General features: G+C 45.0%; 200 protein-coding genes, 3 tRNA genes, 3 pseudogenes and 2 riboswitches (1 of these 208 only partly in view). Of the genes and pseudogenes, 95 read left to right on the forward strand and 111 right to left on the reverse strand.

All coding sequences use genetic code 11. The annotated features are described in order from the left end of the window. The 16 genes and pseudogenes from HMPREF0999_RS10525 to HMPREF0999_RS10600 all read right to left on the reverse strand — a co-directional run. Nucleotides 1–869, reverse strand: a pseudogene (locus tag HMPREF0999_RS10525) (type IV secretion protein Rhs); the annotation flags it as partial. An 18-nt stretch (nucleotides 870–887) separates the two neighbouring features. Then, the gene (locus HMPREF0999_RS10530) at nucleotides 888–1175 is read right to left on the reverse strand and encodes an immunity 17 family protein (RefSeq protein WP_005836808.1); all 288 of its coding nucleotides are present in this window, start codon (nucleotides 1173–1175) and stop codon (nucleotides 888–890) included. Continuing rightward, a complete protein-coding gene (locus HMPREF0999_RS10535; RefSeq protein ID WP_008669245.1) occupies nucleotides 1141–2517 on the reverse strand; it encodes a hypothetical protein in 1377 nt (458 codons plus the stop codon). The genes HMPREF0999_RS10530 and HMPREF0999_RS10535 overlap by 35 nt, the downstream gene beginning before the upstream one ends. A gap of 6 nt (nucleotides 2518–2523) precedes the next feature. After that, entirely contained in the window at nucleotides 2524–4287 is a 1764-nt protein-coding gene (locus tag HMPREF0999_RS10540) for a type VI secretion system Vgr family protein (protein ID WP_008669244.1), read from the reverse strand. Nucleotides 4288–4398: 111 nt separating this feature from the next. Further along, nucleotides 4399–4794, reverse strand: coding sequence for a type VI secretion system tube protein TssD (gene tssD, locus HMPREF0999_RS10545; protein ID WP_008669242.1), 396 nt, complete (start codon nucleotides 4792–4794; stop codon nucleotides 4399–4401). 510 nt (nucleotides 4795–5304) lie between these two features. Further along, nucleotides 5305–6108: a DUF5457 domain-containing protein gene (locus HMPREF0999_RS10550; RefSeq protein ID WP_007761351.1), complete on the reverse strand. Its 804-nt coding sequence runs from the start codon at nucleotides 6106–6108 to the stop codon at nucleotides 5305–5307. A gap of 4 nt (nucleotides 6109–6112) precedes the next feature. After that, a complete protein-coding gene (gene tssR, locus HMPREF0999_RS10555; protein WP_008669241.1) occupies nucleotides 6113–8461 on the reverse strand; it encodes a type VI secretion system protein TssR domain-containing protein in 2349 nt (782 codons plus the stop codon). Then, nucleotides 8458–9399: a PKD domain-containing protein gene (locus tag HMPREF0999_RS10560; RefSeq protein ID WP_008669239.1), complete on the reverse strand. Its 942-nt coding sequence runs from the start codon at nucleotides 9397–9399 to the stop codon at nucleotides 8458–8460. The genes tssR and HMPREF0999_RS10560 overlap by 4 nt, the downstream gene beginning before the upstream one ends. Before the next feature lie 10 nt (nucleotides 9400–9409). Beyond that, on the reverse strand, nucleotides 9410–9856 hold the full coding sequence (tssO, locus tag HMPREF0999_RS10565) for a type VI secretion system TssO (protein ID WP_008669238.1): 447 nt from the start codon (nucleotides 9854–9856) through the stop codon (nucleotides 9410–9412). Beyond that, on the reverse strand, nucleotides 9853–10350 hold the full coding sequence (locus tag HMPREF0999_RS10570; RefSeq protein ID WP_007761341.1) for a type VI secretion system TssO: 498 nt from the start codon (nucleotides 10348–10350) through the stop codon (nucleotides 9853–9855). The genes tssO and HMPREF0999_RS10570 overlap by 4 nt, the downstream gene beginning before the upstream one ends. A gap of 20 nt (nucleotides 10351–10370) precedes the next feature. Then, a complete protein-coding gene (locus tag HMPREF0999_RS10575) occupies nucleotides 10371–11519 on the reverse strand; it encodes a hypothetical protein (RefSeq protein ID WP_008669236.1) in 1149 nt (382 codons plus the stop codon). A gap of 3 nt (nucleotides 11520–11522) precedes the next feature. Beyond that, the gene (locus HMPREF0999_RS10580) at nucleotides 11523–12401 is read right to left on the reverse strand and encodes a TssN family type VI secretion system protein (RefSeq protein ID WP_008669234.1); all 879 of its coding nucleotides are present in this window, start codon (nucleotides 12399–12401) and stop codon (nucleotides 11523–11525) included. Between the two features lie 13 nt (nucleotides 12402–12414). After that, nucleotides 12415–13350 carry a hypothetical protein gene (locus tag HMPREF0999_RS10585; protein WP_008669232.1) on the reverse strand — a complete coding sequence of 312 codons (936 nt, stop codon included), beginning with the start codon at nucleotides 13348–13350 and terminating at the stop codon, nucleotides 12415–12417. Continuing rightward, nucleotides 13335–15773: an AAA family ATPase gene (locus tag HMPREF0999_RS10590; RefSeq protein WP_008669230.1), complete on the reverse strand. Its 2439-nt coding sequence runs from the start codon at nucleotides 15771–15773 to the stop codon at nucleotides 13335–13337. The genes HMPREF0999_RS10585 and HMPREF0999_RS10590 overlap by 16 nt, the downstream gene beginning before the upstream one ends. Then, entirely contained in the window at nucleotides 15770–17545 is a 1776-nt protein-coding gene (locus HMPREF0999_RS10595) for a type VI secretion system baseplate subunit TssF (protein ID WP_008669228.1), read from the reverse strand. Before HMPREF0999_RS10595 ends, HMPREF0999_RS10590 begins: the two co-directional genes overlap by 4 nt. 7 nt (nucleotides 17546–17552) lie before the next feature. Beyond that, nucleotides 17553–17975 carry a GPW/gp25 family protein gene (locus tag HMPREF0999_RS10600; protein ID WP_008669226.1) on the reverse strand — a complete coding sequence of 141 codons (423 nt, stop codon included), beginning with the start codon at nucleotides 17973–17975 and terminating at the stop codon, nucleotides 17553–17555. Nucleotides 17976–18143: 168 nt separating this feature from the next. On the opposite strand from HMPREF0999_RS10600, the gene HMPREF0999_RS10605 reads away from it, so the two are divergent. The 9 genes from HMPREF0999_RS10605 to HMPREF0999_RS10645 all read left to right on the forward strand — a co-directional run bounded on the left by HMPREF0999_RS10605 (nucleotide 18144) and on the right by HMPREF0999_RS10645 (nucleotide 25271). Continuing rightward, nucleotides 18144–18611 (forward strand): hypothetical protein, encoded by a 468-nt coding sequence (locus tag HMPREF0999_RS10605; protein WP_005836840.1) that lies wholly within the window; start codon nucleotides 18144–18146, stop codon nucleotides 18609–18611. A gap of 12 nt (nucleotides 18612–18623) precedes the next feature. After that, the gene (locus tag HMPREF0999_RS10610; protein ID WP_008669225.1) at nucleotides 18624–20003 is read left to right on the forward strand and encodes a DUF5458 family protein; all 1380 of its coding nucleotides are present in this window, start codon (nucleotides 18624–18626) and stop codon (nucleotides 20001–20003) included. Nucleotides 20004–20117: 114 nt separating this feature from the next. After that, nucleotides 20118–20732 (forward strand): hypothetical protein, encoded by a 615-nt coding sequence (locus HMPREF0999_RS10615; protein WP_007761319.1) that lies wholly within the window; start codon nucleotides 20118–20120, stop codon nucleotides 20730–20732. A gap of 5 nt (nucleotides 20733–20737) precedes the next feature. Beyond that, complete coding sequence (locus tag HMPREF0999_RS10620) at nucleotides 20738–21310, forward strand: hypothetical protein (RefSeq protein WP_007761317.1); 573 nt, start codon at nucleotides 20738–20740, stop codon at nucleotides 21308–21310. 17 nt (nucleotides 21311–21327) lie between these two features. Beyond that, nucleotides 21328–21786: a hypothetical protein gene (locus tag HMPREF0999_RS10625; protein ID WP_008669222.1), complete on the forward strand. Its 459-nt coding sequence runs from the start codon at nucleotides 21328–21330 to the stop codon at nucleotides 21784–21786. Between the two features lie 440 nt (nucleotides 21787–22226). Continuing rightward, the gene (locus HMPREF0999_RS10630) at nucleotides 22227–22967 is read left to right on the forward strand and encodes a TetR/AcrR family transcriptional regulator (protein ID WP_008669219.1); all 741 of its coding nucleotides are present in this window, start codon (nucleotides 22227–22229) and stop codon (nucleotides 22965–22967) included. 683 nt (nucleotides 22968–23650) lie between these two features. Continuing rightward, nucleotides 23651–24064 carry a single-stranded DNA-binding protein gene (locus tag HMPREF0999_RS10635; RefSeq protein WP_005836853.1) on the forward strand — a complete coding sequence of 138 codons (414 nt, stop codon included), beginning with the start codon at nucleotides 23651–23653 and terminating at the stop codon, nucleotides 24062–24064. Between the two features lie 190 nt (nucleotides 24065–24254). Continuing rightward, on the forward strand, nucleotides 24255–25010 hold the full coding sequence (locus tag HMPREF0999_RS10640; RefSeq protein ID WP_005836855.1) for a ParA family protein: 756 nt from the start codon (nucleotides 24255–24257) through the stop codon (nucleotides 25008–25010). A gap of 6 nt (nucleotides 25011–25016) precedes the next feature. Continuing rightward, complete coding sequence (locus HMPREF0999_RS10645; protein WP_008669217.1) at nucleotides 25017–25271, forward strand: hypothetical protein; 255 nt, start codon at nucleotides 25017–25019, stop codon at nucleotides 25269–25271. Between the two features lie 69 nt (nucleotides 25272–25340). Here the strand turns inward: HMPREF0999_RS10645 and HMPREF0999_RS10650 are convergent, their stop codons facing one another. After that, complete coding sequence (locus HMPREF0999_RS10650) at nucleotides 25341–26660, reverse strand: ATP-binding protein (protein WP_008669215.1); 1320 nt, start codon at nucleotides 26658–26660, stop codon at nucleotides 25341–25343. Between the two features lie 553 nt (nucleotides 26661–27213). Here HMPREF0999_RS10650 and HMPREF0999_RS10660 point away from each other — a divergent pair. From HMPREF0999_RS10660 to HMPREF0999_RS10680, 4 genes are all read left to right on the forward strand, one after another. Then, on the forward strand, nucleotides 27214–28953 hold the full coding sequence (locus HMPREF0999_RS10660; RefSeq protein ID WP_008669212.1) for a ParB/RepB/Spo0J family partition protein: 1740 nt from the start codon (nucleotides 27214–27216) through the stop codon (nucleotides 28951–28953). A 492-nt stretch (nucleotides 28954–29445) separates the two neighbouring features. Further along, nucleotides 29446–29721: a hypothetical protein gene (locus HMPREF0999_RS10670; protein ID WP_007761308.1), complete on the forward strand. Its 276-nt coding sequence runs from the start codon at nucleotides 29446–29448 to the stop codon at nucleotides 29719–29721. A 15-nt stretch (nucleotides 29722–29736) separates the two neighbouring features. After that, nucleotides 29737–30009, forward strand: coding sequence for a hypothetical protein (locus tag HMPREF0999_RS10675; RefSeq protein WP_005836862.1), 273 nt, complete (start codon nucleotides 29737–29739; stop codon nucleotides 30007–30009). Between the two features lie 34 nt (nucleotides 30010–30043). Beyond that, complete coding sequence (locus tag HMPREF0999_RS10680) at nucleotides 30044–30418, forward strand: hypothetical protein (RefSeq protein ID WP_005836863.1); 375 nt, start codon at nucleotides 30044–30046, stop codon at nucleotides 30416–30418. A gap of 83 nt (nucleotides 30419–30501) precedes the next feature. Here the strand turns inward: HMPREF0999_RS10680 and HMPREF0999_RS10685 are convergent, their stop codons facing one another. The 29 genes and pseudogenes from HMPREF0999_RS10685 to HMPREF0999_RS22480 form a co-directional block, all read right to left on the reverse strand. Then, the gene (locus HMPREF0999_RS10685) at nucleotides 30502–32688 is read right to left on the reverse strand and encodes a type IV secretory system conjugative DNA transfer family protein (protein WP_008669209.1); all 2187 of its coding nucleotides are present in this window, start codon (nucleotides 32686–32688) and stop codon (nucleotides 30502–30504) included. Nucleotides 32689–32691: 3 nt separating this feature from the next. Beyond that, nucleotides 32692–33429 (reverse strand): DNA-directed RNA polymerase subunit alpha C-terminal domain-containing protein, encoded by a 738-nt coding sequence (locus HMPREF0999_RS10690; RefSeq protein ID WP_008669208.1) that lies wholly within the window; start codon nucleotides 33427–33429, stop codon nucleotides 32692–32694. Between the two features lie 13 nt (nucleotides 33430–33442). Next, nucleotides 33443–34099 carry a DUF1566 domain-containing protein gene (locus HMPREF0999_RS10695; RefSeq protein WP_007761302.1) on the reverse strand — a complete coding sequence of 219 codons (657 nt, stop codon included), beginning with the start codon at nucleotides 34097–34099 and terminating at the stop codon, nucleotides 33443–33445. A 22-nt stretch (nucleotides 34100–34121) separates the two neighbouring features. Continuing rightward, nucleotides 34122–34634, reverse strand: a complete 513-nt coding sequence (locus tag HMPREF0999_RS10700; protein WP_008669206.1) for a hypothetical protein — start codon at nucleotides 34632–34634, stop codon at nucleotides 34122–34124. Then, nucleotides 34631–35461: a conjugative transposon protein TraN gene (traN, locus tag HMPREF0999_RS10705; protein ID WP_085930341.1), complete on the reverse strand. Its 831-nt coding sequence runs from the start codon at nucleotides 35459–35461 to the stop codon at nucleotides 34631–34633. Before traN ends, HMPREF0999_RS10700 begins: the two co-directional genes overlap by 4 nt. 67 nt (nucleotides 35462–35528) lie before the next feature. Beyond that, entirely contained in the window at nucleotides 35529–35873 is a 345-nt protein-coding gene (locus tag HMPREF0999_RS10710; protein WP_009275914.1) for a hypothetical protein, read from the reverse strand. A gap of 12 nt (nucleotides 35874–35885) precedes the next feature. Further along, nucleotides 35886–37028 (reverse strand): conjugative transposon protein TraM, encoded by a 1143-nt coding sequence (gene traM, locus HMPREF0999_RS10715; RefSeq protein WP_008669201.1) that lies wholly within the window; start codon nucleotides 37026–37028, stop codon nucleotides 35886–35888. 10 nt (nucleotides 37029–37038) lie between these two features. Then, nucleotides 37039–37521 carry a DNA N-6-adenine-methyltransferase gene (locus HMPREF0999_RS10720; protein ID WP_005836876.1) on the reverse strand — a complete coding sequence of 161 codons (483 nt, stop codon included), beginning with the start codon at nucleotides 37519–37521 and terminating at the stop codon, nucleotides 37039–37041. A gap of 10 nt (nucleotides 37522–37531) precedes the next feature. Then, nucleotides 37532–37906, reverse strand: a complete 375-nt coding sequence (locus tag HMPREF0999_RS10725) for a hypothetical protein (RefSeq protein ID WP_005836877.1) — start codon at nucleotides 37904–37906, stop codon at nucleotides 37532–37534. Nucleotides 37907–37918: 12 nt separating this feature from the next. After that, nucleotides 37919–38533 carry a conjugative transposon protein TraK gene (gene traK, locus HMPREF0999_RS10730; protein ID WP_007761289.1) on the reverse strand — a complete coding sequence of 205 codons (615 nt, stop codon included), beginning with the start codon at nucleotides 38531–38533 and terminating at the stop codon, nucleotides 37919–37921. Between the two features lie 6 nt (nucleotides 38534–38539). Beyond that, nucleotides 38540–38929: a hypothetical protein gene (locus HMPREF0999_RS10735; RefSeq protein WP_008669198.1), complete on the reverse strand. Its 390-nt coding sequence runs from the start codon at nucleotides 38927–38929 to the stop codon at nucleotides 38540–38542. Nucleotides 38930–38958: 29 nt separating this feature from the next. Further along, nucleotides 38959–40092 (reverse strand): hypothetical protein, encoded by a 1134-nt coding sequence (locus tag HMPREF0999_RS10740; protein ID WP_004310177.1) that lies wholly within the window; start codon nucleotides 40090–40092, stop codon nucleotides 38959–38961. Between the two features lie 14 nt (nucleotides 40093–40106). Next, nucleotides 40107–40877, reverse strand: a complete 771-nt coding sequence (locus tag HMPREF0999_RS10745; protein ID WP_005836903.1) for a DUF5045 domain-containing protein — start codon at nucleotides 40875–40877, stop codon at nucleotides 40107–40109. 69 nt (nucleotides 40878–40946) lie between these two features. Then, on the reverse strand, nucleotides 40947–41717 hold the full coding sequence (locus HMPREF0999_RS10750) for a DNA-methyltransferase (RefSeq protein ID WP_007761280.1): 771 nt from the start codon (nucleotides 41715–41717) through the stop codon (nucleotides 40947–40949). Between the two features lie 210 nt (nucleotides 41718–41927). Next, nucleotides 41928–42653, reverse strand: a complete 726-nt coding sequence (locus HMPREF0999_RS10755; protein WP_005836908.1) for a hypothetical protein — start codon at nucleotides 42651–42653, stop codon at nucleotides 41928–41930. Further along, nucleotides 42650–45181 carry a hypothetical protein gene (locus HMPREF0999_RS10760; RefSeq protein WP_008669194.1) on the reverse strand — a complete coding sequence of 844 codons (2532 nt, stop codon included), beginning with the start codon at nucleotides 45179–45181 and terminating at the stop codon, nucleotides 42650–42652. The genes HMPREF0999_RS10755 and HMPREF0999_RS10760 overlap by 4 nt, the downstream gene beginning before the upstream one ends. A 4-nt stretch (nucleotides 45182–45185) precedes the next feature. After that, nucleotides 45186–45824 carry a hypothetical protein gene (locus HMPREF0999_RS10765; protein ID WP_005836910.1) on the reverse strand — a complete coding sequence of 213 codons (639 nt, stop codon included), beginning with the start codon at nucleotides 45822–45824 and terminating at the stop codon, nucleotides 45186–45188. Beyond that, nucleotides 45824–48535 carry a helicase HerA domain-containing protein gene (locus HMPREF0999_RS10770; protein ID WP_008669193.1) on the reverse strand — a complete coding sequence of 904 codons (2712 nt, stop codon included), beginning with the start codon at nucleotides 48533–48535 and terminating at the stop codon, nucleotides 45824–45826. The genes HMPREF0999_RS10765 and HMPREF0999_RS10770 overlap by 1 nt, the downstream gene beginning before the upstream one ends. Before the next feature lie 110 nt (nucleotides 48536–48645). Continuing rightward, nucleotides 48646–48939 carry a hypothetical protein gene (locus tag HMPREF0999_RS10775; RefSeq protein ID WP_005836913.1) on the reverse strand — a complete coding sequence of 98 codons (294 nt, stop codon included), beginning with the start codon at nucleotides 48937–48939 and terminating at the stop codon, nucleotides 48646–48648. Nucleotides 48940–48952: 13 nt separating this feature from the next. Further along, entirely contained in the window at nucleotides 48953–49330 is a 378-nt protein-coding gene (locus tag HMPREF0999_RS10780; RefSeq protein WP_005836915.1) for a DUF4134 domain-containing protein, read from the reverse strand. 61 nt (nucleotides 49331–49391) lie between these two features. Then, a complete protein-coding gene (locus tag HMPREF0999_RS10785; protein ID WP_008669190.1) occupies nucleotides 49392–49715 on the reverse strand; it encodes a DUF4134 family protein in 324 nt (107 codons plus the stop codon). A gap of 1 nt (nucleotide 49716) precedes the next feature. Further along, nucleotides 49717–50169 (reverse strand): hypothetical protein, encoded by a 453-nt coding sequence (locus HMPREF0999_RS10790; protein WP_009275915.1) that lies wholly within the window; start codon nucleotides 50167–50169, stop codon nucleotides 49717–49719. 232 nt (nucleotides 50170–50401) lie between these two features. After that, nucleotides 50402–51289 (reverse strand): toprim domain-containing protein, encoded by an 888-nt coding sequence (locus tag HMPREF0999_RS10795; protein WP_008669189.1) that lies wholly within the window; start codon nucleotides 51287–51289, stop codon nucleotides 50402–50404. Nucleotides 51290–51395: 106 nt separating this feature from the next. Then, nucleotides 51396–52502, reverse strand: a complete 1107-nt coding sequence (locus HMPREF0999_RS10800; protein WP_007218162.1) for an AAA family ATPase — start codon at nucleotides 52500–52502, stop codon at nucleotides 51396–51398. Then, on the reverse strand, nucleotides 52480–52878 hold the full coding sequence (locus HMPREF0999_RS10805; protein ID WP_004322056.1) for a helix-turn-helix domain-containing protein: 399 nt from the start codon (nucleotides 52876–52878) through the stop codon (nucleotides 52480–52482). The genes HMPREF0999_RS10800 and HMPREF0999_RS10805 overlap by 23 nt, the downstream gene beginning before the upstream one ends. 177 nt (nucleotides 52879–53055) lie before the next feature. Continuing rightward, on the reverse strand, nucleotides 53056–53829 hold the full coding sequence (locus HMPREF0999_RS10810; RefSeq protein ID WP_008669188.1) for a hypothetical protein: 774 nt from the start codon (nucleotides 53827–53829) through the stop codon (nucleotides 53056–53058). A 137-nt stretch (nucleotides 53830–53966) separates the two neighbouring features. Continuing rightward, nucleotides 53967–55097 (reverse strand): site-specific integrase, encoded by a 1131-nt coding sequence (locus HMPREF0999_RS10815; RefSeq protein ID WP_008669185.1) that lies wholly within the window; start codon nucleotides 55095–55097, stop codon nucleotides 53967–53969. A gap of 200 nt (nucleotides 55098–55297) precedes the next feature. Next, nucleotides 55298–56593: pseudogene (locus tag HMPREF0999_RS10820) on the reverse strand (FAD-dependent oxidoreductase); the annotation flags it as partial. A gap of 102 nt (nucleotides 56594–56695) precedes the next feature. After that, nucleotides 56696–56833, reverse strand: coding sequence for a sodium ion-translocating decarboxylase subunit beta (locus HMPREF0999_RS22480; protein WP_138995458.1), 138 nt, complete (start codon nucleotides 56831–56833; stop codon nucleotides 56696–56698). 681 nt (nucleotides 56834–57514) lie between these two features. On the opposite strand from HMPREF0999_RS22480, the gene HMPREF0999_RS10825 reads away from it, so the two are divergent. The 3 genes from HMPREF0999_RS10825 (at nucleotide 57515) to HMPREF0999_RS10835 (ending at nucleotide 58817) form a co-directional block, all read left to right on the forward strand. Then, nucleotides 57515–57823, forward strand: a complete 309-nt coding sequence (locus HMPREF0999_RS10825; protein WP_009275917.1) for a hypothetical protein — start codon at nucleotides 57515–57517, stop codon at nucleotides 57821–57823. Between the two features lie 290 nt (nucleotides 57824–58113). Continuing rightward, complete coding sequence (locus HMPREF0999_RS10830; protein WP_010183028.1) at nucleotides 58114–58593, forward strand: DUF2975 domain-containing protein; 480 nt, start codon at nucleotides 58114–58116, stop codon at nucleotides 58591–58593. Between the two features lie 2 nt (nucleotides 58594–58595). After that, nucleotides 58596–58817, forward strand: a complete 222-nt coding sequence (locus HMPREF0999_RS10835; RefSeq protein ID WP_005862373.1) for a helix-turn-helix domain-containing protein — start codon at nucleotides 58596–58598, stop codon at nucleotides 58815–58817. Nucleotides 58818–59173: 356 nt separating this feature from the next. On the opposite strand, the gene HMPREF0999_RS10840 is transcribed toward HMPREF0999_RS10835, so the two are convergent. Together HMPREF0999_RS10840 and HMPREF0999_RS10850 are read right to left on the reverse strand one after the other, a co-directional pair. Next, complete coding sequence (locus tag HMPREF0999_RS10840) at nucleotides 59174–59524, reverse strand: DUF1622 domain-containing protein (protein WP_005857075.1); 351 nt, start codon at nucleotides 59522–59524, stop codon at nucleotides 59174–59176. Nucleotides 59525–59973: 449 nt separating this feature from the next. After that, nucleotides 59974–60207, reverse strand: coding sequence for a YecH family metal-binding protein (locus HMPREF0999_RS10850; RefSeq protein WP_005862370.1), 234 nt, complete (start codon nucleotides 60205–60207; stop codon nucleotides 59974–59976). Nucleotides 60208–60372: 165 nt separating this feature from the next. On the opposite strand from HMPREF0999_RS10850, the gene HMPREF0999_RS10855 reads away from it, so the two are divergent. Next, nucleotides 60373–61254 (forward strand): DUF3078 domain-containing protein, encoded by an 882-nt coding sequence (locus HMPREF0999_RS10855; protein ID WP_005857069.1) that lies wholly within the window; start codon nucleotides 60373–60375, stop codon nucleotides 61252–61254. 68 nt (nucleotides 61255–61322) lie between these two features. Here HMPREF0999_RS10855 and HMPREF0999_RS10860 read toward each other — a convergent pair whose 3' ends face one another. Then, entirely contained in the window at nucleotides 61323–62708 is a 1386-nt protein-coding gene (locus HMPREF0999_RS10860) for a transglycosylase SLT domain-containing protein (protein ID WP_008772197.1), read from the reverse strand. Between the two features lie 12 nt (nucleotides 62709–62720). Next, entirely contained in the window at nucleotides 62721–64133 is a 1413-nt protein-coding gene (rlmD, locus tag HMPREF0999_RS10865; protein ID WP_005857064.1) for a 23S rRNA (uracil(1939)-C(5))-methyltransferase RlmD, read from the reverse strand. Nucleotides 64134–64761: 628 nt separating this feature from the next. Here rlmD and ppdK point away from each other — a divergent pair. From ppdK to HMPREF0999_RS10940, 15 genes are all read left to right on the forward strand, one after another. Further along, on the forward strand, nucleotides 64762–67482 hold the full coding sequence (gene ppdK / locus HMPREF0999_RS10870; protein ID WP_005857062.1) for a pyruvate, phosphate dikinase: 2721 nt from the start codon (nucleotides 64762–64764) through the stop codon (nucleotides 67480–67482). Between the two features lie 380 nt (nucleotides 67483–67862). Then, a complete protein-coding gene (locus HMPREF0999_RS10875; protein WP_009275919.1) occupies nucleotides 67863–68957 on the forward strand; it encodes a sensor histidine kinase in 1095 nt (364 codons plus the stop codon). Between the two features lie 58 nt (nucleotides 68958–69015). Next, on the forward strand, nucleotides 69016–69405 hold the full coding sequence (locus HMPREF0999_RS10880; protein WP_005857058.1) for a LytTR family DNA-binding domain-containing protein: 390 nt from the start codon (nucleotides 69016–69018) through the stop codon (nucleotides 69403–69405). Nucleotides 69406–69409: 4 nt separating this feature from the next. Further along, complete coding sequence (locus tag HMPREF0999_RS10885) at nucleotides 69410–70063, forward strand: FHA domain-containing protein (protein WP_005857056.1); 654 nt, start codon at nucleotides 69410–69412, stop codon at nucleotides 70061–70063. Nucleotides 70064–70205: 142 nt separating this feature from the next. Continuing rightward, nucleotides 70206–70460 carry a hypothetical protein gene (locus tag HMPREF0999_RS10890; RefSeq protein ID WP_005857054.1) on the forward strand — a complete coding sequence of 85 codons (255 nt, stop codon included), beginning with the start codon at nucleotides 70206–70208 and terminating at the stop codon, nucleotides 70458–70460. Further along, the gene (locus tag HMPREF0999_RS10895; RefSeq protein ID WP_009275920.1) at nucleotides 70457–70972 is read left to right on the forward strand and encodes an FHA domain-containing protein; all 516 of its coding nucleotides are present in this window, start codon (nucleotides 70457–70459) and stop codon (nucleotides 70970–70972) included. Before HMPREF0999_RS10890 ends, HMPREF0999_RS10895 begins: the two co-directional genes overlap by 4 nt. A gap of 12 nt (nucleotides 70973–70984) precedes the next feature. Beyond that, on the forward strand, nucleotides 70985–71788 hold the full coding sequence (locus HMPREF0999_RS10900) for a PP2C family protein-serine/threonine phosphatase (RefSeq protein ID WP_005857050.1): 804 nt from the start codon (nucleotides 70985–70987) through the stop codon (nucleotides 71786–71788). Between the two features lie 41 nt (nucleotides 71789–71829). Then, nucleotides 71830–73623 (forward strand): serine/threonine-protein kinase, encoded by a 1794-nt coding sequence (locus HMPREF0999_RS10905; RefSeq protein WP_158593295.1) that lies wholly within the window; start codon nucleotides 71830–71832, stop codon nucleotides 73621–73623. A gap of 41 nt (nucleotides 73624–73664) precedes the next feature. Further along, nucleotides 73665–74621: a hypothetical protein gene (locus HMPREF0999_RS10910; RefSeq protein WP_008779854.1), complete on the forward strand. Its 957-nt coding sequence runs from the start codon at nucleotides 73665–73667 to the stop codon at nucleotides 74619–74621. A 12-nt stretch (nucleotides 74622–74633) separates the two neighbouring features. Next, nucleotides 74634–76796, forward strand: a complete 2163-nt coding sequence (locus tag HMPREF0999_RS10915; RefSeq protein WP_005857043.1) for a Kelch repeat-containing protein — start codon at nucleotides 74634–74636, stop codon at nucleotides 76794–76796. Nucleotides 76797–76798: 2 nt separating this feature from the next. Beyond that, nucleotides 76799–77695, forward strand: a complete 897-nt coding sequence (locus HMPREF0999_RS10920) for a serine O-acetyltransferase (RefSeq protein ID WP_005857041.1) — start codon at nucleotides 76799–76801, stop codon at nucleotides 77693–77695. Between the two features lie 74 nt (nucleotides 77696–77769). Continuing rightward, a complete protein-coding gene (locus HMPREF0999_RS10925) occupies nucleotides 77770–78168 on the forward strand; it encodes a (2Fe-2S) ferredoxin domain-containing protein (RefSeq protein ID WP_005857039.1) in 399 nt (132 codons plus the stop codon). Nucleotides 78169–78189: 21 nt separating this feature from the next. Further along, nucleotides 78190–79980 carry an NADH-ubiquinone oxidoreductase-F iron-sulfur binding region domain-containing protein gene (locus HMPREF0999_RS10930; protein WP_005857037.1) on the forward strand — a complete coding sequence of 597 codons (1791 nt, stop codon included), beginning with the start codon at nucleotides 78190–78192 and terminating at the stop codon, nucleotides 79978–79980. A 14-nt stretch (nucleotides 79981–79994) separates the two neighbouring features. Further along, entirely contained in the window at nucleotides 79995–81785 is a 1791-nt protein-coding gene (locus tag HMPREF0999_RS10935; RefSeq protein WP_005857035.1) for an NADH-dependent [FeFe] hydrogenase, group A6, read from the forward strand. 3 nt (nucleotides 81786–81788) lie between these two features. Then, nucleotides 81789–82277, forward strand: coding sequence for a complex I 24 kDa subunit family protein (locus HMPREF0999_RS10940; protein WP_005857033.1), 489 nt, complete (start codon nucleotides 81789–81791; stop codon nucleotides 82275–82277). A gap of 72 nt (nucleotides 82278–82349) precedes the next feature. Here the strand turns inward: HMPREF0999_RS10940 and HMPREF0999_RS10945 are convergent, their stop codons facing one another. Both HMPREF0999_RS10945 and HMPREF0999_RS10950 read right to left on the reverse strand, forming a co-directional pair. Further along, nucleotides 82350–83318: a TPM domain-containing protein gene (locus tag HMPREF0999_RS10945; RefSeq protein ID WP_009275921.1), complete on the reverse strand. Its 969-nt coding sequence runs from the start codon at nucleotides 83316–83318 to the stop codon at nucleotides 82350–82352. Nucleotides 83319–83332: 14 nt separating this feature from the next. Next, nucleotides 83333–83920, reverse strand: a complete 588-nt coding sequence (locus HMPREF0999_RS10950; RefSeq protein ID WP_005857030.1) for a LemA family protein — start codon at nucleotides 83918–83920, stop codon at nucleotides 83333–83335. 328 nt (nucleotides 83921–84248) lie between these two features. Here HMPREF0999_RS10950 and HMPREF0999_RS10955 point away from each other — a divergent pair, with 328 nt between their 5' ends. The 8 genes from HMPREF0999_RS10955 (at nucleotide 84249) to HMPREF0999_RS10990 (ending at nucleotide 94717) form a co-directional block, all read left to right on the forward strand. Further along, nucleotides 84249–85628: a cytochrome c peroxidase gene (locus HMPREF0999_RS10955; RefSeq protein ID WP_009275922.1), complete on the forward strand. Its 1380-nt coding sequence runs from the start codon at nucleotides 84249–84251 to the stop codon at nucleotides 85626–85628. Between the two features lie 17 nt (nucleotides 85629–85645). Further along, on the forward strand, nucleotides 85646–86107 hold the full coding sequence (locus HMPREF0999_RS10960; protein WP_008772186.1) for a septal ring lytic transglycosylase RlpA family protein: 462 nt from the start codon (nucleotides 85646–85648) through the stop codon (nucleotides 86105–86107). A gap of 10 nt (nucleotides 86108–86117) precedes the next feature. Next, a complete protein-coding gene (locus HMPREF0999_RS10965; RefSeq protein ID WP_005857024.1) occupies nucleotides 86118–87050 on the forward strand; it encodes a UDP-glucuronic acid decarboxylase family protein in 933 nt (310 codons plus the stop codon). A gap of 90 nt (nucleotides 87051–87140) precedes the next feature. Further along, nucleotides 87141–88400 carry a TolC family protein gene (locus HMPREF0999_RS10970; RefSeq protein WP_009275923.1) on the forward strand — a complete coding sequence of 420 codons (1260 nt, stop codon included), beginning with the start codon at nucleotides 87141–87143 and terminating at the stop codon, nucleotides 88398–88400. Nucleotides 88401–88416: 16 nt separating this feature from the next. Then, on the forward strand, nucleotides 88417–89502 hold the full coding sequence (locus HMPREF0999_RS10975; RefSeq protein ID WP_009275924.1) for an efflux RND transporter periplasmic adaptor subunit: 1086 nt from the start codon (nucleotides 88417–88419) through the stop codon (nucleotides 89500–89502). Nucleotides 89503–89511: 9 nt separating this feature from the next. Next, complete coding sequence (locus HMPREF0999_RS10980; RefSeq protein WP_009275925.1) at nucleotides 89512–92637, forward strand: efflux RND transporter permease subunit; 3126 nt, start codon at nucleotides 89512–89514, stop codon at nucleotides 92635–92637. A gap of 230 nt (nucleotides 92638–92867) precedes the next feature. After that, a complete protein-coding gene (locus HMPREF0999_RS10985) occupies nucleotides 92868–93545 on the forward strand; it encodes a response regulator transcription factor (protein WP_008772182.1) in 678 nt (225 codons plus the stop codon). Continuing rightward, nucleotides 93542–94717, forward strand: coding sequence for a sensor histidine kinase (locus HMPREF0999_RS10990; protein WP_009275926.1), 1176 nt, complete (start codon nucleotides 93542–93544; stop codon nucleotides 94715–94717). Before HMPREF0999_RS10985 ends, HMPREF0999_RS10990 begins: the two co-directional genes overlap by 4 nt. Here HMPREF0999_RS10990 and HMPREF0999_RS10995 read toward each other — a convergent pair. Next, the gene (locus tag HMPREF0999_RS10995) at nucleotides 94668–96626 is read right to left on the reverse strand and encodes a biosynthetic peptidoglycan transglycosylase (protein ID WP_009275927.1); all 1959 of its coding nucleotides are present in this window, start codon (nucleotides 96624–96626) and stop codon (nucleotides 94668–94670) included. The two genes, HMPREF0999_RS10990 and HMPREF0999_RS10995, sit on opposite strands and share 50 nt — an antisense overlap. A gap of 112 nt (nucleotides 96627–96738) precedes the next feature. Here HMPREF0999_RS10995 and HMPREF0999_RS11000 point away from each other — a divergent pair, with 112 nt between their 5' ends. Continuing rightward, nucleotides 96739–97737 (forward strand): 2-hydroxyacid dehydrogenase, encoded by a 999-nt coding sequence (locus HMPREF0999_RS11000; RefSeq protein WP_005862334.1) that lies wholly within the window; start codon nucleotides 96739–96741, stop codon nucleotides 97735–97737. Between the two features lie 101 nt (nucleotides 97738–97838). Continuing rightward, nucleotides 97839–98675, forward strand: a complete 837-nt coding sequence (locus tag HMPREF0999_RS11005; protein WP_009275928.1) for a patatin family protein — start codon at nucleotides 97839–97841, stop codon at nucleotides 98673–98675. Between the two features lie 40 nt (nucleotides 98676–98715). Here HMPREF0999_RS11005 and thiC read toward each other — a convergent pair whose 3' ends face one another. The 12 genes from thiC to HMPREF0999_RS11065 all read right to left on the reverse strand — a co-directional run bounded on the left by thiC (nucleotide 98716) and on the right by HMPREF0999_RS11065 (nucleotide 115400). Then, the gene (thiC, locus tag HMPREF0999_RS11010; RefSeq protein WP_009275929.1) at nucleotides 98716–100413 is read right to left on the reverse strand and encodes a phosphomethylpyrimidine synthase ThiC; all 1698 of its coding nucleotides are present in this window, start codon (nucleotides 100411–100413) and stop codon (nucleotides 98716–98718) included. Between the two features lie 11 nt (nucleotides 100414–100424). Next, the gene (locus HMPREF0999_RS11015) at nucleotides 100425–101153 is read right to left on the reverse strand and encodes a thiamine phosphate synthase (protein WP_009017433.1); all 729 of its coding nucleotides are present in this window, start codon (nucleotides 101151–101153) and stop codon (nucleotides 100425–100427) included. Next, a complete protein-coding gene (locus HMPREF0999_RS11020; protein WP_009275930.1) occupies nucleotides 101144–101740 on the reverse strand; it encodes a thiamine phosphate synthase in 597 nt (198 codons plus the stop codon). The genes HMPREF0999_RS11015 and HMPREF0999_RS11020 overlap by 10 nt, the downstream gene beginning before the upstream one ends. Further along, nucleotides 101733–102581, reverse strand: coding sequence for a bifunctional hydroxymethylpyrimidine kinase/phosphomethylpyrimidine kinase (thiD, locus tag HMPREF0999_RS11025; RefSeq protein ID WP_009017435.1), 849 nt, complete (start codon nucleotides 102579–102581; stop codon nucleotides 101733–101735). Before thiD ends, HMPREF0999_RS11020 begins: the two co-directional genes overlap by 8 nt. Then, a riboswitch (TPP riboswitch) is annotated at nucleotides 102576–102673 on the reverse strand. It overlaps the preceding gene by 6 nt. A 103-nt stretch (nucleotides 102674–102776) precedes the next feature. Continuing rightward, nucleotides 102777–104006, reverse strand: coding sequence for a BamA/TamA family outer membrane protein (locus tag HMPREF0999_RS11030; RefSeq protein ID WP_005862328.1), 1230 nt, complete (start codon nucleotides 104004–104006; stop codon nucleotides 102777–102779). 152 nt (nucleotides 104007–104158) lie between these two features. Further along, complete coding sequence (cbiD, locus tag HMPREF0999_RS11035; RefSeq protein ID WP_009017437.1) at nucleotides 104159–106030, reverse strand: cobalt-precorrin-5B (C(1))-methyltransferase CbiD; 1872 nt, start codon at nucleotides 106028–106030, stop codon at nucleotides 104159–104161. Further along, nucleotides 106030–107811, reverse strand: coding sequence for a precorrin-4 C(11)-methyltransferase (cobM, locus tag HMPREF0999_RS11040; RefSeq protein ID WP_009275931.1), 1782 nt, complete (start codon nucleotides 107809–107811; stop codon nucleotides 106030–106032). Before cobM ends, cbiD begins: the two co-directional genes overlap by 1 nt. Continuing rightward, nucleotides 107808–109007 carry a bifunctional cobalt-precorrin-7 (C(5))-methyltransferase/cobalt-precorrin-6B (C(15))-methyltransferase gene (locus HMPREF0999_RS11045; RefSeq protein WP_009275932.1) on the reverse strand — a complete coding sequence of 400 codons (1200 nt, stop codon included), beginning with the start codon at nucleotides 109005–109007 and terminating at the stop codon, nucleotides 107808–107810. Before HMPREF0999_RS11045 ends, cobM begins: the two co-directional genes overlap by 4 nt. Then, a complete protein-coding gene (gene cobJ / locus HMPREF0999_RS11050; protein WP_009275933.1) occupies nucleotides 109004–110416 on the reverse strand; it encodes a precorrin-3B C(17)-methyltransferase in 1413 nt (470 codons plus the stop codon). Before cobJ ends, HMPREF0999_RS11045 begins: the two co-directional genes overlap by 4 nt. Before the next feature lie 56 nt (nucleotides 110417–110472). Further along, nucleotides 110473–111936 (reverse strand): PepSY domain-containing protein, encoded by a 1464-nt coding sequence (locus tag HMPREF0999_RS11055; protein WP_005862323.1) that lies wholly within the window; start codon nucleotides 111934–111936, stop codon nucleotides 110473–110475. Between the two features lie 18 nt (nucleotides 111937–111954). Then, the gene (locus tag HMPREF0999_RS11060) at nucleotides 111955–114336 is read right to left on the reverse strand and encodes a TonB-dependent receptor (protein WP_009275934.1); all 2382 of its coding nucleotides are present in this window, start codon (nucleotides 114334–114336) and stop codon (nucleotides 111955–111957) included. A gap of 146 nt (nucleotides 114337–114482) precedes the next feature. Continuing rightward, nucleotides 114483–115400, reverse strand: coding sequence for a sirohydrochlorin cobaltochelatase (locus tag HMPREF0999_RS11065; protein ID WP_009275935.1), 918 nt, complete (start codon nucleotides 115398–115400; stop codon nucleotides 114483–114485). A gap of 127 nt (nucleotides 115401–115527) precedes the next feature. Further along, a riboswitch (cobalamin riboswitch) is annotated at nucleotides 115528–115725 on the reverse strand. Between the two features lie 86 nt (nucleotides 115726–115811). On the opposite strand from HMPREF0999_RS11065, the gene aspT reads away from it, so the two are divergent. The 5 genes from aspT to HMPREF0999_RS11090 all read left to right on the forward strand — a co-directional run bounded on the left by aspT (nucleotide 115812) and on the right by HMPREF0999_RS11090 (nucleotide 124342). Further along, nucleotides 115812–117509, forward strand: a complete 1698-nt coding sequence (gene aspT, locus HMPREF0999_RS11070; RefSeq protein WP_009275936.1) for an aspartate-alanine antiporter — start codon at nucleotides 115812–115814, stop codon at nucleotides 117507–117509. Between the two features lie 12 nt (nucleotides 117510–117521). Beyond that, on the forward strand, nucleotides 117522–119171 hold the full coding sequence (locus tag HMPREF0999_RS11075; protein WP_009275937.1) for a bifunctional aspartate transaminase/aspartate 4-decarboxylase: 1650 nt from the start codon (nucleotides 117522–117524) through the stop codon (nucleotides 119169–119171). 270 nt (nucleotides 119172–119441) lie between these two features. Then, complete coding sequence (locus tag HMPREF0999_RS11080) at nucleotides 119442–121691, forward strand: aconitate hydratase (RefSeq protein ID WP_009275938.1); 2250 nt, start codon at nucleotides 119442–119444, stop codon at nucleotides 121689–121691. 24 nt (nucleotides 121692–121715) lie between these two features. Continuing rightward, complete coding sequence (icd, locus tag HMPREF0999_RS11085; RefSeq protein ID WP_005856984.1) at nucleotides 121716–122993, forward strand: NADP-dependent isocitrate dehydrogenase; 1278 nt, start codon at nucleotides 121716–121718, stop codon at nucleotides 122991–122993. A 5-nt stretch (nucleotides 122994–122998) separates the two neighbouring features. Continuing rightward, nucleotides 122999–124342 (forward strand): citrate/2-methylcitrate synthase, encoded by a 1344-nt coding sequence (locus HMPREF0999_RS11090; protein WP_029257178.1) that lies wholly within the window; start codon nucleotides 122999–123001, stop codon nucleotides 124340–124342. 112 nt (nucleotides 124343–124454) lie between these two features. On the opposite strand, the gene HMPREF0999_RS11095 is transcribed toward HMPREF0999_RS11090, so the two are convergent. Further along, a complete protein-coding gene (locus tag HMPREF0999_RS11095; RefSeq protein WP_008779876.1) occupies nucleotides 124455–124730 on the reverse strand; it encodes a putative quinol monooxygenase in 276 nt (91 codons plus the stop codon). Nucleotides 124731–124831: 101 nt separating this feature from the next. On the opposite strand from HMPREF0999_RS11095, the gene HMPREF0999_RS11100 reads away from it, so the two are divergent. Beyond that, entirely contained in the window at nucleotides 124832–125212 is a 381-nt protein-coding gene (locus tag HMPREF0999_RS11100; RefSeq protein ID WP_005856979.1) for a GtrA family protein, read from the forward strand. 147 nt (nucleotides 125213–125359) lie between these two features. Here HMPREF0999_RS11100 and HMPREF0999_RS11105 read toward each other — a convergent pair whose 3' ends face one another. Then, entirely contained in the window at nucleotides 125360–127018 is a 1659-nt protein-coding gene (locus HMPREF0999_RS11105; protein WP_008779877.1) for an amino acid permease, read from the reverse strand. Nucleotides 127019–127132: 114 nt separating this feature from the next. On the opposite strand from HMPREF0999_RS11105, the gene HMPREF0999_RS11110 reads away from it, so the two are divergent. Continuing rightward, nucleotides 127133–127465, forward strand: a complete 333-nt coding sequence (locus HMPREF0999_RS11110) for a DUF3795 domain-containing protein (RefSeq protein WP_008779878.1) — start codon at nucleotides 127133–127135, stop codon at nucleotides 127463–127465. 34 nt (nucleotides 127466–127499) lie between these two features. On the opposite strand, the gene HMPREF0999_RS11115 is transcribed toward HMPREF0999_RS11110, so the two are convergent. Beyond that, nucleotides 127500–128231: an SDR family NAD(P)-dependent oxidoreductase gene (locus HMPREF0999_RS11115; RefSeq protein WP_008779879.1), complete on the reverse strand. Its 732-nt coding sequence runs from the start codon at nucleotides 128229–128231 to the stop codon at nucleotides 127500–127502. A 96-nt stretch (nucleotides 128232–128327) separates the two neighbouring features. On the opposite strand from HMPREF0999_RS11115, the gene HMPREF0999_RS11120 reads away from it, so the two are divergent. The 7 genes from HMPREF0999_RS11120 (at nucleotide 128328) to HMPREF0999_RS11150 (ending at nucleotide 133427) form a co-directional block, all read left to right on the forward strand. After that, nucleotides 128328–129473 (forward strand): acyltransferase, encoded by a 1146-nt coding sequence (locus HMPREF0999_RS11120; protein ID WP_008779880.1) that lies wholly within the window; start codon nucleotides 128328–128330, stop codon nucleotides 129471–129473. Between the two features lie 142 nt (nucleotides 129474–129615). After that, the gene (locus HMPREF0999_RS11125) at nucleotides 129616–130971 is read left to right on the forward strand and encodes a dipeptidase (protein WP_009275940.1); all 1356 of its coding nucleotides are present in this window, start codon (nucleotides 129616–129618) and stop codon (nucleotides 130969–130971) included. An 11-nt stretch (nucleotides 130972–130982) separates the two neighbouring features. Next, nucleotides 130983–132239 carry an amidohydrolase gene (locus tag HMPREF0999_RS11130; RefSeq protein WP_009275941.1) on the forward strand — a complete coding sequence of 419 codons (1257 nt, stop codon included), beginning with the start codon at nucleotides 130983–130985 and terminating at the stop codon, nucleotides 132237–132239. Nucleotides 132240–132250: 11 nt separating this feature from the next. Next, on the forward strand, nucleotides 132251–133075 hold the full coding sequence (locus HMPREF0999_RS11135) for a purine nucleoside phosphorylase I, inosine and guanosine-specific (RefSeq protein WP_009275942.1): 825 nt from the start codon (nucleotides 132251–132253) through the stop codon (nucleotides 133073–133075). 82 nt (nucleotides 133076–133157) lie between these two features. Continuing rightward, nucleotides 133158–133230: transfer RNA gene (locus HMPREF0999_RS11140), tRNA-Gly, on the forward strand. A gap of 16 nt (nucleotides 133231–133246) precedes the next feature. Further along, a tRNA-Leu gene (locus HMPREF0999_RS11145) sits at nucleotides 133247–133330 on the forward strand. A 13-nt stretch (nucleotides 133331–133343) separates the two neighbouring features. After that, nucleotides 133344–133427: transfer RNA gene (locus HMPREF0999_RS11150), tRNA-Leu, on the forward strand. Between the two features lie 139 nt (nucleotides 133428–133566). On the opposite strand, the gene HMPREF0999_RS11155 is transcribed toward HMPREF0999_RS11150, so the two are convergent. Next, nucleotides 133567–136125, reverse strand: coding sequence for an ATP-dependent Clp protease ATP-binding subunit (locus HMPREF0999_RS11155; RefSeq protein WP_005856963.1), 2559 nt, complete (start codon nucleotides 136123–136125; stop codon nucleotides 133567–133569). A 204-nt stretch (nucleotides 136126–136329) separates the two neighbouring features. On the opposite strand from HMPREF0999_RS11155, the gene gyrA reads away from it, so the two are divergent. Next, complete coding sequence (gene gyrA / locus HMPREF0999_RS11160) at nucleotides 136330–138942, forward strand: DNA gyrase subunit A (RefSeq protein WP_005856960.1); 2613 nt, start codon at nucleotides 136330–136332, stop codon at nucleotides 138940–138942. Between the two features lie 42 nt (nucleotides 138943–138984). Continuing rightward, nucleotides 138985–140202: a tetratricopeptide repeat protein gene (locus HMPREF0999_RS11165; RefSeq protein WP_005856958.1), complete on the forward strand. Its 1218-nt coding sequence runs from the start codon at nucleotides 138985–138987 to the stop codon at nucleotides 140200–140202. Nucleotides 140203–140499: 297 nt separating this feature from the next. On the opposite strand, the gene HMPREF0999_RS11170 is transcribed toward HMPREF0999_RS11165, so the two are convergent. Genes HMPREF0999_RS11170 through HMPREF0999_RS11195 form a run of 6 tightly spaced genes read right to left on the reverse strand, consistent with a single transcriptional unit; the run spans nucleotide 140500 to nucleotide 144271 of the window. Further along, a complete protein-coding gene (locus tag HMPREF0999_RS11170; RefSeq protein ID WP_009275943.1) occupies nucleotides 140500–141033 on the reverse strand; it encodes an ATP-binding protein in 534 nt (177 codons plus the stop codon). After that, entirely contained in the window at nucleotides 141026–141772 is a 747-nt protein-coding gene (locus tag HMPREF0999_RS11175) for a PHP domain-containing protein (RefSeq protein ID WP_008779888.1), read from the reverse strand. Before HMPREF0999_RS11175 ends, HMPREF0999_RS11170 begins: the two co-directional genes overlap by 8 nt. Further along, nucleotides 141769–142113 (reverse strand): DRTGG domain-containing protein, encoded by a 345-nt coding sequence (locus tag HMPREF0999_RS11180; RefSeq protein WP_005856952.1) that lies wholly within the window; start codon nucleotides 142111–142113, stop codon nucleotides 141769–141771. Before HMPREF0999_RS11180 ends, HMPREF0999_RS11175 begins: the two co-directional genes overlap by 4 nt. Next, on the reverse strand, nucleotides 142100–143479 hold the full coding sequence (locus HMPREF0999_RS11185) for a [Fe-Fe] hydrogenase large subunit C-terminal domain-containing protein (RefSeq protein ID WP_009275944.1): 1380 nt from the start codon (nucleotides 143477–143479) through the stop codon (nucleotides 142100–142102). Before HMPREF0999_RS11185 ends, HMPREF0999_RS11180 begins: the two co-directional genes overlap by 14 nt. Nucleotides 143480–143482: 3 nt before the next feature. Next, complete coding sequence (locus tag HMPREF0999_RS11190) at nucleotides 143483–143908, reverse strand: ATP-binding protein (protein WP_005856948.1); 426 nt, start codon at nucleotides 143906–143908, stop codon at nucleotides 143483–143485. A gap of 18 nt (nucleotides 143909–143926) precedes the next feature. Beyond that, entirely contained in the window at nucleotides 143927–144271 is a 345-nt protein-coding gene (locus HMPREF0999_RS11195; RefSeq protein ID WP_005856945.1) for a hypothetical protein, read from the reverse strand. Nucleotides 144272–144383: 112 nt separating this feature from the next. Between HMPREF0999_RS11195 and HMPREF0999_RS11200 the strand changes: the two genes are divergently transcribed. Beyond that, on the forward strand, nucleotides 144384–145757 hold the full coding sequence (locus HMPREF0999_RS11200) for an aminopeptidase P family protein (protein WP_009275945.1): 1374 nt from the start codon (nucleotides 144384–144386) through the stop codon (nucleotides 145755–145757). Between the two features lie 99 nt (nucleotides 145758–145856). Here HMPREF0999_RS11200 and HMPREF0999_RS11205 read toward each other — a convergent pair whose 3' ends face one another. Beyond that, a complete protein-coding gene (locus HMPREF0999_RS11205) occupies nucleotides 145857–146537 on the reverse strand; it encodes a hypothetical protein (protein ID WP_009275946.1) in 681 nt (226 codons plus the stop codon). 239 nt (nucleotides 146538–146776) lie between these two features. Continuing rightward, entirely contained in the window at nucleotides 146777–147277 is a 501-nt protein-coding gene (locus HMPREF0999_RS11210) for a thioredoxin family protein (protein ID WP_005856939.1), read from the reverse strand. Nucleotides 147278–147934: 657 nt separating this feature from the next. Here HMPREF0999_RS11210 and HMPREF0999_RS11215 point away from each other — a divergent pair. From HMPREF0999_RS11215 to HMPREF0999_RS11235, 5 genes are read left to right on the forward strand one after another with little or no spacing between them, the layout of a single operon-like run. Next, a complete protein-coding gene (locus HMPREF0999_RS11215; protein ID WP_009275947.1) occupies nucleotides 147935–148762 on the forward strand; it encodes an ATP-binding cassette domain-containing protein in 828 nt (275 codons plus the stop codon). 12 nt (nucleotides 148763–148774) lie between these two features. Further along, complete coding sequence (locus HMPREF0999_RS11220) at nucleotides 148775–149491, forward strand: hypothetical protein (protein ID WP_009275948.1); 717 nt, start codon at nucleotides 148775–148777, stop codon at nucleotides 149489–149491. Then, nucleotides 149488–149856 (forward strand): GntR family transcriptional regulator, encoded by a 369-nt coding sequence (locus HMPREF0999_RS11225; protein WP_005862289.1) that lies wholly within the window; start codon nucleotides 149488–149490, stop codon nucleotides 149854–149856. The genes HMPREF0999_RS11220 and HMPREF0999_RS11225 overlap by 4 nt, the downstream gene beginning before the upstream one ends. A gap of 8 nt (nucleotides 149857–149864) precedes the next feature. Further along, a complete protein-coding gene (locus HMPREF0999_RS11230) occupies nucleotides 149865–150272 on the forward strand; it encodes a hypothetical protein (protein WP_008772152.1) in 408 nt (135 codons plus the stop codon). A gap of 45 nt (nucleotides 150273–150317) precedes the next feature. Next, nucleotides 150318–152627 carry an outer membrane beta-barrel protein gene (locus tag HMPREF0999_RS11235; RefSeq protein WP_009275949.1) on the forward strand — a complete coding sequence of 770 codons (2310 nt, stop codon included), beginning with the start codon at nucleotides 150318–150320 and terminating at the stop codon, nucleotides 152625–152627. Between the two features lie 24 nt (nucleotides 152628–152651). On the opposite strand, the gene HMPREF0999_RS11240 is transcribed toward HMPREF0999_RS11235, so the two are convergent. Continuing rightward, nucleotides 152652–153245: a hypothetical protein gene (locus HMPREF0999_RS11240; protein ID WP_010182996.1), complete on the reverse strand. Its 594-nt coding sequence runs from the start codon at nucleotides 153243–153245 to the stop codon at nucleotides 152652–152654. A gap of 101 nt (nucleotides 153246–153346) precedes the next feature. Here HMPREF0999_RS11240 and serB point away from each other — a divergent pair, with 101 nt between their 5' ends. Genes serB through HMPREF0999_RS11255 form a run of 3 tightly spaced genes read left to right on the forward strand, consistent with a single transcriptional unit; the run spans nucleotide 153347 to nucleotide 155361 of the window. Continuing rightward, entirely contained in the window at nucleotides 153347–154573 is a 1227-nt protein-coding gene (gene serB, locus HMPREF0999_RS11245) for a phosphoserine phosphatase SerB (protein WP_005856925.1), read from the forward strand. A 25-nt stretch (nucleotides 154574–154598) separates the two neighbouring features. Next, nucleotides 154599–154904, forward strand: coding sequence for a Dabb family protein (locus tag HMPREF0999_RS11250; RefSeq protein ID WP_005856923.1), 306 nt, complete (start codon nucleotides 154599–154601; stop codon nucleotides 154902–154904). Further along, entirely contained in the window at nucleotides 154891–155361 is a 471-nt protein-coding gene (locus HMPREF0999_RS11255; protein WP_008772149.1) for a C-GCAxxG-C-C family protein, read from the forward strand. The genes HMPREF0999_RS11250 and HMPREF0999_RS11255 overlap by 14 nt, the downstream gene beginning before the upstream one ends. A 9-nt stretch (nucleotides 155362–155370) precedes the next feature. Here HMPREF0999_RS11255 and HMPREF0999_RS11260 read toward each other — a convergent pair whose 3' ends face one another. Then, complete coding sequence (locus HMPREF0999_RS11260; RefSeq protein ID WP_009275951.1) at nucleotides 155371–156075, reverse strand: MgtC/SapB family protein; 705 nt, start codon at nucleotides 156073–156075, stop codon at nucleotides 155371–155373. Nucleotides 156076–156284: 209 nt separating this feature from the next. On the opposite strand from HMPREF0999_RS11260, the gene HMPREF0999_RS11265 reads away from it, so the two are divergent. The 4 genes from HMPREF0999_RS11265 (at nucleotide 156285) to HMPREF0999_RS11280 (ending at nucleotide 159708) form a co-directional block, all read left to right on the forward strand. Further along, nucleotides 156285–156680, forward strand: coding sequence for a GntR family transcriptional regulator (locus HMPREF0999_RS11265; RefSeq protein ID WP_009275952.1), 396 nt, complete (start codon nucleotides 156285–156287; stop codon nucleotides 156678–156680). Continuing rightward, nucleotides 156670–157548 carry a slipin family protein gene (locus tag HMPREF0999_RS11270; RefSeq protein WP_009275953.1) on the forward strand — a complete coding sequence of 293 codons (879 nt, stop codon included), beginning with the start codon at nucleotides 156670–156672 and terminating at the stop codon, nucleotides 157546–157548. The genes HMPREF0999_RS11265 and HMPREF0999_RS11270 overlap by 11 nt, the downstream gene beginning before the upstream one ends. Before the next feature lie 11 nt (nucleotides 157549–157559). Beyond that, nucleotides 157560–158813, forward strand: a complete 1254-nt coding sequence (locus HMPREF0999_RS11275) for a DUF4934 domain-containing protein (RefSeq protein WP_009275954.1) — start codon at nucleotides 157560–157562, stop codon at nucleotides 158811–158813. A 133-nt stretch (nucleotides 158814–158946) separates the two neighbouring features. Beyond that, nucleotides 158947–159708 carry an exodeoxyribonuclease III gene (locus HMPREF0999_RS11280; protein WP_009275955.1) on the forward strand — a complete coding sequence of 254 codons (762 nt, stop codon included), beginning with the start codon at nucleotides 158947–158949 and terminating at the stop codon, nucleotides 159706–159708. Nucleotides 159709–159821: 113 nt separating this feature from the next. On the opposite strand, the pseudogene HMPREF0999_RS11285 reads toward HMPREF0999_RS11280, so the two are convergent. Continuing rightward, nucleotides 159822–160531: pseudogene (locus HMPREF0999_RS11285) on the reverse strand (formyltetrahydrofolate deformylase). A gap of 253 nt (nucleotides 160532–160784) precedes the next feature. Between HMPREF0999_RS11285 and HMPREF0999_RS11290 the strand changes: the two are divergent. Next, complete coding sequence (locus HMPREF0999_RS11290; protein ID WP_009275958.1) at nucleotides 160785–162071, forward strand: acetylxylan esterase; 1287 nt, start codon at nucleotides 160785–160787, stop codon at nucleotides 162069–162071. Between the two features lie 130 nt (nucleotides 162072–162201). Here the strand turns inward: HMPREF0999_RS11290 and HMPREF0999_RS11295 are convergent, their stop codons facing one another. From HMPREF0999_RS11295 to HMPREF0999_RS11315, 5 genes are all read right to left on the reverse strand, one after another. After that, a complete protein-coding gene (locus HMPREF0999_RS11295) occupies nucleotides 162202–163119 on the reverse strand; it encodes a dihydroorotate dehydrogenase (protein WP_009275959.1) in 918 nt (305 codons plus the stop codon). After that, a complete protein-coding gene (locus HMPREF0999_RS11300; protein WP_005856914.1) occupies nucleotides 163107–163892 on the reverse strand; it encodes a dihydroorotate dehydrogenase electron transfer subunit in 786 nt (261 codons plus the stop codon). Before HMPREF0999_RS11300 ends, HMPREF0999_RS11295 begins: the two co-directional genes overlap by 13 nt. 65 nt (nucleotides 163893–163957) lie before the next feature. After that, complete coding sequence (locus HMPREF0999_RS11305) at nucleotides 163958–164407, reverse strand: helix-turn-helix domain-containing protein (protein ID WP_009275960.1); 450 nt, start codon at nucleotides 164405–164407, stop codon at nucleotides 163958–163960. A gap of 841 nt (nucleotides 164408–165248) precedes the next feature. Next, nucleotides 165249–166271, reverse strand: coding sequence for a DNA polymerase III subunit delta (holA, locus tag HMPREF0999_RS11310; RefSeq protein ID WP_009275962.1), 1023 nt, complete (start codon nucleotides 166269–166271; stop codon nucleotides 165249–165251). A 19-nt stretch (nucleotides 166272–166290) separates the two neighbouring features. Next, entirely contained in the window at nucleotides 166291–167067 is a 777-nt protein-coding gene (locus tag HMPREF0999_RS11315) for an AMP nucleosidase (protein ID WP_005862265.1), read from the reverse strand. A gap of 55 nt (nucleotides 167068–167122) precedes the next feature. Between HMPREF0999_RS11315 and HMPREF0999_RS11320 the strand changes: the two genes are divergently transcribed. Beyond that, entirely contained in the window at nucleotides 167123–167584 is a 462-nt protein-coding gene (locus HMPREF0999_RS11320) for a type I restriction enzyme HsdR N-terminal domain-containing protein (protein ID WP_005856901.1), read from the forward strand. A 61-nt stretch (nucleotides 167585–167645) separates the two neighbouring features. On the opposite strand, the gene HMPREF0999_RS11325 is transcribed toward HMPREF0999_RS11320, so the two are convergent. The 8 genes from HMPREF0999_RS11325 to HMPREF0999_RS11360 form a co-directional block, all read right to left on the reverse strand. Beyond that, the gene (locus tag HMPREF0999_RS11325) at nucleotides 167646–167897 is read right to left on the reverse strand and encodes a hypothetical protein (protein WP_009017466.1); all 252 of its coding nucleotides are present in this window, start codon (nucleotides 167895–167897) and stop codon (nucleotides 167646–167648) included. 77 nt (nucleotides 167898–167974) lie between these two features. Beyond that, nucleotides 167975–168202, reverse strand: a complete 228-nt coding sequence (locus HMPREF0999_RS11330; RefSeq protein ID WP_010182987.1) for a hypothetical protein — start codon at nucleotides 168200–168202, stop codon at nucleotides 167975–167977. Nucleotides 168203–168465: 263 nt separating this feature from the next. After that, nucleotides 168466–169740 carry an NADH:ubiquinone reductase (Na(+)-transporting) subunit F gene (gene nqrF, locus HMPREF0999_RS11335; protein WP_010182986.1) on the reverse strand — a complete coding sequence of 425 codons (1275 nt, stop codon included), beginning with the start codon at nucleotides 169738–169740 and terminating at the stop codon, nucleotides 168466–168468. Between the two features lie 40 nt (nucleotides 169741–169780). Continuing rightward, nucleotides 169781–170398 carry an NADH:ubiquinone reductase (Na(+)-transporting) subunit E gene (gene nqrE / locus HMPREF0999_RS11340; protein WP_005856893.1) on the reverse strand — a complete coding sequence of 206 codons (618 nt, stop codon included), beginning with the start codon at nucleotides 170396–170398 and terminating at the stop codon, nucleotides 169781–169783. 25 nt (nucleotides 170399–170423) lie between these two features. After that, nucleotides 170424–171053: an NADH:ubiquinone reductase (Na(+)-transporting) subunit D gene (locus HMPREF0999_RS11345; RefSeq protein WP_005856891.1), complete on the reverse strand. Its 630-nt coding sequence runs from the start codon at nucleotides 171051–171053 to the stop codon at nucleotides 170424–170426. Nucleotides 171054–171060: 7 nt separating this feature from the next. Next, complete coding sequence (gene nqrC, locus HMPREF0999_RS11350; RefSeq protein ID WP_005856889.1) at nucleotides 171061–171873, reverse strand: NADH:ubiquinone reductase (Na(+)-transporting) subunit C; 813 nt, start codon at nucleotides 171871–171873, stop codon at nucleotides 171061–171063. 13 nt (nucleotides 171874–171886) lie between these two features. Then, nucleotides 171887–173089 carry an NADH:ubiquinone reductase (Na(+)-transporting) subunit B gene (locus HMPREF0999_RS11355; protein ID WP_005856887.1) on the reverse strand — a complete coding sequence of 401 codons (1203 nt, stop codon included), beginning with the start codon at nucleotides 173087–173089 and terminating at the stop codon, nucleotides 171887–171889. Between the two features lie 23 nt (nucleotides 173090–173112). Beyond that, nucleotides 173113–174459 carry a Na(+)-translocating NADH-quinone reductase subunit A gene (locus HMPREF0999_RS11360; RefSeq protein WP_010182983.1) on the reverse strand — a complete coding sequence of 449 codons (1347 nt, stop codon included), beginning with the start codon at nucleotides 174457–174459 and terminating at the stop codon, nucleotides 173113–173115. 132 nt (nucleotides 174460–174591) lie between these two features. On the opposite strand from HMPREF0999_RS11360, the gene HMPREF0999_RS11365 reads away from it, so the two are divergent. Then, on the forward strand, nucleotides 174592–175860 hold the full coding sequence (locus HMPREF0999_RS11365; RefSeq protein WP_005856883.1) for a DUF5103 domain-containing protein: 1269 nt from the start codon (nucleotides 174592–174594) through the stop codon (nucleotides 175858–175860). 44 nt (nucleotides 175861–175904) lie between these two features. Continuing rightward, nucleotides 175905–176873: a 4Fe-4S binding protein gene (locus HMPREF0999_RS11370; RefSeq protein WP_009017467.1), complete on the forward strand. Its 969-nt coding sequence runs from the start codon at nucleotides 175905–175907 to the stop codon at nucleotides 176871–176873. On the opposite strand, the gene guaD is transcribed toward HMPREF0999_RS11370, so the two are convergent. From guaD to HMPREF0999_RS11390, 4 genes are read right to left on the reverse strand one after another with little or no spacing between them, the layout of a single operon-like run. Further along, nucleotides 176838–178178, reverse strand: a complete 1341-nt coding sequence (gene guaD, locus HMPREF0999_RS11375) for a guanine deaminase (RefSeq protein ID WP_005856879.1) — start codon at nucleotides 178176–178178, stop codon at nucleotides 176838–176840. The two genes, HMPREF0999_RS11370 and guaD, sit on opposite strands and share 36 nt — an antisense overlap. Nucleotides 178179–178190: 12 nt before the next feature. Further along, nucleotides 178191–179093, reverse strand: a complete 903-nt coding sequence (locus tag HMPREF0999_RS11380; protein ID WP_009275964.1) for a cation diffusion facilitator family transporter — start codon at nucleotides 179091–179093, stop codon at nucleotides 178191–178193. A 9-nt stretch (nucleotides 179094–179102) separates the two neighbouring features. Further along, a complete protein-coding gene (locus tag HMPREF0999_RS11385) occupies nucleotides 179103–180395 on the reverse strand; it encodes a serine dehydratase subunit alpha family protein (RefSeq protein WP_005856875.1) in 1293 nt (430 codons plus the stop codon). Nucleotides 180396–180439: 44 nt separating this feature from the next. After that, nucleotides 180440–180811, reverse strand: coding sequence for an Hpt domain-containing protein (locus tag HMPREF0999_RS11390; RefSeq protein WP_005856873.1), 372 nt, complete (start codon nucleotides 180809–180811; stop codon nucleotides 180440–180442). A 185-nt stretch (nucleotides 180812–180996) separates the two neighbouring features. Here HMPREF0999_RS11390 and HMPREF0999_RS11395 point away from each other — a divergent pair, with 185 nt between their 5' ends. The 13 genes from HMPREF0999_RS11395 to HMPREF0999_RS22695 all read left to right on the forward strand — a co-directional run bounded on the left by HMPREF0999_RS11395 (nucleotide 180997) and on the right by HMPREF0999_RS22695 (nucleotide 198820). After that, a complete protein-coding gene (locus tag HMPREF0999_RS11395) occupies nucleotides 180997–182919 on the forward strand; it encodes an AAA domain-containing protein (protein WP_009275965.1) in 1923 nt (640 codons plus the stop codon). Then, entirely contained in the window at nucleotides 182909–183715 is an 807-nt protein-coding gene (locus HMPREF0999_RS11400; RefSeq protein WP_009275966.1) for a Cof-type HAD-IIB family hydrolase, read from the forward strand. Before HMPREF0999_RS11395 ends, HMPREF0999_RS11400 begins: the two co-directional genes overlap by 11 nt. Nucleotides 183716–183973: 258 nt before the next feature. Next, the gene (locus HMPREF0999_RS11405; RefSeq protein WP_005856867.1) at nucleotides 183974–185206 is read left to right on the forward strand and encodes a Cof-type HAD-IIB family hydrolase; all 1233 of its coding nucleotides are present in this window, start codon (nucleotides 183974–183976) and stop codon (nucleotides 185204–185206) included. Beyond that, entirely contained in the window at nucleotides 185203–186300 is a 1098-nt protein-coding gene (locus HMPREF0999_RS11410) for an isochorismate synthase (RefSeq protein ID WP_005856865.1), read from the forward strand. The genes HMPREF0999_RS11405 and HMPREF0999_RS11410 overlap by 4 nt, the downstream gene beginning before the upstream one ends. Before the next feature lie 14 nt (nucleotides 186301–186314). Next, nucleotides 186315–188003: a 2-succinyl-5-enolpyruvyl-6-hydroxy-3-cyclohexene-1-carboxylic-acid synthase gene (gene menD / locus HMPREF0999_RS11415; RefSeq protein WP_005856863.1), complete on the forward strand. Its 1689-nt coding sequence runs from the start codon at nucleotides 186315–186317 to the stop codon at nucleotides 188001–188003. A gap of 3 nt (nucleotides 188004–188006) precedes the next feature. Further along, nucleotides 188007–188831: a 1,4-dihydroxy-2-naphthoyl-CoA synthase gene (menB, locus tag HMPREF0999_RS11420; RefSeq protein ID WP_009275967.1), complete on the forward strand. Its 825-nt coding sequence runs from the start codon at nucleotides 188007–188009 to the stop codon at nucleotides 188829–188831. Nucleotides 188832–188868: 37 nt separating this feature from the next. Further along, complete coding sequence (locus tag HMPREF0999_RS11425) at nucleotides 188869–189927, forward strand: o-succinylbenzoate synthase (protein WP_009017472.1); 1059 nt, start codon at nucleotides 188869–188871, stop codon at nucleotides 189925–189927. A gap of 3 nt (nucleotides 189928–189930) precedes the next feature. Beyond that, nucleotides 189931–191004, forward strand: a complete 1074-nt coding sequence (locus tag HMPREF0999_RS11430; protein WP_009275968.1) for an AMP-binding protein — start codon at nucleotides 189931–189933, stop codon at nucleotides 191002–191004. A 2-nt stretch (nucleotides 191005–191006) separates the two neighbouring features. Further along, on the forward strand, nucleotides 191007–192923 hold the full coding sequence (locus HMPREF0999_RS11435; RefSeq protein ID WP_009275969.1) for a DUF3857 domain-containing protein: 1917 nt from the start codon (nucleotides 191007–191009) through the stop codon (nucleotides 192921–192923). Between the two features lie 13 nt (nucleotides 192924–192936). Continuing rightward, nucleotides 192937–194520: a DUF3858 domain-containing protein gene (locus HMPREF0999_RS11440; protein WP_005856854.1), complete on the forward strand. Its 1584-nt coding sequence runs from the start codon at nucleotides 192937–192939 to the stop codon at nucleotides 194518–194520. A gap of 101 nt (nucleotides 194521–194621) precedes the next feature. Continuing rightward, nucleotides 194622–197135: a beta-N-acetylglucosaminidase domain-containing protein gene (locus tag HMPREF0999_RS11445; RefSeq protein WP_005856852.1), complete on the forward strand. Its 2514-nt coding sequence runs from the start codon at nucleotides 194622–194624 to the stop codon at nucleotides 197133–197135. A gap of 168 nt (nucleotides 197136–197303) precedes the next feature. Further along, entirely contained in the window at nucleotides 197304–197942 is a 639-nt protein-coding gene (nth, locus tag HMPREF0999_RS11450; RefSeq protein WP_008772131.1) for an endonuclease III, read from the forward strand. Next, a complete protein-coding gene (locus HMPREF0999_RS22695; RefSeq protein ID WP_005856848.1) occupies nucleotides 197939–198820 on the forward strand; it encodes a hypothetical protein in 882 nt (293 codons plus the stop codon). The genes nth and HMPREF0999_RS22695 overlap by 4 nt, the downstream gene beginning before the upstream one ends. Here the strand turns inward: HMPREF0999_RS22695 and HMPREF0999_RS11460 are convergent. The 4 genes from HMPREF0999_RS11460 to murB form a co-directional block, all read right to left on the reverse strand. Further along, the gene (locus tag HMPREF0999_RS11460; RefSeq protein ID WP_005856846.1) at nucleotides 198817–199923 is read right to left on the reverse strand and encodes a Wzz/FepE/Etk N-terminal domain-containing protein; all 1107 of its coding nucleotides are present in this window, start codon (nucleotides 199921–199923) and stop codon (nucleotides 198817–198819) included. The genes HMPREF0999_RS22695 and HMPREF0999_RS11460 overlap by 4 nt on opposite strands. Nucleotides 199924–199929: 6 nt before the next feature. Continuing rightward, nucleotides 199930–202308, reverse strand: a complete 2379-nt coding sequence (locus HMPREF0999_RS11465; RefSeq protein WP_005856843.1) for an SLBB domain-containing protein — start codon at nucleotides 202306–202308, stop codon at nucleotides 199930–199932. Nucleotides 202309–202426: 118 nt separating this feature from the next. Further along, a complete protein-coding gene (locus HMPREF0999_RS11470; protein ID WP_005856841.1) occupies nucleotides 202427–203182 on the reverse strand; it encodes an MBL fold metallo-hydrolase in 756 nt (251 codons plus the stop codon). Continuing rightward, nucleotides 203182–204195 (reverse strand): UDP-N-acetylmuramate dehydrogenase, encoded by a 1014-nt coding sequence (gene murB, locus HMPREF0999_RS11475; RefSeq protein WP_008780580.1) that lies wholly within the window; start codon nucleotides 204193–204195, stop codon nucleotides 203182–203184. Before murB ends, HMPREF0999_RS11470 begins: the two co-directional genes overlap by 1 nt. Nucleotides 204196–204295: 100 nt before the next feature. Here murB and HMPREF0999_RS11480 point away from each other — a divergent pair, with 100 nt between their 5' ends. From HMPREF0999_RS11480 to upp, 3 genes are all read left to right on the forward strand, one after another. Then, the gene (locus HMPREF0999_RS11480; protein ID WP_005856838.1) at nucleotides 204296–205132 is read left to right on the forward strand and encodes a hypothetical protein; all 837 of its coding nucleotides are present in this window, start codon (nucleotides 204296–204298) and stop codon (nucleotides 205130–205132) included. Between the two features lie 182 nt (nucleotides 205133–205314). After that, the gene (locus tag HMPREF0999_RS11485) at nucleotides 205315–205599 is read left to right on the forward strand and encodes an HU family DNA-binding protein (protein WP_005856836.1); all 285 of its coding nucleotides are present in this window, start codon (nucleotides 205315–205317) and stop codon (nucleotides 205597–205599) included. Nucleotides 205600–205750: 151 nt separating this feature from the next. Further along, entirely contained in the window at nucleotides 205751–206404 is a 654-nt protein-coding gene (upp, locus tag HMPREF0999_RS11490) for a uracil phosphoribosyltransferase (protein ID WP_008780579.1), read from the forward strand. Here upp and HMPREF0999_RS11495 read toward each other — a convergent pair. The 10 genes from HMPREF0999_RS11495 to HMPREF0999_RS11540 form a co-directional block, all read right to left on the reverse strand. Then, complete coding sequence (locus HMPREF0999_RS11495) at nucleotides 206347–208245, reverse strand: PAS domain-containing sensor histidine kinase (protein ID WP_009275970.1); 1899 nt, start codon at nucleotides 208243–208245, stop codon at nucleotides 206347–206349. The two genes, upp and HMPREF0999_RS11495, sit on opposite strands and share 58 nt — an antisense overlap. Before the next feature lie 138 nt (nucleotides 208246–208383). Next, nucleotides 208384–211851: a DUF1080 domain-containing protein gene (locus HMPREF0999_RS11500; protein ID WP_009275971.1), complete on the reverse strand. Its 3468-nt coding sequence runs from the start codon at nucleotides 211849–211851 to the stop codon at nucleotides 208384–208386. Nucleotides 211852–211863: 12 nt separating this feature from the next. After that, the gene (locus tag HMPREF0999_RS11505; RefSeq protein WP_009275972.1) at nucleotides 211864–213120 is read right to left on the reverse strand and encodes a Gfo/Idh/MocA family oxidoreductase; all 1257 of its coding nucleotides are present in this window, start codon (nucleotides 213118–213120) and stop codon (nucleotides 211864–211866) included. A gap of 145 nt (nucleotides 213121–213265) precedes the next feature. After that, nucleotides 213266–214666, reverse strand: coding sequence for a Gfo/Idh/MocA family protein (locus HMPREF0999_RS11510; RefSeq protein ID WP_009275973.1), 1401 nt, complete (start codon nucleotides 214664–214666; stop codon nucleotides 213266–213268). A 101-nt stretch (nucleotides 214667–214767) separates the two neighbouring features. After that, nucleotides 214768–216294 carry a sulfatase family protein gene (locus HMPREF0999_RS11515; RefSeq protein ID WP_008780575.1) on the reverse strand — a complete coding sequence of 509 codons (1527 nt, stop codon included), beginning with the start codon at nucleotides 216292–216294 and terminating at the stop codon, nucleotides 214768–214770. A 6-nt stretch (nucleotides 216295–216300) separates the two neighbouring features. Continuing rightward, nucleotides 216301–217992, reverse strand: coding sequence for a RagB/SusD family nutrient uptake outer membrane protein (locus HMPREF0999_RS11520; RefSeq protein WP_005856821.1), 1692 nt, complete (start codon nucleotides 217990–217992; stop codon nucleotides 216301–216303). Nucleotides 217993–218006: 14 nt separating this feature from the next. Beyond that, nucleotides 218007–221309, reverse strand: a complete 3303-nt coding sequence (locus HMPREF0999_RS11525) for a SusC/RagA family TonB-linked outer membrane protein (protein ID WP_009275975.1) — start codon at nucleotides 221307–221309, stop codon at nucleotides 218007–218009. 83 nt (nucleotides 221310–221392) lie between these two features. Continuing rightward, complete coding sequence (locus HMPREF0999_RS11530) at nucleotides 221393–222415, reverse strand: FecR family protein (protein WP_029257176.1); 1023 nt, start codon at nucleotides 222413–222415, stop codon at nucleotides 221393–221395. An 81-nt stretch (nucleotides 222416–222496) separates the two neighbouring features. Further along, the gene (locus HMPREF0999_RS11535) at nucleotides 222497–223099 is read right to left on the reverse strand and encodes an RNA polymerase sigma-70 factor (RefSeq protein WP_008772119.1); all 603 of its coding nucleotides are present in this window, start codon (nucleotides 223097–223099) and stop codon (nucleotides 222497–222499) included. Nucleotides 223100–223317: 218 nt separating this feature from the next. Continuing rightward, nucleotides 223318–224583 (reverse strand): DEAD/DEAH box helicase, encoded by a 1266-nt coding sequence (locus tag HMPREF0999_RS11540; RefSeq protein WP_009275978.1) that lies wholly within the window; start codon nucleotides 224581–224583, stop codon nucleotides 223318–223320. Nucleotides 224584–224691: 108 nt separating this feature from the next. Between HMPREF0999_RS11540 and recQ the strand changes: the two genes are divergently transcribed. The 4 genes from recQ to HMPREF0999_RS11560 all read left to right on the forward strand — a co-directional run. After that, nucleotides 224692–226527, forward strand: coding sequence for a DNA helicase RecQ (recQ, locus tag HMPREF0999_RS11545; RefSeq protein WP_009275979.1), 1836 nt, complete (start codon nucleotides 224692–224694; stop codon nucleotides 226525–226527). 95 nt (nucleotides 226528–226622) lie between these two features. Further along, on the forward strand, nucleotides 226623–227801 hold the full coding sequence (locus HMPREF0999_RS11550) for a DUF4876 domain-containing protein (protein WP_009275980.1): 1179 nt from the start codon (nucleotides 226623–226625) through the stop codon (nucleotides 227799–227801). Nucleotides 227802–227807: 6 nt separating this feature from the next. Further along, nucleotides 227808–229325, forward strand: a complete 1518-nt coding sequence (locus HMPREF0999_RS11555; protein ID WP_009275981.1) for a DUF6850 family outer membrane beta-barrel protein — start codon at nucleotides 227808–227810, stop codon at nucleotides 229323–229325. 14 nt (nucleotides 229326–229339) lie between these two features. Further along, nucleotides 229340–230686, forward strand: partial view of a TonB-dependent receptor gene (locus tag HMPREF0999_RS11560; protein WP_009275982.1) — the 5' portion only. 1143 nt of this gene lie beyond the right edge of the window; the window shows 1347 of its 2490 coding nt (coding positions 1–1347); the start codon lies at nucleotides 229340–229342; its stop codon lies beyond the right edge, outside the window.

Consider the following 230686-nt stretch of genomic DNA (forward strand, 5'->3'; position numbering starts at 1 on the left):
TAGAAACGCCCGAACGCCCCCGTGCACTTGCGGGCGAGTGCCGCCATGGGGTTGAGAGGGACGGGAACCGGGCTGGTGAGTATCTGCCTGGCGGGGGGTATCGGGTTGATGACACCCGTGGGCAGGAACATGCCCGGAACCTTGTGCACGCTCGGTATGCCCACGTCGTTGCAGTCGAGGTGCAGGTGCGCGCCGCCGCCCGAGAAGGGCATCCCGTCGGCAAGCACCGTCAGGCTGCCCATGAAGGCGTGGCCGTTGTTCTTGGGTATCGCCGCTGAAGGGGCCGCCCAGCCTGCGCCCATGGGGATGTGCGGGATGCTCCGCGTGGGTGTGGATGCAACCGCGCGCGGGATGAAGCCGCCTATCTTGACGGTGGCACCCAGCATCCCGACGGCCATCGTCAGCACGGTGTGGCCCACCTCGGCGAGCTTCGCGCTGTCGGCGTCGCCCGTCTGTTCCGCTGTCGGAGGCGGGGGGATGAATGAAGAGACCGCCGCCGCGATGAAGTCCTGCGGACGAAGGAGAACCCCGACATAAGGGTGAGGCATGGGCACGACGGGGGACGGGGGTATCGTCACGAGGTGGATGTCCACGCCGATGACCGGGTCGAGCTGCTTGGAGATGGGCAGGCAGGCCATGCCCTTCATCCCCATGGCACCCAGCACGGGGAGCATGGCGGCCTCGCTCAGGCCGTCGGCAAGGCCGCCGATGGCGGCTGCCGCCTTGACGCCCGTGTCGAGGGCATTGACGGACGGTGACACGCCGGCGTCGGAGTTCGCCTTGACGCCTTCCGAGATACCCTTGACCTGCGCGCCTACGCCGGTCTTTAGGTTGGCACTTACGCTGTCGAAATAACCTGTGTCCGCCATAGCTGTCAGTCTTTATCGTTATTTAACTCGAAAATACAAATAGGCAGATGCAACAATGGCAATCACAATGATTACACCGAGCCAAAATCGGAATCCGGTTGGCCCCAATAAGTCAAGAAAGAAGTTTCCTCCCCAGCTTCCGGGTCTGGCGTATGTCCATTTCCAGTCGAATATCAGTCCGACAAGCCAAACCAATAGCAGAAAGATTACTACTAAGTACCCCACTTTGGGGTTCGCATAGGCATATTCGGTTGCATCAGTGAACAGCCCTTCAAGATTTCGCAATATGTTGTTCAGCCATTCCATTGTATTTTCCTAAATTTCTTTTATACTCATACAAATAATTCTCCCAGTCATCTCCTAACACTTTGGTTAGAACTTCATTTATTTCATCGTCACTGACCAGCTTGGAGCGTGCCGAACTGTTTAACAGGCTTAATAGCAGGAGAGGATAAGAGGAGTTCTTTATCAGGTCTATGGAAAGTTTGTCTGAAAGTCTGAAACCTTCCACATAACATTCCGCAGCTAACGATTTCTCATAATTATTTTCCCGGCACCAACCACACAGTCTCAACGCTTCACTTTGCATTAGGTAATCGTTGCATCTGGAGTATGCTTCAGCACCGCGATAGTACGTCTCTGCCGCTTCTTTCCAAAGTGACTCTCGTACATAGATGGAAGCCTTTCCCAATAAGGTGTTTCCGAGCAATCGGCAAGCTAAAGAGGGGTCTAATTTTTCTTCCCCGATTTCAGCGGCTTCTACGGCTTTGTCGGCAAAGTACATGGCTGTCTTATAGTCCTTATGGGAAATCTGGTCGGTATATAGAATTGTATATACGGTTACAAATTGGCTAATCCAGTTAATGTCTTTCTTCACATTTTCGAGGGCAATGTCAAGGCATTTCTTCGCAAATTCCTCTGTTTGCGCTGCGTTCCCTTTTTTCACACTGTTCATCAGTTTGATTAATGCCAGCCTGAAATTCGAAGCTGCCGGGTCGTTCTTATCCTCATTTGCCGCTTGTTCCGCGAGTTGCTCCATTGCTCCGTCCAAATCTATTGGCGGATAAATAGACACCGCGTCATTGGAATGTTTGGCCATTAGTTTGCCAAACTGTTCATGGTCTTTTATGTCGGATATACCCCATACCATTTGCTTGTGGAATGGCAGGGCAAGAGCCTTTTCAAACCATTCACGACATCCGTCATAGTCGTATGTGTTCTTTAGGTTAAAGACAAAACTGCATTTCATATCAGTCCCTTTTACAAGGGATTCTGTCAGCTTGTTGAAGTTGGCAACTGCGACGGAGGCATCGTTTTCCGCTACTTCCGGTTTATAATCAGCTATCCAATCAACACGTTCAAAGACAATTTCTTCGGGTTTCTTTGAATTGTTCCAATATTCTACCTGTTGTGCAATATACCCTACAACATCTTTTGAGAAATCGGTTCTGGAACTGAACGGAAGTTCTATGACGAACACCATATCTTCCTCTTCGCTATCAAGGGCAAGCATATAGTCATAGAAAGCATCAAGCATACTTTCGTCTCCCGGATTGATGACGATACGGATCAACTTAACCGGTTTCCTGACTGCATCTTCCCATTGGTAGAGCATCTTATCTGCTATTTGTTGTATGGCATTGCTCATATGCTGTTAATTCAATTTGACAATTGTTCCGGCTACGGCTGTGGTTCCGGAAGAATCTATCGTAGCCTTTGTTGTACCGCTGACTGTAGCACTGCTACTGCCGGATGCTGTAAAATCTGTACTGGAGATATTATAATTACTGCTTGCTGTACAATCAATATTTTCTGCTGACTGCGCAATATTGGCACCGGCGGACTCTGTTATGTCCTTTTCCGCATTAGATGATATATTGCCTTCGCTATCAATCATTATTTTGTTTTCTCCAACACACAAGGTGATGCTTTTAGAGGCAGATATTGTGATATTTCCTTCTCCGTCTGCCGTATAGCTGTTGCCTTCCTTGTCTTTCATCATAACGCTTCCTTTTTCATCATCAAGCGTTATGGTACAACCGCTGCGGGTAGTCAGACTTTTTGTTTTGTTTGAACTGCCGCCACCGGTGCCTGACTTTCCATGGAATAAGCTGCCAAGTACAAACGGACGGTTCGGGTCATCATATCTGAATGCCACCATGACTTGGTCTCCCTTTTCGGGTATGAATACAAATCCTCTGTTTGTGGCCACTTTGTCGCTTGTACCTGCGTCGGGAGTGAGCACCCGTATCCACGAGGTTTGCATCGGACCGGTCTGCCAGTTCATCTTGACTTGGACGCGGCCTAACTTTTTCGGGTCCTCGTTGCTGACAATCACGGCCTGCTGTGTATGAGCGACAGGCAGAGGTACATCCGGGCATGGAAGGGTGGGAATAGAGGACGGAAGTGCGGTGAAATAGTTCTGGTAACTGTCACCCATACCAGCTACGTGGGTTATTTCCGTAATGATATAGGTGCCGATGCTATTTTTTACGTGGATACCTATTCCTGTATGGATAGCGGTATGGACATCTATGATGCTGCCCACCGTGAGGATGCGGCAATCGCTTTCACCGGTAATGAAACTGGATGCGGCGGTGTCGCCTTGCTGCTTGCGCTGGAAGTAGGCGTCAAGTTCACCCTTATTGGTTATGCGCGGTTCCGCCCGTTGGACAGCAGGAGTAGTAAACAAAGCCAATGACGAGTCAAAAGCCGCTTGTCCCAATGTGTTTTGCCCGGTTGCGGTATCGGGAGATTGGCCGTTATAGGTCTGGTCGTTCACCGAATGGTAAGAACTTCCCTTTATTGGTCGGGCAAGTGTCTGCGAGCAGACATCGAGCACGGACAGTTCCTCGCCGTATGTCAGCTTGGTCGTCGAGCCGGCCTGTGGCTTCCCAAATACAAGGTTCTGTCCGTCGTAGTAGAGCCATTCCTGATATTGGCGGGCAAGCCGTTGTATGAATCTGAAGTTGGTTTCCTCGTACTGGCATTCGTATTCCAGCTTCGATTTCGTTTCCGGATTGACAAGAGCTTGTACTCCAGCCTTGTCTGTAAGTTCCTTAACGATGTCAGACAAGGATTTGTTGCACCATGAGGCACAAGTATGATCCGACTCCAACAGAAATGTTGATGAATATCCCATCACTTTTATATTTCCATGTGTTCCTCCGGAACGATGAAGTCCTACCATGGTGGCAACGCCAACAAAAACAGTGCCGCCGAAGTCCATGATTACTTTTTTCCCAACCCAGTCTTTTGACGCCTCCGGGATTTCCACACCATAAATTTCTACGGCCTGGATATCCAGCGTTATCTCAAAATAGTGGTGCTCATTAATGCTCTGTTTGAGCATCAGTTGTACAAACGACGGCATGGGGATGCCGGCTATTTCCAATGTGACTTTTTTTTGTTCCAGCATGGCGGCATTATATTTGACGGTTTATATCCAAATTGCCAAAGCCGCCCGGCGGAAGTCCGTCGGACGGCCTGACAAATGTTTTGATTTTAGGATTTACCTATGTACGCCGATTTATTTCTTTGGCCAACGGTTGTCAAGCGCTGCGCTGCCGACGATGATTTCTTCAGCGGAGAACGTAATAGTGATTGTCATAGGCACATCGTTATTTGCGTCCAGAGTTTCCGAGTAGTGAACGATGTATGCGTTCTTGAACTGAATCTCCTTCATCTTGGCATCCTCCTCCGTTTTTTTGTAGATGATCTTTCCTTCTACTGGTTTGAAAGGACTGTTCAGCATCGCTTCGATGACCGAGGTGTCTTCTGTTGATTCGATGGTTGCTTTTACTCGACCGCCCAATACGCTTGAAGAGGGCATACCTTTAGAGTCCGTGTTACGACTAAACTCATAGTTTGAATAAAGGACGTCAAATTCCTTGTTGTTAAGTTCCAATGATGCTCTAAATGCCATAATACTTGGATTTAATGGGTTAAACTTAATTTTTACTGCGGTCTCTCCGTCCTTGCGCCCTAACCGGTATAGATGCAAAAAAGAGAAAACCTCAAAAACGATTTTTTGAAATTTCCTCTCAGCCTCCGGATGACTCAGTTTTATTGTGGGAAAAAGAGAAGAAAATAAAACATCATCTTTGATGTGAGCGAATATAAGTACTTATCTTCATTTCTCCAAATTTTTTAGCGCGTTTTTTGGCTGTTGTTTTCATTTTAACACGTTTTAAACTAATATTCGTGTATAAAGCCACTATCCTATATACTTAGGAATGCACCCCGTTGATGATGTATCGCTATTAAATTGATACCCAGTATTGTAATGACACTTTTAGAAGATGTTTCATAAGGGATGAATGAACCCGTCGGAACGAAAACTGCTGCCGGAATGCAGAAAAAACGGTATCCACCGCATGAAAGTGGCAGATACCGTTGGCAGATTGGCTATGTAGTCTGAATCTTTGCGTATATCCTAATTCTTGCGCCCATATCGGCAGATGAGCAATGAACTTAATACCAGGAGTGCAAGGGCAATCATCCATGTGTATATCTTCCGTTCCTTTTCCAAATGTTCGATGTCCGCCGCTTGTTGTTTGGAGCAAGTTGTCAGTATATTAATCTGGGATTGTTGTGCCTTGCAGATATCCATAAGTTCAGCATTAATCCGTTGCTGTGTTTCCAGCGAAGTTTGGATGTTCTTGAAGTTACGGTTGGTCGTATATGCGTCGCGGATATATCCGGGTGTGCTTACCTGTAACGACGGAACCTGTATGCTGTCCGGAAGGTATGTCAGTTCTGCATTATTGCGCCGCTCTGTTGCGAAGCTGTTGAACAGGAGTATGCCGATGAGTGTGCCGCTAATCAGAAAGGCTATTAACGCTATGATGGCAAACATTGTGTTTGACGGTTTCGCAACAGGTTGTTGGTACTCTCGTTCAAGCCATGGATGATGATTCATCGTGTGAGGCGGTATGGATGTTCCATACTCCACAGTCCGGACTTCGGCATTTTCTTCGGTCTCTTTTTTCTCAAGGGCCTTGCGTCTTGATATATCCATAAATTCGCGCTTGGCAATCTGGTATTTATCTGCTTGATAAATGACAAGGTCGTTTTTTACCAGCCAGTCAAGAACGTCCTTGACACTCCGTTCTGATACCTTGAGGTTGCTGATGCTCCAAAATATCTCTGCACAAGATACCCATATTGGTTTCTGGAGGCACTTCTGATACAAGATTTCAAGTATCTCTGCCTGTAGTTGTTCTCTTGTTGGTTCCATTTATTTACAGTATTAATTGTTTCGGAATAAAATAATATTTCTTACCGGCTATGAATACGGGCCTGAAAAGGTTGCGTTGATACATATCTTCCAGTCTCTTCATCTTTGAAATCAGGGCTGTATAGCCACTGTTAAAGTCTGTCAGCTCAACCTTTCTTTTCTTCAGTTTCTTCACCTTTGTTGAATTTAAAAGGCTGTCATTGGCCATGACTCCCGTCTTATAATAGAAGATTTGAGCCAGATATGGATTTCTGGGCAATACTTTTCGATAGAAACTTCTGTTTATGCTTTTCTTTTGCCGCTTGAATTGCTTGCGAAGCACTCTTAGTTCCTTTTTCCCTATGTTATCTGAAAACTCCGGGAGCAGTCCCCTGTAGCTTTGCAGCAGCCCCATCACTTCCCTGTCATCGAGTAGATATCCATATTCGTATCCGTTCATTATACTGTCCGCTACGGAGGCCTTTATATAGTAGGTGTCATTCACGCTGTTTCTATCTATATCGTCAAGGCTCGTACTGTCAGGATTTTCCGTATGATAGAATATGTGCGTCAATTCGGATGTGGGCCGGCTTCTTAGGACACCTATATTTCGCTCATAATCTTTAAGCGAGTGCAACAGTAGGCTGTCCGTCTCGAAAGATTGCTGCAACACGGAATCCAAGGCTGTTTCCAAAGCGTTGCTTTCCAGCCTGTTTCGACCTTTTGGAAATAAGATTCCTCCTACTGTAAGGCTGTTGTATGGGGCATCATATAGGTATAAGTTGGCATCCGTAGCTTCTATGTTCTTGAACAGTTCCGTCTTTACCAGTCTGTTGTCTGCGATATAATTGGATATATGGTCTATGTATTTCGTAGAATGGCTGTCCAGAATGGATTTGGCCTGCAATAGGAAGTCCTGATACGCAGTGCCTGACGCTCTGTCTATCTGGGCAAACAGAAGCCTTGCCGGTTGGGTTGCCAGCCACGAGAGTTGTTGCTCGTGCAAGGATAAAGTTTGCTTTGACCCTAAAATGATGAATACATTGTTGCTGAAACGGCTTTCGTTATCATAGCAGGAGATTTGTTTGATAGCCCCGCCAAAACCGTAAAACGATGATTGTTCCTCTTGCTCGTTCTTTCGCTTGGAAGAAATGGATTGTTTGATATAGTCGAGCCAGGCTGAAAAGTCCTTGGTGGGAGCCAGATGTCTGTTTTCTCCGTTGGAGGATATGCAGGTTGCCGAAAATGTGTAGTCATATCCGGGCTTCATTTTCAGCTTTAGGTTCTGTAGCACATTGATATATGGGGATAGATAAGGCAGGTCGGTATCATTGAACAGCACATGTATGTTCACGTTTTTGTTTTCCGCTTCCATCTTTCGGACATCGGAAACCATGATGTCTCCGCCTTTGATATTGATAATCTTATTCCAGTTCTTGTCCCAGACGGATAGAGGATAGTTCAGCCGGATATTCCCATCCGTTATAGGCCCTGCCGGGTTTCCATCCAAGTTGAACAATATCGTACCCTGAATATTCGCATTATGTAGTGCCAACGTATCGGGATACATCAGGTTGACGGTACATAACAAAGAATCACGGTATCGTGAATAATCAACATGATACACTTCATTCTGGCCGACTTCTGCAAGAAGGTCAGCGGGAATCCACCCTAAAAAACGTTTGGTACTGTCTGATAATGCGGGAGCATTGGAAATCAATGCGGATTTGCCGCTCTTGTCCAGCTTGTATAGGTAAACAACCTCTCCGCTGACAACTACCGCATCCGTTGTTGTTTTCAGAAACGGCTCTCCGTATATTTTCAGGGTATCTCCATTGAAGAATTGATGGATATCGAACAGCTTGTTAATGCTGTTTATGCCTATACGATACCTTATCGGCTGGTTGTTGCGGGGATTGATATAGGCATGGTCGTACATCAGTATATTTTCCGATGGTATCCATCCGGCATAATTGACTTTACGGGGTTCTTTAAAGTGCCTCTTGCTGTTATACAGGAAACCTATAATAGACTTGGGCTTGCCTGTAATGTCAGGGTCGGCCTGAACGAGTTTGTAGGTTCCGTTCTTTTCACCTACTATGTAATAGGGTGTACCAATCCCGTGTGAAGACCGCTTACGCTGGAAATACGGGTCTTCATAACTTTGATTTCCGGTCCTGTCCGAATAGACAATTCTGTTTGTCTTGCTTTTCTTTGTTTTGACAGGTGCTTCCGTTGATTCCGGATAATTGAATATATCCCTATCCATTATTTGTATCCTGTCGCGGATGGACACTTGGGCAGATACGTTGCACGCAAGAGTCATCATCACGGCCACAGAAAACAGATTTCGTATGAGATTCAGTTGTTTCATTTTTCAATATAACTTTGTGTCACATGGATGGACTTGACGCAATTCAAATCGTCAATCTTCACATCATCAATACTCACACGCTTTTTCCTGTTGCTCTCAAGAAAATGCAGTCCTTGGCAATAGCCGTTGAAGTCATTGTATTTTTCATCATTGATGATGACTACTACCTGGTCTGCATCAATGCAAAAATATTTTTTACGGATATAATTTGTATGTTCGTAATAGACCGACTTTTGTGAGACTTTGGCGTCAGCTATGGCTTGCAGGTGTTTTTTTATATCATTCTGTACCAGTGCCAACGAATCTACCGTGACCAGTTCCTCTGCTTTTTCAAAGCGTGGGAGAATGGTTATACGGTGCTTCACCGGATATTTCGTCGTATTGGTTTGTAATGAGATGGTGTATTCTCCCGGAATATCATACGAATATACGACTTGCTGTTCGTATGCGTCCACAGTACCGCTTTCGCCAAATTCCCATAGCCATGTGTCCATGCCATAGCCTTCTGCCGAAAAGACCAGTTCTTCGCCTTGATAACCCTCTGACACTCCATTTATACGGGGTATGGAATCAATGGCCTCATGCTCCAGTCCTGAGATTACCTTGATATACTTGTTTACGGAGTGTTTTCCGTCTATTTTCAAAGTAATAAGATATTTGCCGGCCTTACGATAAGTGTATGACACATCCGTATTTCTCATCAGCGTATCACCGTTTCCCATTTCCCAAATGAGCCGCTTGCCTTTAATTGCTGCCGTATCGTTGACTAACAGCTCCAACCGCTCATTGACCTCATAATGAAAATTATCATTGGTGTCATACACATAAAAGTCAATATTGGCAAGGTGCGACTTCGAAGGCAGGAACAAGAACAAAAGGATACCTGCCATGGCAACCAGTCCCAATATGATGATTGTTATAGTTTTCTTATTATCCATCGCGAATGTTTTATAAATTGGCTTTACATTCTTCCAAATCCCGTTCAATCAGTGCGTTGTTGTGTACCAGACTGTTCAATTCCTCTTTGATGTCGAATTGGCATTTAAGCACTCTGGAGGACAACACGCCGAAAAGGAATTTCGTATTCATATTGTTTTCCTTGTATATATGCTGCAATTGGTAAATCTCATCCTTCACTTCGTCCATCTTTTGTACCTGATGGATGTTGAAGTCCAAAGAGTCGATTTCATTCCAGATGTTCTGCGCCTGCTGCATATGTGTATGCTGGATTTCAAAAATGCGCTCGGAATGGTTGATGTCGTTTATCAGTTCCGAACTGTCCTCTGTCGGTACGTCGAGTATATACCGGCAAAGTATGATATAAATTGCGGCTACTGAGAAAATCAGCAGCAGGAGAAAACGGATGTTTCCCCATAGCACTTCGTCTTTTGTCATGGCTTCGTCAGTTTATTCTTGGTTAATTCCTGATATTTGATTCTACACTTTTCAAGTTGCTCCATGTTGCTTTCACGCTGTTTGCTTTCGCGGTCAAGGTCATCCATGGATGACTGGATGACACGAATCTGTTCAAGCATGGCTTTATACACTTCGTACTTGCTTTTATCGGCCTGCATCGCAATGTCATTTTCCATCAATAACCGTTTTTTGGTTATCAGTTTTTGCATATGCTTGTGTTCACTCGAATTTCGCCGCTTGGTCTTCAGATTGTTCAGGTCCCGGAACAATTCTTCTATCTGGAAGTTAAGTTCTGCCTGTTTCTTGAACACGTTGTCATATTCGGCCTTCTTGCTTTCAAGAAGGGATATTCCCTTTTGTGCAGTCACAATCGTTACGACACCTCCGGTTGTGGTAACAATCAGTGCGATAGCGAATACCAAAGTAAATCGGAGTTTCGCTTTCAAACGAGCTTTTTTGTTTTCTGCTTCCATACTTGCTATGATTTAATCGCTCAACCTATAAACGACCATGACCGTTTCTTCTGAGCTTCTATTGTTTCGTGACTTTCGTCTCCTACTATAATATTCTCGCGAACCATTCCGATGTATTCCAGTTCACTCATTTTGTGGAACATATTGCTGAGCAGTGTCACAAGTGCCCCTGCCGTCTGCAATGATTGGTTTATATTGGTATGGTCATACATAAGTTTGGTTACGCTCTCTATCTTCGTGATAAATTCAGAGGGCGTGACATTGGTCCACTCATAGAAGTATTGGAGCAATTGTTCTCTTTCCGTTTCGGAAAGACTTTGAAGAGCGGAGTTCAGACCGTTTGCAAGTTCATTCACGGCCTGCACAAGATATATCGGCGGTTGCTCTAAGGCAATTTGCTCGATAAAGAAGATTCTTGAGTTGTAAAAGGCAGAGAAAGCCTTACACAGCTCAAATGTGTTGTTGGCAAGCGTATCTCTACGCTTGTCGGCAACATTCCTGCTGTAAATGAGTTTTACGTCTTCTTTTATCGACTGTAGGGTACGTGCCAATTGGGAAATGAATGTTTTAATCCCATCGTGGCAAGCGGAATGTTGTACCGGCGGAATATATTGATGATTGATTTTATAGGTATTCCCTTGTCTGCATACCTCTGCCACCAGCAAAAAATTCTGGCTGTAGAACGATTTGTTGACTTGGTTCTTGGGGACGATATGGAGTTTTATGCTTGGCAAGACATACGGGTGATGCAAGGGCACCTCTTCCGGGTCCGGCTCACCGACAGGTATCAAGTGATACGGATCTACGGATATTAGTACCATATACTCGCTGTCCTCGGCTTGCAGGCCGGATTCTGAAATGGTTGCACTGGGTTTCTCATCCCCGTATAAACCGTCGTAATAAACGATGGGCAGACCGCCTTTGGTGATAGCGTTGCAGCTTTTCAGGCGGACACAGAGAGTGGACATGGTATCACCTGAAATCTCAATTTCAAGATTGTCACCTATCCCTTCAAGAACCTCTCCAAGGCCATAGTTATAACTGGTCAAGCTCCTTCCTGCTTCGCGGTTGAGAGCTTCCGTTTGGCTATACTGGTTTGCAAAGAAATGCTTGCTGGTCAGCTTCAGACCATTGACCCAGTTTACAGGCAAATATGTTAGTGTTTTCATATATTATGATGTTTTTGTTTCTACTTGTACTCGCCGTATATATATCGTTTGGTTATTCTTAATCTTATTGCCCTCACTGGTCAGCGTGGGGTCAAGTATTCTTATGAACAACGGGAAGTTAAACCATTTTGAGGTATAGAACATCCATCCGATTTGCATATCTTCCTTTTCTGTTTCAATCTTGTTTTGGGGGAAACGCCTGTTTTGGTCTTCGATAACCCAATTGAACCAGTTTCCAAGAGATATTTCATTGGGCAGTCGGACAACCAGCGAAGCGTATGTCGGGTCTTTTATATTCCGTTTAATCTTGACTTTGACCGTTCGGAAACCGAAGTTGTCTATGTTGTCCCAATATTTCCGGTCAAAGGTTCCATAGCTCAATTCCCATGGGGTGTATATCGGATGCGGGATGTCCAGGAACAGGGTTCTGCTGTACATAATCAGATACGGGATTGCAAACCACAGGATATTTGTTGTGTTCCATAGCGAATAAGGCAGCTTGCTTATCAGTTCAAACAGTAGATAGTAGCACCATCCGCCTAAAGCGCATATCGTGGTTAGAGTGAGAATGACCGCTGTTCGGGAACTGCCAATACCGATTGCTCCGAACAAATCGGAGGTTGACAGTTTGCAGAACAATGCTCCAAGGAGAATATAGGACAGTACCGTGAATGTCAAGCCTCCCCAGACGTATTCATTTTTTAGGAAACCGAACAGGCTGGGTAAAGCGACGGCAATGGAAGCCAGAAGAATGAATATGATTAATTTCTTCAGGCTAAGTTTGCTCTTGATCGTTTTTATTCCGGTCAAGACAAATATCATCACGGCTACAAATAATGGAGCCAATAAATAACGTGCAAAGAAATATAGCAATATCTTCATATTATTAGATTTTTCATAAGTTCATATTATATCCTAATCGGTTTTCTCCGAGTATAAAATCCGTTTCTCCACATACCAGATAATCAACTTCGATATTTCTTGTTGAAAGGATGAAAAATTCAAGTATCCGGCGGACATTGGATAGATGCGTTTTTACCTCCTCATAGTCATCTGTCGGAGTATCAAGGATGATTGTGGCCGTCAAATCATCGGTTTCACTTATCATTAGACCATTAAGGCCTAATGTCTGTCCGATACATCCGGAACCGACTGAAAGGTAAACTGTTTCATCAATCTCATGGACTTCCAGTCGCAGTTTCACCTTCAATCCCAAAACGACAAGGAACAGTTGCTCGATAGCGGGCAGGTTTTCTTTATACCGTTCTGCATTGCAAAGGAATAGGAACAGCTTATATTTCTGATGGGGAGTAATGGATAGCTCGACATTTTCCATTACTTCAATCATCTTGATGAAGTTCTTCTTGGAGTCCGGGTCGGAAAAGAAATTCAGATGGCGGTTATTGATACGGACCTTTTCTTTGAAAAATTCAGTATCAAAGGGTGCAAAGAATTGAATCAGCTCTTTATCCTGTTTTTCATTGGCTCGGATGGCTTCAACAATCTCCTTATTGCTCATGCCCGGTGTGCTAAGTACCAAGGGATGAAATAGTAATTCCGGCAATTGATGGTAGATGCTGTTTCTGGCCAGATTCAGCAATATATATTCTTTGCCGGCATTTGTCGTTGCGACATGCTGTTCCGAAACGCTTAATACATCTCTGGATTTCACACGACTGTTCATACCATGGCAATTAACCATAGTATGATCCAACAGCCGCCGGTCAAGAATAAATTGGAGTTCATCATAAAAGATTTCTGCGACGAAATTTATTGCCTGACTTCGTTGGATGCTTTCCAAGGGTTTCTTTTGCGCTAACATTGTTCCCATATCAGTTCTCCGTTTCGATAGTTTATGACGATGTTGTCACCCGGCCTGATTTGCTCAGAGACAATCAGGCGAGATACGGACTTCTTGATATAAGTTCTTATGACTCCTGCAATCGGACGTGCGCCGTATTTTGGAGAATATCCTTTGTTTGCCAGATGTTGCAATGCTTCATCCGACAAATTCAACTGGATGTTTTTCTGTTTCATCAGTTGTTCTTGCAATCTTCCAAAATGGAGGTTGAATATCTGTTTGGCGACATTTTCATCTATTGGCGCAAACGGAACCACCTCGGTGAGACGTCCCAAAAACTCAGGTCGGAAATACTGTGCCATAACCTCGATGAGCTTTCCGGAATCAGGAGTATGCCCGGATTGTATTTGTTCCACAATCCACTGGCTTCCGATATTGGAAGTGAAAATGATTATGGAATTGGAGAAATCTCCTTCCCGGCCCAGTTTATCATGTATTTTGCCTTCATCCATCATTTGCAGGAAAACGTCATAGACGCTGCTATGGGCTTTCTCAATCTCATCGAACAACACTACCGAATAAGGTTTCTGCCTAATTTGAGTGACCAGCAGACCGCCTTCCTCATATCCTACATATCCCGGAGGTGCACCATACAGCAATGCAGCCGAATGTTCTTCCTTGAACTCGGACATGTCAAATCTGATCATGGCTGATTCGTCATCAAACAATAACTCGGCCAGTGATTTTGTGAGTTCTGTTTTTCCCGTTCCGGTAGGACCAAGGAAGAAGAATGAACCTATAGGTTTCTTGGGGTCACTCAGTCCGCTGCGTGATTCTATAATGGCATCTGATAAAGTCGTGATAGCCCGGTCCTGTCCTTTGACCCGTTCTTGCAATTTGCTCTCGATGCTCAAAAGTCGGTCCTTTTCGCGGGCTTGTATCTTTCCGATAGGTATATTGGTGCATTCCGCTACAATCGCTTCTATTTCCGAAGAGCGTATCTCTTCAATGGACTGGTCGGATAGCATCTTTAGCTCTTTGATGATGCCCGACAAACGTCCTGCTTTTATCGTAATGTCATCTTCTTTGTCCCACACATAGTTGTCTGACAGTTTGGTAGTCAACACGACACTGATTTTGCTGAACACAGAGCGGTACAGCAAGTACAGTGGTCCTTCAGATATTTTTTCGTCGAGACTCCTTATTTTCTCAAAATCCGTTTCTAAATCAGATATACTGGCTCGTGCGTTCTTATTGCATAGTCGGACGGCAGCGGCGGTTCGGTCAAGCAGGTCGATGGCGGCAGATGGCAGGCTTCGCTCCTTAAAATATCGTTTGGAGAGTGCGATTGAGTCTTTAATACACGCATCTGAGATTCTCAGCTCGTAATAGTTTTCAATCCTTTTTTTATGTAATTGTATGGCACTTTCCAGTGTAGTCGTATCCAGTTCTTCAATCTTTATGATGTCAAGACGCCCTTCTATCGGATGTTTTTCGATGTTCTTCCGGTAAGAGTCGTTCGTGAGTGTGAGAACAAGATTTGCGGCTCCCTCGCTGATTTGCGCACTTAATATGTTGACAAGCGTGGATGCCTTGCCTGATGCGCTGTTCTCCAAAAGAACCTGTAAATCATCAATCACCAGCACAGCTTGTTCCAATTGGTTGAGCTTGTGCATCAGATTGACAACTTTTTGTGCTATCTCCGTTTCAGACGAGGTTGATGCGAGCAATTTTGCCGTATTGAGTCCGACAATAGATATTTGCTTTAACATCTCGTCTTCATTCTCACAAATATCTTTGACAAAGGCGTTGATGATAGAACTCTTTCCGATACCGGATTCACCGACAATCAGTATGCCCTTGTTCTCTGAGCGTTCGAGGCATTCTAAAATAGTACGGACCTCTTTTTCCCTACCGACGACGAAGCCACCGGCATTGATGGTTTCTTGGTTTTTCAGGTTGTCGGCATAAGGAACGCTTGCTGTTATCTGCATTTCCTCTCCCTGGTAAGAATACAACGGGGTAAGGGCATTGTAGTGGGACAATATGTCATTTTCCGAAATATCCAGCATCTCTATCTGCTGATGCGAATACACGACACCTTCACGTAATATGGCGGTAAACACACAGATGGAGTCTATGGAATCCGCTCCTAATTTAATTTTAGACCGTTCGGACTCATCCAAGACTTTCGACAGTTCTTCGTCAGGTTCCACTTCTTCTGTGGAAGTGCCACTGGACCTATACATTTCGCGGTGGGTGTCAAACCATTCCATTATGTAGCCGACATCCTTCTGCATCGAGGATAAAATTTCTTTTAGGCCCGTGTTTTCTGCAAACATGGCCATGACAAGATGTGACACGCCGAACGTGTTATGCTTGTCTTGAAGTGCCATTCCTCTTGCTATCTTAAGGGCAGACACCAAACTTGGACTATAATTGCTATCATTCATACGAATTTAATTTTATAGTTTGAATTACATACAGAGCGTTCAGTCAAATCTTTTTCAAGATAATGGGCCAATTCTTCCAGATTGGGAATTTCATCTTTATCAAATTGTCCAAGTTTTATCTTGACCTCTGTCACTCTGATTAATCCTTTTTTGCTGTCAGGAGATATAGCCACGCCATTACCGACTTCGACTGATTCAACATATTTTCCCAGCTTGTGCAACAGGTAGCTTTTGATGTCTTCTTTAGATATAATCCGTTCCCGGGACAACAGACCGTACCTTAAACTATTTATAAGTTCCTGTTCGCCATCATGCGTTGTTCCTCCTTGCATACAAGTGCGCAACATGATGCCCGAAGCATCATATTTTTCTATGTTGAATTGTTGTATCAGTGTGCGTTCGTTGAAACCGTTCGCCAGAGATCCGGAAGTTACCCAATATTTTATCTCCGCATTGGTCGCATCTTTTTGGGGGACACTTAAAACAAAGGCTTTTATTTTGTTATCTCCTTTTAGTGTGGCCTCCAATCCTTTCTCTATATCATTTATCTTGTTGAACAACTCTTTGAGCTGCGTCGAAAGTGCATCCGGATTCATTGAAGCGAAAGCACTCCCGTCTTCTTTCATTAATTGTAATACTTTTGAAATTAATGAGCGGGCACTGTCCGAATCGAATCGTTCAAGGTCGCCAAAATACAAGCTGAATATACCTGTTGGATTTTCTTCATACTGGTTCAGCCGGTTTACATATTCCCGGCCTTTGTTATCTTGGAACGAGCGTATGTTCAAGAATTGTGTACGGCTCGGACATTTCAGGGGGACAATCCGTCCGGTGGAACGGAAATTATGCTGTTTGTAAACGATTTGTCTGTTTACAACCGGAAATGTGTTCAAATATACCTCCAGATTTTCAAGACTTTCTTTCGTGAATATTTCCGGAAAGGCTATCTTGACCCAAAAGAGACTCTCAGAGTCATCCGGGATCTCACAGTCGGACACATAACCGGGAAACATTTCTCGGTAGGTCTGTTTCTCTTTGGAAGCGTCTCTTATACTCACATTAAAATATAGGTCACTATAAAAATCGCGGATTTCATCAAAGTAGTGTGCATTACTATATGGATCTTCAATATGAAGGCCTGTTTTTGCATTCAGCAGGTTTCCAGTGCAGTCATAGAAGAAAGCCATATTCATAAACGGAAGCAGCTCCATGTCGGAAGGCTTGATGCAAAACATCACAGAGTCCATTTTTTGCAGGACTTCTTTAGACACATCCATCCCGACCCAGACGCAATAATCCGCTATCCGGTTTTTAGGGTCAAGGAAGCGTGTTGGAGTGCTAAAGCCATCGGTTGAATGCCTTATGCTATCGTTATATGCGATTGCTCTGACTTTTGCGTCAACCAGTTTATAGGAAAACAAAGGGGTTATAAAGACTTGAATATCACCTTTGCCAAATATGTTCTTCTCTGCATAAAAATGATCTTCGGCATCAAGCTCGCAACATTCCCCATGATTGGGGGTAATAGTCATAAGCGCATGGGCCGGCTTTGGCAGCGACCATTTGTTTCCTATGAGTATTCTGGACAGACGATGAAGTATCCGTGAGTCGGACTGCTCTATTTCTTGATGCAGTTTGTTGGACTCATGGGCAAAAACTTCAAGCAGCAAATCTATCACGGGGTCCATATCGCGTATATCGGATACACCCCAGAACTCCATAGCCTGCTTTAATATTCGTTCCTTTATTGCAATTTGTTTCTTGTCTGCCATAGTTCGATTATTGTGATAAAGGGCTTATATATAATGAGGTATTGAAACTGAATTTCTCGTTGGTTCTATCCATTGTTCCGGTCACGGTTATTTGTGCCTTTCTTCGGATATGAGATACCTTATCTATATTTTCTTCTTCTATTTCCAAGAGGATGACGCTCACATCTACATTCCGTAGCCTCTTTTCATATTTCTCTATCGTTTTTATTAAGGAGTTCTTTACCCCTTCCTCCCAATCGCTGATTTTCACAAGTTGGTTGAACTCAAGGTCCCATATCATGGAACCAAAATCTTCTCGCCCGATAACTTCCCCATGATGAGAAAGAATCAGTAGCATGATGTGTTGGGCTATCGATTCCTGATAGGAACACCTTTGCAATTTCTTGGCGACAGCCGATTGCAATTGTAATGGCATTTTCAGGTAAGTCATACTATTCTTCTCTTTATTCTATTTCGCAAATATACTATTTTCCTCATTAGATGCCAATAAAATACCCCTAAAAAATTGACGGTTTCAGAAATAATTCATATATTGCGCACGGTCATAAAACCAAGAGAGAGAGCTATAAAAAAAGTATGATATTAAAAAGTAAATGCTATGGCAATCTACAATTATGGAATTGGAGGCAACGAAGTAAAAGTCGATGCGAACGAATCCATCGCGGAAATCCCCTCCAACCGAACTTTGATAGTTCAAAAGCTGACAGATGAAGCTCCTGCGGCTCCGGAAAGTGTGTATGGTTTGGAAACCATTGAAGATGTGTTCCAACGTTTTGAACCAACAGTTGACTTACGCCACGTGGATGCGGAAGGTAATGAAGTCAAGGAAATCATGACATTCACCGGACTCGGAGACTTCGGGGCCAAGAAGATTAAAGAGAAAAGTGATTTCTTGAGTAAACTTGACATTGAGAAAGAGCAGGGTGTCCGAATAACTCGCCAGCTTACTTCCAACCGCGCTTTACAGAAAGCACTTGAAAACCCGGAAGTCAAAAATGCCATTATGGACGTGATTGAATCATCAATCGAGGAGATTCTGGCAAATCAAAAGAAAGTAGAACTTTAATCTTTTACTAAGATGAAGCAGGAAACTCAACAACAGACAGCCAGTACGACAACCTCACAGAAAGTCGTATCACAACAGGCGCAAAAGTCATCTGCATCGGCAATAGACAAGCTCAAAGAATTTGGTGGCTTCGCTTTTCTTGAAAATATCATAGATGGATATTCCAATCTTAATCCGGCACGAAAGGCCCGTCGCAACATCTTCCTCACAGATGAACAGTGGGAAAATGAACGTAAGGCCTTGGTGAATCGCTTAAGCGTATGGCTCAAACTCCTGCGTGAGAATGACACTGCCGAACAAATGCGGGACAAGGCCAAGGAAACCGCAGAAAATGCCGAAAACCTTCTTAATCAGAACTTGAAGAATGCTCTTGCCAGAACACGTGAACTTGAAAGTGCATACCGTACTATTGCGTTCTTTTACAAGAACACGGAAAGTGATAAGGTAAAGAATGTCACCATTGTCAATGCGACTATGGAGCAGCTTCAGGATTTGGACAATACCATTTTTGCTGACCACATCAGCAATGAGCTCAAACAGAATTTTGACCGTCTTGACCTGCGTCGCAACTACTCGTTGCTTGTCGTTCCCGGATATATAGGTTCAAATGCCATTTTGGACAAGTGGTCCAAGATTGCATACGAGAACAAGGCTTTTCTTGTTACAGACTTCCAAGACCTTGAAACTCCGGACGATGTAGTAGATATATTCTTCAATGCCAATCATACGGGTGGAGATGTATTCAAATCGAATACTATAATGACCTGTAACTGGTTACTTGGTCGTCAAAGAGAGGAAAGCGTTGGAGAAGAAGAAAACCTTTATATTCCGCCATCTTCTTCACTTGCCGGGAAAATATACAATACCTTAATGTCTCAGGTAGTAGCCGGTAAGAAATTTGGTGGACTTAATGAAGTAGAAAGTGTACGCTTCGACCTTCGCAAGAGTGAGATTTCCGAACTTGAACGTATGGGTCTTGTGCCGATGGTGAACGAGTACAGCAAGGTTATGGCTTTCTCTGCCAAGACATTATTTAATGGAGATAACCTTGGCTTGCAGACCTACTCCGTAGTTCGTGTATTCGACTATATAACGAAAGTGCTGATTGACTTCCTGAACCGTCGGGCATTTGAGAATTGGACTACTCGCACAGAAGCTGATTTACGTGGTCAGGTTGTGAAATTCCTCGATAGTGTAATGGGACCGAACAAGCTCATCGAACGCTTCAAGGTTATGAAGATTGAACAAGACCCGAATCAGAAAGACCGTGTGCTTCTTGATATCCACATCACACCGTATTTCCCGGCAAAGAGCTTCGTGATACAGCTTGCCGGTCATAAAGGCGATAATCCGGAAGATGCTATTTGGGAAAGCGAATATCATCAAGAATAAATTGGATAATTTTGAATTTACAGATGGGCATATTAACTATGTCCATCTGTAAATCATTTATCAAGGTCATGTTTTGCTGAAATTATATGTCTTATTATTGAAATCTTTACTTATATGAAACTCCGAGATGTGGATATTATTATTTCTGGTACAAAAACTGGGGATACCTATTATGCAAAATCTTATCCATGCAGTGATATGGATAAGAATAGCAAAATAGAACTCTATGGAGTTCCTGTATATTATGTCTATATAAAAGGTACTGATGATAAAGGTCAAAGTGTAAAATATACATGGAAAGCATTACGCTTCATGCCGTATTATAACCCACCTAATTTTAGTTCTTACAAGACAATTGGATGGGTTAATAGTGGATTGCATAAGCTCAATAGGCAGCCTGTTCCAGAATATAAAAAAGCCTATGAAGTACATAATACATATTCTCAACATAATGGTGCAATAGTTCTAAAAGGAACTTTTTACATCCACGCTGGTCCTGAAGATCTTACTCATATTGGATGGGGAGCAGCAGGATGCGTTGAAATAATAGGAAGTTTTAGTGAGTTTAAAGATCAAGTAAAAGAATTATCGGGGTCAACACAAGTCGATGCGGATAGTGCAATCTCTGAATTAGTTTTTTATAAGAAACTTTATATAGAAATTGAATATGCTGCTCCACCCAATATTAAAGCGAATTTTTATAAAGAAGTTAGCATAAAAAGGAGATAAGATTTATGTGTAACATGAAATATATACTATGTACTATATTTTGTATGTGTGCATATTTTCATGCTGCTGCAACCTGTAGCGATAGTATATCTGATAAGTTTTCATATAAGGTAGTTGAAAATTTTAATTATTGTTGGGATTATAATATCGTCTATGAGGATACTAATTCCAAAGATACTGCTTTATTTATCTCGTCTCATAAATATATAATCTCTCCTATTTTAAACGCTTTTTGTAATAATTTGAACGAACAGGCAGAGTTGGATAAAATCGGATATTGTTGTAAGCATTATCTCATTAAAGCCCAAAACGAATCAAAGAAAAATATACAATATTACTCTATAGAAATCAATATTCTATCTAATATAAAGAACCATGCCCCCATAACCTCAAAAATAGAAGAATTAAAAAAACAGGACTATACGATTGTTGATATTATATCAGAGGCACCTGTTATGTGTCTTGTTTTTGTGGAAGCTGATTATTTAGTAGCCGTAACTTATAATATGTTCTATGATTTTGATGATGTATTATCCATTTCGAAATTCTTTGTACAAGAACACTTCTCGGCAAAATAATTAGACGTCATTGCACAATGAATATAAAACGTAATACATCCTCTTTCAAAGAAAAAAATAGAGTTTCATTTTTCGATAATATATTTTATTGGATTTGGACTACTGTACCGTCAAAGGGATTTCCTGACCGTTCTTTTGTAGTTGTTACGGTATGTCAATTTTCTTATGTGTTGCTTTTTGTTTCTATTTTGTTGACTCTATTTGATGACCAAGTTCAACTTTGCATATATGACAAACCAGAACCTATAGCTATTCCCATGCTTATATTGTTGATAATATTATCTTTTATCAATTTAAAAATATATGATGAGAAAAAATATCAAAAATTGGAACATGACTTTAGACTGATGTCTGTTCCACAAAGAAAAAAACATAAAAATATTTTTTTTCTTTTCTTGTTGACTACCATATTAGTTATATTAGTTGATATAATGCTTCTCAATTCTTATAATTCTCATATGAATAATCTAACATGAAGTTTTCTTTATATGAAATCATTAGGGTCATTTAAATTGACTTCTCTTATCGCAACCGGAAACTATCAGGGGTTTGATGTAGATGTGCAGCAAGTTTTCTTCGTGTAGTTAGTGCTCTTTTTTCAAATTGGAGATTTTTTCTATAATTATAGCAATAAATAAGCAAATTAATACGTCTATTGTTGAAATGCAAATTTATTGGCAACGTAGTTTTTATATTCTGTCTATTGTTTGTAAAGCATAAAAATGTATATTTGCAACAGTCCCAATTGCTCTATATCAAAACGAATTAAAAGAGAATGGAATAGCTGTATAAATACTTACAGCCCCTTGGGATATTATCGTCAATTCAGAAAAGAAGAAGTTTATCGAAAGCTAAAATAAAAATATTTCCTTTTACTGATTTTTGCAGATTTATTTTTATAACATACTATATAATAGTGAAACAGAAAGAAAAGAAAGCTCGAAATAGGAGGACAAATGAACAAATAGACAAGGATGTAATATCCGAACTTGAAAAGCTTGTAGCTGAATATGGTTTTGGCAATGTCAATTTGAGTGCATTGATGAAAGCTGCAAACATAGAAGCCAATGTGTTTTATAGAAGATACGGCTCAATGGAAAACCTTTACGACAGGCTTGCCAAGCAGTATGATTTCTGGATCAATGATGCTATTGACGTTTCCAGCCTGAACATATTGGGACCTAAAAAGTTTTTTGCGGAAACATTCAAGACCCTTTATAGGAGCTTGTCTGATAACACTGTAATGCAAAAGTTGTTGCTTTATGAAATGTCGGTTATCAATGAAACGACAAAGAGAACAGCAGAAACACGGGATATTATGAATCTAAATTTGATTGCGTTTTATGACAATCTGTTTAGACCGGCGAAAATCAATATTAAAGCTATTATGGCAAATCTGATTGGAGGAATTTATTATCTGATACTTCATAGGAGGTGCGCGAAAACCTGTACAATAGATTTTAATACTCAGGAAGGGGAAAAGGTCTTTTTTGAATGGATAGACTTTCTGACAGATGTCATTTTTGACAAACTGGAAGCGTATGAAAGGAACAGAAAAGCAGCTCAAGAAATGTTATCTGACGGTATAAGTGAATTTAAAATATGCAAATACATGGGTATCAATAAAAATGACTTGAGAATACTGCTTTCAAAATAACCATAGAAATTCACGAGAGCTTTCAAAAGAGTCTAAAAAGTACATATAAGTGATTATGGACTTAATAGTTTAATCAAATCATTGGAGCAAGGGATATTTGACGTTAGCTGTTGTAGGCTCTTTTATATTTTTTTCTATATCCCTTTGTATAAGGACCGACAGCTTGCTACAAGAAAAATCTGACACACTTTGTGTAGCGTGTTACATAAAGTGCGTCAAGTTGTTTCTTCAAAGGACAAACACGAACAGACTTCAAATTGTGGATAATGATATAAGTATATCACTATTCACAGTTTCAAGGTAGTCTTTGTATCTTAGTCCGGCTGTCCGTTCTCCTTTTTTATTATTCCCTGCTTTAGCGTTTTTCTATTCCCTTTTTATATACTTCCATTTATCGCTTTCTGCTGCCGTGCAACCTGCCGTGGATTGAATTTTTCCGCAAAGGTAATCGCCAGTCCCAGTCATGTCAATGCCGGCATTCTGCCGCGAGTGAAGCGCAAAAATCTTCCTCTCCGCTGGTGAGCGTATTTTTCCTCTTCAGCCTTGCCAGATTGTTCCTGCCACCTTTGGATGCAGAAAAAATCATCCCGGAGGTCGCAAACAGGCCGAATAGAGGGAAAATAAAAAATATTATAAACTAAGGTAACGGTAGGACTAACCACCTGCCACAAAAAGAATTTATTATGTTATACGTTCACACAATTGGTCGCATTGGCAAGGATTGCCAGGTTATTACTGGAACACACGGTTCATTCATCGCATTTGATATGGCGGTAGATGACTATTCACATGGAAACAGCGTCACTACTTGGGTAAGGGTACGGAGTAAGAAAGAGAACCACATTCGACTATCCGAATACCTGACCAAAGGACGGTTACTGCTCATTGAGGGGACACTGTCGGCTTCACAGTGGAAGGATAAGGATGAAAACTGCCAGATTCAACTATCCATTACGGCAGACACATTGGAGTTCATCAATACCGGAAAGCGGGAGGAAACAACTTCAGAAGCAGGTAGTCCGACGGATGCCACAAGCGATGTACCTGTACCACCGGTAGCTATGCCACAAGAGAACAAGGAAGACTTACCGTTCTGATGATGCGCATATAGTGTTGATAAACAACATATACTAAATGTAGTATTTACTACATTTAGTTTGTTGGTATTTTAGTATAGTAGTAAATGCTATAATACTAAAATGCTCTTTTTAGTAAAATAGTATATACTAATTATAGTATTTACTAAAAATAGTATTATCTTTGTATTGCATATAAAGACATCAAGTTATGGCAAAAATTATAGCTGTTTTGAATCACAAGGGTGGGGTTGGCAAGACGACTACCACCATCAACCTTGCCGCTGCTTTGCGGCAGAAGAAAAAGCGTGTGCTGGCTATCGACATGGACGGTCAGGCAAATCTCACAGAATCGTGTGGTCTCTCTATTGAGGAGGAGCAGACGGTGTATGGGGCAATGAGAGGTGAATATCCCTTGCCGGTTATCGAATTGGAAAACGGACTTGCTGTTGTGCCGTCCTGTCTCGACCTGTCGGCGGCAGAATCCGAACTGATAAACGAGCCGGGACGTGAGTTGATACTGAAAGGTTTGATTGCAAAGTTGCTTGACAGTCGGAAGTTTGACTACATCCTGATTGATTGTCCGCCCTCACTGGGTTTGCTGACACTCAACGCCCTTACCACAGCGGACTTTCTGATTATTCCGGTACAGGCACAATTCCTCGCTATGCGCGGAATGGCGAAGATTACAAGCGTGATTGAGATTGTTAAGGAACGCCTGAACCCGAACCTGAGTATTGGCGGCATTGTTATTACTCAGTTCGACAAGCGCAAGACACTCAACAAGAGTGTAGCTGAAATTATCAATGACTCTTTCTGTGACAAAGTGTTCAAAACGATTGTGCGGGACAATGTGGCACTGGCCGAAGCTCCTATAAAGGGAAAGAATGTCTTTGAATACAATAAGAACTGCAACGGAGCCAAAGATTATATGGCTTTGGCACAAGAGGTTTTGAAATTAAAATAAGGCAATATGGGCAAGAGTGATTTATTGAAAGACAGCATGAAAAGCGGACTGGACGGATTGCTGTCATCCACGAAGAAATCTCCGCAAAAGAAGGAAACTACACCGGTTAAGACAGAAAAAGAGCCTGCTGTACATTGCAATTTTGTTATTGACAAGAGTGTTCATACGCGTATGAAATTCCTTGCTATTGAGAAGAATATGTCATTGAGAGATATTGTAAATGAGGCGATGAAGGAGTATTTGGAAAAAAACGAGAAGTGAGGTATGTTCCTCGCTTCCCGTTCTTTTAAGTCTGTGGCCTTTGTTAGTATGTTATACTGATATGTGTTGCTACATATCATTCATTGACAGCCCTTTGTATGACAGGGTATAACCTTTGAACTCTCCCGTTGCACGCATGAAAGCGGCTGCTTTCGCTTCCAGTTTTTCCATGTCGATATTTTCGGCCTTGCGTTTGACTTCGAAAAATGTCGCTGTATCGTCCAGTTCGTTTTCAGCTACTATGTCTATTTCGTTCTCACCCTTTCGGTCCCACCAGCCACCGATGCGCGTATAGGCTTGCTGTTCTATCAGCACACGCTTAAAGTAACGTTCAAGCATCAGGCCGCTGAAAGTTTCATAATCCCGGCCTATAATCATCTTCACACTCCCATAGTTCTCTATCTCCAGCATATAGCTGTACTTGTAGATAAAGCGGAACCAGAACGTGAAGAAATTGTCCTCGATGATATACCGGACATTCTTGGCGGAACTCTTCTCGAACAACGGTTGTTTCTTCGATATGATTTCGTATTCTTTCTCCAGCTTGGTAAGATAGCCGCCGATTTCCTTGCCTACCACGTTCTCAATTTCCGAACGGGATGTTTTTCCTCGTGCAATGGCCGACAGTATGGAAAAATAGATTCCGTAATCCTTGCCGAACTCTTCGATAAGAATCGCTTTACCCTCCCCCAGAAATATGGAGTCGGCCTTTATAATCTGGTCGAGCATAGCCGTTTTAGTTGTTGCTCCTGCATCCACGAGTAGTTGTACATACTTTGCCACACCGCCCGTGAAAGCGTACAAGGCCAGCAGATCTTCCGCCGTGTAACCGGGGTTGTATTCCGAAAGAATATCTTTCAGAACAGTTGGAGTAAACGGACGAACAGTCATAAAGCGCGACTGCCGATTATACAACGGCTCTTTCTTATCCTTGAATATCTTTGTCATCATGGAATAAATCGAACCACAGACAATCAGGTTGATGTGGGACTTCGGGCTGTATAGGTCCCAGATGCGCTGCATATCGCTGAACACCGATTTGCTCACACGGAAAAACTCCTGGAACTCGTCGATAAAGAGCGTGATGGGACGTTCCGCCGAAAGTTTCATCAGGAACTCGAATACATCGGTGAAATGCTCGGCCCGTCCCATGGTGGGAACACCTAACTTGTTCTCTATTTCAAGCCGGTAGTCCTCACACAAATCGCCCTCGGCTTTCCGGGCAACAAAGAAATAGAGAATCGGTTCGTCCTCGTATGCCTTCCACACGAGTGATGTCTTACCGATACGGCGACGTCCCGTTACTACTGTAAACTGAGCATTGTCTTGGGCCATTTCGCGAATCTTGCGAAGAGAGGCTATTTCTTCTGTTCTGTCAAAAAATCTCATATTTTTATCCTTTTTTATTGTTATTTCCGAAACAGTCGTTTCCGAAACGGCTGTTTCGCTACAGCAAAAGTAATGCAAATTTCCGGTAAAACAGGCAATTGATACAGATTTATTTAGTAAAATGGCTCAAAGGATTTTTGTCTGGTAAGCTCCATTCCTGTTTTACACCGTCTGGTCTTACGCCCTTCCGCTTGTCCCGTTGTATCGTTTATCATCCCTTTATAGTCCCATCGGTTTTACTATCCGCCTTTCGGCGTATTCTTCCTTTTCTATATTCTTTTAATGCCACTCATCCGGTCCATTCCTGCCATCGCCGGTTGGTTTTCCAGACGCAAAGGTGGACTGCCGCGCTTGATTCCGTCGCTTTGAAGTGCATTTCCTATAAAATTCTTCCTTTCTGCGAAAGAGTAATTTTCCGGAAAAAGCGTCGGAAATCGCTTATTCGTCAGTCCTTGTAAAGCATCTGTAAATCCCAAGCGGTTCAGGCAGAAAAAAGAACCGAACAAAGGGAAAATAAAAAATCAAATATTAAACCAATTAAATTTTTATGATTATGGAAGCAACAGCAATTCAATCAGTAGAGAAAAACATCACAATGGTAGCATTGGCAAACATGCAACCGAGTAATTACAATCCACGCAAGAATTTTGACGAAGCGAGCCTTGTGGAACTTTCCGAAAGTATTCGTCAGCAGGGTGTGTTACAGCCAATAGGAGTACGCCCGATAGAAGACAACCGTTTTGAGATTGTTTTTGGAGAACGTCGATACCGAGCCTCCCTAATGGCAGAATTGGAAGAAATTCCAGCTATCGTTATGGAAATTTCAGACGAGGTAGCCGAAGAAATGGCTGTCACTGAAAACCTCCAACGTAAGGATGTCACCCCGATTGAGGAAGCCAATGCCTACCAAAAGCTCATAGATAGTGGTCGCCATGATGTGCAGTCTTTGGCAGTGCAGTTCGGCAAGAACGAGAACTATATCCGTACACGCCTTAAATTCGTTTCCCTAATTCCCGAAATCGCACAGCTTTTGGAGCAGGACGAAATCACAATCAGCGTAGCGAGCGAAATCTGTCGTTACGGTGAAGATGTTCAGAAAGATGTGTACGACAAACACCTCAAAGAAGATGCACTGCATCATAGTTGGCGAGGGATGAAAGCTACCGAAGTCGCACGGAACATCGAACGGCAATATACCACCGATTTGGAGCGGTACGCATTTGACAAGACCCTCTGTCTGTCCTGTCCCCACAATACAAATAATATGGTGCTGTTCTGCGAAGGTGGTTGTGGAAATTGCGCCAATCGTACTTGCCTTGCTGAAATGAATGCGGCATACCTCACAGAGAAAGCCGTGCGCCTTATGGAAGAACGTCCCGATGTTCCCCTCTGTCGTGAAAATACTAACTACAACGAAATCGTAGTAGAACGCCTTACTGCTATGGGGTACGAAGTGGAACGTCTTAATTGTTATGCGAAAGCATATCCCGAACAGCCCGAAGCACCCTTAAAAGAGGATTACGATACTGCCGAAGAATACGAGCAGGCACAGAGCGAGTACGAGCAGGAGTTGAACGATTACACGGAGAAATGCGAGGAAATCCGTACCCGATGTGAAGCAGGTGAAATTACCCTCTATTTCCGTGTTGAGAGCAAGGATATTGTACTTTGTTATATGACCAAAGTTACCTATGCCTCTAATAGTACAAATCAAGAGCAGACACTTTCTCCAATGGAGAAATTGGAGAAACAAGACAAGCGTAACAAGGAAATTGTTCTTGAAAAGACTGTAGAGGACACCAAAAAACAGATTTTGGAAGTTGATATGTCCGAGTGCAAGTTTGGGCAAGACGAGGATAAGATGATTTATTTCTTCTTGTTATCATCCCTCCGCAAGGAGCATTTTGAAGCAGTAGGTATCGGAGAAAAAAAGCCTTATTGCCACCTTACGGATGAAGAAAAGATAAACATCATCGCCAACCTCACGAGCAAGCAGAAAGCGATTATCCGCAGGGATTTTCTAATTGCTAATTTCAAGAACGCATACGGCAGCAATGCCATTGCATCCCTCTTGCTTGACTTCGCACAAAAACATATGCCCGACCTGTTGGCAGACATCAAGAACGGACATAATGAAGTGTATGAGAAGCGTCACCAACGTATCGAAGAGAAAAAAGCCGTTCTTTTGGTGCAGGAACAAGCAAAGCAGGAAGCGGAGCAATCTGACAAACAGCAATCCGAAGTAGGGATGCAGACCGAAGAACAGCCACAAGAGGAAGATATTGCAGCTTAACCATAATCACTAACTAACGAATAGGGGGTAGAGTAATCTGTCCTCTATTCGTTCCTAATTCAATGAAAGTGAAGATGTTCACGGACAACTGCTCCAAGCTGTTGTCGGGCGGCGCGTCTGTCGGGCAAACCCGCCATCCGCGCGATTATGCCTTTTCTATTCCATTTATAGCTACCTCCCGATGCCCCGCCGCCACCCGTCTCCATTTATACCTATCAGTTTCTTCCTTTTTATCTTATTCCTTATCCGGTCCATTCCTGTCCTCGCCGGTTGGTTTTCCAGACGCGAAGGTGGACTGCCGCGCTTGATTCCATCGCTTTGAAGTGCATTTTTATAAAATTCTTCCTTTCTGCGAAAGAGTAATTTTCCAAAAAAAGCGTTGGAAGTAGCTTGTTCGTCAGTCCTGTAAAGCATCTGTAAATCCCAAGCGGTTCAGACAGAATATAGAACCGAACAGAGGGAAGAAAAATAAATCATTAAAATTTCACGACAATGGACAACATCAAAGAAAGCAAAGAGTACAAACTTGCCAAAGAATGGGAAATGGCAGTGAATAGTTTTAGTTTCAATCCCAAGCGTTTTGCAGCCGCTATACCTGATATGCACCCCACACTGCAACAGAGCCTCTATAGGTTGTTTAAGGAGTGCATCATTGTGATGGCGGACGAGACACGTCTCTATGATGACCGCAATCGTGCATCACATGAAGAAGCAAAGTGTCTTATGGAATACCTCAAGACAAACGGAAAGCATATCCCATTAAAATAATAAAATAACAAGCGTATGAAAACACAAGAAGTACAATTTGGCGGCAATAACTATCCTTGCCGTGTGGTGGAATCCAACGAGGGTGAAGAACTCCTTATCGGCTCGACTACCTTGCTCGATGCCCTTCAGCCCGGTAGTTTCAACGATGAAAATGAAGGCTTCGCAAGCAAGGAAGCCGAAAGAATCTATAACGAGGTTTTCTTCTTTACCGATATGGCAAACTTACGACTTACAGACGTAGAACTGGTTGCCGAACTGAAAAAGGACAACCCGGAATGGTTCGAATAAAAAAAACAATAATCATCTTAAAAATAGCACAGTTATGGAAAAAGAGTATGTAATGCAAATAGCACAGACCATTAAAGAGCAGTTAATAGGACTTACCCCTATGCCCGTCCTCATGTCATGGGGTATCTCAGAGTTTGCAGCCACCATCTTCAAAGAGCTGCCTGCACTTCGTATCAAAGTAAACGGACTGTTACACGCCGGATACGTTATTATTGCACTTAATGGGTCAGATTATTATGAGGTATATCTGTTGAAAGACAAAGATGTAGAGTGTGTCAATGAAGAAGTTTGTTTCAACGAGTTAGGGGATGTCATTGACAGGGCAATTGAATGCGGTACTGACAAAGAGGAATACGAAAAAATTTGCCATCAGCAACTCACCAAATTATTAAGCGGGCAGTTCTCCTGATAAACCGGAAGAAGATTAGTAGTAAACCGTCAGTACGATTGTACTGGCGGTTTTTGTTCTTCTTATATCAGACAGCCGGATTTTTATTTCGCGTTACGCTTGTTCTGAACGTCCTTTATCATCTCTTTCACATCTTGTCCTACTTGTACAAAGTTTTTGTATAGGATGCGTTCCCGTTCCTCTCTCGACTTGAAGGTGTAGAACTTCGGCAGCGGCACATACGCCGCTTCCTCTTTCTTGATTGCTGCCATATCAAAATCTGTTTTACAGAAGAACTTTGTAGTCTTGAACTCTTCCGATTCTTGAATATTCATTGAACCGCCCATACCTGTTTTCGTCTTCACAAAATCCCGTGCCGTCTGACCGCATATCCATCCGGTTGCCATATCCGAGATTTTCGAGGCAGGCACAAGGTTATCCATATTTTCATTGAGATTGATACTTGTTTTGTCCCGGTCAATGGTCACGCCTTTTTTGACCTGTACCACCTTGCCGAAGATGTCATTGGACAACCATTCCAGCGTTTCTTTGGCACGTGCCGAGCCGCTTACCACATTGCCTACCGTCGTAATGATTTTTTGCATACCTACCTTACCATAATCGGCTTCCAGTTGCGGTAGTTCCTGAAAGCCGAGCGTTACACTCACCTTATTGCTTCGCGCCGTACCTATCAGACGGTCTATTTTGTGAAAGTAGAGTGTCGGTAACTCGTCCACTATAATACTCACGGGAATATTTTTCCCCTGCCCGGTATTCACACGGGTAACGAGGCGGTTTAGGATAAGAGCGTTCAATGCGCCGATGATGGACTCCATTTCCGGGTCATTTGCAATCAGCAGGTAACTCGGATTCTTCGGGTCACTCACCTTCAGGTCGAAGTCATCGCCATCCCGGTGGAATATCCAGTAGCTCTCTTTGGTTGCCAGACGCGAGGTATAAACACGTAACGTGCCAATCATACCCTCCAGTTGCTCCATTGCCTTATTTTTGAAAGCTGTCTGGAACGGGCCAAGTAGCGGAGCAACCTCATTGTCAGTTTCCAGTACCTCGAAAATCGTCTGATAACTTTCATTCAAGAATGACAGAATATGTGGCATGTCCGAATACTTTCCCAGCCAGTAGGCAGGTTCCACGATATTGCCGCCTTCACGGTCACGCACGATACCTGTCGGTTTCCAGAATTTGGTCTGCGGATCTTGCTGTCTTTCCGCATATAGAGGCTTGCCGTTGGCATCGTAGGGTTCACGCTCATAATTCACGAAAAAGTATATACAGGCGGCAAGGAAGTTTACCGCCGAGGTTTGGAAGAACTGGTCGCTTCCGCCGCCGCCCTCTTTCTTACCCTTTTGTAGGCTTTCCAATAATGTTTCCGCCGTTTCGCTGGCCGCCGCGAGGTTGTTGATGTACTTTGCCTGAATTGGATTCACCCGACGGCTGTACTCCACATCCACAAAATTAATCATGTTGAACTTACACCCTTTGGGTACTCTGCCCAGTTTCTCGTTCCTCTTATAATGGTAGTAGAGCTTGGTCGCCAATGTCGGAAACTTGTAGTCATACACCACCATGGCGAAACCTTTGGCCGAATGCTGTCGGATAAACGGCTCTATGATACTGAAAGTCTTGCCCGACCCCGGTGTTCCAACTACCCATGTTCCTCTGAAGCAGTTACTTACAGAAATCCATCCCTTGCGGAATTTACCCTTATAGTAGTACCGCATGGGGATATTTACGCTGTATTCATTCTCGACTTTTTCCTCACATTGTTCAAAACTTTCATTCTCGAAGTTGAAACGGTCTTTCATCAGTCCCTCCTTGATGAACTTCGAAATGTTGTCTAATGCAATATGTACCAGTACTACGCCAGCAATGGAGGCAATCATATAGAGAATGATATTCAAAGGTAAGGTATAAAGCCTTGTTCCCATCGTATGGCCGAACATCCATACGGAGATTACGAGCAGCAACAACCCGCTCGTCAATGGATACACCACCTGCCGGCGTGCGTTGAACTCCAGATGCTTCTTGTTCCGCGTTCCGACACAAGTGATGCAGATAAGCAGTACCGTCGCAATTTTGCTGTACACAAGATTGCCGTCGTGGTAAATCATCCATTGTTTGATGCGTCCGTGAATGTCGGTCAGTATGCCGCCCCAGTGGTCGAGCATTGCAGGGTCAATGGCATATTCAAAGAACTCCAGCAGTACGGACACATATACCACTGTGCGGAATATCTTATAGAACCCTTGCAATTCCTTACTTTCTTCCATAAGTCAGTCTGTTATTGATCCTTGTTTTATACGATACCAATGATTGCCTACTCTGATTACATCCATACCGAACCATGCACCATTCTCATTCAGTTTTGTTTTTATCTTTTCGAGTGTTACCGGACCGACACCCCATATTTCCATGAGATATTGCTCGTTAAGATGAATCAGGTCTCCGATATATAATATTCCATGAGATTCAAGATGGCTTTTGATGGATGGGGTAATACCCAAACTGAATACCGGTTCCGAGAGATAGTGTACTTCTTCTGCTTGAATGTTATTCAAGGCTATTTCAAGTCCCACTTTGATTCTTTTGAGAGAATCAAGGCGTTCTTGTATCTTTTGGATGGCAAGCTCGTCTTGCTGTATCTCATTGCGTAACTGGGTTGCTCTCTTTACAAGTTCGGCATTACTTCTTTTCAATTCTTCATTAATATCCGCCATTGACAGATTGCTTATTTCAAGTTCGTTTCGTGTGTGGTCCAATTGCGTGACAAGTTCCTCCAGTCTGTCGGCATGACACTTCAGTATTGAATTTTTTTCATTATCGGCAGCCATTTCGTCCAAAAGGTAGCCGAACCTTTTAATTTGAAAATTAATATTTTCTTTATCCGATGCTATGGAATCTGCGAGTTTTGCCAGTCTTTGCCGGCATGAATTACCTTTCATGGACTTATACATGAGGACAATTCCCAATATCATCAACGCTATGCTGAAAAGTATATCCGTATCTTTCATATCTTTCTATCCTTTATTCGTTTATGGTAATTATAGGGCGTACTCTGTGCGCCTGTACTTTAGGTGTTTCTTGCATTGCGCCGCTCCCCATGGAATAGAGCCATGCCTTGGCTGTCTGTTGCTTTTCGACCTCTGTGGATGTCCAGTACCAACAGTCGTTTTCATCCAGCGGTAACGGCTCGCCGCCACATTGTTCGATGACAGGGTTGACTATCTCTCTCATGGTGTAGAGCAGCCGCATCTCTGCCACGGACGGTACATAGGCACTTTGTCCGTACCGCCATAGGTCGAAAACCGCTTCTGCCATTGGCGAAGCCGTTTCTCGTGTATCGTACAGTGCGAATGTATTCTCGTTGCCATCATAAGCCATGATGTCGGACGATGTGCCTTGTGCGATGCCGAGGCTGTCGGCGAATGCCTGTGGAGCAATGTCCCACAGGTAAACTGCATAACCGCCCCCCTCCGTATCTCCGCGTTTTCCGGTATCGAAGACAACCGCTATCGCTTTTTTCCCCGATTGTTCATATTGTGCATAAGGCAAGGCCGTTCCGTCCTCGCAGAGGATATGTCCTGGACGGACCGCTGTATCGGGTACGTCTATGTGCGTGTCACAGGCAGCGCACAGCACGGCAGCCGTTGCCGCTGCCACCAAATGTATCTTTCGTATCATATTGCTTTCTTTTTTTGTTTCCCTATTTCATAGGTAGTTTCACACCCAGCACGACACCTGCACGCAGCACGTCCGCACCTTTTACCATCACATCGCTTTTCACTTGCCAATACAGTGTCCATCCGGCCCGTAGCACATAGTTGTGTTCATAACCGAGGTGCAGGCCGCCGAGGAATTTATTCGTGTCGCTTCCGGCTGAAGCTCCGATACGCAGACTGCCATAGTAGTTGCGTCCCCGCGTCATGCACGGCTTGTAGGCCACGCCAAAACCGTAGCTGCGGTAGTTTCGCCAAAATGATTCCGGACAGATATGACCGCACGAACCGCACTCTGCCCATTGTAGGTAGCCGTTGACGAAAAACTCCCACGCATGGCGGTAGTTCATTTCATGTTCGTAGGCGAGCGTTATATCCATGCCGTTCTTGTAGAGTAGCCCTGTGCCAAGTGAGAGGCGTCCGCTACCTTGTTGTGCATTCGCACTTGCAGCGACACACACGCAGGTAATTATCAGGATGATTGTCTTTTTCATAGTCATTCCTCCTCCAATAAATCTGCATGGAACGAATCTGCCGCCAGTATATCCTCATAGTCGATGTTCAGGCTGATGTTACGGCCACTAATCTGTTTCTCCGTCATTTCGATGGTCAGCAGCTTGTCATTGGGAAAGGTCATCTTTTTCACGACAATCACATTCCGATAGCCGTGTCTGAACGTCTTGCCCGGTTCCAGAACCAAGGCAGGTGTCAGTTCTATAGTCTGTGCGTTGGTTGCCTTGGCGAGTTTCTTGTCTGTCAGTTTTATCCGTATCTCATCAATGTCAAAACGGATGTTCGTCTTGTTCTCGATGGAAAAGTCTATGAAGAAGTAGTTACCCACCGAGTAGATATTGTTCAGACGCATCACCATACGGTGTGCTTTGGTAGCTACGTTGCGGATTTTCGCAGGTGAGTTCCAGATGCGCCGTGCATGATGTGTCATGTCGGCAGTGGACATTGAGACTGCCGGATTGTTATACGCATTACGCTCTTGCAGCAGTATCTCCTTATCCGTTACTGCCTCTTTCATCCTTGTGGTATAAATCAGTGCGTATTGTGTGCGGTACCGTTCCGTTACAATGGTGACGATGGCGAGTATTTCACCATCCTCGTGTCCGCTTTCCTTGGGCTTTAGGCGGATGATGTTGTCAATGGGCTGATCACCCGCCACCTTGTCAGTGGAAATATCCACGAAACGCACCGGTTCCGATGCCGTTATGACGGTTGTTATCTGTTCGTTCACCGTCAGTTGTTCCATTTCCTCATAGGTCGTTTGCGCCTGTGCGTTCCGCGCCAGCGGCAGCCCTGCCGCCAGAAGAAATGACATTGCGATTTTCTTCCAATTCATATCCATGTTGTTAATTATATTTATTCCGTTTATTTCCTCTTTTCCCTTATTTCTCCTCTTTCTTTACCTGTTTGGCACGTACCCATGTACAACGCCCCGTCCGGGTCATTTGGAGTTCACACTGCCAAAGAGTGCCTTTCTCCACTGTTTTGAAATTCACATTTCCGTATCTTGGTCCGTAAAAACCGGTATGTTTTTGAAAAGCGAATAAGGCAATCCTCCGTCTGTCTTCTGTCCGAAAGTTGCATATTAGGGCAAACTGCCCTCTGTGATGCCACCACTCGGTACTCACAAGTTTTCCGATAAATGTCTCGGCTTTATTGGGGGCTATATAGTCCGCATAATAAAGCCCATCCGTACCTTTGTGATATTCTGATAAATCTGTTTCCATGTCATCATCGTTTTATTTCCTTTTTTCCTGTCCGTTCACCAAATACACGAAAGTTCCGTATTTCAGCTTGACTTTGTTTTTCTTGATAGCTTTGCTGATGGCATTGCTTGTTTTCTGGTAGGCATTGTTCACCGCCTGCATTCCCCATTGTGCAAGGCTGTTTCCTGTACTTCCCATACTCATGTTCATATTGCCCGACATTGCCCCGCTTGCTACATCCTTGCTCGTTTCCCGGAATTGGCTGTTGGGTACATACAGCCCTTCCATGCCATCAGTATCATAGAGTGACAGACTCACTTTCACCAGTTCGTCATTCACGAGGATGCTGCTGATATTACCTTTCACGCGTCCGGATGAGAATCCGCTCACTGTAGCGTACAGGTACGTTCCCCTTGCTACCACACACTCGCCAATCTCCACATCGTCAAGCAGGCGCAACCTCACGCGCGAGCCGTCCACCGCTTTGATGTTCTCGTCAATGATGGCTTGGATAAGTTTCGGTTCATGGACATTCTTCGACAGTGTGTTAAAGTAGTCCGAGGTTGTCTTCACCTTGCGTACCACTTCGCTGGGCGGTTCGTCCGCAGATGGCGTTTTCACAGCCCGGCTCTCTTCGTTGATGGTTCCGGAGGCTGTTGCTCCTTGTGGTGGAGCAATGTTGGCCGTGTCCGTTTCTGCCGGGGGTACAGTCGCGTTTTGCCCTCTCAGTCTCGCCTCTGCGAGTGCTTTTTCCAGTTCGGCAAGTGCTTCTTGTTCTCGTGTCTTGGCAGAGGCAATTTCCGCTGCCGCAGCTTTTTCCTGTTGTTCTTCCGTGAGCAGGTCGATGTCGTCCTGCGTGTATTTCGATTCATACTCTTCCTTGTTTTTATCGGGTTCTTCCCGGTCTATGTTATCTACTGCGGAGTAGTCCTGTATCTTACCCCATGATTTCGCCATATTCTCGTATTTGCTGCCTATGCCATCGTCCTTGATCTGTGCCCCCGGCAATTCGGGGTTCAGGAACTCCGTCGTCTGCAATGCCTTGTCTTGTATTTCTATCGTTTCTGTCTGAAACAGGTCGAAGATGAAATAAGACGCGCCGAGCAGGGGGAAATAAAGGATGGCGGGAAGCATATATTTCGGCTGGCGAAAATTGATTTTCTCCAATATCTTCATTATACATCTTTTAATTGAGTTGTACATACTTGCCTTCAATGGCACAATTTCTCAGTATCTCTGCGTTGTCTTCTCCGAAAGCTAACAGGAGGCTACCGCAACCGGGAGATTCACCTCGCGTTCCGTCTGGTCGGTAGAATCGGATGCGGTGGCGTAGGAATTTCATTCCCGTTGCTTTTGGGAAGATGACGTCCTGAAACATTTTGGAATCACAACGGTTGAATAATAATGCAATGCCGTTGCCATGTTCTGCCAGTTTCCGGACGAATAGCTCGATAAGAGGACGCGAATAGGGAGGATTGAGCCACACACGTCCTTCCCATATCTGGGACAACCCGTCTATGTTCTGGTCATACATGACCTCGGCAGTCGGCCACAACGGACGGATAGGAGCGCAAGGGTCAAGGTCGAATTTGCCCAATGCGTCCAGTATCTCCTTTGGCGTGTACCATTCGTCTGACGAACGGACTGATTTTTCAAACCGTGTATTCATAAGCATTCTTTTACTGTGGTTTGTCCCCTCTGTTTTTATGTTCCCTTATTTCGACTTCCTGCAACAATTTGTGCCGTTCCCGAAGTACAGAATCCTGCATTTCCGTTGCCGTGCGACTTGCCGGACTGTGCCTGTACACAGTTACCAAGCGGTAGGCGTTCCATGCGAAAGCTCCGATGACGAATGTAAAGACGATGACCAGAAACAACGTCCGGTGCGCGTTGGCAAAGCCCTGCACCTTGGCCGCCGCTTGGTCGATGCGTGTCGCCTTGGCGAATTTGTGCCCGGCCTGCACCTCTCGCTCGTAGCGTTCCTTGTACTGCGGGTCATCTTTGTCCGGCATCTTCTCGCCGAACAACATTCGTTTGAATCCTTTGATATTCATATCTTTGGTGATTTAATAGTTACTCTTTGTTTTTTGCTCGATATCTTTGTTCAGCAATGTACGCCAGTTTACTATGAGCAGTCCATGCGGATTGTTGTCCGTTCTCGGCACACGTTTAAGTTGCCCTGCCGTAACCAGTTCGCGCATCAGGATATTACTCCGACGTTCGATTCGCTGCCGACCATAGTAGGTGAACTCCATATTCTTTTTGTCAAAGGAGATACTGTCACAGAAAATCGAGAACACCGCGCTCGTACCCAATATGTTGGAGTAAAATCCCTTTTCCTTGAGGGTATTGTATTGTGCCAGTCCCGTCTCATCGACCAGGTACATCGCTTTTTCCATCGTATAGCGGATGTATTTGTCGTCCGGTGCGAGAGTAAAAAAGTAATGGTGGAACATTTCTACATGGCTCTTGGCTTCCACGTCCAGCGTTTCGTCCATCGTCGTGCGGGTTACGAGTATAGGTACATTTCCGTCCAGCACATACACCTTTTTCTGTGCGTCCGTCACCATTGTCCGGGCAGTCCAGATACTTGACACACTGATGATGATACACCCTACAAGAAAAGCAGTGCAGATGATGCCCACCAGTCGGATTTTATTCTCCAAATGCTTGATGACCATATACCTTTATTTTTTCTTGTTAGACAATCGTGTGTATTCGTCATGTAACATTGTCATGACTGTATCCTGTAACTCCGTCAGAAATTTTTCGGACTTCCCGTCAAAGAGCTGTGTGTAATCTTCCCGCATGATTACATGCACGAATATCCACCAGATACGGCGGTTTCGATTCTTGGCATTTTTCTGCAATTTGACCAGTTGCAGACGATAGGTAAGGTAAGTCATCATAGGGACGATATATCGGTTGTCCCATGTAACGGCTTCGTCCAGTTCTTCATATTCCGGATCAATTCGGTGGTTAGGTGCATAAACGAGTTCTTCGCTTATGCGTTCATTTGCATAGCGCACGAAACGCTCGTTCCTGCACCATTTTTCAATTTTCTGTTGTACATTCATCTTTTGGATATTTAATATTAGGTTTATCATTATCTCATCATCGAGCCGATACCGCCCGTAGCCGTCATTTTTGCCTGCTGCGCCACACCTTCTCCAAAGTTCCGTGTAGAGAAAGCCGTGTCACCTTCAGGTATCATCCATGCTGCCAAGTCCGGCACGAGGTTTAGGCATTTCAGTGCCACGATACTTGCCGCCATCAAGTAGCCGGCGGAGAAGAAGCTGTTTTGCAAGTAGGCCGCCATCGTCTGTTCGCTTGCTGTGATTGCCGTCAGGTTTTCTACCTGTATGCACAATACAATGTCAAATAGCAGTAGCACATAGAAGCCGACGAAGTAGAGCATCGCACCATAGAAATGTACTGTCAGATACCTTATAAGCCACTTCGCCCATGCACCTTCCCATTTGGGCAACAGCGAGAACGCCCATTGTATAGGTCCGAATATTGTTAACATGCCCAGTAGGATTTGCTGGCAGTAGATGGTCGCCCACCATCCGATACGATACACAATCAGAGCGATAAGCATGATGATTTTATCGATACCTACGATGACTCCTGCCGTCAGTGAGGTAAACCACAGTTCGGCTGCGTCTTTCTCCATTTTCGTCACTTCGTCCACTCCGGTTTGTTCCATGGTCGCTTCTACCAGATTCGGGTCTGAGGTACCCGTGTGAGCGACATCTGCCTGTGCTTGCAAACTTTGGTACATCGTGTCACGTACATGGATAAGTTGCTGCACTTCCTCGAATTTGTCCGCTATTTGGGTGGCTTCTGCCTCGTACAGGTCATGCGTGTACGAGCCGATGCAGTTCGGGATGTAAGACAGGAAGTCAAGAAAACACCAACTACTCCCACTGCCAGCCATACCCGTGTCTGCTGGCGGATACCACCAACAGAGGATGATTGAAACAGCCAAAGGACGGAACAGCTTCAGTACATCCAGTGGCTCATGTTTCACCATCATCTTGTACGCCATTCCCGCTGCCATCACAATAGCGAACAGGGCAGCCAGTGCCATGCACATTTGTAGTATCCACCAGAACGGTCCCTGCGAGCCGGTAAAAGTCGCATCAGTCAGGAACTCGTTCGTTTGAAAAATCACATCGTCTATCTCTTCTTCAAGGATATTGATACCGAAATCCGAGAGTATATTTCCGTCTGCCATACGTTTTTGTTTTTTCAGTTCCCTTTGCTTACTGTTTCATCTCCGTCACCGCTGTCGCCCGTGTTATTGCCCGATTGCGGGCCGCGCACGGCAAAGCGCGATTCGTGCCACCGGCTCACCGCATCGCGGACAATACTCTTCTTATCCAGAGTACGGTCAGCGGTAGCGTTCAGTAGCGTACTTGTTACCGTAGTATTCTGCCGTTTGGCAAGGTAGCCGACAAGGATTTCGTTCTGTCGGGTTATATCCTCATAGATGCGCAGATACTCTTTTTTCCGCTGTGCGTTGGGCATATAGGCATCTTTCGTTGCATCAATGGCGCACTGGTAGATATGGTAATATTCCGTCCATCTGTCTTTATCCTCCGGTGTCCCCCCGACAGGCAAGATGCGGTCTATATTTCGTTTGAACCGTACCATCTGTCCGTTGACCTTATCGCCTTCGGCGAGCCATGCGATGTCCGCTTGACGGTCAGCCACGTTCAAGGCCTCTATCTTTGCCCGGCTCACCAATGCCGAGTCGATGGCTTCAGCTTCGTCCGTTTGGTTGTACAGGTTGACGCCCGCCAGTGTGCGGAACGACAGTTTGTTCTTGGCTGCTGCCGACTTTTTGTACTTGTTGTGCAGTATGGAATAGTAGAGGTCGGGCGAGAGTGCTCCCGTACCGGTTTCCATTACTGTTACTTGATTTTGTTTCGGCGAATCGTGGTTATAGGTCACGGATTGTGCCTTTGCCGCCGTGGTTGCAATTATTGTAACCGTCACGAGTAAGAGTATTCTGTCCATATTTACTTTCGGTTATTTTGTTACTAATCTTTCAATACTCAATGTGCTTCAATCAGTTAATCACCGAGATTATTCCACATTTCTTTTTATATTATATTCATTTCTAATCCTTTCCTCTCCCCGCGAGAAGTGCATGTCATCCTTTTCAATACAAATACATTTTCTATTCGTATGAATACAGGCGATTGCAGTGCTCATGCTTCCAGAGGCAAAATCAAGGACTGTGTCACCCTCTTTCGTGTATGTTTTTATCAGATATTTCAATAATGCGACTGGCTTTTGATTAACATGAATCGTTTTGCCCTCTGATTCCGCAGTTTTGAAATATTTCACACTTCGTGGGTATCTCGTTCCTTTGTTTTCATTTCTGAATGTAGGATTTGGTACCTTGTTTACTCCTGTCCAGTTACTCCCTCTCTTTGTACGATTTTCATAAGGCTCACCTTCTTCCATGATTGGATAATAAGGAGTTCTGCCGTTACAAAAGATACTGATTAGCTCATGCGCTTTTAGAGGTTGCTTTTTAGCAAGAAGGAAATTGCTTGCTTTTGACTTTTCCCATACCCAGTCATATTTAAATTCGGCTAAATTGCCACAGCGTAAAAGGCTGCTGAACGGTTCGCTGCCAAATAAAGCCGTAGGTGCATTATCCTTTCTCACCCTTCTAATCTCCTCCCACATTTTCGAGAATGGTATTATCTTATCCCATTGCGAAGCTGTAATTCCAAAAGGTGGGTCGCATAGAACTAAATCAATACTTGATTCTGGGAGAAGAGGCATTACTTCAAGGCAATCGGCTTTATATAGCGTAATGTCTTTTGCAAAAACGATCTTTTTCATTACATCTTTTATTAATCCAAATGTCCATTTGCCTCTTGGTTATAGGCCGGATAGACTTGTTTGTACTTAAAGTTTCTTTCTCTGTTTGTACTTCTCCGAACATCCAGGACGAAACGCTTTTCCTGCGTTTTAAGATATTCCTTAGCAATTTCGGTGCATAGAAGTCATAATCTAACTTGTGGCATTATTTACCTCCTTCCTCTTTTACCGTCAATAATCCAGTCGTCCCGCATTGCGCCACCGTCCGAAAGCACCGTCAATAATTTCCCGTTTGGTACGTTCCCGGTAAATCTTCGATTTCCAGTAGCCGATACGTACCTGTATGTATCTCCATGTCTCGATGTATGCCCGGTTCAAGTGTTGCTCAATACTGTCCAGCGACTTGTTCACGGACTCCAGTACCATCAGCAGGTCGCTGGTCGAGCAGGCCGCTGCGCCCGTGGCATACAGCACGAGGTCGCTCACCGACTTATAGAGGTGTTCTCCCTCGTTGGCGATGTCCCGTATTGCCTTTTCATTGATAGTCAGTATCAGTGCGTCTGACGGCTCGATGTTCCCATGTTTCAGGATTTTCTCATGGAAAGCCTCCAGCATGGTCTTATAGTCACCGATACGGTCACTTACCGAACTGTAGGTATCCTTCACGTTCAGCACCGTCCGTAGGGACTGGTACATCACGTCGATGACATCAAAGGCACGGGTATAGCGGTCAAGGTCGATATTCACTTCCTTGTATTTGCCCGTCTCCTCACGGCTGTACTCGTGCAGCAGTTGGTTGCTGTATTCCAGTGTGCTTCGGGCCAATAACAGGCTGCGTTGTTTCTTGTGGTCGTTGATGTACGCTTCCACCGACATGATATCGAATGTCCATTGACCCTTGGCTACATCGGGTAGTAGCGCAAGCAACGTGATGGCTATCAGCATAGTGCGTTTCATGGCCGTACCTCCTTTCTGCCACTTCGGGATGTCCGTGCGTTTTCTACCCAGCGGTCATGGCACTCTTCCACGAGCGTCAGCCTACGACCCTCGTCCGTATCGAGTTCCGGTAGCACATCCTTCAGTACGTCGATGATGTTCCGCTTGTAGTGCATCATCTTCTCCAAGGATACGAGGTCGGCGTATATTTTCGTGATACGTGAATCCACTTCTCGTGCGATTTCGAGGCGGTCACTTGACCAAAGCAGGTGGTACACGTCGCTGTTCGGTACTTCTTCCATAGGTTCTGTACGGGCATACTCGGTAGTGATTTTACAGTTGGGATATTCCCGTGCAATTTCCGATATGCGATTATTCACGATTTTAGTCTTTTCCTCGTTCGGCAGGTTCGGATCGAGTGTCAGTACATCGGCAACGTGCGTGTCTGTGTATGCCGAAGTCAATTCCCAACTGATTTGGATGATGGCACGGTGGATTTTGATACCCAGAAAGTATTTCGGCTTCCGTGCGATAGAAATAGTCGCACGGAACGTAATGATACCATTGATGTTCGGCATCGTCGCCTTACGGACGAACGTATAGCCGCTCCATGTACCTCCGTCCTGCCAAGTGAGGCTGTAGGCTGTCTTACAATCCTGCATGATGGCCGGTAGGCGGTAGTAATCATCTGTCGGCACATCGTTCTCAGCTTCCGCTTCCTGCTTCGCATCTGCGTACTCCTTCTGCTTTTGTTGCCACTCGGCAAGTTCGCTTTTCAGTTCCTCGATACGTGTCCGGTTGGAGTTATATTGTTGCCGGTAAGCTGCTGCGTCTTCCACGCTCGCCTCGGCAATTTTTTTCAGAAGGTCGGCGTTTTCCTTTTTCAAGGCACTAATCTGAGATTGAAGAACGGCAACCTGATTGTCCGCTTCCCGTATCAGTGCGTCCAGTTCTGAAAGGTCCAGTTCGTTCTCCGTTACCGAGGTCTGCATGACGCACTCTTTGGAGTGGGCATCCAGTGAGCCGCCACACTTACGGCACTTGTATTGTGTCGAGCCTTGTCCCAGCGTCGCCCCGTCTGAACAGGTTACACTGATGGTCACGCTTTCACATCCCTGCAATTTTGCGGCGTCCGTCGCCTGATAATAGTTCCGTGCATCGGATGCTATGTAATAGACATAGCCTTCCTCGTTGTCATTGAACTCCGAGAGGCGGGCATTGAGCTGCGCTTTGAACGTGTTCAGATCCATCGAATAGGAATCGAAGACATCCTCATAGACTACCTCCGTCCGGTTCCAGCTCTGTGTCACATGTATCTCATAGGCGTATGCCTTCTTGGTTTGCTTGTTGCCTTTGCTGATGATGTAGGCCTGTTGTCGGGTATTGATAGTATAGGTGTAACCGTCGTTGCTGTTGTTGAGCTGTTGTACTCGGCTTCTTGACCATCCGGCATACTGTTCTGAGTTGGCAAGGGCCTGCTCCCGTTGCGAAGCGTTCGGGTAAAATCCCGGATCGCTCGTATTAAAGCGTGTCCATGCGCCCCCGTTCAATATGCTGTTGTCGTCTGTCGGTGGGTAGTAGTCGCATAGAGAAATGCTTCCTTGCTCACGCCGTGCGATATACCACCGTTGCGTGTAATAGTTCCCGACTGCATTGTCCATGTAGTCGGTCATCCACGATGTGAGGTCGTAGTTGCTGAAATTGAACAATGCGGCCACGCTGTCCTGACCGCCCACCATGTCGATTAGCAGACTACCGATGTCATGTTCCGCCTGCTCGAAGAGAGTACCGTAGTGTTCATACAGGTTGCCGATTTCATTGGCTTTGCCGCCCAACAGGTCATGGAACGCACTGCTTTGCAGTAGAGCGTCACCGAGGTTCTCCATACCAGATGTTGCCAGCCCTACGCCCATGTTATAAAGGTTGTCGATATCGCCTTTCAAGTTCTCGATGGTGAAATTGCCCGGCACTTTGGCCAAGTTGTCCAACATCCGTTGCCAATCGGTACCGCCCAGTTCTGCGAGGTTCAGCAAACTGGCGATGTCGTGGTCAATTTCCAGAAAAGCGATGTCCGAGAACGTCAGTGTGCTGTTGGTCACAACGCTTTCGAACTGCATACACAGGCTCTTCGTATCATCGCAGACTTTCATCAGGTAACTGCCCCAGTGGATGGCTGTTTGTGGTGAGCGTAGCATCAGTTTCGCTACCACCCATATTTTCGGCATGATTTTCTCCGCCACCATATGGTAAATTCGACGATAGTAGTAATTTTCCGTGCTGCTGCACCAGATGCCAAGGTCGGACAGAGCCTTGTGTTCCAAAAATTTGGAAGAAAATATCCCTGCTGCTGCCACCTCTGCCGCCGTATAGTGTTTCAGAATATCATCCACCTGCTCGCGGTAGTAGCTTTCAGCCACTACCTCCGTGCCGAATGCGGCGGCCATGGCCGCCACGGTACGTGCGTCATAGTTCACGCTGTAATATTGTGCGTGAACGTGCTGTGTCAGGGCAGGCAATAGGATAACCCAAAAGATAAACAGCCGTTTCATCGTTTCAGACCTCTTTTATGTATTCCGGTTCCTTGTGATTGAAATACCACCGCTCAGATTCGATACAATTCTCCGTGACAAGTCGGCAGAACATATCATGTATGATGGTAGTATCCTTGATGGCCCTTTTGATCCGGGCTTCTTGGGAGCCGAACCATCTCAAGAAGAAAGGCTGGTTTAGATAAGTTTCGCGCACGGTCTGATAGCGTAGCCATCCTAAGTCACTCAGTCTTTTTTCACTCATCGGACTGCTGTTCAGTTCCCGGAATAGTTCTTCACGAAATCCGTTTTCATCGAAGGCAGGTTTGCTGCTACACAGCCTGTCGCACATATCGTAAAACTCCTTTTCTTTGGGGTTTTCTTCATAATATCGGTTCAAGTACGTTTCCAGTTCTACATCGGACATACCCAACCGAAGGGAATACTCCGCCAATAGCCGTTCGATGGCAGCTACCTTGTCCGGTGTCATGTCATCCATACGGAGCAGGTTCTCCTTGGATAGCATACAAAACTCCCGGAGGGACAAAACAGTGAGTTCCGGATTATTGACAGAAATTTGTTCGCGCGTCAAGCTGCTTTCAAACCCCATCATATTTATTCCGTAGTCCAGTGACAGGGTGATTAAAATCCTTTTCGTTTTCATTATGATGTTATTTTAGTGGTTAAGTTCAGTACACGTCCCGCTTCATTAACTTTCTGTGCAAACGGCAATGCCTTGCCGATACCGCTGGCATCCCAGTCACGGCAATATGCCTCGATAGCCTTTTGGTGGCTGCATTGTAGCTCGCGCTTGTAAAGTTTCAGAGCCTCTTTCTCTGCCCGTTCAGTCGTGTAGGTCATGTAGCACTCGTGCGGTTCCTCCACGCCATAAACACCGCTGGTCGTGCCCCGGCGGATAAATACCTCGCGGAAGAAGCTGCGTCCTTCCTTGTTTTCGAGGCGGTTGATGGTGAAAATTTTCTTACAGTCCACGTCCGTTAGGCCAAGAATCGCCTTGATGGTGTCGAAACGTTCCTTGAATTTGCTTTGGTCAAGCAGCATCACCACATCCGAGTTGTTGATGATGGCCTCTTTCACGATTTCGCTGCCGATGATGTCCTGTATCTCCTGTGTCACCACACCTACACTGGCCCAGAATTTACGTGCCGTTTTGTACATAAATTTGATGTATTCCGCCATCAGCGGGCTGGCGATGGCTTTCCACGCTTCCTCGATGACAAGGACTTTGCGGTTCTTTTTGATGCGCATTTTCTGTAAGAAAACATCCATGATAATCAGCGTGACCAAAGGAAAAAGCAGCGGGTCATCTTTTATACTGTCGATTTCGAAGACCACGAACGTCTCGTCGAACAGCGAGCTGTCCATGTTTTCGTTCAGCGTTTTTTCGTGGTTGCCGCCCAAATAAAAGTCCTTCATCATATAGCGGTATGTCGAGAGGTCGATGCCCGTGATACGGTTCTCCTCACAGATATCCGGGATGCGCTGCACGGAATATTCATAGAAAGAGTTGAATGACAGTTCTTCCACTTTCAGTTCCTTGCGCCGACCCTCTATCTCGTCAATGATACCCTCGATGCGGGCCGCGCGTTCCCGTTCGCTTTCGTGCCGCTTCTCACTGCTGTTGCGGTCATCAATAACGAGGCTCTTACGCAAGTCCTCACGCTGTTGGGGTGTGAAGCTCTCGAAACCGTTGAAGTAGGCGTCGTAATATTCCGTGATGACGTGCTCTATCAGACGGTCTTCCGTCTTTGTGACCGTTCCCTGCGTACCTTTCCAGATAAGCAAGACGAGGTTTTTCAGGAATCCCGTTTTTTCTACGTTCATCTCTTCCCGATTGATGCGGAACGGATTCATCGTGATGGGCCGTTCCTCGGTATAGCTGATATACTTGCCGCCGAAATACTCGCATAGCCCCTCGTATGAGTTACCCGTATCGACCATTACCACGTCCGTCCCCTGTTCATGCAACTGGCGCACGACGGAATTCATGTGGAAACTCTTTCCGCTGCCCGAAGGCCCCAGGCAGAAAAAATTCGAGTTGTCGGTCAGCTTGTTCTTTCCCTCTTTTCCCGTGATGTCGATAGCTACCGGAACACCTTGGCGGTCAGTGTAATAAACTTTTAGCGGTGTTTCCTCACTATGCTGCACCCGTTCTTTGTACATCAGGCATACCGCAGCGTCGGAGAGGGTCAGAAAACGGTCATATTCCTCGTTCAGGCTGTAACAGTTGCCCGGAAACGAACTGACGAACAGTTCCAGTTGGTTGTATGCACGCTTACTGATGTGTATGCCCATGCGCCCAAAAGCGTTTTCCAAGTGATTCGTGCATTTTTGAAGGTCGGTGTCCGCAGGCACGCCCACCACCATGTTGAAGTGCGTGTACACGAGCAGTTTGCTTTCACGGGCTATTACGTCCTGTACCTGTTTGATGTCCTCTACGGCCATTTGGTTACTCGGATTGGGGATGCTTGCATGCCGGTTCTTCTTTTTATCGAGTAATGCCAGTTCCCGCTTCTGGCTGGGCAGGAAAATAATTTGGTTGTACACCACCGTTTCTGCGTTCGGAATATTATCCACCACCGAGACAAGATCCACTGGCATCTCGGTATTATTCACCTCGATATTGGTATAGGGACGTATCAGCGAGGGGAGCGCGGCGCAGTCCACGTCCACGAGGCTGTACACCTTACAGCGTTTGTCACCCATAGATACCGTTTCGTCGTCAGCCTTGACATTCGTCATCGAGACCATACGGTCTTCGAAGTTCATCGCAAAGTAACGGTCCACATATTCGCTTGCCTCGGCTTTGTTCAGGAATTTCACTTGTACACCGCTGTCGCGTAGTAGGTCTCGAACCTTATAAATTTTCACGAGGAAATCGCGCCATTTCTTGCTATCGTAAGAGAAAAGACGGCTCTTCTTGGCTTCCTGTGTGATAGTCAGATAGCAAAGGCTGTCCGTGTACGGACGCCCATTAAAATAACGGAAGTACGATGCCGAGAGAAATTCTTGATTATGCTCCGGCTCGTTCGCGAACTGTTTCCTTACGAAGATGTCCTGTTTGTGCAAGGCATACCCTTCGCCCAGTGTCTGCGCAAGGGCAGAGAATAGATGCGTGAAGTCGTAATAGCTGTCAATGTCCGCTGAATACTTCTGTACCGGATTTTCGATTTTCAAGACGGCGGAATATTCGCCCGTCTTGGTGTACAGCACACCCACACCGTCTGTATCTTCCACAGAAAAATAGATATTCTGAAAGATATGCTTGCGCTTGCCGCCCGTACCGAACGTATAGACTGACAAGGCCATACCCGTACATAGGGCGATGAAAAATAAAATGATATATAGGGTCATTCCGATATTCGTTCATTAAATAGGGGCAGGTCTGCCTCGGCTGGAGACGGACCCGCCCGCGTTCAACAATCAATCAGCCACACACATTGCCGTGATGGTTTTTCTTATAGTCATACTTTGTGCGAATAGGCATACACATACACTCCACGTTTTACATTTTTACTGTGCAGCCCCTTTCGCTGTTTGAGGATGATAAGCACGATTCCCGCAGATAAGACAGTTGCCAATACGACCAGTCCGGCCACAAAGCCCATAAGACAGTAAGCGGCGATGAAGCCCACAATGGCCCCACCAGCTACGCCTGCCGCCCAATAGATGTAGCGACCTTGTAATCCCATCAGTTCCAAAGGCCGTTGCAGTCCTTTGAACAGCGGGTAATCCGGATAACGTCCGTTATTAGTCATTCCTCCTGGCTGTTTATGCGTTAATTCCGAAGAATAGAGGTAATGCTTGGGCTGCCGCAATCAGGAAAAGGCACGCCCCAACCACCATCATAATCTTCTTCTTGACATCCTGTTCCTCGTTGTTCATGGCGATATACACCGAAATGGCTCCGATGATGGCCACAACACCAGCAATGGCATAGCAGAGTTTGACCATCACAGGAACGTATTTCACGATTTCCTCGGCTACGGTTGATAGAGCTGTCGTACCGGCTGAGTAATCGCCTGCCGTACTTTGAGCCATAGCAGGTATGCCTCCTAACAGGGCAATGATTAACATTTTTACTTTGGTGGAAACTTGCATGATAGTTTTCTTTGCCTTTCGGCACATTCTTTTGAATTTCTGAAACATATTTATTACATTTTTTGTGGTACTTCTATTTTTGAATTGGTTTTACACTCCTGTCAGCCACCTATATGCGGTAGCCGAAGAAAGTGGGGAACACGATTGAAGCTCCAATGATGAAGAGGCACGCACCGACAAGTGATACGATAGACTTCACCACACCGTCCTCGCCTGTGTTCATTTTGATATAGATTTGGAGCGCGGCAACGACTACGAAAACCGAGGCGACAGCGTAGCAGATGTACAGCACGTACAGCATCATCGTCACCACGAAGTCGTGCATCGTTGCAAGTGCGTCTGCACCCCAACTGTAGTTTACGCTGCCGCTTTTGGCGAATACCGCATAAGGGACAAAGCACAGTGCACATAATATTTTTTTTGCTTTCGACATTTTACAATCGGTCTTTGAGAGGTTTCCATACCAGTTCCGGACGGTTGTCCGTCTTTCCTTTGGCAAGCATCGCTTTGTACAGTTCGTCTGCCGTGTATGCGTCCGACAGGTAGGTCTCGGTTTCTTCCATCTGTTCCTCCGCTTGGGCTTTCAGCCGTTTCAGCTTCTCCGCCACGGCTATCTCGCCATTATTCTCTGCGGTTTCCGTCTCCTGTGGTGTAGGTGAAGCGGTAGGGGCAACATCTGTTTCATACTTCTCATTACCCACATTGAATCCCGTATCGCTCTCCGTCACGGACACACTCTGTTCATCTTCCGGCGCACCGAGGTCAAATACCTCTTCTTCCGGCTTACCATTTCCTTTTTTTTCATAAAGGTCCTGCACGATGATAACCGCATAATAGACGAGATAGGCAACTGTCAGGACAATGGTGAAAATAAAATATGATTTCATATCTTTTTATGTAATATGATTTATTATATTTGATTGTGGCTGCAAAATAAGAATGGATAAGTTTAAAGATAAAATTATTGGCTACAAAACATATTATTTTAATATGATATTTTCTCAAAATGCAAAAATCATATTACAAAATCATATTCAAATACGATTTTACATAAGAAAGCAGGAAAAGTTGGGGTATAAAAAAAGCCCTCCGTGAAGGAGAGCTTAGGGAGTGGGTTGTTCATTGTTTCTTCCCGCGTAGGTAGTCGTTTAGGTCTTTGTAACCGGCATAACGGTTGGACTCGTTATAGACGCGTCCATCATACATCCCGGCTATGGTTTCCACTGTCTTTTGTCCGGCAAGGTCATTGTCAAGGTAACAGTGGATATACGTGTATTTTTGCAGATACGTCAATGTCTTTTTCAGATTACTGATCGAGTTCATAATAAGGTGGTCACAGGGAGCATTAATACAAATGGCACTATCGTCCGTCTGTTTGAGAGTCAGATAGGACAGAAAGTCCATGAACCCTTCAAACAGGCAGACACGGCTCTGTGTCTCACCACGCGATTGGAGTATCAAAGAAATGTCCTTGTTCTTGATACATCCTTTATAATAAGGGTTTCGCACCTCGTATCCACCGGATATGTTGCCAAAAGCCAGTGCAAAGTAACGTCGCTGGCGCAGTTCGTAATGCACTTCCTTACAGAACATTCGTCCGATATCCGAATCAATCATACGTGAATGGAGATATGAGAACAGTGCGTGGTGTCGCAGCGGCACGATAATCAGATTTTTCATGTCGGCTTCCACGGGTCGGAACGTTGTGGGCAATGTCCGGGTTTTCGGTAGCGATACACCATTGACATGCCGTTCGATGTATGCTAATGCTTCACTCACACTTTTTGTTTCGCAAAGGTACTTACCCAGTTCCACAAGGTCGCCTCCGGTGGCCTCGCCAAAATCATACCATTCATTCAGCCGGTCATTGACTTTGAACGATGGCGTCACCTCTTTCCTGAGAGGCGAAAGATACCAGTATTGCTCTGATTTCATATACTGCGCACGGTGGCCGAGCTGGGCCAAAAAGTCCACGATACGCACTCGTTTTGCTTCATCTATGGTCATATTCAAATTCTTTTCACTTGTTTGCGCAAAAGCGGTTTAGTTTAGTTTGCGACCCTATATATATAAATACTAAATTAAACTGAATTATATAGGCCCGCGCCCGCTCTCATTCTTCATCGAAAAGCATGGTTTCTGCCTGTGTCATGTCATAATAAAAAAGTTTATCTCGTTTGATAACCAGTTTTAAGGTGTCAGTCAGATATTGCAGCAGTTTGACCATTACGTTTCTCCCACGCTTAAATCCGATTGCCTCGTAAGCTGTCATCATGGCTTGCAGCATATTTTCAAACCCACGGATAGGTTTGTCTCCAAACGCAGCGGAAAGGGCTTCACGGTGCTGTTCGACGCTTAGTTCCATAAAACCCGTCCGCTGTTTCGGTTTCTGATGTGGGGCATTCTCAAACAAATGCCCTTCTGCGAGAACCGGGAGCCCGCCCTCATTAACAGTGAAAGCAAAGGGTTTAAACTCTTTCTCACGGATGTGTAACGCATGAACCTCGCTGACGTTGGGACAATCGTTGTTTTTGCTGATGACCAGTACAGTCTCCGCCTTGTTGCTCATTTCCGTACCGATATGCCCGCGCACATTGTTATCTCCTTTATTCAAGTGTAGCACACAGTGGATATGCAGGTCATACTTTGATGACCACTCCATCATCTTGTTAATGACTTCCACGGACTCACCGGTGCTGTTTATGTCAAGCATCAGGTCACGGATACCGTCGATGATAACAAGTCCGTATCCTTTTCTTTGACGTAAGGCGTAGTCGATGACCCCAATGCGTATTGCCGGAGAGTATTCGCGCAAGCAAATAAAGTCGAGGTTTTCACTGTCGGTTGTAGTGGGCAGTCCGGCAAGCCGCAAGATGCGTTCCAGTACATTATGACAATGAAAGCGGCTCTGTTCCGTGTCCACGTACAGAATCTTACGTTTACCTTCCGGGAGGTGCGCCCGGTAGTTCAGCACTTGTTTTCCTGCCAGCGATGCAGCGACAATGGCCGAAACGTTAAATGTTTTTTTTGATTTCGCCTTGCCGGTTGATGCGCTGAAGTTGCCGAGCGTAGCAATGGTCGAGTTGTCTATCCAGATAATCTGTGGCGGCGTTTCATAGGTGTCCGTCGCCCGAATCTGCGAGGCGGAGAGGATATCCGATAAGAAATCCTCCTCCGGCCTCATATCCACATTATATTCAGTTCTTCTTTCGTTTTCCATGGCGTCTTTGATTAAAGAAAGGTTGTGTGGCAGCGGCCTCGTTTGCCATACGTGCTGCTTCATCTACGGTTGGTTCATAATTCTGCAAAAGCCATTCATCCAGATCTTCTTTGGCGAAATATATCATTTTGCCACGTGGCTTGTAATGCGGAATCTCCTTGCCTGATGTTAGCTTGTACAGCATACTCTCGGATATTCCGATATACATACAAGCCTCTTGGAAGGTAAACACCTGTTTGGTGGTATATATATTTTTTTCCAGCAATGCGATGCGTTCCAACAGACTCTCTATCGGATCTAATTTCTTTAGGATGGCTTCGACGCTTGTAAGCCGTTCACTCAGCCGTTCCATGAATGTCAATCTATTATTTTGCATAAATGAGTTATTATAAAATTAGACAATGGAAGTATGCCCTCCGTTATGTAGCGCGCTAACGGAGGGCAAAGATAGGGCAACCCAAAAGGTCAGCATGAGTTTGCACCGTGATAGTAACCACGTATCACGGCAACTATCACGCTTTTACCTTTCACATACTTCGCTTATTGGCACTTCTTACCACTCTCTCAGTTCATCAATGGCTCGCCTGATACCGTAACCTGCTGATGTCATGTTGTTGCGTAGAGCAGACAGAGCGGATGAAAGGCTTGAAGCTGAAACGAATCCTTTTCCGTCCTTGGTTTGTAAGAACCGTCCATTACTGAGAACGGTCTGCCATTTGGTTTGGATGAACGAGTGTTCAAGGAGTGTATCGAACAGGATGGCCACATGACGGATATTGTTTACACGAATACAGAATCCTTCCTTGCAGGAAAGCAGGGCTTCCATATCTTCCACGTGTAGGGTAGAAACGCAAAACAGATGATAAGCATTGGCACAAGCCGTAATACCTATCATCTGTTTACGAGTGAGATTGCATCCAAAGGAAAGAGGATAAATCCTTGTCGGGCCGTCTTTGCAGCACGTGATGGACTGTGATGGTGGCACAAACATATCATACATTCGTTTCAGTTCCATACACTTCTCGAACGAGAAGTCTGCTTCGGTAAAAAGTGATCGGATAAGATTGGAACAATCGTTTAATAATCCTTTGACGATATGAATGTTCATTTCATGGCAGTTCCGGCAGACCGCATGATTGCAGTCGATATACCGGTGGCTGTTTACAAAATCCTCCACGTAACGGTGGTACTGCTTACTACCCGCCACGACATCACGGAGATACATTGTTTTTGCTTCAACGAGCAATGCGAAAAATTCTTTCGCTACATCCTGTTCTTCAACAAAATGGTGCAGATGTTTCTTCCCTCCAAAAAGAGAGAGGGCCATTGTTAGGTCTTTTCATGATGAAATACTTTAAATTGGATTTATAATATATTATAAGGGTGTTGCTCCCGAAAGAAAATCCTGCCGGAACAACACCCTAAATAAGTGTTTAGATATCTGGTCTGATGCTCATCGCATTGTCAATCGAATAAACCGTTAGTCAGATTTACTGCATCGTCTTTTTTCTTATTGACGATTTTGGCATACACTTGGGTCATCTTTACAGATGTATGACCGAGCAATTTAGATACAGTGTATAAATCTGCTCCCAATGTCAGCATCATTGTGGCGAACGTGTGGCGGGCCGTGTGAAAGGTGAATCGCTTGGAAATTCCGGCGGCTTTGGCCCATGGTTTGATAAGCTGGTTGATACCTGAAGGCAAATCGAACACATGGTCGTCTGCTGTCTTGTCCCCACGTTCCGGCATCCACTTCAACGCTTCATTGGAGAGCGGAAGGTAAATCGGTTCCTTTGTCTTCTGCATGGCTACTGCCAAGCGATATTGGCCGTTGTCAATAAACACGTTCTTCCATTGCAATCCGATAATATCACTGATACGTAGTCCACAGAAGCAGGAGAACAGGTAGGCACTTTTTACCCCCTCGTTCTGCATTGGTGTAGCGATTAATGATCTCACTTCTTCAATAGTCATATACGAACGCACACTTTCCGGCATCTTGGGCTTCTCCGATTTTTCCATTTCGTTGAATGGATTCTTTAAGATGCGTTTCGCACGGACAGCGGCATTTAACGCACCGTTGAAAATCTGGTAATAGGTATTACGCGTAGAAGCCGAGAGGGGCTTTCCTTTGGGACGGTAGCTTGTCAGCATATAGTCGATATAGCCGTGGCAAAAAGTGAGGTCAACCTGATTTAGTGTGAACCTTTCTCCTGCATACTCTTTCAAGATATCGGTAACAGATTTTATCTGACCCGTGTTTTTCTTACCACGTTTCTTCTGTTCCTCCTTATAGAGCTGCATCCAGTCCAGCAGATAAACCTTATCCTTGTGATTCATGATACCGGCTTCACCACTTGTCAACTCTATGATACGCTTCGATTTGATTGCATTTGCGGCAGCCATTGTCGTTTCATTCTGTTGGCGGGCATTACGATCCGTTTCCGGAATAAGATACATTTTCAGATACTCGTATGTCCGCTTACCATTACGGTATATATCCAGATACAAACTCTTGCTGCCATTGGCCAATTCCTTCGTTCGAAGACGAATCGGCTCTTTCACTTTTATTGGTTTTCTGGTCCTTGGCATATTTGTGTCCTTTCATTTGTTATTTCCTATCACAAAGGTACAAATAAAAAGCGGAATCAAGAAACAAATAAGAAACAAAAATGCACCTAAAAAGAGCAAAACAACTGAAAACGTAGAAAACAACTGAAAATAAAAATTTGTATGTAAATTATTGATATATAGCTATTTTATCTATATTTATTTGGAGCTTGTTTTCATTTTATATATGTCTTTATGATTATTGGTAAGTAATCGTTGTAGTTGAAACGTACGCCTAGCTCTTGGGCGATCTCATAAGCGGCTTGCTTTCCTCTTAGTACGGCGGTAGTACCTTCTCCGATCCGTACGGCATCACCTACGCCGGCACAACGTTTTCCAAATGTATATTGGCCTTTGGTTAGCAATTGGTTGTCGGGAATCAATCCTGTACATATATTAATGACATCAATACCATCGATCACTTTCTCTGTTCCCGGGATTGGCTTGAAGTTCTCGCATTCGCAGACAACCGCGCCGGTGATACCTGTCCGATCCAGGTTTGGAATGGCTTTCAAAAGCATATGAGAGGTATAAATAGGTATGCCAAGGCGGCGAATTCGATTCGCTTGTACCGGAAATCCACCTTCATGGGGCATCGCCTCTAAAATAGCCTTGACTTTCGCTCCGGCTTGCATCAATTGGTAGGACGTTAGGTAACCTATATTACCGGCGCCTACTGTCAATATGTTTTTGCCGAGTAACGTGAATTCAGCGTTCATCATTTTCTGTACGACTGCCGCTGTATAAACTCCGGGCACATCATCATTCTCGAAGGTCGGCATAAAAGGAACCGCACCGGTAGCGACTATCAAGGCTTGAGCTTCTACATAGAAATTTTTATGGTTAAGCATGTCTTTTACGGCGATACGCTTATTTTGTAGGATATCCCAGACCGTAGAATGTAAGAAAATACCAGAGTGGTCGTCTCCGGCTAAAGTTTTCGCGATATCGAAACCACGCATACCCCCAAAGCGCCGCTCTTTCTCGAAAAAGAAAAATGCATGGGTTTGCATCAAAAATTGACCGCCGATCTTATCATTGCTATCGATTACGATGCTGTTCAAGCCTAGTTCTTTTAAGGTTTCCCTACAAGCTAATCCAGCGGGGCCGGCACCAATGATGGCCACATCTGTTCGATAGATCTCTACCGGTTCTTCTCTGGGTTCTATTTGGGAATCTGTCGTATAATTCTGTACTGTTATTTCCGATACTTCCTTTACATTGTCTACTTTCGTAATACAGATACGCTTTACTTCTCCGTCTACCAGCATTTCGCAGGCGCCACATTTACCGATACCGCAATTCAGCGAACGATTGCGGCCATTTACGCTATGACTGTGTACTGGATAGCCGGCCTGATGTAAGGCGGCGGCGATGGTAAAACCCTTCATTCCCGTTACGGGTTTGCCATTGAATAAAAAAGTGTGTTCTCCCTCTTGTGGAATTGTTAAAATAGGATGATTAACGATTCTTTCCATAATTGCTATTGATTTAATTGGGCTAAAATTACGGATATAATTGGATAAATGTCCTAATTTTACTTGAAATCTATTCATGAAAAAGCGATTATCCCTAAAGATTTAGGAGTAATCGCCGTGTTTTACTTGAAATTTGTCGTTTTGAGTAACCGCTCCACCAACCATAGCGTCGGAAGCGCTTTCATTTAATGTTAATTCTAGTGCGCTAACGATAGGAACCGTTAGAAAAGTGTTCCTCATCCGCTTCCGCATTCATCCGGAAGGCAAAAAGCATTATCATAAACAATAATATAGAAAATAACTTCTTAATCATGCCTCAAACCGATCAATCATCATTTTTATCTTTGTTTGTAAAACAATTTGCAGCTTGAAATGTTTTATATTCAAACAGTCGATAAAAAGAAAAGCTCTCAGACTAAAAGAAATTACTGGTGAACCTTTTCAAACAATCTTCTGTTATACTATAAAATGACTCAGAAGTCACCTTGATAGTAGTCATCGTATAATAATTTGTTAGTAGTATTTGTTTTTTCATATAAGTAGAGTTTGTTATTTGTTTGGTCCGCATGTAGCTGTGAAGCTGGATGCGGATTTTTATTTGTTTCCGCATGGAATCTGGCTTTCAATAGAATTTAGATGGCTAAATATATCGTTTTTGTCTAACTCTGTTTGCTCAAAAACAGATAATTTGTTTCACAAATGTTTTACAAGGGTTATGGCAATGAATTGGGACTTTTGGGGCATAATTACCCAAAAATGTCCCATAAAATCCCGTAATATCCCAATTCATATGTTAATGCTAAAATATAAGATGTTGTGTGTCATGACTATCTGTAGATAGGCGAAATTTGGCATATCCGTTGTTCTATATCTATTGATTACGTTAATATGAATAGATTGTTTAATTAAAAATCAAGAGTCATGAAAAAGGTATTAGTTGCAGTAGTATTGATGATGGGTATTGGTAGTTTCAGCGCATTTGCCGCAGAGACAAGTGTTGATTCAGTGGTAATCGCTTGTGAGGTTAATCAAGATGACTTTGTTAAGGTCGAGGTAAAGGATCTTCCGGGAGTAGTTACGCAATCCATAGAGAAATCTTATCCGGATTCAGTGATCCAAGAGGTATATGTTGCGGAAAAGACTGGAGGGAAACTCTTTAAGGTGATTTTGGTAATCGAGGGCAAGGAGGCTATCGCTATCTTTAATGAAAAGGGAGAAGAGATGAAGTAGTTATTAATGAATAGGATAATCCAAGATAGAAATAAACTCTATATTTGTCCCAATAACCGTATGCAATGAGCGTCTACCACTTTTTAGGTAGGCGTTCTTTTTTTCTTCTATTCCCATTCTCCCTTCCAAATGGGAGATCATTGTACTTCGACACTACACTGGCGATTCAAGTCCAAATTTTTTAATTAGCTTGAGAAAGAGACTGTTTTTTGAATTTCGGTATTTATTTATTGATTATCAATAAATATTTGTTACATTTGCAACGTCGTTTAAAATTAACATCATACGTCATGAAAAGAATTTCAACAGCATTTCTTCAAACAGTTATTGTTCTTATCGGTATTGTGGCACTTATTATTTTGATTTGGTTTCCCTTAACTGAGGGACGAGCCACACACCTAGATTTATTTAGTACTTACGCTGATCCATTTATCTTATATGGATATGGAGCGTCAATGGCTTTTTTTGTTGCGTTGTACAATGCTTTTAGGTTGCTCGGTTATATTGGGCAAAATAAAGTATTTTCAACAAACTCTGTAAAGAATTTAAAGAACATAAAGCATTGTGCGATCTTACTAAGTATTTTAATCGTGGTGGCAGGACTATTTATAAGGTTGACCCATAATACAGAAGATGACCCCGCAGGTTTTCTTGCCATTTGTATCGTAACTACTTTTGTCGCTATCGTAGTTGCGACAGCCGTGGCTGTATTTGAAAAATTATTGCAAAATGCGATAGATATGAAATCAGAGAATGACTTAACAGTTTAATTATGCCTATTATTGTAAACTTAGATGTAATGATGGCAAAGCGGAAGATTTCTTTGAACGAACTTTCTGAAAGAGTTGGTTTGACATTATCTAACCTTTCTATCTTAAAAACGGGAAAGGCGAAAGCAATTCGTTTTAGTACCCTAGAGGCAATTTGTAGAGCATTAGACTGTCAGCCAAGCGACATTTTGGAATATGTAAATGATGAGAAAAAAACAACATAAGGAATCAACACTTTGATGCGGTTCAGTCTGCTTATTAGTATAATACAACTTTATGTAGTGCCTAACTCTTGTAAGAGTTTGTTATTTTGGATCCGCATGTAGCAGTGACGCTGGATGCGGATTTTTATTTTCTGTTTTATTTTGGCTATTGAAATTCATCAAAAGCATAAACATTATGACCTTTAATCTGGTTGTAATAATATAAGGTATTAGTTTAAGGCAATATATCCACTTCCGCTTCACCTGTGAAGGCCGAGCGGTTTGGTTTTCTAACTTTACTTCATGGCGTTTAAATCCTGTTCATGCAAGACTTAAGCGCCATTTTTCTGTACTTTCCCTTGAAAACTTTATGGGATCTACTCGGTATCTTTATTTTCAGTTTCTAGTTCCTTGATCTCTTTATTCAGAAAGACAGACAGAACTGTTCTCAGCACGACTATTCCACCTAAAATGGCCAATTCATTAAGTGTTGGCTCCAATACTGTTTTTAAGATATCTGACGCTATCAAAAATTCTAGTCCGAGAAGTAAGTATGTACCGAATACAGCTCTTAGTTTTCTTATGTTAGTAATGGAATAATTACCAGTAAGTCGCTTAAGCTCATTTCTGAAAAATGAGATGACTCCGATTAATGCACCATAGGTGACAATCAGAAGGCTTGTCACACTTATTATTGTCGCTAAGGTATTTAAAAAACCAGTAAGCATAAATAGACCATTTTATAACCATAACATAAAAGGCCTATAGAATGTTTGTTGGAAGGCCCGCAGGTATGGTAGGTTTTCGGACTCACACTTTTACCCGTATAGGATCAATCATGGATAAAAAACAACCTGATAATACAAAACTTGTAATAAGATGAGTGTTCTTAAAGTGAGTAATTATCTTTTAGAAAAAATGGATTATTTGTCACGTATAAAAAGTGATAATTCAAGTAAGATACTAAAGTATATAGAGTCTTTTGTCTGGATGATAAATCATGCGGGTAACCGTAGGCTAAGTTATGTCTCTGATAAAGATTATGAATTGATGCAAAAATTATTTGCGATTATTTATAGGAATAGTATTGTCCATTGAGTAGAATCGAAAGTCTTTTTTAACTTTAGGCTAAATCAAAAGAATTTAGCCTAAAGTCATTGATAGTGTCGTAGAATCTTTAATGATTACAAACCTTTGTAATATCTACCGTGAAACCATTTTCGACAGGCATGAATTTCCCCTTTTGTTTCAGAAATACGATTAACTCATCCGCATCCATATTTTCCGCCGAACAAGTATAGAAACGCTGATCCTCACCAAAAGTCTTAACGATCGCTTCTTTTAAAGAAGCTTCTGAATAACTATTACCCTCCATCATATGAAGGACTTCGTGTGCATGTAACTGTTCCATAAATCAAATTACTTAATTATCGGATACAAAAATAAGGGGTTTATCCATATAAAGGTGTAACAAATGTGACATCCTTTCAACTTTAGGCTTTTCTAAACAAAAATTAATCAAACCTGTTTAAATGATAGGACGTCTTATTTTTTAATAACTAAAATATATCACAATATGAAACGTATATTCTTCATGACATTGTTTGTCGCATTAACGACAATCACATATGGTCAAACGGATGATAAAGGATATGAGGAAGGCAAATGGGTACTGAAAGGTGTGACAGGTTTGAACTTGTCGCAAACGGCGATGTCGAATTGGTCGGCTGGCGGTGAGAACTCTGTTGCCGGAAATGCGTATCTGAATGGGGCATTAACACATAAAACCGGTGACTGGTTATGGGTAACCAATCTCGCTCTCGATTACGGATTATCAAAGACTAAATCGCAGGGAATGAGGAAAAGTACCGATAATATAACCCTGTCTACCCAATTAGGATATTCCACCAATAATGTATGGTATTATACGTTGATGGGAGATTTAAACACCCAGTTTGCCAAAGGATATAATTATCCGGATAAGACACATTATATATCGAACTTCTTTGCGCCGGCGTATTCGAATATCTCCGTAGGTATGGAATATCGTCCCAAAAGCAATTACTCGGTTTATCTTTCTCCGGCTTCCACGAAGATGACTTTCGTGGAGGATGATTACCTTTCTGAGTTAGGAGCTTTCGGGGTCGATCCGGGAGATCGCTTCAGAATGGAATGGGGAGCTTACCTGAAAGCTCGTGCGGAATTAACCGTGATGGAAAACGTGAACTTGATTACGACTGCGGACTTTTTCACTCCTTATAGCGATCAATTCGGAAATATCGATGTCAATTGGGATGTATTGATAAGCATGAAGATTAATAAATTCCTGTCCGCTACACTCAATACGACGCTTAAATATGATAACGACGTGAAAACTTTTGAGGATAATGGAGAGAAACGGGGGGCGAAGGTCCAGTTCAAGGAAATATTAGGCATAGGTGTCGCCTATAATTTTTAAGTGGCATTTACTTGCAGAAAATTCATAGTTATGACTACTTTCACTCATAGCTATGAATTTTTTTATAACTATGACTTTTTCTTGTAGTAATGATAACGCTCCAACACTTCCCGCACGTAATTATATGTTTCTGAGCCACGCAAGTATCCATGCTTGCAAACAGGATCGTTATAATACTCGGGATCATTTTTCAAACGAATATATTCCGCTACATTATTATCCCATTTATTGGGATCTTTTCCATATTTTCGGGCCAATCGCTGCGCATCGTAAATATGTCCGATTCCAGCGTTGTAAGCCGCTAGGGTAAACTTGACTTTTTCTTCAGGATCCGTAATCTCAGAAAAACCTTGACGGAAGCGCCGTAAACAATCTACTCCCGTACGGATTCCCGTATCCGGATCTTTCAATTCATGCGGGGTGACACCTAATGCCTTCGCCGTATTTGGCATGATTCCCATAAGCCCCTCGGCACCGGCCCACGATACAACCGTAGGATTGAAATGAGACTCTTGATAGGAAATAGACGCCAGCAGCTGCCAATCCCATCCGATGTTTTTCGCATGTTTCTTGAATAAAGGGTCATACGGGGAAATATGTCCATTCTTTACCTCCGGAATATCTGCGGTAAAAGGTCGCTTGCTTAATTCAAAGTACCGCTTAGTAACTGCCTTGAAAGAATGTTTACCCGTTTTATCAGAAGCCCATTCATCGATGGCCTTCGCCAAGTCCGGACTACTTTTCCTTACCACCCATGAAGAACGTTGGGGAAAACTAACCTTTAGGTCGACATTGATATTCCAATAATAAGTCTTGTTTAGGCGGGCGGTGTTATCATCGCTGATCGTATAGGGAATTTCGCCCAAGGAGACCATCTCGATAAGATCTTCGGTAGCAATGGAGTCATTTTCCACTTTTTGGATATGGATTCCTCCGCCGAGTTCCTCATCCAAGTTCTTCAGTCGTTCGGAGTATTTGGTGTTAGGCTTTACGTAAACATTCTTATCGATTAATTGAGTGACATCGGTAAGAAGCTTATCGCCTTTATTGGCCCGTTGTATCAATACTTGACTGGAGATATCCTCCCGGCCGCAATAAATGACCTCTTGTTTCAGCTTGTTATTGATTGGGATAGGGTAGGCTACAACATCGGCCTCACCGGCTTCAAGCATCTCGATCAGGCGGGCAGGATTCTCGGCGACCTTGATGTTTAATTTCAAACCTTGGCTCTTGGCAAAATCGTTTATCAGATCGTATTCGTAACCCATGGGTTGCATCTTATATTGGAAGTAGGAGGTAGAACTGTATAAAGTCACCGCCGTGATCTCGCCTTCCGCTTTCAGTTGCGGTAAATCCACGAAAACGGAAACGTCCTCTTTCTCCTCTTGTTTGTTACCGTTGCAACCATACAAGAAGAACAAAAAGAGCAGAAAGGGGACGTATTTCCTATACATTATATTATATGTTTATTTTTTCTCAAGCAAAACCACGTTCTCCACATGATGTGTATGAGGAAACATATCGACCGGACGGACTTTCTTGACGGAGTATTTCACGCTCAACAAACTCAAATCGCGGGCTTGCGTAGCAGGATTGCAGCTAACGTAAACGATACGTTCCGGCTCGGCGAAGAGAATAGTGTTGATCACATCATCATGCATACCGGCACGTGGTGGATCGGTAATAATAACATCCGGACGTCCGTGTTGGTTTATGAAATCCTGCGTAAGGATATCTTTCATATCACCGGCATAAAAAAGCGTGTTCTCTATATGGTTCAAGGCGGAATTCACTTTTGCGTCCTCGATAGCCTCCGGTACGTATTCGATGCCGATAACCTTCTTTGCTTGGCGAGAGACGAAATTTGCGATCGTACCTGTCCCGGTATATAAATCGTACACCATCTCATTTCCGGTAAGACCCGCAAATTCTCTAGCCACTTTATATAGATTATAAGCCTGTTCACTGTTTGTCTGATAGAAAGACTTAGGACCTACCTTGAATTGAAGCCCCTCCATCTCCTCGATGATATGGTCTTTTCCCTTGAATACGAGAACTTCTTGGTCGGTGATCGTGTCATTACATTTGCCGTTGATGACGTACATCAAGGACGTGATTTCCGGGAATCGTTCCGCCAGATGAGATAGTAGCGCCTCCCTGCGCTCTACATCCTCATGGAAGAAAACCAATACGACCATCAAATCCCCAGTGGATGCCGTACGGATCATCAACGTACGAACGAATCCCTCTTGGTTCCGTAAATCGAAGAAAGGATATCCCTCATGAGATAGGCAATATTCCTTGACGCAAAGACGGATCTTGTTCGATATATCATCTTGCAACCAACATTTATGGATGTCCAATACCTTATCGAACATCCCCGGTATATGAAACCCGACACCATTCATGCAATCGAAAGAAGCACCGGACTGGATCTCTTCCTCCGTAAGCCATTTCTTGTTTGAGAAAGTAAACTCAAGCTTGTTCCGGTAGAAAGTCGTGCGCTCGGAACCTAAGATCGGAAGTTTCTCTTCCATTTCGACTTTCCCGATGCGGGTAAGATTATCGTAGACCTGTTTTTGCTTATAGTAAAGTTGTTCCTCATAGGGAAGATGTTGCCACTTGCAACCTCCACAGACACCGAAGTGCTCACAAAACGGCTCCGCACGTTTGGCCGAGTACTCATGGAAATATACAGGTTTCCCCTCCGCATAACTATTCTTCTTACGGGTCAGTTGAATATCAACCACGTCTCCCGGAGCGACGAAGGGTACAAATACCACCATATCGTTCACTCTCGCGATAGCCTTGCCCTCGGCGGCTACGTCCGTAATGGTTACCTTTTCTAATATAGGCAACTGTTTCTTCTTTCTTGCCAATGTCGTTAAGTTTTAAATTCGCTTCGCGAAAATACTTACAATTCCGCTAAGAACAAAGAGCTTCGTTCTATATACTTAAATGAGTCCGGCAAACAGTTCTCGTTATTCTATCAAGATTGATGAAGATATGATTATGGACAGAAAGGGATGTATAGTATGTGTTTATAAATCAATATATTGCAGTTTCTTAAAATTTCTTATAAGGAAAACTTTTGTTTTGCTATAGAAAAACTTTAGTTCCACTAGGGAGAAACTTTAGTTTCATGCTGAAGAAACTTTAGTTTCATGCTGTAGAAACTAAAGTTTCTTCAGCAAAAAACTCCTGAGTCTTCCTATTGGAAATAAATAGACACAAATAAAAGAAAAAGATCATATAATTATATGTAAGGGGCAAAGAGATAGGCGGGAAATCCGATGGGAAATGGAAGCGTCAACAAACTTCCGCACGCAAATGTAAGCATTTGCTGGATATAAATGGTAAAGAATAGTTGTAAAACATGTAAAAATCTTTAACGCTATTCGTGCTTGCAAAGTAGAAATAGCATATATTTGCAGCATTGCAAAGTTGAGATAGCAATATAACAGTTGAAATCAACAAAACTAGAATCTAAATTCAATACTGTCGAATATGGAAAGAAAAAGAGTTTACACGTTCGGAAATGGAAAAGCCGAAGGTAAGGCAGATATGAGAAATCTGCTGGGTGGTAAAGGCGCTAACCTTGCCGAGATGAATCTGATTGGTGTACCGGTTCCTCCGGGATTCACGATTACAACAGAAGTTTGTATAGAGTATTACGAGTTAGGCAAAGATAAAGTCGTAGAGTTGCTGAAAGCGGATGTTGAGAAGGCGATCGCTAATATCGAAACGTTAATGAACTCTAAGTTCGGTGATGTTGCCAATCCTCTGTTAGTTTCAGTTCGCTCCGGTGCCCGTGCGTCCATGCCAGGTATGATGGATACGATATTGAACCTTGGCTTGAACGACGAGGTAGTGGAAGGATTGTCTCGTAAGACGGGCAACGCTCGTTTCGCTTGGGACTCTTATCGTCGTTTCGTTCAAATGTACGGAGATGTCGTATTAGGCATGAAACCGACAAGCAAAGAGGATATCGATCCGTTTGAGGCGATCATCGAGGAAGTAAAGAAAGCGAAAGGCGTTAAGTTAGATAACGAGCTTGACGTTGAAGACTTGAAAACATTGGTCTCTAAATTTAAGGCAGCCGTTAAGGCCCAGACCGGACAGGATTTCCCGACTTGCGCTTATGAGCAATTGTGGGGCGCTATCTGTGCCGTGTTCAATAGCTGGATGAATGAGCGTGCTATCCTGTATCGTAAGATGGAAGGTATTCCAGACGAGTGGGGAACGGCGGTTAGCGTACAAGCCATGGTATTCGGTAATATGGGCGATACTTCCGCTACAGGCGTTTGTTTCTCTCGTGACGCGGGTAATGGTGAGGACTTGTTCAATGGCGAGTACTTGATTAACGCTCAAGGTGAGGATGTTGTAGCAGGTATCCGTACCCCGCAACAGATTACGAAGATCGGTTCACAACGTTGGGCTGAACGTGCCGGAATCTCAGAAGAAGAACGTATCGCTAAATATCCGTCTATGGAAGAAGCCATGCCGGAAATCTATAAGCAATTAGACGCTATCCAAGAGAAATTGGAAGATCATTATCGGGATATGCAAGATATGGAGTTTACCGTACAAGAGGGTAAACTTTGGTTCTTGCAAACCCGTAACGGCAAACGTACCGGTGCCGCTATGGTGAAAATCGCTATCGACTTATTGCATCAAGGCATGATCGACGAGAAAACAGCGTTGAACCGTATCGAGCCGAATAAACTGGATGAGTTGCTTCACCCAGTATTCGATAAAAAAGCCGAGAAACAGGCGAAAGTATGGGTAAAAGGTTTGCCGGCTTCACCGGGTGCCGCTACCGGACAGATCGTATTCTTCGCTGATGATGCCGCTAAATGGCATGCCGATGGCAAAAAGGTTGTCATGGTCCGTATTGAGACTTCTCCGGAGGACTTGGCCGGTATGGCTGTCGCCGAAGGTATCCTTACCGCTCGTGGAGGTATGACTTCTCACGCCGCTGTCGTGGCTCGTGGCATGGGTAAGTGCTGTGTATCCGGCGCTGGTGCCTTGAATATCGATTATAAGAACAAGACTGTAGACGTCGATGGCGTAACCTTGAAAGAAGGTGATTATATCTCTATCAATGGTACGACCGGGGAAGTCTATGTAGGACAGGTCGAGACGAAAGCGGCAGAGTTGTCAGGTGACTTCGCGGAGCTAATGGCTTTAGCCGATAAATATACAAAATTACAAGTTCGTACAAACGCTGATACGCCTCACGACGCTTCGATCGCTCGTAGCTTCGGTGCCGTTGGTATTGGCCTTTGCCGTACGGAGCATATGTTCTTCGAAGGTGAGAAGATCAAAGCTATGCGTGAGATGATCTTGGCCGAGGACGCTGAAGGTCGTAAGAAAGCGTTGGCGAAGATCCTTCCTTATCAGAAAGAGGACTTTAAGGGTATCTTCAAGGCTATGGCCGGATGTCCTGTTACCGTTCGTTTGCTCGATCCTCCTTTGCATGAGTTCGTTCCTCACGATTTGAAAGGTCAAGAGGAAATGGCTGAGACTATGGGCGTGTCCGTTAAGGAGATCCAAAAACGTGTGGAATCTCTTTGCGAGCATAACCCGATGTTGGGTCACCGTGGTTGCCGTCTAGGTAATACATATCCGGAAATTACGGAAATGCAGACTCGGGCCATTTTAGGTGCCGCTTTGGATTTGAAGAAAGAAGGTATTGAGGCTAAACCGGAAATCATGGTACCATTAACAGGAATCTTATATGAATTCAAGGAACAAGAGAAGGTGATCCGTACCGCGGCCGAAGAGCTATTCAAGGAAGTTGGCGATCGTATCGAATTCAAGGTAGGTACGATGATCGAGATTCCTCGTGCGGCATTGACAGCGGATCGTATCGCTTCCAGCGCCGAATTCTTCTCATTCGGAACGAATGATTTGACTCAGATGACATTTGGTTACTCTCGTGACGATATCGCTTCCTTCTTACCGGTTTACTTAGAGAAGAAGATTTTGAAGGTCGATCCGTTCCAAGTACTAGACCAAAATGGTGTAGGACAGCTGGTTCGTATGGCAACTGAGAAAGGTCGTGCCATCCGTCCGGATTTGAAATGTGGTATTTGCGGCGAGCATGGTGGTGAGCCTTCTTCCGTTAAGTTCTGCCATAAAGTTGGCTTGAATTACGTATCATGTTCACCTTTTAGAGTGCCCATCGCTCGTATCGCGGCGGCGCAAGCGGCTCTAGAAGACTAATCAAGGGGTTGATTTTTAATAGTTTAAGCACACGATAGGCAGGAGGGTGGATTGAGTGATCAATCTACCCTCTATTTTTTTATAGTCATATGGTATAATCTTATATATCAGGATATTGAAGTGGTGGGGAAGGCAACAAAACGACTAGTTTAATCGTTCGTTTTAATTAGTCGTTTGCAAATATCGCAAAAAACATTTACTTATGAAAGTCAAAAAGACTTTAGAATATAATTTTGATGCGGTTTTTTGGGTATTTTACTAAACCTATATGTTCCCTATAAAATAATCGATATAAACGACTAATTAAAACGAACGATTAATTCATTCGTTTTTTATGGCTAAACCCTCTTTTTGCATAAATATAATGAGAACGGATATATATGAAAACGACATTAGGCATAGAGTTCGAGCTTTTTTTTCCTCAGATAAGTCATCGTGCCAAGATCGGCTGCGCAAAGTATGATTTGTCCACTGGGGAAGGAGTGGCGATGGAACAATGGTATCTGAATATGGGTGAAGTTCCGGGAACTCCATTGAGCCAGATAGTAGGCATATATTCCAATGTCAAGCCAGAAGACCGTGAATGCTTGAAAACTTCCTTGAGCCGACTTGTCCACGGAGAAACTGATCATGATCAACGGGAAGCCCGGGTCAAGGATGGCGAGGGATGGAAATGGATTCGTCTGGATATAATGGAGGCGGGTCTGGAGAAATCAAGCCCCATCCTATTACTGATGAATTATGATATATCTGAACTGAAAGCGATGGAAGAACGAATGCTGAAGGCCGAGAAATCAGAGCGTTTGAAATCCTCCTTTTTGGCAAACATCAGCCATGAGATCCGCATGCCATTAAACGCTATTGTCGGATTCTCTTCTCTTTTAGGGGATGAAGAGGATGGTGAGCTAAGACAAGAGTATATTAATCTTATTCAGACCAATAATGAGTTATTATTGGGTATCGTTAATGATGTATTGGATCTGGCTAAGCTCGAGTCTGGTACCATGACCTTTGATTTCATGGAATTTGATCTAAGACAACTTATTGTAGAAACGGTAGCTTCTTTCCAGATCAAAGTACCGAGAGGAGTAGCTTTGACCTATCCGGCATCTTTGGATTCCTTTTTATTACGCTCCGACCGTATCCGTTTGAAACAAGTTCTTGGCAATTTTATAACAAACGCAATTAAGTACACCTCTATAGGTAGCATCATCTTGTCATATCAAGCCATGGAGAACGAAGTTCTGTTATCCGTGACCGATACGGGGGAAGGAATGTCGGAGGAAATAAAACTTCATGTGTTCGATCGTTTTTATAAAGGACGAAACCAAAAGCAAGGCATAGGGCTTGGACTTTCTATCTGCCAAAATATAGTTGAAAGGCTGGGAGGGCGTATCGGTGTCTCTTCTGAGCAGGGAAAAGGCTCTTGTTTTTGGTGCACTTTACCAATCTTTCCCCCAAAAGATACCTATTAAATAAAGAAAATACCGTATATTTGTTTTTGAAAGAGAAACGAAAAAACAATTTCTACGTATGGAGCGGTATTTAATTATAAAAACAAGGGATGAGTTGTTGCGCATTAAGATTGGTCAGATCCTTTATTTTGAAGCAGACAGGAACTATACGAAACTATTGTTGTCAAATGGCATCCAATTTACCTTCGCTATAAATATCGGAAAAATAGAAGAGATCTTAGAGAAGCAGGTCGCTGGTTGTAACAAGATATTAATGCGTGTCGGAAAAAGTCATATCATAAATAAAAATCATATCTTACAAATAAATCTCCCTAAGCAGCGTTTATTATTATTGACGGAAGAGGGTAAGCCTAAAGAGTTGGTAATATCCAAGGATCCGTTGAAAGTGCTGAAAGATAATCTTGAGAAGGAGATGGGAAAGCCTCAAGAGGAAGAGGAAAAGGAATAAGACGATGATTATAAAGATAGGAAAAGCAAAAGACAACGATTTTATTGCAAACGATCCTCATGTAAGCCGCCATCATGCCCGTCTGATACGTGAGGATGGTGGCAACTTATTATTGGAGGATACGGGATCTACTAACGGTACGTTCGTGAATGGTGCCCAGATCGTAAAGAAACGTGTTACTCCTACGGATCATATTCGCTTGGGGGATAGCTATGTCTTAAATCTTTCCGAGGTGCTTAAATACAATAATGATTATAGCGATGAATTTGCCGCATTGAAAAAAGTCTACGATGATTATATTCAAGCAAAAGTTAAGATTCAATCCTCTAATCAGTTTAAGACCAGATTATTTCAATCCTTACCATTTGCTTTGCCCGGAATAGTGGGGGTCGTGATAGGCTTCTTAGGGAAAGGTAGCCCGGAGCTATTCGGCATCAGCCTCCTGATAACGATTTGTGCCCCTACGGTAGGAATCTATCTAGGAGCCAAGCAGTCGGCCAAGATTCCCCAGCAATTGCAGGATATCGCCAATCAATTTAAGATAGACTATGTTTGCCCGAAATGTGGGACATTCTTGGGTGAGATCCCTTGGGAATCATTGAAAAACCGAAAGCAATGCCCAGTTTCTTCCTGTAAGGCCAAATGGGTGAGAGAATGAGCCTTTTCTTTTCGTATAGTAAAACAGCCTCTTTTGTACATGAAACCCAAATGTTTGATTATAAGAGAGAATAACAAGTTTATTAATCCATTGCTTTTTGTACTTTTGTTTTCGGAATATTAATATATTAGGAACAAAGGTTATGCAAGAAGAGGAATATACATTCGTAACTTTAGACGGCAATGACGTCATGCCAGCGGATGCTGTCATAATAGACGTGGAAGGAGGAGGTGTCGACCTAGGCGACGCCATAGTTATAGACGATAGTAGCATCGAGTCTTTCGATCATTCAGACTTTATAACATTGGCGGACGATACGGTTATGCTTTCCGATACAGATATGATGGATCTGTACTCTACGGATATGGATGGCGCAGATATTTCGTTTATCGTATGATCGCAGTTAAATGTCCACATTGCCATGTAGGATTAAAGGTAGCCGAGGGGAAGATTCCCCTCGGCATTACCTCCTTTAAGTGTCCGAAATGCAAAGAGCCTATTCCTTTGTCCTTATTATCCGAGAAAAGTAATCATCAGGAAGTCGATTCCGATACGATTTTAGTGACACCTGTCAAGACTGGAATCGGCAGACTGACGGTTCTTCCAGACGCCGATACACCTGAACAAGCGTTTCCTCTTCACGAAGGGAAGGTTGTCATTGGCCGGAAGTCGAACGCCTCACAAGCTACGATGCCAATTATCACGTCTGATCGCACGATGAGTCGCGAGCATATTTGCATTGAGGTGAAAAAAGATTCAAAAGGTGGATATAAACATTTCCTTACTGACAATAATAGTAAAAACCATACGTTATATAATAACAGTTACCTAGAGAATGGCGAGGTGGTCGTGCTCAATGATAATGACGAGATTATTATTGGTCGCACCGTCTTACGTTTTAATGAATAAAACTCATTTGTTATGATTATAACGATCGGTAAGCCATGTGCTATTACGGAAAAAGGAGGCAGATCGAATAACGAGGATTCCATTTACCCGCTTCCCGAACAAGTGACCCTTGACCAAAAATTGTTTATGGTTTGCGATGGTGTGGGTGGAGCCGAGAAAGGGGAGGTAGCCAGCTCATTAGCTTGCGAGTCCATACAAACTTTCTTTTCTACGTTCCTAAAGGATGATCCCACGCCAGAGTTTATCCATAAAGCCGTACATTATGCGGAAGTCTGTTTCGACTCCTATGTTCAAGAGCATCCGGAAGCGATGGGTATGGCTACTACGCTCACCATGGCCTATATCGCTTCTTCCGGAATCGTATTGGCTCATATCGGAGATAGCCGGATCTATCATCTGAGGAAGGGGGAGATTTTATATCAAACAGAAGATCATTCATTGGTAAATTCGTTGGTTAAATTAGGTAAGATCACTCCGGAAGAAGCGTTAACCCACCCCCAGCGGAATGTGATTATCCGGGCTATACAAGGCACTCATACTCCAACAGAAGCGGACATTATTACCTTGAACGATATTCAACCCGACGATTTCCTCTTTCTTTGTACGGACGGGGTTCTTGAAAGACTGAAGAATGAAAAGATTGCAGAGATATTTAATGGTCGTTTATCTGTTCCGGAAATAAAGGACGCTCTCATGGAAGCCTGTGACGGCAAGACTCGGGATAATTTTTCTTTTTATATCATAACTATTCAAAAAGTGGAAGATAGCATGGGTTTTAAGCAAAATATTCTCTCTTTTCTTTATTCTTTTATATAAATAACGTACTTTTGGCAGATTAAATGGAATTATTCAAGGTTATGAATCTGCCAGACGGACATCTTCTTCAAAACGGAAAATACAGACTTACTCATGTGGTTGGTCAAGGTGGTTTTGGCATAACCTACAGAGGAGTTTGGTACACAGAGGTTAAAGGATCTTTAGGTACCGTAAAGACGGAGGTCCCTATCTGTGTCAAGGAATATTTCTTCAAGGATTATTGTTATAGAGAACCCGGTTCCCAAGCCGTAAAAGTACATTCGGAGACGGGAAAGGTCTTATTTAACAAGTTCAAGGAAAAACTGATCAAAGAGGCAAAGATCCTATCGGAAGTTCACCATCCCTATATCGTAAACGTGTTGGAGGTTTTCGAGGAAAACAATACGGCTTATATTGCCATGGAGTATATTTCCGGCTTCTCGCTAAAATATATGCTTGAGAAAAACGGGATATTGCCCGAAGCTACGGTCCTTAAATATGTACGGCAAATTGGCGAGGCGTTACAATTCGTTCATGATAAGAGTATCTTGCATCTGGATATCAAGCCTAGCAATATCTTGATCGATAAGAACGGGAACGCCCGCTTGATCGATTTCGGAGTCAGCAAACGTTACGATATCGAGCAGGAAGAGACCAGCACTACGATGTTAACCCTTTCTAAAGGATTCGCATCCATAGAGCAATACGATAACGAAGGAACACAAGTGTTCTCGCCCCGTCCGGATATTTATTCCTTGGGAGCCACGATGTATAATCTGTTAACGGGAACAATCCCTACAGAATCTATACTACGTGCCGCACGTCCTTTGCGAAACCCCTCTGAAATCAATGCGGCGATCAGCCCGAAAACAGAGGCTGTTATCATAAAAGCGATGCAAATCATTCCTGCGGATCGCTTTGAGACGGTGGGCGAGATGTTGGCGTCTTTGGATTTTTCTCAAGCGGAAAAGGAAGTTCAGGTTGTCCCAAGTCCATCTCCCGAGATTGTGAATGAGGAAACAACGGTGGTTTATTCATCACCTGTAGATTCTAAATTAGTAGGATCGGATGATGAAGAGACTGTTGTCAATGTGGCTAATCCACCTGCCGTGGAGCCAATAACAGAAAAGAATAATTCCAGAAAGAAAATAATTCCTATCGGAATCGCTATATTTGTCGTTGTAGGATCCGCTACGGCTCTTTTAGTGCATAGCAATAGGCCCACAAAAGAGGTTGTCGAGAGTATTGATTTACCTTCAGCTGTGGAGCCGGATAGCAATGTCTCAAAAGAAGTAGAAATGCCAGATCACCCAGTTCTACATACGGAACCTCCTATCTCTGAGATAAAGAAAGCGGAGAAACAAGAGCCTAAAGTGGAAGAGAAACGACCTATGGAAACAGAGCATACGATAGAAGAGAATGTTCTCCCGGATCAGCCATCGGAAAATGAGATGAATGAGAAATATAACTCGTTAATCGCCTCCGGTAAGGAAAAAATGGCCAAAGCTGATTATTCGGGAGCTAAGAAAGATTTGTCGGAGGCAAAGGATACGAAACTTACGGAAGAGGTAGTCCGGTTGATCATCGCTTGCGATGAGAAAACCGAGGAGAAACGTATAGCGGACAAAAAGGCCCTGTATGAGGAGAAAATGGCTTTCGGACGATATAAGATCGTACGCAAGAAGTCAAATAACAGATACGGGGCGATCGATTCGAAAGCCGAGGAACGTATTCCTTGCAAATACCTAAGTGTCGGTATCGCGGATAACGGCCGGGCATTCGAACGGGAAGACAATTTGTTTGATATTTATAATTCTGACGGATCATTGATTAGCGAAGGCCTTACTTATTATTGATTGTAATATTATGAACAACTAAACATGTATTTACCTATTATATGAAAAGACTTTGGATATTGATGATATGTGCGGTATTTCCCCTCGGACTGCTGGCGCAACAGCGTACGGAATACAACCGTAAGGGAGATGAAGCGATGAAACGTCTTGATTATAGTGACGCTAAAATGTGGTACGAGGAAGGCGTATCGCAATGCGACGCATACAGTATTGATCAGCTGACTACGATTTGGCTTTCCAACGAGCGAATGCGGCCTTCCATGCGTAGCTTGATGAATAAATGTTTAAACTGCCTGACGGTCAAAGCTACGGAAGATGATCCGGATGCCATCTCTAAATTAATCATTTATTATTCGGAAGGTATCGGAACCCCTAAAAGTGAGGAGCTAGCAACCTATTGGAAAGAATACCAAGAGATATTGTTAAAGCCGGCGGAACCGGCGGCCCAACCAATAGATTCCGCGGCGGTATCCCCTAAGAAACGAATGGAGTTTTTCGCGGGATACTCGTATTCGATCGAATCTCCTTATGGAATCACGGTAGGAGGTATGGGGCAACGCTTCGGTTGGTATGTCCGTTTCAAGACGAATATGTCTTTTATGAATTATACGGACGAATGTAATAACCAAGGGCAGATTATTAAGTTCTCTAATTCGGAAGGGGAATCTTATGAGCTTAATACAGGTAAATCCTCGAAGACAAATAGTATAGCCGGAACGGCCGGTTTAATCGTAAAATGCTTTCCGTGGTTATATGCCTCCGTTGGTTTGGGATATGGTGAAAGAGCTTTACTACATTCGTTCACGACCCATTCCTATGAAAACTACGACAGTACACGAGAGGTATGGTGCCGGAATATTGATTCCTCATACAAAGGGGTCGCTGCCGAGGTTGACTTGATGATGAAAATAACGAACTCTGTATTTATTAGCGTTGGATGCAACACGGTTAATTTTAAGTACTTGGATCTAAACGCTGGCTTAGGTGTATTCTTTTAATATTGATTATTTATGAAACATATATACTCACTCTTCTCTATTCTATTTGCGGCTTTATTAATGGCCGGATGCGTGAATGATCCGGATATAGATGGTGGCATTCGAAACGCTAAAAAACCGTCTGTTAAGACAGACGAGATATTGAAGTCCACGGCTAGTTCAGTGACAGTATCGGGGGAGGTCCTGCAAGAAAACGGCGCTCCCGTGACAGAGGCCGGTTTTTGTTGGAGCACGGAATCTACCTTTACTGTGATAGAGAAAAATAAAAAAGCCGTATCCAAGCGTAAGGTAAAATATGAGGCTACGATCGAGGGCTTAACCAATGATCTGGATTACTATATCCGGGCCTATGCGATCAATGCGGTAGATACCGCTTATGGAGAGATTTTACCTTTTAAGACGAAAGATGGATTAGGAAGCGTTAAGACCTTATTTCCAGTCAACGTGATGTCTACTTCCGTTCAATGCGGAGGTATGATAACCAAACAAGGAGAAGCCGAAATCGAGGAAAGGGGTATTTACTTAATGCTGAATCCGGAGCCTTCAGCATCTGACTCCACGATTCGTATAGACATGGAAGCCGATTCGTTCTATTGTACGATCTCCGATTTAAAACCGGAAACTACCTATTACGTTAGAGCTTACGCAAAAAGTAAATATGGTGAGTATAACGGGGCGAAAGTCGAGACCTTTAAGACTACGAATGGTCGTCCTGTATTAGATGATAACAAATTCAAGAAAATAGCGACAGAGTTTACCTATGCGGAGTTCTCCATGGAAATAATAAGCGAGGGAGATTCTCCGATCACGGCATGTGGTTTCTGCTTTAGTACTGATAAATCACCGACAATAGAAAATGGGGATACGATTATTTGCGGAGCGGGTATCGGAGAATTTGCCGGGAAAATCTATGATATGCAACAGCAGAAAGGGTATTACGTACGTGCTTATGCGACAAACGCTTTAGGTACTACCTATAGCGCAGGCGAAGGTATCCATACGATTCTGGAAAGTGAGTTGCCTACAGTCAATACAAAGGAGGTGTCTACTATTAAAAACGGTACCGCATGGGTAGGAGGAGAGGTCTTAGCCGAAGGTGCCTCACCGGTTACAGAGGCTGGTGTATGTTGGGGAACTAGTCCTAGTCCGGCCTTTGGTAATTGTGAAGGAGCGGTAGCTCTTTCTTCCGGTACACAAGCGTTTACGGGTACGATAAAGGAATTGAGAGGAGGCACGAGCTATTATTTAAGAGCTTACGCTAAAAATAAGAATGGTATCGCTTACGGAGAGGAAGTTCGCTTCCAAACTCCGGATATATTTGGAGTAGGGGCAAGGTTTGAGGGAGCTTTCCGGATACCGGGATCTACCTCTTTCTGTACCTTGGCTAATAGCACGGGATTCTTATTAGGCGGTGACACGGGTAGGGAATACACCGATGAGTTTTGGGGATATATGACCTCTAAGAAAGAATGGTTGCCCTTAAGGTCTCAGCCTGAGAAATTATCGGGCCAAGCATGTTTCAGTATCGGATTTGGCCTATGGACTTTTGGTGGTTTAGATAACACGGGAAAGATATGTGACAGTTTATATGTATACTCCACGTCCGATAATTCTTGGAGCGCCGTACAAACAGACCAGCAACGGCCTAAAGGTATGTATCGGACGGCATGTTGCAGAATGGAAGATCAGGCGTTCCTCATAGGTGGACGTAGAGGTAACGAACTAATCGATGAAGTCTGGACTTATGAACCGAGCGCTTTCGTTTGGAGCAAGAAATCTAATTTCCCGATTAAACAATACGGCGGAATATCCGTTGTAATTGGTGACCGTATATATGCCGGACTGGGGATTATTAATAAAGCGGATCCTTCTTTGGAATATACGACACAGTTTTGGTCTACAGACAAGAACGCTGTAGCTTGGGAAAAGGAGGCTTCGTTCCCCGGAAGGATGCTTTTATGTGCTATCGCTTATGGTAATTACGTATATGGCGTAGACGGGGACGGTTATATTTGGCGCTATGATCCGGACTCTCAGAACTGGAGCCAGAAATCCCAGTTACCAGCGGCTAACAGGTCTGTACATTGCATGTATGTCTTGGATAATTATATCTATATCGGTTTGGGCAATGCCTCTAACTCATTAATCAGTTACGATCCTACTTGGGATAATTAAAGATGAATAGAACAGCGATTTTAGAACAGATACAGAAGAACGTAGAACGGCTGTCGGCTCCTGATCTACCGGAATACAAATATATCCCGTTGCATCAGAAGCCATCGCCTTCAGTCGCTACGTTGCATGAGATCATGCGCCTATTACGTACGGTTATCTTCCCCGGATTCTTTGGTACGGAACAAGAGGCTCAATTAGGCTCTATCCAATATTATACGGGAGTCTATTTGGAAAAGATCTATGATCTCTTGCAAGAGCAAATATATAATGGACTTTGTTTTGAGGTAGAGCGTTGTTGTGATTCCAAGGACCGGGCTTCCGAGATCTCGATCGCTTTTATTAACCGGATTCCTCATATCAAATATTTACTGTCCACCGATGTAAAGGCCATCTTGGATGGTGATCCGGCAGCCAAGAGCGTGAGTGAGATTATATTCTGTTATCCGGCGGTCTACGCGCTTTTACATCAACGGGTCGCTCATGAATTATTCGAGCTAGGCGTACCGGTACTCCCGCGTATCATTACGGAAATGGCACACTCGCAAACCGGGATCGACATTCATCCCGGGGCGCAGATCGGAGAATATTTCAGTATCGATCATGGAACGGGTATTGTCGTGGGACAAACCGCCATTATCGGAAACCATGTCCGCCTTTATCAAGGTGTGACGTTAGGAGCTAAGAGTTTTACGCTGGACGAGGAAGGACTTCCGATAGATTTACCCCGTCATCCGATCATCGAGGATTATGTGACCATTTATTCCAACGCATCCATATTAGGACGGATCACTATTGGCCGAGGATCTATTATCGGGGGTAACATCTGGCTCACCCATAGTGTACCTCCCAATTCCAAGATATCTCAATCACGTGTCGAAGAAAAATTCACGGAAATATGATATTATTTGAAAGAGATTCCGTATGTTTGTGCAAATGACATTACGGTGTTTTCCTTAAATAATAGAATATGACCATGAACAAAGTAAAGACATTAGATGATCTCAAGAAAATGCGTGAATCTCTTCGTGCGTCTTTGGATCTGCGTGAAAAAAGCAATACCCCTGATCAGCTCGTACAAATTAAGGTTTCTATGGCCACTTGCGGTATAGCTGCCGGAGCCAAGGAGATAATGAGTTATTTTATCGAGGTTTTAGACCGGCAGAAAATCGATGCGTTGGTAACTCAAACCGGATGCATGGGCTATTGTTATGCGGAACCGACTATCGAAATCAAGCTTCCGGGTCAGGAGCCGTTGGTATTCGGTTATGTTGATAAGGCAAAAGTAGAAGAGATCATAGATAAGTATATCCGTAAGGGTATCTTGGTAGACGGCATCATTCCTGTAACTTACACCACCGTAAAACCCGAATAAGAAATTTAATATCTTACATAAATGGCACAATACACGAATTATATATTGGTGTGCGGTGGCACAGGTTGCCGTGCATCACAAAGCGAGCAGATCATCGAGAATCTGAGAGCCGCCGTCGAGCAATACGGATTAGAGGATACACAAGTGATCCGTACCGGATGCTTCGGTTTCTGCGAGAAGGGTCCGGTGGTTAAGATGATCCCCGATAACACTTTTTACGTACAAGTTCAACCATCGGATGCGGACGAGATCGTACGGGAGCATTTGGTAAAAGGCCGTAAAGTGGAACGGTTACTTTATATGAATCCAGAGACCCGTGAGCTGGTTCCGGACTCCAAGCATATCAGATTCTATAAGAAACAGCTACGAATCGCCCTTCGAAATTGTGGCTTTATCAACCCTGAGAATATCGATGAGTATATCGCTCGTGACGGCTATGTAGCGTTAGGAAAAGCCCTTGTGGAAATGACTCCCGAGGAAGTAATCAAGGAAATCATGGATAGCGGTTTACGGGGTCGTGGGGGCGGTGGTTTCCCCACAGGTTTGAAATGGCAGATTACCCGTAAGGTACAAGCACCTCAAAAATACGTGGTTTGCAATGCGGACGAGGGTGACCCGGGCGCTTTTATGGATCGCTCCATATTGGAGGGCGACCCGCATTCGATTGTGGAGGCTATGGCGATTAATGGATATTGTACGGGAGCTAGCAAAGGTTTGGTATATATCCGTGCCGAATATCCGCTAGCCGTGGAACGTTTGAAAATCGCCATACGGCAAGCGAAAGAATATGGATTGCTGGGCGAGAATATATTTGGGACTGATTTCTCATTCGATATCGAGATCCGGTACGGTGCCGGAGCTTTTGTTTGTGGAGAGGAGACTGCTTTGATCCACAGTATGGAAGGTTTGCGAGGCGAGGCTACCGTAAAGCCGCCGTTCCCTAGTGAACACGGGTATAAAGGTTGTCCGACCAATGTAAATAACGTAGAGACTTACGCAAATATCCCGGTGATCTTGTTAAGAGGCGCTAAATGGTTCAGTAGTATCGGAACGGAGAAAAGCAAAGGAACAAAGGTGTTCGCCTTGGCTGGAAAGGTAAACAATGTGGGGCTGATCGAGGTTCCTATGGGTACGACTTTGCGTGAGGTTATCTTTGGAATTGGGGGAGGTATCAAGGATGGAAAGAAGTTTAAGGCTGTGCAAACCGGTGGCCCGTCAGGAGGTTGCTTGACTGAAAAGCATCTTGATCTTCCTATCGATTATGATAATTTGCTTGCCGCTGGTTCCATGATGGGTTCCGGAGGTATGATCGTCATGGACGAGGATGATTGTATGGTAGCCATGGCTAAGTTCTATCTGGACTTTACGGTCGAGGAATCTTGCGGTAAATGCGCACCGTGCCGTATCGGTAATAAACGCTTACATGAGATATTGCAGAAAATTACGAGTGGAAACGGAGCCGAAGAGGATTTGACCCGTCTAAGGAATCTGGCGATGGTGATTAAGGATACCGCTTTATGCGGCTTGGGACAGACTTCTCCGAATCCGGTTTTATCTACGATGGATAATTTCTACGATGAATATCTGGCGCATGTCCGGGAGCATCGTTGTCCGTCTCATCAATGCCGGGAACTTACTCAATATTTCATCAATCCGGAGAAATGTAAAGGATGTACGCTCTGTGCCCGTGTTTGTCCGGTGCATGCGATTACAGGTGGACGGAAAATTCCTCATATTATCGATCCGCAAGCTTGTATCCGTTGCGGTACCTGTATGGAGAAGTGTAAGTTCGGAGCGATTTATGTCCACTAAATTTATTTATAAGCATGGAAACAATTCAATTAATCATAGATAATAAAGAGGTGGAAGTGCCGAGAGGAACCACCATTTTAGATGCGGCAAAAAGTGTAGGTATCCACATCCCGACACTCTGTTATATGAAACTGGAGGACTTGCACTACGAGAATAATCCGGGAGCTTGCCGTATTTGTGTCGTAGAGATCGAGGGACGTAGAAATCTAGCCCCATCCTGTAAGATGGAATGTACGGAAGGCATGGTCGTACGGACACATACCCCCCGGGTGATGAATGCCCGTAGGACGGTGATGGAGCTGATCCTCTCGAATCATCCGGCGGAATGTCTGACATGTAGCAGCAACGGACATTGCGAGTTACAAAAGATCGCACATGACTTAGGAATCCGTGAGATCCGGTATAAGGGAGAGATGTCCACATTTACGATAGACCGTTCCCCTTCCATTGTGCGGAACATGAACAAATGTATCATGTGCCGCCGCTGTGAGACCATGTGTAATACGATACAGACAGTTGGCGCCTTGACTGCCGTGAACCGTGGATTTAACGCGGCCGTATCGACTGCTTTTGAACGGGATATGGCCGGAAGTACCTGTTCGTATTGTGGACAATGCGTATCCGTCTGTCCTGTAAACGCGCTTAGCGGACGTAATACGCAACAGCCGGTCTTGGACGCTTTGGCCGATCCTACTAAAATTGTTATCGCCCAGACAGCGCCGGCGGTTCGCACAGCGTTGGGACGTGATTTCGGGTATGAGCCGGGTACATTGGTTACAGGCAAGATGGTTTCAGCTTTGCGTCAATTGGGTTTTGATTATGTATTCGATACGGACTTTGCCGCCGACTTGACCATTATGGAAGAGGGTACGGAATTATTACATCGCCTAGGTAGTTACCTAAATGGAGACAAAGAGGTGAAAATACCGTTAATGACGAGTTGTTGTCCGGGTTGGGTTAGCTTTGTGGAACAACATTTCCCCGAGTTACGGGATAATTTATCTACAGCCAAGAGCCCGCAGCAAATGTTCGGAGCGATCGCCAAGAGTTATTTCGCCGAGAAGTTGGGAGTGGACCGTAAGGATTTGGTAGTCGTATCTATCATGCCTTGTTTGGCGAAGAAGTATGAGGCTAGCCGCCCGGAGTTTAGCGTGGAAGGTAATCCCGATGTAGATTATTCGATCTATACCCGTGAGTTAGCCCGTTTAATCCGTTATGCGAATATAGATTTCAATGAACTGCCGGATGGTGAGTTCGATAGCCCGTTGGGTGAATCTACCGGAGCGAGCGTGATCTTCGGTACTACCGGCGGTGTTATCGAGGCCGCTTGCCGTACAGCTTATGAATTATATACGAAGAAAAATCTGGATAAAGTGGACTTCGAGGAGTTACGCGGGCTGGAAGGTATTCGTAGCGCTACGATCGATTTTAATGGGACTCCGGTAAAGATCGGTATCGCTCATGGTCTGGGGAATGCCCGCAAATTGATCGAGGAGGTGAAGAACGGTACCTCTCCTTATCATGCGATCGAGGTGATGGCTTGTCCGGGAGGCTGTATCGGCGGTGGTGGACAACCGTTCCACCGAGGCCGTATGGAGGTACTTCGCCGGCGTGCTTCCGCTCTTTACCGGGAAGACGCTAACAAACCGCTTCGCAAGAGCCATGAGAATCCGTATATCCAGCAATTATACAGCGAGTATTTGGGAGAGCCTTGCGGACCGAAAGCCCATAAATTACTGCATACCCATTACATAGATCGTAAGGAAGTAATCGGTATGTATATAGAAACCGAAAAAAGTAAATAAGCCATGAATGAGATACATTTGCCTAAAACAAAAGTAGCGGAGCTACATGCGATATGCGCTGAACGCAACAACGATCCCGGGGAGTTGATCAATATCTTGCACGCCGCCCAAGGCTTGTTCGGATATTTACCACCGGAAGTCCAACAGGTTATCGCCGCCGAATTGAATATCCCGGTCTCAAGGGTATATGGCGTAGTTACTTTTTACTCATTCTTTACGATGACCCCCAAGGGGAAATACCCCATCTCGGTTTGTCTGGGAACGGCCTGTTACGTGCGTGGCGCAGAAAATGTTCTGGAAGAAATGCAACGTCAATTGGAAATAAAGGTAGGAGAGACTACACCGGACGGTTTGTTCTCCTTGGATTGCTTACGCTGTGTCGGTGCTTGCGGATTAGCTCCGGTGGTCATGATCGGCGGGAAGGTCTATGGAAGGGTTACTCCCGAAAAGGTACGGGATATACTTTCCGACTACTATCTGAAAGAACAATAGGATATAAAAACACAAGCGGTCACGTAGGTTTTACGTGACCGCTTGTATAAAATAACGCAAGTAATCGTATTTTCAGAAACGACTGATCGAACCACCTCCCCCGGAGCTTCCACCTCCCCAAGAGCCGCCACCGCCGCCGCTAAAACCTCCGAAGCCACCACCGCCACCCATAATAATAGGGCCGCTACCACCTCGGTGTATGCGGTCGATGGTACGATTTTTCTTCTCTGTATACCCGCAACTCTTACAGCGGTATACATCTTCGGCCAGACCTTCCGAGAAACGAGTCGCTTCCCGAATCACTTGCTGCCCCATATATACAAAGGTTTTCTTTCCACAACGGGGACATGCCTTCGGACGATACTTTAAGTACGCTATAAACGCCGAGAAGCCGATCATCCCGATAATCCCCACCACGAATATCCACATAAAATCATCATCGGACGAGGAAGAAGTGCGGTTGCCAGTCATGCCTGCCCGTTCATAGTCGCTGGACATTAAATACTTGGTAACCGCCATGACTCCTTTCAACATGCCGGCGCTATAATTCCCGGCCTTTAGATCGGGCATCATATACCGCTGCTGGAGCCGGTAGCAAATCGCATCGGGGAGGACACCCTCGATACCATATCCCGTCTCGAAAACGACCGAACGTTGGGAAGGTTCCGTCACCAACTGGATCAATAAACCATTATCCTTGCTCTTTTGTCCCAATCCCCAATGTTTGAATAAATCCGTAGCGAACATCCGGGCATCCTGATCCCCGATGCTATTCACGGCAACGACAGCTACCTCGATACCGAGACTATCTTCCACTACATTTAATAATTGATTGATACGTGCCGCATCATCCGGGGTAATGATACCATCCGGATTACTGACATGGTTCAACCGGTTGGAAAGACGTACGTTCGGAATGGTCTCGATCGAATAATCCTTTGCCGCGAAAATAGAAGAGGCAAAACCAACCAGCAATAAACTGATCCATAAAAGGCTTACCGGACACTTGCACCTAGATCCTATATTCTTTATCTCACTCATTCAGCGAATGGCTATTAGAATTCTACCTTAGGAGCCTTTTCCGCACCGGATTCAGCGGCGAAATAAGCTTTCGATTGGAAGCCGAACATTCCGGACAAAATATTGTTCGGGAATTGGCGAATATAGGTATTATAAGACTGAGCTACCTCGTTAAAACGTTTACGCTCTACCGAGATACGATTTTCGGTCCCTTCCAATTGCGCTTGAAGCTCCATAAAGTTTTGATTCGCTTTTAAGTCTGGATAACGCTCTAAAACAAGCATCAAACGGGAGAGGGCATTTCCTAACTCTCCTTGTGCAGACTGGAATTTCTTCAAGGATTCCTCAGTAAGGTTAGAAGGATCAATCGTAGTCTTCGTCGCCTCGGCACGAGCGTTGACCACACCTTCTAAAGTCTCTTTCTCATGCGCGGCGTATCCTTTTACCGTATTTACCAGATTCGGGATCAAATCCATACGGCGTTGATATTGGTTCTCAACTTGGCTCCATGCGGTTTTCACGCCTTCGTCTTGAGTTACCATATTATTATACACGCCTTTCACCCAAAAGAATAATATCGCTACGATAGCGATGATAATCCATACAACTTTGTTCTTAAACATCTTTGCCTTATAATTTATTGATTATACATAATGAGACAAAGCTATATAAAAAAATCGGATTATCCACATAGCGATTGGCGGTTGCTTATAACTGCGATTGTTAGCTGCTTATAATGGGCATTGTAACATCCTTATATTGCCCATTGTTAGAACCTCATACTGGGCATTATAGGAAGGAGCTTGCCGCGATGCTGCGGATGGAAGCCCACCGCATAGATTCTATTTATCTTCCCATAGATAAAACTGATCAATGAAATCCAAGGCTTTTAGGGTACATGTAAGTGAATTGTTCTATATTTGCACTTAATAAATCTAAATAAATATAGTTATGCGTAAAACAATTTATGCTAAAATGACGGCATTACCGGTAGGACTCTGCGCTTTAGCCTTTGCGGTTACCTCGTGCGGTTCTTCCGAATACAAGAAATTTGCCGACAATGAAGGTAAGCTAGTGGCCTCTATCCTGCGGGAAAACGACTGTTTGGCCTGCCACTCTGAAAATGCGCCTCTGCCATTTTACGGTAATTTACCGTTGATCGGTCCCGTAGTACAGGCAGACATGAAGGAGGCCGTTCACTATGTGGACTTGACTGCTATGGTGGAAGCCTTGGAGAACGGGCAGCCCGTTTCAGAGGTTGATTTGGCGAAGGTGGAGAATACGGCCCTAAGCGGCTCTATGCCCCCGGCTAAGTATTCCCATATGCCGATGCACTGGGGAACCAGCCTTGACGACAATGAGAAAGCGGTGATCATCTCATGGGCGAAGAATGTCCGTAAAGATCGTTTCACGACCGAAACCGTAGCGGAAGAATTTAAGAATGAGCCTCTTCAGCCTCTAATGAAGAGCTTGCCTACAGATCCGGCGAAGGTAGAGTTGGGTTTTGCCCTGTATCATGATACTCGTTTGTCTGCGGACAATACGATCTCTTGCGCTACTTGCCACGGATTGAACACAGGTGGTGTAGACCGTAAGCAATATTCGGAAGGTATTAATGGACAGTTCGGTGGTGTTAACGCTCCGACCGTATATAATGCGGCGCTTAATTTCGTTCAATTTTGGGACGGACGTGCGGCAGACCTAAAAGAGCAAGCGGCTGGTCCTCCATTGAACCCAGTGGAAATGGGTTGTACCTCATTCGACCAGATTTGCGAGGCTTTAGCGCAAGATAAGGATTTCACGAAGAAATTCACGGAAGTGTATCCGGAAGGTTATTCTCAATCTACGATCACGGACGCTATCGCTGAGTTTGAGAAGACCTTGCTTACGCCGAGTCGTTTCGACAAATACTTGATGGGAGATAAAAACGCGCTTACAGCGGAAGAATTAGAGGGTTATCAACTATTCAAGGACAATAAATGCGCTACTTGTCACGTTGGTGTAAATGTCGGTGGTCAATCTTACGAGTTCATGGGTATCAAGAACAGCTATTTCGATTACCGGAATACAGGGTTGACGGACGGTGATAACGGACGCTATGCCGTGACTAAGAAAGAATCCGATCGTCATAAGTTCAAAACCCCGACACTTCGTAACGTGATGCTGACTTATCCGTACATGCACGACGGAACCGTAGCCTCCGTGGAGGATGCGATCCGTATCATGCATGAGTTCCAGATCGGAAAGGAGATCAATGATGTAGAAGTTGAAAAAATCGTTGTTTTTCTAGGAACTTTGAACGGAGAATATAATGGAAAAATGCTTCAATAATTGATTAAAAAAGGTACATGTCCTTCCGCTTGTTCTACATATTACTTATATTTGCCGCAGTTAAGTGTGGAGAAGGAATATGGGCACAAGAGGAAGGACTTGCTTCATATTACCATCATCGCTTCCATGGCAGGAAATCATCCAGTGGAAGGATTCATGATAAGGAAGAATTAGTCGCCGCGCATCGTACGTATCCTTTTGGTACTTTTTTAAGAGTCACGAACTTGGAGAATATGAAAAGTACTATTGTATGCGTAACGGATCGCGGACCTCGTTATAGAAAACGAATCATTGATGTATCAGCGAGCGCCGCCGAGATATTGGATTTTATCGATAAAGGTGTCGCTAAGGTACGGATAGAAGTCGTTCCCGGCCCCTTAGACCTCCGCTATCTGGACTTGATCTATCCTAAGATTCCTTATCTGGATATAGATTATTTACGTCCGGATCCACCTTATAGGGTGAAATTCACGAAATAAATTTAATATAATGAAGCAAATACTTATCACCGGGGGCGCCGGCTTTATCGGTTCTCATTTATGTGCCCGTCTTTTAGAAGAAGGAAATGAAGTAATTTGTCTGGATAACTATTTTACGGGAAGTAAGGAGAATGTGATTCCTCTGCTGAAAAATCCACATTTCGAGTTGATCAGGCATGATGTTTCTATACCGTTCCAAGCCGAGGTCGATGAGATTTATAATTTGGCATGTCCCGCATCTCCAGTTTATTATCAAATAGATCCGATACAGACGATCAAGACATCCGTGTTAGGAGCGGTCAATATGTTAGGTCTGGCAAAACGGGTGAACGCTAAGATATTACAAGCATCTACCAGTGAGGTGTATGGAGATCCCATGATACACCCGCAGCCGGAAAGCTATTGGGGAAATGTCAACCCGATAGGGCCTCGCTCTTGTTATGACGAGGGCAAGCGTTGCGCCGAGACCTTATTTATGGATTACCATCGCCAAAACAAGGTTCGCGTTAAAATCATCCGCATCTTTAATACGTATGGGCCTAATATGAGTACGAACGATGGCCGTGTCGTCTCTAATTTCATTATACAGGCATTACAAAATAAGGACATTACGATTTATGGGGATGGAAACCAAACTCGTAGTTTCCAATATGTAGACGATTTGATCGAGGGGATGATTCGCATGATGAATACCTCGGATGATTTTACCGGCCCGGTAAATATCGGAAATCAGGGAGAGTTCTCGATGAACGAGTTGGCCAAGATCGTGATCCGTTTGACAAACTCCTCCTCTAAGATCGTATACCGCCCGTTGCCGGGAGACGATCCCAAGCAACGTAAGCCCGATATTACGTTGGCCAAAGAGAAATTAGATGGGTGGGAACCTACGGTTTGTTTGGAGGAAGGATTAAAGAAAACGATATTATACTTTAAATCTCTCTAATAAATTTCTAATTTGGCCTAAGAGTATTCTAACTAAATATTCATAAGCGATAAAAGAGTGACTTCTACCTTTGCGTAAAATTTAACGCAAATGGACAGACGAGTCACTCTTTTACTTTTTTTATCTCTTCTTTTCTCTGGGGCGAAAGCCTCTGTTGTCTCCCTCTCCTTGAAAGAGTCCGAGCAACGTTTCTCTGAACACAATCTGGAAGTGATAGCCGAACGGTATAATATCGATATAGCCGAGGCCCAAGTAGTACAGGCCAAACTTTTCGAGAATCCCGTGGTCTCTTTGGAGCAAAATGTTTATAACCGGTTGAACGGACGTTACTTTGATTTCGGGAAACAAGGGGAAACGATCGTAGAGGTGGAACAGTTGATCTATATTGCCGGTCAGCGAAACAAACGTGTCCGTTTGGAGAAAATCAATAAGGAAATGGCCCTTTACCAATTCGAAGAGGTATTGAGAACCCTCCGGAGCGAGTTGAAGGAGAAATTCATAGCGCTTTATTTCACCCAGAAATCCCAATCTATTTACGATCGTGAGATTGATTCATTGGCTCATCTGTTGGTGGTTCTCAAGGAGCAGAATGAGAAAGGGAATGTTTCTTTATTAGAGAAGTCCCGTATCGAGGCCCTATTACTCTCTTTACGGCAAGAGCGGAATGATATCGCCAACCAAGTTATCTCCCTTCAAGGAGACATGCGGCTTTTACTAGGAATATCCGGCAATGATACCTTCGAGCCGATATTCGATGAGTCTGTGTTGAACCAGATCGATATGGACTCCGTTCCTTTCTCTGAATTGACCTCTTTATTATACGAACGTCCGGATCTTAAGTTGGCGCAAGCAAGCGTCAAGGCTTCGGAGGCGGACGTGAGATTACAACGTTCCCTCGCTTTCCCGGAAGTGAGCGTAAAGGGTACGTATGATAAGGCGGGTAACTTTATCAATGATTATTGGGCGATCGGCTTGAGCGTCTCTCTCCCTATATTTAACCGGAATCAAGGGAATATCCGGGCGGCGAAAATATCTGTCGCTCAAAAGGCCCATAAGGAAGAATACGCACGCCGCCAGGCCGAGAATGAGTTATTCACCAGCTATGCCCGATTGGAAAAGGCGATTCAGCTTTATCGTTCCTCAAACTATGGATTGGAGAAGGATTTCGCCTTGATTATCGAAGGCGTGAACTTGAATTTCCAAAAACGGAATATCAGTCTCCTTGAGTTTATCGATTATTATGAGACCTACAAAACAACCTGCTTGCGACTTTACCAAACTCAAAAAGAAGTGTTACTGGCCTTGGAGGAGGTAAATACCGTAACGGGTAGCCATGTATTCAACTATTAAAAGCAAATCAAATGATATGAATAAGCATCTAATCACATGCATCCTTTTAGTACCCTTGGTATGTTCCTGCGGGAAACAGGCGACCACCTCGGTCGATACCCGGGAACCTTTACTATTAAATGACAGTTTACAGGAGATTATAACACTGGATACGGTTCGTGACACACCATTAACCAACGAGTTGTTGCTCAATGGCCGTGTCAGTTTCAATCCGGAGCGAGTGGCCCATGTGTATCCGATGTTTGGTGGAAATGTCACCTCCGTTCATGCGGAAGTTGGCGATTACGTAGGGAAAGGAGATGTCCTAGCAGTGATCCGGAGCGGCGAGATCGCTGATATCGACAAGCAGCGAAAGGAGGCCGAGCATCAACTGGCTATCGCTAACCGTAACTTGGAGGCTACCCAAGATATGGCCCGGAGCGGTATGGCTTCCGACCGGGACTTCCTGCAAGCCCAGCAAGAGCAAGCCGATGCCGATGCCGAGACCAAACGTATTCAAGAAATGTATTCCATTTATAACATAACAGACCCATCTACCTATGTGGTGAAAGCGCCGGTCTCCGGCTTTATCATCGATAAGAATATAAACCGGGATATGCAGATCCGTTCTGATCAAGGGGAGGAGATGTTTACCATTTCCGGTCTCGACGATGTCTGGGTGATGGCCGATGTCTATGAGGGAGATATCAGCAAGATAAAAGAGGGGGCTACCGTTCGTATCACCACTTTGGCCTATAAGGATATGGAGTTTACGGGAACGATCGATAAGGTCTATCATATGCTAGACCGAGAAAGTAAGACCATGAGCGTAAGAGTCAAATTAAGGAACGAGAAGTATATGCTTAAACCCGGAATGTTTACGAACGTATATGTACAGAGCGCGGTAAAAGGAGAAAGTATGCCTTGCGTAAACGCCCATGCCGTGATTTTCGAGGATGGTAAAGAATACGTTGTCTATGTCTCGAAGGAGGGATATTTGCAAATGCGTGAGATCTCGGTGTATAAGCAAACCGAGAAGTTCTGTTACCTGCGATCCGGCTTGAAGGATGGGGATCGGATCGTAGATCGGAACGCTCTTTTGGTGTATAACGAATTAAAGTAACCAGACGATATGCACACATTCATAGATAATATCATAACGTTCTCCCTCCGGAACAAATTCTTTATCTTCTTCTGTACCACGATCGCCGTAATCGCCGGTATCACCAGCTTTATCCATACGCCGATCGACGCGTTTCCGGATGTGACGAATACGAAGGTGACGATTATCACCCAATGGCCGGGCAGGAGCGCCGAGGAGATCGAGAAGTTTATCACGATCCCGATCGAGATCGCCATGAACCCGGTACAGAAAAAGACGGATATCCGGAGCACGACCCTTTTCGGTCTTTCCGTCATCAACGTGATGTTCGAAGATAAGGTGGATGATTTCTTCGCCCGCCAGCAAGTTTATAATCTCTTGAACGACGCCGACCTGCCGGAAGGGGTCACGCCGGAAGTGCAGCCCTTATATGGTCCGACCGGCGAGATCTTCCGCTATACATTACGTAGCGATAAGCGTTCCGTCCGGGAATTGAAGACCTTGCAGGATTGGGTGATCGAGCGGAAGTTGCGGGCTGTACCCGGTGTAGCGGATATCGTCAGCTTCGGAGGAGAAGTAAAGACTTTCGAGGTTAGCGTCAACCCGAATCAACTGATCAGTTACGGGGTAACGACCTTGGAACTTTATGACGCTATCGCAAAAAGTAATATCAACGTAGGCGGCGACGTGATCACGAAAAGCTCGCAAGCCTATGTCGTGCGGGGTATCGGCTTGATTAACGATGTAAAAGAGATCGAGAATATCGTCGTAAAGAATATCAATGGCACGCCAATCCTTGTCAAGCACTTGGCTACCGTACACGAATCCAGTCTTCCCCGCCTAGGGCAAGTGGGCCGCATGGAGGAAGATGATGTCGTACAAGGCATCGTTGTCATGCGAAAAGGGGAGAACCCCGGCGAGGTAATCGCCGCCTTGAAGGATAAGATCAAGGATATCCAACAAAACGCCTTGCCGGAAGACGTGCGAATCGTATCGTTCTACGATCGTGAGAATCTGGTAGATCTGGCGGTCAAGACCGTAACACATAATTTGGCGGAAGGTATTCTGCTGGTAACTTTCATCGTATTAATCTTCATGGCGGACTGGCGTACGACGGTAATCGTGTCGATCATTATCCCGTTGGCACTCCTCTTCGCCTTTATTTGTCTCCGGGCGATGGGGATGAGCGCCAACCTCTTATCTATGGGAGCGATCGACTTCGGTATTATTATCGATGGTGCCGTCGTGATGGTGGAAGGGCTTTTCGTGGCATTGGACCGGAAAGCCCGTGAAGTAGGCATGCCCGCTTTCAATTTGATGAGTAAGATGGGTATTATCCGTCATACGGCGAAGGACCGTGCGAAAGCGGTTTTCTTCTCTAAGCTGATTATCATCACGGCCTTGGTCCCGATCTTCTCTTTCCAGAAGGTGGAAGGAAAGATGTTCAGCCCGCTCGCTTATACCTTGGGGTTCGCCTTGTTGGGAGCGTTGATCTTTACGTTGACATTGGTACCCGTCCTATCTTCCATGCTATTAAAGAAAGAGGTGCGTGAGAAACATAATCCGTTCCTCGCGTGGATCAATCGGAAGTCGATCGGTATTTTCGACTGGTGCCACGCCCGTAAGAAGCGAACGATCACGTTCGCCACGTTGGTAGCCGCCGTAGGTATCTGGTGCTTCACCTTGTTGGGCAGCGAGTTTCTCCCGCAACTGAACGAGGGCTCTATTTATATCCGTGCGACCTTACCGCAAAGTATATCTTTGGATGAATCCGTTACATTGGCCAACCAGATGCGCCGGAAGCTGGCGGCTTATCCGGAGGTTCGTCAGGTCTTGTCGCAAACCGGCCGGCCGAACGATGGCACGGACGCGACAGGTTTCTACAATATCGAGCTCCATGTGGATATATATCCCGAGAAAGAGTGGGAAAGCGAACGCTCGAAAGCGGGCCTGATCGAGAAGATGCAAGAGGATCTGGCGATCTATCCGGGCGTGGATTTTAACTTCTCGCAGCCTATCTCGGACAATGTAGAGGAAGCGGCCAGCGGCGTGAAAGGTTCCATCGCCGTGAAAGTCTTCGGTAAGGATCTATACGAGTCGGAGAAAAAGGCGGTAGAGGTTTTCAAGGTCTTGGAGACCGTAGACGGTATCGAGGATCTGGGCGTTATCCGGAATATCGGCCAGCCGGAGCTACGGATCGAGTTGAACGAGTCTCGTTTAGCCCGCTACGGCGTGGCCAAGGAGGACGTGCAATCCATTATCGAGATGGCGATAGGAGGTAAGAGCGCCTCCCTGCTTTATGAGGACGAGCGTAAGTTCAATATCATGGTCCGCTACGAATCCGCTTTCCGCCGTAGCGAGAATGAGATAGGCAAGATACTGGTTCCGGCGAAGGATGGTTCCATGATTCCTATCCGCGAGCTGGCGGATATCCATACGATTACCGGCCCGTTGATTATCTACCGGGATAACCACGCTCGCTTCTGCGCCGTGAAATTCTCGGTCCGGGGCCGCGACATGGGTAGCGCCGTGGCTGAAGCCCAGCGGAAAGTGGAGAGGCAGGTAAAGCTCCCCGAAGGCTATACCTTGAAATGGACCGGAGATTTCGAGAACCAACAACGGGCTACCAAACGCTTGGCCCAAGTCGTCCCCGTAAGTATAGCGATCATCTTCGTGATCCTATTCGTCCTTTTCGGCAACGCCCGGGATGCCGGACTGGTCTTATTAAACGTGCCTTACGCCGCCGTCGGAGGTATCTTGGCCCTATTAATCACGAGTTTCAACTTCTCGATCTCCGCCGGTATCGGCTTTATCGCCCTCTTCGGTATCTGTATACAGAATGGCGTGATCATGATATCGGACATCAAGAATAACCTGCGGGAGAGGCATCCTCTGGAAGATTCGATCAAGATGAGCGTGAAATCAAGGGTACGTTCCGTATTAATGACCGCCTCCATGGCCGCTATCGGCCTGCTTCCGGCCGCCTTGAGCCACGGTATCGGATCGGAAAGCCAGCGTCCTTTGGCGATCGTGATCATTGGCGGATTAATAGGGGCCACGTTCTTCACCCTCTTTGTCTTTCCGTTGATGGTGGAGGCTTTTTATCGACGAATGCTCTATGATAAGAACGGTAAATTAGTGCAACGTAGGTTGTAATTGCTATATTTGTAGCAAGAAAGTCCGGAACTATTAGGGAGGACGACTGGAGTTATTATGCGAAAGGATTATACTTACTGATCTTTTCACGGCTGTGAAAAGATCATATCACAGAGGTGAAACGATCGTATCACAACCGTGAAAAGAACGTTTCACCTCTGTGATACGATTAGCATCACCCTAAGTACGCATTACTAATGATGGACATTCTTATTAATACATACGATACAATGGCGAAGATATTATTAGTAGAAGACGAGATAAACATCGCCTCTTTTATAGAAAGAGGCTTGCGGGAGTTCGGGCATGAGGTATATGTCGCTTATGACGGTGCCGCTGGTTGGGAACTGACACAGAAGAACGATTTCCAATTGCTGATTCTGGATATTATAATGCCGAAGATGAATGGCCTGCAACTTTGCAAACAGTACCGGCAACGGTTCGGTTACCATGCCCCCGTGATTATGCTGACCGCCTTGGGAACCACCGAGGATATCGTTAGCGGGCTGGATGCCGGGGCGGATGATTATCTGGTAAAACCTTTCAGCTTCCAAGAGCTCGAGGCCCGCATAAAGGCGTTATTACGTCGATCGGGAAACGAATCCGTCCATATGGCTCTCCGGTGCGGAGATCTGGTCTTAGATCCTCCAAGCCATCGGGCTATACGGAATGGGCAGGTCATCGATTTGACCGTAAAGGAATATAGGCTCTTGGAATATTTCATACAGAACCAAGGAACGGCCTTGAGCCGGATGAACTTGCTAAAGAATGTCTGGGACAAGGATTTCGATACCAATACGAACGTGGTCGATGTTTACGTGAATTATTTGCGCACGAAGATAGACAAAGACTTCGAACCTAAGCTAATCCATACCGTGGTGGGCGTGGGCTATATGATGGAAGCATGAAGACAGGAAACAAGATCGCTCTCTTTTACTCGGCCATTACCATAGGCGTGATAGCCGTCGTGACGCTTGTCTTCTATTGGGTTTCCACGAGCTATATCTCTCGCCTGTACTATTCTTACCTGACGGAAAAAGCCTATGCCACGGCACAGAAGCATTGGGAGAAGGACGAGACCGACGACGAGAGCTATGCCCGTATCCAACAGCGTTACGAGGAAACCCTTCCCGTCGCTACCGAGATATTGCTGAACGCCGATAGCTTGGAGACCCGCCAAGTGCTGTCCCGTTATCTGGACGCCACGCAGGTGAGATCTCTATACCAAGAGGATATCGTTCACTTCAAGCACGATACGCAAATGGGAGCGGCTTTGTATTATCCCGACAACGAGGGGAATTTCATCGTGATTGTCCTTTCCGGGAATCAGTATGGGATGGATATCCAGCATCGGATCGGCTGGCTGTTGCTGGGATTGATATTGGTTAGCTCGGTATTGATCTATTTTGTCGGCAGACTATACGCGACCCGGATGGTAGACCGGATCGACGCTGCTTACCAAAGTGAGAAAGCGTTTATCAGCAACGCCTCGCATGAGTTGAACAATCCGCTGACAGCCATTCAAGGCGAATGCGAGATCAGCCTGCTGAAAGAGCGCTCCCCGGAGGAATACCAAGCGGCATTAAGACGTATCGCCACGGAGACAAGCCGTATCATACAATTGATCAAACACCTGCTGTTCCTGTCGCACGGGGATAAGGAGATCCAGAAAAGCGCAATGGAGACGATCTTCCTAGCGGACTTCTTGATGCAGTTCTCCTCGGCCCGGATCTCGTTCTCCCCGGATAATTTCTCTTATATGATCCGTGCCAATCCCTATTTATTGAAGATAGCGATCAAGAATATCTTGAGCAACGCCTGTAAGTATTCGGACGATAAACCGGTAGAGATGCGGCTTCGAGGCAGTGTCTTGACCATATCCGACCGAGGTATCGGCATTCCTCCCGAGGAGTTGAAACGAATCTTCCAGCCCTTTTACCGGGCGAGCAATACCCGGGAATACGCCGGGCATGGTGTCGGGCTAAGCCTCTCGCTACGCATATTGAGCACCTATGGGGCGAAGGTGAATATTACTTCTGATCTAGGAATTGGGACGAGCGTGGAGATCGACTTTGGGTAGCCGTCAGGTATTCTTTAGCCGGACCTGTTATTTCGACAGACTCCGGCGTTACCCCTATCGCCTCTTCCGAAGATATAAGTCCACGATCTACCAAGCGATCCAGTATTACCCTGTAAAAATCCTCATAATACGGCTTCAACCGCAACCCGTCGAAGCAATAGCGGACCTGTTTGGGCTTGGGGATAATGCTGGCCATAAAAATGCACTCGGCAAGGTTTAACTGGGAAGGTTCCTTCGCGAAATAATAACGTGAGGCCTCGGCGGCTCCATAAATCATGGGGCCCCATTCGGCGATGTTCAGATAAACCTCAAACATCCGCTCTTTAGAGGTCAGATGATCGCTCTCGATCAGCCATACGATTAACATTTCCTCCAGCTTGCGGGCGATCGTCTTGTTACGGCTCAAGAATACATTCTTCACCAATTGCATGCTAAGCGTACTGCCGCCACGGGCGAAACGTCGTTCCTTGATATCCTGTATCAACGATTCCCGGATAGCGCTTGGAATAAAACCGTTGTGATAAAAGAAGCCGGCATCCTCACTCTGCATGATCGCTAAAGGAAGATAACGGGATACGGCGTTGAACGGGCGGAAAGAGGGATTCGCCGGACCGATCTCGAAAGAGCGTACCGGCTCGCCTTGCTCATAGACAGTATATTCAAATGGCTCATTCATCTTCCGCAAATCCGTATTCCCATAGGCAAGGATCTGGAAGTCCTTCGCTTTCAAGGTAGACTCCAAGATCAAGCTGTCTACCTGTCCGAAATCCAAATCCAATCGGAAATGATAGGAGAGGGTACCTTCTGTTCTCAGGCCTTCCAGATTGTAGAATAAGCCTTTAGGCAGGGAGGAGAACAGTTGATCCGCAGGGAAATCTCTTTTATTCACAGAGGCCGTGATTTGCCAACTGGTATCTTTAACGATCTTCAGATAAGGATGGAAATCCAGATGATTAAACCGGATATCACTGACGCTATCTAATTCGATATAGTTCTTACCGATGTTTGTCCGGAAGTGTATAGAGCCTTTATCCAGTAAGACCGTGTCCAGAGATATACGCTCTTGGTGGATGGTAAGCCCGCTCACATAGGCGCTTCCGAGTAAGGATTGTATGTCTTCTTCTATTTTAGGTCCCTTAAGCTCGAAGGCCAAGGTGTCGAAACGTACCGATGCCCCCCAACGATATTCCAGAAAAGGAAGAGGAATCTTCGTATGCTCGTCGGCGTAGAGACGGGCTTTCACGAGTCGCTCCTTATCAGAGAGAGAGCCTTCGCAAATCCATTCGCTGCGAACTCCGTTCTCCGTGCTGTTTATATGCGTAGAGAATTGATTGTTAGTAAGATTGAGTTCGGGTATCTCTAGTATTAGTTCATCTCCTTTATTACTATAAGAAACACATAAATCATGTACCAAGGCATTTCCGGGCAATAAATTGAAAAGGAGACTAAGGGAGCGTTCAGCCTTGCGTGCGTAATCCTGTTCCTTATCATCTACAGCTGTTTCCTCTGGCTCACCTAGGTGATTCGATGGTTTATAAAGGAAATCAAAATTAGCTCTCTCTCCCTTCTTAATAAAATGAATATGCAAATTATCCGCTTGTACACTCTCTATGGCAGGGGTAAGTAGCAATAATCTGCCAAGCTCCAGTTTCGCTTGAAGCCTGTCCGCATGTATCAACGTATCAGCATCAATCGGGATAACGGTCAATCCCTCCATACGTACGGTACTCAGCCCTATCAACCGGATCTTATCATAGCGTATGTCAAGATGATGCCTTTCGGCAAGTTTACTCAATTTATGTCCCGCATACGCCCCTAAGATCAGGTCGATGCCCCAAAATGCCATAAACAAGAGAAAGCCAATAAAAATAAGAACTGCTATAAAAGATCTTTTATGGGATTGATTCATGCTCATCTATATTGTTACCCAGCGGACAAAAGTACTATAATTAAACGAATGGATTTCTTTTTCGATAAACAATCAAGGGCTTAATTTAGTTATATTAAAAAACTAAAGTTATATGGCGTATAAGATTGCGTTTTTTGGTGCTAAACCCTACGACATCGCTTCTTTCGATAAGATCAATGAGCGGTATGAGTTCGATATTCGTTACTATAAAGGACATTTGAATATCAATAATGTCGTCTTAACCCAAGGGGTAGACGCTGTATGTATTTTCGTGAACGACACGGCTGATGCCGCCGTAATAGACGCTTTGGTTGCCAATGGTGTGAAACTGTTGGCGCTTCGTTGCGCCGGTTTTAATAATGTGGATTTGAATGCCGCCAGGGGGAAATTACCGGTCGTACGCGTACCGGCCTACTCACCTTATGCGGTCGCTGAATATACGTTGGCCTTGATGTTATCGTTAAACCGTAAGATACACCGGGCATACTGGCGTACGAGAGATGGCAACTTCTCCTTGAATGGCTTGATGGGATTTGATATGCATGGCAAGACCGCCGGTATTATCGGTACCGGAAAGATCGCCAAGATATTGATTCATATCTTAAAAGGATTGGGGATGCGTGTATTGGCAAATGACCTGTATCCGGATGAGAAATTCGCCAAGGAGGAAGGGATCACCTATGTCTCTTTAGACGAGTTATACAAAGAGTCTGATATCATTTCCTTGCATTGCCCGTTGACCGACCAGACCCGTTATCTGATCAACGACGATTCGATCGCCAAGATGAAAGACGGCGTAATGATTATCAATACGGGACGCGGGTTACTGATTCATACCAACGCCTTGATCGAGGGATTGAAGACCAAGAAAGTATCTGCCGCTGGATTGGATGTCTACGAGGAGGAGGGAGACTATTTCTACGAGGATAAATCGGATAAGATTATCGATGATGATGTCTTGGCCCGTCTGCTCTCGTTCAACAATGTGATCGTTACTTCCCATCAGGCGTTTTTCACGAAAGAGGCTCTGCATAATATCGCTGAGACTACCTTGCGGAACATCAAGGATTTCGAGGAAGGCCGTCCCTTAGTGAACGAAGTGACCAAGTAAATTCTAAAAAGGAACTATTATTTATCGCTGATTTATTATATTTTTGTGGCCATTGCTTGGTGGGAACCCAGCAATGGCTTTTTTAATTCAGAGGTATATATATGGAAATAGATAGTCAGACAGGTTTGGTGTTGGAAGGTGGCGGAATGCGTGCCATATTTACGGTGGGAGTATTGGATTATTTTATGGATCATGATATTTGGTTTCCTTATACGATCGGAGTATCGGCGGGCGCAAGTAACGGAATCTCGTATGCTTCCCGCCAGCGGGGACGCTCTCGTTTTAGCAATATCGACCTATTGAAGAAATATAATTACATAGGTCTTCGTCATTTCTTACGGGGAAGGGGATATATCGATCTGAATTTCTTGTTTTATGTCTATCCGGATTTGTATTATCCGTTGGATTACGATACCTATTTCAAGTCCAAGGATCGGTTCGTTATGGTCACGAGCAATTGCTTGACGGGTAAAGCGGAATATTTCGAGGAGAAGAAAGATAAGAAACGTTTGGTGGATATCTGTAAAGCCTCTTGCACATTACCGATCCTCTGTCCAATTACGTATGTAGACGGGATACCGATGGTCGACGGAGGCGTATGCGATGCCATCCCTATCCGACGGGCTATCGCCGACGGCTTCTCCAAGAACGTCATCATCCTTACCCGTAACAAAGGCTATCGGAAAGAAGAGAAAGATTTTTACCTTCCCGGCTTTATTTATAACAAATACCCGGCGATCCGGAAACAGTTGCGACTACGATACCGGCGGTACAACGAGGTCTTGGATTACATAGACCAACTGGAGGCCGAAGGAAAAGCCTTCGTCATCCGTCCGCAAAGCCCGATTAAAGTCGGCCGTACCGGAAGCGACACAAAGAAACTGGAAGAACTATATGAGGAAGGCTACGAATGCGGAAAACAAATCACTCAATTGTAGAGACGGGGCATGCCCCGTCTCATCCCCTCAAAACAGTATTTTATTTACAACCTTGCAAATCCTTACTCAACCGCATAGCGCAGAAATTAGGACCGCACATCGTACAGTACTCTCCATCCGTAACAGCACTCTCCTTATAATACTGTAAAGCCCTTTCCGGGTCCAAGGACAAATTGAACTGGTCTTTCCAGCGGAAATCAAAACGTGCCTTGCTCAATGCGTTATCACGTACTTGAGCGCCGGGATGCCCTTTCGCCAAGTCAGCGGCATGCGCCGCTATCTTATAAGCGACCACCCCATTACGCACGTCTTCCTTATTCGGCAATCCCAAATGCTCCTTCGGCGTGACGTAGCAAATCATGGCCGTCCCATGCCAAGCGATTTGCGCGCCACCGATAGCCGACGTGATATGATCGTATCCGGGAGCGATATCGGTCGTCAACGGACCCAGCGTATAGAACGGCGCTCCATGACAGGCATACTGTTGTTCCTTCATATTCTCATGAATCTTATTCATGGGAACATGGCCCGGGCCTTCGATAATCACTTGCACGAACTGTTCCCAAGCTATTTTCGTCAGTTCTCCCATCGTGTGAAGCTCGGCGAATTGTGCCGCGTCGTTCGCGTCATAGATAGAACCGGGGCGAAGCCCGTCTCCGATAGAGACCGCCACGTCATATGCCTTCAGTATCTCGCAGATCTCGGCGAAATGCGTGTACAGGAAGTTTTCCTCGTTATGAAGCTGCATCCATTTGGCCATGATCGATCCGCCTCTGGATACGATCCCCGTCAGGCGAGTCGCCGTCAGCTCCACATGCTCGCGCAACAAACCCGCGTGGATCGTGAAATAATCCACGCCCTGTTCCGCCTGCTCGATCAACGTATCCCGATAGATTTCCCAAGAAAGATCCTCTACCTTACCATTCACTTTCTCCAAGGCTTGATAAATAGGAACCGTACCCATCGGAACCGGGCAGTTACGGATAATCCACTCGCGCGTCTCATGGATATGATCGCCGGTAGAGAGATCCATCAACGTGTCGCCGCCCCATTTACAACTCCATATCGCCTTCTCGATCTCCTCGTCGATACCGGAGGAAAGAGCGGAGTTACCGATATTGGTATTGATCTTTACCAAGAACTTCTTACCGATAATCATCGGCTCGGCTTCCGGGTGATTGATATTCGCCGGGATGATCGCGCGACCGGCGGCGATTTCCTTGCGGACGAACTCCGGCGTGATATACGACTTCAGTCCCAAAGCCTCGATTTGCTGGTTCTCACGAATCGCCACGTACTCCATTTCCGGAGTGATAATGCGCTTCTTCGCATAATACATCTGGGTGATATTCTTACCCTCTTTAGCCCGGAAAGGCAAGTATCGCTTGGGGAAACGCAGGGAATCCAGAGTCGCGTCCGCCAATCGCTCACGACCATAAGCGGAAGTCAATTCCGGCAATTGAACCACATCCTTACGCTTACCGTACCACTCCTCACGTATACGAGGAAGTCCTTTAGCGATATCAATCGATATCTTGGGGTCGGAATACGGGCCGCTCGTATCGTAAACGATTACCGGATTGTTCTTCTTGAAGATTCGTTCTCCATGCTCATCCAAGGTTACCGTGTCCAACAATTTAATCTTACGCATACCAACCTTGATCTTATTGATCTCGCCCGGGACATAAATCTTTTCCGAGGACGGATAGGAAATACGCATATTCTTTTTAGTAGCCATATGTATTTAGTTTAGTACTTATTGATTTCCTCTATAAACCGGCGGGTTTCCTCCACGGGATCGGGGGCATTGATAATCGCGCCCGAAACAGCGATTCCGGTTATACCCGTCTCCATCAAAGGGCCTACGTCTTCCAGCGTAATACCACCTATCGCAAAGATAGGAATATCGATGCCAGCCTCCTTGCATTGAGCGATTATTTTACGATAACCATCCAAGCCTAAGATGGGACTCAAATTCTTCTTGGTACCCGTAAAGCGATACGGCCCTAGTCCGATATACGAGGCGCCTCGTTCTACGGCCAGCCGGATATCCTCAAAAGTATTCGCCGTAGCCCCGATATAGAAGATGGCATTGGAATCTAACTTGTCTCTCAGTACTTCCCAAGCGATATCCAAGGGCATATCATTCTTACCCAGATGACAAGCCGTAGCGCCACATGTCACGGCAGCCTCCAGATCATCGTTTACGCAGAAATCCACGATTCGCTCACATTCTTCCGCGCAGATAGTGGCACATGTACGTACGGTATCCTCATAAATCCCATCCTTCATGCGCAACTGTATCCATGAGCACCCTCCTTGGATTGCCATGCTTACCTCGTCGCATTCCGTATATTTAGGCGTACGATGCGTTATAAACATCAAGCGATTGTTTCCACCAAAAGGGGGGCGTAATCCGGTTGTTCTCCGACCGACTCTTCCATTCTCATCATATCCGAAATAATAATTTAAGGCCATACTTGTAATCGTTTGAATTGTTTTATGAGTTGATCCGCAACAAGAAGGGAGGGATCGTTTCCCCAAAGGGCCCCGAGAACGGCGACACCGCCGAAGGGGATATCTTTTAATTTCGTTATTGTCCGCGGGCAGATTCCTCCCAAGGCAATCACCTTATCATCGATGATGCCCTTCGCGTTTCGCAATCCATCTAAGGAGAATCCGCTACCATATCCTTCTTTGGATATACTCTGAAAGATCGGGCTAAGGAACACATAGTCGCATACCGGTTTATACTCGATAATCTCTTCCAGACTATGGCAAGAACGACTTATACTACCTTTATATAAAGGTGGAGCTTCCGGGTTCCTCTTGTTCAAATGGATTCCTCCTAAAGCCCTTTCTTCTGCCAAGGTAAACCAATCATGAAGAACGATCCTGTCGTAATAAGCCGGAGAGATCTTATCCAATAAGCCCTCCAATTCATCACGTTTACAATCCGGTTTACGTAGATGTAAACGAGACATTCCTTCCGCGAATAGAAGTTCGATCAAAGAAGCTTCATCCGCGAAAAAATAAGGTGTAGTAATTACGACCAGCTTATTCATGATTCCATCGGATTTTATGAAGGGCAGAGGGTGAGAAGAAGTGGTTTACAGGTCCGTGCCCTTTTCCCATGCATACATTTGCCCCGTGAACGAGCGCGTTATTCATATATTCCTTGGCTAATCGTACGGCTTCCACCAATGAATGGCCGAGTGCCATATAAGCGGCGATGGCGGACGATAGCGTACAGCCCGTTCCATGGGTATTGAAGGTCTCCACTGTTGGCGAGGCCAGACAAATCGGATTATTCTCATTGATAAATAACCGATCCACCGTTTCTACTCCGGGAATATGCCCCCCTTTGATCAATATAGCGTTACATCCTTTTTCCTGCAATTTCCGGGCGGCACATAAGATATCCGCCTCGTTATTGATTTTTATACCGGAAAGATATTCCGTCTCGGGAATATTCGGAGTAAGCAGTGTCGCTTTAGGGAACAACTCATCCATGATGGTTCGGATGGCGTCATCCTCCAATAATTTACTTCCGCTCGTGGATATCATCACCGGATCTAAAATGATAGAAGTTCGTCGGAAGGAAGGTAAAGTCTCAGATACAACCTTTACGGCATCCTTGTTATGTAGCATCCCTATTTTTATGGCATCTACGATGAAGTCCTCAAGAATAGCTTCGATTTGTCCTCTCAAAATCTCGGGAGAGATCGCTTGGATCCCTCGCACCCCCTGTGTGTTTTGAGCGGTTATAGCCGTTATCGCCGAGGCTCCAAAAACACCCAGCGAGGAAAAAGTCTTAATATCCGCTTGTATTCCGGCACCACCGCCACTATCAGAGCCAGCGATCGTTAAAGCTACCGGATAACGGTACGTTTCATTTTTATCCATTTAACATTCGTTTTTCTTACGGCGGCATTACCCGCATCAAGTAGTAAGGGTATGATCTCAGCCCATATAGTATGGCACCCCTTCGATGACGCAAACTTAGTGAAAAAAATCGATATTAAGATATTTCCGGCTTTTAAACGATAATTTTAACGCAAGGTTATACTTCCATAGATCGTAGACGGGAGCCTTCTGGTTTTAGAAGGCTTCCGTCATATTCATATAAACCGCCATTCCTTTTTGGTTCGGGTCTTTGCCTACGTCTAGGCGGAAGTTCTTGCCGGGTTGCATTTGGATACGTAGGCCTACGCCGTAGTTGAATTTCCACTTATTCCAGTCTACGATAGGAGCGTTTCCGATCGTACCCGTGCCAACCCAACCTACAAAACCACACTTCGCCCAGAAATTACCGCTCTTATATTTCTCCACGCTGCCGAACATATGACGATACTCCAGAATCCCATACGCCATGGTCTTGTCACGGTACTTCCCCCAATAATATCCGCGAAGATCGAAAGGGGAACCAAATGAAGGAAGCTCCGTAAAAGGAACGTTCCCCACACCGATTTGTGTCTTGGCGATCCATGCCAAGGTGCTACGAGGACGAAATACTTGCTGGAATTGGCGGTATTCCAGTTCGAACATCTCATAATTATATGCACCGCCTAAATACTTTCCGTACACCTTGGCGATCGCGCTTAGTAACATACCGGAACTTGGGGTCGCCACATCATTTCGTGTATCGTATTGAATCAAGCCGCCGACACCGATATTGACATAATCTCGTTTGAACTTATTGAAATAAGGATCTTCGGCCATCACCGGGTTGATATCATCTGATTTGCTGAAATTAATATCAAAAAGAGGACCCGTATATAAATGAGGCCTAACTTCCCATACGAAACGGGGATATAGTTGGAAAGAACTCTTATGGAATTTCGTTGTCGAGTCGCTCTTCTCGATTTGCTCGATCGTCTCATAGCCTTTCCCGAAATAATGCGAAGGTTCGTTCCGATAACCGTAACTGATATAAATACGGAAGCGATTCTCGTTGAAGAATAAGGTACCAGCACCGGCAAAAACGAACGTCCCGTTTAAGGTGATGTTAAATCCCGCAGGGATAAACGATCGTTGGGATATCGTATCATTCTTGTTTAAGCGAAAGCTAGCCAAAACCGCGCCACCTACGCCAAAGGAGGCTTCCGGCGTGTAAGACGGTCCGCCAAGGATAGACCACCAGATCCTTTTGTTGGCCCGTATGGAGTCTTTATGTAATTGTTTATGATAACGTTGTATTTGCTTTTCGGTCATAGGCTTACCGTCCAGCATCAGCACTTCTTTCGGAATCGTGTCATTGGAAATACCTTGCGCCTTTACGGAAAAGGCGAATAGAAGGCAGGCCATATAAATTAAAAGATATCTAAACATTATTTTAATCAATATTTAGAGGGCAAAAGTACGAAATCCTCCTAATATGTATTCTTAAAGAATCCCTAATAAAAAAGAATAAACAGCTAAAAAGAAATGCTATTACAGTCTGGGGGGTGTAGAGACGTAGCGTGCGTGCTGCGTCTCTAAAGCTAAGATTGGTATAAGACCTTGCCCTCTTCGGATATTAACAGCAAGGTTAGTTCGCCGTCGGGAAGGATAGGAGCGCAATACGATTTACATTTTTGTAAAAGTAATGGGAAGAAACGATTTTGATCTTTTTCCGTAAGAAGCTCCCATAATTCACGGGCCAACGTAATCCGATTGATTGCATCTACGGTCGCCTCCTCGCATTTCGCTTCTTTCGCTACATCTTGAAGGAAGCCTTTGTTCATGACGACTTTTTTGCTGTGTGTATCCAGGAAACCTTCCGCAAGTTTCACCGCCTTGCCGATCATGATGCCTAAGATAACCTGCTTGAAACCTAAATCGGCAGCGATCTTTAGCGTCTCTCCGATAAAATTCCCGTAATGGACGAATGATTGTGGAGGCAAAGAAGCGTATAAGCTCCGAAGGTAGCGTTCACTCTTCGCCCCGGAATTAATAACCAACGTCTCGCAACCTATCGCTTTGGCGACACTGGCTTCTTTCCGTATCGAGGCGATAAAAGCGTCCGATGAGAAAGGACGCACGATTCCGGATGTCCCGATAATAGAGATTCCCCCGATAATTCCAAGTTTCGGATTGAAGGTACGTTTCGCCAACTCCTCGCCACCGGGAACCGAGACCGTGACAATAGCGACGGAATCGGGTGAGGGCAGGAGTGGAATCAGCTCTTGCCGGATCATCTTACGGGGCGTGGCGTTTATAGCCGGGCCACCGACTTTCAAGCCGAGTCCCGGAAGGGTCACGGTTCCGACTCCTTCACCTGCTTGGAAGATGACTCTTCCCGTATCGTCGCTTTCTGTTTCTTGACAATGTTCTTCTTGTGCCATTACCGTGGCACAACCGGATGCATCGGGAGATAATTGAACAGTAACCCGGATCCGGCTATGATTCGTCACGTCCGGATCATCCCCAGACTCCTTGATCACGGTACAGGTGGCGGAGGAACACCCGGCCCATTCGGTATAGGCTACCGGCAACGTTATCTGTTCTCCCGAGGGTAATGTTATCTGGCTTTCTGTTTGTTCCTTCCGTGATAATAAGGCCAATAAAGCAGCTTTTGCGGCGGCGGTAGCACAAGCTCCGGTCGTATATCCGCTTTTCAAGGGAAAGAATTCTGGTAATAGGCGTTCAATTTGTTTACGCAATCCGTCTTCACCATACACTCGGTAGAAAGTTTCCGGTAATGCGGGACGCTTCACGACAAATACTGGTATTCCGAATTGGCGGGCAGCGTTCACTTTATCCGTAAAATAGCCGGAGAAACCACTTTCCTTTGTCAAGATCGCATCCGGATGGAGTTGCTCCAACAACTTTAACTCATCCTCACCTTCTCGATAGAAAACCAGACGTTCTTGGGGGAAGCCCTGCTTTTCGGCCAACGACAAAGATTCCTCCCGCTCCAATATACGGAACCAAGTGGTATGCGATCGCCAATAAGGGCGGAGCGGGGCAAGGGTGTTCACGCCACTGAGGGCAAGTAGCCGTTGGATACCTTTGTTTTCCATTTGGTGAATTGCGTCTGCATAACTATCGCACCAAATCAAGTCCTCATCACGAGGTGGATACCGACGTTCGTAACGGATCACCGGAATCTGTAAACATTTCGATACTTTTTCGATCGTTTGGTGTAACACTTGAGCGAAAGGGTGTGCCGCATCAATCAATAGCTTAATCGCGTGGTCACGACAAAAACACTCCATTTCCTCCGCATTCATGGCTCCGGTCAAACGGATTCCATGCGCGCATTCAATGGATTGCAAAGTTCCTTTCGTAGAATAGTAATAGGTAGCGGCTGCCTCGTCCGCTACCCGCACAGCCACACGACCTTCTGTCGTTCCTCCAAGGATCAGTATCATTACTTACGGAAAAGATGTTTGAATTCATCCGCATATAAGCGGGATAGACCCTTGCGATTATCGATGGCATCCCCGACGACAAGTAATGTTGTCAGTGTAAGATGATTCTCTTTTACGATTTTCGCGAGATCTTTCAGTTGCCCACGGTAGATCCGCTCGTCTTTCCATGTCAATTTATAGCAAGCGGCTACCGGAGTGGTTGGAGCGTAATGTCGCGATAATTCCTCTTGGACCTTCTCTACGACACCGGCGCTTAAGAAGATACACATCGTACTTTGGCTTTGAGCCAGTTTGTGCAGTTGCTCTTTCTCAGGCATGGGCGTACGTCCTTCGCCACGAGTGAGGATGATCGTTTGTACTTTCTCCGGAATCGTGAACTGGGAATAAAGAGCGGCGGCGGCGGCTTGGAAAGAGGAAATACCCGGAGTGATATGATAATCCATCCCGTATTGATCAAAGTAATTCATTTGCTCTTGAATAGCTCCATAGATGCAAGGATCGCCCGTGTGCAAACGAACGACAAACAATCCTTTATCATAAAACTCTTTCATCAACGCAAACTGTTCTTCCAGATTCATATCCGCCGAGCTTCGCACCGTAGCGCCTGCCTTCGCGCATAAGGTAAGTTCTTTCGGGACGAGGCTTCCTGCATACAGGATCAAATCCGCTTTCTCCAACATTTGCCGTCCGCGGATAGAGATCAAGTCCGGATCGCCGGGACCGGCTCCTACGATCTCGATATGTCCCTTGCGGCAGGCCGCCCGATCTAACGCTACGGCAAAGGTATATTCATTTCCTTTCCCTAAATCCGCTTTTTGCTTCTCGACCAAAAGCGGACCGCCATGAGCCGCATAAATGGCGGAAGCTTCCGATACACTTGGGGATTCGGTTACCTCCAGTACCTTCTCCGAGGGATTGGGTACCGGGATATCTTTCAGCTCCTCCGATGTATAGGTGTGGAAAGGGCATTCCATAACTCCATAAGCCAATAATGTCAGCACCGGTTCGCATTTCTTCAAATCGATTGTATTTACATCCGCCAAAGCTTCCGGATATAGGCGTTTATCACGCAATACATCTTTAATATGTTCGTAAACGACCGTAGGATCGCCTTGCATATCCTTGCGGCAACCCATTCCTAGGTGGAGGACTTTCGGTATATAGGTGATCGTAGGGATGGATGTATCGTATTGTTGGGGACTGACGATCATCAATAACTCATAGTCTTGCTGCGGTATCGCCTCGAAGGAATAAAAGATAGAGACATGAGACGGGACCGTACGCTCCAAATAATCCGTTCCTTTATCTCGTATATCAAGGAGTAACGCTGTCGGTTTTCCGTTGACAAAGGTAGAGATGGCAGCATTGCTATCTTTGGCGATCAAGGTCCAATCGTATTTCTTCCCCAGCGTGTCGAGCGGCCATAGGTTCGTATTATCGCTTTGTGTCGTAATAATTGCCTCGGCTCCTAATAGGTTTGCCAATTCCTTGGAAAGGTCGTTCGCACCACCGATATGTCCGGATAAGACCGGAATCACATATTTACCGGTACTGTCTATACAAACCACGGCAGGATCAGTATGCTTATCTTCCGCGAAGGGAGCGATACTGCGTACGCAAATTCCCATCGCTCCTATAAATACCAAACTACTGGATTCGTGAAAAACCTCTTTTGAGAAAGAGCCGAATGGTAAGATCTTCGCCTCGGGATAAGAAGCAAGAATTCTCTCAGCAAGCACCCGGCTGCTATCGGATATTGGAATAATTGATATTGTACTCATAATTTATAAATAACATTCACGGTAATCGTATTAAAATCATCAATCGTGATACGGGTTTGGGCGGATATCCGAAGACCGGTTTGGCGGACCGCTTCCTCTAAAAGCGCTTTGCTTTCGTCGGATACGGAGTTGAAGACGATGACACCGTTCTCTTTCATCTTTTTGGAAACTACCATAAGGATCTCCACTAATTTCCCGCCATGTCCGCCGATAAAGATTGCGTCCGGAGCCTCCAACGCCGATAAGTCCACCGATAAGAAATCTCCGATTATAGCCTCGATACCCGGAGTCCCAAAACGACGACAATTCTCAGTCATTAACTTTCGTCCCTCTTCCCGGATCTCAAAACTCGTGATATGCAAATGCGGGAACAGCAATTTAGCCTCGATCGAGACAGAAGCCGTGCAAAAGCCGATATCCCAAAAACGTTCCCGGTTTCTCAGATCCAGCATGCTTAAAGATAACAAACGGATCGGCATTTTGGTTATCATCTTCTCCCGTCCGTTCAAATGCTCGAAAGCGGAATCCGGCAGGCCGAACTTACGGGAATGCCCGTCACGCTCTTTCCGGAGAATCAAGCAATTCGGATGAACGAAATTATTCATTGCCGCGGCTTGTATACTGAATTGGCGGATGCTCTGCCGTTCGGTATTTCCTAACCGTTCTCCCACAAACATGGTATAATTATCATAGCCGTATTCCAGCATCCGGCGAGCGATAGTCGTAGGCGTATGTTCCCGATCCGTGAGCACGCCTATCTTAGACGCACTTTCGATCAAGGCACGATCGAACTCGTGCCAAGGCCTTCCGGTAAGGGAGACGATCCGCATGTCGTGGTAAGGCATCAATAGATTTTGCGCCAAGAGTTGCAAGGAATTAAATGATGGGTACAGGCGGATTTGCGCATCCGGCAATCGGTTTTGAATCGTAACGGCGAATCCGAAAAACAAAGGATCTCCGGAAGCGAATACAACGATGCTTTCCCGACCGTCATGCGAACGATATCGATCGAAGACCTCGTCCAACGGGACTTTGATATCAATCCAGTCCGCTTTTTCTGGCAATAAAGAACGTACGATCTCATGATGCCGCACGCCTCCGGAGAACACCCGGTGGGACGAGATTATCTCCAATACCTCCGGCGGAAAGTATTGTTTCATGTTATCATCCAGCCCTATGACATAAAATCGGTTCATACGTCTCTTCCCGGTTTTAGTTGTTCGGCGTCGTTAAAACAAAGGATGGCGTTCACCAACGTAGCCGCTAAATTACTACCTCCTTTACGACCTTCCACGATTAGTTTCTGTATACCGATAAAAGGTTTCACCATATGCTTGGATTCCTGTACATGCACGAAACCTACCGGAGCGGCAATGATGCCTGCCGGAGTCGCCTTTCCCTTACGTATCAAGTCGCATAATTCCATAAGGGCGGTCGGGGCATTCCCGAAGACAAACAGGGCGTCCGGATGCTCTTCCACGGCCCGGCGAATACCGGCTTGGGTACGGGTAATGCCTTTACTCGAAGCCATCTCCGCGACCCGCTCATCTTGAAGGTAACATTTTACTTCGACACCCAGACGCTGCAAAGCTCCCTTACGAATGCCGGAAGCGGCCATCGTGACATCGGTGATGATCGTACGAACTTCCCCGCCGCTGATCTTATTATATAATGTAGAGACAGCGTCCGGGTCCGTATACAGGATATTTTCCATATCGAAATCGGCCGTCGTATGAATGGCATGGAGTAACGCCCATTTCTTATCCAACGGGATCTCTTGGTTTTTCAATTCCTTCTCGATCGTACGGAAACTACGGATCATGATGTCCTGTCCAATGCCCGTATCCGTTTTCTTCTGTTTGACCTCGCCATAATATCCCCGGGGAGTGATCATATGATTCCCGGAAAGATATGTTTGTGAGTTTCCGATCAAGACTACCGTGAACATATCGATCTGCTCGGGGTCCAGATCTGCGAGCGTAGTGACGAATACTTCTTGCTCCTCCCGTCCGGCCTGACGTACATAACCGACCGGAGTCTCCGGCTTGCGTTCTTGCAGAAACAATTCTTTTAAGCGATAGAGTTGCCAATAACGTCCCTCGCTTTTCGGATTATAGATCGCCGTAACAAAATCGGCCATGGCCGCCGCACGAATCCGTTTCTCGATCCGTTCCCAAGGAGTCATCAAGTCAGAGAGGGAAATCACACAGAAATCATGTCCGATAGGAGCGCCAAGCAAGGACGCAGCTTTCTGGAAAGCGCTGATGCCCGGATACGACTCGATCTCGATCTCGCTTCCGGATTCTTTCTTCATCTCATAAATCAGAGGAGTCATACCATAAATGCCGGCGTCACCGGAACTGATCACACAAACCGTCTTTCCCTCGTTCGCATAAGCGAAAGCTTGCTCGGCACGAGCTTGCTCACGTTTCATACCTGTATCTATACATTCCGTTCCCTCACGAAGCAAGTGGGTGATAAAACGGAAATAATATTTATATCCTATGATGACATCCGAGCTTTGGATAGCGGCCAAAACCGCAGGCGTTATATCGGCCTCGCTACCGGGGCCGATTCCGGCGACTATAATCTTGCCTTTATTCATTCAAATCTATTTTATAATACAATGTTCTCAATAAATATAATACAAATATACAGGCTTTACTTCTTTCTTCTCGCTTTTCGCCTGATATATTTTATCGCAAGCCATACACCGGATAAGGAAACGAACGTGCCTCCCAACATGGTTCCCCACATCACGATATTCCATAAGACCGGATGATCTACCAAGAATTTCAGATTCAAGCTATGCAATGCCGGATACATCCAATGGTTCCAACGAGACGGCGTATTTACATAACGGTATTGTCCATTACGGGGATTAATGTAATAACAACTATTATCCACGTCTTGAATAGATACTTTCCAGACCGGGAGTTCTAAATTCCTTTTTCGTGAGATATAATACGTATCATAAGCATCCAACAGTTTGATATCAGCCGTGGTCCCGATACCATGTATCTGAGACAATACGGAACGGATTTCTTCCGGTCGCAGGTTCAATAAAGATATCCCGTCACTCTTATTTGCGTTCACGACAATATCCTTCGTGTCTGTTTGTACGATGTAAAAGGGTATATCACCAAAACTACTCCATTCCAATTGACGGATCTGGCCGGGATAGGCTTGTATGACCGCCCTGTAATCCAACGGATAATCGAGTGGGGAAGGAGCCATCTTCCGCAGTTCTTGAACCGGGTTTATATCGAGCTTGGCTTTCAACCCCCAATCCTGTACACGAGCCAAAGACATCATACCACTAAAGCAGAAGGTGAGGACGAATAAACCGAATAACACCCCAAGAATATGATGCCATTTATACCAGAACTTCTTATAAGGGGAAATCAAATGACGTCTCCTCGCTAACCGGAAATCCCGTATTCCTAAATAGATCCCGGCGATACACATAACGCACCCGATTCCGGATAACCAGACAACTACCTTTATCCATAATTCAGCGTCTTGCCGCAAGGAAGTGAAATAGACCCAATGAGGGATCGCCCCGAGCCAAGCCCAGAAACGACTGTTTTTATCCGTATATTGCAAAACCTCCCCGGATTTAGAGGATATGTATAATTCATGTCGTTCCGGATCGGCGAAATGGAATTTATAGATCGGAAATTCCTCTTTTAAACGACCGAATGGAATCCATTGGTCCAAGGTGTACAAGGAATCTACCTTCGCTATGGAAGAGGTATTCCATAGTGATGCCACACGTTGGATATGATTCCAGTCGATTACGGGTAATCTTTCCGTCGAGTCGGCAGGAATATCATAGCTCCCTTTCTCCGTCCGGAGATGAAAAACAGTTTGTCCCAAATAGCTGTTTAAGGTAACATGGCTTATCCGCTCGTTCTGCGGTAAACGTTTCTCTATCTGGTCTAACGAAGGAAGATTCTCCGGAGAGAGAATATCCATCTTCGCCCGTTTATCGGCCCGGTCCGCTCGCGGGAACGTATGGTAGATCATTACCAATCCCGATAGGAACCAAACGAGGAACAGGATACTGAGCGCCGTGCCCAGTATCCTGTGTATAAATTGCATGATCTTTGTCAATAGATTCATGAGCGTATGTTCTATATATTATAATGTATAGGAGATAGCCACTTGGAAATTACGAGGCATGCTTGGCACCATCTGTTGTCCGAGCGCTTGGTTATAATAATTGTTGTCAAACAAGTTATTCAAGTTGAATGTAAGGTGAATATTGTTGTTCAACAAATAAGACATACCGAAATCGGTTACCCAATACGGATCGAACCAAGAGTTGTTAGATGTATTACGGTATACTTTACCGGTATAACTGCTACTCAAGTGAAATTCCAGATTCTTCAAGACACCCCGAGGGATGGTATAACTGCCGTATGCGTAGAAAGTCTGGTTCGGTACGTTGCTCTGCCAGTTTCCTTCTTGGCTATTCAATTGTTGCTTTGTCTCATCCGGGTTATTGCCATAGATAGCCTCGATCAATTCCGGATCCTTTATTTCTTTCATCTCCCGGATCTTGGAGTCGTTCAATCCATAACCGATCGTCAGCGCTAAGGTGCTTACCGGAGAAAGAGTGACATCAAAATCAAAACCCTTGGAATCTTGTACACCCACCTGTCCGATTACGCTCTTCGTGGTAGTCTCGCCGTTTACCTCCACTTGATAGTTGTTGGTCAACGTAGCCGTACTGTTCATCTTCCGGATATAGAACAAGCTGGCATTGGCGCTTAATATATTGTTCAATTGATATTTAAGACCCACCTCGGCTTGGTATCCTTTCTCCGGCTTAAATACTTCCTCATTGCGAGCAGGCTCGAAACGATTTCCATCACCTCCTACATAAATGACGTTATCTTGATAGAACGTACGGATCGGCTTGAAGAAAGAGGCGAAAGACGCATAAATGGATGTATTCGGATGGGGCAGATAGACCGCTCCGAAACGATAGGTCAACGCCTTATTCTTTATCATATTGAAGCTTGAATGCTCCTCATACTCACGTCGTCCGGTAGGAGTTGTAGCGCTGGCGGACATATAACGGAAAAAGTCGTAACGTAGAGCGGCTAATACCTTCCATTGCTCGTTGAACTCAACCATATCTTGAAGATAAAGGCTGTTGGAATAATGATGCGTAACCGTTGCTTTCGAGAATTTACTGGTCATATATCCCATGCTATGCGGATCATAAACGGATACATGCGAATAAAGGCCGGGACCCTGAACATCATCTCCTAAATTATAGCCCGAATAGCTGGTACGATTCAAGGCGACGAAAGAGTAACCTCCCATATACGTATGCTTTATCTCACCCGTCCTGAATTTACCGCTTAGCTCGAGCGTATTGGTTACCGTCTTGGCTATATGGGAGAAGCGAAGCGGGAAAGAAAGATATACACTGTCCAAACAGATATATTTTTTCTGGCCATTTTTCATATAATAATGATCATAGATCGGATCATCACTTTCGAGATAGTCGAGGGCTTCCGTCCCAAAATAGTTGATATCGTCGTTATTGTAAGAAAGGCGATCTGTTAGTTTCGCACCGTTCCAAAAAGTATGTGTGTACTGCGTTGATATGTTCCAAGCGTGATTCTTCATAAAGTCGGACTCGTTATTGTAGCGAGCCTCACGGTCAAGTCCCGGTAGCATATCATTTTTATGGAGATATAACTGTCCTGTTTGCACATTATATACATCATTTGCCATTAAATCGGGAAGACCGATCTCCGTCCCATAGAAGTCGCGGTTAAAACCTCCACGAACATCTAATATGTCACGTTCCGTCATTTTAGCTTGCAATGCCAGATAACCGGAAAAGCGACGGTTGCCATTATCACGCCAGCCCTCTTGATCGGAAAAGTTGACATTGGCGTAATAATTGACCGGACCGACCAATTTACCGCCCATGCCAAGCGTCGCCTCTTTATTCTCGTAACTACCATAGGCCAATCGGGCGTTAACGCTCTGTTTCTCTGACGGGGATTTACGAACGATATTCAAGGTTCCACCTACGGCTGAATGTCCGTAAAGTACAGAAGCCGGTCCCTTTAATAATTCAATAGACTCGATACAGGATAGATCGGGTACGGGATAAGAGTTGTTTATTGCCGAACGTTCATCGCGGATACCGTCTATCATCATGATAGAATGATCGAAACCACGGATCGACAATTGTTGAAATGCGCCATAAGATGTCTGGAATCGTACGCCCGGCATAAAGCGTACCGCATCTTGGATATTACGGATACCTCGCAACTCCAAACTACTCGCCGTAATGCTATTAATTGAAATAGGAAGATATTTCATAGGTACGTCCAACTTCGTGATTTGTGGACGTGGCTTGCGTGCGGCGGTCGCTACGACTTCTTGAATATTGAATGTCGTATCGGCGAAATTCGTGTACTCATTCTTGTGTTGCGCCTGCATCGTACTGATACATAAGGCTGTCAACGGTAAGATTGTCAAAACTCTTTTCATATATTTAGCATTATAACTGTTTATTGTATGCATGTGAAATCCCTTTCGAAAGAAATTCCATTTTCCTTCGAATGAAAATTTAGTTTCTTTCGGAAGGAATTACTTTTTCTTCCGAAAGGAATAAAACATAGATTTGGAGAACTTTTTTAGTCCTTCTCTACCGCATAAGCTTTCTTCTTATCAACGATATCGATCATCTTATGTTTAGCCATGAAACGGGCATGTTCGATGAAGATCTTCTGAATATCCGGATTCTGTCCCAGACCTTCCATAAATACGCTTACCTCGTAGCCTTTCTTTTCCAATTCCTCTTTCCAATCACCGGCGATATCGTTTTTCGCATGGTCTCCGGCAACAAACATAAATGGCATCAACAAGACTTTCTTCGTTCCATTGGCCTTTACTTGGGCTACCATCGTATCAAAAGTAGGATAGCCCTCGATGGTTCCTACGGAATAATCCTTGAATCCCTTCTCCTTCAACATATAATCCAACATAGCATATTGGGCCGTCGCCGGTGTATAAGTGCCATGGCCTACCAATAAAGTAGCGCCTTCTTTCGCCCCATTTTTTATGATAGCGGCGATTACCGCCTCATAATCCTCCGGTGTATACAATAAAGGATTACCGATACGAATCTCCTTGAAAGAAGATTTCATGGTGGCAACATCCTTACGTAAGGATTCCATCTCGATACCTTCGATTATATTCGTGGATTGGATCAAAATGTGCGTATAACCATCAGCCTTTAACTTTTCCAAGGCTTCGATCGGGTTTAGTTTCTCTATGCCACGAGCTTTTAAGCGGCGCATTACAATGCGAGAAGTCCATGCCTCACGCAACTCAACATCTTTGAAAGCTTCTTTCGCTTTTTGATTGATCGCGTCGATTGTCAAGGCACGGGTATCATCATGGGTTGTTCCAAAATGTACCATCAATAAAGCGGCCTTATCGCCCGGTTGTAAAGAGGCGAATAAATCGGATGCTACAAAATTCTCGCCATCGTGCGCACGACAAACTAGGCTGATGACCAGCAGGAAGAAAGATAGTAAGTGTTTCCTCATCATATGAATATATTAATAATTAGATTACATATCAATCCCACGGAGACAACGTATTATTCCGTCTCCAACATCTTTTAGATATAGGTGATATTTCTATCCTCTTAATTACTCCTAACCCCGGGAGGAATTAATCATTACTTCGCTTGGCAGGTTTCCTGACTGGCTCGGAAAGCAACCTTCCCATCTTTCTTAAGACAGTGGCATAGCAGAACGCTTTCCTTTTCAAGAGCTTCACAGTAGCGGGCACTGTTCCGGATTCTAACCGGATTCCCTTTTATAGAGTTGTCGGTAGACAAACTCTATCACCTAAGCGGTCGCAAATTTATATAAATAATTCCGAAAAGTAACAACATCTTTCAAAGAATCCCTGTTCCAATAGCATCTTTTTTGTTTAACATCAAATAAATAGATATGGAATGGATAACTAATTTACTTCAACATTATCCGGAGCTAGCTATTTTCATAACCTTAGCTCTCGGTTTCTGGATTGGCAAGTTTAAGATAAAGAAGTTCACGCTGGGAACGGTTACCAGCGTATTATTGGTCGGTGTATTGATCGGGCAATTAAAAATCGATATAAGCGGACCGTTAAAGTCCGTCTTTTTCTTGATGTTCCTCTTCGCTGTAGGATATAGCGTTGGGCCACAGTTCTTCCGGGGATTGAAAAAGGAAGGTCTTCCTCAAATGCTTTTCGCCGCCGTCATGTGTATATTTTGTTTGATCGCTCCTTTTTTGTTAGCGAAACTTATGGGATATAACGCAGGCGAGGCCGCAGGATTATTGGCGGGCTCCCAGACGATGTCGGCAGTATTAGGAGTTGCCGAAGATACGATCGGACAGATGAATATTAGCGATACGGATAAAAGCGCTATGGTAAATGTAATGCCCGTGGCCTATGCGGTAACTTATATTTTCGGTACGGCAGGATCCGCATGGTTAGTGAGTGATATCGGGCCACGTCTTTTAGGAGGACTCGACTACGTGAAAAAAGCGTGTAAAGAGCTAGAGGCTAAAATGGGAAATAACGACGAGAGCGAGCAACCGGGCTTTATGCCTGCCGCCCGTCCGGTAACTTTCCGGGCCTATAAGATTAGTAATGAATGGTTCAAGGATGGCAAAAGCGTAAAGCAGTTGGAGGTATATTTAGACCAATTGGGACGGCATTTGTTCGTGGAGCGTGTCCGTATTAATAATGTAGTAACTGATGTTAAACCGGATTTGGTTTTACATACCGGAAATGAGGTTGTCCTAAGCGGTCGCCGGGAATTCGTGATCGGAGAGGAGAACTGGATTGGCGACGAGGTCAATGACATTGAATTGCTCGATTTTCCGGCAGAGACGTTACCCGTACTAGTGATCCATAAGGAATACGTGGGGAAAAAGATCTGCTATTTACGCAATCAATCGTTTATGCATGGTGTTAGCATCAAGTCCGTAAGGCGTGCGGGTATCAATATCCCGGTCTTGGCCGCTACGGTGATAGATTCCGGTGATATGCTGGAATTGGCAGGCATGAAATCAGAGGTAAATAAAGCGGCGACGGCTTTAGGATATCCCGATCGCCCAACCAATCAGACCGATTTGATTTTCGTGGGTATCGGTATTTTCTTAGGGGGAATTTTAGGTTCGCTCGCGATTCATTTCGGGGGTGTCCCGATTAGCCTAAGTACGAGTGGAGGTGCTTTGATAGCCGGGCTCGTCTTTGGATGGCTTCGTTCTAAGCATCCGACCTTCGGGCGTATTCCGGAGCCTTCCGTCTGGATATTAAATAATTTGGGATTGAATATGTTTATCGCCGTAGTCGGTATCACGGCGGGTCCCAGTTTCGTGACCGGATTGAAGGAAGTCGGTATAAGTTTATTTATTATCGGTGCTTTAGCGACATCTATCCCGCTTATCATCGGTATTCTGATGGGACGTTACGTTTTTAAGTTCCACCCGGCTATTACTTTAGGTTGTACGGCGGGTTCACGTACGACAACTGCCGCATTAGGAGCGGTGGAAGATGCCGTAGGAAGTGAGACTCCAGCCTTAGGCTATACCGTTACCTATGCGGTGGGTAATACTTTATTAATCATCTGGGGTGTCGTTATTGTGCTAATCATGTAATATATATAATGTATGGACAAGAAGAAAATACATGTCACGAGAGAATATGAGAAAAAGATGTCGGAGATTAGCCCTTTCGAGCTAAAGAACATCTTGATAGAGTTAGCGGATGAGAGCGCTCGTAAAAGTACGCACATCATGCTGAACGCAGGAAGGGGAAATCCAAACTGGATCAGTACGGTTCCACGGGAGGCATTCTTCCTATTAGGGCAGTTCGCCTTGGAGGAATGCCTGCGGGAAACCGAATTGGCAGATGAGATGGCCGGAGCCGCAGGGGTTCCCAACCGCAAAAGGATCGCGTCTCGCTTCGTACAGTTTCTAAAGAAACATGCGCAATCTCCCGGCGCTACTTTATTGAAGGGTACCTATGAATATCTGGTCACGGAAAAAGGTGTAGATGAGAATGAACTTGTATATGAATGGGCGGAAGGTGTCATTGGTGATCAATATCCGGTTCCCGATCGTATCTTGAAATATACGGAAATGCTCGTGCGGGATTATTTAGACCAAGAATTATGTGATAACCAGCCCCCTGAGGGAATATTCGATCTTTTCGCTACCGAGGGCGGAACTGCCGCCATGTGTTATATCTTCGATTCCTTGCAGCAGAATTTCTTGTTGAATAAGGGAGACAAGATCATTCTCTTCGCTCCGGTATTCACTCCTTATATAGAGATTCCGGAACAGGCTCGTTATCTTTTTAATGTCATAGAGATAAAAGCCTTGAAGATGACAAAAGACGGCTATCACACGTGGCAATATCAAGAAAAGGATTTAGATGTCCTGAAAGATCCTAGCGTGAAAGCCGCTTTCATAACAAACCCGAGCAACCCGCCTTCATACGGATTGACAAAAGCATTGATGAATAGGATCGTTGAGATCGTACGGAACGACAATCCCAACCTTATGATTATTACGGATGATGTGTATGCGACATTTATTCCGCATTTTCGCTCGATGATGGCCGAATTACCAAAGAATACGTTATGTGTCTATTCTTTCTCCAAATATTTCGGAGCAACCGGATGGAGATTGGCGGTAATCGCTTTACATCAAGATAATATTTACGACCGGATGATCCGTGAATTGCCAAGAGATAAACAGGAGCTTCTAAAAAAACGATATAGCAGTCTATCCTTACATCCCGAGGATATCCGCTTTATTGATCGTATGGTAGCCGATAGCCGTCAAGTAGCCTTGAATCATACGGCCGGTCTTTCCTTGCCACAACAAACACAAATGTCTCTGTTTGCGTCTTTCGCTCTATTAGATGCGGAAAATACCTATAAGAAAAGGATGCAGGATATGATCCACGAGCGTTTACACACATTGTGGGAAAGCACCGGATTCACCTTATTAGACGACCCTTTGCGTGCGGGATATTATAGTGAGATCGATATGCTTGTCTGGGCTAAGAAATTCTATGGGGATGATTTCGTGGAATATCTAAAAAAGAATTACGAACCTCTGGATGTCGTTTTCCGTCTGGCACAGGAAACTTCCTTGGTTTTACTGAACGGAGGAGGTTTTGATGCTCCCGAGTGGTCTATCCGCGCATCTTTAGCCAACCTTAAACGGGAAGATTATGTCCGGATTGGAGAGGGTATCGCATCTATTTTGCATAGTTATGCCCAAAGATGGAAAGAAAGTCTCGATAAGTAGAAAAAACAGCTCCAAGGCTTGAACAAAACGGGCTAATGGTACGTTTTATTAATAAACGTGCGATTAGCCCGTTTTTCTAAGTTATCCGGGAGATTATAAATAACCTCTATAACCTCATAGAAATTATCGAACAAATTGTATTTCATTATATTATATATTTGTTGATAATAAAAACAAAGACTCATTGGCAGATGTCTTATTTATTACATTTTAGCTGGTTATAGATAAATATATTTGCGAAAAGGCTTACAATAAAAAACGAATATGAATATGGTGTACGACATTGACATGCTTAGAAATTTCTATGCGAATTTCCCCAGAAGAGTGGACACAGCCCGCGAACGTATCGGTGGTCGCCCGATGACCTTGGCCGAGAAAATCTTATATGCGCATCTATACGATGAAAGCTCGACTCGCCTTTTCAAAAGAGGTGAGGATTATGTGAATTTCCGTCCCGACCGTGTGGCTATGCAAGATGCCACCGCTCAGATGGCGCTTTTACAATTCATGAACGCCGGAAAAGAAAAATCCGCAGTACCGGCTACCGTGCATTGCGACCATTTGATCCAAGCGAATATGGGAGCCAAAACGGATATCGATACGGCTACCAAAAGCAATAGCGAGGTCTATGATTTCTTGAAATCGGTCTCCGATAAATATGGAATCGGTTTTTGGAAACCCGGAGCAGGCATTATCCATCAAGTGGTATTGGAAAATTATGCGTTTCCCGGCGGTATGATGGTAGGAACTGATTCACATACCCCGAATGCCGGAGGACTTGGAATGGTCGCTATCGGAGTAGGAGGAGCCGATGCCGTGGATGTCATGACCGGAATGGAATGGGAACTGAAGATGCCGAAACTAATTGGTGTTAAGTTAACTGGTAGTTTGAATGGTTGGGCCTCGCCGAAGGACGTGATTCTTAAGCTAGCGGGCATCTTAACCGTAAAAGGTGGAACGAACGCTATCATCGAATATTTCGGTCCGGGCACCGCCTCAATCTCAGCGACCGGAAAAGCTACGATCTGTAATATGGGTGCCGAGGTAGGAGCGACTACTTCCTTATTCCCATTCGATAATACAATGGCTCAATATCTTCGTGCCACGGGACGTGACGAGGTAGCGAGCTGGGCCGAAGCTATCGGTGAATATCTGGAAGCGGATATGGACGTTCGTGCCGAGCCAGATAAGTTTTACGATCGTGTAATCGTTATTAACCTTTCCGAATTGGAGCCGCATATCAACGGTCCGTTCACGCCGGATGCAGCTACGCCTATCTCGGAGTTTGCCGCAAAAGTAAAAGCGAATGGCTATCCCCGAAAGATGGAGGTCGGATTAATCGGTTCCTGTACCAACTCTTCTTATCAAGATCTAAGCCGTGCGGCATCTATTGCTCGCCAAGCTTATGAGGATAAAATACCGGTAGCGGCACCCTTGATCATCAACCCGGGTTCCGAGCAAATCCGTTATACGGCAGAAAGAGATGGTATTATCGGTGATTTTGAACGGATTGGCGCAACCATTATGGCGAATGCCTGTGGTCCTTGTATCGGACAATGGAAACGTCATACGGATGATAATACCCGTAAGAATTCGATCGTTACTTCATTCAATCGTAACTTCGCTAAACGTGCGGACGGTAATCCGAATACACATGCTTTTGTCGCTTCTCCGGAACTGACACTGGCCTTGACCATCGCAGGTGATCTATGTTTCAATCCTTTGACCGATACCTTGAAGACAGAGGATGGTAAGGTTGTGAAACTGAAAGAACCGAAAGGCTCGGATTTTCCGCCGAAAGGTTTCGAGGTAAAGGATAACGGCTATCTGGCACCTACGGGTAAGAACGTAGTGGTGAACATCGATCCGGAATCCAACCGCCTACAAGCATTAAAGCCTTTCGCTCCTTGGAATGGAGAGGATTTCACGGATATGCCCCTTCTTATCAAGGCTGAAGGTAAATGTACGACGGATCATATCTCGATGGCCGGTCCATGGTTACGTTTCCGTGGGCATTTGGAAAATATATCGGATAATATGTTGATGGGAGCCGTAAACGCTTTCAACAGGAAGACAAACTCTGTATTGAATCAACTGAACAATGAATATGAAGCAGTTTCTGCCGTAGCGAAACAATACAAGGCAAATAGTATTTCCTCGATCGTCGTAGCGGAAGAAAACTACGGTGAAGGCTCTTCCCGGGAACATGCAGCCATGGAGCCCCGCTTCCTAAATGTAAAAGTGATCCTAGCCAAGAGTTTCGCCCGTATCCACGAGACAAACTTGAAGAAACAAGGAATGTTAGCACTGACTTTTGCCAATAAGGAGGATTACAGCAAGATCCTCGAGAATGACCATATCTCGATCATCGGATTGAAAGATTTTCAGCCGGGCAAACCGTTGACGGCCGTTCTTCTTCATGCGGATGGTACGCAAGAATCATTCCCGGTTAACCATACGTATAATGATTTACAAATTAAATGGTTCAAGGCGGGTTCCGCTTTAAATACAGCTCACTAAGACAAACAAAAAAATCTTGATATCATGAGTAAGATAACAAAGAAAGGTAATCATATTTTCGTTCCGGATCACGTGACGATCCCTTATATTGAAGGAGATGGCGTGGGGCATGAGATCACTCCCGTTAGCCAAAAGATAGTAAACGCTGCCATCAAGCAAGCTTACAACGGAACCCGTTCCATTGAATGGAAAGAGGTCTTAGCCGGTGAAAAGGCGTTTAAGCAAACCGGAAGTTGGCTTCCCGATGAGACTATGGAAGCATTCCGTGAATACATCGTCGGTATTAAGGGACCGTTGACAACTCCGATTGGTGGAGGTATCCGTTCATTAAATGTGGCCCTCCGTCAGACGTTGGATTTATATGTTTGTCTCCGTCCGGTACGTTGGTTTAAAGGAGTCGTATCTCCGGTAAAGGAGCCGCAAAAAGTGAATATGTATATCTTCCGTGAGAATACGGAAGATATCTATGCCGGAATCGAATGGCAACAAGGGACTCCGGAGGCACAAAAGTTATTGAAGTTCCTCACCGAGGAAATGGGAGTGAAGAAAATACGTTTCCCGGAAACTTCCTCTTTCGGCATCAAGCCGGTTTCTGTGGAAGGTACGGAGCGTCTGGTGCGTGCCGCTATCGAATACGCGATATTGCATCAGTTACCGAGCGTGACTTTGGTACACAAAGGTAACATCATGAAATTCACGGAAGGTGGTTTCAAACTATGGGGATACGCTTTAGCGGAACGGGAGTTTGCGGATCTCACTTTCACATGGCCTCAATATGAGAAGATCAAGAAAGAGCAAGGCGAGGAAGCGGCCAATACCGCCTTAGTGGAAGCTTCAAAGGCCGGTAAAATCATTATCAAGGATGTCATAGCCGATGCTTTCTTGCAAAACACTCTATTAATTCCGGAAGAATATTCCGTGATCGCTACCTTGAACCTGAACGGCGATTATATCTCCGATCAATTAGCGGCGATGGTAGGTGGCATTGGCATTGCTCCCGGCGCTAATATCAACTATAACAGTGGTCATGCGATCTTCGAGGCAACACATGGAACCGCTCCGAATATCGCGGGAAAGAATCTCGTAAACCCCTCTTCCTTATTATTATCATCCGTGATGATGCTGGAATATATGGGATGGAGTGATGCGGCTAACCTGATTACATCTGCTATGGAGCAAGCTTTCTCCGCTGGAGAGGCCACTCATGACTTGGCTCGTTTTATGCCGAACGGCAAATCTCTCGGCACCAAAGAATTTGGTGATCGTATCATCTCTATTATCGAAACAATTAAATTAGTATAGTCATGTTGAAGAAAGAATATTTAATTTACAAATTGTCCGAGGCTGCCAGAGAGGCTTGCAAGATTGACAACGAACTTTTCCCGATGTATAATGTGAAACGTGGCCTTCGTAACGAGGATGGTAGCGGCGTGTTAGTAGGATTGACCCAAGTCGGTAATGTAGTAGGATACGAACGCTTGCCAGAGGGCGGTCTTAAAGCGATCCCCGGTAAGTTATTCTATAGAGGTTACGACGTAGAGGATTTAGCGCATGATTTCATCAAGGAAAAACGGTTCGGTTTTGAGGAAGTGGCTTATTTATTACTTTCTGGTAAACTCCCCGATAAAGAGGAATTATCAGCCTTTAAAGAACTGTTGAACGATAATATGCCCTTGGAGCAAAAGACCAAGATGAATATTCTGGATCTGGAAGGACAGAACATCATGAATATATTGGCTCGTAGCGTATTGGAGATGTATACCTTCGACGCAAACCCGGACGACACCTCCCGAGATAACTTAATGCGCCAATCTATTGAATTGATCTCTAAGTTCCCGACGATTATCGCTTATGCCTACAATATTTATCGTCATAGCACACAGGGGCGTTCTTTACACATCCGTCATCCGCACGAGAACTTATCGATCGCAGAAAATTTCCTTCACATGCTGAAACGTGATTTCACGGATCTGGACGCACGTACGTTGGATTTGCTCTTGGTATTGCAAGCAGAACATGGTGGTGGTAATAACTCTACGTTCACGGTACGCGTCACTAGTTCTACGGGAACGGATACGTACTCATCTATCGCAGCTGGTATCGGCTCATTGAAAGGCCCGTTGCACGGAGGTGCCAATATTCAGGTAGTAGATATGTTCCATCATTTGAAAGAGAATATCGCGGATTGGAAGAACGTGGACGAGATCGATACTTATTTCATGCGGATGCTTAACAAAGAGGCTTATAACAAGACAGGCTTGATTTATGGTATCGGCCATGCGGTCTATACGATTTCCGATCCCCGTGCGGTTGTATTAAAGGAACTAGCTCGTGATCTGGCAAAAGAGAAAGGTCGCTCTGAGGAATTCGCCTTCCTTGAGTTATTAGAGGAAAGAGCGATCGAATGTTTCGCCAAGCATAAAGGAACTAAGAAAAGGGTTTCCTCGAACGTGGACTTCTATTCCGGATTCGTTTATGAGATGATCGGTTTGCCACAGGAAATCTATACGCCTTTATTCGCCATGGCCCGAATCGTGGGTTGGACCGCTCACCGTATCGAGGAGTTGAACTTTGACGGAAAACGCATCATCCGTCCGGCTTACAAGAACGTTTTGGACGATAGGGAATATATCTCAATCAACGAACGATAACACTAAAAAAATCATAGTTATGTTTTCTTTCATTCATAGTTATAAGTTGAAGGATTCATAACTATGATTTTTTAGCATGCTCAGGCTTATAATAAGATCCTACATAAAACCCTTAAAATGTAAATTTCTCAAGTTTCATCGCACCTAATCCTTGCAATTTAGGAACCAACGTTACGAAATGCTCCGCTTTTTCGTGACCTGATAAGGATTCAGCGTCTTTCCACGTCTCACAAATCATCAATACATCACTACGGGTAGCGCTCTCGAAAATATCATAAGCAATACAGCCATTGTCTTTCAAAGACTTTTCAACCAATTCTTTCGCAGTCTCCAATGCGGCGGGACGATTCTCCTCACTTACTTGAATAAATACATTTAGTCTAATCATACTCATAATTGTTTTAAGAATGTTACATACTTGATCAAAAGTACAGCACAAATATAGAAATAAACCCGTATATTTGTCATTCGAAACGTATAATTAACAGCATGAAGGAATCTGTTCGTATTCTTCGTTTCGCCATTGTAGGTTCTTCTAACGCTTTGATCACCGCATTGGTAATCTGGATATTAATGGATATTCTGGATTGTAATTACTTGTGGTCGAACATGGCTGGATATGTGGCTGCCTTGGTGAATAACTTCTTTTGGAGTAAATACTGGGTATTTTCTTCCGGGAAAGGTAATTTCTGGAAGGAGATTCCTTTATTCCTAATCGCTTTTGGTTGCGCTTACGCTACTCAATTCATATTCCTGCTTTTAATGGTGGAGGTGATCGATCTAAATGAATATTTGGGTCAGTTCCTTGGACTTTTCGTTTACGGAGCCGTTAATTTTATGATGAATAAGAGGCTTACTTTTAAGAGCTAGAATCCGATAAATCGTATCAAAGGAAGTGGTATAGTACGCCATTAGTGGTGAAGGTCAACGCGACTACTCGCATAAGCCTTCACCACTAATGGCGTTGACCATCGGGACTAGTTGCGTGAGCCATCGAGACATAATCGTGCTGAATCGCTAACGGGTAAGGCTCGTAAACTGCTTCCCGAGTCTGTAAAGATAGAAAGCTAGATGCGTAAAAGCGAATACGAATGAGATAATCAATAAGACTTTGCTCTCGCCCCATCCCACGGTTTGCTGGTGCCAAAGCCCCGTAATCACGCAAAGCACGGATAGGGTAATACCGATCATATCCAATGTGGTCTGTCCCGAGCGATGTTTCTGCATATGTTCCAGTTTGCTATGTTTGATTCCATAGCAGACATATATATCCAGACCGATTAACATCCATAATACCAAACGAATCCATGTATCAGCCGGGAGAAAAAGCATCATCACCAGACAAGTTATGATACCGGCGATAGGCACGAACGGAACCAACGGGGTCTTGAAAGACCGGGGAGCGTCCGGCATTGTCTTACGGACAATCAATACCCCGGCGCAAACTAGCGTAAAAGCGAACAAAGTCCCGATACTACACATCTCGCCCGCTACGCTCGCCGGAACGAAAGCAGCCAATGTACCGACCAATAACATAAACAGGAAATTACTTCGTGCCGGCGTGCGGAATTTCTCATGGATATGGGAAAATAGGGGAGGGAGCAGCCCATCCCGGCTCATACTCAAGAATACACGGCTCTGTCCTAATAACGTTACCATGATAACCGAGCAATACCCCAGTAAAATAGCTATTACGATCGCCCGATTCATCCAAGGGTAATCCGGACGAATCACACCAGAAGCATCCATTTGTCCCATATGATCGATAGCTATTGCCACAGGAGCGATTCCATTCTGGCCAGCAAAAGCGGAGTAATGTACGACTCCGGTCATCACGTGGGCAAACAGCATATATAATATAGTACAAACCACCAATGACATCAAGATCCCGATCGGCATATCCCGTTTCGGGTTCTTGGTTTCCTGCGCTGCCGTACTTACAGCGTCGAAACCGAGGAAAGCAAAGAATACGATAGCCGCCCCTCGTAGGATACCGGAAAATCCGAACTCGCCTAGAGTCCCTGTATTAGTGGGGATATAAGGCGTATAATTCTCCATACGGATATATTTCCATCCCAAGACTACGAACACCAAGACTACGGAGACTTTCAAGAATACGATGATCCCATTGAAGATAGAACTGCCTTCCGTTCCTCGTATCAACAAGATACTCATTAACACCACGATCACGAAAGCCGGGATATTCACGATACCGCCATCCCAAGGGCAAGCTGTCAAGGCTTGCGGTAAATGTACTCCGAATCCTTCCAGAAAAACGACCAAATACCGACTCCAACTTATGCTAACGGTCGTAGCGGCCACGCAGTACTCGAGCACCAAATCCCAACCGATAATCCAAGCGACCAACTCACCCATCGTGGCATACGAGTAGGTATATGCGCTACCTGCCACCGGGATCATGGATGCGAACTCGGCGTAACATAACCCGGCGAAACAACAGCCCAAGGCGGCGATAGCGAAAGATAAAGTAATGGCAGGCCCCGTATACCCGGCGGCCACCGCACCCGTAATGGAGAACAATCCGGCACCGATAATAACACCGACACCTAAGGCGATCAAACTCCACGGGCCAAGGATACGCTTCAGCGATTTACTGCCCGAATCATTTGCCTCGGTCATCAAATCCGCTAAAGGCTTCTTAATAAATAAACCCATCTGTATAGATTAAAAAATTAGTAATTGGGCGCAAAGGTAGGAATTTTTATTATGTTTGCCGAAAAGTAAAAGCAAGGACAGAAACAAACAAGAAAATAAACTGACAACTAAATAATGAAACAATTGATAGCCTGTTGCGGATTAGATTGCGAAAGTTGCGATGCCCGCATAGCCACAGTTAAGAATGATGATGAGCTAAGAGAAAAAACCGCCCAAAAGTGGAGCGCCATGAACAATGCGCCCGAAATTACAGCCGCAACTATAAACTGTATGGGGTGTCGTGCGGACGGAGTGAAATTTGCGTATTGCAGTGATTATTGTGAAATACGCAAATGTGTATCCGGAAAAGGCTTTAATACATGTGGCGATTGTGATGAATTAGATAGTTGCCAGATAGTCGGCGCAGTCCTTCAGCATGCTCCCGGCGCAAGAGAAAATCTAATGTAGAAGCAAAAAAGATAAATCTCTAACATACCCGATCCTAATTCCGTATTGGCAGCCATTCCCAAAGCCATTCAGGGATCAGTCTCCAGAAAAAGACAAGGATAGCGTATCTCCAATCGATGATCGCCCTTCTCTTTTTCCGGTCTATAGCGTTAGCGATACGCAAGGCGGCGTATTGGGGAGACATCAGCATAGGATAATTCCTGCCGTCTTTCAATAAATCCGTACGGACAAATCCCGGACGGATATCCGTAAATGTAATAGGCTGTTTCTCCATACGGGAAAGTTGGGCTAAAGCGTCTATATAAATATTTTGGTATCGTTTGGTAGCCGAGTAGGAGGGAGCGACACCTAATCCTTTGGTTCCGGCAATAGAGCTGATTACAGATATATGCCCACCACCTTGACTGGAAAAATAACGATAAGCAGCTAGTACCATACGTGTAAAACCCGTCACATTCGTCTGTATCGTAGCTTGTTCAATGGAAGTATCTAAGTATTTATTCTGGTTGCCGATCCCTGAACTAAGCAGGAAGATGTCCATTCCTCCTAAATCACGGATTAATTCGTCTAAACGATCAGCGGCATCCTCGGCGGTCACGTCCAACTGCTTTATCCGGATATGCTCCGGATCTTGCTTACGAAACTCCTCCAACCGATCAACCCGACGGCCAGCCAATCCCAGTTGATATCCTCGTTTCCAATAAATCTTAGCAACCTCATAGCCGATACCGGAGGTAGCGCCAATAATGATAATTCGTTTGACCATAATACTTGATACAATAAATTAACAATAAAGATAAACAAAATTCTCATACTAAGCTCTATCTTTGTCACCCATCTTTTAAATTTAACACATAAATCCATGAACAACGCAACAACACAGTCACATATCGTGTGGCTCGATGTAATACGAACCGTAGCTATGCTGATGGTTATCGGAGTACATTGTATAGATCCTTTTTATATCTCACCTACACTCGGAAGTTTACCGGAATATAAACATTGGGCCGCTGTTTACGGCTCTCTTTTACGGCCCTCTGTTCCTCTTTTCGTTATGATGACGGGACTTTTACTATTGCCTATACGGGAACAATCTTTAGGTGTTTTCTATAAAAAGAGAATATATAGGGTATTATTTCCTTTTTTGATATGGTCTGTATTATACAATATATTCCCTTGGGTTACAGGGCTATTAGGTTTGCCGAAAGAGATAATCGGTGAGTTTTTCTGCTATGTGCAAGGAAATGAGTCACAATCCTTATCCGACGCATTGAAAGACATCGCCATGATCCCGTTCAATTTCAGTTTTAAGGAAAACCATATGTGGTACATTTATTTACTCATCGGATTGTATCTGTATATGCCATTCTTCTCCGCATGGATCGAGAAGGCGGATCGTTCCAAAGAGAGGGTCTATTTAGGGATATGGTTCGTATCTCTTTTCTTGCCTTATATGTCTGCCTATATCAGCAAATATTTATACGGGGAAGCGACGTGGAATCAATTCGGCATGTTTTATTATTTCGCAGGATTCAACGGATATCTCCTATTAGGACATTACTTAAAACAAGGTAATAATTGGAATATTTGGAAAACCTTCGCTATTTGCGCAGCCATGTTTGTGGTTGGTTATGCCATAACCTATAGTGGATTCAGTTCGGCCGCAGCGAATCCCAAGGCAACAGAATTGGATATGGAGTTATTTTTCACCTTCTGTAGTCCGAATGTAGTCTTAATGACGGCGGCTGTATTTATTCTTCTTCAAAAGGTACGTATTCATAATACTCTCATAGCTAAAAAACTATCGAAAATATCCAAATATGGTTTCGGAATCTATATCGTACATTACTTTGTCGTAGGTCCGATCTTTATCTTGATCGGGAAGTTTGATTTACCGATACCTTTGCAAGTACCCATAATGGCACTTTTGATTTTCATAATCTCATGGGCGTTTACTTGGTTCATGTACCGTATATTAGGTGAACGAGCTAAATGGATCATGGGATGAAACTCTCTCGTATACTGCAATCCGCCTTGCCGTGTTACTGCACGCCTATTGCAGTAACACGGCTAAAATACCATAAAACTTCTTGCAATCCCCATCTGTTTCGTTATATTTGCTACAATTTATAAACATAAAATAAAACGCTATGTCAGTAAAATCTTATATCGAATCCAATAAGGATCGTTTTCTTGAAGAATTGTTCTCTTTAATCCGCATTCCGTCAATCAGCGCCAAGCATGAGAATAAGCCGGACATGTTGACATGTGCCCAACGTTGGACAGAGGTGCTGCTGTCTTCCGGTGCAGATAAGGCCGAGGTAATGCCTACGAAAGGCAATCCTGTCGTATACGCCGAGAAAATGGTATCTCCCAATGCTCCGACCGTATTGGTTTACGCTCATTACGATGTAATGCCTGCCGAACCACTAGAACTGTGGAAGAGTGAACCTTTCGAGCCGGTGATCCGGGACGGACGCATTTGGGCCCGTGGAGCAGATGATGATAAGGGACAGGGCATGATTCAAGTAAAAGGTTTTGAGACAGCGATTAAAGAAGGTTTGTTACAGTGTAACGTGAAGTTTATTTTCGAAGGAGAGGAGGAGATAGGTTCTCCTAGCTTGGAAGATTTTTGCCGGGAACATAAAGAATTATTGAAAGCGGATGTAATCCTCGTTTCCGATACAAGCATGGTCAGCGCTGAAACACCGTCGCTCACGACAGGCTTACGTGGTTTGGCTTACTGGGAAATAGAAGTAACCGGACCGAACCGCGATTTGCATTCCGGTCATTTTGGCGGAGCCGTAGCGAATCCGATCAATGTACTTTGCAAATTGATGGCAGATATCACCGACGTGGATGGACGCATCACGATCCCGGGTTTTTATGACGACGTGGAGGATGTATCTTCCGCGGAACGGGAGATGATCGCCCAAATCCCATTCGACGAGGAAAAATATAAGAAAGCGATCGGGGTAGACTCTCTTTTCGGAGAGAAAGGCTATTCTACGCTAGAACGTAATAGTTGTCGGCCTTCTTTCGATATCTGTGGTATTTGGGGCGGATATACGGGGGAAGGAAGCAAAACGGTATTGCCTTCAAAGGCTTATGCCAAGGTTTCCACTCGTTTGGTTCCACACCAAGATCATGCCAAGATCTCCCAAATGTTTGAGGAGTATATAACTCGTGTGACTCCACCTTATGTGAAAGTGAAAGTTACGCCCAGCCATGGCGGGCAAGGATATGTTTGTCCGATCGACTCGCCGGCTTATCAAGCGGCAGAAAAGGCTGTTGGCATCGCATTTGGGAAGAAGCCGTTGGCGGTTCGTCGCGGAGGTAGCATTCCTATTATCTCTACATTTGAGCAGATATTAGGTATCAAGACCGTACTGATGGGATTCGGCTTGGAGCAAAACGCGATCCATTCGCCCAACGAGAGTCAGGAGTTGGATATCTTCTTCAAGGGAATCGAGTCGGTAGCGGAATTCTACCGTTTATATAAATAAGAAGGAAGAAGATGAGTATATTAATAAAGAATGTCCTGTTTAACGATAAAACGATTGATATCTATATCGAAGGAAAAGAGATCAAGCAAATAGGAGCGGGGCTGTCCTTTCCTACCGATAAGATACTGGATGGTAGCCGTAAAGCCGTCATTCCCGGTTTCGTGAACGCTCATACGCATGCTGCCATGACTTTGTTCCGCGGCTTTGGCGATGATATGCCGCTTATGCCGTGGCTTGAGCAAAAGATCTGGCCGAATGAGGCGAAAATGACCCGTGAGGATGTATATTGGGGAGCGAAATTAGCGTGTTTGGAAATGATAAAAAGTGGCACGACCACTTTCTTCGACATGTATCAACGCCCTCGTGTCACGGCCGATGTGACGGAAGAGATGGGATTGCGAGGTATCATAGCCGGCGTTTGCTTCGATGGTTTTGATAAAGAAGAGGCGGAGAAATGCAAACGCCATAACGAACGACTGATCCAAGATGTGGATAACTACAGCAAACGGGTTCGCTTCTCGATCGGGCCGCACGCTATCTATACCGTTTCCGGTGAGCTTCTGAAATGGGCGCATCAGTTCGCCATGGAACACCAAATCCCTATCCATCTGCATCTGGCAGAGACAGAGGGGGAAGTGAAAGACTCTCTCGATAGATTCGGACTCACTCCCGTACGTTATTTATATGAGTTAGGTGTGCTTTCTCCACGTTTGATCATCGCTCATGGAATTTACATCGATGATGACGAGCTTCGTATGTTGGCCGATCACGAGGTGAAAGTCGTACATAACCCGGCCTCAAACATGAAACTGGCTTCCGGCATGCATTTTAAGTTCAAGGAAATGCGCCAATTGGGTATTACCGTGGGATTGGGAACGGACGGTTGTTCCTCTTCCAATAACTTGGATATGATCGAGGCGATGAAGCTGGCTTCCCTGTTAGGAAAAGCTTGGCGAAAGGATCCCGAAGCCTTGACCGCAAATGAGATGCTGCAAGCCGCTACTGCGGAAGGAGCCGTTATGTTCGGTTTAAAAGCCGGGCAGATCAAGGAAGGGTATTTAGCCGATCTATGTTTGATAGATCTCAACACCCCCGCTTTTACCCCAAACTTCAATTTCGTCTCAAATCTTGTATACGCCGCCAACGGCAGTTGCGTGGATACCGTTATCTGTGATGGTAAAATATTGATGGAGAATAAGAAGGTACCGGGAGAGGACGAGATTATGGAGAAAGCGGCAGAGATAGCTTATAACTTGATGAAACGTTAAATTGATTAAATATGGAAATGATTAAAACCGAACAATATCGGGAAGCGGCCGCCTATTTAGCTAGCCGGATCGAAGGTAACCCGGAGACCGCCATTATCCTTGGTAGTGGCTTAGGCTCTTTAGCCGATCAAATAATAGACCCTATAGTGATACCTTATGTGGAGATCCCACATTTTATGAAATCTACCGCTACCGGGCATAAGGGGAATTTTATTTGTGGCAAACTAGGGGATAAGCAAGTCTTGGCTATGCAAGGCCGTTTTCATTACTATGAGGGTTACACGATGCAACAGGTGACTTTCCCCGTACGTGTGATGAAACTCTTAGGGATCAAGAACCTTTTGGTCTCGAACGCCGCCGGAGGTATCAATAATACGTTCAAGGTAGGTGATCTGATGATCATCCGGGATCATATCAATATGATGCAGAACCCATTGATCGGTCCGAACAATGAGGATTTTGGCACTCGTTTCCCGGATATGACACGTGCTTATGATCGTGAATTTATCCGCTATGTGGAAGAAATAGCCGCCTCCCGATCTATCCCGTTAAAGAAAGGTGTATATGTAGGTTTGACAGGCCCTTCCTTCGAGACTCCTTCCGAGTACGCTTTCTATGGAAAAGTCGGGGGAGATGCGATCGGCATGAGTACGGTACCGGAAGTAATCGTGGCACGTCATGCGGGCTTGCGTGTATTCGGTATGTCTGTCATCACGAACGAAGGTTATCACTTCGCTGACGACTTTGTAAATGATGGTGCCGATGTTATCGTAGCGGCTAATAAAGCAGCATCTGTTATGACACAACTATTTAGGGAATTGGTCAAAAAAATCTAATAAAAAAGTAGCGCAAAGGCTTGGTGGTTTCAATGAAATCACTACCTTTGCACTCGCAATCGAGAACAAAGCGGTTGCATATGCGGAAGTAGCTCAGTTGGTAGAGCATAACCTTGCCAAGGTTAGGGTCGCGGGTTCGAGTCCCGTCTTCCGCTCTTTCTCGTATTGATTGCCCAGGTGGCGGAATTGGTAGACGCGCTCGTTTCAGGTGCGAGTGGTTTTGCGATCGTGCAGGTTCGAGTCCTGTTCTGGGCACCCTTTCTAAAATGCGCAGGTGGTGGAATTGGTAGACACGCTACTTTGAGGGGGTAGTGCCGGTTACGGCGTGTGAGTTCAAGTCTCATCCTGCGTACTTAAGTAAAAAAAGAAATAAGAGCATGATCTATTCAATTAGGTCATGCTTTTTTTGCGTGTCAAAATGACAGACGAATAAGATGGACGAACATAAAAAAAGCCGGACTCACGCCCGGCTTCTATATTCATAGACAAACTTATTCAGCATCTTTCTTTTTTATCGAAGTCGTGATTTTCTGCTCTTCCTTATCAAAGTCTACGATAATCGTATCGCCTTCACCTACTGAAGCACGGATAATCATCTCCGCCATCTCATCTTCCAGATACTTCTGGATCGCACGCTTCAACGGACGGGCACCGAATTGGACATCGTAGCCTTTTGTGGCAATGAAATCTTTTGCCTCGTCTGTGATCGACAACTCATAGCCCAGATTTGATACACGCTGATACAGACCCTGTAACTCAATATCGATAATCTTATGAATAGCGGCTTTATCAAGCTGATCGAACATAATGATATCATCCACACGGTTCAAGAACTCTGGAGCAAACGCTTTATTCAACGCTTTCTGGATCACGCTACGGGAGAAATCCTTATCCGGCTCACCGGCCATCTGGGTATTGAAACCAACGCCACGACCAAAATCTTTCAATTGCCGGGTACCGATATTGGAAGTCATGATCAAGATCGTATTCTTGAAGTCAATACGTCTACCCAGACTATCCGTCAAACGGCCTTCATCCAAGACTTGCAACAGCAAGTTAAATACATCCGGATGCGCTTTCTCGATCTCGTCCAATAAGACCACCGAATAGGGCTTGCGACGTACTTTCTCCGTTAACTGGCCACCTTCCTCGTAACCAACGTATCCGGGAGGCGCTCCGATCAAACGGGAAACAGCGAATTTCTCCAAGTATTCACTCATATCGATACGTACCAAAGAATCCGCCGAATCAAATAGATATTCAGCAAGCTTCTTGGCCAAGTGAGTCTTACCTACACCCGTCGGTCCTAGGAACATAAAAGTTCCGATCGGCTTATTCGGATCTTTCAAGCCAACACGGTTACGTTGAATTGCCTTTACGATCTTTTGAACAGCATCATCCTGCCCAACCACCTTACTTTTCAATACGTCCGCCATTTCCAGAAGCTTGACATTCTCTGCCTTAGCGATACGTTGAACAGGTACACCGGACATCATGGCAACAACTTCAGCGACCTTCTCTTCATCAACGGTCTCCCGATGTTCTTGAAGCTCTTGTTCCCATTTAGCTTTCGCAGCCTCCAGTTGCAATAAATACTGACGCTCCTTATCGCGGAAACTTGCGGCTAACTCAAAGTTCTGAGATTTCACGGCCGCTAATTTCTCATTCTTCGTATCCTCGATCTTTGCCTCAAGCTCTTCGATACTTTTCGGAACAATGATATTAGATATATGTACACGGGAACCGGCCTCGTCTAAAGCATCGATCGCCTTATCTGGGAAATTACGGTCACTGATATATCTTTCTGTCAATTTTACACACGCTTGTAAAGCATCTTCAGTATAGATCACGTTATGGTGCTCCTCATAACGAGGTTTGATATTACGCAAGATCTGCAAAGTTTCTTCCGCCGTAGTCGGATCAACGATCACTTTCTGGAAACGACGTTCCAACGCACCGTCTTTCTCGATATTCTTACGATATTCATCCAAAGTAGTAGCGCCAATGCATTGAATCTCACCACGAGCCAACGCAGGTTTCAGCATATTCGCCGCATCCATAGATCCGGAAGCGGAACCAGCGCCAACAATCGTATGAATCTCATCGATAAAGAGGATGATATTCGGGTTCTTCGATAACTCATTCAAGATGGCCTTAATACGTTCCTCGAATTGTCCGCGGTATTTTGTACCAGCGACAATAGAAGCCATATCCAAGCTAATCACACGCTTATCGAATAACACCCGGGAAACCTTACGCTGAATAATGCGTAAAGCCAATCCCTCTACGATAGCTGACTTACCCACACCCGGCTCACCAATCAATACCGGATTATTTTTCTTCCTACGGCTTAATATCTGGGCCAAACGCTCAATTTCCTTCTCACGTCCCACAATCGGATCTAGACGGTTTTCTGCGGCGGCACGTGTCATATCCGTTCCGAAGTTATCCAGAACAGGTGTATCATTAGGGGATTTCGGTTGAGCGGCTCCCGCTCCAGTACCGGAAGAGGGGCGAGATGCCTCACGACGAGAAGAGAAACCTTCGTCCTCGTCATCTTCGTCATCATCCGTATATCCGTCGCTGATCTCGTCGAATTCCTCCATATTGTTCAAACCGGTTCCGCTTACTAATATATTATATGCGGAACGATAAGTAATACCCGCATCGTTCAACACCTTGGCAGCAACATTAAACTCCTCTTTCAATATCGCTAATAGAAGATGTTCCGTATCGGTCTCATCTTCCTTGAATAAACGAGATTCCAGCATACTCATACGCAAGACACGTTCTGTAGTCTTACTTATAGCGATCTCATGCTGGACAGAATCCTCAGAATCGAATGTGTTCTTTATTTCTTGCTCAATCTTGCGTTTAATATCCATCGGATCGGTATGTAGCTCTCGCAAGACACGCATTGCCTCGCCTTCGCCTTCCCGGATGATGCCTAGCATCAAATGTTCCGGCCCGATATAGCTATTCTGGAGCCTAGCCGCTTCTTCACGGCTATACTCAATCACGTCAATCAATCTTTTCGAATAATTTTTCATACTATATTATATATGTACTGATTACGCAAAGTTACATAATCTATTCCAACTATCATCAAATTTCGTGCCATTATTCCTTAATAAGCCTTGAAAAGCCCGAAGGCTCAAAATTTCAAGACAAATTCTTTCGTAGTATACGGAAAAACCTTACCTTAGTGCAATTTTTCAGAGGTGAGATATTGAGTGTAATTAATATAAAACTAAATGGTTGATCAAGACAGAATTATTAAGATTAACATCGAAGAGGAAATGAAATCGGCATACATTGATTATTCAATGTCTGTCATTGTTTCACGTGCTCTTCCTGATGTTAGGGATGGCTTTAAGCCGGTTCACCGCCGTATTTTATTTGGAATGAATGAACTGGGTAACACATCCGACAAACCTTATAAAAAATCTGCGAGAATAGTTGGTGAAGTTTTAGGTAAATATCATCCACATGGCGACTCGTCTGTATATTTCGCCATGGTTCGTATGGCCCAGACATGGTCTATGCGTTATCCGTTAGTAGACGGACAAGGTAACTTCGGTTCAGTGGACGGTGATAGTCCTGCCGCTATGCGTTATACAGAGGCACGACTGAGTAAACTCGCCGAAGAAATGCTCCGGGATATCGATAAGGACACGGTAGATTTCCAGCTTAACTTCGATGATACGTTGAAGGAGCCGACCGTATTACCGACTCGTGTTCCTAACTTACTTGTAAATGGTGGATCGGGTATCGCCGTTGGTATGGCTACGAATATGCCAACTCATAACTTGAGCGAGGTATTAGATGGTTGTATCGCTTATATCGATGCCAAGGGAGATATCGAGGTAGAGGGCTTAATGCAATATATCAAGGCTCCGGACTTCCCTACAGGCGCTACAATTTATGGCTACGCAGGCGTGAAAGACGCTTTCGAGACGGGTAGGGGACGTATCATCCTTCGCGGTAAAGCCGAGATTGAGGTGGAGAATAATCATGAGAAGATTATTATTACCGAGATTCCTTATTTGGTAAATAAGGCTGAGTTGATCAAGTATATCGCTGACCTGGTAAACGAGAAGCGTATCGATGGCATTTCCAATGTCAATGATGAGTCCGACCGTAGCGGTATGCGTATCGTAGTTGACGTGAAACGTGATGCGAACTCGAGTGTCGTACTGAATAAATTGTATAAGCTTACGGCTCTGCAATCCTCATTCAGCGTTAATAATATCGCTTTGGTGAACGGCCGTCCGAGGTTGCTTAACTTAAAAGACTTAATCAAGGCGTTTGTTGAGCACCGTCATGAGGTCGTTATCCGGCGTACAAAATATGAATTGAGGAAAGCGGAAGAGAGAGCCCATATATTGGAAGGCTTGATCATCGCTTCCGATAATATAGACGAGGTAATCGCGATTATCAAGTCTTCCAAGAGCCCGCAAGAGGCTATCGAGCGTTTGATCGAACGTTTCTCTTTATCTGAGCTTCAAGCACGTGCGATTGTAGAGATGAGACTTCGTCAGTTGACAGGTCTGGAACAAGACAAATTGCGTGCGGAATATGAGGAGATCGAGAAGTTGATCGCTTATTTGAATGAGATTCTGGAGAATGAGGACCTTTGTATGAAGGTTATCAAAGATGAATTATTGGAAATCAAGGATAAATTTGGCGACGAACGTAAGACGGATATCGTTTACGCCTCTGAGGAATTAAATCCGGAGGATTTCTATGCGGATGATGAGATGATCATTACCGTATCTCATATGGGATATATCAAACGTACCCCGTTGAGTGAGTTCCGTGCGCAAGGCCGTGGTGGTGTAGGAGCGAAGGGTTCCGAGACTAGAGACGAGGATTTCGTTGAGTATATCTATCCGGCATCCATGCACGCGACCTTATTATTCTTCACGGCAAAAGGTAAATGTTATTGGTTGAAGGTATTCGAGATTCCGGAAGGGGCTAAGAACGCTAAAGGACGTGCGATCCAGAATCTTCTGAATATCGAGCCGGATGATAAGGTACAAGCTTTTATACGTGTTAAGAAATTAACCACCGATACGGAATTCATTAATTCTCATTACCTATTATTCTGTACGAAGAAAGGTGTGATCAAAAAGACTTTGTTGGAGGCCTATTCCCGTCCTCGTCAAAACGGTGTGAACGCTATTACATTGCGTGAAGACGATGGCTTGATCCAAGTATGTATGACGAATGGTAACAACGAGGTGATCATAGCGAACCGTAACGGCCGGGCGATCCGTTTCCATGAAAGCGCGGTACGTGTAATGGGCCGTACGGCTTCCGGAGTGAAAGGTATGACTTTGGACGAGGATAATACCGATGAAGTCGTTGGTATGATCTGTATCAAGGACAAGGAAAAAGAGACCGTACTCGTCGTATCAGAGCAGGGATATGGAAAACGTTCCTCTATCGAGGATTATCGTATAACGAATCGTGGCGGTAAAGGCGTAAAAACCATTAATATCACGGAGAAGACCGGTAAATTAGTTGCCATCAAGAATGTTACGGACGAGAACGATTTAATGATTATCAATAAGTCGGGTATCGCTATCCGTATGAAAGTGGCCGATTTAAACGTAATAGGACGTGCTACTCAAGGTGTTCGTTTGATTAATCTAGAAAAGCGCAACGACGAAATCGCTTCTGTATGTAAAGTATTGTCTGAGAGTGAAGAGGAGATAGCCGAGCAAAAAGCGGAACAAGAAGCCAGACAAGAGAATGAGGGAAGAGAGTTCAGTGAGAATCAAGCTAGTCTAGGTACTGATGTTGATCTACCGGAATCAGAGGAGGATAACGAACAAAATGATAACGAAGAAATAACTGAATAATTTTAAACAAATAGAAATATTAATCTCAAAATTACTATCACAATGAAACGAGTATTATTAACAGTGGCACTATGTGTCGCAGCATCGGTCTCTTTTGCACAGAAAAAAGCTGTAAATGAGGCTCAAAGTATAGCTAAGGGTTCGACTCCTGATTTCTCGGAAGCTAGAACTCTTATTAAAGGAGCTTTGGAAAATCCAGAAACAAAGGATGACGCTAAAACTTGGTATGTTGCCGGTTTTATCGAGGATCAACAGTTCAGCAACGAAAGAACTAAACAAGTCTTGGGCCAACAACCGGACGAGCCTGTTATGTACGAGGCATTGGGTAGTATTTTGCCATACTTTGAGAAAGCATATGAGTTAGATCAACTTCCTAATGAAAAAGGAAAAGTTAAACCTAAGTTCACGAAAGATATCAAAGGTATCCTAGGAGCAAACCACGTATATTACATCAATGGTGGTGCTTACTATTTCGATCAGAAAGATTATAACAAAGCTTACGATTTCTTCGAGCAATACCTGAAAATATCTGATATGCCGATGTTTAAAGGTGAGGCTGTCGCTGAAAGAGATTCAAACTTCATGACAGTTCAGTTCTATGCCGCTGTAGCAGCGACCCAACTTGGCGATTCTCAAAAAGCTATCGCAGCGTTAGAGCGTGCTAAAAATACGGATTATAGAGCAAGCGAGGTATATCAATACTTATGCTATGAGTATGAGCAAGCTAAGGATACCGTGAATTTAGAGAAGACTTTGGAAGAAGGTTTGAATAAATTCCCCGAGGAACAGTATTTCTTAATGAGCCTTATAAACAATTACATCTATTCTAATAGAAATGAGAAAGCTATTGAATATTTGAACACAGCTATCGCTAAGGATTCCAACAATCCACAGCTTTACGATGTAATGGGCCGTGTTTATGAGACTGGTTTGAAAGATTACGCTAAAGCTGAAGAGTATTTCAAGAAAGCATTGGCGATCAATCCGGACTATATCGAATCTCTCTCTAACTTAGGTCGTGTATATTACAACCAAGGTGTAAACAAGCAAGGTGAGGCTAATATGATCAACGACGCAAAACAATATCAAGAGGAATTAGGCAAAGCTAAGGAATTTTTTAAGCAAGCTCTTCCTTACTTTGAGAAAGCTCACCAAATGAAACCAGAAGAAAGAGAATATATGACTGCTTTAAGAGGTATTTACTACAACTTGAATATGGGTGATAAATTCGATGCTATTGAAGCAGAGATGAATAAGTAATTTCTTCTTTCAGAATAAATGGAACCGTCTAGTAATATAAGGTTACTAGGCGGTTTTTTATTTGTGTATCATGTATCGGAGTAGTCATTTTTTGATCGTTCATAATACTATTAAACATAATGGGAATTATAAAATTAATAGCAAGATAAGGATAAATTAGTGCATTCAAGCAAAGCTTGTAGCTGCTTTGAGTAAAGACACATATCTTTTCACGGCTGTGAAACGTTTGTTTCATGGATGTGAAAAGATCGTATCACAGCTGTGAAAAGATCAGATCACCTATATGAAAAGATTAATTCAGCCTGACGCAACTATTTGATTCGCTATTAACTCCTTCAAATAAAGCATGACTTTCGGATGACTTAATGGCATGTTCTCTAGGATTTCTTTAAGCTCTCGCGTACTGATATCAAATGAAACCAGATCTGAATGATATGAGAAATGAATGTTTATGTCTGGATTACTGCCTATAAGCATAGCCATTGTACCCGCCAAATCTCCCAAAGGCGGACAATCAATATGAGATGAGACAAAACAAGCAACAACTACCGTACCTTTTCCCTGTATGGAAGATATTTCCACATTCCCGCCTGTTTGCTCCGCGTTTTGTATCAAGAAAGGTAAGCCTAGACCCACTTTTCGTGTTGTGCGAGTCGTATAAAACGGATTACGGATCAGAGAGACTGTTTCCGGATCCATGCCACAGCCATTATCCGCGATACGAATACATATGGATGTGTCCTTTATCTGTATATCTATCTCTATATCAGAAGCTTTTGCTCTGATACTATTAGCGGTTATATCCGTGATATGAAACGAGAGATTATCCATGAGAGGCGAAAATTAAGTGATTGTCTTTTTGATCAAAAGCCTTTCGTAAGCCATCGAAGGTTAATTCCTCCGTTTGCCAAATGGAGGGCTGAGTACCTATTTGTTCGGGGTAATGAGCATCCGAGGCTGAGTATTGAGTCTGCTCTTTCAAATACCCGTGAATAGACAATAACTTACTGTATCTTTGCTGATTATTATATTCAATAGCATCTAAAGATAAGCAGGGGTCTATAAAACCTAATTGACTGATCAAGCTGAATGACGGACGTTCTACATGGGCGGCTACAAATAGAGCATCCACCTTACGTGCTTGAGCGGCTATTTGGTTTACGCTTTGATCCAAGGCGGAGAGCAAAAGATAGGGTACTTCTCCTAGAATCTCATTCTCCGCATTCACCCAAACTTGATCGCCAAAACGTTCCGGATCATTTGGAATTGGAGGGAGATGCTCTTCTAAATATCGTTGGAATCGCTTACGGGATTCATCGGTCGGGAAATAAACCAGACAATGCGCTTCCTCACGGGTCGTAACTTCTACGCCCGCAAAGACCCTTAGTCCGAATCTCTCGCCAAGGGATTGAATCTCCGGGCATTGTAAGGTCGTATTATGGTCCGTAATGGCAATAGCATCCAAACCTTTCGCTAAGGAACGACGCACGATCTCCGATGGACTCATTTCCAGACTGCCACATGGCGACAGGCAAGTATGGATATGTAAATCAGCTAAATACTGTTTCATCCATTCTCATTCTGTAATAAGCGGTAAATCATACCGGAAGCCTCGAACGCGGAGCGTGTAGTTCCTAAAAGAGGGACAGCCTCTTCCCTACCTTTTTGTAAGGTCTCATCATCCGGAGAGGTTCCGTTCACGATCAATACAGCGGAGGCGTCTTTTAAAGTAGCCACGGCCAGTATATTCTGATGGGTTTGCATGGTAATCCATAGCATACCCTCCTCGATATGTCCCATGACATCACTTAATAAATCGCTCGTATAGCCTCCGGTTATCTCTGTATCAAGGCCCTCTTCTCCACAAAATACAGTAAGATTCAACATCTTCACTAAATCACAAACCTTCATATTTAGCTCCTTTCTTATAACAATCCTTATTTAAACGATCTTTCCCCCATGTCTTCTCAACGATACGGAAGGCATGCTCTTGGTCTAGTTTACCGTGCTTCTCCATATTACGTTGCATAAATACGCAATCACTGAATTGAGCCTCGTGGCGTACGATATCCTCGGCCAAGCTTTGACAGTTCGGACTGCCGCAAGCGCCACAATCGATTCCCGGTAGGTAGCACATCAATTTCCGCACTTGCTCCATTTTCTTCAGCATCTCATCGATCGTTCCATCGTACAACCGTTTGGGATTCGGTTGCACCGGACGGATCGTAATATGCTGCCTCAAATAGGATAAAGCCTCGAAATTATCGGCGGCGTATATCATCGGTACTTTATCCCGGTTCATGGATCGCTTCATGATACGCTCGGCCGTGAGGAAACGGTTCGCTACGGCTAATACACCTCCGGCACAGCTACGGTCGCAAGCCCTCAGTTCCAGAAAGTCTACGTTACGTACCTCGCTGGTCGTTTCCATTCGTTCCAAGAAATCGATCACATTATGGATCTCATCGATCGCGAGGCAACGACCAGAGAAATGTTTGGCCTCCCCTCCTGTCTGGCTCCATCGCATCTCTTTTTTCGTTAATGGCGGAGGAAGCTCACATTCCGGCTCGTATCCTCTCGGGCGATTCTTAAGAATATGGTATACCTTATTATATAGGGTATCCATATTTATCACGCCTTTGATCGTAGATGAGTAACCTTCCGCTCCCTTCAAGGCGGCGATTTTCGCTGCGCAAGGCGTAACATAAAAGATACCGATCTCTTCCGAGGGAACACCTTGCCCTTCCAATATCTTATGATAATAAGTGGCCGAGGCGTTTACCGGCGCTTTCACCAATAAGATATTCTCCACCAGCGCAGGGAAACGGACTTGTATCAACCGGACGATAGCGGGGCAAAAAGAACTGATCACCGGTTTTTCCTCGGCGTTTTCCATCTGCCGTACCATTTCCTTATGGATCATATCGGCGGTAAACTCTACTTGGAAAACATGGGTAAAGCCCAGTTCCATAACGGCACTGATAATTTCCTTCTCAGTCGTGTACTTTGAGAACTGCCCGATAAATACCGTGGGCATCAACGCTACCCTGCATTTATAATCAAATATACGCTGGAAGTCATCCTGCTCCACATAGATAGCCTCTGTCGGGCACGATTTCAAGCACTCGCCGCAATCCACGCACCAATCCTTATGGATCAAAGCCTTACCATCCCGGATACGGATCGCTCCCGTAGGACACTCTTTCATGCAATGCGTACAGCCTATACAGCGGTCATTGTCAATCTTCAAGGCATGATAAAAATTAGCTTCCTCCATGGTCTACGCTCCTTCTTTATTAAACCATGTGACCATACGTACCGTGGTACCTACGTCTACTTGGCTCTCGATCGTTAATTCATCTACGTTCTTCTTCATATTTGGAAGTCCCATTCCGGCACCAAATCCCATCTCACGCACGGCCTCGGATGCCGTCGAATACCCTTCACGCATAGCTAGCGATATATCCGGGATTCCGGGCCCTTCATCCTTCAGTTCCAAAGATATTTTATCAGCGTCCAATTCAGCGACAACCGTTCCTCTCCAAGCGTGAGCCACGATATTCACCTCCGCCTCATAAAGCGCCACGACCACCCGCTTAATGATCCGGGGATCGATAGCCAATTGCTTCAAGACCTTCTTTATCTGGCTAGACGCATAACCCGCCTTCGAGAAATTACCGCCCTCCAACTCAAACTTAAATAGCATATCTCACGACCTCCTTTCTCAATATATAGGAAGGAGCCCCGCGCTATAAAGCTCTCCGACCGTATGATACATAGAATGATCCGTCTCCAAAAGAACCATATTGTTCTCACGAGCCAGCTCCAGCATATCCGGGGTTACTTTCTTCCCCCGCACGAAAAGTATATAAGAAACTTCCGCCATCTCCGCGGTACGGATCGTTTGCAAATTACAAAGTCCTGTCACCAACAGCACATCACCACAATCCAGCGTAAGCACGTCACTCATCAGATCGCTGGCAAAAGCGCACTGCACATCGTTCTCCCGTTTCTCTGAGCCACAGACGATGGAGGCATCGGTAAGTTCTTGAATTCTTTGAATCTTCATAAGGTACCAGAGGTTACATTTTACATGGGCTAATGTAAGAAATAATTTCGAATGTCGGCCTAGTATATTACATTAATTACTATCTTTGGTACACTAACAAAAAATAATCCTTATGTTCAGTAAAGAAACTTATATGGCCCGCCGGGCTAAGCTGAAACAAACCATAGGTTCCGGTTTGTTGCTATTCCTTGGAAACGACGAGAGTGGGATGAACTACGCCGATAATACGTATCACTTCCGTCAAGACTCTACCTTCTTGTATTTCTTCGGATTGCCATACGCCGGGTTATCCGCTATCATCGATATCGATAACGATAAGGAGATCATCTTTGGCGATGAGTTGACTATAGACGCGATTGTATGGATGGGTACGCAGCCCACCCTAAAAGAGAAGAGCGAGGCCGCAGGTATCAAGGAAGTCCGTCCTTTTAAGGAGATCGAGACTTATTTGAAGAATGCCCAGCAAAAAGGCCAGCCAATCCATTATCTGCCGACATATCGTGCGGAACACCAGATCAAGTTATTCCAATGGTTGGGTATCGTACCCGGCGCGGATAAACCTTCCGTGCCTTTTATCATGGGTGTCGTAAACCAACGGAATTACAAGAGCGAGGAAGAAATTGCCGAGATCGAGAAAGCCTGTATCGTAACCGCCGATATGCACCTGACTGCCATGCGTACCGTACGTCCGGGAATCCGGGAGTCGGATGTAGCGGCTGCCGTTGCGGAAGTCGCTTTCGCCAACAATTACCAGCTCTCCTTCCCTATCATCGCCACGATCAATGGGCAGACCTTGCACAACCATGATCATAGTCATATGATTAAGAGCGGTGATATGCTATTATTGGACGCCGGTGCCGAGACTGAGATGGGATATGCCGGAGATATGTCGTCCACCATCCCAGCCGACTCTAAGTTCACGACCCGTCAAAAAGACATCTATGATATTCAAGTAGCCGCCCATGAGGCTGCCGTAGCGGCTTTGCGCCCGGGTATTCCTTTCGTGGATGTATATGAGTTGTCTTGTAAAGTGATCATGGAGGGTTTAAAGGACCTTGGTTTCGTGAAAGGAGATCCGATGGAGGCCGTAAAAGCCGGTGCTCACGCCATGTTTATGCCTTGTGGCCTAGGCCACATGATGGGATTGGATGTACATGATATGGAGAATCTAGGAGAGGTATACGTTGGTTATGACGGACAACCGAAGAGTACGGAATTCGGACGTAAGTCATTGCGCTTGGGACGTAAGCTGGAACCGGGGTTTGTCTTGACCATCGAGCCGGGCGTATACTTCATCCCCGAATTAATGGATTTATGGAGAGGCCAGAACAAGTTCACCGAATTCATCAATTACGAGAAGTTGTTTACATATAAAGATTTCAGTGGCATACGTAACGAGGAAGACTATCTGATTACCGAGAACGGCGCTCGTCTATTAGGAAAGAAGATCCCTTTGCGTACGGAAGAAGTAGAAGCAATTCGATAAATCCTATACATTATTATATATAAGCTTATGCAAAAGGGAGAGCCTTAAAAACAGCTCTCCCTTTTTGGGCTAAACGAGAAAGACAATGTATGAAACGATTTAAAACCGATATCCGATACTTAGAAAGAATGAATGCATAAAACGAATCCGAGGCATACTAAGCCTTTTCCCCTCTACAATGAAGTTTCGCCCTCCACTATATAAATCAAAATTCGAAAATATATACCCCAAAGAGAATATATACCGCTGGTCTATATCGAGACTCAACATACTTTTAATATGATAAAATAACGATTTACCTCCCTTGTTCTTTATATGATCGAATTTTTGAGGTATCCATATCCCGGGAGTGTTTGGAACATAGCTTATATTAAACTCTTGATTGACAGGCAAAGGAATGGTTAATCCGGGTGAAACGACCAAAGAGAGTCCCGTATCCTTGTCTTTCCCGAATTTAAAAGCGGGAGTTACTAACTGGATGGCCGGACGTAACGCAAAGAAATGACAGCCCGGATTACTCTCATCTGAATCCCAGAACCACTGATTATCTCTTGAAAACCCCGTATAACTATCTCTCTCAATCGTATTACAGAAAAGCAACCCCATAGTAATTCCCACATAAGGAATCGGTAGATAAGTAACAGATGGCTCTACCTCCCATGCTGAATTATTATTCAAGGCACCGGAGAGTTCTACTTTCCACATATGGGATTTTTCTTCCTCTTGCGCCTGTCCCCCAAAGGTAAAGATCAAACAAATAAAGAAAAGTATAGATCTCATTATTACAGGATATTAGCTGTTCATTTACAGTAAAGACAGAGGACCTTCTCAATCACCCTATCCATTAGGGTTAATAAATCAAAAAGAGTTAATAATAAACACGGACTTAAAAAGAAAGCGCACATTTCCTTCTCAGACTATACATGCTATTTCATCATCTCGAAACGAAAACTCGTGAATCGATAAAAAAGGCTGTCCCATCTTGAAGTGGAACAGCCCTCTTTGCTAAATAATACTGATTAAATTGCTTTCAGAATCTCGGTCAGTTTTTCCGGGGTGACGTTGGCGGCGATTATCACTCCTTCGTCGTTAATCAAGAAGTTCTTGAAACCTTTTCTTAAATCATACTTCTTGTACAACTCTGACTCTTTACCCAGTCCTTCGTGAAATTGCGTTGACAGATCCAACTTGTCAATCTTTACCGTCTCGGTAAAAATAGATTCTTTCTCATCCATAGAGATCGAACACATCGCAATTTTGTCCGGACCAAACTTGTTAACCTCATTCGCCAATTGCACGTTACGAGCCCGCGATTCCGCATCGTAAGCCGCCCAAAAGTTGAGCAATGTATAACGTCCTAATTGGTTGTGGAAACTGGCTTTAGCGTCGTTTCCCAAAAACTCTATTCTCGGAGCTAGATCACCGGGGTTCACACCCTCGGTAAGTTTCGCCTTTTTCGAACCGGCAGACATTCCTAATAACGCTACCGATGCGATGAGAACATAAGCTCTTACCTTCATATTTTCAATTTTACGTTAAACTTAATCGGGGGAATCTCCCGGGGGACAAACTCCCGACTCCTGATTTTCAGGATCGTAAACAAGCATGTTTCTTTCGCTAAAGAGACACTAACTTGCCTTTAACGGGTGCAAATATAAAACCAAATACTTCTTTCTACCAAATTATATAGCGATTTTCTGCAAATTAGCAAGCTTTTTTATATGTTTTAGCGCACACATCGATAAAAAATTAACTGTTTTGCAACATAAATTTAGAAGTAGAGTACCTTTTTCTCCCCGAGAGAACCGCAAAATCATCAAGAATCATTAGCTTCCCGCTCCCCTACCTTTAGACCGATAACAGGGAATCCTTAGCGATTTCATCTTTAAGTATAGATTATCCAACGGCTGTTGCATAATCATCTAACAGCTGGTGCATGATCTTCCAACAGCCGTTAGAAGATCATGCACCAACTGAAAAATTAGCAATGCTTCAAGAGCAAACCGCTAATCCTTCTTGGAAAAGAGGCTAATAGCATTAAGAGATTCCCTTTAATCACCTTGTACTGCCATCTTGAAAAATAAAAGGAAAAAAATACCCTTCCCTCTTGTTTATTCAAAAACTTCCACTACATTTGCAGTGTACTATTAAACTAATACACTAAAGCAGCAAAACATATGATTACATTAAAAGAACTCTCATTCAGCTATAGCCGCAAAAAAGAGGTACTTGATCGTATCAATCTTGAGGTTGGATCGGGACACATCTGTGGCTTATTGGGAAAGAACGGTGAAGGAAAGACTACGCTTCTAAACCTTCTAAGCGGACAGATCTTTCCGGATCAAGGTTCTTGCCTCGTATTGGAGGAAATTCCTTCCGAGAGAAACGCTCGTTTCTTGCAGCAGATATTCTTATTGCCGGAGGAAATCTCCATGCCTGAGGTCACCGCCATAGAATATATAAAGATGTACGCGGCTTTTTATCCGACATTTAGAGACGATATCTGCAAGGCTTGCGTAGAATCGTTTGAGATCAATCTATCCGATCGCCTGTCGAAAATGTCTCAAGGACAACGGAAAAAGGTGGCGATAACCTTGGCGCTGGCCGCTCATACGCCCCTGCTTCTAATGGATGAACCAACAAATGGGCTGGACATTCCCTCGAAAGCGACATTCCGCAGACTGGTAGCCTCTTTGATAGATGACAATCAGACGGTTATTATCTCCACGCATCAGGTCAGGGATCTAGAAAGCTTGATCGACACGGTATTGATCTTAGACCAAAGGCAAATCCTATTGAATAAGACATTGAACGAGATCGGCGAGAAACTTTATTTCGGACCACTCCTGCCGGAAGAGAAAGCTCTTTATTCCGAGCCTACCTCGCAAGGGACAATAGGCGTCACCGCAAGGGATGGCAAGGAAGAGACGGCCGTATCCTTAGAGTTGCTCTTTAACGCAGCGATAACGTATCCCAAAGAGATCCAAAGAATCATGAACTCCTAAATACACATAGACATGAAAACAGATTTTAGTATACAACGCATCAATCTTTTACTTCGCAAAGATTGGATAGAGAATAAGAAAAAATTAGCTTATGGGGTATTGGTCATCCTCGGAGTCCTCTTCTTTTTCCTGTTATCCTCCATTTTATGGGATACGAGATTCCGTACCTTTACATTATATGTATTGGGATCATTGGGGACTTTTATCGCTTTCTGTAGCTACGTAAACTTGATGATACACCGCCCTAGAGGATTGTTCTTAACGCTTCCCGCGAGCAACCAAGAGAAATTTGCCGCTATCTTGATCGAAGGCATCGTGGTATTCTTAACATACCAAGTCACGTTCTGGACTGGGACGGGAATAGCCTCAATGCTCATTCATATACAGCCTGTAGCATTCAAGGACATTACCATGCCCTTGCAAGAGTTCACCATGCTGGCGTTTGTCGGTTCCTTGATGTTCCTCTCTTACGTTACATTCAAGAAGTATGCTTTAGGAATCGCTTGTGGCGGATATATATTGATAGTTGCCTCTATCATAGGGATTGTCTATCTATGCATAAGCACGTTGAACATCCAGCCGGGTATGGATAGGTTCTGTTATGAGTCTTCCCCACTTTATACCGCCGTGTATTGGCTAAGTTTTGCCTTTACACCCGCATTTCTCATCGCTACCCTCGTGGTCTTATACGTCGCTTATCTAAAACTTAAAGAAAAGGAACTAAGATGAACTACAATACGAATCAATCCATATTTATCCAGATAGCCGAGCGGATTTGCGACCGGGTATTGAGTGGTAATTACAAAGCCGATAGCCGTATCCCTTCGGTACGGGAACTGGCGGTAGAGATGGAAGTGAATCCGAACACGGTCATGCGTTCCTTCGAACGTCTGCAAGCGAATGAGATTATTTACAACAAGCGTGGGATCGGCTACTTCGTTGCTTCCGACGCCGAGCGGAAAATCCGTGAGATGCGCCATAACCAGTTCGTGGAAGAGGTGCTTCCCGCTGTATTCAAGGAGATGCACCTGCTAGGCGTAGGTATCGACGAGCTTACGAAAGCCTATACATTATATATATCTACCATTAAATAAAGACAATCATGAAAAAAAGTAATCGCGTGTTTATCGCCTTGATAGCGACATTATATATCGTTCCAGCCCTCACTTTCGGCGCTGCCCAGTTTACGTCGGAAAAATGCCTTACAGGTTTCACGCAAAAGTTTCAGATTATCCAGATAGATAATCCGGAGTTGAAAGCGGAAAACATAAAAGTCGATACGAGAACCGCCTCCGAATTTCCCCGGGGGCAAATACTGGAAGCAAAGGACCGGTCGTTACTCTATTACGAGGGAATGAAACGGTATTTGCCGGAAGTCAGCCGCCACGATTCTCTATTATTGGTTAGCGGGGCGAGGGGCGCCGGGCAAGATAAAAATCTCACGTTGCATATCCGTATCAACAATATCCAGAAGATCCGTCTGAACGGAGAAGAGATTTGGACTAGGTAACAATCACATACACACATTATTTCTTAATCATTAAATCGTACTATAATGAAACAAATCATTATGGCAGCCCTTTTTATATCCTTTTCTTGGGGTATTCGGGCACAGCAATTACAGATCCGGGGGAAAGTCATCGACCTATCCGACAAGTCTCCTCTTGAGTTCGCGAATATCACGCTTCAAACAGCCGATTCCGCATTCATCACAGGGACGACGACGGATAGTAAAGGACTTTTCCGGATCGAGAAAGTCAAGGCCGGAGATTATCAAGTATCTGTTTCCTCCATAGGTTACAAGACTTCGGTAGTCTCCGTGCTGGGACTTTCCCAGCCTATAGATCTCGGTACGATCTCATTGGCATCCTCCTCTATATCCTTAGATGAAGTCACGGTCAACGCTTCCGCTATCCGTAATACGGCGGACCGTAAGATCGCGTTCCCTACCTCCGAGCAAAAAGCGGCCTCCAGCAATGGCATCAACCTATTGAACGCCTTGATGCTTCCTCGTTTGGAAGTGGACCCGATCCGGAATAGCGTATCGCTACCGAATGAAGGGACTATTCAATTCTGCATCAACGGTATCAAGGTGGAGCTATCCGATATCCGGGGCTTATCGCCACAGGAGGTAATCCGGGTAGAATATCATGATAATCCGGGCTTACGTTACGGTAACGCCTCTGTCGTACTCGACTACATTGTCCGGAGGGAAACTAGCGGCGGTTCTGTCAATCTGGATCTTAGTAATTCACCGACCACCTCTTTTGGAGACGATCAGGTGTCGACGAAGTTCAATCATAAGAAATCGGAGTTCGGATTGCAATACGCCGTCCGTTACCGGAATCCGTATCATATCTGGACGGAAGGAATCGAGACCTTCCGCTTTGAGAGTGGCGAGACGATGGAACGTACCTCGGAAGGTCTGCCAAGAGGAATGTCCGAGACCGCTCATAACCTCTCTCTTAATTATAATCTGGTAGATAACGACCATTATTATTTCAATGCTACGCTACGCTATTTCTTATCAGACGAGGATAAAGGTGGCGGCAAGAACCTGTATACCAACAATAATCCCGAGGATAAGACATACGCTTGGAATCCAAATAGCAACTCTACCAAACGTCCTTCCCTCGACCTTTATTACCAACGCTCCTTACCACATAAGCAGACATTGATACTTAATATGGTAGGTACGTACATACATACGAACGCAAACCAAATGTATCAAGAATGGAAAAACGATATCCTCTTATCGGATATCTTGTCGAACGTGGACGGAAACAAATATTCCATCATCGGCGAGGGAATCTACGAACGGCAATTCGAGGCCGGTCGATTGGGAGGAGGATTGAAACACACCCAATCGTGGACGGATAACACCTACAGCGGAACGGTTGGAGGACGAACCAAGATGAAACAGTCGGAGACGTATCTCTATACGGAATTCAGCGGACGTGTCAAGAAGTTGAATTATACCGCCGGAATAGGTGTCTCCCGCTCATGGCTCAAGCAAGAAGGCGAGGAAGATTATCAATATTATACGTTCCGCCCAAAGGTATCCTTACAATATAACTTTACGGATAATATGTATTTCCGGGTAAACGGTAGCGTAAATAATGTCTCACCTAGCCTATCGGAACTAAGCGCCATCGAGCAATATATCGATACGCTACAGATACGCCGGGGAAATCCTTATCTGAAACCCTATAAGAGTTATGACATGCAAGCCAATTATCTATATAAAAAAGGAATATTCACCGGAGACTTAAACTTTTATTACAGTAATAGCCCGGACCGGATCATGGAGGAAGTGATACGGGAAAACAATAAGTTCATTCGCATTACCGATAACCAAAAAGGATGGCAGAAACTAAGCGGTGACTTGACATTACGTGTCGGCCCTATCATCAAGCGGATCATAAGCCTATCCGTGACAGGTGGAGTCAATCGTTATATCAGCGAAGGAAATAGTTATTCGCATACCTATAACAATTGGTATTACCGGGCTTCCGTCATGGCTATGTACAAGAAATTCATGGCTATGTTCCAGATACAAAGTAGCTATAATACGTTTGTCGGCGAATTATTGCATGGTGGCGAGAATATCCATATGTTTATGTTCCGGTACAATCAAGGTAAATTCGCCGTTGGAGCCGGATTGATGATGCCTTTCTCCAGCCAGTACAAACGGGTAGAGGAAAATCGGAACGCTTACGCTCCCAGCCGTACGAACATGTACGCGAACGACTTCAGCCGAATGTTGATGCTAACTTTCTCTTGGAATTTTGACTTCGGCCGCAAGTTCAAGGAGGCCAACAAGAAACTTTGGAATAGTGATGAGGATTCGGGTATCATGCGATGATCCTCAAATAAAAAAAGTCCGGTATTAATTACCGGACTTTTCTTTTCTATCTTCAGGAGGGGGAATTGGAACCCCTTCTTTAATAAACTCATCATATACGATCTTAGGATGGTCTTGCGGAGAAGCCAGTTGATATTCCGCGGTGAAATTATCCCGCCTAAAATTCTTCAGCTTAAGGTTTTCCACGCTGTAATTTCTCAAGGTCTCTTTCCTGTCACCAAACAAAGAGCTGTTCAATACCTCCGAATCCAGAATGTTTTCTTTCGGAGTCATTGTAGGCAAAAGGTTTTGCTCCAGCAATCCTCTATAAGCGCCAATGTATTCGCACCAAACAGAATTACCTTTTTGATAGATCCGATAGGTGTAGTTAGACCAAGCTGTCGTTACATGAATCTCATGCTCCCAGATATCGACGGATGCCTCTGAATCAAAGTAGGGATCTTTAATCGTCACACGTCGTAATCCATGATTCTCATCTCTCACTAAAGTCAGCCACTTATCTGAATGAAGTATTTCAGAAATAATGTCGGGCAACTTTTCCTTGATTTCAAATTGGATTCTCATACATTTCGCCTGCCGGTCAGGACTTTTTAAGGTTGCCAGGTTCTCATTAAACATTTTGTCGTTAATACGATAAAACAAATATAAGCAAAAATGTTTAATATAATATACTCTTTTTCGATAATTCTTACGTACTTTTGCCTAATAGAATGACAAATATGGCACAAAACGACGAAATAATACTGATAAATATCAATGGAGCGGATCGTCCGGGTGTAACGGCGGCTCTTACGGAGATTCTAGCCAAGAACAACGCTGTTATCCTCGATATCGGTCAAGCGGATATCCATAACCATTTATCATTGGGTATCTTGTTTCAAAGCACGGAAGGAAATTCCGGCGATATATTGAAAGAACTACTGTTCAAGAGTTACGAATTAGATGTCAATATCCGTTTCAATCCCATTACAGAGCAAGAATATAGTAAATGGGTAGGTATGCAGGGCAAGAACCGGTATATCATCACGATATTAAGCCGTAAGCTTACGGCCAAGCAAATCGCGGGTGTTTCCCGGATCGTAGCGGAGCAAGATATGAATATTGATGATATCAAGCGGCTCACGGGACGTATCCCGTTGGACGAGAATGCCCGTACTCCTAAGGCGAGCGTGGAGTTTTCCGTACGTGGTACCCCGAAAAACAAGGAGTGCATGAAAGCGGAGTTCATGAAACTTTCCACGGAGCTTGAGATGGATATCTCTTTCCAAGAGGATAGCATGTATCGCCGTATGCGCCGTCTGATTTGTTTCGATATGGACTCTACCTTGATAGAGACGGAGGTTATCGACGAGTTGGCGATACGTGCCGGAGTTGGCGATCAAGTAAAAGCGATTACAGAGGCAGCCATGCGTGGAGAGATCGATTTCTGCGAGAGCTTCCGCCAGCGTTGTGCCTTATTAAAGGGGTTGGACGTATCCGTGATGCAGGAGATCGCCGAGAATCTACCGATCACAGAAGGTGTAGACCGCTTGATGCGTATCTTGAAAAAGGTGGGCTTCAAGATCGCTATCCTTTCCGGAGGTTTCACTTATTTCGGTAATTTCCTTAAACAAAAATATAATATCGACTATGTATACGCCAACGAGCTTGAGATCGAGAATGGCAAGCTAACGGGTAATCATGTGGGTGATATCGTAGATGGAAAGCGTAAAGCGGAGTTATTACGCCTGATCGCGCAAGTGGAGAACGTAGATATTCGCCAGACCGTAGCGGTTGGCGACGGGGCGAACGACTTGCCGATGATTAGTATCGCCGGTCTAGGTATCGCCTTCCATGCCAAACCGAAGGTTAAGGCGACCGCCAAGCAATCTATCTCTACGATTGGCCTCGATGGTATCTTATATTTCCTTGGATACAAGGATTCGTATTTGGATGAACAGATGTAATATATATAATTAACGTATAGCGATTATGATCAGACATATTGTAATGTTTAAGTTGAAGGAGTTTCAAACTCCGGCTGAGAAGCAAGCCAAAATGCAAGAAATTAAGGATAAGCTGGAAGCCTTAATCAATAAGATAGACGTATTGAAAATGATCCGTGTAGATTTTAATTGTAATCCGGCGGAGACTTGGGATATTATTTTAACTACTGAATTACCTACCTTGGAAGATGTAAATACGTACGCTAATCATCCGGAACATGTAGCGGTCGCTAAAGGAATTATTGGCCCGGTAAAGGCGGACAGAGCTTGTGTTGACTATGAAATCCTTTGATATAGAGGAGCGTGTGAACCAAGCGGTCCACAACTTCGAGTCCGGATATAATTGCGCTCAATCAGTATTCCTCGCTTATTCGGATGTCTTCGAGTTGGATTTAGAGCTGGCGAAAAAGATGTCTGTATCTTTTGGAGGAGGTGTCGGACGCATGCGTGAGGTTTGTGGTACCGTAAACGCAATGGCGATGTTAGCCGGATTTAAGTATCCGGTATTTGATCCGCTAGATCAAGAGGCGCGTGCCCGCAACTATGGCATGGTACAAAAAATGGCGGCTTTATTCAAGGAGAAACATGGGACGATCATTTGCCGTAGCCTTCTTCCTCCGGAAGAGACATCGACGAATCCCGCTCCTTCCGCACGCACACAACAGTATTATGCCAAACGTCCTTGCGGTAAATACGTTGAGGAAGCGGCTCGTATCGCCGGGCATATGCTAAAGGGTGAACTTGAATAAACGGCATTGTCAAGCTAGAAGACGTATTTGTGAAATGTAACCAAGTTTTCGAATCTCAGTGAATAACTCACTGTAAGAGGACTTGGATTTCACATTGACTTTATAGGTAATTGTCGACGTATTCTTGTCGTAATTATGCTCATAAGAAAGACTTACGATAAATATGCTCCTATTTTCCAAGATTTTCCGGATACCTTTAAGATCGGGAGTCGAGGTTGAGCAATTTATCGTAAGTATTTTATTAACACCATCCAAATACATACGTCGCTCCAGCCTTTCTAAAGAAACCAATACGAACAAGGTAAATGCCGTAGTGATAGAAGCGGCCAAGAACATACCGGCACCAGCGGCCAAACCTACTACAGCCATTACCCAAATACAAGCCGCCGTAGTGAGTCCATGCACGCTTCCATGACTTTGAATAATAGCTCCTGCTCCCAAGAAACCAATACCTGTAAGGACTTGGGCGGCGATACGCCCCGGATCTCCATTCAAGAAATTCGGATAGGTTTGTGGTATCCAGATAGATATCAACATGGCGGCGGCAGATCCCATACAGATCAAGGTAAAGGTTCGCATACCAGCGTCCCTGCGGCGAAATTGCCGTTCAGCCCCGATAATGGCGCCCAGCACAAAACTGATCGCCAACCGCACGGCGGCGGTGGAAGTAGTAATCTGAGTACTGTCTAAAATCTCATTCAAGTGTTCTAGCATAGCCTTTGGTATCCTTTTATTTGGTTTGGTGCAAATGTAATACTTTATTGCCCATATTTAGTTAAAAAACAAACAGCTTCTTAGCCTCCCTTCGCTTTTTATTTAATTAACAATACCGAGTCGCAAACTATATATATTGTTAAAAAGACAAATCACTATTGTTTTTCATCCTCCCTAATTGTATATTTGTGCTATACAAATAGTACAATATGATTAAGTTTGTTTTAGATTACTCTAATGGAGTGCCTATTTATCGCCAAATAATAGATCAGATTCTATTTGGGATAGCATCCGGCCAACTGAAGCTGGGCGAGCAATTGCCTACAGTAAGAGCTCTTGCCGTAGAATTGAAGGTAAATTTAAATACTGTATCAAAAGCTTATAAAGAATTAGAGATAAGGGATGTTCTAACAACTCAACAAGGTTCTGGGACATTCATCAATCAGGTTGATTCCATTCTTCTGGAAAAAGAGAGGAATAAAAAGCTAAAAGATATATGTACTCAGTTCTCAATACTGGCATCAACTTATGGCTTTACGATTGAAGAGATAAAAGCGGAATTGTCTAAATGTGAAATCTTAAATAAATACCACCATGAAAAGTAATTTAAAAACAAAAGGTTGGGCTAATCCGATATCAGTTTCTGTTATGCTATTAGCCATTATTTTATCACTCGCTTTGTTTGCGCTTCATAGGATAGAGTTGTCTATCATTTTTATGGTTGCATTAGGATTATTGTCTGTATCTATGCGAATCGCAGATCAATGGGAACATGCGGTAGTTTTACGCATGGGAAAATTTCAGGGATTAAAGGGACCAGGCGTATTCTTCATATTACCTATTATTGATAGCGTATCAGCCTATGTGGATCAACGGGTAAGGGTGAGTTCTTTTAAAGCAGAGCAAACTTTAACAAAAGATACAGTTCCCGTAAATGTAGATGCCGTGGTATATTGGACCGTTTGGGATGTAGAAAAAGCGGTATTGGAAGTACAAGATTATCAAGAAGCCATCGAGCATATTGCTCAGACAGGCTTACGAGACACCATAGGAAAACACGAGTTGTCAACTCTTTTACAAGAACGAGATAAAATAGCGGAAGATTTACAAATCCTTTTGGATCAAAATACGAACCCTTGGGGCATTACATGCCAGACTGTTGGTATTAAAGATATTGCGATTCCTGTAGATTTGGCGGAAGCGATGAGCAAGGAGGCGCAAGCTGAGCGTGAAAGGAGGGCGAGAGTTATCCTGGGAACCGCGGAAACAGAAATCGCGGAAAAATTCGCGCAAGCCAGTAAAGAATACAGAAATAACCCTGTCGCTCTTCACCTACGGGGTATGAATATGCTTTTTGAAGGTCTAAAAGAAAAGGGATCAATGGTAATAGTACCAAGTTCCGCATTAGAAACGATGAACCTTGGGGCGATTGGAGGACTCGCATCTTTATCCAAAGTACAAGATGATTTATAAAATATAATACTATGATACTACAAATAAAACCTTTCATAGGCTTATCCGTCCTGTTTTTGAGTGTTTTCTTTTCATGCGGGCAGACTAAGAAAACAGAAGGATTGGAAGTGATTCCAATCGAAGCGGCTTATCTACATCCAACGACATTGAAGGCTTCGGATTATTTTCGGAAAATACGTTACGTGCCTTTGGAGACTAATGACCATGCCTTGGTTGGAAGCGATCCTGTAGTCTGGATTTCCGGCGATCGGTTGATCGTATCCTCCAATCAAAAACAATGTTTGTCATTTGATAAAGCTACAGGTCGCTTCGTTAGCTCGATCGGACATATCGGGAATGATCCGGAAGGTAGCCAGTCGCTTTTCGGCTGGATGAATGCCGCAGCCGGACATGTTTATTTCCCGGCAGGGAATGGCCGGTCCGTCGTTTATGACAAGGATGGGAATTTCGTGGGTGATCAACAAGATCTGGAGGTGACCAATGGTATTTATGGCGTAGATACATACGATTATTTGGACAAGGATATACTGGTAGAGCATTTACCCGCCACCGAAGACAAGCCGGATCGGATCATCCTTTTTCGTGATACCACGCTGTTAGCCTCATTTCCGTCGCATGGAGAGCCGCATAGCCCTCTGTCGGGAGCTATGACAGATATTCTGGAGATGAATATACATCAGCATACAGAAACGGGATATGATGTAATTTATATAACTTTTAAAGATGGTCGTCAAAATTGCCTGGTTCCCTCGGAACAAATCTTTTGGCATAAAGGAAAGGATTTGTTTTTCCGTGAGACGTTCAATGACACGATTTATCAAGTGGAAACAACAGGATTGACCCCCGTGAAGCGTTTTGACTTTGGGACGATGCGTTGGGACCGGAAAGATCGGTATAATCCGGAGAAAGATCAAGCCTTTTACCCTTTGGACGTGTGTGAGAGTGATCGCATACTTTGGCTTCGATTCGTAGTGAATTTACACCATCAGGAACAATGGAAAGTTTATAACGCTATCTATGACAAAATAAACGGAGATGTGAAAGTCGCCCCTTTCAAGGAGGGAATACATGATGATCTGAATGGTTTCTTACCTTTACAGCCTACTTTCGCCACACCTTCGGGCGAATTCGCTCAGCTTGTTCCAGCGGGAAAGATCTTGGAATGGTTTGAGAAGCATACCGGGCAAGAGGATTGGCCGGAGGAGATAAAAGCTCTCAAGAAGTTGACGGAAGAAGATAACCCGGTCGTAATATTGATGGAGTGATTAATATCATCCGAAGTGACATGAGATTCATATTTTTTCTTGCATCATTGATTGAATTCAGTTCTCTTTTTTTATCTTCGTGACGGAATAGAGAATAATCCAATAAATTCAAATATAACTAAATCTTCAGAAGTTGAAAATAATAACATACAATACCAATGGTTTAAGGGCCGCCGTAGGTAAAGGCTTGCCCGAATGGTTGGCGCAAGAGCAACCGGACGTGTTATGTATCCAAGAGACGAAATTACAACCGGATCAGTTTCCGGCCGAGACTTTCGAGGCGTTGGGATACAAGTCCTATCTGTTCAGCGCACAGAAGAAAGGATATAGTGGCGTGGCCATTCTCACGAAACAGGAGCCGGATCATGTCGAGTATGGAATGGGAATCGAGCGGTACGACAACGAGGGCCGTTTTATCCGTGCGGATTTCGGGGATCTGTCTGTCGTCAGCGTTTATCATCCTTCCGGAACTAGCGGGGACGAACGACAGGATTTCAAGATGGTATGGCTGGAAGATTTCCAGAAATATGTAGTTGAGTTACAAAAATCCCGTCCGAACCTGATATTATGCGGCGATTATAATATTTGCCACGAGCCGATAGATATCCATGATCCGATCCGGAACGCCAAGAACAGCGGTTTCCTTCCAGAGGAACGGGAATGGATGACACGTTTCTTATCGGCAGGCTTTATCGATACTTTCCGTTTGCTGAATCCGGAGAAACAAGAATATACGTGGTGGAGTTATCGTTTTAATTCCAGGGCGAAAAATAAGGGATGGCGTATTGATTATTGCATGGTTAGCGAAGCGATGAAGTCTAGGGTGAAAGCGGCTTACATATTAAATGATGCCGTACATTCAGATCATTGCCCGGCGGTGCTAGAAGTAAAATAATCAGACTCGGCAGACAGGGCCCTTTGCCACCCTAATGGCAGAGCTCTGCCAATAGGAGAAAAAGGATTTGCAGAGCAATATGCTGTAAATTAATATATTACGCTTCGTGTCTATCAGCTAAAAATGACAGTCTTATTCTTATAGGCCAGTATCTTCCGCTCGATATGTTTTTGTACGGCACGGGATAAAACGATCTTCTCCAAGTCTTTTCCTTTATTCACCAACTCGCTGATCGTGTCCTTATGCGTGATACGTACGACATCTTGCTCGATGATCGGGCCGGCATCCAACTCGGTCGTAACGTAATGACTGGTAGCACCGATGATCTTCACGCCCCGCTCAAAAGCCGCATGATACGGTTTTGCCCCCACGAAAGCCGGAAGGAAAGAGTGATGGATATTTATGATGCGGTTCGGATACTCGTTAATCATTTGTTCTGAAATCACTTGCATATAACGTGCCAGCACGATAAAGTTTACCTTGTGCTCCGCCAGCAAAGCCAGTTCCTTTTGTTCTTGCTCCTCTTTCGTCTCTTTCGTGATCGGGAAATGATAGAAGGGGATGCTGAATCGCTCGGCTACATGCGCCAAGTCCTTATGGTTGCTGATAATCAAAGGAATCTCCACGTTCCATTCTCCCGCCGTATAGCGTGCCAGCAAATCCTTTAGCTCCCACTCGATCCGCATAAAAAGATATTCTCCACATGGTCTACATACTGATCCAAATAAATGATATTACCTTTATTTACGGTAAAAAAATTCGTTACATCCGCCAAAATACCCGGCGTATCGGGGCAATGCAACAGTAGTTTTGCTGTACTCATATCAGATACTCTTATTTGTTAACCTAAATCATCAAATTGAAATCGCAAATGTAGCATATTATTATTAATCGCAAATAAATAATAGCAAAAAGTTTAATAGAAAAGGGATTTGCTAAATATTAGTGTATTCAAGATCAACTCTTTACGGCTAAAAAATAACCGGGACATAACAATAAAATCAAACTTTTTCTTTAACATTGCACTCGCTTAAGAACCATATATACCTAAGATTCTATTATTTAATTATTTATATATGAGACAACTACTAATTTGTATTTTCGCATTATTCGCATGCGTATATTGCGCAAACTCTCAAGTCAGAGGCAATGAGATCCGTGTCGTCGTTTCGCCGGATCATGCGGATTGGACTTATGATCTAAATGAGCCTTGTTCTTTCACGATTCAAGTTTATACGGCCCAGAATCTATTGAAAGACGTAACGATCGACTATTCTCTCGGGCCGGAAATGTACCCGGAAGAAACCAAGGAAAATGTCCTGCTGAAAGAAGGAAAGCTAACCGTAAAAGGGCGTATGAAACACCCCGGCTTCTATCGTTGTAAAGTAAAAGCCCATGTAAATGGCAATACCTACGAAGGACTAGCGAACGCCGCCTACAGACCGGAGCAAATCCTTCCTACGGCCGAGAATCCTTCCGACTTTGACGCTTATTGGATAGCCGCAATAGAGAAAGCCCGTCGCACTCCCTTGCGACCAACCATGGTGCTGCTTCCGGAGCGTTGCACCGAAACAGTCAACGTATATCATGTTAGTTTCCAGAATGTTCGTCCCGGATCACGTACCTATGGCATTCTTTGTATGCCGAAAAAAGAGGGAAAATATCCGGCGTTGCTACGTGTGCCCGGCGCAGGAATCCGTCCGTATTATGGGGATGTGACAACCGCCGAGAAAGGTGCGATCACTTTGGAAATCGGTATTCATGGCATTCCAGTCACCATGACGCAGGATTATTACGATAAGCTCTTCAACGGCGCTTTATGGGAATATTGGAAAATGAATAATGACAATCGAGACGCTTTTTATTACAACCGGGTCGTACTAGGCTCTATCCGTGCGGTCGATTTCCTATGCGGTTTGCCGGAATACAATGGCAAGTCTCTCGGCGTAACCGGTTCCAGCCAAGGGGGAGCTTTATCCGTTATAACAGCCGCCTTACATAAGCAAGTTACTTTCTTCGCCGCCGTTCATCCGGCCATGTGCGATCATTCCGCCTTCCTACAGCATCGTGCCGGAGGATGGCCTCATTATTTTTATAACCAGGCTTCTCCAAATAAAGAGGAAATACACGTATCACGTTATTATGATGTGGTTAATTTCGCACGCCGCCTCTCTATTCCGGGATGGTTCAGTTGGGGATATAATGATGAGGTCTGCCCGCCAACATCCATGTATTCCGCCTATAATAGTATAACTTCCCCAAAAGAATTACATCCTTATTTGGAGACAGGACATTATTGGTACCAGGAACAATATGACGAATGGAATAATTGGTTGTGGAAACAATTAGGGATTATTTTGTAAAAAAGCAATACTGTTTTAGCGACAAAAGTATATTGTTTTAAAATAAAAAGAGCATTGTTTTATGATTAAAACAATGCTCTTTTTTTACATCATATATTTCTCTAAAAACGACTTCTATTCCTGTTTCTTATTAACGGGAAATATCCAACGCTCCAATCAATTCTTTTACCGATTTAAAACCATGCCGGTCGCAATAATCATTCATCCCGTCAATCACTTTTATAGAGACCGTTGGATCCACGAAATTATAGGTTCCTATCTGGATAGCGGTAGCGCCCGCCAACATAAATTCTACGGCATCTTTCCAGTTTGAGATACCTCCCAAACCTATAATTGGAATCTTTACCGCATGATACGTTTGCCATACCATACGTAGAGCTACAGGTTTTACGCAAGGCCCGGAAAGACCTCCAGTTATTGTAGATAATATAGGTTTACGTTTCTCTGCGTCGATGGCCATTCCAAGCATCGTATTAATTAACGAAACAGAATCCGCACCCTCCGCTTCAACAGCTTTAGCGATCTCTGTAATATCAGTTACATTAGGAGAAAGTTTTACAATAAGTGTCTTTGGATAAACCCTTCGAACAGCCTTAACAACCTCCCCCGCACCACACGTAGTAACGCCGAAAGCCATACCACCTTGCTTTACGTTCGGACAAGAAATGTTCAGTTCGATAGCGGGAATCCTATCTAACTCTGCGATCTTTTCCGCACACTCGACATACGTTTCAACCGAAGACCCACTCACGTTTACGATCATATTCGTATTGATGTCCTTGATCTCCGGATAAATATGCTCAGCGAAATAATCGGCGCCCTTATTCTGAAGCCCCACGGCATTCAACATTCCGGAAGGAGTCTCCGCCATTCTTGGATAATCATTACCTTCACGAGGTTGGATAGTGGTACCTTTCACGAAAATACCCCCCAAACGTGAAATATCCATGAAATCAGCATATTCTATACCATATCCGAACGTGCCGGATGCTGTCATTACCGGGTTTTTCAACGGTAAATTCCCAATGTTTACATTTAATTCAGCCATGACAATTTCTCAATATTAAATACGGGACCTTCTGTACATACACACACATTATGACCTTCCTTGTTTTTCTCTACGCAGCACAAACAAGCACCTATGCCACAAGCCATCGTGTTCTCAAGAGAAACCTCGCAAGAAATAGCTTCCGCACCTGCGTATTTCGCTACCGCCACCATCATTGGTTTAGGACCACAAGTATAAATCTGGTCAAATCGAACCTCTTTAAGGATCGTATGGTTAGTCACATACCCTTTCTCGCCTAGCGAACCATCTTCGGTTGTGATATAAACCTTACCAAATCTCTGGAATTCATCTAATTGCAATACATCATCCTTAGAACGAGCCCCAAGTAGAAAAGTAGGCTCAAAACCGGCTTCTTTTAAACAAGCTCCTAGATATAACATCGGAGCGGTTCCAACACCACCACCAATCAGCAAAAGTCTTTTGTTCTCCTGTTCCTTGGAAGGAATTGTAAAACTATTACCCAGTGGTAGCATTATGTTTACAATATCACCGGGACGGAATTCTGCCATTTTTCTCGTGCCATCACCAACAAGTTGAATCAATAACCACAACTCATTTTTAGACTTATCTACATAGTTGACAGAAATCGGACGACGTAAGAATGTTGTAGGAGAGTTTTCTACATGAACCTCTACAAATTGTCCGGGAAGCATCTCTGGAAGATTCCCATCCGAGGTTAACTTTAGCAGGCAATAATTTTTATGAAGGTGACAGTTTTCAGTTACCTTCATGTCTAAGATGTACTTCTTCATATACACGATTACTCAATTTATCCGCAAAGATACATGAATATAACGTATATACCGAACAGTTTACCTTAGTCTTTCTTGTTTTTTTCAGGGACGAAAGTATCAAACGTATTGTCGGAGTAAAATATCATTATTTTACTAACATTTTTAGAAGGCTTTTCTTGGCATATAACTTGCTCTACAACAGGTTGTTTTTGGATGTTTACAGGTATCTCAACCCCAATTTCCTTGCGATTTTCGGCAACAACTTGTACATTGGGACGATTTTCAAGCATATTTGTAAACAAATTAGGTTCAGTTAACACATGTTCTCGGATCATTTCGCCTTTGCCAAACAATAGCCAGTCAGAATCAACATAAGTGAACCGTTCCAGTATTTTTAGCAGAACATCCAAACTCGGATTATTTCTACCAGATATAATATGTGACATTGCCGAACGCTGTATACCGATTGATTCGGCAAATTTAGAAGGGGTAAGTCCTTCACGTTCCATTATTTTTAAAATACGATCTCTCATATTCATATATATCTTAAATTCTTACTAGAATGCTGCCATTATGACCGTTTACTAAGATAAATGTCCATAAAGTAAACTGGATACAAAGATAAATCAATATTTCCATTTATGCAATTTATTTTTATAAAACTAAATTGATACATATGTGTCATTCCGATACATATGTGACGGGTAGAACTGTAAACCGTGTTCAAGAAGGAGGTATAGAGTATTTAGAAAAACTTTAGGAAAATAGCATATATATCTGATCTATATGTAAATATAATAATACATATGATGTATAGTTAGGGGATTTTTATACGTTTGTAGACGGAAAAATATGTTTAGTTAATGTAAACAATCAATATTTCTATATAAAAAACTGGTTATTTATAATTTATAGCAAATCTTACGTGGATAAAGAAATATATAATAATCCATGATTTATATTAGTAATGTAAACGCAACACATTTGTAACGCCTATATAATGATTACAAAAATCACCAACATTTGTAATCTACTCAAATACTTTTATTGTATATATGATTGTAAACATCCATTCCTCGGTTATATTTGTATACAATATAATTTTACTCTATTTATTTTACTGCCAACTTGTCTATTTTTCCTTTAACGGATAATGAAGGCAATCTATAGCTATACCGATTATAGCTTTAAGTATGGATTTCTTGGAATTTTTGAGGAAGAAGGTACGTGATTGAATAAATTTTAAAATCTCAGAGAGATAAAATATGCGTAATTAATTGATAAATAAACAAAAAGGCCTCTTTTTCCAGTTTGACTTTTTCATCATTCTAGGAAAAAAGGCCCTTTTGCCTGCACTAAGTCTATGATTTCTGTTTAATGTAAGATTTTGTAAAGTAATTCTTTTAGTAAATCTGCATCTGTCGCTGAAGAGTTTTCCACTCCCTTAGATCTTGCGTCAGTCATTCGGATATCGCTGATCAAATTAAAAACTTTCATCGCTGGATAATTTTTCATCCCCAAAAGATAGTCCTTTACTTGATAAGTTCCCCGTAAACCAAGTGCGGTCATCAATCCTGATTCCGATCGATCCTTTGAATAATAACAAATCAGCAAGTTTGAGAAATAGTTAAATAATACAGGAAGTGTCATCTGTATCGGATTACTTTTAGGGTTTTTCTCAAAATACTGAGCGATCCGGTTAGCCTTTAATATATCCTTCATGGCAAGTGCCTTTATCAGCTCAAAGTTATTGTATTCTTTACTAATCCCTATATTTTGCTCGATCAATTCCGGTGTGATGCGTTTTGAGGCCTTTTCAGCCAAGATAATTGCCAGCTTATCTAATTCCTTATTGAGACGGTTTAAATCGTTTCCAAGGAAATCTGAGAGCATTTGAGCGGCTTTTGGATCGATACCGATAGAACGCTGTTGCATCAAAGAGGTGATAAAACTCGGCATTTTATAATCCGGAATCTTTTTTGACTCATATAAAATACCGTTTTTATCGGTTGCGGCCGCTAACGCACGACGACGATCTAAAGTCTTATATTTGTAATTTATGACCAAAATAGTTGATGATAAAGGATTCTTCACATAACTGCTCAGCAACTCTATATCTCTCACTAATTGAGCCTCTCGAACAACTATCAATTGATATTCGGACATCATCGGAAAACGACGTGCCGCATTGATAATAGAAATGGCATCTGTATCTGCGCCGTATAGAATAATCTGATTGAAATCTCTCTCAGATTCCTCTAATACGCTTTTTAATAACAAATCTGTTATTTGATCGATGAAGAAAGGCTCTTCGCCCATTAACACATAAACAGGCTGAAACTTCCTTGCTGTTATATCCCTACAAATCTCCTCGAAAGTAATTTCTTTTTTTGCCATAAATTATGAGGTTTCGCTATTACCAACTAAAACGGATATGACGGATGGTTTTCTTACCATCCAAAATCTGTTGAAGAGCTTCAACTCCCAACATTACCTGTTCTCCTACAAATTGTTGAGTTACCTTCCGGTCACTCGCTTCTGTTTTTACACCATCTTCTTCCATCGGTTTATCCGATATCATCAACAATGCACCCGTAGGTATTTGGTTAGCGAAACCGGCAGTAAGCAAGGTTGCGGTTTCCATATCGATACCAGTGGCATGCGTACTACGAAGATATTCCTTGAAATCATTATCGTATTCCCAAACCCTGCGATTTGTCGTGTAAATCGTACCTGTCCAATAATCTTTTCCATGATCACGTATGGCGGAAGAAATGGCACGAAGCATTGAAAAAGCGGGCAATGAAGGTACCTCAGGTGGTAAATACTCATTCGACGTTCCCTCACCTCGGATCGCCGCTATTGGCAATACATAATCCCCTAATACATTCGCTCTTTTTAATCCTCCACATTTACCGAGGAAAAGCACCGCTTTGGGCATGACTGCTGATAATAAATCCATGATTGTAGCAGCGTTCGCACTTCCCATCCCAAAATTGATAATGGTAATCCCTTCTGCCGAGGCATTGGGCATCGAACTTTTCAATCCCAAAATCGGGACATTAAAATGATCCGCAAATATCTCGACATATTTAGTAAAGTTAGTGAGTAATATGTGCTTAGTGAAGTCTTCTAGCTTTCGCTCGGTATAACGAGGCAGCCAATTTTCTACGATTTCTTGTTTTGTTCTCATAAATAACTACCTTTGAGGTGCATTTTAGTTAGAATATAAATAGCAAATATAGCAAATGCTCCCATTAAATCTACCAAAATTCTCAGTCAAAGTTACGGAGAAAGCAGGAAAGCCTTCTATTTGGGATCCTGTACGCCGAAAATTTGTCGCATTAACGCCAGAGGAATGGGTACGACAACATTTCGTGAACTATTTGGTCACGGAAAAAAACTATCCTCAAGAACTTTTAGCGAATGAAGTAGCGGTGAAACTAAACGGAACATCCAAACGATGCGATACCGTTGCATACAATCGGTTTCTAGCACCTCTAATGATTATTGAATATAAAGCTCCACATATCGAGATAACAAGCGCTGTATTCGATCAAATCGTACGTTATAACATGGTCTTACACGTAAAATACTTAACCGTAAGCAACGGCATCCGTCATTTTTGTTGCAAAATTGACTATGAGAAACAGACGTATGCTTTCCTCGAAGATATACCGGAATACAATCTATTGGAGAAAATCGTTTAATTATCTAAAATAAGTCCCCCTTATCCTTCTATGCACTCGCACGGATCAGATAAGGGCTTACTCAGCCCAACCAGTGAGTAGTTCTATCGATCAGGAATTTACAGCTTGCAGATAAGTCATCTTGTTCTATATACTCGACATCACCGGAAGTCTTAGAAGGTAGCACCATATCTGATACTTCTACCTCCTCATTTTCAAGGCTGGCAAACTTAAACAGATTATATATGCTTGATAGAAAGAGAAGAAAAAGAAACAGGAATGCCTTTGCGACACTTCCTGTTTTTTCTATATATTGAGTAGATTTCAAATCCATATCCCACGCATTAAAAGTTACATGGGCACAAACATAGCAATATTCGTCAAATAAACAAATATTTTAACACGAAAATTTTATTTCGTAAAGAGATAATCCTCCGGTTTTGCGATTCGTAAAATATATTCCGGAGTATTAGGGAGCCTTTTCGCATACAAAGTGACAGAATCACCCCTCTCAGGCATCGTAGAATTAGATTCCAACGATATCTGGTCAACATTACGCAATTTTATTTCATCATCTTTATCGAAAAAGAATGAGTATCCTAATAAAACCGCAAAAAAAGATAAAATCAATGGCTTCATGTCTAACTTGTTTTTATGACTATATAAGCTTAGATGCTTATAAAACGATAAACGCTGCATATTATTTCAAAATAATTACATTTTTAATGTGCCGACATAGAAGTACGACTTATTTCGTTAATGAAGTATATATCCTATGACACATGCAGTATATATCCTATAGCATTTGAAGTATATCTTCGTAAAGAGGAGTTTCAGGGCCAAAATAAAAAAGGCGAGGATCTTAACCCCCGCCTTCTATCTGTAGATATAGAAATCCTATTTTATCCACCGAAATCATCGAAGTGCAACATCTCACGAGGTACACCCAAGTTATCCAGCATATTTTCCACGGCCTTTGACATCGGGCCCGGACCACACATGTAGTATTCGATATCTTCCGGAGCCTCGTGATCCTTCAAGTAAGTATCATGGATTACTTGATGAACGAATCCAGCCGTATATTTAACACCCGCAGCATCAGCGGCAGGATCAGGACGGTCAAGCGCCAAGTGGAACGTAAAGTTTGGGAATTCTTTCTCTATTTCCAAGAAATCTTCCAAATAGAACACTTCGTTCAAGGCACGCGCGCCATAGAAGTAAGACATCTTACGATCCGTAGTCTTCAACGTCTTCGTCATGTGCATGATTTGGGCACGCAACGGAGCCATACCAGCACCACCACCAATCCACATCATCTCTCTCTTAGAATCGAAAATTGGGTGGAAATCACCATAAGGACCACTCATAGTCACCTTATCACCCGGTTTCAACGTAAAGATATAAGAAGAAGCGATACCCGGCATCACATCCATGAAACCAACTTGTGGTTTCGGTTTGAACGGCGGCGTAGCGATACGCACGGTCAACATGATACGGTCACCCTCAGCAGGATAGTTAGCCATAGAATAGGCACGGATAGACGGTGAGTCGTTCTTACACTTCAAACCGAATAAACCGAATTTCTCCCAAGCCGGCAGATACTCGGGGCCGATCAAGCTCTTATCGATATCCTTGTTATAATCCATTGAGTATGTAGGGATCTTGATCTGAGCGTAAGAACCCGGAATAAAGTCCATGTGCTCACCTTTAGGCAACGCAACGATAAACTCCTTGATAAATGTAGCGACGTTCTTGTTACTGATAACCTCGCATTCCCATTCCTTAACGCCAAATACCTCGTCTGGTACCTGAACGACCATATCCTCTTTCACCTTGCATTGACAAGCCAAACGCCAATGATCTTTCACTTGTTTACGAGAGAAGAAACCTTTCTCAGTAGGTAGGATCTCGCCACCGCCATCAATAACTTGAGCACGGCACTGACCGCATTTACCACCACCACCACAAGCGGAAGACAAGAAGATGCCACCGCTCTGTAGCGCACCTAGCAAAGTTCCACCAATCGGGGTCTCTATATCTTTCTCTCCGTTAACCTTCAAGCTTACATTCCCTGAAGGCACCAATTTTGCTTTGGCGAACAAAAGCAAACCGACCAAGATCAGCGTGATCAATAAGAATACTATTGCGCTGACACCAATCGTAAGTCCGCCCGACATTAATAAAGTCATCTTTATATTTTGTTTAATGCGTTAATACTTAAATCTTCAGACCAGAGAAACACATGAATGCCATACCCATCAAACCCGTGATGATGAAAGTAATACCCAAACCTTTCAAAGCATTGGGGACATTTGAATATGACAATTTCTCACGGATAGCCGCCATACCTACGATAGCCAGCAACCAACCGATACCAGATCCTAAACCATAAACAGTGGCGACACCTACATTAGGGAACGCTTTTTGTTGCATAAACAGAGAACCACCCAAGATAGCGCAGTTTACAGCGATCAGCGGCAAAAAGATACCAAGGGAAGCATACAAAGACGGAGAGAATTTCTCGACTACCATCTCGACCAACTGCACGAAAGAAGCGATAACGGCGATAAAGATAATAAACGCCAAGAAGCTAAGGTTCACCTCCGCATATTCCGGGCCTAACCAACTTAACGCACCTTCTTTCAATACATAATTCTCAAGCATATAGTTAATCGGCAACGTACAGAAAAGTACGAATGTCACTGCTATACCTAATCCTAAAGCGGTCTTCACGTTCTTTGAGACAGCCACGAAAGAGCACATACCCAAATAGTATGCGAAGATCATGTTGTCAACGAAGATCGAGCGGACGAATGTGCTTAATAATTGTTCCATTCTATTATTCGTTTAATCGTTAACATTAATTTTCTTGAAGTTCCTTGTTCTTAGCACGATGAACCCAAATAATAACAGCGATCACGATCAACGCCATCGGAGGCAAGATCATCAAACCATTGTTCACGTAACCCAGATCATAGAATGCCTGCGGAATCACTTGGAAACCCAATAAGGTACCAGATCCTAGCAATTCACGGAAGAAACCTACGATAATAAGAATAATCGCATATCCCAGACCGTTACCAATGCCATCCAAGAACGATTCCCATGGGCCGTTACCCAAGGCGAACGCTTCCAGACGTCCCATCAAGATACAGTTCGTAATGATCAAACCGACAAATACGGAAAGCTGTTTGTTTACGTCATAAGCAAAAGCTTTCAACACCTCACTAACGATTGTCACCAAAGCGGCAACTACCACCAATTGCACGATAATACGGATACGGTTCGGAATCGTATTACGCATCAATGAAATGATCACGTTAGCGAAAGCCACGACAGCCGTCACCGAGATACCCATCACGATGGCCGGCTCAAGTTTTGATGTTACAGCCAACGCAGAGCAAATACCCAACATCTGAACGACAACCGGGTTGTTAGCGCTCAACGGGCCTAACAGAACTTCTTTATTCTTTTCAGATAATAATCCCATCTTCTACTTAATTTTGTGAGGTCAAAAATTTAACATAACCGCTCAAGCTGTTGAATAACATTTCATCCACACCTTTACTGGTAATTGTACCACCTGAGATACCGTCTACATAATCCTGTCCCGCTACGCTCTTACCCGGCTTAACAACAGCGACAGACTTGAATTCTCCACTCATGAAGATCTTCTTACCTTTGAACTCATTGCTGAACGCCGGTTTAGAGATCTCAGCTCCCAGACCCGGAGTTTCACCTTGGTGGCTGAAGTCAGCACCATAAATAGTATTCTTATCACTATCTACAGAGATATAACCCCATAACGGACCCCAAAGACCTGCTCCATGCAAAGCCATGATATATTTCGGTTGACCATCTACATTCGCGACGAAAACCGGATATTGATGCTCAGTGGCAGCCTTAACTACATCCGTAGCGAAAGCGTCGCCTTCAACCTTCTCACCATTCTCGTTTACCAAGAAAGCTTCCTTGATCAACTCGTTGTACTTGGTCTCAGCCTCAGAAGAAGAAACATTTACGTTGATAGAACGCAGAATTTGTTGTCTCTTATCGTTATCCTCGTTCTGTTTCTGAAAACTTCTCAATGATTGTGAAGTAAACGCCAATACGACAGCCACTAGCACAACCATCACAGCCGCATAAACAACCGTATAAACATTGCTATCCCGGTTTATGCCTTTCTTAGCGGCGCCCTCCTCCTTGATTTCCTCAAATTCGGAAGCAGGAGCGGAACATACCGGGCAAGTGTCAGGAGCCTTATTTCCCTCGTGGACATAGCCACATACCTTACATTTATATTTAGCCATATTCCTTCTTACTTTATTTTATTACACGTTTCAATCTGCGAGAGATATTAGCTTCCACAACATAATAGTCGATCAGCGGAGCGAACACGTTCATCAACAGGATAGCGAGCATCATACCCTCTGGATAACCCGGGTTCAACGCACGAATAATAATGGCCATAGCACCTACAAGGAAACCATAGATATATTTACCTGTCTCCGTACGAGCGGAAGTCACAGGGTCTGTAGCCATGAACACGGCACCAAAAGCGAAACCACCTAAGAACAAGTGATCCAGCGGAGATACGCACATAGCGACCGTTGTACCGACCATATTAAAGATCAATGACATGAAAGCACCACCCACGAACACGGAAACCATTGTCTTCCAACTTGCGATACCCGTAACCAACAAGATAACCGCACCGATCAAAATAGCCAATACGGAAGTCTCACCGATAGAGCCCGGGATCAAACCAATAAACGCGTCCCAAGTAGAGATCGGGTTGCCTAATACGTCAACAGCTTGGAAAGAACCGATCATCTCCTTACCAGCGATAGCGACTTGTCCCAGCGGAGTAGCTCCGGAAAAGCCGTCAACCACTTGGCCAGCCCCAATACCAAACGTATCAGCCGTACGAACGAACACTTGATCACCAGACATTGCTGCCGGGTAAGCGAAGAATAAGAACGCACGTGTAACCAATGCTACATTAAATATATTATATCCCGTACCACCAAATACCTCTTTCGCGAAAATAACAGCGAAAGCAGTAGCTACGGCGATCATCCATAACGGAGTATCGACCGGAACGATCATCGGAATCAAGATACCGGAAACCAAGAATCCTTCTTGAATCTCTTCCTTCTTCACTTGGGCGACAGCGAACTCTATACCCAAACCTACCACATACGAAACAATGATCTTAGGCAATACCGCCAAAAATCCAAAAATAAAAGTCATCAAAAATCCCGGATCAGCCCCCACAGCTAAATTGTGCTGATAACCGACATTATACATACCAAAAAGCAAAGCAGGCAACAAAGCGATGATAACCACGGTCATGGCACGCTTTGAATCAATACAGTCATGAATATGTACGCCCGTTTTAGAGGTCTCGTTCGGAACAAATAAGAATGTTTCGAAACCGTCAAAAACAGAACGGAACATCGCCAGCTTTCCGCCTTCCTCAAAGTTAGGCTTAATCTTGTCGAGATAATTCCTTAACGCTTTCAATGTATTATAAGTTTTTTATGTTATTAATTCATTTCCTTATACAACAGGTTCAATCCGTCGCGAACGATCTTTTGCAACTCGATCTTGGAAGTGTCTACGAACTCGCAAAGAGCGAAGTCCTCGGGAGCCACCTCATAGATACCTAAGTTCTCCATCTTGTCGATATCGAACGCAATGATCGCTTTCAACAAATACTCCGGATAGATATCCATCGGAAACACCTTATCGTATTCATTAGACATGATCATGGCACGTTTACCACCTTTGATACGGGCGTCGATCACATATTCCTTGCTAGTACCTAACCAGCTAAAGTAACTATGGCTAGCGCTGAACTGGTTGAAACGAGGCATAGCGAAACCTAAGAACTCATGCGTCTCATCACCTTCCGGAATCACGGTGATCTGGTTATCATAAGCGCCTAGGTAACCATCCATATTCACCTTGGTACCTGTCAAAACATTACCGCTAATAATACGGATATGTTCCTGTCCTAACACTTTACCGTTAACCAAGCTCTTAATCGTACAACCTGAAATCGTTTTAACGTAGCCTCTCTCGGTAGTCTCGGAACCGGTAATAGCAACCATACGGCTGAAATCGGCGACACCCTTGTTAAACAAGCGTCCGATAACGATCACGTCTGCCGGATTAACCGTCCAAACTACCTCACCCTTGTTAACGGGCTTGATATGATTGATCTGCACGCCAACGTTCGCTGCGGGATGCGGACCTTCTACTTCCACGATCTCCACACCTTTCACTCCGCTCACAACAGAACCACTTCTTACACCCACATACACTTTTCCATTCGTTAATTTAGCTAGGGCGTTTAATCCAGTCTGGAAATCAGCCTCCTGACCTTTTACGATAAAATCGAAGTTTGGAGCCAACGGAGCGGAGTAAAAAGCCGAAACGAAGATATCACGCGGAGTATCCAATGGAGCGGCAACGATATCGTATGGGCGTTGCTTGATAAACGGCCACATACCAGCGTTCAGAAGTACCTCTTTCACCTCTGCTCCCTGTAGGGATGCTACGTTCTTCTTACCGAACTCCTCATACTCGATCTGCGCATCCGGCTTCACAACGATGCTTAGCACCTTACGCTTCTCTCCTCGGTTTACGGCAGTTACCTCGCCACTGACCGGCGAAACAAACTTGATCTCGGGGCGGTTCTTGTCAATCATCAGTACAGAACCGGCTTTGACTTTTTCTCCTACTTTCGCAACAACTTTGGGGAGAATACCGTTATAATAATCGGGGACGATCGCGTAAGACTCGCTCTTGCCGCCGTTTAACAGTACATCCGAAGCTTTGCCCTTCAGATTAATGTCTAAACCCTTTTTAATCTTAATCACATTTGCCATGATACAACTAAAATTGTTTATATGTAATTTTCCTGCAAAAGTAAACATTTTTTCATGCTTTAGAGCAGGGAAAGGCAAATAAATAGAGAAATAATTCCATAATTTTGCGTCGTTAAAGAAAGTAATAAGAAAATGAAAGTTTTTAAAATCCTATTTCTGCTGCTTATCACGGTTTTAGTACCGTTGAACGCTCAAGTGACTTACTTCACCAACGTTAGCGATAAGCAAATAAAGACCCTCCAAGTGAAGGTTGCCGGCGAGATGTTCTCCGATCCATTCATTGAACTGGGCGGTGAAAACCGTATCGAAGTTAATTTCGATGCTTTTAATCCGGGCTTCGGGCGATACGCCTATAATCTGGTTCATTGCAACGCCGATTGGACGCAATCGAATCTTTCCCCGATTGAGTATATGAATGGTTTCCAAGGGAGCACGATCGAGGATTTCGCCAATGCGATGGGTACTACGGTGCAATACACCAACTACCGATTACTTTTCCCAAACGATGACGTTCAACCGAAGGTCTCGGGGAATTATGCCTTGCAAGTATATAACGAGGATGATCCCTCCCAGATCGTATTTACCGCATGCTTTTCTATTTTCGAGCCGATGGTTAGTGTCGCCGCTACGGTAAGCGGAAATACGGATATCGATACCAATCAGTCACACCAACAAGTCAGCTTTGCGATCAATAACAAGAATTTCCCCATCACCTATCCTCAGACCGACTTGAAAATCTGGGTTTATCAGAATAACCGCAGGGATAATGCCGTAACAGGTCTTCAGCCTATGACTATTTTAGAAAACCAGATCTCTTATACGAACAATCAGAACTTGATCTTTCCCGCAGGAAACGAATATCGCCGTATGGAATTTTTGAGCAACAAATACAATGGCATGCACGTAGAAAGTATCTCGTTCCATAATCCATATTACCATGTAGAGTTGATGACGGACTATCGGCGTGACCAATTATCGTATCAATACGATCAAGACCAAGACGGCCGTTTTTTCATCCGTTGCAGTAATTGTAACGACCCGGATACGGAAGCGGACTATTACATCGTTCACTTTACCCTCGCCATGGACTTAATTCCCGATGGAAACGTGTATTTGAACGGTGAATTATATAATAATGTATTGGACGAGAAAAGTAAGATGGGCTATAATCCGGAGACGCATCAATACGAGAAATCCGTCTTACTGAAACAAGGCAGTTACAACTATCAGTACCTCTTTGTCCCTAACGGACAGACCGTAGGACAGACCGGCCCTATCGAGGGTAATTTCTTCCAGACGGAGAACGAATATAGCATTTACGTCTACTATTGTCCAATGGGAGCACGGTATGATCGTTTAATCGGTGTAACTAGTATCAGAAATACAATGCCCGTGCTATAATTATTCGCGTAAAAGGCATACTTTTACGCATAAAATAATTGAGCATGAAAACGAGACGTATTGTTATCAGTACCGTATTATTAGTCGGGGGACTTCTCTCGATCGTTCAAGTCATGCCTAAAAATCCACTGTTGATAGGCGAAAGGTTATTTCCGTATGGAGGATGGATACAAGTGATACTTGCCATGCTATACGGTGGTTGGCTCTGCTATAAGATGCAAGATCGGCAAGAACGTCCCAAATGGAGAAAACGAGCGTGGTTGTTATTCTCGATCGTTTTTTTCGGGCAACTTGCTCTAGGGATTTTTGCCGATCCTATTTTCCTTATGACCGGAAAATTGCATTTACCGATCCCTGCGGTAATCTTGGCCGGACCGCTTTATCGCTTCGAGGGATTATTCATGCCCATACTTTTTATCAGCACCTTATTACTATCCGGTCCCGCTTGGTGTAGCCAGCTTTGTTACTTCGGGGCATTCGACGCATGGAGTGCCCGGGGAAAATTGGAACGAAAAAGGTTCCCCTATCACAAGCAAATGCGATACAGCATATTATTTCTGGTTATGTTGGGGGCCATCCTACTCCGAATATTCGGAGCGAGCGGCAGGATAGCCACCGCTTTTGGAATAGCGGTCGGAGTTATCGGCCTACTTATCATGCTATTGTTTTCCAGAAAGAGACGGAAGATGGTGCATTGCAGTAGTTATTGTCCGATCGGGACTTTAGTGTCTTTCCTCAAATACCTCTCTCCTTTCCGGGTACGACTGACCACGGATTGTTGCCATTGCATGGCTTGCACAAACGCTTGCCGTTACGATGCCCTACATAAAGAAGAGATCAAGAAGGGAAAGATCGGCTATACCTGTACCTATTGCGGAGATTGCCTCTCCGCTTGCAAGCACGGGGCTATAGAATATCATTTCCCGGGATTGCGCCCGACTACTGCCGAGCGCCTATGGATCGTCGTAACGGTCGTATTACATACTTGCTTCTTGATGATCGCACGAATCTGAGCCGTATACTTGCTTGCCCATTATATAAGTACATACCGTATTCCGGTCATCGCCGAGGGTTTGCAGGCCAAACAGCTTATTCTCAATCGTCCATTTATCTCTCGAACGAAGATACTCCATACGCAATTTCTGGACAGAGGTAGCGGCATAATCCACGACTATGAAATCCGCTTCACGGCCAGGGAGGAAACTTCCGATTCGGTCGTCCAACGATAAGGCCCGTGCAGAGCCTAGCGTACATTTATAGATAGCCTCCAAAGCTGTCATCGGATAACCGTTCAACTGTTGTACCTTATAGGCCTCTCCCATCGTACGCCACATAGAGAAAGATGTACCCGCACCGACATCTGTCGCCAAGGTAGTACGTACGCCGTAACGGTTCGCTTCCCTCATATCGAATAATCCGCTTCCAAGGAAAAGGTTCGAGGTCGGGCAATGGGCGATAATGCCTCCCGTTTCTCCCAACCGCTTATATTCCCGATCGGTTAGATGGACACAATGCCCGAATATCGAACGATCGGTCAACAATCCGGCACGCTCATAGACCTCCAGATAATCCGCATGACCGGGACAGAGCGATAAGACAGATTCAATCTCTCCCAGATTCTCCGAAAGATGTGTCTGTATATAGGTACTGGGATATTCGGCATGTAAACGACCGGCAGACTTTAATTGATCCGGCGTACTGGTTATGGCGAAACGGGGCGTGATCACATAGTGATTCCGTCCTTTCCCATCCCAATCCTCGATTAAGCTACGGCAGTCCAACTCACCCTGATGCGTGGTATCCATCAGATAATCCGGAGCGTTCCGGTTCATCATCACCTTTCCAGCCAAGATACACATATTATACTCCGTAGCCACGGAAAATAATGCGGTTACGGAAGCAGGATGAACCGTGGCATAAGCGGCACAAGTCGTAGTTCCGTTCTTCACCAGTTCCTTCACAAAAAAGCGAGCGATATCTTGTGCATATTCCATGGAAGAGAAAGCTTCCTCGGCGGGAAACGTATATTCGTCCAGCCAATCCAGAAGTTGCTTGCCATACATTCCCTGTATCTCCGACTGGGAGAAATGGATATGGGAATCAATAAAGCCGGGTGTAATCAATTTACCGGAATAGTCTGTCACCGGGAAATCCGGGTAACGGGAACGCATCGCCTCGAACGGCCCCGCCTCTACAATCTTTCCATCAACAACAGCCAGTCCCCCATCCTCAAAATAGCGGTAAGCCTCCACATGATCCAGCGGGGAAGCGATCAAATAGAGCACTTCTCCCCTATATAAGTTCTTCATCATGGTCAAATAACAATTCGTTTATTTAATTGGTTCCACGTGCAAAGCGATGTGCGTAGCCTGACCGAACTTATCACGCAGATTCTGTTCGATCTCTTTCGTCAAGTCATGGGCACGAGTCACGGTTATCTGTCCGTCCACCCGTATATGCGCCTCGATAGCAAAATTATTACCGATGCGGCGGGTACGTAGATTATGCGGGCTCTTTACCTCAGGAATCTCACTAATGATCGCCAAGATCTCATCCTCCACCTCCTTCGGCAAAGATTTCTCCAATAAGTCATTAATCGCCGGGATCACTAGTTGTAAGGCTACTTTTACGATAAATAAACTGACAATCACAGCCGCCAACGGGTCCAGCACACGCCAATTATCCCCCAACAAAATCGCCCCTCCGATACCTAAAGCCGTACCGATCGAGGAAAAGGCATCCGAGCGATGATGCCAAGCGTTAGCGATAACGACTTGACTATTCTGCTTCCTTCCTACCCAAACCGTAATATGATACAGTAATTCCTTGATCACAATGGAGATAAGAGCGGCAACTAAAGCGATCATTCCCGGACTTTCCAACGGAATCCCCTTGAAATAAAAGTCATAAATCTTGTTCGCTCCCTCCCAGAAAAGGCCAAAACCTACACAAAGCAAGACGATACCGACAATTGAAGTCGCCAAAGTCTCGTATTTACCATGCCCGTAATCATGGCTCTCGTCCTTTGGCTTGGAAGATATATTGACAAAAAGAAGTACGATTATATCCGTTACGAAATCAGATAACGAATGTACCGCATCGGCGATCATAGCGCTACTATGCCCCCTGATACCCGCCACGAACTTGAATACCAATAAAACAAAATTAGCGAATGACCCTAAAAGTGTCACTCGCATAATCTCTTTTTTCCTCGCCTTTGGTGCCTCCTCCATAGAATCCCATTAACAAGATTTACCGGTCATGATGTCCAGCACCAGACGATCCGTCGCCTCCATTCCTTTAGAACCGATAGCGGTCAAGTTCGCGATCGATTTATCCACATCCTCATCGATGATACCTTCCACGGAAGTCACCACCTTATCCTCCATGGCCATCAAAGCGGAAAGCATCGCCGTAGATACGCCACTAGATACTTTCATCGCGCAACTCGGCTTGGCACCGTCACAGATCATTCCGGTAATATTACCGATCATATTCTTGATCGCATAAGAAATCCGCACCTTATTTCCTCCCATCAAATAGGTGATAGCGCAACTCGCTCCCGTAGCGGCAACCACACAACCGCAAAGGGCGGACAAACGTCCCAGACTTTGCTTGATATAGATCACCATCAAATGGCTTAACATCAACGCACGGATCAGTTGCTCTTCCGAGCATTGGATATCCTCGGCGAAAGAAAGAACCGGAAGCGTAGCGGCGATTCCTTGATTACCGCTTCCCGAATTACTCATCACCGGGATCATAGCGCCGTCCATGCGAGCGTCACAAGCGGCGGAAGTCATGATCAACATATGCGTATAAGCGGAATCTCCCATGAACTTACGGCCGAAAGCACCCGAGACCGTCTTGCTTACAGTATGTCCGTAATTGCCTTTCATGGAAGCTTGGGCGGCTTTCTTATTCAACTCAGCTGTTTCTAAAATAAAACGAATCTCATCCAATGGCATTTCCATGGCAAACTCATAGACCATAGAGAAGGAAAGACGTAAATCCTTATTCTCACATACTTCCTCGCCAGAAGCGTTTGCCATACGTAAATCAGTCAATACCTCCCCGTTTTTCTCTACATATATTATATGGGTATGCTCATAGCAAATGATCACCCTTGAACGATCGTTCCCTGCTGAACTTATAATTTCGATATAAAGTTTATCTACATTCTCTTTCAGGTCTATACCGATACATTTCTTGCAGACCATTTCCTTACCTTCTTTCAATCCCTCCGGAGTCAAGTCTTTCAGCACCTCTAGCCCATAAGCGGACTTACCGATGATCGATCCCAAGGCGATAGCGATAGGCAACCCCACCATGCCAGTCCCCGGGATTCCTACTCCCATGGCATTCTTCAGGATATTGGCGCTCAGATAAACCTCTATCTTCTCTGGCTTACGCCCCAGCACTTCCGCCGCTTTTGCGGCCGCCAAAGCCACGGCAATAGGTTCCGTACATCCGATAGCAGGGATTACCTCCCTGTGAATCAAATCTATAATTTGAGTTTTTATGATAGTATCCATACTGATAGTCTTTATTTAGAATTAGATAGTTAATATACAATAGATTAAGAACAAAACTCAACAACGATATCTCGCAAGGCATCGTATTGTTTTCCCAATGCATCTTCATAACGCAACGCTTCTTCCAGATTCCCTTCTCTTAACAGCGATAGTATATTATTCGATACATCGAATAGATTTACCAGACCTAAATTAGCGGCTATCCCTTTCAAGGTATGCGAATATAGCTTGGCATTCTCCAAATCCCGCTCTACTAAAGAGCTCCGTAATTTCACATACGAACCGTCTGTAGTAATAAATTTATATAGAAACTTTTTGAAGAGGCTATCACTATTCATAAAACGATCTAAGGTATTCTCTTTATCCCAAGCAGCTACATCTATTAATGCGTTATAAAAAGCATCGTTCTCATTCATTTTTTTATGATATTAGTTTTCGTACAAAATTAGGAATTTTATAGACACTACCAACGTTAGCGGTATTCTTTTTCTTTACTTACCGCAACTTGGGTACGGAACGATAATTTTAGTACTTTTGTCGCCTACTTCGGGACCTAGAACGCCCGGGCTGTATTTATCCGATTAATTGAATTGATAAAGGAATGGGAATTTCATCGCCGCTTGTAGATTTGCAACATCAATATGATCTCCTGCAGAAAGAATATGAATATGAGAAGGAAACATACCGACAGCAATCCGAGCGTACGGGTTTGCGAAAACGAGTGGCGCAGGGCCTCTGTTGGTATCCGGTCACTCCGGGACGCAGTTATTATAACTCCTTAAACCAATTGGTGATCGAGATCGAAAGAACAGAAAACCGGGAGATCGAGCATAATTTTGAGTACGGGCGCCCGGTTTGCTTCTTTACGGCAGATATCAGTGGTAAATTTAAGTATCTGGATTTCTCCGCCACGATCAGCTACGTGCAAGAGGACCGGATGGTGGTAGTTCTCCCCACTCCTTCCGCCTTGATGGATATACAAGGAAAAAGCAATGATCTCGGCGTGCAACTCTACTTCGACGAGACCAGCTATAAAACGATGTTTTCCGCTCTCTCGGACGTGATGCGGGCAAAAAACAACCAACTCTCTCATCTAAGGGACGTATTGCTGGGACAGGAAAAACCGGGACAGCGGGAATTATTCCCGATCCGCTTCCCTTGGTTGAACCGCTCGCAGGAAGAAGCCGTAAATAAGGTATTGGGAGCGAAACAAGTATCTATCGTACACGGCCCTCCCGGAACCGGGAAAACAACCACCTTGGTGGAAGCCATTTACGAGACCCTTCACCGGGAGAATCAAGTGATCGTTTGCGCTCAAAGCAATACCGCCGTAGACTGCATCTCGGAGAAACTGGTAGATAGAGGCATTAACGTCCTGCGCATCGGGAACCCCACTCGTATCAATGACAAGATGCTCTCTTTCACATATGAACGCCGTTTCGAGTCGCATCCGGATTATCCCGAGTTATGGAGCATCCGGAAAGCGGTACGGGATATACAATCCAATATGCGAAAGAAAAGCCGGGAGGAACGGGATACGATCCGAAACCGCCTCTCCCGTTTGAAATTCCGGGCGACCGAACTGGAAGTCAAGATCGATACAGAGCTGTTCGACGAGGCTCGTGTCGTTGCTTGCACCTTGGTTGGCTCCGCAAACCGGGTCATGATGAACCGGCACTTCACGACCTTGTTTATCGATGAGGCCGCCCAAGCCTTGGAAGCTGCTTGCTGGATAGCGATCGGCAAGGCGGACCGGGTCATACTAGCGGGCGATCATCACCAATTGCCCCCTACTATTAAATGTATAGAAGCGGAACGAGAAGGCTTAGGACGTACCTTGATGCAAAAGATAGCCCACACGAAACCGGAAACAGTCTCTCTCCTGAAGATCCAATATCGTATGCACGAGGATATCATGCGCTTCTCCTCCCAATGGTTCTATCATAACGAACTCGAATCCGCTCCCGAGGTAAGTGGGCGAGGAATCTTGCGACTGGACACTCCCATCGTATGGTTCGATACGTCCGAGTGCGATTTCACGGAAAATACGAGAGAGGAGACCATGAGCCGTGTCAACAGGCAAGAGGCGGAATTGCTCGTGGAACAATTACGCTCCTATATACAGAAAATATCCAAGGAGAGAGTGCTGGAGGAGAATATCGACTTCGGATTGATCTCCCCTTATAAGGCGCAGGTACAATACATCCGTAAATTAATCAAACAGGACGCTTTCTTCAAGCCTTTACGCAGACTGATTACCATACATACCGTAGACGGTTTCCAAGGGCAAGAGCGCGATGTCATCTTGATCAGTTTGGTGAGGGCCAACGAGGATGGAAAGATCGGCTTCTTGAACGACTTACGGCGCATGAACGTAGCGATCACCCGTGCCCGTATGAAACTGATGATCTTGGGAGACGCTTCCACCCTTACCCGGCACGCATTTTATAACGAACTCTATAATTATATCTCCCAAAGAGGTAAAATAATCACGATCAATACGAAACAAGAGCATGAACTATAAATTATTGGTACTGGATTTAGACGGTACACTGACAAACAGTAAAAAAGAGATCACCCCATTTACGAGGGAAACCCTTCTGCAAGCGCAGGAAAAAGGATTGCATCTGGTCTTAGCCTCCGGCCGGCCCACCTACGGTATCGTGCCTTTAGCCGAGGAACTGAACATGAAGCAATATGGTGGTTTTATCCTTTCCTTCAACGGCGGTAAGGTGATCGACTTGATGACAGACAAAGTACTGTTCGAACAGGCTTTGCCACCCGATATCGTACCTGTTTTATACAACCGCTCCAAAGAAGCGGGACTGGCTATCCTTTCCTACAACGGTAAATATATCTTAAGCGAACACCCGGAAAATAAATACGTACAATACGAATCTTTCTTAACCAAAATGAAGATCAAGGCTACCGACGATTTCCTGCGGGATTTGCATCAGCCAGCCGATAAATGCTTGGTGGTAGGCGAACCGGAGATGTTGGTACCGTTGGAAGAGAAGCTCCGCCAAGAATTAGGGAAACGTATCAACGTATATCGTTCCGAGGCATTCTATCTGGAGCTTGTCCCCAAAGGCATCGACAAAGCCGCCTCGTTATCCCGCTTACTAGAGCGAACCCGGATAAAACAGGAGGAAGTGATCGCTATCGGCGACGGTTTCAACGACGTATCCATGATCCGTTTCGCCGGATTGGGAGTCGCTATGGCCAACGCCCAGCCCCCTGTCAAGGCCAATGCCGACCGCATCACCCAATACACGAACGATGAGGATGGAGTGGCTCGTTTCATCCAAGAATTGCTTTGAAAAAAACACGTACGTATTTTCCGAGAAACACGTACATGTTTTCGCGAGAACACGTACGTGTTTTTTCAGAGACATTTACACCAGTATCGACACAGGCCAATGCCTATATCGGCATAAGCCTGTACGTATATCGCCGCAAGGCTACACCGATATAGGCGTGAGCTTGCGCCGATATACGTAAATTCCTTTCATGGAAATGTCTTCTAACTATCAACTATTTTATGTACATTTGTATTCTAAACCATAAAATAAGACGCCATGAAGTACAAATTATTAGTCTTAGACGTAGATGGGACGTTGCTTAACGACAAGAAAGAGATAACTCCCCGGACCCATGCCGCCCTGTTAAAGGCTCAGCAGATGGGAGTTCATGTTGTATTGGCATCCGGCCGACCCACCAACGGGGTTCAACCCTTGGCGGAGGCTCTTGAATTGAATCATTACGGTGGTTTCATATTATCTTATAACGGAGGTCAGATCATCAATGCCCAGACCGGAGAATTGATGTTCGAGAAACGAATCGATCCGGCCATGATTCCTTATTTGAACCGGAAGGCGAAGGAAAACGGTTTTGCTATCTTCACGTATCACAAGGACTATATCCTGACCGATAGCCCGGAAAACAAGCATGTCCAAGAGGAGGCCGAACTCAATAAGATGCGCATCATCGGTGTGGAGAATTTCCCGGAAGCGGTGGATTTCGCACCCTGTAAGTGTATTCTTACCAGCGATGACGAGAACAATCTAGTGGGTCTCGAAAATCATTGGAAGAAACGTCTGGACGGGGTATTGGAAGCTTTCCGCTCCGAGGACTATTTCTTGGAGGTAGCTCCTCATTTCATCAATAAGGGAAATACGTTGGCGGTATTGATGGAGATGCTGAATATCACGACCGAAGAGGTTGTCGCTATTGGTGATGGCGTAGCCGACGTATCCATGCTTCAATTAGCCGGTACCGGCGTGGCGATGGGTAACGCACGCGACTCCGTAAAGGCTTGCGCCGATTTCACGACCTTATCTAATAATATGGATGGTGTGGCGGTAGCGATCGAGAAAGCGATCCTTGCCACGATCAAACCCACGGAGGTTCCGTTAGATCAACTAAACGCACGGGCCAAACATGCCTTAATGGGTAATCTAGGCATTCAATATACCTATGCGTCGGAGGATCGTGTGGAAGCGACCATGCCTGTAGACGAACGGACCCGCCAGCCTTTCGGTATCTTGCACGGAGGCGCTACGCTGGCTTTGGCGGAGACCGTGGCCGGACTAGGTTCCATGATTCTGGCGAAACCGGACGAGATGGTAGTCGGCATGCAAGTTAGCGGCAGCCATATGTCGTCCGCCCACGAGGGAGACACGGTACGTGCCGTCGGGACGATTATCCACAAAGGCCGTTCATCCCATGTGTGGAACGTAGACATATTCACCTCTACCGACAAACTGGTTTCCTCGGTACGGGTAATCAATAGCATACTAAAGAAGAAATGATTCCAAGAGATTCTTACGAAATAATAGACACGTTGATCAAGCAAGGCCGGAGTTTCGCTATTTGGCGTATTCCCGGTGAGGATAGGCTCCATTTCAGGATGCAAAGCGCCGGCTCTCCTTGCCTATTATACGACATAAAAGACTTAAATGAACGGAGCGGTTTTGTAATCGCTCCGTTTCAGGTGACAGCGGAACGACCTATCGTTTTAATCCAACCGGATTGCTTTGAAATCCCCTCCGAATCCGATTGGGATTTCTCTCGAGAGAAAAACGAATTCCCTTCGAATGAAATCGAAATCCCATCCGAATCCGAGGAGAAGGAACGATACGCTTACCATTTCTCCCTGTTTACCAGCCCTTTGCTAAAAGGAAGCCAAGATAAACTAGTCCTATCCCGTAGCAAAACGATCCGGAAAGATCCCTCTTTCTCACCCGGCAAGGCATTCTTCGCCGCAGTAGAACGATATATCCGCTCCTATGTCTACCTTTGCCATACCCCGGAAACCGGAACTTGGATGGGTGGGACACCGGAAATCTTGTTATCCGGCGAGAAAGGCGACTGGCAAACGGTAGCTTTGGCCGGAACCCAATCCTTACGAGACGGGAAATTACCGAAAAGCTGGGACCATAAGAATTGGAGAGAACAGCAATTAGTCGCCTCCTATATACGCCGCCAGCTGTCCACCTTGGGTATTACTCCCGAGGAGAAGGGGCCTTATTCAGCCCGGGCCGGAGAGGTTTCCCATTTGAAAAGCGATTTCTTCTTCTCCTTGCCGAATCCCGAGAAGCTGGGTGATGTCCTTCAACTATTACACCCTACTCCAGCCGTTTGCGGTCTTCCCAAGGAGGAGGCTTATCATTTCATCATCGAGAATGAGGGGTACGATCGTAGCTATTACTCCGGTTTCATCGGTTGGCTGGATCCCAAAGGCAAAACAGATCTGTACGTAAACCTCCGTTGCATGAATATCCTCCCCCAAACCTTTACGCTGTATGCCGGAGGCGGTCTGTTGGCGGCCTCGCAGCTAGAGGATGAGTGGCAGGAGACAGAGGATAAATTAGATACGATGCGGAGAATAGTGGGTAATTTATAATTTTATATCATATAATGTATAGCGATAAAAAGAACATCCTTCAATTGGTAGCCTTGCTGATAGAGCACGGCGTAAGTAATATCGTGCTATGTCCGGGGAGCCGGAACTCTCCGATTGTGCACACATTGGCAAACCATTCGTTCTTCAATTGCCATTCCGTGACGGATGAGCGAAGCGCGGGATTCTTTGCCGTAGGGCTAGCGTTGCACGGAGGTAAGCCGGCGGCTGTTTGCTGTACCTCGGGCACGGCCTTGCTGAATATACATCCGGCGGTAGCGGAGGCTTTCTATCAGAAAGTTCCGCTTGTCGTGATATCCGCCGACCGCCCCGCCGCATGGATCGGGCAAATGGACGGACAGACCTTGCCGCAACCCGGGGTGTTCGGCTCGCTGGTGAAGAAATCGGTACAGCTACCGGAAATACATACGGATCAAGATGAATGGTATTGTAATCGATTGATCAACGAGGCTTTGTTGGAACTGAACCATCACGGCAAAGGGCCGGTTCATATCAACGTCCCGATCTCCGAGCCTTTATTTCAGTTCACGACACCCGAATTGCCGAAGGTACGGGTAATCACCCGTTATCAAGGCCTAAACGTGTACGACCGGAAATATGACGATCTGATCGAGCGTTTGAACAAATATAGCAAGCGAATGATGATAGCGGGACAAATGAGCTTGATCTATCTCTTCGAGAAGAAAATATGCAAGTTACTATACAAGCATTTCACTTGGCTCTCCGAGCACATCGGCAACCGTATCGTACCGGGATTGCCGATCAAGAATTTCGACGCCATCCTGTACGCTACCCCAGAGGAGGAAAAAGAGAAGCTGGTTCCCGAGCTCGTGATCACCTACGGCGGCCATATTGTCTCCAAGCGGCTGAAAGAGTTTTTGCGGAAACACCCGCCTAAGGAGCATTGGCATGTCTCATTGGATGGGGAGGTAGCGGATTTATTCGGTAGCCTGACCACGGTGATCGAGATGGACGCTTTCGAGTTTCTGGAGAAAATCGCTTATATGCTGGAGAATAGGCAGATTGAATATCCGAAGGCTTGGGAATATAAATCCCGGAATCTGCCGGAGCCGGAGTTCGCTTACTCCGAAATGGCGGCGATCGGTGGTTTGATACGTTCGCTTCCGGCTGAATCGGCCTTGCATCTGGGGAATAGCTCCACCGTACGTTACGCACAATTGTACACCGTACCCGAGACGGTTGAGGTTTGTTGTAACCGAGGTACGAGCGGGATCGAAGGCTCCTTGTCTACGGCTATCGGATACGCCTCGGCCTCGCAAAAACTAAACTTTATCGTTATAGGCGATCTTAGTTTCTTCTATGATATGAATGCGTTGTGGAACGGAAACTTGCACAATAACCTTCGTATCCTGCTCTTGAACAACGGAGGTGGTGAGATCTTCCAAGCCTTGCCAGGATTCAAGATGAACGAGCGTACGCACCGTTACGTCACCGCCTCCCACCAGACCTCAGCAGAGGGATGGGCCACGGAAAGGGGATTCTCCTACTCCGCCGTTCATAACGCCGAGGAGTTGGCAGCTGCGATGAGCGCCTTTACCCAAACGGAGCAACCGAGCGAACATCCCCTATTCATGGAGGTTTTCACGGACAAAGCGGAAGACGTACGATTGCTCAAGGAATATTATCATCAACTAAAAAATTCATCCCAAGCACAAAACATATAATATATGGAAACGAAAAGAGAATGGACAACCATCAAGGAATACGAGGAGATCTTATTTGATTTCTACAACGGCATCGCCCGCATTACGATAAACCGGAAACGGTATCGCAACGCTTTTACCCCGACTACGACCACGGAGATGAGCGACGCCTTTTACATCTGCCGGGAACGTCCGGACATTAACGTAGTCGTTCTGACAGGAGCCGGAGATACGGCGTTTTGCGCGGGAGGCGATATGAACGTGAAAGGACGTGGCGGCTACGTGGGTAAAGACGGCGTACCTCGCTTGAACGTATTGGACGTACAAAAGCAGATCCGCTCTCTCCCGAAACCCGTCATCGCGGCCGTGAACGGTTTCGCTATCGGCGGCGGACACGTATTGCACGTGGTTTGCGACCTTACGATCGCTTCCGAGAACGCTATCTTCGGACAGACAGGCCCTCGTGTGGGTAGCTTCGACGCCGGGTTCGGCTCTTCTTACCTCGCCCGTGTGGTCGGACAGAAAAAGGCCCGTGAGATCTGGTTCCTATGCCGCAAGTACAATGCACAGGAGGCTTTGGATATGGGTCTGGTAAATAAGGTAGTCCCCTTGGATAAATTAGAGGACGAGTACGTTCAATGGGCCGAGGAGATGATGTTGCTTAGCCCGTTGGCCTTGCGCATGATCAAGGCGGGCTTGAACGCCGAGTTGGACGGACAGGCCGGTATACAAGAGTTGGCCGGAGACGCTACCATGCTTTACTATATGACGGACGAGGCGCAGGAAGGCGGCAAGGCATTCTTGGAGAAACGCCGTCCACGCTTCGAGGATTACCCGAAGTTCCCGTAAAGGGAATTGAGAATTGAGAATTGAAAATTGAGAATGAATGGTGAAGGAGAGGTTTTATAAAACAGAGGTGGTTCCCCGGTGCTTGACTTTCAAGCGACCGGCAGGAACCTCACGGGGTGTTTACACGACCCGGAAATTGTGGGAGGTCCGAATCCGCAAGGAAGACGAACCCTCGGTTATTGGTATCGGAGAATGTGCCCCCCTGCCGGATCTCAGTTGCGATTATGGAGTGGATTACGAGATCACGTTATCCAAGGCTTGCCTCGATCTGGAACAGAAGGGATATGTTGACACCGAATCTTTGCGCCATTACCCATCCATCCTTTTCGGATTGGAAATGGCCATGCGTCATTATGAACAGGGTGGTTGGCGGCATTACGACACGCCCTTCTCGCGGGGGCAAGCGGGCATCCCCATTAACGGACTGATCTGGATGGGCGATTATAAGTACATGCTGGAACAGGTAGAGGAAAAGATGAAGGAGGGCTTCCGCTGCGTCAAGCTGAAGATCGGCGCTATCGATTTCGACCGGGAACTCTCTTTATTGAAACACATCCGTGCGCATTTCTCTGCCAAGGAAATAGAGCTTCGGGTAGACGCCAACGGCGCTTTCACACCCTCGGAGGCGATGGACAAACTGAAGCGGCTCGCCGAGATGGACTTGCATTCCATCGAGCAGCCTATCCGTGCCGGGCAGTTGGAAGAAATGGCACACCTTGCGGCAGAGTCACCCCTTCCCATCGCTCTCGACGAGGAACTGATCGGCTGTAACGCCCCGGACGAGAAACGGCGGTTGTTGGAAACGATCCATCCCCAATACATTATATTAAAGCCTTCCCTCCACGGAGGCATCGCCGGATGTACGGAATGGGTTCACTTAGCGGAAACTATCTTAGGGAGTACCCCCGAGCGACCCAAATGGTGGGTCACCTCCGCTCTGGAATCGCAAATCGGACTGAACGCTATCGCCCAATGGTGCGCCACGTTAGGTAACCCGCTACCGCAAGGTCTGGGAACCGGCGAGATTTTCAAGGATGATAAACATCGGTTAATCCAACGAAAAGGAGACACCATCTGGTTCTCCAACGACCTTTGACCTATGCCGATACAAGATGATTTACAAGCATTCTTAGCTGAATGGCACGATCCCTCCCCTTTTCTGGAAGTCCAGACCTCCGGCTCCACCGGTACGCCCAAGCGGATGAGAGTGCGCAAGGACCGGATGCTGAACAGCGCCCGGCTTACCTGCGATTATCTGGGTCTTAAGAAGGGCGACAAGGCCCTGTTATGTATGCCCCTGCGCTATATAGCCGGAAAGATGATGGTGGTCCGCTCCCTATACGCCGGACTGGATCTGGAGGTGCGTGAGCCCTCCGGACACCCGTTGGCGGATTGGGGGGATACGCCCCTGCGCTTTGCCGCCATGATCCCCTTGCAGGTTTACAATACGTTGCGAGTACCCGAGGAACGTAAACGGCTGGAGCAAACGGATATCCTGATTATCGGCGGCGGGGCGATCGACGCGGCCTTGGAACAGGAGATACGGCAGATGCCAAACACGGTTTATTCCACCTACGGAATGACGGAGACGCTGTCTCACGTCGCCCTGCGCCGGCTGAACGGGCCGGAAGCCTCGCCCTATTACCATCCCTTCTCCTCGGTGACGTTATCCTTGTCGCCGGACAATACCTTGGTGATAGACGCCCCATTGGTTTGCGACGAGCGGCTGGTGACGAACGATGTCGCCCGCCTGCTGCCGGACGGGAGTTTCGCCATTATCGGAAGGAAAGATAATATCATCAATAGCGGAGGTATCAAGATACAGATCGAGGAGGTGGAAGAGCGGCTACGGCCCTACATAATGGGCGATTTCGCCATCACCTCCGTACCGGACGAGAAGTTGGGCGAGGCAGTAACGTTGCTCACCGAAGTTACCAACGCAACCGGAAGCCTGCTGCCAACGCAACCGGAAGCCTGCTGTCAAGGCAATCGGAAGCCTGCTGTCAAGAGAACTGACAGCCTGCTGTCAAGAGAGCTGATGGGATGCCTCCCCAAATACCAACGCCCGAGATTCGTCTTGAAGGTAGAGGCCATCCCCAAAACCGGAAGCGGCAAGATCGATCGTGCCGCCTGCCGGGAGCTAGCGAGAAATATCATCACAAAAACACTATAAACATGAAAAGGATTCTAACAATCACCGCGGTCTCCCTATTGGCCTTATCGCCTATGTACGGGCAGGAAGCCTACGCGGGATACGACTGCGTCACCTTGCTGGACAGCACCGCCGTCACGGTACAACCTACCGGCTCGGGGGCTTTCGCCGTATGCAAGGCTTTTAAGGTACAGACTCCCAAGGGAGCCGTCGCCAACCGTATCATCAAATACGATTACGACCCGCTGACGGCGCATGCCGAGTTTCGTTACGCCACGATCTACCGTGCGAATGGCGACGTGATCAATCTCGACGTGACTGGGGCTTGCGACTATGCCGCCCCCGCACGTGCCATCTACTGGGGCGCCCGGCAGATCATGCTGGAAGTGGGCCGCCTGCAACCGGGAGATGTCGTGGAGTACGAGATCGCCAAGAAAGGTTTCACCTACGCCTTGCTGACGGCGGGCGACGACGAGCGTTTCATCCCTCCTATGCGGGGACAGTTTTACGATATCGTCCCCTTCTGGGCTACCGAGCCTACCGTGCGTAAGGTATACCGGATATCCATGCCGATGGAGAAAGAGTTGCAATTCCAGTTCTACCAAGGCGAATGTACCTCTTCCATGCGATATGAGGATGGACGGAAAGTATATACCTTCGCCTCCGACGATATCCTTCCTTTCGCCAAGGAACCGAATATGGTAGACCTATTCGACGCAGCCCCGAAGCTCATGATGTCCAGCACGCCCCGCTGGGAAGATAAATCCGTATGGTTCAATAAGGTTAACGAGGATTACGGAAGCTTTACCGCGATCCCGGAAGCCCAAAGGAAGGTAGACGAGCTGATCAAAGGCAAGAAGACGGAAATGGAGAAGATAGCCGTGCTGACCCACTGGGTGGCCGATAACATCCGTTACTCCGGGATCTCGATGGGTAAAGGCGAGGGTTTCACGCTTCACAACCTAAAGATGAATTATACCGATCGTTGCGGTGTCTGCAAGGATATCGCCGGTACGTTGATCGCCTTCCTCCGCATGGCCGGATTCGAGGCTTACCCGGCGATGACCATGGCGGGAAGCCGTGTAGAAAGCATCCCCGCCGACCATTTCAACCATTGCGTGGCGGTGGTAAAACTGGCTAGCGGCACGTATATGCCTCTCGACCCGACTTGGGTTCCTTTCTGCCGGGAATTATGGAGTAGCGCCGAGCAACAGCAGAACTACCTCCCGGGTGTGCCCGAAGGCTCCGACCTCTGCCTGACCCCTGTCTCCGCCCCAGAAAACCACTACGTCCGCATCCACGCTGACAACCGCCTAGACGAGAAAGGCACGCTCCGCGGACAATTCACGATCACCGCCGAGGGACAGTCCGACAGCAATATCCGCCGCATCTTCACCACCGGATGGCAATCCGACTGGCAGAACACGATGGAGAAGCAATTGCTGGCCGTATCCCCCAACGCCAAACTGCTTCGTGTAGATTACGGTAAGGACCCGAAGAACTATCAAGCGGCCCCTATCAAGATCACGTTCTCTTATGAGATCCCCGATTATGCGATCATCGCCGGAGACCAGATGCTTATCAAGCCGCTAGTCATGAATAACCTCTACAATCAAGTGAAGAGTTTCTTGCGTATCGATACGAAACCGGAAAACCGTGCGTATGGATTCAAGGACGCTTGCTCCCGTTTGGTAGAACAAGATGAGACCATCCGTCTCCCCAAAGGCTATACCCTCCTGAACGCCCCGAAGAATGACGCCCTGCGAAGCAATGCGGCCGATTTCGAAGGTTCCCTTTCACAGGAAGGCGACCGGAACATCGTCTTGCGCCAGAAGCTAGCGTTGAAGAAGCGTGTCTACGACGCGGCTGACTGGAAAGGCTTCCGTTCCGCCGTGAACGCCTATAAGAGTTATGGTGACTATTTGATTATCAAGAAATAAAAAAAGAAAGACAATGATTAAGATAACCTATAAACTGATTCTTCTCCTAAGCTTGTTAGCGATGACGGTTACTTCATTCGCCGCATCGGAGGCTGAGTACGGGAAAGTATCGAAAGCTTGGACCTTGCATGCCGACGGCAGCCAAGAATATCGATCCTCCATGGAGTTGACGCTCTTCACGCATACCGCGATGAATAGCACGTATGGCGAGAGTTTTATCGTCTACAATCCCGATTTCCAAACACTGAAGATTCACTCATCCTATACGAGGCAGAAAGACGGTACGATCGTAAAGACACCCGATAACGCCTTCGTGGAGGTCCTGCCCCGTTTCGCCGCCGACGCTCCGGCCTATAACCAACTCAAGGAAATGGTCGTGGTACACACTGGCCTAGAACTTGGGGCCACGATTTACTTGGATTACTCTATTATCACAAAACCGGGCTACTATCCGGCTCTGGATATCAACGAGCGACTACAAGAGACCTCTCCCGTGAAGGAATGCAAGGTCTCTATTTCCGTACCGGAAGGGACCCCCTTGGCTTGCGGTCTATACGGCTCCCCCGTAAAAGCCGTGGAAGAGAGCCATGACGGTATAAAGGAGGTACACTGGACACTACGGAACATTCCCGCTTCCTCCCGTGAGGCTTTCCAACCAAAGAACCGTGAGGCTTCACCCCACTTGGTAGCCTCTACCTATCCTTCAGGTAAAGCGGCCTTAGCCACTTTGGATAAGCGCTTAAAGGAATCGCAGGGATACGAGAGCAAAACCTTCGCCCAATTCCTCACCGATAAAAGCGGTAACGAACAAGAGAAGGTGAACATCATCCGAGACCATATACTCAACAATCTCAGTACCTGTCCTATCCCCATGGCGATGACCGGCTATACCGTCCGTGACATCGATACCGTTCTCCGCAGTGCTTACGGTACGCCGCTAGAGATCGCACAGCTCTTGAACGTGATGTTGAATGCCGCCGGAATCCCGTCGGAAGTCCTCGCCGTCTATCCCGGCCATCTCGATACGGACGCTTGCGGGCTGGCTGCCATCCAGACACTAGCCGTAAAAGCCACTGTCGATGGGAAAGATCAATACCTATCCGCCTCCCCGCTGACAAATCGTGGCGGACTAGATAAGGTAGTCTCCCTCTCCGGAACTTCCATTGAGATTGAGACCACACCTATTCAGATTAAGGAAAGTAGATCCGTGGCCATCTCCGCCGATCAAGCAAAAGACGGTTTCGCCATCTGCGTATTGCCAGCCATCTCCGCTGGAATCGATAGCTGGGGCATGAGTGCCTTGAACAGCAAGCGTTCCAACTTATTCGAACTCCCCTCCCTAATCAGGGAAGAGGTAACATACACGGTTACTCCCGCCGAGGGCATGAAGTTGCAGACCTCCACAAAAGAGCAAGTGATAAGCAAGCCTTTTGGTAAAGTAACCCGCACGATCACTCCGAAAGGAAATACGATTGAGGTGGTACGTACGATCGAGTTGAACAAGCAACAGTTCACTCCCGCCGAATACAGCGGCGTGCGTAGCTTGATCCATGAATGGACAAATCCGGATAACCGGGTATTGCTATTCTCCCTATAAGATCTAAATACGGAGGGCACGGAACAAATCTGTGTATTCCGTGTGCTCCGTGTTTAATTATTTCATACATTTACGAACGTTAACATTAAATCATATCGTATATGAAGACTCTAAAGTATTTACTCGCCACCATGCTCCTTCTAGGCGTTTGTAACCTAACGCATAGCCAAAAGCTATCCCTAGGAATCTTCCCCGAGCCCCAAGAGGTGACTATTTCCAGCCAAACATACGCACCGTCCCATGGATATACCCTACGGGGTATAAATAATCCGGACGCAGATGCGGTCAAACTACTTAAAGAAGCGCTACCTTTTGCTAAATCCGGCAAATCTCTCCCTTTAGAGATCAAGAAGCTAAAAGACAAAACTCCGGAAATGCAACGCTCAGGTGCCTATACGCTGACGATCACTAAAAAAGGTATCATGATCGGGATCGTAGACGATAATTCCTTGTTTTACGCCGCCCAAACCCTCAAGCAATTAGCTAAATATGACGAGGGTAAGAAGATCCTGCCTCTCTGCTCGATCAAGGACTATCCGGACGTATTATTCCGGGGTACCGTGGAAGGATTCTACGGACAGCCTTGGAGCCACGCCGACCGTATCGAGCAAATCCGCTTTTACGGAAGGATCAAGCTGAACACCTATATCTATGGTCCGAAAGATGATCCTTATCACAGCTCCCCCAACTGGCGCAAACCTTATCCCGCCGAGGAAGCCGAGCATATCAAGGAACTAGCGGAAGAGGCCACCCATAACAAAGTAAACTTCGTTTGGGCCATCCACCCGGGACAAGATATTCAATGGAACCTGACAGATAGCATGAACATCCTTTCCAAATTCGAGAAAATGTACGATTTGGGCGTACGCTCTTTCGCCGTTTTCTTCGATGATATATCCGGAGAGGGAGCCCGCCCGGAAAAGCAAGCCGGCTTATTGAATTACATCCATAAGGAGTTTATTACCAAGAAAAATGACGTGCAGCCCCTGATCATGTGCCCTACCGAATACAACCGCTCATGGGCTAAGACCGATTATCTGGATATCCTCGGTACCCAACTCGACCCCGCTATCCAAATCATGTGGACCGGAGACCGTGTCGTAGCCGATATCACGAAAGAAGGCGTCGAGTGGGTAAACAACCGTATCCGTCGTCCCGCCTATATCTGGTGGAACTTCCCCGTAAGCGATTATTGCCAAGATCATTTGTTGATGGGACCCGCCTACGGCCTAGATACGCAAGCCGCCGGCACCATGACCGGATTCGTATCCAATCCTATGGAATACGCCGAGGCTTCCAAGGTCGCTATATTCGGCGTTGGAATGTACACTTGGAATATCGAGAATTACGATCCTACACAGGCATGGAAAGACGCTTGCGACTTCATCATGCCGGAGGCCTCCATGGCTTTCCGCATTTTCTGCGAGCATAACTGCGATCCGGGTCCGAACGGACATCAATACCGCCGGGAAGAGTCCGCTAACTATGTGGCTCCTATCCAGACATTCCTCGCCGGATATAAGAAAAACACGTTCCCGGAGCAAAGCGCGAATCTTCTGGGAACCTTATTCGCTCAAATCACGGCTTCCCCGAGTATGATCTATAGCCAAAGTCCCAATAAACGCTTGATCGAGCAAATCAATCCATGGCTTATCCAATTCGAGTTCTTAGGAAAAGCCGGAACAAGCGCTCTGCATATGGCGCACGCTTGGTATGAGAAAGACCGGTCTTATACGTGGCAACGCTATCTGGAAACATCCGCTTTGCTAGATAGCATGAAACTGATAAACCGCACGCTGAACCAGAAGGCGCAGCCTAAAGGCGTGAAAGTCGGATCGAAAGTCTTACACCCTTTCATCGTAGACTTATACCGCCAGACAGGTCGTAACCTGCTATCTACGGACGGTATCGCCCCGGACGAGGTGAAGGTTAGCATCCCTTCCATATTCACGAATATCGACCAATTAAAGAGCCAGCCTTGTGCCGAGGGTGACAATACGGTCGGTTACGTTCCCCTATTCGAGGTAGTCAAGGTACAACCTAACCAATATCTGGGTATCGGCTGGGAAATCCAGAAAGAAGCGGAATCCTTCTGTTTCAATCTTCCGAAAAGCAACCAACCCGGACGGGTATTCGAGTGGTCCGCCGACGGAAAGAGCTGGAGCCTAATCCCTCATGTCTCCACGGAAAACGCTAAAGATACGATCCGCACCATCGACCCGAAAGCCCGTTATATCCGTATGCGAAATAACTCGGATCAGCAAATGGAGCTATACGTACTAGGATTCACGGCGACAACCAAACAAGACCCGCAAATCAATGAGGCTCTTATGATGTACGATATGAACCTAGATACGTATAAGAACTTGAACCCGGGAGAAATGATTCATATAAAATGTGATGATATCAACGCCGTATCTTTCTTCCTCTCCGGAAGTAACGAGAATCTGGTATCCATCACCGGCCTCTCCCAAGATGGCGAGAAAAACATCGTCTATCAAGGAAACGTAGGCTACATCAAATTAAATAAAACCATGTTCGAGGATTTCTCTTCTTTAGAAATCACCACAATAGGAAAAGAATCTATACATATCCACCAGATCGTTAGGGAATAATAAATAAAAAAGTACCGATTTCTTTCTCTCTTAGATGGAAGAAGGAGATCGGTACTTTTTTATTTATTCGTACAATTCGGGTGTATCTTATTTTTGGCACATCTCCGCTTGTATATTCCTATTAAAAGTTATACCTTTAGGATGCGAAAAACAGAAACCGAAAAAGCAATGCGAAAAGAAGAAAGGTATAAAGGCGTATTAAACTGGTTTAAGGAAAACGTACCGGTAGCCGAGACTGAACTACATTATGACGACCCCTATCAACTATTGATAGCGGTAATCCTATCCGCACAATGCACGGATAAGCGAGTGAATATGATCACACCTGCCCTGTTCGAGGCTTTCCCGACTCCTGAGGTAATGGCGGCTAGCACACCGGAAGTTGTCTTTGAATACATACGAAGCGTATCTTACCCGAACAATAAGGCTAAACATCTGGTAGGTATGGCGAAAATGCTGATAGAGGATTTCAAAGGCGTGGTTCCCTCCGATATTGATGAGCTACAAAAACTGCCGGGCGTAGGAAGAAAAACAGCGAACGTAATCGCATCCGTAGTATATGACAAGCCGGCCATGGCGGTGGATACGCACGTATTCCGTGTCTCCAACCGGATCGGCTTGACCAATAATAGCAAGACACCTTTGGAAACGGAAAAGGAGTTGGTGAAGAACATTCCGGAAGAATTGATCCCCATCGCCCATCACTGGTTGATATTGCATGGAAGATATGTTTGCCTCGCCCGGAAACCGAAATGTGAGGAATGCGGATTAAAGCCTTGGTGTAAACACTTCCTAAAGCAAACATGAGGATCAGCAAGAAAGACATAACGGCATTTTTTGTCTTGTTTCTGGGTACGATCGTATGCGTGAGGTACTTTTACAAGCATATGAACGACGAGCAATTTGTCGCTACGGTAGATCCCTATAGTTTGGTCGTTCCAAGCCCCACGGCAATTTTTGCCATCAATCGTCCTCCTGTATTCGAGAAGATGATACTACCCATGGAGAATATACGCAAGGCGTTCTCAGATCATACCCCCGCTATTTTCCTTTCTTTAATACGGCAAAATCTGGAATTATCGTCTTTCCTAATCGCTTATTATCCACAAGGGGATGTCTTGTACGCCCCTATGGATAGTCATACGGCAGAGCGTATTTTCAAGCAACTGGACGTCTCTTTCACTTTTCCGGCCCAGCAACGAGAGGAAACCTCCGTTCCTGTTAGATATTATCCTGATGTTGATAAGCATTTTCTAGGTTGTTACTACCACGAGGGTATATTCGTAGCGTCCTACAACCGAAGATTATTGGTAGAGACGGTGGAAAGGCAACAGACATACCCCGCACATGTCATTCCGGAACTAACAGATCTGATTCGTAAAAAAGGCAAGCGTGGCGCAATGAATCTCTTCATCAAAAGCGCCCCTTTACATTTACGGGTACAAATGAATGACTCGACGGAGTGGAGAATGAAAAATCAATGGTTGGCAATGGATTTATTCTATAATGAAGGAAGCCTTTGCTGCTTCAACGAGCAACCCTATGAGAAAGCCTTGGAGAACTTTTACCCCAATTTATGCGATACGATAACCACCCGGATCAATCGGCTATTCCCGCAAATAAAAACCACGACACAAGTCAGTCATGACGAGGCCGTGGCATATTTTACGGTTTGCGGGAATTAAGCTCCAGTCTCTTCTTTCTTGAAAGCTGCCACAAACATATCTTTTACGAATAAATATCCGATACATCCGAATAAAGCGAGGAAGACAAAACCGACCAAGATAAGTGCCTTCTTAGGAGAAGATGCTTTCAAAGGTACGGTAGCCGGCTCGATTACGGTATACACCGGAGTTTCTTCCTGTACACGCAATTTATCTTGCTCCAACTTCTGCGCCAACGTATTGTAAACATTAAACGTAAGGGTCATCTCATTCTTCAAACGTTCCTGCTCCGTACGGTAGCTGGAAGAGATAATATTACGGTTGGCATCCTCGAAAGCAGCGTACGCACGTTGCGCTTTATAATAAGCGTCACGTGACTCGCCAAATACCTTCTGGGTAAATTCCAAATCTTGCTTTACTTTCTGCGTACGATAATTCGTAATATAATTCTGGAGGTTTTCCAAAACGACCTTTGTCATCTGAGCGGAAATAACCGGGTCCTGCATCTGTACGGAAGCCGTGATAACCAAGGTCTTCTTGTCCACGGAAACAGAAACCCGCTCCTGCAAGGCCTTCACCACCTCTTCTTGATCCTTTGTCAAATGGTAAGGATTCAAGCCCTCAGACTCTTCCTCGTCACCGGAGATTAAACTCATTACCGCACCCAACGCCTTGAATGGAGCGGAGACAATATATCCCCACCAAGCCTTACGTTGATGTTCACTCATATAATCATACAATGTAGTGCTTAACTCCTTTTCCTTATCGGTAACCTCTACCGGAAACAATTCCAACAGAAACGGGGTACTCTGCACCACATCCGGATACAAATCCGGAGAGATCGCGTCCGCACCGGCAGCGGCATTCAGATTAATCCCAGCCATAGCAGCCAAACCGCCAAGACTAGATTTTTTTGCCGCATCCTGTGTCTCTGGTGCCAATTTCACCGTAGTTGTATATTCCTTGGGAATACTGAAAGCTACAATCAAACCTACTACCACCGCAATACCACAGCCTTTCAATAAGAACTTACGCTCTTTCCACAGTTTTTGCGCCAGTTCGATTAAATCGATCTCCTGCTCCTCAGGTAACTCTTGTCTTTTTATCTCGTTTATCGTATCCATGCCTGATTAGTTTTTAATCATGTTAACAATAGAGGTAATCATCGCAGCCATAGAGGTAGCGGAGCTACTGATACTCATGATCTCAGCCAAGCTTCGGCGCTCACGTTGCGTTTTCGTCGGAACTACGATCTCACAGCCCGGCTCCACTTTCGGATAACGCTTGAAAAAGATAGCGGTACGCTTCGTCGTAGCGACCTTACCATTCATATATATTACGATCGGATACTTACGTGCGATATCATTATAACCACCGGCTTGAGACAAGCAATCCATAACCGACATACCTTTCGTGTAAGTTACGCTGTTCGGATAAGTCACGGCTCCGCTCATCTTCACCGTACTTTGCATCTGCGGGATATAAAGCTCATCGCCGTCACGAAGCACAACGTCATCGATACTACCCGGATTTGCCAACGCTTTCTCTAAATCAATACCTACGGAATAGTCCTTCACATTCATCAACGCTACACCGATGGAATCCCGGCTTTGCTTATTCGCCTCACTTAAAGCCAGAAGGGTCTCCATGCGTTTCAATTCATCTTCTGTCAACTGACGTTTCAAGCTAGCACCTTTTACATAAGACTCTGGGGTAACTCCTCCCGCTTTCGCGATAATATCACTCAAGCGAGCGTTCTTCGTAGCCAATACATAGCTACCGGCAAAAGTGATCTCGCCGTTCACCTTCACGACCTGTTGCTCATGATACCCCGGGGAGAAACGAACATAAACCTCATCGAACGGCTCCAATGTGAAGATCGTATCTCCCGCATTCAACTTGAAGTCCTCACTCAACGAGAAGTTATATACATCGGCGATCCGGTTGACATTCTGATTGGAACTAGGATCCTTCACACGACGGGCTACCTCTACATTAATAGAAGAAGCGGACTCTCTTAAACCACCTGCCATCATGATAGCGTCTTCTATTGTCAAATTATGACGATACGGAAGCACCGTATCCGGATAATTCACGGCTCCGCCAACCTTGATCGTATAAGGTTCGCGCAAATCGAATAGGGAAGGAATGCTTAATTGGTCTTCCGCTTGCAACTCCACATCTGGAGCGGTACCGTTCAAGATACCACGAATATCCACGGCGATCATCGTAGTCGTGAAATCCGGATTCAAACGGGTAATCAAGGCACGGCCGGCGAACTCGTCTCCTTTAAGACCCGCGGCCTGTTTTACCAATTGCTTTACCGTACGAACCGACGGACTTAACTCATATTCTCCCGGACGCCATACAGCTCCCGTCACGACCAAACGATTCTCATAAAAAGGAATAACGGAATCTACCTGCAAAGAATCGCCATCCTGCATCACGAAAGAAGCGAACTTATCCTCCGAAACCGTAGAGATCTGGTAACGACTATCTGATTTACGCTTCACTTGTACGTCCTTCGTATAAGCGTCGCCGGTAAATCCGCCGGCCATATCCAGCAATTGCTTCAAGGTCTCGCCCTTGCGCAACTCGAAAATACGATTACGTTTCACCTTACCTCGAACCACCGCTAACTGGTCGTACGGGCCTACCATAATCATATCGTTCTCTTCCAAACGGACATTCGTTGTGTACTTTCCGTTCAATAAATAATCATATACGTCGAGATTAGCGATTTCCTTGCTATTACGATATACCTTGATGCTACGCAAAGAACCAATCTTATTCACACCACCGGCGGCATACAACGCATTAAATAATGTGGCGAATGAAGGTAATGTATACGTACCGGGAGCGACTACCTCGCCGACAATATTCACCTTCATGCTACGAATCTGGCTCAAACTGACGGAAACAAAGGTATTCCCCTCTCCCGAACCAGACAGCGTAGACATAATCTGGCTCAACTCCTGACGCAGACGAGTCTCAGCGCCAGCGATCGTCAATCCACTGACCGACACCGGACCTAAATTTGGTACAAGGATCGTACCGTCCGGAGAGATCTTTAATTTCAAGTTTAGCTCGGAATCTCCCCATACATTAATCAATAACTCATCACCAGCGGAAAGCACATAATCCTTAGGTGTAGGGATGTTTAAATCTGGGGCAAAAGATAAGTTCTTGTTTGAGAAGATTTCATGCCCGAATACGGTATTCTCCATGGCTGAAGCAGGAAGATTATTTCTACGTTGGGCTTCTAAGGATTGTCCTTCATCGATTACCGGCATTACCCGGTCGCTAACCTTCGCATCGGTAGCGGTAGCTTGAGATCCGACAGATCCCCCTTCTTGTTTCATACGCTTGGCTAATTCCTGCTGTATCTGCGTATCCGACATTCCAGCGGCTTTCGCCTTGTCAATCAAGTCTTGCGGAACCTGCGCATACACAGATCCCGACAGCAATAAGCAACATACGCATAGTACGTTCTTAAACGATAAATTCATACAGTCTATTATTGTTTTTTATTATATACCACCCCTGCTATAAGCGACTAACTTAAAAAAAGCAGCTATTCTCTAGATTTTCAGCTGGCAAAGATAAAGAATCTTTTTAATATATGGCTTAAAAAGTCACCGTTAATCCATCATATGAGTAATGTACATGCGGAGGCAACTCTTTTTCAACGACCGCATGCAACCCTATGCGATGACTCATATGGATTAAATAGGCCTCCTTGGGCTGGATACGGGATATATTCGCTAAGGCTTCCTCCAGACTCTCATGCGATTGATGCTCTCCTTTCCGAAGAGCATCAATAACCAATACATCAAGGTTTTCCAACTTAGCGTACTCCTCTTCCGGAAGATATTTAAGGTCGGTCAAGTAAGCCATATTGCCGATACGGAAACCTAAGATCGGCAGCTTAGCGTGCATTACACGAATGGGAGTGATCATGACACCGGCGGCCTCAAACGGTTTCGTCCCGATCGTATGCAATACCAAATTAGGCACTCCCGGATATTTATGCTCCCGGAACACATAAGGAATGCGAGTTTTTATCGCCTCCACGACATTGTCTTCCGCATAAATATCCACATCTTTATACCGACCAAAAGGACGTAGGTCATCTAAGCCACCTACATGATCGTAGTGCTCATGGGTTACTAAAACGGCGTCAAAATGGTAAATCTTATTGGTTATCATTTGCCAACGGAAGTCCGGACCACAATCGATCAATATCCGTTTCCCTTCCGTCTCTACCAAGATCGAGGCCCGTAGACGCCAATCACGGGGGTCTTTACTAGTACATACCTCACATTGGCAACCTATCTCAGGATTGCCCGTAGACGTTCCTGTTCCTAAAAAAACGATTTTCATTATCCGACATATTTAACCTCAGGCATAAGCTCTATACCGAAACGATCTTTTACGGCGGTACGAATGCTCTCCGCGACCAACGCGATCTCATCCCCCCGGGCATCTCCTAAATTCACTAATACCAACGCTTGTTTCTCGTAAACACCTACCGACCCATGGTTTTTACCCTTAAACCCACATTGCTCGATCAACCAACCGGCCGGAACCTTGATCTTTCCTTCCGAAGCGGGATAAGACGGGATTTCCGGGAATTGCTTTTTCAATTTCTCAAAATGCTCTGCCGTAATTATCGGGTTCATAAAGAAACTGCCTGCGTTGCCTAATACTTCAGGATCGGGAAGCTTCTGCCTGCGAATTGTTATGACAGCCTCACGGATCGTTTCCAAAGTAACTTCCGGATATTTCGTCAACTCCTCCTTTAAGTTCCCATAATTAACTGAAAAACCAGGGTTCTTGGATAGTCGAAGCGTGATATAAGTTATGATGTGGGGGTCATGATGTTCATTCTTGAAATAACTATTACGATATCCATATTCACAATCCGAATTCGTAAAAGTCCGTTTCTCGAATGTCAACTGGTTATAAGCCTCCACGCTCTCGATCACATCCTTGATCTCCATGCCATAAGCCCCGATGTTCTGGATAGCGGCAGCGCCCGCCTCACCGGGTATTAAAGAAAGATTCTCTATACCTCCCCAACCTTTCGATACGGCGTATGCCACGACATCATCCCAGATCTCCGCAGCCCCGACACGAAGCGATACATACTCGTCCGTTTCCGCCGAGATAGAAATCCCCTTGATTCGGGAATGGATGATAATGCCATTATAATCGTTGATGAACAATAGATTGCTCCCGCCTCCTATATGCAAGGATAAACATTCCTGAAAGTATTCATCATGTAAGATTCGTTGCAACTCCTCCTCCGTCTCATACTCCATGAACCAACGTGTCTTTACTGGGAGATGGAACGTATTGTGTTTCTCCAACGAATAATTCTGCTCTATTCTCATCGTCTATTTTATTTTTAGGGCAAAAGTAGTCATAAATAACTCATCCGCAAATTATGTAGTTCCGGATTTTTTCAGTAGATTTGTATATAGAGTTGATCGTATGGATGAGAACACGTCCGGCATATCCGGTGAAATACAGAAGATGATCCTCGACAAGTTAAACACGTTCAATCGAGGAAAAACGTCAGACAAAGGGCGGTACTACATTCTTTTGCCTACCTCAAAGACCTTATATTATACGCTTTGGTTCTTTACGCCTTCGGCCACTTATCATCCGACGGTCTATTTGGCGAATCTCGACTTGAATGCCATCAGCTCGGTGAATAAGGCGATTAAGATGGTAAGCAACTCCTTTCTACCTTTATTTATAACGACAGATATCAAAGACTCTCCCGATAATGGAGACGATATTATTTCTTTCGGTAAATACAGAGGATACCATTTGCATGACATCTATACGATCGATCCCCGATACGTCGTTTGGATAGCCGATAAATATGAACCTCACGTAAAAAGCGAGATGCGTTTTAAAGAGTTAGCGGTGACCTACAGTAAAATCTATCTCGACCTACAGACCCGTAAAAAATATAAAATGCCTGTAAGCCGCTTTGTAGGAACACCGGGAGAAAAATTGAGCGATTTAAAGTTAACAATCACAAAAGTCCGCATTGAAGACGATTCTTACAAGACACAGATTATCCGTGGTACCGAATATTTCTATGTAGATCAATTGCTCACGGCCGTGGACATCGCCGGAAATTACTTCTTATTGAGGATAAAAGCGAAAGATCGTAGTCTTACCACGCAAACGTTGCCACCGGGCGCTCATGCTTTCCAAGTAGGGGAAAAATTGACTTTGACTTCCGCTAAAGTCTTAAAACATATAGAATCCCGTACTATCAAGTACACACGAATCGGGTATATCAAGATTCAATAAATGTTTCGAAATTCGCAAACAGACACATTATTAACATTTTTTGTTCTTAAAAATGTAACAAACATCTGTAGGCCTTGTTTAATAAGAAACTCAAATGCAAATGTATCTTTGCAAAACGTAACTATAAAACCAGCTTCAAAGTGTACATTTGTAGTGTTTAACAATTTAAAAAATTTGCATTTATGAACAAAGCAGAACTTATAGAGGCTTTAGCAGACAAGACCGGGTTACAAAAGCAAGAAGCAAAGAAAGTATTGGATGCTTACATCGAGATCGTAACTGAGCGTATGTCTGAAAATGAGGAAATCGTACTTGTCGGATTTGGAACACTGATCCCAAGACCGCAAACACAGCGTCTTGCCAGAAATCCTAAAACAGGTACTCCGGTAATGATCCCCGCTCGTACGACCGTAAAATTCAAACCGGGTAAATTCCTCCTTGAGGCGATGAATGCCCACCTGAAATAATAAAGTCACCGAAAACGTAGTAAAAATATCCCCGGTAAGGGGATAAAAAATCATAAGTATGAAATCTTTCATTTATAAGTATGAATGAAAAATTTCATACTTATGATTTTTAGTGTCCGGAAATGATTACTTTTGGGCTCAAAAAAGACTCATGAGAATCGTTAATCTTGGAGACACCAATTCCATATTAAACAAGTTCGTAGCCGAACTTAGAGATGTAGATATACAAAAAGACAGCCTTCGCTTCCGTCGCAATGTCGAGCGTATCGGAGAAATCATGGCTTACGAGATCAGTAAGGAATTTCATTACAGTACGAAAGACATCCAGTCCCCGCTAGGTATAGCCCCGATGAATACGCCGGACGATCAAATCGTGATTAGTACGATCTTGCGTGCCGGGCTTCCATTCCACCAAGGTTTCCTTCGGTATCTGGATAATGCGGAGAACGCTTTCGTATCCGCTTACCGCAAATATAAAGACCGTTTGAATTTTGATATTCATATCGAATATATCGCCTCTCCTCGCTTAACAGGTAAAACCTTGATCATATCCGACCCGATGTTGGCCACCGGAAGTTCTATGGAATTGGCGTATGAGGCCCTGTTGACCAAAGGAGTACCCGGCCATGTACACGTAGCCTCCATCATCTCAAGCAAACAAGCCTTGGAATACTTGCAGAAGAAAATGCCGGATGACAAGACTACAATCTGGATCGCCGCATTAGATAATGACCTCGACGATCATTCTTATATCGTTCCCGGATTAGGCGATGCAGGAGATTTAGCGTTCGGCGAGAAGGAATAGAGATGTGTAAACCAAAACGTACTGCCTTTGCCCAACTCGGAATTTACACCGATCCGACCACCTAGTCTATTTACGATGGTCTCGCAAATAGATAGCCCCAAGCCCGTACCTTGTTTAAACGTATTTCCTTTATAGAAACGATCAAAGATATGGGCTTGTATCTCTTGGCTCATGCCATCCCCCGTATCAGTCACGGAGAATTTTATCTCATCACCTATGATCTCGTAAGCTAAGATGATACAACCTTCGCTCGTATACTTGATCGCATTGTTAAGGAAATTGGAAATTACCTGCGTCAGCCGCATACGATCGCTATAGATTTGGCATTCCGGTGAATCTTTGGGAGCAATCAGAGCTACGTTATCGGGCATCTTAATACGGAAAGAGGTCACGATCTCATTGATCACCTCTTTTATGCTCATATCGGCGAACTTGAAATCCATCGTACCAGATTCAATTTTTGCCAAATCTAGAATATCACTGATCAATTGAAGCAACATCCGATTATTGCTATCGATGATTTCCACAAACTCATGCCTCTCCTCGGGATCATCCGTTTCCGCCAATAATTGAGAAAAACCGACAATGGCATTTAATGGCGTACGAATCTCATGACTCATATTCGCTAGGAAGGCAGACTTCAAACGATCCAGTTCTTCCGCCCTTTCCCTTTTCAATTGAGAGTCCTTTAACTCCGTGATATCATAATTAATACAGATCATCTCCGGTTTATTCGGGTCTACGCTTTGAGGGTTACGGGTGATATTGGCGCAAATCCATTTCCATCCGTCACCAGACTTCACACGCACTTCCCTACGGAAATGATGCGCTTTACCCTGTTTCACCTCCTCAAAGAATGAGTTTATATATCCAGCGTCGTTCGGATGAATATAAGAATAAATCCCAATAATTTGGGACAAGGGGGTTCCATCCTTCTCTCCCATATTCTCATACCATTGCTTAATGGCATAGCCCTCAAAGGTATATAAGTCATAAAGGGCATAACCGACTTTAGCGTATACGCTGACCAAGGTAAATACATTCTCAAACTCAGAAATACGGTTATAGGCGATCATCTTTTCCGTATTATCCAAATTAATAAGTAAATAGCTGGAAGGTTCACCTCTTTGGTCATATAAAATACTGGCCTTGGTAACGATATCCAACTCGCCTACTTTCGAGGTGTTATAATAATCATCGACCTTCTTAAACGAATAATTCAGCCGGAAATTCACGGATTTATTCTCCTTGAGTTTCTTGATCACATCTTTAGGCAGAATCGGGTTGCTAAAAATATTGACTCCTAAAACGTCCTTCTTTGACCGGATACCGAATATCTCCATATCCTTTGCGTTCAGATCAATCAAGTAACCGTCCCTGTCATAAAGCTCGACTCCCACAGGTAAATTTACATACAGCTTTCGGAAGATCATTTCATTATGATCGATCATCTTACTAATCTTTTCCTCTTTCAGTTTGAAATTAGGTAAAATCTGTAATATGCCCAACGCTTTTACGCACACTCCGTTATTCAACTTACGCTCACATAATCTGGAGCGTACCCATTTTTCCCCAGTCGGTGTTATTATCGGAAATATTTGCTCATTCGTATCGACAGATTGGATCGATAAAAAATCCGTAGTAATCAGATCCCTAAAGTCTTCCCGGATTATATAGTAAAATTCAAAAAAAGAGAGATTATTCCCCTTCTTCCCAAATATACTCATTAAATAATCGGAACAGATATAACTTCTTTGAACAAAATCGGCTTCCCACAAGCCAACTTCCGCCCTATCCAATAACAATTTACATTGATCCAATTGAGTCTGTATATCCTCCATAAAAATATCCCTTCCGATAAAATTACACTATGATTTCACAAAGATATAATTTAAATAGTATAAATCCTCTATAATAAAAAAGAGATTGTCTCGAATAACTCAAGACAATCTCTTTCTATATTCAAAGCCTAATATAAATTATTTCAATTCCTTGATACGAATATTGCGGAATTTGACAGGGGAACCATGCCCTAAGAAACCTATATGACCTTTTTTGTTAAACAAACCCGGATGCTCCTTTCCATCAGGCGTACCATTCTTCACGGCATCCCGAATATTTCCATCCAAGATTACTACTCCATTCACCGTCACACGGATATGATCGCCATCCGCCATGATCTCTTCCGTATTCCATTCTCCAACCGGCTTGAACGCTTTCGGATGATCCTCACGGGCGGGAATGATACCGTATACGGAACCGTGATGTTGCAGCGGAGTGATGTTTCCTTGGTAAATAGGATGTTCACAATCCAAGACCTGCACTTCCATACCTACATATGCTGCATCTCCTTCCATCGGCGTACGAATACCGACACCGTTATTAGCTCCCGGGGTTAACTGGAAGTCAAAACGATAGATAAAGTTTCCGTATTCCTTCTTGGTGTACAGATTACCACCGAAACTACTGCTTGGGACCATAGAGATACAGCCATCTTCCAAGATATAATCAACCGTGTTTCCAGTCCACTCATGCATATTCGTTCCGTCAAACAAAACCTTGAAGCCCTCTTTTTCCTCTTCCGGCGATAATTTGAACGGTTCTTGTTTTTCCAATTCCTTTACGTAGATATTACGGTAATAGACCTTGCTGCCATGAGCTTGCATCTCGATTTGCTCTACCGGGAAAATCGGAAGCTTGCGATCCCAATAGTTTTCCAGAATCACGTTATCTACCACTTTTTCTCCGTTCAAGACAACCGTCACACGGTCACCAACCATCTTAATATAGAAGGAATTCCATTCACCCAATTTATTGTCGGCCACTTTCGAAGGCTTGCTCTCGTTTACCTGATTGTTGTACAAGCCACCGGAACCTACTTGCGCACCAACATTTACCCGAGAAGTATCCCAGATCTGGACTTGAGGAGTACCACGCAGATAAATACCGGCATCAGCCTCAGGGCCTTTCGGATCCAACATCCAATCCACATACATCTCGAAATCACCATATTGCTTTTCCGTACATAGGTTATCGTACCCAGTACCGTCAAATACTAACAGGCCGTTCTCTACTTTCCAGTCACGACGCATATTCTCATCTGCCTTCTCCTGCGCTTTCGCCAATTGAGCCGGTTTCATTTTCGCACGGGCGATCGGATTCTCGACCAAACCTTTCCAACCCGTTAAATCCTTACCATTAAAGATAGAGACAAATCCGACCTCGTCCGGCATCGCATCCAAATGTTGCTTCAAGGCATCGATATCATAACGAGCGTCTTCCCCGTCAAACATGGTCAAAACACGTTTCAAGATAGCCTTCACATTGTCACCCTTATATTCCGGATGGTTACGAGCGATATTCCAAACCGCATAAACAGCCGCAGAACGAACAGCCGCATCGCTTGAATCCAAGAATTCCGACGCATACATCAATGCCAAGAAGGTATCCGCCCGTTGGATCTGACGTAAAATAAGAGCCTTTTGCTCACTCGTCCGGGCAATCTCCATGACTTTCCGCAAGCTCAACAAACGATTCTCTCTCGTAAATGCCGGATTAGATACCAACTGCACATAACGCTTTAACGCCCTGTCGAATACTTGATCGGAAGCGGCTGATTGGCAAACCTTAAATAGTTCGTCGGCAGCCTCAATACCCTTCCAAGCCAACAAAGCGTCAAGAGCCGCATCCTTGGCCGCTCCATTTCCTTTATTCAATCCTTCCACGATCGTAGCCAAAGCCTCTTTCTCGCCAGTCGCTGATAAGACCTTATAATAAAGATATCTCTTGCTGTCCCCCGCTTGTATCATACGACGATTCACGTTAGATACTTGAGTTGCCGCCGGTTGTTTAGAGATGGCGGCAATGATCGCATCTTGAAGCGGAGCGACAGCTGAAGCCTCCGCAGTCTCCAACATTCCGCACAATAAAGTGAAATCTTTCTCGGATACTACATCTTTCAATGCGGTATAAGCGGCTTTCTTCACCTCTGAGGAGCCGGATTTAATCTGATCCAGTACCGTATTTAGATTCGCGTCGGCCATACGTATCGCCAACAGTTCCAAACCAGCGATTTTTCCGGCATCGGAAGCGGACGGGATCACTTTAGCGACTGCTTGATCAATATCGCCGTTAAATGCCATCAAAGCATCTTGACCCAATAAAATCACTTGCTTGTCATTGCTCTTCAACAAATCAGCCAGCACAGGAATGACACTCTTATCACCGATTTTAACCAAGGCCCAAACAGCGGCCTGTTGCACATCGAAATTCTTATCTTTCAATTGCTCCAAGAGAACTTGCTTCGCGGGTAAATCAAAACGAAGTTCCAGATTCTTGATCATGTCATGTTTAGACGGGCATTTGCTTTCACGGCCTATCCAGTTCAAGATATCCACCTTGACTTCCGGCTTCGCCTTTAACATGTGTTTCATGACCTCAATATAAACATTTTGATCAGCGAAACCCGAAGCAAAGTTCAAAGCCGCATTACGGTATCCCTTATCCGTATCTTTCAAAGCCGATAATAAATTCTTCGTAGCAGCTTCCGGCTTAGCAGCCAATAGAATCTGAAGAGCGGCCTCACGGGTCTGTGTCATACCTGCTTTCGTAGACTTCTTCAATAAATCATTCGCTGCTTTCTCCGCATCTTTGGTATCGCCTTGCTCAAGGACACGTTTTATCAAAGCGATATACGCCTCATTCGCCCCGGTCTTTTCCATTTTATAACCGGCTTTCTCGGCAACGGCGGCTAAATCACTCAGAGAAGCTTTAGAACCTACACGGCTCAACGCATAAAGAACCTCCTTCTGCATATTCTCATCGCTGGAGCCAAGCATCGCTTTCAATACATTTTCCGCATCAGCGATTTGCACGTCAGCGATCGCACGGATAATATCCTTTTGCGTCTTCGGAGTACCGGAACGACGCATCAAAGAAGCCACCAAAACCTTCTTAGCGTTATCGGTACGGATTGCGGATAACGCACGGGCAGCAGGACCGCTTAGGTTCTCATCGTTCAAATAGCTAGCCAGCGTATCCACACACTCATCTTTTCCCAGTAATTGAAGCTGTCGGATAATAAAAGCCTTTGTCTCCCGGTCGCTCACCTTATCCAAGGCTTTCAAATATGCGTTGGCTGTTGCTAGACGTGCGTTCTCCTCACCTTTCGCCATCACGTAGTGAGTCAATCCGCTCAACGCATAATCCACGTTCGAATTACTGCCTTTTCCCGGAGCGTTAATCTTGTTAATCAACATCAAGACCCCTTCCTCGCCAGTGGAGCTTAGGTCATTAATTAATTTGTTATATTCAGCTTGCTGCTCCGCCGGCATCTGTGCCAGTACATCGGCAACGATCGTCTTCGATGTACGATTAGCTGGGCTTTGAGCCATTAACATACTACCGCACAACAATAAGCTGGCAATTGATATATATACTTTTTTCATATGTGTATGTGTTTAAATATTCCAAGGCGCTCTCATCGGCTGATCCAACAAACGATTAGCGGCCTCATCATTAATAAATTCCAGTTTTACGGGATCAAAGTGAAGCGTACGATTCAAACGAAGGGCTACGGCACCCATATTCACGATCGTAGCGGAACGGAAGCCATTACGCTCATTCAAGGCAAAAGGCTGACGAGTCTTTACGCACTCGATAAAGTCGGTAACCTGTGGCTCAGGTTCGGGATAATCGGATAACTTTTTCTCCCAATCCGGGATATCACATACGAAATTCTTATAAACATTCCCGTTCGGTCCGGAAATATAAGGTGTGTTCGGATCCCCGTAATCACCTCCCCAAAGTACGATCTGGCAACCATCCTCATAGGTATACGTAATCGAGCGCCAAGTACCCACGGCGTCCGGATGTTGTTGCGGAGCATCCACCTCTACCTTAACCGGGCTGGTATTATCTTTTCCTAGAAAATATTGTACAGGGTCAATATAATGCTGTCCCATATCCCCTAAACCACCGCCGTCATAATCCCAGTATCCACGGAATGTCTGATGCACACGATGCGGGTTATAAGGTTTGTAAGGAGCCGGACCCAACCAGAAATCATAATCCAGCTCACTAGGCACCGATTGTGGTTCCAGATATTCTTTACCAACCCAATAGAACTTCCAGTCGAAACCGGTATGCTTGCTGATCGTTACCTTTAGCGGCCAGCCCAACATACCACTTTGAACCAGTTTCTTCAAAGGTTTCACTGGAGTGCCCAGTCCATAGAACAGGTCAGCGAAACGGAACCAAGTGTTCAAGCGGAACATACGTCCGTATTGCTTCATCGCTTCCATTACCCGTTTACCCTCCCCGATCGTACGGGTCATAGGCTTCTCACACCAAATATCTTTTCCTGCTTTAGCGGCCTCGACAGACATGATACCATGCCAGTGAGGAGGCGTAGCTATATGAACGATATCTACATTGGGATCTAGAATCAAATCACGAAAATCATGGTATGCGGCAATCTTATCCTTTACCAACTGTTTACCTAGCTCCAGATGATTCTTATCGACGTCACACACAGCGACAAGACGAGTCCCGGCATAGTCCACATGTCCACGGCCCATACCACCTGTACCGATAATTCCTTTTGTTAATTGATCACTTGGAGCGATGAATCCATTACCCAACACGTGGCGCGGTACAATCGTAAATGCCGCGATTCCTCCAAGAGTCTTCAGGAAGTCTCTTCTGTTTGTCTTCATAGTACGAATTTAAAATTTAGATAGAATAGATTAACTTGAGTGACAAAAATAATCATAATACTCGAAGAGACAAGAAAAATGTATATAAAAAAGAAAAGGATGCCTTTAACAAAGACATCCTTCCCTAGTATTTTATGAAAATTTATTACAAAGCGAATTGCGGTTGACGGTGAATCCATTGTCCACGGGTGAAATCCGGGAAGTCTACTAAAGCACCGCCACGAGCGATTGACATCTCTGACAAGCCGGAGATAGCGCTCCAAGCGGCAGCGTCATAGCAATCCATTGGAGCCGGTTTTTTATTACGGATAGCGTCGATCAAGTCGTACATCATGATATAGTCCATACCACCATGTCCGGCCTCAGCCGCCTCAGCGGAATGTTGTGCCCATAATTTATGGTCATATTGCTTGAACCATTCCTCCGAATCATCCCAACGGTGAGGTTTGGATTTACCCTGTACATATACATGATCGCCATCATTCATCCATAAACCCTCAGTTCCCTGAACACGGAAACCTAATGAATAAGGGCGAGGAGAATTGGTATCATGGGTTACGATAATCGTTTGTCCATTAGAACACTTAATCATAGAAGTCACGATATCTCCCAAATTGAAGTTGACCTTCGCCAACGGATGATTCTCACCCCCATTATCCACGATAAACTTATGCAATCCACGAGATTGAGTAGCCATAGCGGATAAAGAAAGGAAACGGTTACCACGATTGATATCCATACAATGAGCTATCGGTCCGATACCGTGAGTCGGATAGATATCGCCATTACGATGTACGGAATGGTTCGTACGCCATTGAGCCTCGGCGAAAGCCGTCGGACCCATACGAAGATCACCACTACCCGGTACATAGTTGTAATGAGTTCCATCGTTGAATTTCACCTCACGCAAGTCATGCTCATAACCACAACCACCATGCAAGATCTCGCCGAACAAACCTTGGCGGACCATATTCAACGCAGCCATACAGTCACGACGATAACATACGTTCTCCATGATATTCAAATGGCTTCCGGTTGCTTCCGAAACATTTACCAAATCCCAGCACTCCTCTAACGTGTTAGCCGCAGAAACCTCCACGCCTACATAAGGAACACCAGCCTTCATAGCGGCGACAGACATCGGTACGTGCCATTCCCAAGGACTTGCGATGATCACGCAATCAAACTCCTCGTTGTTCAACATATTCTCAAATTCACGTTCACCCCCTTTGTAAACTTTCGGAGCAGGGACATTAAATTTAGCGATATGTTTCAAGGTACTATCGATCGGGCCCTGTTGGATATCGCAAATCGCTACGATCTTATTACCGGGGATCGCCAATACATTATTAATATGCTCATGGCATCTAGAACCCGTTCCGATGAAACCGAAACGTAATTTACCATCATCTTTACCGGCTGTTTTTTTCTTTTGGGGTTCAGCGGCAGTTGTTGTAGCTCCGGCGTTTCCAGCCATTGCCAAGCCTGCGGCACCAATACCAGCGGCAGATACTTTCTTAAGGAATGAACGACGAGTGTTTTCCATATATTTTATAAATTAGTTTGTGTTTTGAGGATACAAAATTAAAAAAAATATTTTTTCAATCAAAACGTTATTGAGTATTTTGAAAAATAAAGAGTCCAAGACTAAAAGTTCGTTATCTTTCCGGTTTCCCTTTTTAGCCTCTCGAAGGTCATCATCATCTGTCGAAGTCTTTTAGGTTCTTTTTCCGCCAAATTAACTTGCTGACCGATGTCTTCCTTTACATTATATAATTGATAACAGTTACTATTTCCGGCAAAGGCAGCCTCCTCCGCGTCGCCATAGGTATCCGGATACGGCGGGATCATGACCCAATCACCATCACGTAGCGCATAATTGAAATAACCTTCCAAGACAAGTTCCTTTCGCCCATTACCACCTTTTCCTAGGAAGACAGGCAAGGTGTTTTGGCTATCTACCTTATCAGAATAGGTCTGTCCGATCAACGCCGACAGCGAGGCTAACAAATCCATCTGGCAAACCAAGGCATCCGACACAGCGCCCGGCTTAACTTCCGCAGGCCAACGAAGCATGAACGGGATACAGGTCCCACCATCATACAAGCTCGTCTTTCCTCCACGAAGCGGTCCGGCCATCTTATGATCCCCTACCAATTCCACGGCTTGATCTTGATAACCGTCATCCAGAACCGGTCCGTTATCGCTAGTGAAAACAACTAACGTATTTTCCGTTAGCCCCAACTTATCCATTTCCTTCAAGAATTCGGTCACGCACCAATCCGCTTCCAAGATAACATCTCCACGAGGTCCCATCCCCGACTTACCCGCGAATCTCTCGTTCGGAACACGAGGTACATGCGGTTGATGCAAGCCATAGTACAGGAAGAAAGGTTTATCCTTATTCTCTTTCATAAAACCTTTCGCCTTCTCAAGGAACAACTCTGCCATATCCTCATCTTTCCATTGGGCGGTCTTGCCTCCTTTCTGGAAACCAATTCGAGGTACACCGTTTACGATAGCGCCGGCATGCCCGACACTCGGGAGCATTCTCAGTAATTCAGGATTATCCTTCCCAGTCGGTTCCCCGGGGAAATTCTCCTTATAACTGACATAGAGAGGATCGTTCGGATCGAGGTTTACACCTCTCCCATTCTCGATAAAGATACAGGGAACCCGGTCATTAGTAGCAGCTTGGATAAAAGAATAGTCGTAACCGATCTCTTTCGCTCCGGGATAAACCAGCTTGTTCCAGTCTACCACCCCGTCACCTAATCCTAGATGCCATTTGCCGACCGAGCCGGTGACATAGCCCGCTTGCTTCATCACCTTCGGCAAGGTAACCTGTTGAGTATTGATAATCAGAGCCGCATTGCCGGGAAGTATTTTGGCATCCCTATTTGTCCAAGGATATAATCCGGTAAGCAAGGAATACCGGCTGGGGGTAGAAGTAGCCGCCGTACAATAACCTTGCGTAAAGCGTATGCCTTCATTTGCGATACGATCCATTCCCGGAGTCTGTATGCGATGAGCCCCGTAACAGCTTAGATCACCATACCCGAGATCATCGGCCACGATGATCACCACGTTAGGTTGCCGGGGAGCTGATTGAGCTATTAAAGTTGTTGGCAAGGAAAACCCTGCCAACACACTCATTATACAATACTTATTCATCGCTTATTACGGATTCTGAGTTAATGTACCCGGATAAGCGTTAATCTCAGACTGCGGAATATACTGGATAGCCAACGGGCTGGTAGCAGGATATTCAGGCACGCCGTCATGGAATCCCGGGTAATGACGTTTCATCGTATCGCCTACACGATATACATCAAAACCACGGTCAGCCTCATAAGCTAATTCCAACTGACGTTCTTTCATGATAAGCTCATGAGCGTTTGTCGCATCCAAAGATTTATATCCGGCGTTAGGTAAGGAACGGGTACGAACGGTATTCAAATCGGCTAATGCTTTTGTATAGTTTCCTAATTTAGCGCTAGCCTCGGCGCGAATCAGGTATAACTCACCTAAGCGAGAGATAACCGGTGAATAAAGGTGGGGATAACCTTCTTGCTTAGAGCATTTATAACTATAGAATTTCGGATTACCTTGGCTTTCTAACATCAGGTAATCATAATCACCGACATAAGTTTTTCCCTTATAACTAATAGAATAACGTTTATTATCCACATCTACGGGAGTTAATGTGTACTCTTCATCATCCACGGTAGCGATTAACTTACCACCTACTTCCTTTGTCTCACCCTGACGATATACATAACCGGAAATCTTTCCGTCCGTATACAAGTTAGCGACGAAACGGAAAGCCGGAATTTGATCTCCCGCATCATTCTTCTTATATTGTGGATGGATAAAAGCCTCGCGGGCATCCGTATTTTTACCTGTCTCATGCAGCAAATCCATGTATTTAGCGCTAGCGTATACCTCACCCCAGCCTTGACCATCAATCTCCGCATACATACTACCTAACGGGCTACCCCAATCATCCCAATCCGAAGCAATGAATTTCACGGCAAAAATAGTCTCCGTTTGAGAAGCCGCATCCGGAGCAAGCTCATTATATGTCATAAACGTCGAACGACTCAATAAGGAGAATTGATTACTCTCGATTACCTCATTCGCATAATTATAAGATAATTGAGCGTATTCCTTATTCGGATTCTCAAAAGTACCACTCATATACATATAAACCTTGGCCAACAAGGCTTGAGCCGCATACTTTGAGGCATAGGCGGGCGACTTAAAATCAGACATCAACTCTTCTGCCTTTTTCAAGTCAGACAGAACTTGCTCATACGTATCTTTCACGGAAGAACGATCCGGAAGATCCAGGTTATCCATATCCTCAGGCATACCATTCACAATAGGTACACCCAGATTCTTCTCCGGTTCTTGATAATAAGGACGGCCAAACACACGACACAGATAAAAATACATCATGCCACGCATATAATAGGCCTCACCCAACTTTTGGTTCAACTCTGGAGATTCATTCTCATTGATCATCTTCATTAAAGAACTTGTCTGCGAGATGATATTATAAGCACTGTTCCAAACCGTAGAAAGCCCACCATTATTAACGGTATGCTGATAAGTAAAGTAAGTACCGAATGGATTTGTGGTCGGCTTATCCTTGCAAACGTTATCCCCGGGGAACTCTCCACAATAGTGTAAATGCTCAGATGCAGTTTTCAATTTAGCGTAGCAACCGTTTAATAAGACATCAACCGCAGCATCCTTATCTTCCATGATCTTGTCCTCCGTATACTTATCATAAGGCATACGTTCGATATCACAGCTTGTTATAAATGTGGCCGCTGCCGCAAGAGCCACTATAGCTATTTTTTTCATTCTTATTCCTTTAATTAAAATGTAACATTTAAACCAAACATAAATTTACGGGCTTGTGGGTACGGAGAAATGGCCACACCAACCGAACCAGCCTTGTATTGGCTTCCTACCTCAGCGGGAAGTTCCGGATCCACTCCAGAGAAACCCGAAAGAACAAACAAGTTCTCACCCGAGAAAGAAAGACGGACATTGTCTACATATTGGATCTTCCAAGGTAACGTATAGCCTAATGTCAAGCTACGCAAACGTAAATAGCTCGCATCCTCCAAGTAACGGGAAGATCCCTTGCTGGATTGGCTCTTATTACCATATTCAGCTTTTGGATGGGTAGCGATATCGCCCGGTTTTTCCCAGCGATTCCAATCATCCCTTAAATTCATTTGATTATAGTTTACATAAGCACCATCACTATCATACATAGAACGGTCATAATTGTAAATCTCACCTCCTACCGAATAACCGAAGACTGCGGATAAATCGATATTCTTCCAAGATAGATTTGTAGAGAAACCACCGTAGAAGTCAGGGCTTAATTTTCCTAATATAGTCTGGTGCTTGGAAGCCTCGCTATAATCAGAAGTTGTTATGCGTTCTCCTTTCTCATTTGTTGTATACCACAACGGAGCTCCTGTTTGCGGATCTACGCCAGCCCATTCAGTTCCATACCAAGTATCCACATCCTGACCCGGAGTCAAGATCTTATCCATATAGATGTAATAGCTTGTTCCTGCGTTGGCAGTAATAATCTCGCTCTTACCACCATACAATTCTGTGATCTTATTACGGTTCAAGCCCAAGTTAGCGGCAACGCTCCAATTCCAATCACCACCTTTCAAGATGTCCACACCTAATGAAACCTCGAAACCATTATTCTTAACAGAACCAACGTTACGATAGATACCCGTGATACCTGTCACACCGGGCAGAGGCACTTTATAAAGCAAATCGGTTGTTTTCTTATTGTAATAATCCAAATTAATAGTCAGACGATCGAACAAGATAGCGTCGATACCTACACCCGCCGTATAGGTTTTCTCCCATGTCAAGTTCTTATTTTCTTTTTGAGCAATTACCGCACCCGGATCACCGTTGTATCCCGTAGACATAGCATACAAAGTATACTGCGAATACAGCTCAGTAGGACGATTACCTACAGAACCATAGCTAGCGCGCAACTTCAATTGCTGTACCCAATCCTTTGCCTTGAAAAATTCCTCCTGATGGATATTCCAACCACCACTAACAGAGAAGAAATTACCATATTTAGCATCCTCACCAAAGTTTGAGGCACCATCTCGGCGGAAAGAGAAAGACAATAAATAACGATTGTCATACGCATAATTGGCATTGAACAAATAGGATTGTACAGCCCATTCCTCTTGCGATCCTTTTATTGTCTTAGGAGTTGTCGCTACATCTGCCACGGAGAAACCCGGAGCGAAACTAGCCGCTGTCTGATCCTTGATTTCCCGGGTATAAGAGTTCCACTCATAAGCCAATATCGCATTGATGGAATGTTTATCGAACACCTTATTAAAACGAAGCAATTGGTTGCTATATACCCGATAAGAAGTTGTGGTCTTATCTTGCAACAATCCATTGTCGGCCTCTCCTGCCTTAGAGCGAGGATCGTTATAGCCTTTGAAAAGAATGTTATTATATTTATAGCTATTCACGGACGCAAAAGTCAACCAATCGGTAAACTTGATATCGAAGTCAAAGTTTCCCATAAACTCATAGGAAGTTTTCTTCTCATAATTCCATTGCAGGTCATACAAGTAATTTGTAGCATCGCTATTCACCCAATCGGTCGGCCTGTATTGCTGGATCAAGTCGCCATTCTCGTCATACGGGGAGTCCCAAGGGAAATTAACGTACATGATAGCGCCTAGATCTTGCTGCTGGTCCATCACGTCGCTACGGGTAGCCCATACTTTAGGTTTGATAGTCAACCAATCCGTCGCTTGGTAATCCACATTGAAACGCAAGTTATAACGCTTGTAGTCATATCCTTTCACGGCACCATCCTCATTATAGTAACCAACGGATGTATACGTCTTGATCTTCTCTGAGCCACCGGAAACAGATACGTTATAGTCTTGAGCGAAGCCCAGATGCGTACCCTCTTTCCACCAGTCGAAGTTACGGTTGCGCAAATCCTCCGTAAAATAACTCGGAAGGGCGTCTTGATTAGCGAAAGATTTATAATAATCATATAATTCCTCGCCGTTCATCATATTCATGTTTCCACGGTGCAACTGGTTCACACCCATCTTTACGGAAGCGTTGATCGTAGCTTTTCCGATCTTACCTTTCTTCGTAGTCACCACGATAACACCGTTCGCTCCTTGAGAACCATAGATAGCGGTTGAAGCGGCATCCTTCAAGATAGACATGGATTCGATATCAGCCGGGTTCAAGCTACCCGCATCCGTACCGACGATTACGCCATCCACGATCCAAAGAGGGTCCGTGCTACCGTTTACCGTAGACTTACCACGGATCACCACCTTACCGGCAGCGCCCGGCTGACCACCACCCGAAGTAACCTGCACGCCCGGAGCCTTACCAGACAATAAGTTCTCGACCGTAGGGCTAGTGGCATCCAACAATTTCTCGTTGCTCACCACCTGCATGGCACCCGTCAAGCTTTCCTTTTTTTGCACGCCGTAACCAACAACAACCACCTCCTCAAGGTTCTGAGTGTCTTCCTTGATACGGATAGTCATCGGAGCACTAGTCGCTTTAACCTCATGGTTCACATAACCGATGTAAGAAACGACCAAAGTAGCTCCGGCCGGAGCTTCCAAACTAAACTTTCCATCGAAATCGGTACTGGTACCGTTCGTAGTGCCTTTCACGAGCACATTCGCGCCGATTATCGGCTCACCCGTCACCGCGTCAACAATGGTACCTGAAATCGTAATCGTCTGCTGCGCCACCATTCTCTCTGCGTTTCTCAATGCATTTGGATTAGAAGATGACTTGTAAACAACAATCCTATTGTTGTTTACAACAAAATCAGCATGCTGATTTTTCAGCGCCGTCGTCAAAATCTCCTCGACCGAGCGGTTCGACATGTCGATTGAGATACGCTCATTCAGATTGATGTCATTGTTACGGATAAGGAACGTGTAATTGAATTTTTCCTCGATCAAATCGAAAAGTTCTTTTAATGTCGTACTTTCCATTTGAACAGACATCATTTGTGTCTGAAGTTCGGACGCTGAAACCGTACCGGGAATAAACGGCAGTCCCGCAAGCATACATGCGGCTACCATCATCTTACCGGTCTTCTTGAAATAGTTCATTTCCATTAAAGTTAGATTTAATAAATAATTTTCTCGTTTATACTATTTTCCACACTTACACCTTAGGATTAAGGTTTGTATTTTTGTTTTTACTTATCTTTTATAATAATCTCATCTCCCGAACGAGTCCACACATATTTATGATCCACGTCCACCTCACGAAGGATCTTATCCAACGAATAATCTTTCGTAAAGCTACCGGAGAAGATTTCCTTTCTCAAAAGATCGCTCTCGACACGAATACGCACGTTGAACTTACGTTCCAAATCCTTGGCGATACTCATGAAAGGTTGCTCGGAGAATTTCAGGCTACCGTCCATCCAAGAGAGAGCATCCTTGGCATCCACCTCACTGACTCTTACCTTATTGGTCTGCTTATTAAAGCTTAGTTTCCGGTTTGGAGTCAAGGTCACATCGCCCGCATGGGCAACCTCATCCCGCAAGCTCACGTTTACTTTTCCCGACACCAGAGTGACATCGGTCATTTCATCCATTCCGTAAGCCTTTACATTAAAGCTAGTTCCTAGGACCTTGATATCCAACTTCTTTGATTTTACGATAAAAGGCTTAAGGGAATCCCGGGTAATCTCGAAGTAAGCCTCACCATCCAATTGTACGCTACGTCCGCTCGTATTGAAATCACTGCCATATCTCAACGTGGAACCTGCGTTAACCCAGACCACGGATTGATCTGGTAAAACGACTTTCGTTTGGGCTCCCATAGGAGTTGTCGTCTCAAAATAAGCCAAGGCGGCAGATTTCGGCTGATTATGTCTCGTTCCTATATAATAAGAGGCAGTCCCCACCGATACCACGATCAAGACCGAGGCGGCAACTTTTCCTAAAAACCGAAAATTTAGCCAATGATTCTTTTCAGAAGGAATAGCGGGATCGATAAGTGCCCCGAAATATTTTTGGAAATCGGCTTTCATATCAGAGGCAAACAAAGGTACATGCGCCGTCGCCCAACAATCCGCCATCTCGGAAAGGCACTGTTTATGAGCGTCATCCGTTTCCAACCATTGTAGTAATTCATTTCGCCCCTCCTCGGATATATCTCCCATGAGGTAGCTATAAATTAAATCTTCTATGTGTTTATTCTCTATTTCCATGATATTAACAAAGGAGCCGGTTTTCAACCCGGTTTCTATTATATACACCTGTTTTAGAGATTCCGTTTAAGGAGATTCCAATTATTTTTCGAAAAAATTAAATATAAGTAAGAAAAGAGGGTAAAGATCGCCTAAAAGTTCACGCAACTTCGCCAAACCGATCTTGATCTGTACTCGTACCGTACTGGAACTGATATGATTTGTTATCGCTATTTCCTCATAGGTCTTGTTATGGTAAAGATATTGCACGAAGATATCCCGGCATTTAGCGGGCAAGGAATCCACGGCACGATAGATTTTCTCCTCGAATTCCTTATTCTCCAGATAAGCCAACGGATGGGGATCGGCGTCTATCTGCAACTCTTGTATCGACAATAAGTTTTCTTGTACATCTGATAAAGGGACTTCTTGCTGACGTTTATCTCTTAAATAATTCAGGCAATAATTACGTACCGAGCGAATTAAATAAGCGTTTACCGGATGTATTAACGCCGAATGGTGATTCCATACATTCATAAAAACATCATTAACGATCTCACGTGCCGCCTCCGAATTATAGACATATTTAGTCGCTACGGCGCACAAGTACACGTAGAAGGTCGTATATAATTGTTCAAATGCTTTGGCATCGCCATTATTGATCCGAGATATTATGTCCTCCTTTACAATCAGCACAAACGTCAACCCTTAAGTTTCACTCACAATTGAATCACAAAAATAATGAAATATTCCAGAGATTACCTCATTTTAAAAGAAAGTATAGGGTAATAGCGCCAAACAGCTCGCTAAAGCGGACTGTTTGGATACTTAGGTGACGAACCGGATGCCACCGGCGTGGCACGACTGTGCCAATGCTATGGAAAGGACTGACACTATACGTCGTTACAATACAACAACTTAGATTACTTAGAAGAATTGGCGGCACGCTTCTTGTTACGCCAGTAACTACCGTCACGTTTGCTTCCGAACATATTACGGCGTTTCGACTCTTGCTTGATCGCTTCTTTCTTCTCGGCTACGGCGGCTTTCACCTCCTTGGTCTCATACATATGGCCACCGGCTATGGGGACTTCCTTGCCGATCAGTTTCTGGATATCTTTCAACAAAGGTACCTCCTCGGCGTCGCAGAAAGAGAAAGCCACACCTTCACGGCCCGCACGACCCGTACGCCCGATCCGATGTACATAAGTCTCGGGTACGTTAGGAAGCTCATAGTTAATGACGTGCGTCAGATGATCCACGTCGATTCCACGGGCGGCGATATCCGTAGCGATCAGCACACGGGTCGTATGATCCTTGAAATTCGTCAAGGCACGCTGGCGGGCGGTCTGGCTCTTGTTGCCATGGATCGCCTCCGCCCCTATCTCCGCTTTCGACAAGACACGGGCCACCTTGTCCGCCCCGTGTTTCGTACGGGTAAAGATCAATACGGATTCCAGTTCCGGGTTCTCCAACAAGCTTTTCAGCAAGTTGATCTTCTCGGCCTTCTCGACGAAATAAACGGATTGGTCGATCGCATCCACGGTCGATGAGGCCGGGGTTACTTCCACCTTTTGCGGCTCGCTCAAGATCGTACCTGCCAAGCGCTCGATCTCAGGGGGCATGGTAGCGGAGAAGAACAAGGACTGGCGTTTCTTGGGCAATAGCGGTAAAATACGCTTGATGTCATGGATAAAGCCCATGTCCAACATACGGTCCGCCTCGTCTAAGACGAAATACTCCAAGGTATCCAAGTGGATGAATCCTTGTCCGATCAAGTCCAGCAGACGTCCCGGCGTAGCGATTAATATATCGATGCCTCTTTCCAAGGCTTCCGTCTGGGGCTTCTGTCCCACCCCGCCGAATATCACCGTATGGCGTAATCCGGCGAAACGGCCGTAAGCGGCAAAGCTCTCTCCGATCTGGATGGCAAGCTCACGGGTAGGCGTAAGGATCAATGCCTTGATACCCCGTTTGTAACCTTTCTTCTTCTGGAGATATAACCGCTGGATAATCGGGATGGAGAACGCCGCCGTCTTACCGGTTCCTGTCTGGGCGCAACCCAATAAATCATAACCTTGCGAAACGATGGGAATCGCTTCTGATTGTATAGGTGTTGGAGTCGTATAACCTTCTTGCACGAGAGCCTTACATATCGGCTCTATCAAATCTAAATCTTCAAATGTCATTCTAAAATAGGGTGAGCCATCACGGCTCGTTATGTAAATAATGCGGGCAAAGGTAGTAAAACTTTATGATATAAACTATCTTTGCGCTTTTTATGCCCGTAAAGCGATATGAAAGAATTATTACTACTACTGAAGAAGTTCTTCGGATATACCTCCTTCCGTCCCTTGCAGGCGGACATCATACAGCGTATCTTACAGAAAGAGGACTCGTTGGTGCTGATGCCCACGGGTGGAGGCAAGTCGATCTGTTTCCAGCTACCGGCTATCTATCTGCCGGGTACGGCTTTGGTGGTGTCCCCCTTGATCGCCTTGATGAAGGATCAAGTAGAGGGGTTGATCGCCAACGGCATCCCGGCGGCGGCGTTGAACAGCATGATGCCGGAAGAGGAGCAACAGCAGGTGAAGCAACTTTGCGTGCAGGGCAAGATCAAATTATTGTATATCTCCCCGGAACGGATCAAGATGGAGGCGGACTGGTTCCTGCCCCGGCTGGACATCTCGCTCATCGCTATCGACGAGGCGCATTGCGTATCGCATTGGGGGCATGACTTCCGTCCGGAATACACGCAACTGGCGATATTGAAGGAACGTTTCCCGAAAGTCCCGGTCGTGGCCCTGACCGCTACCGCCGATAAAATCACCCGGAAGGATATCCTAGAGCAGTTACGGCTTCGTACGCCCCAAACGTTCATATCATCGTTCGACCGCCCGAACATCTCCCTCACGGTACGCCGAGGGCTTAACAAGAAAGAGAAGATCGCCGCCATCGTCCATTTCATCCGGGGGCACCGGGAGCAGAGCGGTATCATCTATTGCATGCGCCGCAACGATACGACCGAGCTGGCCGATGAGTTGGCGATGTATAATATCAAGGCGATCGCCTACCACGCCGGCCTCCTGCCCGCCCAACGGGAACAGGCCCAGAACGACTTCATCAACGACCGGGTGGACGTGGTGTGTGCCACGGTAGCTTTCGGGATGGGTATCGACAAGAGCAATGTCCGCTGGGTCGTGCATTACAGCATGCCGGGGAGTATCGAGAACTACTACCAAGAGATCGGCCGTGCCGGAAGGGACGGGATGAAAAGCGATGCCCTCCTGTTCTATTCCTTGAGCGACTTGATCGTACTTCGCCGTTTCGCCGAGGAGAGTGGCCAAAGCGAGGTGAACTTGGAGAAACTAAACCGGATGAGACGGTATTGCGAGTCCGATATGTGCCGCCGCCGTGTCCTGCTCAGTTACTTCGGCGAGGAGGCGGACCATGATTGCGGCAACTGCGACGTGTGCAAGAACCCTCCGCAACGCTTCGATGGCAGTGTCTTGATACAAAAAGCGCTGAGCGCCGTCATCCGGACCGGCGAGCATGTAGGCATGCAAATGCTGATCGACATATTACGTGCCTCCGGTCGGGCGGAACTCCTTGAGAGAGGATACGATAAGCTAAAGACGTACGGCGCCGGACGGGATCTCTCTTATAAAGAATGGAAGGAGTACATTTACCAGATGATCCAACTCGGGTACATGGAGATCGACTACGCCGCCGAGCGTGTCTTGCGGATGACCCCGCTAGGCAGGCGTGTCCTGTACGGGGAGCAAAAGGCCCAGCTCGTCATCTATCGGGAACCGGATGAGCTGACACGCCCCGTCCGGAGAGGCGAGCGGAAATCCTCCTTCAAGGCCCAGCCGATCCGGCCGATCCGGTCCGCCTCTACGGACGAGACCTTGCTGGACTCCCTCCGCCAGCTTCGCAAGCAAATTGCCGAGCGAGAGCATACGCCGGCTTATATCATCTTCTCCGACGATTCCTTGGAAGACATGGTGGAGAAGAAACCGGTCACCTTGGATCAGTTCAGCGACATCCGGGGCGTGGGGCAAATCAAGCTGGACCGGTACGGGAAGGTGTTCGTGGCCTTGATCCGGTTCGTGCTGAAGCTACCGAAATAAGAAGAACACATGTTAATGTTTTTAGCTCCTAAATGGAAAATATAAAAAAATCACATATATTTGTCTACAGTTATTAAGCACAATGCCCCATATTCATGATAGACAAACATCTTTCTCTCCTCACCCACCTGCTCTGTCTGTGTTTTCTGGCAGGATGCGAGAATGAGTATTTCAAAACGGGGAGTATCCATATCCAATTGAAGAAACCTTCCGGATACGCAGATATCTCCTTGGCGAATATCCCGGTCACACTAATCAATCAAAGTATAGGCTGTGTCTACACCACGACCACCGACACAAATGGACTAGCTCTATTTGAACTAACCGCTGGCATATGCGCAATCTCCGCAAATCAGGAAACCACGACTGGCAACAGGGATTATATATTGAGTGGTAGCCTCTCCAATATCCAGTTCGAGGCCAATGGAGAAGAACGATCCGTGGAAATACCTTTGGAAGTGTCCGAACGAGGCCGTCTGCTGATTAGCGAGATTTATTTCAGCGGTTGTCTCTGGCCTGACGGGAAAAATGTCTATAATAAAGATCAATACCTCACGTTGGTCAATAACTCCGATGACTTGATTTTCCTAGATGGCCTATGTATCGCACAAGCAGGGCCCGTAAGCGTGACAAAGCCTTCCGGATGGATGCTCCATACCGATATGAAAGAAATACCTTTATTCATGATGTGCTGGGAGTTTCCGGGAACGGGAACCGAATATCCCATTCAACCGGGGGAGCGACAAACGATAGCGATTAACGCCATAAACCATACCAATAGCGAAGTGGGAGTTCCGGCCTCGCTCGATTTATCCAGCGTGGAATGGGCTTTTTGGGATCCTATCTTGACCGGAAGCCAAATCTCCGCCGGTGTAAAACCTCTAAACTTGGTATGGCGTGGCACCGGTTTCTCCTATCTGTTTTCCATGAACGGCCCGACGATCCTCTTGTTCCGTCCCAAAACGGACTTAAGAGAATGGATCGCCAATCCGGATCACATCCAAAAAGAACCTGAGAGTTTCAATACGCTAAAATACCTCCATATACCCGCTGATTGGGTGCTGGATATCGCGAATTTCGTCTCTTCAACCTCTACGGTAGCTTACACACGTATCCCATCTTCTATGGATGTGAGTCCGGGTATAGCCACGTCCGGCGGTTCCGGCCTGGCAATGCGTCGGAAATATGAGCAAGAGGGGAAACGCTTCCGCTGGAAAGATTCCAATAACACCGCCGAGGATTTCGAGAAAAGTCCACCTTCCTTAAAACGGTAAGCCTCTATGAAGATCACTATCATTCTATGTATGATATCAATATCTGTCTATGCCTCACGGTCATGGGCTCAACAAGAAAGCGCATGGGCTTTATCCACCAATCCTGTCAGCATCAGCTATGTGCCTAAGGACAGCGCTATGGAAGCTGGTTTAAGTTATTTGATCCATCAAGCCGCCTTGCCTGCCAGCGACCAGCCGGATCAAACACAGACCTATAGGGCTTATGTATCCGGTAACCGAAAGCTGGGTCTGCTTTGGCTGGCGGGTGGTATCGATTGGTCGCAAAGCCTACTGGAAGGGAGAAAATGGAATTTATTATCGCAACCGGACTATCTGATTACGGCCGGCGATTCCTTGGGAGAGCCACAACGCATCGAGAAATACAGGATCTACGGACAAGCGGCTTACGTCTTATCCCCGAAAATCAAGGTCGGGATAGATGGAGACTATACAGCTACAAGCAACGAAGATCGCTCCTCTTACCATATCTACCATGGGATGGCACACTTAATCCGGATATCAGGAGGTATCGTTTACGAACAAGTACGCAGACGCTTTGGAGCCTCGATCCATTATACCCATCGTACAGAGGAATTAACGTATGATACGGATAGTAAAGATAAACTTTATACATTTCCTCTGGGTTATTGGCTTCCGATGCAAGAATTATCGGGAAGTTTCCTGTTTCGCAGTCAAGGAAAACGCCTAGGTGTTTCCTTGCAAGCGGAAACCCTAAAAGAGCATTGGAGTCTTTTCCATGATCTCTCCTACGAGACCCAGCAATTAGCGGACAATCCCAATAACTCCGGCAACTTGAGAGGCTGGGAAGAACGGCTGCATCAAATCAGTTACCAAAGTCATTTTACCCGAACGAATAAATCGTGGACGCATATCTGGTCGCCCACAGCCCGATTCAACCAAACTACGGCCAACCGCATATTACAACGGAATCCCACCACAAGCTCGTCTGCCATATGGACTACATTCGCCACCTATCGCCTAGCAAGGCAACGGATGTTATCTACCCAACTAAGTTACGAGGCGACAAAGAATGATACTTCGAGCGAAAAGGTATCCACATGGCAAATGACTGTCGGATGGAATCGTTTGGAAAATGATTTCTACATATATCCTTTTACGGTCAAACAATATACAGGGCTCTTCCACGGAGAGGTCGCGTTTTTTCGACAAATCCGCCTACCTAAAGAAAACAAGGTAAGTATCCGCCCGTCCGTGTATATCGTATCGGGCTATGGTACCGAGATCAAATGGGAGAAGGAAACGCAGAAGGATGAGAATGGCTCAGCAGAAATCAAGCTAGAGCAGAACATGCAAAAAGTGAACGAGGATTTTATTGCTCGCATGGCAACCCGTCTGGGTATCGGTACGGAAATGGAATATCGGCATCCCATTCATTCCGCCTTATCAGCGGGATTTCGTTTAAAGGGTAGTCTCGAACAAACGACAAGTCCTCAATCGACCCTCGGAGGGGGTGGAAACTTCAGTATTGTCATCTGGCTATAAATAGGTCTAATACTATGCGTTACTCAACTTTGTACAAAATACCAATAAGGATCGTGACGATATTTCTCTTATTATCATCACTTCATCCGGGCAATTACCTTCACGGGCAAGAGCAACCGGATACTCTGTCCTTCTATTTACCCAATATTTTGGTAACAGCCATCGAGTCTAAGACTCCGGGTACGGTTTCCTTGCTTCCTGCATCAACATTGGAACACACGCAACCGATCACAATCGCTGATCTGACACAGTTATTACCAGGAGGTCTCACCAATAATTCAGGGGTGACAGACGCACAATATTTCTCAGTGCGGGAGGTTTCTTTAAAGAACGGGGTAAACCAATTTCATAAGAACGCAGCTATGGGTGCCCAAATATGGGTAGACGGCTCTCCTCTTCATTTCAACACCGGCATCAACGAGCCTTACGAAGGATATGATGCCCGTTTTCTATCTCTCAACCAAGTGAAAGAGGCGGAAATCATCCGGGGAATACCTTCTGCCCGGTACGGAAACTTAACAAATAGCGTATTATTACTCAAGACTCATCAAGGTAGAATGCCTCTCTCCACCAGCATACGTTACAATCCGAAACTGAAACAATATATGCTTGGAAAAGGCTTCTGTATCTCCCCACAAGGCCATACGCTCAACCTGTTAGCGGACTATACCAGCCAAGGCGATTTCCATACCGGCGGCATACGCTTGGCAAACCTTTGCCATTGGTTGCCCACAGGGAAAAAACTAGAATTAAGCCTTACTTACACCTCTCGCATAGGAAAGGAAAAGCAATTCGTCAACGAGCAGAATCATACACAAAGACAACGATTGGATCAGCGATTTTCCATACAAGGGGAATGGCAACCCGACCGACGTTGGCTCAAGAAGCTGTCTCTGAGAATAGACGGTTCCCTTCAAAAAAGCAAACAAACAAAGAGTCAGGTCAACAATGCCTCTAGCCAGCTTTATACAGACCAGAAAGAGAGCGGCGAATGGGAAGCCCATGTTTTATCCTCAAACTACATGTACACATTAGTCAATGAAAGCCGACCTTTTTATGTAGAAACCGAGATGCTGGCGTCTACCTCATTTCCGCTACGGCAGAGACGTGAAATCAGCTTAGCCGCCGGATTCTCATGGCGTGGTGAGGGCAACGAAGGGCGAGGCAGGGATTTCGATCGGCAAAGGCCTCCTTCTACATCTATCCGTCCCCGCTCATTCCGGGAAATCCCATCCTTGCATACGTTCGGTGGCTTCATTGAGGCCACATACCGGACTCCCAACCTCCATGTAGAAGCCGGATTAAGAAATCAAGGATTGAAAAGCCGGGATTATGCCTTAATCTATCAGACAGAACCTCGC

This window comes from Parabacteroides sp. D25, from assembly GCF_000307475.1.
GTDB classification, from domain to species: Bacteria; Bacteroidota; Bacteroidia; order Bacteroidales; family Tannerellaceae; genus Parabacteroides; species Parabacteroides distasonis.

Coding starts and splice junctions, on each gene's coding strand:
- HMPREF0999_RS11100 (WP_005856979.1), top strand. CDS start 124,832: ATGAAGGAATCTGTTCGTATTCTTCGTTTCGCCATTGTAGGTTCTTCT.
- HMPREF0999_RS10860 (WP_008772197.1), bottom strand. CDS start 62,708: ATGTATAGGAAATACGTCCCCTTTCTGCTCTTTTTGTTCTTCTTGTAT.
- thiD (WP_009017435.1), bottom strand. CDS start 102,581: ATGGATAAAAATGAAACGTACCGTTATCCGGTAGCTTTAACGATCGCT.
- HMPREF0999_RS10940 (WP_005857033.1), top strand. CDS start 81,789: ATGAATGAGATACATTTGCCTAAAACAAAAGTAGCGGAGCTACATGCG.
- HMPREF0999_RS10530 (WP_005836808.1), bottom strand. CDS start 1,175: ATGGAATGGCTGAACAACATATTGCGAAATCTTGAAGGGCTGTTCACT.
- HMPREF0999_RS10640 (WP_005836855.1), top strand. CDS start 24,255: ATGGCAAAAATTATAGCTGTTTTGAATCACAAGGGTGGGGTTGGCAAG.
- HMPREF0999_RS11275 (WP_009275954.1), top strand. CDS start 157,560: ATGATACTACAAATAAAACCTTTCATAGGCTTATCCGTCCTGTTTTTG.
- murB (WP_008780580.1), bottom strand. CDS start 204,195: ATGAGAATAGAGCAGAATTATTCGTTGGAGAAACACAATACGTTCCAT.
- HMPREF0999_RS11020 (WP_009275930.1), bottom strand. CDS start 101,740: ATGAATAAGCTGGTCGTAATTACTACACCTTATTTTTTCGCGGATGAA.
- HMPREF0999_RS11430 (WP_009275968.1), top strand. CDS start 189,931: ATGCCGATACAAGATGATTTACAAGCATTCTTAGCTGAATGGCACGAT.
- HMPREF0999_RS11395 (WP_009275965.1), top strand. CDS start 180,997: ATGGGAATTTCATCGCCGCTTGTAGATTTGCAACATCAATATGATCTC.
- HMPREF0999_RS10540 (WP_008669244.1), bottom strand. CDS start 4,287: ATGCTGGAACAAAAAAAAGTCACATTGGAAATAGCCGGCATCCCCATG.
- HMPREF0999_RS11015 (WP_009017433.1), bottom strand. CDS start 101,153: ATGGCCTTAAATTATTATTTCGGATATGATGAGAATGGAAGAGTCGGT.
- HMPREF0999_RS11230 (WP_008772152.1), top strand. CDS start 149,865: ATGAAAAAAAGTAATCGCGTGTTTATCGCCTTGATAGCGACATTATAT.
- HMPREF0999_RS11115 (WP_008779879.1), bottom strand. CDS start 128,231: ATGGTCAAACGAATTATCATTATTGGCGCTACCTCCGGTATCGGCTAT.
- HMPREF0999_RS11180 (WP_005856952.1), bottom strand. CDS start 142,113: ATGAAGGTTTGTGATTTAGTGAAGATGTTGAATCTTACTGTATTTTGT.
- HMPREF0999_RS11370 (WP_009017467.1), top strand. CDS start 175,905: ATGAAAACGAGACGTATTGTTATCAGTACCGTATTATTAGTCGGGGGA.
- HMPREF0999_RS11060 (WP_009275934.1), bottom strand. CDS start 114,336: ATGAAAAGAGTTTTGACAATCTTACCGTTGACAGCCTTATGTATCAGT.
- HMPREF0999_RS10595 (WP_008669228.1), bottom strand. CDS start 17,545: ATGGCAGACAAGAAACAAATTGCAATAAAGGAACGAATATTAAAGCAG.
- HMPREF0999_RS11185 (WP_009275944.1), bottom strand. CDS start 143,479: ATGGAGGAAGCTAATTTTTATCATGCCTTGAAGATTGACAATGACCGC.
- HMPREF0999_RS10960 (WP_008772186.1), top strand. CDS start 85,646: ATGTCCTTCCGCTTGTTCTACATATTACTTATATTTGCCGCAGTTAAG.
- HMPREF0999_RS10955 (WP_009275922.1), top strand. CDS start 84,249: ATGCGTAAAACAATTTATGCTAAAATGACGGCATTACCGGTAGGACTC.
- traN (WP_085930341.1), bottom strand. CDS start 35,461: ATGTCATTTCTTCTGGCGGCAGGGCTGCCGCTGGCGCGGAACGCACAG.
- HMPREF0999_RS11190 (WP_005856948.1), bottom strand. CDS start 143,908: ATGCTATTTAAGTTTGAGTTGGAGGGCGGTAATTTCTCGAAGGCGGGT.
- HMPREF0999_RS10800 (WP_007218162.1), bottom strand. CDS start 52,502: ATGGAAAACGAAAGAAGAACTGAATATAATGTGGATATGAGGCCGGAG.
- HMPREF0999_RS10695 (WP_007761302.1), bottom strand. CDS start 34,099: ATGATACGAAAGATACATTTGGTGGCAGCGGCAACGGCTGCCGTGCTG.
- HMPREF0999_RS11215 (WP_009275947.1), top strand. CDS start 147,935: ATGATTACATTAAAAGAACTCTCATTCAGCTATAGCCGCAAAAAAGAG.
- HMPREF0999_RS10710 (WP_009275914.1), bottom strand. CDS start 35,873: ATGGAAACAGATTTATCAGAATATCACAAAGGTACGGATGGGCTTTAT.
- menB (WP_009275967.1), top strand. CDS start 188,007: ATGGAAACGAAAAGAGAATGGACAACCATCAAGGAATACGAGGAGATC.
- HMPREF0999_RS10680 (WP_005836863.1), top strand. CDS start 30,044: ATGGAAAAAGAGTATGTAATGCAAATAGCACAGACCATTAAAGAGCAG.
- HMPREF0999_RS11485 (WP_005856836.1), top strand. CDS start 205,315: ATGAACAAAGCAGAACTTATAGAGGCTTTAGCAGACAAGACCGGGTTA.
- HMPREF0999_RS10835 (WP_005862373.1), top strand. CDS start 58,596: ATGCCTATTATTGTAAACTTAGATGTAATGATGGCAAAGCGGAAGATT.
- HMPREF0999_RS11470 (WP_005856841.1), bottom strand. CDS start 203,182: ATGAAAATCGTTTTTTTAGGAACAGGAACGTCTACGGGCAATCCTGAG.
- HMPREF0999_RS10985 (WP_008772182.1), top strand. CDS start 92,868: ATGGCGAAGATATTATTAGTAGAAGACGAGATAAACATCGCCTCTTTT.
- tssO (WP_008669238.1), bottom strand. CDS start 9,856: ATGACAAAAGACGAAGTGCTATGGGGAAACATCCGTTTTCTCCTGCTG.
- HMPREF0999_RS11110 (WP_008779878.1), top strand. CDS start 127,133: ATGAAACAATTGATAGCCTGTTGCGGATTAGATTGCGAAAGTTGCGAT.
- HMPREF0999_RS10990 (WP_009275926.1), top strand. CDS start 93,542: ATGAAGACAGGAAACAAGATCGCTCTCTTTTACTCGGCCATTACCATA.
- HMPREF0999_RS11295 (WP_009275959.1), bottom strand. CDS start 163,119: ATGGCTGAATTAAATGTAAACATTGGGAATTTACCGTTGAAAAACCCG.
- HMPREF0999_RS10535 (WP_008669245.1), bottom strand. CDS start 2,517: ATGAGCAATGCCATACAACAAATAGCAGATAAGATGCTCTACCAATGG.
- HMPREF0999_RS11445 (WP_005856852.1), top strand. CDS start 194,622: ATGAAGACTCTAAAGTATTTACTCGCCACCATGCTCCTTCTAGGCGTT.
- HMPREF0999_RS11030 (WP_005862328.1), bottom strand. CDS start 104,006: ATGTTTAGATATCTTTTAATTTATATGGCCTGCCTTCTATTCGCCTTT.
- HMPREF0999_RS10585 (WP_008669232.1), bottom strand. CDS start 13,350: ATGGGAACAATGTTAGCGCAAAAGAAACCCTTGGAAAGCATCCAACGA.
- HMPREF0999_RS10590 (WP_008669230.1), bottom strand. CDS start 15,773: ATGAATGATAGCAATTATAGTCCAAGTTTGGTGTCTGCCCTTAAGATA.
- menD (WP_005856863.1), top strand. CDS start 186,315: ATGTATAGCGATAAAAAGAACATCCTTCAATTGGTAGCCTTGCTGATA.
- HMPREF0999_RS11320 (WP_005856901.1), top strand. CDS start 167,123: ATGCTCCCATTAAATCTACCAAAATTCTCAGTCAAAGTTACGGAGAAA.
- HMPREF0999_RS11440 (WP_005856854.1), top strand. CDS start 192,937: ATGATTAAGATAACCTATAAACTGATTCTTCTCCTAAGCTTGTTAGCG.
- HMPREF0999_RS11255 (WP_008772149.1), top strand. CDS start 154,891: ATGAAATCCTTTGATATAGAGGAGCGTGTGAACCAAGCGGTCCACAAC.
- HMPREF0999_RS11385 (WP_005856875.1), bottom strand. CDS start 180,395: ATGGATACTATCATAAAAACTCAAATTATAGATTTGATTCACAGGGAG.
- cobM (WP_009275931.1), bottom strand. CDS start 107,811: ATGAGTACAATATCAATTATTCCAATATCCGATAGCAGCCGGGTGCTT.
- recQ (WP_009275979.1), top strand. CDS start 224,692: ATGAAAGAATTATTACTACTACTGAAGAAGTTCTTCGGATATACCTCC.
- HMPREF0999_RS11405 (WP_005856867.1), top strand. CDS start 183,974: ATGAAGTACAAATTATTAGTCTTAGACGTAGATGGGACGTTGCTTAAC.
- HMPREF0999_RS11530 (WP_029257176.1), bottom strand. CDS start 222,415: ATGGAAATAGAGAATAAACACATAGAAGATTTAATTTATAGCTACCTC.
- HMPREF0999_RS11120 (WP_008779880.1), top strand. CDS start 128,328: ATGAACAACGCAACAACACAGTCACATATCGTGTGGCTCGATGTAATA.
- HMPREF0999_RS11425 (WP_009017472.1), top strand. CDS start 188,869: ATGGTGAAGGAGAGGTTTTATAAAACAGAGGTGGTTCCCCGGTGCTTG.
- HMPREF0999_RS10575 (WP_008669236.1), bottom strand. CDS start 11,519: ATGAAAACACTAACATATTTGCCTGTAAACTGGGTCAATGGTCTGAAG.
- HMPREF0999_RS10765 (WP_005836910.1), bottom strand. CDS start 45,824: ATGAAAACGAAAAGGATTTTAATCACCCTGTCACTGGACTACGGAATA.
- HMPREF0999_RS11360 (WP_010182983.1), bottom strand. CDS start 174,459: ATGGCAAATGTGATTAAGATTAAAAAGGGTTTAGACATTAATCTGAAG.
- HMPREF0999_RS11550 (WP_009275980.1), top strand. CDS start 226,623: ATGATAGACAAACATCTTTCTCTCCTCACCCACCTGCTCTGTCTGTGT.
- HMPREF0999_RS11400 (WP_009275966.1), top strand. CDS start 182,909: ATGAACTATAAATTATTGGTACTGGATTTAGACGGTACACTGACAAAC.
- icd (WP_005856984.1), top strand. CDS start 121,716: ATGAGTAAGATAACAAAGAAAGGTAATCATATTTTCGTTCCGGATCAC.
- HMPREF0999_RS11260 (WP_009275951.1), bottom strand. CDS start 156,075: ATGCTAGAACACTTGAATGAGATTTTAGACAGTACTCAGATTACTACT.
- HMPREF0999_RS10920 (WP_005857041.1), top strand. CDS start 76,799: ATGAATAGAACAGCGATTTTAGAACAGATACAGAAGAACGTAGAACGG.
- HMPREF0999_RS10875 (WP_009275919.1), top strand. CDS start 67,863: ATGAAAACGACATTAGGCATAGAGTTCGAGCTTTTTTTTCCTCAGATA.
- HMPREF0999_RS10600 (WP_008669226.1), bottom strand. CDS start 17,975: ATGACTTACCTGAAAATGCCATTACAATTGCAATCGGCTGTCGCCAAG.
- HMPREF0999_RS11390 (WP_005856873.1), bottom strand. CDS start 180,811: ATGAATGAGAACGATGCTTTTTATAACGCATTAATAGATGTAGCTGCT.
- HMPREF0999_RS10910 (WP_008779854.1), top strand. CDS start 73,665: ATGAAAAGACTTTGGATATTGATGATATGTGCGGTATTTCCCCTCGGA.
- HMPREF0999_RS11155 (WP_005856963.1), bottom strand. CDS start 136,125: ATGAAAAATTATTCGAAAAGATTGATTGACGTGATTGAGTATAGCCGT.
- HMPREF0999_RS10745 (WP_005836903.1), bottom strand. CDS start 40,877: ATGGACAGAATACTCTTACTCGTGACGGTTACAATAATTGCAACCACG.
- HMPREF0999_RS10660 (WP_008669212.1), top strand. CDS start 27,214: ATGGAAGCAACAGCAATTCAATCAGTAGAGAAAAACATCACAATGGTA.
- HMPREF0999_RS10895 (WP_009275920.1), top strand. CDS start 70,457: ATGATCGCAGTTAAATGTCCACATTGCCATGTAGGATTAAAGGTAGCC.
- HMPREF0999_RS11075 (WP_009275937.1), top strand. CDS start 117,522: ATGGACAAGAAGAAAATACATGTCACGAGAGAATATGAGAAAAAGATG.
- serB (WP_005856925.1), top strand. CDS start 153,347: ATGGCACAAAACGACGAAATAATACTGATAAATATCAATGGAGCGGAT.
- HMPREF0999_RS10945 (WP_009275921.1), bottom strand. CDS start 83,318: ATGAGTGAGATAAAGAATATAGGATCTAGGTGCAAGTGTCCGGTAAGC.
- HMPREF0999_RS10930 (WP_005857037.1), top strand. CDS start 78,190: ATGGCACAATACACGAATTATATATTGGTGTGCGGTGGCACAGGTTGC.
- HMPREF0999_RS10905 (WP_158593295.1), top strand. CDS start 71,830: ATGAATCTGCCAGACGGACATCTTCTTCAAAACGGAAAATACAGACTT.
- HMPREF0999_RS10805 (WP_004322056.1), bottom strand. CDS start 52,878: ATGCAAAATAATAGATTGACATTCATGGAACGGCTGAGTGAACGGCTT.
- HMPREF0999_RS11135 (WP_009275942.1), top strand. CDS start 132,251: ATGGAAATGATTAAAACCGAACAATATCGGGAAGCGGCCGCCTATTTA.
- HMPREF0999_RS10690 (WP_008669208.1), bottom strand. CDS start 33,429: ATGAAAGATACGGATATACTTTTCAGCATAGCGTTGATGATATTGGGA.
- HMPREF0999_RS10670 (WP_007761308.1), top strand. CDS start 29,446: ATGGACAACATCAAAGAAAGCAAAGAGTACAAACTTGCCAAAGAATGG.
- HMPREF0999_RS10850 (WP_005862370.1), bottom strand. CDS start 60,207: ATGGAACAGTTACATGCACACGAAGTCCTTCATATGATGGAGGGTAAT.
- HMPREF0999_RS10650 (WP_008669215.1), bottom strand. CDS start 26,660: ATGAGATTTTTTGACAGAACAGAAGAAATAGCCTCTCTTCGCAAGATT.
- HMPREF0999_RS11200 (WP_009275945.1), top strand. CDS start 144,384: ATGTTCAGTAAAGAAACTTATATGGCCCGCCGGGCTAAGCTGAAACAA.
- HMPREF0999_RS10830 (WP_010183028.1), top strand. CDS start 58,114: ATGAAAAGAATTTCAACAGCATTTCTTCAAACAGTTATTGTTCTTATC.
- HMPREF0999_RS10965 (WP_005857024.1), top strand. CDS start 86,118: ATGAAGCAAATACTTATCACCGGGGGCGCCGGCTTTATCGGTTCTCAT.
- HMPREF0999_RS10980 (WP_009275925.1), top strand. CDS start 89,512: ATGCACACATTCATAGATAATATCATAACGTTCTCCCTCCGGAACAAA.
- HMPREF0999_RS11500 (WP_009275971.1), bottom strand. CDS start 211,851: ATGAAAAAAGTATATATATCAATTGCCAGCTTATTGTTGTGCGGTAGT.
- traK (WP_007761289.1), bottom strand. CDS start 38,533: ATGGTCATCAAGCATTTGGAGAATAAAATCCGACTGGTGGGCATCATC.
- HMPREF0999_RS10885 (WP_005857056.1), top strand. CDS start 69,410: ATGATTATAAAGATAGGAAAAGCAAAAGACAACGATTTTATTGCAAAC.
- HMPREF0999_RS11525 (WP_009275975.1), bottom strand. CDS start 221,309: ATGGAAATGAACTATTTCAAGAAGACCGGTAAGATGATGGTAGCCGCA.
- HMPREF0999_RS11435 (WP_009275969.1), top strand. CDS start 191,007: ATGAAAAGGATTCTAACAATCACCGCGGTCTCCCTATTGGCCTTATCG.
- HMPREF0999_RS10815 (WP_008669185.1), bottom strand. CDS start 55,097: ATGCCAAGGACCAGAAAACCAATAAAAGTGAAAGAGCCGATTCGTCTT.
- HMPREF0999_RS22480 (WP_138995458.1), bottom strand. CDS start 56,833: ATGAGGAACACTTTTCTAACGGTTCCTATCGTTAGCGCACTAGAATTA.
- HMPREF0999_RS11505 (WP_009275972.1), bottom strand. CDS start 213,120: ATGAAGACAAACAGAAGAGACTTCCTGAAGACTCTTGGAGGAATCGCG.
- thiC (WP_009275929.1), bottom strand. CDS start 100,413: ATGGCTACTAAAAAGAATATGCGTATTTCCTATCCGTCCTCGGAAAAG.
- upp (WP_008780579.1), top strand. CDS start 205,751: ATGAGAATCGTTAATCTTGGAGACACCAATTCCATATTAAACAAGTTC.
- HMPREF0999_RS11165 (WP_005856958.1), top strand. CDS start 138,985: ATGAAACGAGTATTATTAACAGTGGCACTATGTGTCGCAGCATCGGTC.
- HMPREF0999_RS10750 (WP_007761280.1), bottom strand. CDS start 41,717: ATGAAAAAGATCGTTTTTGCAAAAGACATTACGCTATATAAAGCCGAT.
- ppdK (WP_005857062.1), top strand. CDS start 64,762: ATGGAAAGAAAAAGAGTTTACACGTTCGGAAATGGAAAAGCCGAAGGT.
- HMPREF0999_RS11270 (WP_009275953.1), top strand. CDS start 156,670: ATGAAAAGTAATTTAAAAACAAAAGGTTGGGCTAATCCGATATCAGTT.
- cbiD (WP_009017437.1), bottom strand. CDS start 106,030: ATGATACTGATCCTTGGAGGAACGACAGAAGGTCGTGTGGCTGTGCGG.
- HMPREF0999_RS10610 (WP_008669225.1), top strand. CDS start 18,624: ATGAAGCAGGAAACTCAACAACAGACAGCCAGTACGACAACCTCACAG.
- HMPREF0999_RS10995 (WP_009275927.1), bottom strand. CDS start 96,626: ATGAATCAATCCCATAAAAGATCTTTTATAGCAGTTCTTATTTTTATT.
- HMPREF0999_RS10970 (WP_009275923.1), top strand. CDS start 87,141: ATGGACAGACGAGTCACTCTTTTACTTTTTTTATCTCTTCTTTTCTCT.
- HMPREF0999_RS10770 (WP_008669193.1), bottom strand. CDS start 48,535: ATGACCCTATATATCATTTTATTTTTCATCGCCCTATGTACGGGTATG.
- tssR (WP_008669241.1), bottom strand. CDS start 8,461: ATGAAACAACTGAATCTCATACGAAATCTGTTTTCTGTGGCCGTGATG.
- HMPREF0999_RS11460 (WP_005856846.1), bottom strand. CDS start 199,923: ATGGATACGATAAACGAGATAAAAAGACAAGAGTTACCTGAGGAGCAG.
- HMPREF0999_RS11265 (WP_009275952.1), top strand. CDS start 156,285: ATGATTAAGTTTGTTTTAGATTACTCTAATGGAGTGCCTATTTATCGC.
- HMPREF0999_RS11365 (WP_005856883.1), top strand. CDS start 174,592: ATGAAAGTTTTTAAAATCCTATTTCTGCTGCTTATCACGGTTTTAGTA.
- HMPREF0999_RS11240 (WP_010182996.1), bottom strand. CDS start 153,245: ATGTTTAATGAGAACCTGGCAACCTTAAAAAGTCCTGACCGGCAGGCG.
- HMPREF0999_RS11225 (WP_005862289.1), top strand. CDS start 149,488: ATGAACTACAATACGAATCAATCCATATTTATCCAGATAGCCGAGCGG.
- holA (WP_009275962.1), bottom strand. CDS start 166,271: ATGGCAAAAAAAGAAATTACTTTCGAGGAGATTTGTAGGGATATAACA.
- HMPREF0999_RS10900 (WP_005857050.1), top strand. CDS start 70,985: ATGATTATAACGATCGGTAAGCCATGTGCTATTACGGAAAAAGGAGGC.
- HMPREF0999_RS11170 (WP_009275943.1), bottom strand. CDS start 141,033: ATGGATAATCTCTCGTTTCATATCACGGATATAACCGCTAATAGTATC.
- HMPREF0999_RS11005 (WP_009275928.1), top strand. CDS start 97,839: ATGGAAATAGATAGTCAGACAGGTTTGGTGTTGGAAGGTGGCGGAATG.
- nth (WP_008772131.1), top strand. CDS start 197,304: ATGCGAAAAGAAGAAAGGTATAAAGGCGTATTAAACTGGTTTAAGGAA.
- HMPREF0999_RS10570 (WP_007761341.1), bottom strand. CDS start 10,350: ATGGAAGCAGAAAACAAAAAAGCTCGTTTGAAAGCGAAACTCCGATTT.
- HMPREF0999_RS10890 (WP_005857054.1), top strand. CDS start 70,206: ATGCAAGAAGAGGAATATACATTCGTAACTTTAGACGGCAATGACGTC.
- HMPREF0999_RS10720 (WP_005836876.1), bottom strand. CDS start 37,521: ATGAATACACGGTTTGAAAAATCAGTCCGTTCGTCAGACGAATGGTAC.
- HMPREF0999_RS11465 (WP_005856843.1), bottom strand. CDS start 202,308: ATGAATTTATCGTTTAAGAACGTACTATGCGTATGTTGCTTATTGCTG.
- HMPREF0999_RS11220 (WP_009275948.1), top strand. CDS start 148,775: ATGAAAACAGATTTTAGTATACAACGCATCAATCTTTTACTTCGCAAA.
- HMPREF0999_RS11345 (WP_005856891.1), bottom strand. CDS start 171,053: ATGGGATTATTATCTGAAAAGAATAAAGAAGTTCTGTTAGGCCCGTTG.
- HMPREF0999_RS10880 (WP_005857058.1), top strand. CDS start 69,016: ATGGAGCGGTATTTAATTATAAAAACAAGGGATGAGTTGTTGCGCATT.
- cobJ (WP_009275933.1), bottom strand. CDS start 110,416: ATGAATAAAGGCAAGATTATAGTCGCCGGAATCGGCCCCGGTAGCGAG.
- HMPREF0999_RS10625 (WP_008669222.1), top strand. CDS start 21,328: ATGAATATAAAACGTAATACATCCTCTTTCAAAGAAAAAAATAGAGTT.
- tssD (WP_008669242.1), bottom strand. CDS start 4,794: ATGGCATTTAGAGCATCATTGGAACTTAACAACAAGGAATTTGACGTC.
- HMPREF0999_RS11065 (WP_009275935.1), bottom strand. CDS start 115,400: ATGAGGAAACACTTACTATCTTTCTTCCTGCTGGTCATCAGCCTAGTT.
- HMPREF0999_RS11540 (WP_009275978.1), bottom strand. CDS start 224,583: ATGACATTTGAAGATTTAGATTTGATAGAGCCGATATGTAAGGCTCTC.
- HMPREF0999_RS10950 (WP_005857030.1), bottom strand. CDS start 83,920: ATGTTTAAGAACAAAGTTGTATGGATTATCATCGCTATCGTAGCGATA.
- HMPREF0999_RS10775 (WP_005836913.1), bottom strand. CDS start 48,939: ATGACTAATAACGGACGTTATCCGGATTACCCGCTGTTCAAAGGACTG.
- HMPREF0999_RS10700 (WP_008669206.1), bottom strand. CDS start 34,634: ATGACTATGAAAAAGACAATCATCCTGATAATTACCTGCGTGTGTGTC.
- HMPREF0999_RS11495 (WP_009275970.1), bottom strand. CDS start 208,245: ATGGAGGATATACAGACTCAATTGGATCAATGTAAATTGTTATTGGAT.
- HMPREF0999_RS11130 (WP_009275941.1), top strand. CDS start 130,983: ATGAGTATATTAATAAAGAATGTCCTGTTTAACGATAAAACGATTGAT.
- HMPREF0999_RS11095 (WP_008779876.1), bottom strand. CDS start 124,730: ATGATTAGACTAAATGTATTTATTCAAGTAAGTGAGGAGAATCGTCCC.
- HMPREF0999_RS10810 (WP_008669188.1), bottom strand. CDS start 53,829: ATGGCCCTCTCTCTTTTTGGAGGGAAGAAACATCTGCACCATTTTGTT.
- HMPREF0999_RS11105 (WP_008779877.1), bottom strand. CDS start 127,018: ATGGGTTTATTTATTAAGAAGCCTTTAGCGGATTTGATGACCGAGGCA.
- HMPREF0999_RS11235 (WP_009275949.1), top strand. CDS start 150,318: ATGAAACAAATCATTATGGCAGCCCTTTTTATATCCTTTTCTTGGGGT.
- HMPREF0999_RS10620 (WP_007761317.1), top strand. CDS start 20,738: ATGTGTAACATGAAATATATACTATGTACTATATTTTGTATGTGTGCA.
- HMPREF0999_RS11175 (WP_008779888.1), bottom strand. CDS start 141,772: ATGAAACAGTATTTAGCTGATTTACATATCCATACTTGCCTGTCGCCA.
- HMPREF0999_RS10855 (WP_005857069.1), top strand. CDS start 60,373: ATGAAACGTATATTCTTCATGACATTGTTTGTCGCATTAACGACAATC.
- HMPREF0999_RS11210 (WP_005856939.1), bottom strand. CDS start 147,277: ATGAAGGTAAGAGCTTATGTTCTCATCGCATCGGTAGCGTTATTAGGA.
- HMPREF0999_RS10685 (WP_008669209.1), bottom strand. CDS start 32,688: ATGGAAGAAAGTAAGGAATTGCAAGGGTTCTATAAGATATTCCGCACA.
- nqrC (WP_005856889.1), bottom strand. CDS start 171,873: ATGGCTAAATATAAATGTAAGGTATGTGGCTATGTCCACGAGGGAAAT.
- HMPREF0999_RS11515 (WP_008780575.1), bottom strand. CDS start 216,294: ATGAATAAGTATTGTATAATGAGTGTGTTGGCAGGGTTTTCCTTGCCA.
- HMPREF0999_RS11305 (WP_009275960.1), bottom strand. CDS start 164,407: ATGAGAGATCGTATTTTAAAAATAATGGAACGTGAAGGACTTACCCCT.
- HMPREF0999_RS11380 (WP_009275964.1), bottom strand. CDS start 179,093: ATGGAGGAGGCACCAAAGGCGAGGAAAAAAGAGATTATGCGAGTGACA.
- HMPREF0999_RS11555 (WP_009275981.1), top strand. CDS start 227,808: ATGAAGATCACTATCATTCTATGTATGATATCAATATCTGTCTATGCC.
- HMPREF0999_RS11315 (WP_005862265.1), bottom strand. CDS start 167,067: ATGAGAACAAAACAAGAAATCGTAGAAAATTGGCTGCCTCGTTATACC.
- HMPREF0999_RS10915 (WP_005857043.1), top strand. CDS start 74,634: ATGAAACATATATACTCACTCTTCTCTATTCTATTTGCGGCTTTATTA.
- HMPREF0999_RS10615 (WP_007761319.1), top strand. CDS start 20,118: ATGAAACTCCGAGATGTGGATATTATTATTTCTGGTACAAAAACTGGG.
- HMPREF0999_RS11000 (WP_005862334.1), top strand. CDS start 96,739: ATGGCGTATAAGATTGCGTTTTTTGGTGCTAAACCCTACGACATCGCT.
- HMPREF0999_RS10740 (WP_004310177.1), bottom strand. CDS start 40,092: ATGGCAGACGGAAATATACTCTCGGATTTCGGTATCAATATCCTTGAA.
- HMPREF0999_RS11125 (WP_009275940.1), top strand. CDS start 129,616: ATGTCAGTAAAATCTTATATCGAATCCAATAAGGATCGTTTTCTTGAA.
- HMPREF0999_RS11290 (WP_009275958.1), top strand. CDS start 160,785: ATGAGACAACTACTAATTTGTATTTTCGCATTATTCGCATGCGTATAT.
- HMPREF0999_RS10935 (WP_005857035.1), top strand. CDS start 79,995: ATGGAAACAATTCAATTAATCATAGATAATAAAGAGGTGGAAGTGCCG.
- HMPREF0999_RS10645 (WP_008669217.1), top strand. CDS start 25,017: ATGGGCAAGAGTGATTTATTGAAAGACAGCATGAAAAGCGGACTGGAC.
- HMPREF0999_RS10735 (WP_008669198.1), bottom strand. CDS start 38,929: ATGAATGTACAACAGAAAATTGAAAAATGGTGCAGGAACGAGCGTTTC.
- HMPREF0999_RS10975 (WP_009275924.1), top strand. CDS start 88,417: ATGAATAAGCATCTAATCACATGCATCCTTTTAGTACCCTTGGTATGT.
- HMPREF0999_RS10755 (WP_005836908.1), bottom strand. CDS start 42,653: ATGAAACGCACTATGCTGATAGCCATCACGTTGCTTGCGCTACTACCC.
- HMPREF0999_RS10785 (WP_008669190.1), bottom strand. CDS start 49,715: ATGTCGAAAGCAAAAAAAATATTATGTGCACTGTGCTTTGTCCCTTAT.
- HMPREF0999_RS10580 (WP_008669234.1), bottom strand. CDS start 12,401: ATGAAGATATTGCTATATTTCTTTGCACGTTATTTATTGGCTCCATTA.
- traM (WP_008669201.1), bottom strand. CDS start 37,028: ATGAAGATATTGGAGAAAATCAATTTTCGCCAGCCGAAATATATGCTT.
- HMPREF0999_RS10780 (WP_005836915.1), bottom strand. CDS start 49,330: ATGTTTCAGAAATTCAAAAGAATGTGCCGAAAGGCAAAGAAAACTATC.
- HMPREF0999_RS10825 (WP_009275917.1), top strand. CDS start 57,515: ATGAAAAAGGTATTAGTTGCAGTAGTATTGATGATGGGTATTGGTAGT.
- HMPREF0999_RS10605 (WP_005836840.1), top strand. CDS start 18,144: ATGGCAATCTACAATTATGGAATTGGAGGCAACGAAGTAAAAGTCGAT.
- HMPREF0999_RS10925 (WP_005857039.1), top strand. CDS start 77,770: ATGAACAAAGTAAAGACATTAGATGATCTCAAGAAAATGCGTGAATCT.
- HMPREF0999_RS10840 (WP_005857075.1), bottom strand. CDS start 59,524: ATGCTTACTGGTTTTTTAAATACCTTAGCGACAATAATAAGTGTGACA.
- HMPREF0999_RS11510 (WP_009275973.1), bottom strand. CDS start 214,666: ATGGAAAACACTCGTCGTTCATTCCTTAAGAAAGTATCTGCCGCTGGT.
- HMPREF0999_RS10550 (WP_007761351.1), bottom strand. CDS start 6,108: ATGGAACCAACAAGAGAACAACTACAGGCAGAGATACTTGAAATCTTG.
- nqrF (WP_010182986.1), bottom strand. CDS start 169,740: ATGTCGGGCGGACTTACGATTGGTGTCAGCGCAATAGTATTCTTATTG.
- HMPREF0999_RS10675 (WP_005836862.1), top strand. CDS start 29,737: ATGAAAACACAAGAAGTACAATTTGGCGGCAATAACTATCCTTGCCGT.
- HMPREF0999_RS10760 (WP_008669194.1), bottom strand. CDS start 45,181: ATGAAACGGCTGTTTATCTTTTGGGTTATCCTATTGCCTGCCCTGACA.
- HMPREF0999_RS11250 (WP_005856923.1), top strand. CDS start 154,599: ATGATCAGACATATTGTAATGTTTAAGTTGAAGGAGTTTCAAACTCCG.
- HMPREF0999_RS10635 (WP_005836853.1), top strand. CDS start 23,651: ATGTTATACGTTCACACAATTGGTCGCATTGGCAAGGATTGCCAGGTT.
- HMPREF0999_RS11325 (WP_009017466.1), bottom strand. CDS start 167,897: ATGGATTTGAAATCTACTCAATATATAGAAAAAACAGGAAGTGTCGCA.
- HMPREF0999_RS10795 (WP_008669189.1), bottom strand. CDS start 51,289: ATGACCATAGATGAAGCAAAACGAGTGCGTATCGTGGACTTTTTGGCC.
- nqrE (WP_005856893.1), bottom strand. CDS start 170,398: ATGGAACAATTATTAAGCACATTCGTCCGCTCGATCTTCGTTGACAAC.
- HMPREF0999_RS11055 (WP_005862323.1), bottom strand. CDS start 111,936: ATGAATCTATTGACAAAGATCATGCAATTTATACACAGGATACTGGGC.
- HMPREF0999_RS11205 (WP_009275946.1), bottom strand. CDS start 146,537: ATGAGATCTATACTTTTCTTTATTTGTTTGATCTTTACCTTTGGGGGA.
- HMPREF0999_RS10560 (WP_008669239.1), bottom strand. CDS start 9,399: ATGGATAATAAGAAAACTATAACAATCATCATATTGGGACTGGTTGCC.
- HMPREF0999_RS22695 (WP_005856848.1), top strand. CDS start 197,939: ATGAGGATCAGCAAGAAAGACATAACGGCATTTTTTGTCTTGTTTCTG.
- HMPREF0999_RS11300 (WP_005856914.1), bottom strand. CDS start 163,892: ATGAAGAAGTACATCTTAGACATGAAGGTAACTGAAAACTGTCACCTT.
- HMPREF0999_RS10725 (WP_005836877.1), bottom strand. CDS start 37,906: ATGAATATCAAAGGATTCAAACGAATGTTGTTCGGCGAGAAGATGCCG.
- aspT (WP_009275936.1), top strand. CDS start 115,812: ATGGAATGGATAACTAATTTACTTCAACATTATCCGGAGCTAGCTATT.
- HMPREF0999_RS11080 (WP_009275938.1), top strand. CDS start 119,442: ATGGTGTACGACATTGACATGCTTAGAAATTTCTATGCGAATTTCCCC.
- HMPREF0999_RS11480 (WP_005856838.1), top strand. CDS start 204,296: ATGGATGAGAACACGTCCGGCATATCCGGTGAAATACAGAAGATGATC.
- gyrA (WP_005856960.1), top strand. CDS start 136,330: ATGGTTGATCAAGACAGAATTATTAAGATTAACATCGAAGAGGAAATG.
- HMPREF0999_RS11195 (WP_005856945.1), bottom strand. CDS start 144,271: ATGAAGATTCAAAGAATTCAAGAACTTACCGATGCCTCCATCGTCTGT.
- HMPREF0999_RS11520 (WP_005856821.1), bottom strand. CDS start 217,992: ATGAAAAAAATAGCTATAGTGGCTCTTGCGGCAGCGGCCACATTTATA.
- HMPREF0999_RS11330 (WP_010182987.1), bottom strand. CDS start 168,202: ATGAAGCCATTGATTTTATCTTTTTTTGCGGTTTTATTAGGATACTCA.
- HMPREF0999_RS10790 (WP_009275915.1), bottom strand. CDS start 50,169: ATGAAATCATATTTTATTTTCACCATTGTCCTGACAGTTGCCTATCTC.
- HMPREF0999_RS11045 (WP_009275932.1), bottom strand. CDS start 109,007: ATGAACCGATTTTATGTCATAGGGCTGGATGATAACATGAAACAATAC.
- HMPREF0999_RS11410 (WP_005856865.1), top strand. CDS start 185,203: ATGATTCCAAGAGATTCTTACGAAATAATAGACACGTTGATCAAGCAA.